At 62.8% G+C, this 228,312-nt stretch carries 221 protein-coding genes, 1 tRNA gene and 2 pseudogenes (2 of these 224 cut by a window edge); 108 read left to right on the forward strand and 116 right to left on the reverse strand.

What is annotated here, in order from left to right:
• The 10 genes from AT302_RS02015 to AT302_RS02060 form a co-directional block, all read right to left on the reverse strand.
• On the reverse strand, positions 1–403 hold the beginning of the coding sequence (locus AT302_RS02015; protein ID WP_157125657.1) for a hypothetical protein. 1,223 nt of this gene lie to the left of the window's left edge; 403 of the gene's 1,626 nt are visible here — the first part of the coding sequence; its start codon is at positions 401–403; its stop codon lies beyond the left edge, outside the window.
• 588 nt (positions 404–991) lie between these two features.
• The gene (locus tag AT302_RS02020; protein ID WP_058376983.1) at positions 992–1,939 is read right to left on the reverse strand and encodes an NAD(P)H-dependent flavin oxidoreductase; all 948 of its coding nucleotides are present in this window, start codon (positions 1,937–1,939) and stop codon (positions 992–994) included.
• Between the two features lie 416 nt (positions 1,940–2,355).
• A complete protein-coding gene (locus AT302_RS02025; RefSeq protein WP_058376984.1) occupies positions 2,356–3,306 on the reverse strand; it encodes an MBL fold metallo-hydrolase in 951 nt (316 codons plus the stop codon).
• Complete coding sequence (locus AT302_RS02030) at positions 3,303–3,743, reverse strand: MaoC family dehydratase (protein ID WP_058376985.1); 441 nt, start codon at positions 3,741–3,743, stop codon at positions 3,303–3,305. Before AT302_RS02030 ends, AT302_RS02025 begins: the two co-directional genes overlap by 4 nt.
• A 47-nt stretch (positions 3,744–3,790) precedes the next feature.
• Complete coding sequence (locus AT302_RS28405; protein WP_064675019.1) at positions 3,791–4,096, reverse strand: DUF1289 domain-containing protein; 306 nt, start codon at positions 4,094–4,096, stop codon at positions 3,791–3,793.
• A gap of 8 nt (positions 4,097–4,104) precedes the next feature.
• Positions 4,105–4,542 carry a thioesterase family protein gene (locus tag AT302_RS02040; protein WP_058376986.1) on the reverse strand — a complete coding sequence of 146 codons (438 nt, stop codon included), beginning with the start codon at positions 4,540–4,542 and terminating at the stop codon, positions 4,105–4,107.
• Positions 4,543–4,640: 98 nt separating this feature from the next.
• The gene (locus AT302_RS02045) at positions 4,641–5,171 is read right to left on the reverse strand and encodes a YbaK/EbsC family protein (RefSeq protein ID WP_058376987.1); all 531 of its coding nucleotides are present in this window, start codon (positions 5,169–5,171) and stop codon (positions 4,641–4,643) included.
• A 38-nt stretch (positions 5,172–5,209) separates the two neighbouring features.
• On the reverse strand, positions 5,210–6,154 hold the full coding sequence (locus AT302_RS02050) for a hydroxymethylglutaryl-CoA lyase (RefSeq protein WP_058376988.1): 945 nt from the start codon (positions 6,152–6,154) through the stop codon (positions 5,210–5,212).
• A 58-nt stretch (positions 6,155–6,212) separates the two neighbouring features.
• Positions 6,213–7,157, reverse strand: coding sequence for a 2-hydroxyacid dehydrogenase (locus AT302_RS02055; RefSeq protein WP_058376989.1), 945 nt, complete (start codon positions 7,155–7,157; stop codon positions 6,213–6,215).
• Between the two features lie 141 nt (positions 7,158–7,298).
• Positions 7,299–7,850: a YaeQ family protein gene (locus tag AT302_RS02060; protein ID WP_058376990.1), complete on the reverse strand. Its 552-nt coding sequence runs from the start codon at positions 7,848–7,850 to the stop codon at positions 7,299–7,301.
• A 113-nt stretch (positions 7,851–7,963) separates the two neighbouring features.
• Here AT302_RS02060 and AT302_RS02065 point away from each other — a divergent pair, with 113 nt between their 5' ends.
• Positions 7,964–8,800 (forward strand): alpha/beta fold hydrolase, encoded by an 837-nt coding sequence (locus AT302_RS02065; protein ID WP_058376991.1) that lies wholly within the window; start codon positions 7,964–7,966, stop codon positions 8,798–8,800.
• 49 nt (positions 8,801–8,849) lie between these two features.
• On the opposite strand, the gene AT302_RS02070 is transcribed toward AT302_RS02065, so the two are convergent.
• The 3 genes from AT302_RS02070 to AT302_RS02080 all read right to left on the reverse strand — a co-directional run bounded on the left by AT302_RS02070 (position 8,850) and on the right by AT302_RS02080 (position 11,678).
• Positions 8,850–9,227 (reverse strand): helix-turn-helix domain-containing protein, encoded by a 378-nt coding sequence (locus tag AT302_RS02070; RefSeq protein ID WP_084655979.1) that lies wholly within the window; start codon positions 9,225–9,227, stop codon positions 8,850–8,852.
• Positions 9,228–9,842: 615 nt separating this feature from the next.
• Entirely contained in the window at positions 9,843–10,625 is a 783-nt protein-coding gene (locus AT302_RS28020; protein WP_084655980.1) for a helix-turn-helix domain-containing protein, read from the reverse strand.
• Between the two features lie 150 nt (positions 10,626–10,775).
• Entirely contained in the window at positions 10,776–11,678 is a 903-nt protein-coding gene (locus tag AT302_RS02080) for a DMT family transporter (RefSeq protein ID WP_058376992.1), read from the reverse strand.
• Positions 11,679–12,135: 457 nt separating this feature from the next.
• Here AT302_RS02080 and AT302_RS02085 point away from each other — a divergent pair, with 457 nt between their 5' ends.
• Positions 12,136–13,326 carry a diguanylate cyclase gene (locus AT302_RS02085; protein ID WP_084656508.1) on the forward strand — a complete coding sequence of 397 codons (1,191 nt, stop codon included), beginning with the start codon at positions 12,136–12,138 and terminating at the stop codon, positions 13,324–13,326.
• 102 nt (positions 13,327–13,428) lie between these two features.
• On the opposite strand, the gene AT302_RS02090 is transcribed toward AT302_RS02085, so the two are convergent.
• The 4 genes from AT302_RS02090 to AT302_RS02105 all read right to left on the reverse strand — a co-directional run bounded on the left by AT302_RS02090 (position 13,429) and on the right by AT302_RS02105 (position 17,099).
• On the reverse strand, positions 13,429–13,674 hold the full coding sequence (locus tag AT302_RS02090) for a hypothetical protein (RefSeq protein WP_058376993.1): 246 nt from the start codon (positions 13,672–13,674) through the stop codon (positions 13,429–13,431).
• A 590-nt stretch (positions 13,675–14,264) separates the two neighbouring features.
• Entirely contained in the window at positions 14,265–14,450 is a 186-nt protein-coding gene (locus tag AT302_RS02095) for a hypothetical protein (protein WP_058376994.1), read from the reverse strand.
• Positions 14,451–14,752: 302 nt separating this feature from the next.
• Positions 14,753–15,973 carry a porin gene (locus AT302_RS02100; protein WP_058376995.1) on the reverse strand — a complete coding sequence of 407 codons (1,221 nt, stop codon included), beginning with the start codon at positions 15,971–15,973 and terminating at the stop codon, positions 14,753–14,755.
• 235 nt (positions 15,974–16,208) lie between these two features.
• Positions 16,209–17,099, reverse strand: a complete 891-nt coding sequence (locus tag AT302_RS02105) for an NAD(P)-dependent oxidoreductase (RefSeq protein ID WP_058376996.1) — start codon at positions 17,097–17,099, stop codon at positions 16,209–16,211.
• Between the two features lie 272 nt (positions 17,100–17,371).
• Between AT302_RS02105 and AT302_RS02110 the strand changes: the two genes are divergently transcribed.
• Complete coding sequence (locus AT302_RS02110) at positions 17,372–18,175, forward strand: AraC family transcriptional regulator (RefSeq protein ID WP_058376997.1); 804 nt, start codon at positions 17,372–17,374, stop codon at positions 18,173–18,175.
• Between the two features lie 72 nt (positions 18,176–18,247).
• Here AT302_RS02110 and AT302_RS02115 read toward each other — a convergent pair whose 3' ends face one another.
• From AT302_RS02115 to AT302_RS02190, 16 genes are all read right to left on the reverse strand, one after another.
• Positions 18,248–20,269: an acetyl/propionyl/methylcrotonyl-CoA carboxylase subunit alpha gene (locus AT302_RS02115; RefSeq protein WP_058376998.1), complete on the reverse strand. Its 2,022-nt coding sequence runs from the start codon at positions 20,267–20,269 to the stop codon at positions 18,248–18,250.
• A gap of 233 nt (positions 20,270–20,502) precedes the next feature.
• Positions 20,503–21,567: a biotin synthase BioB gene (gene bioB / locus AT302_RS02120; protein ID WP_084655981.1), complete on the reverse strand. Its 1,065-nt coding sequence runs from the start codon at positions 21,565–21,567 to the stop codon at positions 20,503–20,505.
• A gap of 60 nt (positions 21,568–21,627) precedes the next feature.
• A complete protein-coding gene (bioD, locus tag AT302_RS02125; RefSeq protein WP_058376999.1) occupies positions 21,628–22,383 on the reverse strand; it encodes a dethiobiotin synthase in 756 nt (251 codons plus the stop codon).
• A complete protein-coding gene (gene bioF, locus AT302_RS02130) occupies positions 22,376–23,584 on the reverse strand; it encodes an 8-amino-7-oxononanoate synthase (RefSeq protein WP_058377000.1) in 1,209 nt (402 codons plus the stop codon). Before bioF ends, bioD begins: the two co-directional genes overlap by 8 nt.
• The gene (gene bioA / locus AT302_RS02135) at positions 23,581–25,017 is read right to left on the reverse strand and encodes an adenosylmethionine--8-amino-7-oxononanoate transaminase (protein WP_237172044.1); all 1,437 of its coding nucleotides are present in this window, start codon (positions 25,015–25,017) and stop codon (positions 23,581–23,583) included. The genes bioF and bioA overlap by 4 nt, the downstream gene beginning before the upstream one ends.
• A 346-nt stretch (positions 25,018–25,363) precedes the next feature.
• Positions 25,364–26,155: an enoyl-CoA hydratase/isomerase family protein gene (locus tag AT302_RS02140; RefSeq protein WP_058377001.1), complete on the reverse strand. Its 792-nt coding sequence runs from the start codon at positions 26,153–26,155 to the stop codon at positions 25,364–25,366.
• Positions 26,156–26,220: 65 nt separating this feature from the next.
• Positions 26,221–27,828 (reverse strand): carboxyl transferase domain-containing protein, encoded by a 1,608-nt coding sequence (locus tag AT302_RS02145; protein ID WP_058377002.1) that lies wholly within the window; start codon positions 27,826–27,828, stop codon positions 26,221–26,223.
• 84 nt (positions 27,829–27,912) lie between these two features.
• Positions 27,913–28,356 (reverse strand): YchJ family protein, encoded by a 444-nt coding sequence (locus tag AT302_RS02150; protein ID WP_058377003.1) that lies wholly within the window; start codon positions 28,354–28,356, stop codon positions 27,913–27,915.
• Positions 28,357–28,370: 14 nt separating this feature from the next.
• Positions 28,371–28,976, reverse strand: a complete 606-nt coding sequence (locus AT302_RS02155; protein WP_058377004.1) for a 2-hydroxychromene-2-carboxylate isomerase — start codon at positions 28,974–28,976, stop codon at positions 28,371–28,373.
• 127 nt (positions 28,977–29,103) lie between these two features.
• A complete protein-coding gene (locus tag AT302_RS02160) occupies positions 29,104–29,781 on the reverse strand; it encodes an SDR family oxidoreductase (RefSeq protein ID WP_058377005.1) in 678 nt (225 codons plus the stop codon).
• A gap of 87 nt (positions 29,782–29,868) precedes the next feature.
• A complete protein-coding gene (locus AT302_RS02165) occupies positions 29,869–31,050 on the reverse strand; it encodes an acetyl-CoA C-acetyltransferase (RefSeq protein ID WP_058377006.1) in 1,182 nt (393 codons plus the stop codon).
• A 149-nt stretch (positions 31,051–31,199) separates the two neighbouring features.
• Positions 31,200–31,880 carry a carbonate dehydratase gene (can, locus tag AT302_RS02170; RefSeq protein ID WP_058377007.1) on the reverse strand — a complete coding sequence of 227 codons (681 nt, stop codon included), beginning with the start codon at positions 31,878–31,880 and terminating at the stop codon, positions 31,200–31,202.
• Between the two features lie 48 nt (positions 31,881–31,928).
• Positions 31,929–33,746 carry a bifunctional isocitrate dehydrogenase kinase/phosphatase gene (aceK, locus tag AT302_RS02175; RefSeq protein ID WP_058377008.1) on the reverse strand — a complete coding sequence of 606 codons (1,818 nt, stop codon included), beginning with the start codon at positions 33,744–33,746 and terminating at the stop codon, positions 31,929–31,931.
• A gap of 130 nt (positions 33,747–33,876) precedes the next feature.
• Positions 33,877–35,058 (reverse strand): isovaleryl-CoA dehydrogenase, encoded by a 1,182-nt coding sequence (locus AT302_RS02180; protein ID WP_058377009.1) that lies wholly within the window; start codon positions 35,056–35,058, stop codon positions 33,877–33,879.
• Between the two features lie 160 nt (positions 35,059–35,218).
• A complete protein-coding gene (locus tag AT302_RS02185) occupies positions 35,219–35,692 on the reverse strand; it encodes a PaaI family thioesterase (protein WP_237172045.1) in 474 nt (157 codons plus the stop codon).
• Positions 35,693–35,753: 61 nt separating this feature from the next.
• The gene (locus AT302_RS02190; protein ID WP_058377010.1) at positions 35,754–36,206 is read right to left on the reverse strand and encodes a MerR family transcriptional regulator; all 453 of its coding nucleotides are present in this window, start codon (positions 36,204–36,206) and stop codon (positions 35,754–35,756) included.
• Between the two features lie 179 nt (positions 36,207–36,385).
• Here AT302_RS02190 and AT302_RS02195 point away from each other — a divergent pair, with 179 nt between their 5' ends.
• Positions 36,386–37,468, forward strand: a complete 1,083-nt coding sequence (locus AT302_RS02195) for an MBL fold metallo-hydrolase (RefSeq protein WP_058377011.1) — start codon at positions 36,386–36,388, stop codon at positions 37,466–37,468.
• Positions 37,469–37,557: 89 nt separating this feature from the next.
• On the opposite strand, the gene AT302_RS02200 is transcribed toward AT302_RS02195, so the two are convergent.
• The 6 genes from AT302_RS02200 to argS form a co-directional block, all read right to left on the reverse strand.
• Positions 37,558–38,412 (reverse strand): hypothetical protein, encoded by an 855-nt coding sequence (locus tag AT302_RS02200; RefSeq protein WP_058377012.1) that lies wholly within the window; start codon positions 38,410–38,412, stop codon positions 37,558–37,560.
• Positions 38,413–38,552: 140 nt separating this feature from the next.
• Positions 38,553–39,872 carry an MFS transporter gene (locus AT302_RS02205; protein WP_058377013.1) on the reverse strand — a complete coding sequence of 440 codons (1,320 nt, stop codon included), beginning with the start codon at positions 39,870–39,872 and terminating at the stop codon, positions 38,553–38,555.
• 276 nt (positions 39,873–40,148) lie between these two features.
• Positions 40,149–40,991, reverse strand: coding sequence for an SDR family oxidoreductase (locus tag AT302_RS02210; RefSeq protein ID WP_058377014.1), 843 nt, complete (start codon positions 40,989–40,991; stop codon positions 40,149–40,151).
• 45 nt (positions 40,992–41,036) lie between these two features.
• Positions 41,037–41,717: a thiol:disulfide interchange protein DsbA/DsbL gene (locus AT302_RS02215; RefSeq protein WP_058377015.1), complete on the reverse strand. Its 681-nt coding sequence runs from the start codon at positions 41,715–41,717 to the stop codon at positions 41,037–41,039.
• 298 nt (positions 41,718–42,015) lie between these two features.
• Complete coding sequence (locus tag AT302_RS02225) at positions 42,016–42,708, reverse strand: SPOR domain-containing protein (RefSeq protein ID WP_058377017.1); 693 nt, start codon at positions 42,706–42,708, stop codon at positions 42,016–42,018.
• A 57-nt stretch (positions 42,709–42,765) separates the two neighbouring features.
• Positions 42,766–44,529 (reverse strand): arginine--tRNA ligase, encoded by a 1,764-nt coding sequence (gene argS, locus AT302_RS02230; RefSeq protein ID WP_058377018.1) that lies wholly within the window; start codon positions 44,527–44,529, stop codon positions 42,766–42,768.
• A gap of 163 nt (positions 44,530–44,692) precedes the next feature.
• On the opposite strand from argS, the gene AT302_RS02235 reads away from it, so the two are divergent.
• A complete protein-coding gene (locus tag AT302_RS02235; protein WP_058377019.1) occupies positions 44,693–45,016 on the forward strand; it encodes a DUF1840 domain-containing protein in 324 nt (107 codons plus the stop codon).
• A gap of 179 nt (positions 45,017–45,195) precedes the next feature.
• Here AT302_RS02235 and AT302_RS02240 read toward each other — a convergent pair whose 3' ends face one another.
• The 4 genes from AT302_RS02240 to AT302_RS02255 all read right to left on the reverse strand — a co-directional run bounded on the left by AT302_RS02240 (position 45,196) and on the right by AT302_RS02255 (position 50,474).
• Positions 45,196–45,519 (reverse strand): hypothetical protein, encoded by a 324-nt coding sequence (locus AT302_RS02240; protein WP_058377020.1) that lies wholly within the window; start codon positions 45,517–45,519, stop codon positions 45,196–45,198.
• A gap of 194 nt (positions 45,520–45,713) precedes the next feature.
• On the reverse strand, positions 45,714–46,424 hold the full coding sequence (locus AT302_RS02245) for an MgtC/SapB family protein (protein ID WP_058380039.1): 711 nt from the start codon (positions 46,422–46,424) through the stop codon (positions 45,714–45,716).
• A gap of 205 nt (positions 46,425–46,629) precedes the next feature.
• Entirely contained in the window at positions 46,630–49,335 is a 2,706-nt protein-coding gene (gene metH / locus AT302_RS02250) for a methionine synthase (RefSeq protein WP_157125896.1), read from the reverse strand.
• 23 nt (positions 49,336–49,358) lie between these two features.
• On the reverse strand, positions 49,359–50,474 hold the full coding sequence (locus AT302_RS02255; protein WP_084655982.1) for a homocysteine S-methyltransferase family protein: 1,116 nt from the start codon (positions 50,472–50,474) through the stop codon (positions 49,359–49,361).
• A gap of 173 nt (positions 50,475–50,647) precedes the next feature.
• Between AT302_RS02255 and AT302_RS02260 the strand changes: the two genes are divergently transcribed.
• Positions 50,648–51,040, forward strand: coding sequence for a rhodanese-like domain-containing protein (locus tag AT302_RS02260; RefSeq protein ID WP_058377022.1), 393 nt, complete (start codon positions 50,648–50,650; stop codon positions 51,038–51,040).
• Between the two features lie 102 nt (positions 51,041–51,142).
• Here AT302_RS02260 and AT302_RS02265 read toward each other — a convergent pair whose 3' ends face one another.
• From AT302_RS02265 to AT302_RS02280, 4 genes are all read right to left on the reverse strand, one after another.
• Entirely contained in the window at positions 51,143–51,400 is a 258-nt protein-coding gene (locus AT302_RS02265) for a BTH_I0359 family protein (RefSeq protein WP_058377023.1), read from the reverse strand.
• Positions 51,401–51,581: 181 nt separating this feature from the next.
• A complete protein-coding gene (gene pcaD, locus AT302_RS02270; protein ID WP_064675021.1) occupies positions 51,582–52,376 on the reverse strand; it encodes a 3-oxoadipate enol-lactonase in 795 nt (264 codons plus the stop codon).
• Between the two features lie 201 nt (positions 52,377–52,577).
• Entirely contained in the window at positions 52,578–53,720 is a 1,143-nt protein-coding gene (locus AT302_RS02275; RefSeq protein WP_157125658.1) for a DUF3108 domain-containing protein, read from the reverse strand.
• A 146-nt stretch (positions 53,721–53,866) separates the two neighbouring features.
• Positions 53,867–54,781, reverse strand: coding sequence for an IclR family transcriptional regulator (locus AT302_RS02280; protein WP_058377026.1), 915 nt, complete (start codon positions 54,779–54,781; stop codon positions 53,867–53,869).
• A 163-nt stretch (positions 54,782–54,944) separates the two neighbouring features.
• Here AT302_RS02280 and AT302_RS02285 point away from each other — a divergent pair, with 163 nt between their 5' ends.
• The 6 genes from AT302_RS02285 (at position 54,945) to AT302_RS02310 (ending at position 61,895) form a co-directional block, all read left to right on the forward strand.
• Positions 54,945–55,931, forward strand: a complete 987-nt coding sequence (locus AT302_RS02285) for a fumarylacetoacetate hydrolase family protein (protein WP_058377027.1) — start codon at positions 54,945–54,947, stop codon at positions 55,929–55,931.
• Between the two features lie 280 nt (positions 55,932–56,211).
• Positions 56,212–57,363: an ABC transporter substrate-binding protein gene (locus tag AT302_RS02290; protein WP_058377028.1), complete on the forward strand. Its 1,152-nt coding sequence runs from the start codon at positions 56,212–56,214 to the stop codon at positions 57,361–57,363.
• Positions 57,364–57,477: 114 nt separating this feature from the next.
• Positions 57,478–58,299, forward strand: a complete 822-nt coding sequence (locus tag AT302_RS02295; protein WP_058377029.1) for an enoyl-CoA hydratase/isomerase family protein — start codon at positions 57,478–57,480, stop codon at positions 58,297–58,299.
• A gap of 228 nt (positions 58,300–58,527) precedes the next feature.
• Positions 58,528–59,613 carry a PhaM family polyhydroxyalkanoate granule multifunctional regulatory protein gene (locus tag AT302_RS02300; RefSeq protein WP_058377030.1) on the forward strand — a complete coding sequence of 362 codons (1,086 nt, stop codon included), beginning with the start codon at positions 58,528–58,530 and terminating at the stop codon, positions 59,611–59,613.
• A gap of 103 nt (positions 59,614–59,716) precedes the next feature.
• Positions 59,717–61,018: a patatin-like phospholipase family protein gene (locus AT302_RS02305; RefSeq protein WP_058377031.1), complete on the forward strand. Its 1,302-nt coding sequence runs from the start codon at positions 59,717–59,719 to the stop codon at positions 61,016–61,018.
• A 25-nt stretch (positions 61,019–61,043) separates the two neighbouring features.
• Entirely contained in the window at positions 61,044–61,895 is an 852-nt protein-coding gene (locus tag AT302_RS02310) for an AraC family transcriptional regulator (RefSeq protein WP_058380041.1), read from the forward strand.
• Positions 61,896–62,006: 111 nt separating this feature from the next.
• On the opposite strand, the gene AT302_RS02315 is transcribed toward AT302_RS02310, so the two are convergent.
• From AT302_RS02315 to AT302_RS02325, 3 genes are all read right to left on the reverse strand, one after another.
• Positions 62,007–62,591 carry a LysE family translocator gene (locus AT302_RS02315; protein WP_058377032.1) on the reverse strand — a complete coding sequence of 195 codons (585 nt, stop codon included), beginning with the start codon at positions 62,589–62,591 and terminating at the stop codon, positions 62,007–62,009.
• 267 nt (positions 62,592–62,858) lie between these two features.
• Positions 62,859–63,296, reverse strand: coding sequence for a nuclear transport factor 2 family protein (locus tag AT302_RS02320; protein ID WP_058377033.1), 438 nt, complete (start codon positions 63,294–63,296; stop codon positions 62,859–62,861).
• Between the two features lie 185 nt (positions 63,297–63,481).
• Positions 63,482–64,051, reverse strand: coding sequence for a chalcone isomerase family protein (locus AT302_RS02325; protein ID WP_084655983.1), 570 nt, complete (start codon positions 64,049–64,051; stop codon positions 63,482–63,484).
• Positions 64,052–64,753: 702 nt separating this feature from the next.
• On the opposite strand from AT302_RS02325, the gene AT302_RS02330 reads away from it, so the two are divergent.
• The 3 genes from AT302_RS02330 to AT302_RS02340 all read left to right on the forward strand — a co-directional run bounded on the left by AT302_RS02330 (position 64,754) and on the right by AT302_RS02340 (position 67,229).
• Positions 64,754–65,638, forward strand: a complete 885-nt coding sequence (locus tag AT302_RS02330; RefSeq protein ID WP_058377035.1) for a ferritin family protein — start codon at positions 64,754–64,756, stop codon at positions 65,636–65,638.
• A 95-nt stretch (positions 65,639–65,733) separates the two neighbouring features.
• Complete coding sequence (gene rfaE2, locus AT302_RS02335) at positions 65,734–66,225, forward strand: D-glycero-beta-D-manno-heptose 1-phosphate adenylyltransferase (RefSeq protein WP_058377036.1); 492 nt, start codon at positions 65,734–65,736, stop codon at positions 66,223–66,225.
• Complete coding sequence (locus AT302_RS02340) at positions 66,222–67,229, forward strand: asparaginase (RefSeq protein ID WP_058377037.1); 1,008 nt, start codon at positions 66,222–66,224, stop codon at positions 67,227–67,229. The genes rfaE2 and AT302_RS02340 overlap by 4 nt, the downstream gene beginning before the upstream one ends.
• 27 nt (positions 67,230–67,256) lie before the next feature.
• On the opposite strand, the gene AT302_RS02345 is transcribed toward AT302_RS02340, so the two are convergent.
• The 3 genes from AT302_RS02345 to AT302_RS02355 form a co-directional block, all read right to left on the reverse strand.
• Entirely contained in the window at positions 67,257–68,210 is a 954-nt protein-coding gene (locus AT302_RS02345; protein WP_157125659.1) for a hypothetical protein, read from the reverse strand.
• Complete coding sequence (locus AT302_RS02350; protein ID WP_084656509.1) at positions 68,203–69,255, reverse strand: type III pantothenate kinase; 1,053 nt, start codon at positions 69,253–69,255, stop codon at positions 68,203–68,205. Before AT302_RS02350 ends, AT302_RS02345 begins: the two co-directional genes overlap by 8 nt.
• A gap of 80 nt (positions 69,256–69,335) precedes the next feature.
• The gene (locus AT302_RS02355) at positions 69,336–70,352 is read right to left on the reverse strand and encodes a biotin--[acetyl-CoA-carboxylase] ligase (protein WP_058377040.1); all 1,017 of its coding nucleotides are present in this window, start codon (positions 70,350–70,352) and stop codon (positions 69,336–69,338) included.
• Between the two features lie 226 nt (positions 70,353–70,578).
• Between AT302_RS02355 and AT302_RS02360 the strand changes: the two genes are divergently transcribed.
• The 10 genes from AT302_RS02360 to AT302_RS02405 all read left to right on the forward strand — a co-directional run bounded on the left by AT302_RS02360 (position 70,579) and on the right by AT302_RS02405 (position 79,563).
• A complete protein-coding gene (locus AT302_RS02360; protein ID WP_058377041.1) occupies positions 70,579–71,700 on the forward strand; it encodes an MlaE family ABC transporter permease in 1,122 nt (373 codons plus the stop codon).
• On the forward strand, positions 71,700–72,632 hold the full coding sequence (locus AT302_RS02365) for an ABC transporter ATP-binding protein (protein WP_237172046.1): 933 nt from the start codon (positions 71,700–71,702) through the stop codon (positions 72,630–72,632). Before AT302_RS02360 ends, AT302_RS02365 begins: the two co-directional genes overlap by 1 nt.
• Entirely contained in the window at positions 72,622–73,581 is a 960-nt protein-coding gene (locus AT302_RS02370) for an MlaD family protein (protein WP_058377042.1), read from the forward strand. The genes AT302_RS02365 and AT302_RS02370 overlap by 11 nt, the downstream gene beginning before the upstream one ends.
• A gap of 32 nt (positions 73,582–73,613) precedes the next feature.
• A complete protein-coding gene (locus AT302_RS02375; RefSeq protein WP_157125660.1) occupies positions 73,614–74,435 on the forward strand; it encodes an ABC-type transport auxiliary lipoprotein family protein in 822 nt (273 codons plus the stop codon).
• A 13-nt stretch (positions 74,436–74,448) separates the two neighbouring features.
• On the forward strand, positions 74,449–75,621 hold the full coding sequence (locus tag AT302_RS02380; RefSeq protein ID WP_058377044.1) for a VanZ family protein: 1,173 nt from the start codon (positions 74,449–74,451) through the stop codon (positions 75,619–75,621).
• A 43-nt stretch (positions 75,622–75,664) separates the two neighbouring features.
• Positions 75,665–75,994: a (2Fe-2S) ferredoxin domain-containing protein gene (locus AT302_RS02385; protein ID WP_058380043.1), complete on the forward strand. Its 330-nt coding sequence runs from the start codon at positions 75,665–75,667 to the stop codon at positions 75,992–75,994.
• Between the two features lie 221 nt (positions 75,995–76,215).
• Positions 76,216–76,845, forward strand: coding sequence for an alpha/beta hydrolase (locus AT302_RS02390; RefSeq protein WP_058377045.1), 630 nt, complete (start codon positions 76,216–76,218; stop codon positions 76,843–76,845).
• A gap of 213 nt (positions 76,846–77,058) precedes the next feature.
• Entirely contained in the window at positions 77,059–78,282 is a 1,224-nt protein-coding gene (locus AT302_RS02395; protein WP_058380044.1) for a D-alanyl-D-alanine carboxypeptidase family protein, read from the forward strand.
• A gap of 163 nt (positions 78,283–78,445) precedes the next feature.
• Complete coding sequence (locus tag AT302_RS02400) at positions 78,446–79,294, forward strand: D-amino acid aminotransferase (RefSeq protein ID WP_058377046.1); 849 nt, start codon at positions 78,446–78,448, stop codon at positions 79,292–79,294.
• Positions 79,291–79,563: a DUF493 family protein gene (locus AT302_RS02405; RefSeq protein WP_058377047.1), complete on the forward strand. Its 273-nt coding sequence runs from the start codon at positions 79,291–79,293 to the stop codon at positions 79,561–79,563. The genes AT302_RS02400 and AT302_RS02405 overlap by 4 nt, the downstream gene beginning before the upstream one ends.
• A 74-nt stretch (positions 79,564–79,637) precedes the next feature.
• Here the strand turns inward: AT302_RS02405 and AT302_RS02410 are convergent, their stop codons facing one another.
• Entirely contained in the window at positions 79,638–80,678 is a 1,041-nt protein-coding gene (locus AT302_RS02410; protein ID WP_058377048.1) for a transcriptional regulator GcvA, read from the reverse strand.
• 100 nt (positions 80,679–80,778) lie between these two features.
• Here AT302_RS02410 and AT302_RS02415 point away from each other — a divergent pair, with 100 nt between their 5' ends.
• The 12 genes from AT302_RS02415 (at position 80,779) to AT302_RS02470 (ending at position 94,109) form a co-directional block, all read left to right on the forward strand.
• On the forward strand, positions 80,779–81,111 hold the full coding sequence (locus AT302_RS02415; protein WP_058377049.1) for a DUF2917 domain-containing protein: 333 nt from the start codon (positions 80,779–80,781) through the stop codon (positions 81,109–81,111).
• A gap of 184 nt (positions 81,112–81,295) precedes the next feature.
• Entirely contained in the window at positions 81,296–82,300 is a 1,005-nt protein-coding gene (locus tag AT302_RS02420) for a DMT family transporter (protein WP_084655985.1), read from the forward strand.
• A 60-nt stretch (positions 82,301–82,360) separates the two neighbouring features.
• Complete coding sequence (gene lipB, locus AT302_RS02425; RefSeq protein WP_058377051.1) at positions 82,361–83,086, forward strand: lipoyl(octanoyl) transferase LipB; 726 nt, start codon at positions 82,361–82,363, stop codon at positions 83,084–83,086.
• 23 nt (positions 83,087–83,109) lie between these two features.
• Positions 83,110–84,114: a lipoyl synthase gene (lipA, locus tag AT302_RS02430; RefSeq protein WP_058377052.1), complete on the forward strand. Its 1,005-nt coding sequence runs from the start codon at positions 83,110–83,112 to the stop codon at positions 84,112–84,114.
• Between the two features lie 475 nt (positions 84,115–84,589).
• Entirely contained in the window at positions 84,590–85,474 is an 885-nt protein-coding gene (locus AT302_RS02435) for an N-formylglutamate amidohydrolase (RefSeq protein WP_058377053.1), read from the forward strand.
• Positions 85,474–86,253: an IclR family transcriptional regulator gene (locus tag AT302_RS02440; protein ID WP_058377054.1), complete on the forward strand. Its 780-nt coding sequence runs from the start codon at positions 85,474–85,476 to the stop codon at positions 86,251–86,253. Before AT302_RS02435 ends, AT302_RS02440 begins: the two co-directional genes overlap by 1 nt.
• A 365-nt stretch (positions 86,254–86,618) precedes the next feature.
• Positions 86,619–87,590 (forward strand): ABC transporter substrate-binding protein, encoded by a 972-nt coding sequence (locus AT302_RS02445; RefSeq protein WP_058377055.1) that lies wholly within the window; start codon positions 86,619–86,621, stop codon positions 87,588–87,590.
• 25 nt (positions 87,591–87,615) lie between these two features.
• Complete coding sequence (locus tag AT302_RS02450; protein WP_058377056.1) at positions 87,616–88,437, forward strand: ABC transporter permease; 822 nt, start codon at positions 87,616–87,618, stop codon at positions 88,435–88,437.
• A gap of 10 nt (positions 88,438–88,447) precedes the next feature.
• Positions 88,448–89,242, forward strand: a complete 795-nt coding sequence (locus AT302_RS02455) for an ABC transporter ATP-binding protein (RefSeq protein WP_058377057.1) — start codon at positions 88,448–88,450, stop codon at positions 89,240–89,242.
• A gap of 44 nt (positions 89,243–89,286) precedes the next feature.
• A complete protein-coding gene (locus AT302_RS02460; protein WP_058377058.1) occupies positions 89,287–90,573 on the forward strand; it encodes a dicarboxylate/amino acid:cation symporter in 1,287 nt (428 codons plus the stop codon).
• Between the two features lie 339 nt (positions 90,574–90,912).
• A complete protein-coding gene (locus tag AT302_RS02465) occupies positions 90,913–92,766 on the forward strand; it encodes a sensor histidine kinase (protein ID WP_058380045.1) in 1,854 nt (617 codons plus the stop codon).
• Positions 92,766–94,109: a sigma-54-dependent transcriptional regulator gene (locus tag AT302_RS02470; RefSeq protein ID WP_058377059.1), complete on the forward strand. Its 1,344-nt coding sequence runs from the start codon at positions 92,766–92,768 to the stop codon at positions 94,107–94,109. Before AT302_RS02465 ends, AT302_RS02470 begins: the two co-directional genes overlap by 1 nt.
• Positions 94,110–94,183: 74 nt before the next feature.
• Here the strand turns inward: AT302_RS02470 and AT302_RS02475 are convergent, their stop codons facing one another.
• Both AT302_RS02475 and AT302_RS02480 read right to left on the reverse strand, forming a co-directional pair.
• Positions 94,184–94,708, reverse strand: a complete 525-nt coding sequence (locus tag AT302_RS02475; protein ID WP_058377060.1) for a TlpA disulfide reductase family protein — start codon at positions 94,706–94,708, stop codon at positions 94,184–94,186.
• 72 nt (positions 94,709–94,780) lie between these two features.
• Positions 94,781–95,455, reverse strand: coding sequence for a thioredoxin domain-containing protein (locus AT302_RS02480; protein WP_237172047.1), 675 nt, complete (start codon positions 95,453–95,455; stop codon positions 94,781–94,783).
• A gap of 181 nt (positions 95,456–95,636) precedes the next feature.
• On the opposite strand from AT302_RS02480, the gene AT302_RS02485 reads away from it, so the two are divergent.
• A complete protein-coding gene (locus AT302_RS02485) occupies positions 95,637–96,131 on the forward strand; it encodes a hypothetical protein (protein ID WP_058377061.1) in 495 nt (164 codons plus the stop codon).
• A 16-nt stretch (positions 96,132–96,147) separates the two neighbouring features.
• Here the strand turns inward: AT302_RS02485 and AT302_RS02490 are convergent, their stop codons facing one another.
• The 4 genes from AT302_RS02490 to AT302_RS28410 form a co-directional block, all read right to left on the reverse strand.
• Positions 96,148–96,738 (reverse strand): ATP-binding protein, encoded by a 591-nt coding sequence (locus AT302_RS02490; RefSeq protein WP_058377062.1) that lies wholly within the window; start codon positions 96,736–96,738, stop codon positions 96,148–96,150.
• A gap of 356 nt (positions 96,739–97,094) precedes the next feature.
• Positions 97,095–97,892: an IS21-like element helper ATPase IstB gene (istB, locus tag AT302_RS02495; protein ID WP_058376310.1), complete on the reverse strand. Its 798-nt coding sequence runs from the start codon at positions 97,890–97,892 to the stop codon at positions 97,095–97,097.
• Positions 97,885–99,390 (reverse strand): IS21 family transposase, encoded by a 1,506-nt coding sequence (gene istA / locus AT302_RS02500; protein WP_058379935.1) that lies wholly within the window; start codon positions 99,388–99,390, stop codon positions 97,885–97,887. Before istA ends, istB begins: the two co-directional genes overlap by 8 nt.
• A gap of 233 nt (positions 99,391–99,623) precedes the next feature.
• A complete protein-coding gene (locus AT302_RS28410) occupies positions 99,624–100,100 on the reverse strand; it encodes an ATP-binding protein (protein ID WP_407668818.1) in 477 nt (158 codons plus the stop codon).
• Here AT302_RS28410 and AT302_RS02505 point away from each other — a divergent pair.
• The 5 genes from AT302_RS02505 to AT302_RS02525 all read left to right on the forward strand — a co-directional run bounded on the left by AT302_RS02505 (position 100,002) and on the right by AT302_RS02525 (position 105,894).
• Positions 100,002–100,541 (forward strand): heteromeric transposase endonuclease subunit TnsA, encoded by a 540-nt coding sequence (locus AT302_RS02505; RefSeq protein WP_237172048.1) that lies wholly within the window; start codon positions 100,002–100,004, stop codon positions 100,539–100,541. The genes AT302_RS28410 and AT302_RS02505 overlap by 99 nt on opposite strands.
• Complete coding sequence (locus AT302_RS02510) at positions 100,534–102,468, forward strand: Mu transposase C-terminal domain-containing protein (RefSeq protein ID WP_058377065.1); 1,935 nt, start codon at positions 100,534–100,536, stop codon at positions 102,466–102,468. The genes AT302_RS02505 and AT302_RS02510 overlap by 8 nt, the downstream gene beginning before the upstream one ends.
• Complete coding sequence (locus AT302_RS02515; RefSeq protein WP_058377066.1) at positions 102,465–103,355, forward strand: TniB family NTP-binding protein; 891 nt, start codon at positions 102,465–102,467, stop codon at positions 103,353–103,355. The genes AT302_RS02510 and AT302_RS02515 overlap by 4 nt, the downstream gene beginning before the upstream one ends.
• Positions 103,352–104,422, forward strand: coding sequence for a TniQ family protein (locus AT302_RS27135; protein WP_167365773.1), 1,071 nt, complete (start codon positions 103,352–103,354; stop codon positions 104,420–104,422). The genes AT302_RS02515 and AT302_RS27135 overlap by 4 nt, the downstream gene beginning before the upstream one ends.
• Positions 104,423–105,006: 584 nt before the next feature.
• Positions 105,007–105,894 (forward strand): hypothetical protein, encoded by an 888-nt coding sequence (locus tag AT302_RS02525; protein WP_157125661.1) that lies wholly within the window; start codon positions 105,007–105,009, stop codon positions 105,892–105,894.
• Between the two features lie 210 nt (positions 105,895–106,104).
• On the opposite strand, the gene AT302_RS02530 is transcribed toward AT302_RS02525, so the two are convergent.
• The 3 genes from AT302_RS02530 to AT302_RS02545 form a co-directional block, all read right to left on the reverse strand.
• A protein-coding gene (locus AT302_RS02530) for an IS3 family transposase (protein WP_157125662.1) occupies positions 106,105–107,192 on the reverse strand; the annotation gives its coding sequence in 2 pieces (ribosomal slippage) (positions 106,105–106,943 and positions 106,943–107,192; 1,089 coding nt in all).
• 126 nt (positions 107,193–107,318) lie between these two features.
• Positions 107,319–109,031 (reverse strand): hypothetical protein, encoded by a 1,713-nt coding sequence (locus AT302_RS02540; protein WP_058377071.1) that lies wholly within the window; start codon positions 109,029–109,031, stop codon positions 107,319–107,321.
• A gap of 235 nt (positions 109,032–109,266) precedes the next feature.
• The gene (locus tag AT302_RS02545; protein WP_058377072.1) at positions 109,267–109,767 is read right to left on the reverse strand and encodes a 3'-5' exonuclease family protein; all 501 of its coding nucleotides are present in this window, start codon (positions 109,765–109,767) and stop codon (positions 109,267–109,269) included.
• A gap of 217 nt (positions 109,768–109,984) precedes the next feature.
• On the opposite strand from AT302_RS02545, the gene AT302_RS02550 reads away from it, so the two are divergent.
• The gene (locus tag AT302_RS02550; RefSeq protein ID WP_058377073.1) at positions 109,985–110,218 is read left to right on the forward strand and encodes a hypothetical protein; all 234 of its coding nucleotides are present in this window, start codon (positions 109,985–109,987) and stop codon (positions 110,216–110,218) included.
• Positions 110,219–110,280: 62 nt separating this feature from the next.
• Here the strand turns inward: AT302_RS02550 and dcd are convergent, their stop codons facing one another.
• The 4 genes from dcd to AT302_RS02570 form a co-directional block, all read right to left on the reverse strand.
• Positions 110,281–110,931 (reverse strand): dCTP deaminase, encoded by a 651-nt coding sequence (gene dcd, locus AT302_RS02555; protein WP_064675024.1) that lies wholly within the window; start codon positions 110,929–110,931, stop codon positions 110,281–110,283.
• Positions 110,900–112,057: a hypothetical protein gene (locus AT302_RS02560; protein WP_058377075.1), complete on the reverse strand. Its 1,158-nt coding sequence runs from the start codon at positions 112,055–112,057 to the stop codon at positions 110,900–110,902. Before AT302_RS02560 ends, dcd begins: the two co-directional genes overlap by 32 nt.
• A 409-nt stretch (positions 112,058–112,466) precedes the next feature.
• A complete protein-coding gene (locus AT302_RS02565; RefSeq protein ID WP_058377076.1) occupies positions 112,467–115,001 on the reverse strand; it encodes a S8 family peptidase in 2,535 nt (844 codons plus the stop codon).
• Positions 115,001–116,191, reverse strand: coding sequence for an AAA family ATPase (locus AT302_RS02570; RefSeq protein ID WP_058377077.1), 1,191 nt, complete (start codon positions 116,189–116,191; stop codon positions 115,001–115,003). Before AT302_RS02570 ends, AT302_RS02565 begins: the two co-directional genes overlap by 1 nt.
• 218 nt (positions 116,192–116,409) lie before the next feature.
• Between AT302_RS02570 and AT302_RS02575 the strand changes: the two genes are divergently transcribed.
• The 4 genes from AT302_RS02575 (at position 116,410) to AT302_RS02590 (ending at position 120,140) form a co-directional block, all read left to right on the forward strand.
• Positions 116,410–116,766 carry a hypothetical protein gene (locus AT302_RS02575; RefSeq protein WP_058377078.1) on the forward strand — a complete coding sequence of 119 codons (357 nt, stop codon included), beginning with the start codon at positions 116,410–116,412 and terminating at the stop codon, positions 116,764–116,766.
• Between the two features lie 46 nt (positions 116,767–116,812).
• Positions 116,813–118,561, forward strand: a complete 1,749-nt coding sequence (locus AT302_RS02580) for a caspase family protein (protein WP_058377079.1) — start codon at positions 116,813–116,815, stop codon at positions 118,559–118,561.
• 1 nt (position 118,562) lies between these two features.
• Positions 118,563–119,468 (forward strand): lipase family protein, encoded by a 906-nt coding sequence (locus AT302_RS02585; protein WP_058377080.1) that lies wholly within the window; start codon positions 118,563–118,565, stop codon positions 119,466–119,468.
• A 165-nt stretch (positions 119,469–119,633) separates the two neighbouring features.
• Positions 119,634–120,140 carry a DUF2971 domain-containing protein gene (locus tag AT302_RS02590; protein WP_157125663.1) on the forward strand — a complete coding sequence of 169 codons (507 nt, stop codon included), beginning with the start codon at positions 119,634–119,636 and terminating at the stop codon, positions 120,138–120,140.
• 329 nt (positions 120,141–120,469) lie between these two features.
• On the opposite strand, the gene AT302_RS02595 is transcribed toward AT302_RS02590, so the two are convergent.
• Complete coding sequence (locus AT302_RS02595) at positions 120,470–120,838, reverse strand: hypothetical protein (RefSeq protein ID WP_058377082.1); 369 nt, start codon at positions 120,836–120,838, stop codon at positions 120,470–120,472.
• 159 nt (positions 120,839–120,997) lie between these two features.
• Here AT302_RS02595 and AT302_RS02600 point away from each other — a divergent pair, with 159 nt between their 5' ends.
• Complete coding sequence (locus AT302_RS02600; RefSeq protein WP_157125664.1) at positions 120,998–122,818, forward strand: hypothetical protein; 1,821 nt, start codon at positions 120,998–121,000, stop codon at positions 122,816–122,818.
• 387 nt (positions 122,819–123,205) lie between these two features.
• Here the strand turns inward: AT302_RS02600 and AT302_RS27145 are convergent.
• Together AT302_RS27145 and AT302_RS02610 are read right to left on the reverse strand one after the other, a co-directional pair.
• Positions 123,206–124,146, reverse strand: a pseudogene (locus tag AT302_RS27145) (YifB family Mg chelatase-like AAA ATPase); the annotation flags it as partial.
• 281 nt (positions 124,147–124,427) lie between these two features.
• Complete coding sequence (locus AT302_RS02610) at positions 124,428–124,676, reverse strand: accessory factor UbiK family protein (protein WP_140413415.1); 249 nt, start codon at positions 124,674–124,676, stop codon at positions 124,428–124,430.
• Between the two features lie 384 nt (positions 124,677–125,060).
• Here AT302_RS02610 and AT302_RS02615 point away from each other — a divergent pair, with 384 nt between their 5' ends.
• From AT302_RS02615 to ptsP, 9 genes are all read left to right on the forward strand, one after another.
• The gene (locus tag AT302_RS02615; protein WP_058377086.1) at positions 125,061–125,903 is read left to right on the forward strand and encodes a TorF family putative porin; all 843 of its coding nucleotides are present in this window, start codon (positions 125,061–125,063) and stop codon (positions 125,901–125,903) included.
• A 13-nt stretch (positions 125,904–125,916) separates the two neighbouring features.
• Positions 125,917–126,255: a P-II family nitrogen regulator gene (locus AT302_RS02620; RefSeq protein ID WP_010804740.1), complete on the forward strand. Its 339-nt coding sequence runs from the start codon at positions 125,917–125,919 to the stop codon at positions 126,253–126,255.
• A 24-nt stretch (positions 126,256–126,279) separates the two neighbouring features.
• Positions 126,280–127,836, forward strand: coding sequence for an ammonium transporter (amt, locus tag AT302_RS02625; RefSeq protein WP_058377087.1), 1,557 nt, complete (start codon positions 126,280–126,282; stop codon positions 127,834–127,836).
• 290 nt (positions 127,837–128,126) lie between these two features.
• Entirely contained in the window at positions 128,127–129,416 is a 1,290-nt protein-coding gene (gene gshA, locus AT302_RS02630) for a glutamate--cysteine ligase (RefSeq protein ID WP_058377088.1), read from the forward strand.
• 496 nt (positions 129,417–129,912) lie between these two features.
• The gene (locus AT302_RS02635) at positions 129,913–131,250 is read left to right on the forward strand and encodes a helix-turn-helix transcriptional regulator (protein ID WP_157125665.1); all 1,338 of its coding nucleotides are present in this window, start codon (positions 129,913–129,915) and stop codon (positions 131,248–131,250) included.
• A 59-nt stretch (positions 131,251–131,309) separates the two neighbouring features.
• Positions 131,310–132,248, forward strand: a complete 939-nt coding sequence (gene gshB / locus AT302_RS02640; RefSeq protein ID WP_058377090.1) for a glutathione synthase — start codon at positions 131,310–131,312, stop codon at positions 132,246–132,248.
• 180 nt (positions 132,249–132,428) lie between these two features.
• On the forward strand, positions 132,429–132,842 hold the full coding sequence (locus tag AT302_RS02645) for a PTS sugar transporter subunit IIA (protein WP_058377091.1): 414 nt from the start codon (positions 132,429–132,431) through the stop codon (positions 132,840–132,842).
• A gap of 3 nt (positions 132,843–132,845) precedes the next feature.
• On the forward strand, positions 132,846–133,115 hold the full coding sequence (locus AT302_RS02650; RefSeq protein WP_058377092.1) for an HPr family phosphocarrier protein: 270 nt from the start codon (positions 132,846–132,848) through the stop codon (positions 133,113–133,115).
• A 146-nt stretch (positions 133,116–133,261) separates the two neighbouring features.
• The gene (gene ptsP, locus AT302_RS02655; RefSeq protein ID WP_058377093.1) at positions 133,262–134,998 is read left to right on the forward strand and encodes a phosphoenolpyruvate--protein phosphotransferase; all 1,737 of its coding nucleotides are present in this window, start codon (positions 133,262–133,264) and stop codon (positions 134,996–134,998) included.
• 114 nt (positions 134,999–135,112) lie between these two features.
• Here ptsP and AT302_RS02660 read toward each other — a convergent pair whose 3' ends face one another.
• The 3 genes from AT302_RS02660 to gpmA form a co-directional block, all read right to left on the reverse strand.
• The gene (locus AT302_RS02660; RefSeq protein WP_058377094.1) at positions 135,113–135,865 is read right to left on the reverse strand and encodes a HesA/MoeB/ThiF family protein; all 753 of its coding nucleotides are present in this window, start codon (positions 135,863–135,865) and stop codon (positions 135,113–135,115) included.
• 137 nt (positions 135,866–136,002) lie between these two features.
• The gene (locus tag AT302_RS02665; protein ID WP_058380047.1) at positions 136,003–137,565 is read right to left on the reverse strand and encodes a S41 family peptidase; all 1,563 of its coding nucleotides are present in this window, start codon (positions 137,563–137,565) and stop codon (positions 136,003–136,005) included.
• 518 nt (positions 137,566–138,083) lie between these two features.
• Positions 138,084–138,830 (reverse strand): 2,3-diphosphoglycerate-dependent phosphoglycerate mutase, encoded by a 747-nt coding sequence (gene gpmA / locus AT302_RS02670; protein WP_058377095.1) that lies wholly within the window; start codon positions 138,828–138,830, stop codon positions 138,084–138,086.
• A 233-nt stretch (positions 138,831–139,063) separates the two neighbouring features.
• On the opposite strand from gpmA, the gene AT302_RS02675 reads away from it, so the two are divergent.
• From AT302_RS02675 to AT302_RS02695, 5 genes are all read left to right on the forward strand, one after another.
• On the forward strand, positions 139,064–139,471 hold the full coding sequence (locus AT302_RS02675; protein WP_058377096.1) for a rhodanese-like domain-containing protein: 408 nt from the start codon (positions 139,064–139,066) through the stop codon (positions 139,469–139,471).
• Between the two features lie 17 nt (positions 139,472–139,488).
• Positions 139,489–139,749, forward strand: coding sequence for a glutaredoxin 3 (gene grxC / locus AT302_RS02680; protein WP_058377097.1), 261 nt, complete (start codon positions 139,489–139,491; stop codon positions 139,747–139,749).
• A gap of 69 nt (positions 139,750–139,818) precedes the next feature.
• Positions 139,819–140,325 carry a protein-export chaperone SecB gene (gene secB / locus AT302_RS02685; protein WP_058377098.1) on the forward strand — a complete coding sequence of 169 codons (507 nt, stop codon included), beginning with the start codon at positions 139,819–139,821 and terminating at the stop codon, positions 140,323–140,325.
• Positions 140,326–140,405: 80 nt separating this feature from the next.
• Positions 140,406–141,416 carry an NAD(P)H-dependent glycerol-3-phosphate dehydrogenase gene (locus tag AT302_RS02690; protein WP_058377099.1) on the forward strand — a complete coding sequence of 337 codons (1,011 nt, stop codon included), beginning with the start codon at positions 140,406–140,408 and terminating at the stop codon, positions 141,414–141,416.
• A 90-nt stretch (positions 141,417–141,506) separates the two neighbouring features.
• Positions 141,507–142,064 (forward strand): O-acetyl-ADP-ribose deacetylase, encoded by a 558-nt coding sequence (locus AT302_RS02695; RefSeq protein WP_058377100.1) that lies wholly within the window; start codon positions 141,507–141,509, stop codon positions 142,062–142,064.
• Here the strand turns inward: AT302_RS02695 and trmL are convergent.
• Both trmL and AT302_RS02705 read right to left on the reverse strand, forming a co-directional pair.
• Positions 142,046–142,516 carry a tRNA (uridine(34)/cytosine(34)/5-carboxymethylaminomethyluridine(34)-2'-O)-methyltransferase TrmL gene (trmL, locus tag AT302_RS02700; protein WP_058377101.1) on the reverse strand — a complete coding sequence of 157 codons (471 nt, stop codon included), beginning with the start codon at positions 142,514–142,516 and terminating at the stop codon, positions 142,046–142,048. The genes AT302_RS02695 and trmL overlap by 19 nt on opposite strands.
• A gap of 26 nt (positions 142,517–142,542) precedes the next feature.
• On the reverse strand, positions 142,543–142,989 hold the full coding sequence (locus tag AT302_RS02705) for a ComF family protein (protein WP_058377102.1): 447 nt from the start codon (positions 142,987–142,989) through the stop codon (positions 142,543–142,545).
• A 534-nt stretch (positions 142,990–143,523) separates the two neighbouring features.
• Between AT302_RS02705 and AT302_RS02710 the strand changes: the two genes are divergently transcribed.
• From AT302_RS02710 to AT302_RS02755, 10 genes are all read left to right on the forward strand, one after another.
• Positions 143,524–144,435 carry a methyltransferase domain-containing protein gene (locus AT302_RS02710; protein ID WP_058377103.1) on the forward strand — a complete coding sequence of 304 codons (912 nt, stop codon included), beginning with the start codon at positions 143,524–143,526 and terminating at the stop codon, positions 144,433–144,435.
• Positions 144,436–144,624: 189 nt separating this feature from the next.
• On the forward strand, positions 144,625–145,677 hold the full coding sequence (gene sbnA, locus AT302_RS02715) for a 2,3-diaminopropionate biosynthesis protein SbnA (RefSeq protein WP_157125666.1): 1,053 nt from the start codon (positions 144,625–144,627) through the stop codon (positions 145,675–145,677).
• Entirely contained in the window at positions 145,674–146,717 is a 1,044-nt protein-coding gene (sbnB, locus tag AT302_RS02720; RefSeq protein WP_058377104.1) for a 2,3-diaminopropionate biosynthesis protein SbnB, read from the forward strand. The genes sbnA and sbnB overlap by 4 nt, the downstream gene beginning before the upstream one ends.
• Positions 146,714–148,216, forward strand: a complete 1,503-nt coding sequence (locus tag AT302_RS02725) for an adenylosuccinate synthetase (protein ID WP_084655990.1) — start codon at positions 146,714–146,716, stop codon at positions 148,214–148,216. Before sbnB ends, AT302_RS02725 begins: the two co-directional genes overlap by 4 nt.
• A complete protein-coding gene (locus AT302_RS02730; protein WP_084655991.1) occupies positions 148,209–149,216 on the forward strand; it encodes a diiron oxygenase in 1,008 nt (335 codons plus the stop codon). The genes AT302_RS02725 and AT302_RS02730 overlap by 8 nt, the downstream gene beginning before the upstream one ends.
• A 119-nt stretch (positions 149,217–149,335) precedes the next feature.
• Positions 149,336–150,382 carry an ornithine carbamoyltransferase gene (locus AT302_RS02735; RefSeq protein ID WP_167365774.1) on the forward strand — a complete coding sequence of 349 codons (1,047 nt, stop codon included), beginning with the start codon at positions 149,336–149,338 and terminating at the stop codon, positions 150,380–150,382.
• On the forward strand, positions 150,379–151,650 hold the full coding sequence (locus tag AT302_RS02740; RefSeq protein ID WP_084655992.1) for a threonine synthase: 1,272 nt from the start codon (positions 150,379–150,381) through the stop codon (positions 151,648–151,650). Before AT302_RS02735 ends, AT302_RS02740 begins: the two co-directional genes overlap by 4 nt.
• Positions 151,647–152,600 carry an FAD-dependent oxidoreductase gene (locus tag AT302_RS02745; RefSeq protein WP_058377107.1) on the forward strand — a complete coding sequence of 318 codons (954 nt, stop codon included), beginning with the start codon at positions 151,647–151,649 and terminating at the stop codon, positions 152,598–152,600. Before AT302_RS02740 ends, AT302_RS02745 begins: the two co-directional genes overlap by 4 nt.
• A gap of 118 nt (positions 152,601–152,718) precedes the next feature.
• The gene (locus AT302_RS02750) at positions 152,719–153,408 is read left to right on the forward strand and encodes a flavin reductase family protein (protein WP_058377108.1); all 690 of its coding nucleotides are present in this window, start codon (positions 152,719–152,721) and stop codon (positions 153,406–153,408) included.
• Positions 153,405–154,259 carry an NHL repeat-containing protein gene (locus AT302_RS02755; protein WP_058377109.1) on the forward strand — a complete coding sequence of 285 codons (855 nt, stop codon included), beginning with the start codon at positions 153,405–153,407 and terminating at the stop codon, positions 154,257–154,259. Before AT302_RS02750 ends, AT302_RS02755 begins: the two co-directional genes overlap by 4 nt.
• 96 nt (positions 154,260–154,355) lie before the next feature.
• Here the strand turns inward: AT302_RS02755 and AT302_RS02760 are convergent, their stop codons facing one another.
• Positions 154,356–155,096, reverse strand: a complete 741-nt coding sequence (locus tag AT302_RS02760) for an autoinducer binding domain-containing protein (protein ID WP_058377110.1) — start codon at positions 155,094–155,096, stop codon at positions 154,356–154,358.
• A 607-nt stretch (positions 155,097–155,703) separates the two neighbouring features.
• Between AT302_RS02760 and AT302_RS02765 the strand changes: the two genes are divergently transcribed.
• The 7 genes and pseudogenes from AT302_RS02765 (at position 155,704) to AT302_RS02790 (ending at position 161,005) form a co-directional block, all read left to right on the forward strand.
• A complete protein-coding gene (locus AT302_RS02765; protein ID WP_058377111.1) occupies positions 155,704–156,177 on the forward strand; it encodes a DUF2244 domain-containing protein in 474 nt (157 codons plus the stop codon).
• A 43-nt stretch (positions 156,178–156,220) separates the two neighbouring features.
• A pseudogene (coxB, locus tag AT302_RS02770) lies at positions 156,221–157,447 on the forward strand (cytochrome c oxidase subunit II); the annotation flags it as partial.
• A 47-nt stretch (positions 157,448–157,494) separates the two neighbouring features.
• On the forward strand, positions 157,495–159,087 hold the full coding sequence (gene ctaD / locus AT302_RS02775; protein WP_058377113.1) for a cytochrome c oxidase subunit I: 1,593 nt from the start codon (positions 157,495–157,497) through the stop codon (positions 159,085–159,087).
• Positions 159,088–159,089: 2 nt separating this feature from the next.
• Positions 159,090–159,209 carry a cytochrome oxidase small assembly protein gene (locus tag AT302_RS27945; RefSeq protein ID WP_212677134.1) on the forward strand — a complete coding sequence of 40 codons (120 nt, stop codon included), beginning with the start codon at positions 159,090–159,092 and terminating at the stop codon, positions 159,207–159,209.
• 68 nt (positions 159,210–159,277) lie between these two features.
• Complete coding sequence (locus AT302_RS02780) at positions 159,278–159,895, forward strand: cytochrome c oxidase assembly protein (protein ID WP_058380051.1); 618 nt, start codon at positions 159,278–159,280, stop codon at positions 159,893–159,895.
• Positions 159,888–160,109, forward strand: a complete 222-nt coding sequence (locus AT302_RS02785; RefSeq protein WP_058377114.1) for a DUF2970 domain-containing protein — start codon at positions 159,888–159,890, stop codon at positions 160,107–160,109. The genes AT302_RS02780 and AT302_RS02785 overlap by 8 nt, the downstream gene beginning before the upstream one ends.
• 35 nt (positions 160,110–160,144) lie before the next feature.
• A complete protein-coding gene (locus AT302_RS02790; RefSeq protein ID WP_058377115.1) occupies positions 160,145–161,005 on the forward strand; it encodes a cytochrome c oxidase subunit 3 in 861 nt (286 codons plus the stop codon).
• A gap of 271 nt (positions 161,006–161,276) precedes the next feature.
• Here the strand turns inward: AT302_RS02790 and AT302_RS02795 are convergent, their stop codons facing one another.
• Positions 161,277–161,480: a twin transmembrane helix small protein gene (locus AT302_RS02795; RefSeq protein ID WP_058377116.1), complete on the reverse strand. Its 204-nt coding sequence runs from the start codon at positions 161,478–161,480 to the stop codon at positions 161,277–161,279.
• Between the two features lie 133 nt (positions 161,481–161,613).
• Between AT302_RS02795 and AT302_RS02800 the strand changes: the two genes are divergently transcribed.
• The 5 genes from AT302_RS02800 (at position 161,614) to AT302_RS02820 (ending at position 165,991) form a co-directional block, all read left to right on the forward strand.
• Positions 161,614–162,351: an SURF1 family protein gene (locus tag AT302_RS02800; protein WP_058377117.1), complete on the forward strand. Its 738-nt coding sequence runs from the start codon at positions 161,614–161,616 to the stop codon at positions 162,349–162,351.
• A complete protein-coding gene (locus AT302_RS02805; RefSeq protein ID WP_058377118.1) occupies positions 162,348–162,992 on the forward strand; it encodes an SCO family protein in 645 nt (214 codons plus the stop codon). Before AT302_RS02800 ends, AT302_RS02805 begins: the two co-directional genes overlap by 4 nt.
• 97 nt (positions 162,993–163,089) lie before the next feature.
• On the forward strand, positions 163,090–164,361 hold the full coding sequence (locus AT302_RS02810; RefSeq protein ID WP_058377119.1) for a COX15/CtaA family protein: 1,272 nt from the start codon (positions 163,090–163,092) through the stop codon (positions 164,359–164,361).
• An 18-nt stretch (positions 164,362–164,379) separates the two neighbouring features.
• Entirely contained in the window at positions 164,380–165,285 is a 906-nt protein-coding gene (cyoE, locus tag AT302_RS02815) for a heme o synthase (RefSeq protein ID WP_058377120.1), read from the forward strand.
• A 103-nt stretch (positions 165,286–165,388) separates the two neighbouring features.
• Complete coding sequence (locus AT302_RS02820; RefSeq protein ID WP_058380052.1) at positions 165,389–165,991, forward strand: SCO family protein; 603 nt, start codon at positions 165,389–165,391, stop codon at positions 165,989–165,991.
• A 91-nt stretch (positions 165,992–166,082) separates the two neighbouring features.
• Here the strand turns inward: AT302_RS02820 and AT302_RS02825 are convergent, their stop codons facing one another.
• The 6 genes from AT302_RS02825 to rpoH form a co-directional block, all read right to left on the reverse strand.
• Positions 166,083–166,925: a hypothetical protein gene (locus AT302_RS02825; protein WP_058377121.1), complete on the reverse strand. Its 843-nt coding sequence runs from the start codon at positions 166,923–166,925 to the stop codon at positions 166,083–166,085.
• A gap of 135 nt (positions 166,926–167,060) precedes the next feature.
• On the reverse strand, positions 167,061–167,177 hold the full coding sequence (cydX, locus tag AT302_RS02830) for a cytochrome bd-I oxidase subunit CydX (RefSeq protein WP_064675025.1): 117 nt from the start codon (positions 167,175–167,177) through the stop codon (positions 167,061–167,063).
• A 15-nt stretch (positions 167,178–167,192) separates the two neighbouring features.
• Complete coding sequence (gene cydB, locus AT302_RS02835) at positions 167,193–168,329, reverse strand: cytochrome d ubiquinol oxidase subunit II (protein WP_058380053.1); 1,137 nt, start codon at positions 168,327–168,329, stop codon at positions 167,193–167,195.
• Positions 168,330–168,356: 27 nt separating this feature from the next.
• Positions 168,357–169,958: a cytochrome ubiquinol oxidase subunit I gene (locus AT302_RS02840; RefSeq protein ID WP_058377122.1), complete on the reverse strand. Its 1,602-nt coding sequence runs from the start codon at positions 169,956–169,958 to the stop codon at positions 168,357–168,359.
• Positions 169,948–170,259: a cytochrome oxidase putative small subunit CydP gene (cydP, locus tag AT302_RS02845; protein ID WP_064675026.1), complete on the reverse strand. Its 312-nt coding sequence runs from the start codon at positions 170,257–170,259 to the stop codon at positions 169,948–169,950. The genes AT302_RS02840 and cydP overlap by 11 nt, the downstream gene beginning before the upstream one ends.
• A gap of 448 nt (positions 170,260–170,707) precedes the next feature.
• Positions 170,708–171,646 (reverse strand): RNA polymerase sigma factor RpoH, encoded by a 939-nt coding sequence (rpoH, locus tag AT302_RS02850; protein ID WP_058377123.1) that lies wholly within the window; start codon positions 171,644–171,646, stop codon positions 170,708–170,710.
• Between the two features lie 222 nt (positions 171,647–171,868).
• On the opposite strand from rpoH, the gene AT302_RS02855 reads away from it, so the two are divergent.
• Entirely contained in the window at positions 171,869–172,252 is a 384-nt protein-coding gene (locus AT302_RS02855; RefSeq protein WP_058377124.1) for a nuclear transport factor 2 family protein, read from the forward strand.
• 259 nt (positions 172,253–172,511) lie between these two features.
• On the opposite strand, the gene ybiB is transcribed toward AT302_RS02855, so the two are convergent.
• A complete protein-coding gene (gene ybiB, locus AT302_RS02860) occupies positions 172,512–173,468 on the reverse strand; it encodes a DNA-binding protein YbiB (protein ID WP_058377125.1) in 957 nt (318 codons plus the stop codon).
• Between the two features lie 286 nt (positions 173,469–173,754).
• Between ybiB and maiA the strand changes: the two genes are divergently transcribed.
• Positions 173,755–174,402 carry a maleylacetoacetate isomerase gene (gene maiA, locus AT302_RS02865; RefSeq protein ID WP_058377126.1) on the forward strand — a complete coding sequence of 216 codons (648 nt, stop codon included), beginning with the start codon at positions 173,755–173,757 and terminating at the stop codon, positions 174,400–174,402.
• An 8-nt stretch (positions 174,403–174,410) separates the two neighbouring features.
• Entirely contained in the window at positions 174,411–175,037 is a 627-nt protein-coding gene (locus AT302_RS02870) for a LysE/ArgO family amino acid transporter (RefSeq protein ID WP_058377127.1), read from the forward strand.
• Positions 175,038–175,157: 120 nt separating this feature from the next.
• On the opposite strand, the gene ftsY is transcribed toward AT302_RS02870, so the two are convergent.
• Positions 175,158–176,618 (reverse strand): signal recognition particle-docking protein FtsY, encoded by a 1,461-nt coding sequence (ftsY, locus tag AT302_RS02875; RefSeq protein WP_058377128.1) that lies wholly within the window; start codon positions 176,616–176,618, stop codon positions 175,158–175,160.
• A 191-nt stretch (positions 176,619–176,809) separates the two neighbouring features.
• On the opposite strand from ftsY, the gene AT302_RS02880 reads away from it, so the two are divergent.
• Entirely contained in the window at positions 176,810–178,216 is a 1,407-nt protein-coding gene (locus tag AT302_RS02880; protein WP_237172050.1) for a M16 family metallopeptidase, read from the forward strand.
• Between the two features lie 11 nt (positions 178,217–178,227).
• The gene (locus AT302_RS02885; protein ID WP_058377130.1) at positions 178,228–179,646 is read left to right on the forward strand and encodes a M16 family metallopeptidase; all 1,419 of its coding nucleotides are present in this window, start codon (positions 178,228–178,230) and stop codon (positions 179,644–179,646) included.
• A 111-nt stretch (positions 179,647–179,757) separates the two neighbouring features.
• Here the strand turns inward: AT302_RS02885 and AT302_RS02890 are convergent, their stop codons facing one another.
• Positions 179,758–180,594, reverse strand: coding sequence for an ABC transporter permease (locus AT302_RS02890; protein WP_058377131.1), 837 nt, complete (start codon positions 180,592–180,594; stop codon positions 179,758–179,760).
• Positions 180,587–181,504, reverse strand: a complete 918-nt coding sequence (gene nodI, locus AT302_RS02895; RefSeq protein ID WP_058377132.1) for a nodulation factor ABC transporter ATP-binding protein NodI — start codon at positions 181,502–181,504, stop codon at positions 180,587–180,589. The genes AT302_RS02890 and nodI overlap by 8 nt, the downstream gene beginning before the upstream one ends.
• Before the next feature lie 237 nt (positions 181,505–181,741).
• Here nodI and rsmD point away from each other — a divergent pair, with 237 nt between their 5' ends.
• From rsmD to AT302_RS02910, 3 genes are all read left to right on the forward strand, one after another.
• Entirely contained in the window at positions 181,742–182,335 is a 594-nt protein-coding gene (gene rsmD, locus AT302_RS02900; protein WP_058377133.1) for a 16S rRNA (guanine(966)-N(2))-methyltransferase RsmD, read from the forward strand.
• A 55-nt stretch (positions 182,336–182,390) separates the two neighbouring features.
• Positions 182,391–182,885 (forward strand): pantetheine-phosphate adenylyltransferase, encoded by a 495-nt coding sequence (gene coaD, locus AT302_RS02905; protein ID WP_058377134.1) that lies wholly within the window; start codon positions 182,391–182,393, stop codon positions 182,883–182,885.
• An 88-nt stretch (positions 182,886–182,973) separates the two neighbouring features.
• Positions 182,974–183,231, forward strand: a complete 258-nt coding sequence (locus tag AT302_RS02910; RefSeq protein ID WP_058377135.1) for a YfhL family 4Fe-4S dicluster ferredoxin — start codon at positions 182,974–182,976, stop codon at positions 183,229–183,231.
• A 159-nt stretch (positions 183,232–183,390) separates the two neighbouring features.
• Here AT302_RS02910 and pth read toward each other — a convergent pair whose 3' ends face one another.
• The 7 genes from pth to AT302_RS02945 form a co-directional block, all read right to left on the reverse strand.
• Positions 183,391–183,987, reverse strand: a complete 597-nt coding sequence (pth, locus tag AT302_RS02915; RefSeq protein WP_058377136.1) for an aminoacyl-tRNA hydrolase — start codon at positions 183,985–183,987, stop codon at positions 183,391–183,393.
• 124 nt (positions 183,988–184,111) lie between these two features.
• The gene (locus tag AT302_RS02920; RefSeq protein ID WP_058377137.1) at positions 184,112–184,732 is read right to left on the reverse strand and encodes a 50S ribosomal protein L25/general stress protein Ctc; all 621 of its coding nucleotides are present in this window, start codon (positions 184,730–184,732) and stop codon (positions 184,112–184,114) included.
• 159 nt (positions 184,733–184,891) lie between these two features.
• The gene (locus tag AT302_RS02925; RefSeq protein WP_058377138.1) at positions 184,892–185,839 is read right to left on the reverse strand and encodes a ribose-phosphate pyrophosphokinase; all 948 of its coding nucleotides are present in this window, start codon (positions 185,837–185,839) and stop codon (positions 184,892–184,894) included.
• A 49-nt stretch (positions 185,840–185,888) separates the two neighbouring features.
• Positions 185,889–185,965, reverse strand: a tRNA-Gln gene (locus AT302_RS02930).
• A 53-nt stretch (positions 185,966–186,018) separates the two neighbouring features.
• The gene (ispE, locus tag AT302_RS02935) at positions 186,019–186,888 is read right to left on the reverse strand and encodes a 4-(cytidine 5'-diphospho)-2-C-methyl-D-erythritol kinase (protein WP_058377139.1); all 870 of its coding nucleotides are present in this window, start codon (positions 186,886–186,888) and stop codon (positions 186,019–186,021) included.
• A gap of 122 nt (positions 186,889–187,010) precedes the next feature.
• Positions 187,011–187,652, reverse strand: coding sequence for an outer membrane lipoprotein LolB (locus tag AT302_RS02940; RefSeq protein ID WP_237172051.1), 642 nt, complete (start codon positions 187,650–187,652; stop codon positions 187,011–187,013).
• Positions 187,653–187,717: 65 nt separating this feature from the next.
• Entirely contained in the window at positions 187,718–189,670 is a 1,953-nt protein-coding gene (locus AT302_RS02945) for a tetratricopeptide repeat protein (RefSeq protein WP_058377141.1), read from the reverse strand.
• A gap of 79 nt (positions 189,671–189,749) precedes the next feature.
• Here AT302_RS02945 and mutM point away from each other — a divergent pair, with 79 nt between their 5' ends.
• Entirely contained in the window at positions 189,750–190,580 is an 831-nt protein-coding gene (gene mutM / locus AT302_RS02950; RefSeq protein WP_058377142.1) for a bifunctional DNA-formamidopyrimidine glycosylase/DNA-(apurinic or apyrimidinic site) lyase, read from the forward strand.
• Between the two features lie 26 nt (positions 190,581–190,606).
• Positions 190,607–191,734: an A/G-specific adenine glycosylase gene (mutY, locus tag AT302_RS02955; RefSeq protein ID WP_084655993.1), complete on the forward strand. Its 1,128-nt coding sequence runs from the start codon at positions 190,607–190,609 to the stop codon at positions 191,732–191,734.
• 21 nt (positions 191,735–191,755) lie between these two features.
• Here the strand turns inward: mutY and rapZ are convergent, their stop codons facing one another.
• From rapZ to AT302_RS03010, 11 genes are all read right to left on the reverse strand, one after another.
• Positions 191,756–192,628 (reverse strand): RNase adapter RapZ, encoded by an 873-nt coding sequence (gene rapZ / locus AT302_RS02960; protein ID WP_058377144.1) that lies wholly within the window; start codon positions 192,626–192,628, stop codon positions 191,756–191,758.
• A 180-nt stretch (positions 192,629–192,808) separates the two neighbouring features.
• The gene (locus tag AT302_RS02965; RefSeq protein ID WP_058377145.1) at positions 192,809–193,138 is read right to left on the reverse strand and encodes a PsiF family protein; all 330 of its coding nucleotides are present in this window, start codon (positions 193,136–193,138) and stop codon (positions 192,809–192,811) included.
• A 154-nt stretch (positions 193,139–193,292) separates the two neighbouring features.
• The gene (hprK, locus tag AT302_RS02970) at positions 193,293–194,258 is read right to left on the reverse strand and encodes an HPr(Ser) kinase/phosphatase (protein WP_058377146.1); all 966 of its coding nucleotides are present in this window, start codon (positions 194,256–194,258) and stop codon (positions 193,293–193,295) included.
• Positions 194,259–194,322: 64 nt separating this feature from the next.
• Complete coding sequence (gene ptsN, locus AT302_RS02975) at positions 194,323–194,778, reverse strand: PTS IIA-like nitrogen regulatory protein PtsN (protein WP_058377147.1); 456 nt, start codon at positions 194,776–194,778, stop codon at positions 194,323–194,325.
• 236 nt (positions 194,779–195,014) lie between these two features.
• Positions 195,015–195,368, reverse strand: a complete 354-nt coding sequence (gene hpf, locus AT302_RS02980) for a ribosome hibernation-promoting factor, HPF/YfiA family (RefSeq protein WP_058377148.1) — start codon at positions 195,366–195,368, stop codon at positions 195,015–195,017.
• A gap of 140 nt (positions 195,369–195,508) precedes the next feature.
• Positions 195,509–196,999, reverse strand: a complete 1,491-nt coding sequence (locus AT302_RS02985; RefSeq protein ID WP_058377149.1) for an RNA polymerase factor sigma-54 — start codon at positions 196,997–196,999, stop codon at positions 195,509–195,511.
• A 94-nt stretch (positions 197,000–197,093) separates the two neighbouring features.
• Complete coding sequence (gene lptB / locus AT302_RS02990; protein ID WP_058380055.1) at positions 197,094–197,846, reverse strand: LPS export ABC transporter ATP-binding protein; 753 nt, start codon at positions 197,844–197,846, stop codon at positions 197,094–197,096.
• Positions 197,847–197,889: 43 nt separating this feature from the next.
• The gene (gene lptA / locus AT302_RS02995; RefSeq protein ID WP_084655994.1) at positions 197,890–198,630 is read right to left on the reverse strand and encodes a lipopolysaccharide transport periplasmic protein LptA; all 741 of its coding nucleotides are present in this window, start codon (positions 198,628–198,630) and stop codon (positions 197,890–197,892) included.
• A complete protein-coding gene (gene lptC / locus AT302_RS03000) occupies positions 198,627–199,313 on the reverse strand; it encodes an LPS export ABC transporter periplasmic protein LptC (protein WP_058377150.1) in 687 nt (228 codons plus the stop codon). The genes lptA and lptC overlap by 4 nt, the downstream gene beginning before the upstream one ends.
• A gap of 22 nt (positions 199,314–199,335) precedes the next feature.
• Entirely contained in the window at positions 199,336–199,821 is a 486-nt protein-coding gene (locus AT302_RS03005) for a KdsC family phosphatase (RefSeq protein WP_058380057.1), read from the reverse strand.
• Between the two features lie 125 nt (positions 199,822–199,946).
• A complete protein-coding gene (locus tag AT302_RS03010; protein WP_058377151.1) occupies positions 199,947–200,927 on the reverse strand; it encodes a KpsF/GutQ family sugar-phosphate isomerase in 981 nt (326 codons plus the stop codon).
• Between the two features lie 181 nt (positions 200,928–201,108).
• Here AT302_RS03010 and AT302_RS03015 point away from each other — a divergent pair, with 181 nt between their 5' ends.
• The 7 genes from AT302_RS03015 (at position 201,109) to phnE (ending at position 208,796) form a co-directional block, all read left to right on the forward strand.
• Positions 201,109–203,091 (forward strand): monovalent cation:proton antiporter family protein, encoded by a 1,983-nt coding sequence (locus AT302_RS03015; protein WP_058377152.1) that lies wholly within the window; start codon positions 201,109–201,111, stop codon positions 203,089–203,091.
• A 157-nt stretch (positions 203,092–203,248) separates the two neighbouring features.
• On the forward strand, positions 203,249–203,800 hold the full coding sequence (locus tag AT302_RS03020; RefSeq protein ID WP_087689873.1) for an adenine phosphoribosyltransferase: 552 nt from the start codon (positions 203,249–203,251) through the stop codon (positions 203,798–203,800).
• Between the two features lie 68 nt (positions 203,801–203,868).
• Positions 203,869–204,483, forward strand: a complete 615-nt coding sequence (locus AT302_RS03025) for a LysE family translocator (protein ID WP_058377154.1) — start codon at positions 203,869–203,871, stop codon at positions 204,481–204,483.
• Between the two features lie 134 nt (positions 204,484–204,617).
• The gene (locus AT302_RS03030; RefSeq protein ID WP_058377155.1) at positions 204,618–205,373 is read left to right on the forward strand and encodes a DeoR/GlpR family DNA-binding transcription regulator; all 756 of its coding nucleotides are present in this window, start codon (positions 204,618–204,620) and stop codon (positions 205,371–205,373) included.
• Positions 205,374–205,966: 593 nt separating this feature from the next.
• Positions 205,967–206,839, forward strand: coding sequence for a phosphonate ABC transporter ATP-binding protein (gene phnC / locus AT302_RS03035; RefSeq protein WP_058377156.1), 873 nt, complete (start codon positions 205,967–205,969; stop codon positions 206,837–206,839).
• A gap of 16 nt (positions 206,840–206,855) precedes the next feature.
• Complete coding sequence (gene phnD / locus AT302_RS03040; protein WP_058377157.1) at positions 206,856–207,824, forward strand: phosphonate ABC transporter substrate-binding protein; 969 nt, start codon at positions 206,856–206,858, stop codon at positions 207,822–207,824.
• A gap of 147 nt (positions 207,825–207,971) precedes the next feature.
• Positions 207,972–208,796, forward strand: coding sequence for a phosphonate ABC transporter, permease protein PhnE (gene phnE, locus AT302_RS03045; RefSeq protein WP_084655996.1), 825 nt, complete (start codon positions 207,972–207,974; stop codon positions 208,794–208,796).
• A gap of 132 nt (positions 208,797–208,928) precedes the next feature.
• On the opposite strand, the gene AT302_RS03050 is transcribed toward phnE, so the two are convergent.
• From AT302_RS03050 to phnG, 7 genes are all read right to left on the reverse strand, one after another.
• Positions 208,929–210,065: an alpha-D-ribose 1-methylphosphonate 5-triphosphate diphosphatase gene (locus tag AT302_RS03050; protein ID WP_058377158.1), complete on the reverse strand. Its 1,137-nt coding sequence runs from the start codon at positions 210,063–210,065 to the stop codon at positions 208,929–208,931.
• A gap of 17 nt (positions 210,066–210,082) precedes the next feature.
• Positions 210,083–210,796, reverse strand: coding sequence for a phosphonate C-P lyase system protein PhnL (gene phnL / locus AT302_RS03055; RefSeq protein WP_237172152.1), 714 nt, complete (start codon positions 210,794–210,796; stop codon positions 210,083–210,085).
• Between the two features lie 95 nt (positions 210,797–210,891).
• Positions 210,892–211,677 (reverse strand): phosphonate C-P lyase system protein PhnK, encoded by a 786-nt coding sequence (gene phnK, locus AT302_RS03060; RefSeq protein ID WP_058380059.1) that lies wholly within the window; start codon positions 211,675–211,677, stop codon positions 210,892–210,894.
• Positions 211,678–211,703: 26 nt separating this feature from the next.
• The gene (locus tag AT302_RS03065) at positions 211,704–212,522 is read right to left on the reverse strand and encodes an alpha-D-ribose 1-methylphosphonate 5-phosphate C-P-lyase PhnJ (protein ID WP_237172153.1); all 819 of its coding nucleotides are present in this window, start codon (positions 212,520–212,522) and stop codon (positions 211,704–211,706) included.
• Between the two features lie 107 nt (positions 212,523–212,629).
• Positions 212,630–213,850 carry a carbon-phosphorus lyase complex subunit PhnI gene (locus AT302_RS03070; protein WP_058377161.1) on the reverse strand — a complete coding sequence of 407 codons (1,221 nt, stop codon included), beginning with the start codon at positions 213,848–213,850 and terminating at the stop codon, positions 212,630–212,632.
• On the reverse strand, positions 213,850–214,485 hold the full coding sequence (gene phnH / locus AT302_RS03075; protein WP_058377162.1) for a phosphonate C-P lyase system protein PhnH: 636 nt from the start codon (positions 214,483–214,485) through the stop codon (positions 213,850–213,852). Before phnH ends, AT302_RS03070 begins: the two co-directional genes overlap by 1 nt.
• Positions 214,486–214,968, reverse strand: a complete 483-nt coding sequence (gene phnG / locus AT302_RS03080) for a phosphonate C-P lyase system protein PhnG (protein WP_058377163.1) — start codon at positions 214,966–214,968, stop codon at positions 214,486–214,488.
• A 94-nt stretch (positions 214,969–215,062) separates the two neighbouring features.
• Between phnG and phnF the strand changes: the two genes are divergently transcribed.
• From phnF to purU, 6 genes are all read left to right on the forward strand, one after another.
• Positions 215,063–215,824, forward strand: coding sequence for a phosphonate metabolism transcriptional regulator PhnF (gene phnF / locus AT302_RS03085; RefSeq protein WP_058377164.1), 762 nt, complete (start codon positions 215,063–215,065; stop codon positions 215,822–215,824).
• Positions 215,821–216,699 carry a DUF1045 domain-containing protein gene (locus tag AT302_RS03090; protein ID WP_084655997.1) on the forward strand — a complete coding sequence of 293 codons (879 nt, stop codon included), beginning with the start codon at positions 215,821–215,823 and terminating at the stop codon, positions 216,697–216,699. Before phnF ends, AT302_RS03090 begins: the two co-directional genes overlap by 4 nt.
• A complete protein-coding gene (gene phnN / locus AT302_RS03095) occupies positions 216,696–217,277 on the forward strand; it encodes a phosphonate metabolism protein/1,5-bisphosphokinase (PRPP-forming) PhnN (RefSeq protein WP_058377165.1) in 582 nt (193 codons plus the stop codon). The genes AT302_RS03090 and phnN overlap by 4 nt, the downstream gene beginning before the upstream one ends.
• Before the next feature lie 177 nt (positions 217,278–217,454).
• A complete protein-coding gene (locus AT302_RS03100) occupies positions 217,455–219,935 on the forward strand; it encodes a GcvT family protein (RefSeq protein WP_058377166.1) in 2,481 nt (826 codons plus the stop codon).
• A gap of 153 nt (positions 219,936–220,088) precedes the next feature.
• On the forward strand, positions 220,089–220,940 hold the full coding sequence (locus tag AT302_RS03105) for an NUDIX hydrolase (RefSeq protein WP_058377167.1): 852 nt from the start codon (positions 220,089–220,091) through the stop codon (positions 220,938–220,940).
• A 72-nt stretch (positions 220,941–221,012) separates the two neighbouring features.
• On the forward strand, positions 221,013–221,885 hold the full coding sequence (gene purU, locus AT302_RS03110) for a formyltetrahydrofolate deformylase (protein WP_058377168.1): 873 nt from the start codon (positions 221,013–221,015) through the stop codon (positions 221,883–221,885).
• Positions 221,886–222,011: 126 nt separating this feature from the next.
• Here the strand turns inward: purU and AT302_RS03115 are convergent, their stop codons facing one another.
• The 4 genes from AT302_RS03115 to AT302_RS03130 form a co-directional block, all read right to left on the reverse strand.
• Positions 222,012–222,560, reverse strand: a complete 549-nt coding sequence (locus AT302_RS03115) for a hypothetical protein (RefSeq protein WP_058377169.1) — start codon at positions 222,558–222,560, stop codon at positions 222,012–222,014.
• Between the two features lie 399 nt (positions 222,561–222,959).
• Entirely contained in the window at positions 222,960–224,330 is a 1,371-nt protein-coding gene (locus AT302_RS03120) for an MFS transporter (protein WP_058377170.1), read from the reverse strand.
• Positions 224,331–224,643: 313 nt separating this feature from the next.
• A complete protein-coding gene (locus AT302_RS03125) occupies positions 224,644–225,087 on the reverse strand; it encodes a DUF488 domain-containing protein (RefSeq protein ID WP_084655998.1) in 444 nt (147 codons plus the stop codon).
• 134 nt (positions 225,088–225,221) lie between these two features.
• Positions 225,222–228,312, reverse strand: the 3' portion of a protein-coding gene (locus tag AT302_RS03130; protein ID WP_058377171.1) for an autotransporter-associated beta strand repeat-containing protein. 4,613 nt of this gene lie beyond the right edge of the window; 3,091 of the gene's 7,704 nt are visible here — the last part of the coding sequence; its start codon lies off the right edge, out of view — the gene reads right to left on this strand; the stop codon is at positions 225,222–225,224.

Below are 228,312 nucleotides of genomic sequence, written 5' to 3' on the forward strand. Positions count from 1 at the left end.
TGGACTTGTGCGAAGACGACCCCATGCCGCGCAGGTTCGTGTTCAGTAAAACGGCGATGAGACGACTGCTGTCGACCGGCTTCCCTGCACGCTGATCTGCAACGATGTGTACGACTTCGGCACCGAGACGCGCGAGTGCCGCCTTGGGCAGCATGCCCGTGAGGAGATCTGCCGTGACCGTGCCTTTTCGAAATCTCTCCCGGTCGTCGGTGCTGACTTCGTTCCCGGTGAGTGCCGTGTAGGCGTCGGCAATCGATTCGCCAAGATTGCGGAATGGTGCACCGCCTGAGGCAATGGCACTCAAGATATCGTCGACGCTGTACTCGGTTTTTATTGACTCGGGTGCCAGTGGCCTGACGACGACGTCGGGCCATGCCGTCGTACCCGTTTCAGCAACCGGCAATGGGGTTGCCGCTGCTGTCGCCGAGTCCGCGGATGCCTCGCGCCATGTCAGCGACCGTCCAGTATCCGGACCGATGTCAGCCTTGATCGATGGCGGATCTTCGGGTGCAGGCCGTGGGACTGCTGCATGCGCGGGGAGTACAAGGGTCGCGGCGTTGGCGACAAGTAGCAGCGTCCACGCGATCTGCCATCGCGTGTCGGACAAGGACCGGGGCGCCGAGGGTGCCGCCGCGTGAGTATCGGGTTGACTGGATACATGAGGCAACGTGACGGCGTTCGCGCGTGTGTTGGCGTGGACGGCGCGGCGTGGCGTGGGAGGGTGTCTGGTGTGCGCTGGCGGATGGCGTTGCGCGTTGGCAGGCAAACCGTAGTGCGGTGCTACGGCGGTGGCACGTCGGTGCGGGACATGCGTCATGGTGGACTCTCCAAAAGAAGAGCCGCACATGCACGGTGCTCGCCGGTGTGTTGCGTTGGCGACGGCACTCGCGCAATGCGCGGCCCGGTTCGGAGAGACTCAACCCGATGTGACGATCAGGCTTGTGTGCCCGAGGGGCGCACTGTGGCTTTCGTTCGGTTCGTGTGTGATCGGTCAGCGCGCGAGACGTTGGCGAGTCTCGTCGTATTCCTGTTTGAGACGGGCCACGATCTCGGCGGCCGGACGCACATCGTCCATCAGACCCACGCCTTGGCCCGCACCCCAGATATCTTTCCACGCCTTCGCCTTGGCGAAGTTCATCGCGGTCTTGTCGGCGGTGGGCAGGTCATCGGGATCGAGCCCGGCATTCACGATGCTCTGGCGAATGTAGTTGCCGGATACCCCGGTGAAGAGGTTCGTGTAGACGATGTCGTTGGCGCTGGCATCGACGATGGCCTGCTTGTAGCTGTCGCTCGCATTGGCTTCGCTCGACGCGATGAAGCGTGTGCCGATATACGCGAGGTCGGCGCCCATCGCCTGCGCCGCGAGAATCGAACCGCCGTTGGCAATCGAGCCGGAGAGCACGAGCGGACCATCGAAAATCTTGCGCACTTCACCCACGAGCGCGAACGGGGAGAGCGTGCCCGCGTGGCCACCCGCACCGGCCGCGACGAGAATCAGCCCGTCCACGCCCGCTTCGAGGGCTTTGTTCGCATGGCGCAGGTTGATGACGTCGTGCAGCACGATGCCGCCGTAGCTGTGCACCGCGTCGAGCACTTCTTTGGGCGGCGCACGCAGGCTCGTGATGAAGATCGGCACGCGATGCTCGACACACACGCGCACATCGTGTTCCAGCCGCTGGTTCGACTGATGCACGATCTGGTTGACGGCGAGCGGGCCGACGACGGCATCGGGGTTTGCCGCCTTGAACGACGCGAGTTCTTCGGTAATGCGGGCGAGCCAGTCTTCGAGGATCTGCGGCTCGCGCGCGTTGAGCGCGGGGAACGAACCGACGATGCCGGCCTTGCACTGCGCGAGCACCAGTTCCGGATAGCTCACGATGAACATTGGCGAGGCCACGACGGGCAGTGCCAGGTTTTGCAGAATCTTGGGAAGCGCCATGAAGTCTCCTTGTGCGGGACGCTCCTGTGCAGGAGCGGAGTGGCACATTGGCTGGGAATGCCGGTGGCTATGTGTGTTCGCTACGTGCGTTCGCCACTTTCGCGAACGATCGTTCGATTATAGGGGGATTCGTTTGTCACCCGGGGTGCGCAGACTCGAAGAAAGCTTCGGATTGGTGACGTGCCGACGGTCGTTGGGACCGGCATCAGGGAAAGTCCTCTTGGAGCGGCTTCACGACCCGGCTAGTATGAATTCGCGTGCCACGCGGTGCCGGTAACACGGCGCCGCAGGACGGGCGCCGCGTTAGCGACCGCGGCATTCGGTCGGCACGTCACGTCCTCAAACGCCGTTTGCCTTCACCGGCACTCGGCGTTGTTTTTTTCGAGTGACGCGTTCTGACATACCCCCACACCCCATCACACCGAATACAACTTGCCCAGCGCCGCGTCGTGGCGCAGGGCACCGGCCTTGGCCAGTTCAGCGATGAGCGTGTCGAGCAATTCCGGCCATGCGGACGGCGGCGCCAGCATCGCGGCGGCACCTCGCCACGCGCGCGCCGTATCGAGCGTTGTCTTCAGCGCGGCGCATGTCATCTCTGTCTCGGCCATCAGCCGGAACACGATCAGCACCTTGAGCGCGTTGCGGGCGTTGCGCGCCGGGTCGCTGCGCAAGTAGTCGAGCCGGCTGCGCGCGGCGTCGAGCGCACCGTTGATATCGTCGAACGGCTTGCCGTGTCCGGGAATGACCAGCGAGACGTCGAGCTGCTCGATGAGATCGAGTACCGCCGCTTGTTCTGCGAATCCCGACTCGCCGTCGAGTTCGGGGAAGATCACGCCGAAGCCGCGTTCCCATAGGGCGTCGGCCGAGATCAGGATGCCGTCGGCGGCGCTGTACAGCATGAGCGCATGCGGATCATGTCCGGGGGCGCCGAGGACGAGCCATTCGCGCTCGCCGAGTGTCACGGCGTCGCCCGGCGAGAGCGTGTCGTCGAACGTGAAGCGGGTGCACTGCTGACCCGTGGCGCGGTAGGACAGACGCTCTTCATCCCAATGCCGGACCGGATCGGCCTCGGCGGCGGGTACCCAGGTGCGGCAACCATACTGCGCCTGCAAAGCGGCATTGCCACCGCAATGGTCCGAGTGCAAATGCGTGTTGATCAGGCGCGCGAGCGGCTGACCGGCAGGCAGCGCGTGCTCGACGAGCGCAATGGTCTGGGCGGCATGCGAGACGTAGCCGCTGTCGACCAACGCAGGCTCGTCGCCGAGAAACAGAATGTTGTTCGAGGAGAGCCAGCCGCGCTCGAAGACACGCATCTCATTGGGCAAGCCGGGAAGGCCGGACAGCGCGGTTGGAACAAGCGAAGTCATGAACGTATCTCTGGTTTTGCGCACACGAGAATCTTCGCCGTGGCGGCAATCACGGTCTCACCGCGTTGATTCACTGCCTCGCCGTCGAGCGAGACGATGTCGCCTGCGAGCTTCTCTTTCCATTGGCTGTCGGTGACCGTCCAGCGCACGGTGATGTCGTCACCTGCGCGCACAGCGCGGCGCAACTTCATGTCGAACTCCAGCCCGAGCGGCTGCGCGGTCTTCGAGTAATGCGTGGCGAGCAGCGCCGCGAGATACGACATTTGCTGCGTACCCGACGAGATCAGGCCGCCAAAGCGCGGATCGGCCGCGGCGTATTCGGCATCGTGATGCAGCGGGTTCAGATCGTGAGCGAGCGTCGAGAACTCGCGGATCGATGACGGCGTGAACGCGTGCGTCGCGCTGAACGATTCGCCGACAGTAACGATTTTTCCCATGAGCGGTGATGAAGAGGGGCAGGCGTAGTGAATAGGGGGCGCGCGTGCTAACGGGGATCGGTGTTGCCGCCGTGGTTGTCGACGACTTCAGCACGGGCCGTATCGACTTCATCAACCTCGTTGGCCCGAACACGGCGATGCACGACAGGTGGCTCGGTGTGCTCGGCGCGCCGCACCGGCAGCAGCGACCACACATGACGCTTGTCGTCGGCGGCCATGCTCGACCAGGCGGCAATTTCTGCGAGCGTGCGCCAGCAGCCCGAGCACCAGCCGGTCGCAGGGTTCATGCGGCAGATGTTGGTGCACGGGGACGGCACGTCATCCGACGCGGTAATCGCGCGCGGGAGTGTCATTGGCATTCCTATAGCGGTAAGCCGAGCTTGTCGGCTTTTGCGCGCAGCTTGGTTTGAAATCTTTCCTGATCGACGATCACGCGCTCGTGGATGCCTGCGCTCACCTTGTCGAGGCCGTCCCACGCGGCGACTTCGAAGCGCAGCGTACGGCCGGTGACGTCGACCAGCTTGCCGTGAATGCGCAACGTGTCGCCCGCCGGGGTGGCCGCGAGATGCGAGAACGACACGAGTGTGCCGAGGGACTGCTCGCGTGGCCAATCAAGATACGGACGAATCGCCTGAAGACACGCGCATTCGAGAATGCCGGCGAGATAGCCGGTGGCGAGCACGGCGGGCATGTCGCGACACAGTTCCACGTCGTCGTAGAGTTCGGGCACCACCGCCTTCTTGGGTACCCGGTAGGTCCACTCGAATGTCAGACCAGGGACAAGTTCCGGACTCGGCATGGCAGGTCTCCGTTTCTTATGATGTTGTGTCGCGAGGCATGCTCAGGTAGCGCTCATGCCGCGCTCGTGCAACTTGTATTCAGCGCTTGTGCCAGTGTTCAGTCCCGCAGCGCGACGTCCACGACCGGTGCGCCCGTCATGGCGACGAGTTGCTTCGGTGTCAGGTTGAACACGGCGTGCGGGTGGCCGGCAGCCGCCCAGAGGCTGGCAAGTTTGAGCAGGTCTTCGTCGATCAGCGTGACCGGCGAGACCACATGGCCGATAGGGCTCACGCCGCCAATCGAGTAACCCGTCTTTTCCTTGACGAATTTGGCGTCGGCGCGGGCGAGCGCACCGACTTGTGCGGCGACCTTCTTCTCGTCCACGCGATTGACGCCGCTGGCAATGACCAGCACGGGCGTGTCGTCGGCGGCACGGCGGAAGATGATCGACTTGGCGATCTGCGCAACTTCGCAGCCCAACCCCGCAGCGGCTTCGGCAGACGTCTTGCCGGTGGCCGGCAGCAGCACGATCGATTGATCGTGCCCCATGCCGGCGAGCAGGCGTGCGACGTGGCGTGCGCCGTCGGGGAGATCCTGCTCATCGGCAGGGGCAGCGATTTGAGGCGTCTGGTGCGGTGTCTGGCTCATGATCGGCGTGGGGGGGCGTGCGCGTGAGCGCGTGAGGGTCAGGCCGCAGCCGTCGCGGCGTCTTGCATCTTGGCGAGCATCGCCCGGCCGACGCGCGAGGCGTTGGTGCGGCCGATGGACTTCGAAATGAAGTCGCCCGTGCGTACGACGGCGTCGAGGTCGATCCCTGTCTCGATCCCCAGGCCGTGCAGCAGATACAGCACGTCTTCGGTGGCGACGTTACCCGTCGCGCCCTTGGCATACGGGCAGCCGCCGAGGCCGGCCACGGACGAGTGGAAAATCGAGATGCCCGAGAGCAACGCAGCGTAGATGTTGGCCGTGGCTTGTCCGTACGTGTCGTGGAAGTGACCGGACAGGCGTTCGATGGCGAACGCACGCGCACAGGCTTCCATGACTTCACGGGTGCGCGTCGGCGTGCCCACGCCGATGGTGTCGGCGATGTCGATCTCGTCGCAGCCGAGCGCGGCCATGCGCTTTACCACGTCGACCACGCTCGCGATCGGCACTTCGCCCTGATACGGGCAACCGAGTGCGCATGAGATGCTGCCGCGCAGGCGCAGGCCCGCGTCTTTTGCGGCGCGTGCGACCGGCGCGAAGCGCTCAATACTTTCTTCGATCGAACAATTGATGTTGCGTTGCGAGAAGGCTTCGCTGGCGGCGCCGAAAATCACCACTTCGTCGGCCTTGGCGGCAACAGCACCTTCAAAGCCGCGCATGTTCGGCGTCAGCACCGAATAGATCGTGCCGGGGTGGCGTTGAATGCCCTCCATCACCTCGGCGCCGTCGGCCATCTGCGGCACCCACTTCGGCGAGACGAACGAGGTCGTCTCCACGTTCGCAAAACCGGCGGCCGAGAGTTGATCGACCAGCGCAATCTTCACGTCGGCGGGGACGAGTTGCTTCTCGTTCTGAAGACCGTCACGCGGGCCGACTTCGACCACTTTCACGCGTCGCGGCAATTGAGGCAGTTGAGGCTGGGTCATGGGGGTGTCTCCTCGGTGTTGTCCTGGCAAAGGCTGGGCGTGAGCGGCGTGCGGTGCGTCAGTACCCGCGCGTCAGGTCGACGATGCCTGTGATGGTTTCACCACGCTCGAGCGCGGCGATCTTGCCGGCGATCTGTGCCACCGTTTCGTCGCGCAGCGTGAGGGCGGAAATATGGGGCGTGACCGTCACGCGCGGCGCACGCCAGAACGGATGCTCGGCCGGCAGCGGCTCGGTGCGGAACACATCGAGCGTGGCGCCGGCAATCTGCCCGCTGTCGAGTGCGGCGAGCAGGTCGTCGTCCACCAGATGCGCACCGCGCGCCACGTTGATCAGGAACGCGCCCGTGGCCAGTTTGGCGAACAGGCTGGCGTTAAGGACGTCGACGGTTTGCGGGGTGAGCGGCAGCAGATTGACGAGGATGCGGGCCCCCGAGACGCAGGCATCGAAGCCCGCGTCGCCATGATGCAGGGTGATGCCGCCGTCGTCGTCACGCTGGCTGCGGCTCCATGCGCGCACCGGGAAGCCGAAGCTCGCGAGGGCCTTCGCCACGTGCGCACCGAGCGTGCCGTAGCCGAGAACGGCGACGGGAAAATCGGCGAGGCGGTTCGGTTTGAGAAACTTCCACTGACCTTGCGCCTGAAACGCGTCGAATTCGTCGAGACGGCGGAAGTAGCGCAGCGCGGCGGCGCTGACGTATTGCGCCATCTGATCGGCCATGCCGGCGTCTTCGAGGCGCACGAGCGGCACACCGGCGGGCAGGCGGTCTGCGCCTTCGCCGCGCGTACCGAGTACGCCGTCGACACCGGCGCCCATATTGAAGATGGCTTTCAGGTTGGCGCGGGGTTGCAACACCTCGGCGTTCGGCTTCCAGAGCACCAGATAGTCGGCCGGGGCGCTGTCGCCCGGTTGCCAGCTACGGATGTTGGCGTGCGGCAGGTGTTCGGCGATGCCCGCTTCATACGGGGCAGTCTTGCCGTCGGGCGAAAAGATCAGGATATCCATGAGCAGCGGCTAGCGGGGCAAGCGCGAGGCAGCGTGGTAGCCACGCCGCCGCGTGCGGTCGGGTTCACTCGATTTACGTTAACGTCAAGTGTAACGCAGCTTGTGGTACCCCGCGTAGTCGGGAGAGCCCCCGGTCCGCGCTCAGTCTCGCTTGGCTTCGCGCAGCGTGGTGAGGTTCACGGCGAAGTTGTGGCTGTCGTCCGCGATCCAGACTTCCCCGTCCTGAAGCGTGCATTGCAGACGCATGCTGCGTGCGGCAAGCGCGGTCAGGGCTTCGGCCGAGGCTTCGTCGAGCATGCGCACGGTCAGATTCGAGAGGCGAGTGATCTGGGTTTCGGTCGCTTGCCACCAGATGGCAGCCGGCTTGCCGCCGTAGGCGATGACGTCGACGTGTTCCGCCCGGCCGGCGGCCTTGATGAGGCGTCGCGCGTCGGGTTGGCCGACGTCGATCCAGCGCACGATATCGTCGCCGTAATCGAGTTCCCACAGATCGGGTTCGTCCGCCGTCGAAATACCCTTGCCGAACGACAGACGCTCCGCTGCATAGAGCATGAAGGCGAGCAGGCGCACCATCATCCGCTCGTCGGTCTCCGACGGGTGGCGGGCCAGGGTCAGGTTGTGGGTGGCGTAGTAGTGACGATCGAGGTCGGTGATTTGCACCTCGGCCTTATAAATGGTGGCTTTGAGTGCCATGACGTCGTGCCGCAGGGAAGAGGAGAGCCGCAAGGATACACTAGCGCCCCGCCGGCAAGGCCCCGGCAAGCTCGGTATACTGGCTGCCCTGTCTCACCAGAAGTGTTGCCCCCATGCCGGCCCCTATCCCGCAAACGATCGACGTCAACGGCTACCCGATGGCGTATGTCGAAACGCCAGCCCCCGACGATGCCGTCGGCGCACCCCTCGTGCTGGTTCATGGCTCGCTTTGCGATCTGCGCTATTTCAAGCCGAACATGGCACCGCTGGGGCAACGCCGGCGCGTCATCTCGGTGAGCCTGCGCCACTACTGGCCTGAAGCATGGGATGGTCACGAAGGCACGTTCTCCGGCGAGCAACATGCGGAAGATCTCGCAGCGTTCATCACGGCGCTCGATGTCGGTCCGGTGCATGTGCTGGGCCACTCGCGCGGCGGCTATGTTGCCCTGCGCACGGCGCTACTGGCGCCCGATACGGTTCGTTCGTTGATTCTGGCCGACCCGGGGGTGGAAATCAGTGGTGGCCCCGTTCAGGTGCCGCTCGACAGCGAGCGCGGCAACTTCCGCGAACAGGCGCTGGCCGCCATTGAAGCCGGCGATATCGACGGCGGACTCGCCATCTTCATCGACACGGTCAGTGGTCCGGACACATGGCGCCGCATGGTGCCGTGGTTCAAACAGATGGTGAGGGACAACGCCCGGACGTTGATCGGGCAGGTGGCCGAGCCGCGCACGCCGCTGCCCATCGATGCGCTGGGCGCGTTGCACGCCCCGGTGTTGCTTATGGGGGGGGCGGAGAGCCCGGCACCCTATCCCGATGTGCTCAATGCACTGGCCTATGCCATGCCTGACGCGCGCCGCATGTTGATTCAGGATGCCTCGCACGGCATGAATCTGGCCAATCCGATCGCTTTTCATCTTGCCGTGGAGGCGTTCCTCGGGAACGACTAAAGCCACCGGATCGGCCCACGCGCCCACGCGCTGCTTTCATCGCTGACACTCACTCTTCGCGCAACAGGCCATGCCCCAGACGCAGGCTGAGCGTGCGCACAAGATCGGCCATCCACGCCTGATCGCGATCCGATAATTTCTGCATGGCCCGGTTGAGCGACGGATACGGGTCGCAGGGGATCGACATCGTGCCGTCGGCGGCCGTTGCGTGCGCGCCATCGAACGCGAGCAATTCGTGCGGCGGCAACCCGAGCGTGTCCGCCAGAATGCAGATATTGCGTAACGAGATGTTGCGCTTGCCGCGTTCCACGCCACTGAGATATGAACGGGCGAGCCCGCTTTCCAGTGCGAGCTTGTCCTGCGCCCAGTTATATTTCTTGCGTAAGCCGGCAAGATGTCTGCCGAATCTGAATAAATTGGAGTCCATACTAAAAATTTCCTTGTTGGGGACAGGAAGATTGAAGCAAAAAGCCGGCATCGGGGACGGCCTCTTGGGTATACCCGTTCGCGAGGCACGAACTGCATAGTGTGCAACGTCGCCTCTGAACTGACTTTCGGAGAAGGCACAAGCAGTGCGGGGTTCCGAAGGCTTGGGTCACGCTACGCTGCGTAGTGCCGCAGTGGTCGCAGTGGTCACGCGGGTGCAGTGACGTACGTAGTCGCGCTTCCGGTCAATGAGAAACGCGAAGTGTGACATTGCGAGACGCGCGTGACGCAGGGAGATGACTCTCTTTATTTTCTTTCGGGATGTCACTCAGTGTCGGTGCGCCGCGTGTGATGTCGCGCAATGAGAATGGGTTTTGATACGACGTGATTGTCGGCAAGAACCTCACGGATGTCTCGCGAGATCCACGGGATTTTCGACCGGCGACGTAGCGAGACAACGTTGGCGTTGCGCGTGATCGGCGTGACGTGCCGTTGCGGATGAGAGACGATTTTCATCGTCGTGACGACACGCCAATGAGACGAACCATCACGCAAAGCCGTCGCAACACGATCGGACTTTGCGCGATGTCCTACACCGCGCCTGCAGCGCGCTCGTTCATTCCTCGTCGACTGCGGGGGAGCGTTGTGCGTCGTCGTGATCGGTGTCACGTGAGACGTCGTGCACTATCGGGCGATTGCCTTCGGGCTCTCGAACGGGCGGCGCATGGTCACCAGACGCGCGAAATCCGTGCTCTGTCGCAGTGGCCTGATGCGGTGTCGGGTGACGATGGTCGAAGCGCGGTTCGATGACCGGGGTACGAAGGGTATCGACCGTGTCGTCGTCGATGTCGCTACGCTCACCATCACGGTCACTCCCTCGGGTCCGCTCGACCTGACCCTCGCCCGCTTCGTCGTCTTCATCGAGATAGGCGGCATCGTTGTCGGCGGCGATGGATGTTGGGCGGTGTCCGTCGAGGTTTCCGTCGAAATCCGGGTCGACGCCGTGATCGATGCTCGACGCGGCGTCCGGCACGTTGGCGTGGCTCAACCGTGAACTCAGACTGCGAATGATTTCCGCGAGCCAGACCTGATCGCGGTTTTCGAGCCGCCCGAGCGAGCGGCTGATTTGCGGCAGTGGCGTGCGTCCGGCGTTGATGGCAGCAGTGTCGGTACCGGCGATCGCTTGCGAGAACCGCAGCATCTCGGACGTGGGCACACCGAGCGTGTCGGCAAGCACGCAGATATTCACGAGCGCGACATTGCGCCGGCCACGCTCGATGCCGCTGACGTACGAGCGGGCCAGACCGCTCTCGAGGGCAAGCTTTTCCTGCGACCAGCCACGTGCTTTACGCAAGTGCGCCAGATGGTCTCCAAACAGCGCGAGTGGATTCGTTTGCATGGCGGAACTCCGTTGACGAGTCACACAGCCTAATCAATCCCCCCGCGTCTTGCGACGTTATATCGCATTCCTCCCCATGCGTGACAGGCGGCCCTCTATAAAGAGTGGGCCACTTTATGCGCACAAAATTTATCGGACGCTTCCCAAGTCTTATTGCAATTTCGGCGCCAGTTCTCGGGATTTCCGGATCGGCAGGTGCCAGAACTCGCCCAAGGCGACACCGGCCAGAATGAGGGCACCGCCTGCGAGGTGATAGATCGCGAGCTGTTCGCCGAGGCCGAATGCTGCAATCAGCGCCGTGAAAATCGGCACCAGATTGATGACGACGGTCGCGCGTCGCGGTCCGATACGGGCGACACCGATCATCCAGATGAAGGGTGCGGCAATGGAAACGGGAATGGTGGCGAAAGCCAGTTCCGGCAGATTGTCCATCGAGATGCCGGCCTTCTGCGACGCGAGGTAGAAGGGCAGCAGCGCAACGACGGCAAAGACGATCTGTGCGTACAACGACGGCAGCGGCGCGAGCGGCAGGTGCCATTTGCGGAGCAGCACGCAGTAGATCGCATAAGCGAGCATGGCGAAGAACATCATCGCGTCGCCGACGCCGATGCCCTGATCGGCCAGATGGGTGATCGAGCCGTGACCCACGACGAACAGCACGCCGAAGATCGACAGCAGACCGCCGGCGACGGCGCCGGCAGTGAGTACGTCGCCCAACACCACCACAGCCAGCGTGAGCGTGGTGAGCGGCAGCAGCGACAGAATGATCCCCATGTTGGTGGCGCTGGTGTAGTGCGCCGCCGAGTAGGCGAGACCTTGATAGATCGCCATGCCGAGCACCCCAAGCGTGGCGTATTGCGCGATATGGGGCAGAAACTGCTGGCGGCGACGCCAGAGTATCGGCAACGCGAACGGCGTGAGGATCAATGCGGCGGCAAACCAGCGCAGGAACGCGATTTCGGCGGGAAAGATATGCCCGACGGCGAGTTTGTTGACGATCACGTTGGCCGACCAGATGAGGACGGCAATCAACGGCAGGATGAAATTGGACATGAGTCGATGGCGGGTTGCCGGTTGCCTGGCCGACCGGAAGCTCAGGTGGCGCGGGGCGTTGAACGAAGTCTTGCGATGCCGTGTGCGGTGTCATGACGATTTGCCGGGGCGTCGCCGGATTCACGAACCCGCGCGGCCCGGCGTTGGCGCGACACCGTCACGCGGCAAGGTACGGGACGAATTGTCCGCCCGATGCGTCGCTTCGGCATAGTGAATTTAAGACAAACGATGCGGTGTTTCGGACGCGTCGTCGACGCCTTCGTTTTTCTTCACCACGTGTGCGCTACCCCAAACTGGGTCACTTTGCTATTGCCGGAAGACCATCGGCCGCGGGTAGAATGGCGCGAGGCGGGGATTGGCGTGCCGTCGCCGGGCAGTAGCGGCGCAATGGATGGCCATCGGCAGCCCCACGGTGCACTCGCATCGTGCGCGTTTCGTGACAGGTGATCGGAGCAGCATGGTGTCAGCAAGTCCACAAGGTCGTCCGGTACAAGCCGACGGCTCGCCACAGCGTCGTAATGCGGCGTCTTCTTTCGGGGTTGATTCTGCCGTCGCGGGCAAGGGCAAGCGCTTCGTGCGCCGCATCTACCGTCTGCGCACCATCGGCCTCGCGATCGGCTTCTTCTGCGTCGCCGGTGTCTTCTACCGTCACGACCCGCCCATCGCGTCCTGGCTTTGGGCGCTGCTCATCTTCAATGGCTTTGTGTGGCCCCATGTGGCCTGCGCGCTGGCGCTCTCGCGTCCGGTGCCCTATCGCGCCGAGCGCTGGAATCTGCTGATCGATTCGGCATTCGGCGGCTTCTGGGTCGCCGCGATGCATTTCAACTTGCTGCCCAGTGTGGTCGTGCTGGCGATGATGTCGATGGACAACATCAGTGCCGGCGGGGTGCGGTTGTTCTTGCAGGGGGTGCTCGCCAACGTGGCGGGCGTGCTGGTCGGCATTGCGCTGCTGGGCTTTGCGTGGGCGCCGGCGTCGGACACGTTCAATGTGATCACGTGCCTGCCGATGATCATCCTCTATCCGATCGCGCTCGGTAAGGTCACCTACGATCTCGCGCAGAAACTCGCCAATCGGTCGCGCGAGATGGAATATCTGTCACAGCACGACGGCCTCACGGGCTTGCTCAATCGCCGTGCGTGGGAGCAGCGGCTCGCAGACATTCACACACATTGCGCGGCGACGGGGCAACCGGCCTGTCTGGTGCTGATGGATCTCGACCATTTCAAGCGCATCAACGACACGCTGGGTCATGCGGCGGGCGACACGGCGTTGCGGCGCTTTTCAGGCTTGCTGCGGCAACGGCTGCGCGACATCGATGCCGTGGGCCGATATGGCGGGGAAGAGTTCGGTGCGGTGCTGGTGAACACTGGTGGCGTCGCCGGGCAGGACCTGATGCACCACCTGCTGGCGGACCTGCGCGCGCGGGTGGCACAGGCCGAAGCGCAACTACAGATGCAAATGCCGGACACGGACGGACAGTCGCTATCGCTGGCCGAGTGCACCGTCAGCATCGGCCTGGTGCCGTTCTCGATGAGCTTCGATAGCCCGCAGGCGTGGCTGCAACAGGCCGATCGCGCGCTCTATCGCGCCAAACGTGACGGGCGCGACGGCATGGTGGTGTTCGAGGCGAGTTCGCCGGACCGTTGACGGCGCGATGACCGGCTCGCCGAATGCGCGCCGGAACAGGTCATTGCCCTTCGGCGCGCTCGGGCGCCGTATCGGAACCGCGACGATCGATCGTGTCTTCGATCAGCGCACGCACAGGCGCGAGAACGCCGAGCGCAGGACGGCCGGGATGGCGGCGGCAAAGCCGAACGGGCGTGCCAGCGTTGCCAGCCCCTCGCCGTTGAGGACGCGCGAGCCTTCGAGATGCGTGGCGAGCACGCAAAAATCTTCGCGCTTCATGCCCACGCGTTGGCAGGCCTTGTCGAGTTGCTTCAGGTCGTTCGGGTGCAGCTTGAGGGTGACGGTAATGCGCTCTGGGTCGGTGTTCATGACAACTATCTTCTCTTTAACGAATACGTCGGGCATGTTGCGCGGATAGGCACATGCCGAGGCGCCCACGCGGCAACGGGATAGCGAGGGCGTGCGTGACCACAAACGCACGAGATCGCTCGGAAGACAGTGCATGGCGAATTCGTGGCCGGACGCTGACGTACCAGCGTGAGGCGGACGAACGCGCGATCCGGGAATCGAGGCGTCGGGTTGTCTGATGCAACGCGTGGGCAATACGAGGCTGTGGGCGCGCGCTCCGCCGCCCGAATGACCGGCGGCGGTACGGCTTCGACGCGTGAGAGCGATGCCTCGTAACAGCAGGGAGGGATGACTCTCCATCCGGCCATGACACGAGCGCCGGAAAACAGCAATGAGTACTGCGGACTACCACTGCGAGTAAAGCTAGATTTCACTACGACTGCTGAAGCCGCCGGACTGCGACGGGGACTGCGGTGATGCAAGACCTTCTGAACGACAGGACTGCGGGTGATGCGAGTACAGCGATAAAGCCGAACTGCCAACTACTGAATTACCAAAGACCGCTACTGCTACTGCTACTGCTACTGCGTCAGGACACTGCGCGAAAACGCTTACGCGGCGTCCTTGAACTGAATGCGCGAGCACGGCGTGCGGCGATGACTACGGCGATAACGCAAGACGCGGTCGATATGCGCCGAAGCTGCCAGACGTGTGGCTTTGCGATGCAGTTGATTCACACGCGCCGCCGAAATAGCAATCGCGACGAGGGCAATCAACGACCAACTGACGAAACTCACGACCCTTCTCCCGAATTCACTCACTGACTCGCGACAAGACAAACCGCCGCAAATCGATTTCCAAATGACTTCGAAAGCTCGGGGGACTGCCAGTTGCGTCTGCATCAACTTTTGATAGAGACGAATTCTAAATACTTTCCCGAATAGGGTAAACCCTGAAAATTCGAAATAATGAATTTTCATTAGCTAATAAGTTGAAAACATCCAAACGATCGTTTGAATGATAAGTGACTTATTTGATTGGGAAAATCGGCCCAAACCCGCATGAATAAACGAGATTGGGCCGATCGTGCAACGTCAGGTCAGAAGCTGTGCTTCAGGCCCATGCCGAGCAACAGTTGCGTACGTGCACCCGCATCGATGCCGTACGAACCGACCGACGCATTCGCTGCGACCGTATTCGATCCCGATGCGTCGAGCGTCTTGCCGGTCGCCTGCTGATAGCCGCCGATGACATACGTGGCCGTTCGCTTCGACAGCGCATAGCTCACACCGGCATTGAACTGGTTGTAATGCGCCGCCGTCTGACTCGGTCCGCGCAGCCGCGTGTAGCTGTAGCCAAGCCCGGTGCTCAGGGCGGGTGTTAGCGCGTAGCTGGTGAACAGATTGATGGTGTCGAACTTGGCCGTGCCGCTGAAGGCCGAAAGCCCATCGCTGGCGTATTGCGCATGCGAGTACGACACACCCAGAATGGCCGGCCCGATGGCGTACTTGCCGCCCACGCGTACGATTCGCACCTTGCTTGCCGTGCTCAGGCCGCGATTGATCGGTGAGTTGAACAGCGAACCAGCGCTGCCGGACCACTGGCGAAAGCCTCGAGTCGGCGAATCGGCCTTTTCGCTAATTTTTTCGCCGCCGTCGGCGAAGAAGAAGCCGGCGCCGAGGGCGATCGGTCCGTTGCTATACGCGCCAGCCAGACCATACGAGCGGCCGGAACCCGTCTTGCCTGCGACGTTACCCAGCGCATACATGCCTTCGAATTGCAGGCCGCTGTAGTTCGGCGTCGCATAGCGAATCGAGTTGTTGATGCGCGCGCCGTTGTCGTAGTTATCGACATCGCCCGGGGTCGCGAAGAACCCGCCGAAATAGCCATCGGCAGTCAGACCCTGCACAAGGTTGACGACCGGGTCGTACTGACGGCCGATCGTGACCTCGCCCCATTGATTTGCCTTCAGGCCGACGATGGCCTTGCGGCCGAACGCGAGACCACCGTTGCCTTGCTCGCCGGTCACGGCATTGAAACCGCTTTCAATCTGAAAGAGTGCCGTGAGGCCGTTGCCGAGCGACTCGGTGCCGCGCAGGCCCCAGCGGCTACCCGACAAGATGTTGCTGGTGATTTGCGATAAGCCGACCGGGCCGTTATTGCTGGCGACGTGATTGGCGTGAACAAAGCCGGAGTCGAGTGTGCCGTAAAGGGTGACGTTGCTCTGCGCATGAACGCCGGCCGGCAGCGTGGACAGAGCGAGGCTGGCCGCGAGCGCAAGGGCACGCGGACCGGTAAGCAGAGGGAGACGTTGTGTCATGGTGTCGGGCAGCGTGGCTGCGCGTGGTTGATATCGACACCGAGAATATTGTTGAATACCGGTTCGGAATCCTGATGAAAATTCCCATTGTCGTCAGAAGCCCGTCGCTGCGACGACATCACGCGAACGCCTATCGCGTTTCTAAGAACGATCCCCAAATTAAATGTAAAACGCCGCGATTTGCGGCGTTTTGTATTTGTGACGTTTTGTGTTGTTTGTCTTGCGGGAAAAGACGTTAGCCGGTGGTGTCGTCCTGTCCGGCGCGGCGCGCGGCCACCTTCGACAGCGCAGCCCAGTCCAGATGCCCCTCGCCGTGCGCGAGGCTATCGAGATGGTTATCGCGCAGTACGGTGCCGAAGGGCATCGGCACGTTAGCCGCTTCGCCGGCGAGCAACGCCAGTCGCACGTCCTTGGCGCCGAGCGAGAGCTTGAAGCCGGCTGGTTCGAAAGCCTGTTTGGCAATCGCCCCGCCGTAGCCGGTGTAGGCGGGCACGGCGAACACGGCCGTCGTGATCATGTCGAGGAAGTCGGCGCCGGGGACACCGTGGCCTTGCGTGAGGGCGGCGGCTTCGCTCATCGTCTCGATGGCGCTCGCGATCATGAAGTTCGACGCGAGCTTCACGACGTTGGCTTGTTCGGGCACGTCGCCGAAACGCCATGTGCGCTGACCGAGCACGTCGAAGATCGGTTGCACTTGAGTGAGCGTATCGGGGGCACCCGCGGCGAGAATGTTGAGCTTGCCGGCCTCCGCCACGTTCACCCGGCCCAGTACGGGGGCGGCGACGTAGCGCAAGCCAAGCGCGTCGCACTTCGTCTGCATTTCGCGCGCAAAGTCGAGTGACACCGTGGCCATGTTCACGACGATGGCGCCGCGGGCGAGCGCAGCGAGGGCACCGCCATCGTTCAGTACGACGCGGCTCGTGTCGTCGTCGGCCAGCATCGCAATGAGCACGTCGGCGCCGCGTGCCGCGTCTGCGGGGGTATCACACGCTTGTGCACCCGCTTTGGCGACGGTGTCGACCGGACCGCGCGAGCGATTCCAGACTTGCAGCGAAAAGCCCGCTTTGATGAGGTTGATCGCCATGGGCGCGCCCATGGTGCCAAGGCCGAGAAATCCGATAGTCATATGTTCTCCAGGTTCGTGCAACGTGGCGTCCCAAACCGCTTTGGCCACGTATCAACCGTGAGCATGACACCGAACGCAGGTCGGCGCAGCGCACGCGTACGGCACCTGCGAGAACGCCGCGCGGAGCGGGTAAGATGCACCGACGTGCGATGCAGTGGCGCGGATGCCTCACGCGCCGCGCACGTTTGCCTGATCGAACCATCACACCGTGGCATTCAAGTTGTCACTTGCGATTGCGGTCTCGACCGACCCGAACTTCCTTCACCCGCGCCATGACCGTCCGCTACAACTGGCCCTCCTTCAAGACGCTGCCGTATCCGGTGTACTTCCGCTACGACGAGTTCGACGCGCAGACGGCGTGGGTGCCCCATCGTCATGACTGGGGCACGCTCAACTACGTGGCGAACGGTGTGATGCAGCTTGAAATCGAAGGCGCGCGTTACCTTTCACCGCCCCAGTACGCGGTCTGGATTCCGCCGAGGGCGGCGCATGCCAGCTTCAATGCGCACGAGGTGATCTACCGCTCGGTGTATATCGATGCGTCGCTGGCGAACGTACTGCCATCGCATGCGGCCACCTTGCGTATCAGCGGCTTGCTGCGGGCGATTCTGTCGGACTTTGCCGAGCGGGGCGTGGCATCCCCCCGCACCGATGCCGACAAACGTCTGGCGCAGGTCCTCGTCGATCAACTGGCCCTCGCGCCTGCCGAACCGCGCTTTCTGCCGCAGGCGAATTCACCGGCGCTCGTGCGCATCTTGCAGGCGTTGCAGAGCGAGCCCGGCGACAACCGTACGCTCGCGCAATGGGCGCAGACAGCGTCGCTGACCGAGCGCACGCTGGCCCGTCACTGTCTGGTGGAATTGGGGATGACGCTGGGGCAGTGGCGGCAGCGCTTGCGCTTTCTGCGCGCCATTGAAGGGCTCGAAGCCGGGCACACAGTGAAGTCGATTGCGTTCGATCTGGGCTACGCCACACCGTCGGCATTCATCGAGATGTTCACCCGCCAGTCGGGACTGACGCCGGAGCAATTCCGGCGTCAGACGATTCTCGGCGAGGGGCACGGCGGGACGGTCTGATGCCGCCCCGAACCCGCCTCCGGCCTACCGCTTCGCTTGCCGCTTCGCTTGCCGCTTCGCTTGTCGCTTAACTTACCGCTTGAACGCCAGCAACTGCGCGCCTTCGGGCACCTGATCGCCCACGGCGTACAGCACTTCCTCGATCTCGCCGTCGGCGGGTGCGCTGATGGTGTGTTCCATCTTCATCGCTTCCATCACGAGCAGCGGTGCACCCTTCTCGACCTTCGTGCCGGCCGGTGCGAGCACCGCAATGACCTTGCCCGGCATCGGTGCGGTCAGACGGCCTTCGCCGCCTTCCTGCGCCCCCGCCTGCGCGAGCGGGTCATGCCAGCGCAACGCCCACGACTGACCATCGGCAAACACGTGAGCGAGGGCATGTTCGAAATCGACGTGTCCTTGCACGCGGCGCTCGCCCAGCGTCACGCGATACACGCCGCCGTCATGGGTATAGCGATACGGATACGTTTCGCCATCGACCGTGAGCGTGCTGGCCTGTGCGCCGCTCGTGAGCACCACGTCGTGACGCGTCTCGCCCTGATCGAACGACAGCGTGCGGCGGTAATCGCCGTTCAGACGCCAGCCGGTGGCGAGTTGCCACGGCGAGTGATGATCGATGCTGTCCTGATACTTGCGACGGCCGACGATGGCCTCGCGAGAGAGCTGTGCGGCCACGGCCAGCGCCAGCGTCGTGGCGGGCACGGGCGCGGCCCCCGGGAACAGCGTATCGCGATGGCGCTCGATCAGGCCCGTGTCGAGATCGGCACCGGCAAACGGTTCGCTCGCGACCAGTCGTCCGAGGAATGCGATATTCGTCTGCACACCCACCACACGGTATTGCCCCAGCGCGCGGCGCATGCGGGCGAGCGCTTCGTCGCGGTCCTGCCCCCACACGATCAGCTTGGCGATCATCGGGTCGTAGAACGGCGAGATCGTATCGCCTTCGCGCACGCCGGAGTCGATACGCACGGCGGCCGGTGTCGCGCCACTGCCGATCTCGAATTGCACGGCCGCCGGCGGGCGCAGCGTCGAGAGCGTGCCGGTGGACGGCAGGAAGTTGTTGTCGGGGTTCTCGGCGTAGATACGCGCTTCGAGCGCATGGCCGTGAATGCGCAGTTCGTCTTGCTTGCGCGGCAGCACTTCGCCTGCGGCCACGCGCAGTTGCCATTCGACCAGATCAAGGCCGGTGATCATTTCGGTGACCGGGTGCTCGACCTGCAAGCGCGTATTCATCTCCATGAAGTAGAACGAGCCGTCCTGATTGGCGATGAATTCGACCGTCCCCGCACCTACGTAGCCGACGGCACGTGCAGCGTTGCACGCGGCGTCGCCCATCGCCTGACGGCGCTCGGCACTCATGCCCGGTGCGGGCGCTTCTTCCAGCACCTTCTGATGGCGGCGCTGCACCGAGCAGTCGCGCTCGAACAGATAGACGCAGTTGCCGTGCGTGTCGGCAAACACCTGAATTTCAATGTGACGCGGACGCGTCAGGTACTTCTCGACAAGCACGCGCTCGTCGCCAAAGCTGCTGGCCGCTTCGCGCTGGCACGACGCCAGTGCACTGCGGAAATCTTCACTGCGCTCGACCACGCGCATGCCCTTGCCGCCGCCCCCGGCGCTGGCCTTGAGCAGTACGGGGTAGCCGATCTCGTCGGCGCGCGCGTGCAGGAAGGCGGCGTCCTGATTCTCGCCGTGATAGCCCGGCACGAGCGGCACGGCTGCGCCTTCCATCAGCGTTTTTGCGGCGCTCTTGCTGCCCATGGCGTGGATGGCACCGACCGGCGGGCCGATGAAGACGATGCCCGCGTCGTCGCAGGCCTTCGCGAACGCTTCGTTTTCGGACAGAAACCCATACCCCGGGTGGATCGCTTGCGCGCCCGTGGCCTTGGCGGCGGCGATGATGGCCTCGACGCGCAGATAGCTGTCGCGTGCGGCGGCACCGCCCACGTGGACGGCCTCGTCGCACACGGCAACGTGCTTGGACTGCGCGTCCGCATCGGAATAGACCGCGACCGTGCGAATGCCCAGACGTGCGGCGGTGGCTGCCACACGGCAGGCGATTTCGCCGCGGTTGGCGATGAGGATCTTGTCGAACATATTGCCTCCGGAAAATGATCGATTGGGGCGACGCTGGCTTTGGCCGCCGGGCCGGCAGGCTCACTTGTGGCGAACCGCCGGCGCACTCGCGCCTGCTTCTGTCCTGCTGCTATATCGCTACTTTCTTGCTATCTGTCGCCGCCGGTGCCGCGGCATCGTCGAATGCGATGCTTGTCGCGTCACCGGCGTTAAAACGTTCAAATCTATCGCGCCGCCGTCAGTGCGTCACTGTCTTAATGCGTCTTGCACGCCGACAGTCCACCCTCGGCTTCACCGCAACCGGCCGCTTCCGTGCCGAGCTTCGCTTCGGTCGACGTACGCATGCCCAGACGCGCGAGCAATTGACGATCGGCTTCGGCCTGCGGGTTCTGCGTGACGAGCAGCTTGTCGCCGTAGAACATCGAATTCGCACCGGCGAGAAAGCACAGCGATTGCAGCGCTTCGTCCATTTCTTCGCGACCGGCCGACAGACGCACCATCGCGCGCGGCATGGTGATACGGGCGACGGCGATCATGCGCACGAAATCGAACGGGTCGACGCTCTCGTTGTTCTCAAGCGGCGTGCCGTCGATCTTGATCAGGTTGTTGATCGGCACCGACTCCGGGTACGGCGACATGTTCGCCAGTTGCGCGATCAGACCGGCGCGCTCACGACGCGTCTCGCCCAGACCGACGATGCCACCGCAGCAGACCTTCAGGCCAGCCTCACGTACACGAGCCAGCGTGTCCAGACGGTCCTGATACGTGCGCGTGGTGATGATCTGCCCGTAAAACTCGGGCGACGTATCGAGGTTGTGGTTGTAGTAGTCGAGACCGGCTTCGCGCAGTTGTTCGGCCTGACCGTCGCGCAACATGCCGAGCGTGACGCACGTTTCCAGACCGAGCGCCTTCACGCTGCGCACCATCTCGCCCACGGCATCGACCTGATGCGGCTTCGGGCTGCGCCATGCGGCACCCATGCAGAAGCGCGTCGCACCGGCGTCCTTGGCGGCTTGCGCGGCGGACAGCACTTCGGCGATGGGCATGAGCTTCTCGGCGTCTACGCCGGTGTCGTACTTGGCCGACTGCGGGCAGTACGCGCAGTCTTCCGGGCAACCGCCGGTCTTGATCGAGAGCAGCGATGAGAGTTGCACGGCGTTGGCATCGAAGTGTTCACGATGCACTTGCTGAGCGCGGAAGATCAGGTCGTTGAACGGCAATTCGAACAGGGCTTCGATCTCGTCGACGCGCCAGGGCTTGTCGTTTTGGCGCAGGGCTTCATCGTGACCGTGAGCGGCGGTGTGGGCATGAACTTGCATGGTGTGTTTCCTTGAATTCTGTGTAATTGCTGTCGGTTCGATCACTTGCGCATTAGCGCATTAGCGCGGCGCGGGCGTGTGATCGAGCAGCGGCGTGATGTCGAGATAACCGGAGGCGGTGGCCGCGTCGGGGTGCGACAGATGCGGAATGCGGCCAAGCAGCGGTGCGGGCAGTCGTTGCGCTATGGCATCGATGTTCGCTTCCGCGTGACGCATCTCCGGATCGACGTGATTGGCAACCCAGCCGGCCAGCGTCAGACCGCGCGCGGCAATGGCTTCGGCCGTGAGCAACGCATGATTGATACAGCCGAGTCGCAGACCGACCACGAGAATGACCGGCAGGCCGAGTTGACGGGCCAGATCTGCGGTGTCGAGCGCGTTGCTGCCGGCGCCTAGCGGCACGCGGAAGCCGCCTACGCCTTCGACGATCACCAGATCGGCGCGTGCGGCCACGCGGGCGTAGCCGGCGCGAATGACTTCGCAGTCGAGGTCGATGCCTTCCTCGGCGGCGGCGATGTGCGGCGCCGTGGCGTCCTTGAGCACGTACGGGCAGTACCAGTCGTCGGGCAGCTTGAGGTTGCTCGCGTCGTGCAATTGTTCGACATCGTCGTTGACGTAACGGCCATCGCTTTCGATGGCGCCCGCTGCCACTGACTTCAGTCCGGCGCAGACGAGGCCACGGCGTGCGGACGCGTGCAGCAGCGCCGACGAGACGAGCGTCTTGCCGATTTCGGTGTCGGTGCCGGTGACGAAGAAGGCGTGGCGGGCGGGCGTGGGGCGCTCGGTGACCGGCGTCATGAGGTCTTGATTAGCCATGGGCGTGAGCGGTCCAGTCGCGGTCGAGTTGGTTGATCGCCGTCACGAGCCGTGCGACGTCGTCCTGCGTGTGAGCGGCCGAGAGCGTCACGCGCAGGCGCGAGGTCCCCGGGGCTACGGTCGGTGGCCGGATAGCCGGCACCCAGAGGCCGGCTTCCGCCAGCCCGGCCTGCGCATGAAGGGCCGCCGCATTCTCGCCAAGGATGATCGGCTGCACGCCCGTCGGTGACGGGATATGCCGCCAGTGCTTGAGCTTGAGCGAGCTGCGCAGTTGGAAGATGCGGGCCTGCAACGTCGCGCGCCGCTCACGGCCTTCGTCGCCGCGAATCAGCGCGAGACTGGTGAGCAATGCTTGCGCCTGCGCAGGGGCGGCTGCGGTGGTGAAGATATAAGGCCGGGCGCGATTGACGAGCCATTCGATCACGCTCTTGTGCGCGGCGACGTAGGCACCAGCAACGCCCGCCGCCTTGCCGAGCGTGCCGATGATGACGAGGTTCGGCGAGCGCAGATCGAAGGGCTCGAACACCCCACGGCCGTTTTCACCGACGACGCCAAAGCCGTGCGCGTCGTCGACGATGAGCCACGCGTTGTGCTTCTCGGCGAGCGCCAGCAACTGCGGCAGCGGCGCGATGTCGCCATCCATCGAGAACACACCGTCCGTCACGATCAGCTTCGTCTCAGCCTCGCTGGCTTCGAGCAGCGCGGCGAGTGCCTTCACGTCACCGTGCGGGTAGACATGCGTGCGAGCGCGAGAGAGACGCGCACCATCGATGAGCGAGGCGTGGTTGAGTTCCTCGGAGAAGATCTCGGCGCCTTTGGTGGCGAGTGTAGAGATCGTCGCCAGATTGGCCATGTAGCCTGTGCAGAAATACAGCGCGCGGCCTTCGACCAGATGCGGCGACATGAAGTCGGCGAGGGCGGCTTCGAGTTCCGCATGCGCCTGCGAGTGACCGCTGATCAGGTGCGACGCGCCGCTGCCTGCGCCGTAGCGCCGCGCGCCGTCGATCAGCGCCTCCACGATCTTCGGATGCGCGGCGAGACCGAGATAGTCGTTGCTGGCGAAGGCGAGCACGTCGCGGCCATCGGCGCGCAAATGCGGCTGGCACGGCGTGGACACCACGCGATGCGTGCGGCGCAGATGCGCACGGTCGATTTCGGCTAGCCCGGCTTCAAGGCGTTCAAGCAAAGGATGTGCGCTCATGCGGCCCTCCCCATGCTGTCGAAGCCCTGACGCATCGTGGCATCGAACGCGGCGATGGTTTGTTCCGCAAGCCAGTCGCTGGTGCTGTCGTCGAGCACGTACGGCGGCATCAGATACACCGTGGCGCCGAGCGGGCGCAGCAGCACGCCACGGGCACGCGCTTCGCTGTAGAACTGCTTGGCGAATGCACCCGCAGCGCCGGGGGTATCGGGCAGCTTCGCATCGAAGGCCCAGATCATGCCGCGTTGGCGGAAGTGCATGGCGCGCGCATCGTCGGCCAGCGGCGCGAGGGCCTGCGTCAGACGCTCGGCCCGCGCGACATTGCGTGCCAGCACGTCGTCGTCGGCAAAGATATCGAGCGTGGCGAGTGCCGCGCGGCACGCGAGCGGATTGCCCGTGTACGAGTGCGAGTGCAAAAAGCCGCGCGCGGTGTCGTCGTCGTAGAACGCGTCGTAGATGGCGTCGCGCGAGAGCACCAGCGAGAGCGGCAGATAGCCGCCGCTGATGCCTTTCGAGAGCGTGAGCAGGTCGGGCCAGATGTCGGCCTGTTCGCACGCGAAGAACGTGCCCGTGCGGCCACAGCCCACTGCGATTTCGTCCGCGATCATGTGTGCGCCGTGGCGATCGCACAACGCGCGCACTTCGCGCAGATAGGCCGGGTCGTGCATCGCCATGCCGGCGGCGCACTGCACCAGTGGCTCCACGATGACGGCGGCGACACGGCCCTCGCACTGCGTGAGCAGCGAATCGAGTTCGGTGGCCGCGCGGTGTGCGACGTCCTCCGCCGTTTCGCCGTCACGGGCGAGACGTGCGTCGGGAGACGCGACCACGTGAGCATGACGCAGCAGCGGGTCGTACGCGTCGCGGAAGAGGGCGACATCGGTAACGGCCAGTGCGCCTAGCGTCTCGCCGTGATAGCCGTTTTTCACGCACACGAATTCGCGCTTGTCGCTGTGGCCCTGATTGCGCCACGCGTGAAAGCTCATCTTAAGTGCGATCTCGACGGCAGACGCGCCGTCACTCGCGAAGAACGCATGGCCGAGCACGCCGCCAGTGAGTGCCGACAGGCGCTCGGCGAGGGCGACGACGGGTTCGTGCGTGAAACCCGCGAGCATCGCGTGCTCCAGACGGCCAAGCTGGTCGATCAGCGCCGCGTTGATGCGCGGATTCGCGTGACCGAACAGATTGACCCACCACGAGCTGATCGCATCGAGGTAGCGCTGGCCGTCGGTATCGACCAGCCACGGGCCGTCGCCATGCGAGAGCGCGACGAGGGGAAGCTTCGCCTGCTGCTTCATCTGCGTGCAGGGGTGCCAGACCTGACGCTGACTGCGTGCCGCGAGATTGCCGGGGCCTGACGCGTCAACGCGTGCAGTGGGTTCGGCGATGGTGGGGGGGTGCCCTTGCGCTTGCCGGATAGGGGCGTCCATCATTGACTCCTTCATGCGCCGAGGCGGGCGACGCAGGTGCGGATGCACCGTTGTCGATTCGCCCGGCTGGCCGTCGTCAGGCATACGCAAGGTGCGTTGCTGGACGGGGCCGGAGGTGGGGGATGGGCGCATGGTAGGCAAAGCAATTTGGCAGGGCAATAGGCGGAAATGGCGTGAAATATCGTGCTCTTGCGAGCTATAGCTCGACGTTATCGATAAATTCTTAAAACCTGCCGATAACGTTGCGGCATCTCCGCCGTCACCCCTCCCAAAATAAATTTGTAACCGTGTTGCAGGCAATGTCGCGATGTTTTGACGCTACGCGCCGAAATTGCCGGTTTTTTCAGGCTCAGGACGCGTCGCGCCACGACGGCGAGCGCTTCTCGAGGAACGAGCGCACGCCTTCGCGGCCTTCGTCGGACGCCCGGATCGTGGCGATACGATCGGCCGTCTCGGCAATGGCTTCGTCGTCGATGGCGCGGCTGGCAAAGTCCTGCACGAGGCGCTTGCACTCCTTCACAGCGTTCGGGCTGTTATCGGCCAGCGCTTTGGCGAGGGCCTGCACGGTGGCGTCGAGTGCGTCGGCGCTCACCACTTCATGCACCAGACCGTGACGCTGCGCGGTGGCTGCCGTGAAGCGCTCTGCGGTGAGGAAGTAGCGGCGCGAGGCGGGCTCGCCAAGCGCACGAATCACATACGGGCCGATGGTCGCGGGAATCAACCCAAGGCGCGCTTCCGACAGGCAGAAGTGCGCCGTGTCGACGGCCACCACGATGTCGGCCACCGCCGCGAGGCCCACACCACCCGCATACGTATCGCCTTGCACGCGCGCGATGACCGGCTTCGGGCAACGGTAGATGGTGTTGAGCATGACGGCGAGCGTCATCGCGTCGGCACGGTTCTCGGTGTCCGAGTAACCGGCCATCTTCTTCATCCAGTTCAGATCGGCACCGGCGCAGAAGGCGACGCCCTCGGCGGCCAGCACGATCACGCGCACGTCGTCGTTTTCGGCGAGCGCGCGAAACGTGCCGGTCAGTTCTTCGATGACCGTTTCGTTGAAAGCATTGCGAACGTCGGGGCGGTTGAGCGTGACCGTGGCGACGTGGGCGTCGACGCTGAGTTTGAGCGTGGCAAGGTTCATGGCGGCAAATCCTCGACGGCCCCTTTCACGCAACAAGCGATATAGGGAAGGGGCCGGTGTGTTCATTACATGCGGAACAGGCCGAAGCGCGTTTCCGGAATCGGCGCATTGAGCGCGGCCGACAGGCCGAGCCCGAGCACCGTGCGGGTATCGGCAGGGTCGATCACGCCGTCGTCCCACAGGCGGGCGCTGGCGTAGTACGGATGGCCCTGACGCTCGTACTGATCGCGAATCGGCTGCTTGAACGCGTCTTCTTCGGCGGCGCTCCACTGACCGCCCTTGCTTTCGATACCGTCGCGCTTGACGGTCGCCAGCACCGACGCCGCTTGCTCGCCACCCATCACCGAGATGCGCGAATTCGGCCACATCCACAGGAAGCGCGGCGAATACGCGCGCCCGCACATACCGTAGTTCCCGGCACCGAACGAGCCGCCGATGATGACCGTGAACTTCGGCACGTTGGCCGTGGCGACGGCCGTCACCATCTTGGCGCCGTGCTTGGCGATGCCTTCGTTTTCGTACTTGCGCCCGACCATGAAGCCGGTGATGTTTTGCAGGAAGATCAGCGGAATCTTGCGCTGGCAGCACAGTTCGATGAAGTGCGCGCCTTTTTGCGCCGACTCCGAGAACAGAATGCCGTTGTTCGCGACGATGCCGACCGGGTAGCCCCACAGATGCGCGAAGCCACACACGAGGGTGGTGCCGTAGCGTGCTTTGAATTCGTCGAATTCCGAGCCGTCGACCAGACGCGCGATGACTTCACGCACGTCGAACGGCTTCTTCGTGTCGGCGGGAATCACGCCATACACTTCGCGCGGGTCGTACTTCGGCTCGACCGGTGTCTTCACGGCCACCGTGGCCGGCTTGCGGCGGTTCAGGTTCGCGGCGATGCTGCGCGCGATCGACAGCGCGTGGGCATCGTTCTGCGCGAAGTGATCGACGACGCCCGACAGGCGCGTGTGCACATCGGCACCGCCAAGGTCTTCGGCGCTGACTTCTTCGCCCGTGGCGGCTTTCACCAGCGGCGGGCCGCCGAGGAAAATCGTGCCCTGATCCTTCACGATGATCGACTCGTCGCTCATGGCGGGCACATACGCGCCACCGGCCGTGCACGAACCCATCACCACGGCGATCTGCGGGATGCCCTGTGCAGACATCGTCGCCTGGTTGTAGAAGATGCGGCCGAAGTGATCGCGATCGGGGAAAACGTCGTCCTGATTCGGCAGGTTGGCACCGCCCGAGTCGACCAGATAGATGCACGGCAGATGATTCTGCTCGGCGATCTCCTGCGCGCGCAGGTGCTTTTTGACCGTCATCGGGTAGTAGGTGCCGCCCTTGACTGTGGCGTCGTTGCAGACGATCACGCACTCCTGCCCCGACACACGGCCGATGCCGGTGATGATGCCCGCGCCCGGCGCGTCGTCGTGATACATGCCGATCGCGGCGAGTTGCGAGAGTTCGAGAAACGGCGAGCCCGGATCGAGCAGTTGCTGCACACGCTCGCGCGGCAGCAACTTGCCACGGGCCACATGCTTCTTGCGTGCGGCTTCGCCGCCGCCGCCCGAGAGTTGCGCAATGCGCTCGCGCAGGTCGTCGACCAGCGTCTGCATCGTGGCCGCGTTGCGGGCAAAGTCCTCGCCGCGCGGGTTGAGCTTGCTTTCGAGAATCGGCATGTGACGAAATCCGGTGGAGAGTGAGTTGTCGTTAGGTTCGGATCAGAAACTTGTCGGCGGCGAGCGTGCGAACGTGACTTGTGGTCAGTCGAACAGATCGCCGTCGATATAGCGCCAGCGGCCGTCGTCGGTGCGCTCGAAGCGGCTGCGCTCATGCAGCCGGTGTGCGCGGCCACCCACTTTGTAGCGCGCGACGAATTCCACTTCGGCGTGTGCGTCGTCGCGTTGCAAATGCGCTTTGACTTGCAGGCCCAGCCATTGCGGTGCGTCATCGAAATCGAGCGTCGCGGGGCGCGTGCGCGCGGCCCACGTGTCGATCAGATAGGGCGCGTTCTGACGCACGAACGCGGTGTATCGCGAACGCATCAGTGCCTCGGCCGTCGGCGGCAGCTCACCGCCGTCGATGTAGCGTCCGCAGCACGAGTCGAACGCGAGACCGCCGCAGGGGCAGCCTTCGCGCTCGAAGTCCGACGCCGTGGTCGAGGTGGCGGATGCAGCATTGGCGCGGGGCGATTTGGGGCTTGCCATGTCGTCGTGCCCCGTCAGACCTTGCCGTTTTGCAGGCAGGCTTCCACCTGACCGAAACGGTCGTAGCCCCAGAACGGCTCGCCGTCCACGATCACGAAGGGCGAGCCGAACACGCCACGCGCCATCGCCAGATCGATTTCCGCCTTGAGGTGGTCCTTGGCCGCGGGCGAGTGCATGCCCTTGTCGAGTGCCGCGCCGTCGATGCCGAGGGTCTCGCCGAGCCTGACGAGTTCGGCGGGCTCACCGATGTTTACGTCGTCGACGTAGAGCGCGCGGTAGATCAATTTGGCGAATTCTGCGGCGAGATCGCCGCCGCGATGATCTGCCACCCAGAGCACGGCGCGCTCGGCGCACTGCGTCGGAATGGGGAAGTGCGACGGACGCTTGTACGCAATACCCTTGAAGCGGGCCGTGCGTTCGACGTCACGACGCATGTACTCGGTCTTGATCGGATGCTGCACCGGCGCGCCTGTGCCGTTCACCTTGTAGACAATGTCGAGCAGGATCGGATGCCAGGCGACACCGCGTCCGTACTTGTTGGCAATCTCGTCGATGCAGGTGCTCGCAAAATACCCGTACGGGGATGCGAAGTCGAAATAAAAGTCGATGGCGGACGTCATGGTGGCTCCGTTTCAGAATGACGTTTCTGGCCCGCTTATCAAAAGATACGGCGGTAGGGCGTACAGCTTGTTATTCGTTGACTACGTTGACTACAGTGATTCCGGTGCTGCTCTGCAACGTGCTGGCTTACCAAGTGAGCGCGTTGCCGTCGTAATTGAAGAACCCGCCGTTGTGCGTGGCGCGCTCGCCCGGGGCGCGGGCCAACACGCGGCGCATGCCGGCAACGCTCGTCTGCACGTCGATGTCGGCGTTCTCGCCGCCCATGTCCGTGCGCACCCAGCCCGGGTGCATCGCTACGCAAGTCGCCTGCTGCGCTTCGAGCGAGGCGGCCTTGACCACCGAGTTCACGGCGGCCTTGCTGGCGCGATACAACCAGCTGCCGTTCGAATCCATCAATGCGACGCTGCCCATGCGGCTCGACAGAAAACCGAACGACCCCTTGGCCTCTTCGACGAACGGCAACACGAGCGGCGCGACCTGCATCGCCCCGAGCACGTTCGTGTGAAACACGCGGTCGAATTCTTCGCGCGTAATCGGCGCGAGGCCGGTCGTGCGTTCTGAATTCACACCGGCGTTGTAGATGGCGACATCGAGCGCTTCACCATCGAGCTGCCACGTGAGCCCGGCGACCGACTCGATACGGGTGACGTCGAGTTTGAGCGGTTGGGCGCCGAGATCGCGCAGCGCGGCCAGACCCTCGTCATTGCGGGCCGTGCCGATCACGCGCCAGCCGTCTTCCCGGTATTGCCGCACGAATTCGAGACCGATACCGCGGGAAGCACCGAGGATGAGGGCAGTTTTCATGACGCGTGAGTCCTTGTTTGAGGGCTGCCGGGAGGACGGTGAGCCAAGTGGCCCAAGTCGCCCCTGATGACCGGCAGCCGGAATTGGTCAGACGAGTTCGATCGCCATGGCCGTCGCTTCGCCGCCGCCGATACACAGGCTGGCGACGCCGCGCTTGCCACCGGTCTTGCGCAACGCCCCGATCAAGGTGACCAGAATACGCGCACCCGAGGCGCCGATGGGGTGACCGAGGGCGCAGGCGCCGCCGTGAATGTTCACCTTGTCGTGCGGCAGATCGAATTCGTGCATGGCGGCCATCGTGACGACGGCAAAGGCTTCGTTGATTTCGTACAGATCGACGTTGCCTGCCGACCAGCCGGTTTTCTCGAACAGCTTGCGAATCGCGCCGACCGGGGCCGTCGTGAACAGGCCCGGCGCTTGGGCGAACGTGGTGTGCCCGGCGATGCGTGCGAGCGGCGTCAGGCCGAGGCGCTTGGCGGTGGACTCGCGCATGAGCACGAGCGCGGCGGCGCCGTCGGAGATCGACGACGAGTTGGCGGCCGTCACGGTGCCGTCCTTGCGGAAGGCGCCCTTGAGGGTCGGAATCTTCTCGGGGTTGGCCTTGAACGGCTGTTCGTCGTGCTCGACCACCGTGTCGCCCTTGCGGCCCGGCACCGTCACCGCCGTGATTTCCCACGCGAAGGAACCGTCCTTCGTGGCGTTCTGTGCGCGCTCCAGCGAGGCGATGGCGAAGGCGTCCTGCGCTTCGCGCGTGAAGGCGTAGCGGTCGGCGCACTCTTCGGCAAACGTGCCCATCAGACGGCCCTTGTCGTAGGCGTCTTCCAGACCGTCGAAAAACATGTGGTCGATGACCTGACCGTGTCCCATGCGCATGCCGGCACGGGCCTTGGGCAGCAGGTACGGCGCGTTGCTCATGCTTTCCATGCCGCCGGCGACGATCACGTCGGCGCTGCCGGCAACGAGCATGTCGTGCGCGAACATCGCCGCGCGCATGCCCGAGCCGCACATCTTGTTGACCGTGGTGGCACCGGCAGCGAGCGGCAGACCCGCGCCGAGCGTGGCCTGACGGGCAGGCGCTTGGCCCTGACCGGCGGGCAGCACGCAGCCCATGACGACTTCGTCGATTTGTTCGGGTTTGAGTCCGGCGCGCTCAACGGCCGCACGAATGGCGGCAGCGCCCAGTTGCGGGGCGGCAACGTCGCCGAACACCCCTTGCAGGCCACCCATCGGGGTACGGGCAGCGGAAACGATAACGATCGGGTCTTGCATGGCAGTTCTCCTGTAATCGGTGACCGGTGCCGTCGGCGTTTGCCGCCGGCACCGGGATATCCAATGCTTCAGTCGTTCCGTCGTCCGCGAGCGCTGCAAGGGCTGGCAGGTGCCCGAGGGCACCCGCTAGTGAGGCTAATGCGCTTGAATTACGCGCGCGGATTACGCAGTTCTGCAAATGCCGCGACGCAGCGTTCATACACGCGCGGCAGGGCTTCAAGGCTGTTGACCGACATGCGCAGATCGCGCACCAGACCGTCGCGCAGGCCGTACACCCAGCCATGCACCGTGACCGGCTGGTTGCGGGCCCACGCGTCGCGCAATACCGTCGTGTGGCAGATGTTCACCACCTGCTCGATGGCGTTGAGTTCGCACAGGCGGTCGTGGCGCGCATCGCGCGAGGGCAAGGCGTCGATCTGGTCGAGGTGGCGCTCGTAGACATCGCGCACATGGCGCAGCCAGTTGTCGACGAGACCCATCTTGGCGCCGTCGAGCGCTGCACCCACGCCGCCGCAGCCGTAGTGGCCGACCACCATGATGTGGCGCACCTTGAGCACTTCGATGGCGAATTGCAGCACCGAGAGGCAGTTCAGGTCGCTGTGCACCACCACGTTGGCGATGTTGCGGTGAACGAACACCTCGCCCGGTGCGAGCCCTGTGATCTGGTTGGCCGGGACGCGCGAGTCCGAGCAGCCGATCCACAGATACTCCGGGGCTTGTTGTTTGGCCAATCGCTCGAAAAACGCGGGATCTTCCGCGTTTACGCTGGCAACCCAGGCGCGGTTGTTGTCGAGCAGATGGATCAGGGGTTGGTCTTTGTCTTCAGTCATGATCGTGTCATCCGGTGGGCGTGTCGTGCGCTGTGTGGCGTCATTCGCTCAAGCCACCGCCGCCCGGGCGGGGCGGGCTGTGGCGTGCGTGGCACCGCTGCCGGTGCCGTAGCGATTGACGAAACGCAGCGAGACATCGTACGGATAGAAGTCGTGCATCTGTCCGGCTTGCACCCGTTCCTGATGGCTTTGCCACAGGGCCGGGTCGAAGAAGTCCGGATGATGCTGGCTCAGAGAGTGCCGCACGCGCGGGTCGCCGGTTAAAAACGTCTCAAACGTCTGCGGAAACACGTCGTGCGGGCCTACACGGTACCAGACTTCCCCCGACATCGCCTCTTCTTCGTTACGGGGTTCTGGTACTCGACGGATGTGGCAGTCCGTCAGATATTCCAGTTCGTCGTAATCGTAGAAGACCACCCGGCCGTGGCGGGTCACACCGAAATTCTTGTACAGCATGTCGCCCGGGAAGATGTTCGCCGCCATCAGTTCCTTGACCGCATTGCCGTACTCGCGCATCGCATGATCGATCTCGGCGTCCGACGCGCCTTGGTGCAGCCAGAGATTGAGCGGCGTCATGCGGCGCTCGATATAGCAATGGCGAATCACCAGCGCGTCGCCGTCGATCTCCAGCAGCGACGGCACTTCCGACTGAAGCTCGGCGAGCAGCGCGTCGTCGAAACGCGCGAGCGGAAACGCCACGCTCGAGAACTCCAGCGTATCGGCCATGCGGCCCACGCGATCATGCTGCTTGACCATCAGATACTTCGCCTTCACCTGCTCGCGCGTCGTCTCCTTGGGCGGCGCAAAGCGCTCGCGGATGACCTTGAAGACGTACGGATAGGACGGCAGCGTGAAGACCAGCATCACCAGCCCGCGAATCCCGGGGGCGGTGACGAATTTGTCGCTCGAATGCTTCAGGTGATGCAAAAAATCGCGGTAGAACAGATTTTTTCCGTGCTTTTGCAGGCCGACCGACGTGTAGATCTCCGCCTTCGGCTTGCTCGGCATGATGGTGCGCAGAAACTGCACGTAGGCCGAAGGCACTTCCATGTCGACCATGAAGTACGCGTGCGTGAAGCTGAACACCACACGCAACTCATCGCGGCGCAGCAGCACCGTGTCGAGTGCGAGATACCCGTCGGCGTCGTGCATGATCGGCATCGCGAACGGCGTGGTCACATCGCCGTTGACGATCCGGCCGACGACGTACGCCGCCTTGTTCCGGAAAAACAGCGATGCGAGTACGTGAATCTGGAAATTCGGGGCTTGCTCGAATTCGCCGAATGCTTCGTCGATCGCACGCATCACATAGGCCACATCGCGCGGCAGATCGGCGAACGGGCGCGTGAGCTGAAAGTTCGTGACGATGCGCGAGAGTGTGGCGGCCATGCCGTCCTGCGCCGGGTAGTAGACCCGGTACGTCGGCTTCGCGGCGGGCGCATCGTTCTCGATGTATTCCGTCGCGATAGCAGGCCGCACGAAAATGAAGCGATTGTTGAAGTACGAGCGGTGCAGGATCTTGCAGCAGACCGAGTTGAAGAACGTCTCGGCCAGTTCCGGCTGGCGATGCTCCGTGAGCAACCCAATGTAGTGCAGCTTCACCTGCTGCCAGACATCGTCGTCAAGCGCTTGGGCATCGAAGCGGCTCGCCAGCGTAGCAACGCATTCGCGCACGCGTTCGTCGTAATAGGCGATGCGATTGCGCTGGAGCTTCTGGATGCCGGTGAAGTCACCCGCTTCGAAACATGCCTGTGCCGCCACGCACACCTCGCGAAAGATGCGGTAGTGCTTGTCGAAGCCGTCCAGCATCGTGCGGGCGACGTCGTAAGCGATCTGCGACGACAGGAGTTTCGGAAAGTGATTCATACCGGTCGGGAAGGGCGCAGGGGGCGATCTCCGGCTGATTGTAGCCTTCCGGTCTGCCCCCGTATCGATATGGCGTCGCCCTTGCTATCTCCCTGATATTGCGTGAATTGCCGTGCGTTACATGCGCGTGTTACATGGTTTCCGCGAACAGCTCGCGGCCGATCAGCATGCGGCGGATCTCCGACGTGCCGGCGCCGATCTCGTAGAGCTTCGCGTCGCGCCACAGGCGGCCCACCGGGTATTCGTTGATGTAGCCGTTGCCGCCCAGAATCTGGATCGCTTCGCCGGCCATCCACGTGGCCTTTTCCGCCGTATAGAGAATCACGCCGGCGCAGTCCTTGCGGACCTGACGCACGTGGTCGCTGCCCAGCGAATCGAGCTGACGGCCCACCGCGTACAGATACGCGCGGCTGGCTTGCAGAATCGTGTACATGTCGGCGACCTTGCCCTGAATGAGCTGGAATTCACCGATCGACTGGCCGAACTGCTTGCGATCGTGGATGTACGGCACGACCACGTCCATGGCGGCTTGCATGATGCCCAGCGGACCACCGGCGAGCACGGCGCGCTCGTAGTCCAGACCGCTCATCAGCACCTTCACGCCACCGCCGACCTGACCCAGCACGTTCTCTTCCGGCACTTCCACGTTCTCGAAGACCAGTTCGCCCGTGTGCGAGCCGCGCATGCCGAGCTTGTCGAGCTTTTGCGCGACCGAGAAGCCCTTCATGCCTTTTTCGACGATGAACGCCGTCATGCCGCGTGCGCCCGCTTCCGGGTCGGTCTTGCCGTAGACCACCAGCGTGTCGCAATCCGGGCCGTTGGTGATCCACATCTTGGTGCCGTTGAGTACGTAGCGATCGCCGCGTTTTTCCGCGCGCAGCTTCATGCTCACCACGTCCGAGCCGGCATTCGGTTCGCTCATGGCCAGTGCGCCGACGTGTTCGCCCGAGACCAGCTTCGGCAGGTACTTCGCCTTTTGAGCGGCTGTGCCGTTGCGGTGAATCTGGTTCACGCACAGATTCGAGTGGGCGCCGTATGACAGGCCGACCGAGGCCGAGGCGCGCGAGATTTCTTCCATCGCGATCATGTGCGCGACGTAGCCCATGTTGGCGCCGCCATACTCTTCCGAGACGGTCATGCCGAGCACGCCGAGGTCGCCCATCTTGCGCCAGAGGTCCATCGGGAATTGGTCGGTGCGGTCGACTTCGGCGGCACGCGGAGCGATTTCTTTCGCCGCGAAGTTCGCGACCGAATCGCGCAGCATGTCCAGGTCTTCACCGAGCATGAAGTTGAGGCCGGGCAGCATAGTCATGAGGCAGTCTCCAGAGGGGCGCGTGGCTCGTGGCTCGCGCTTATGTTCGGGTGGTGTTGGGTAGCTTCTAAAGCGGTATTCGGCAGGGTGCGGAAGCGTGGCGCGAGGTCATCGACCTAAGCGACCTAAGCGACGTCTAGCAGGGCCGCCCGAGCCGGTATCAGCGCGTGGGCGGCAGCACGAACAGCGTTTGCTGCATGAGTGCGCACAGCGTCCATTTGCCGTCGTCGATGGCGAAGAGTTCGGCGGTTGCGACGATGAGCGAGCGCCCGGCTTTGACGACCTGACCGCGTCCGACCAGTGTATCGCCCTTGCCCGGCGCGAGAATGTTCAGCTTGTATTCGGCGGTGACCAGCTCGTGCTCGGGCGAAATGCGCGTGTAACCGGCGTAGCCGCCTGCGGAGTCGGCGATTGCGCCGATGACGCCGCCATGGAAGTAGCCGTGCTGCTGGTTGACCTTGTTCGAGAAGGGGAGTGTGATCTCGCAGTGACCATCGGCCAGATGCGTGATTTGTGCACCCCAGTGGGTCATTACGCCTTGCGCATCAAAGCTAGCGCGAATTTTCGCGGCGACGGCATCGTCGAGCGGAGCAGCGTGAGAGACGGAAACGTTCATGGCGATGGGCGGCTTCAAGACCACAGATCGACAAATACTACTTTACGTTAACGTAAACGTAAAGTAGGGACTTTCCAGATCAATGCGAGGTCGCGGGCACCTTCACGCGACGCGAGAGCGTGGGCGGCGCCGACTCGCCGGCCGCCTCAAGCAATGCCAGACACTGCGCTTCGTGCTGGGAGACCTCGTCGAGCGTGGCGTGAAGGTCTTCGAGTTGTTGTTCGAGGACTTCGCGGTGCTGGGCGAGCGTTTCCAGAAACACCTTGAGCTGCGGCACGGTGTCTTTCGGCGATTCGTAGAGATCGAGAATCGTCTTGATCTCGGAGAGGGTCAGACCGAGCCGCTTGCCGCGCAGGGTGAGCTTCAGGCGCGTGCGGTCCTGACCGGTGTACACGCGATGGCGTCCGCCGGGGCCCTCGCGGGCGGGCGTGAGCAGCCCCTGATCTTCGTAGAAGCGAATCGCCCGGGGCGTAATGTCGAACTCGCGTGCGAGGTCGGTGATCGTGTAAGTCAGCATCGGGTTGGCAGGCATGGTGTGGGCGTGGCTATGCGTGGCTAAGCGTGGCGATGGCGTGGCTGCGACGTTTAAGCGGGCGCTTACCATTGCAGATAGAATTGCCGTTTACGTTAGCGTCAAGTTGCATCGTATGCAATCGGTGACGGCGTCTACTTCAAGAACAACAGCACAAGCCCATCTGGAGCGTGGCCCCCGTGAATGCCCTCGAACAACAACTGAATTACCCCTTTGGTGAACTCCTGCCCGACGGCGGTACCGTGCACGAAGTCGTGCCGGGCGTCTTCTGGGTGCGCATGCCCCTGCCATTCGTGCTCGATCACATCAATCTGTGGCTGCTGCGCGACGAGGTAGATGGCGTCAAAGGATGGACGGTTGTCGATTGCGGCATCACGCATCCGCAAATCAAGGCGTACTGGGAGAAGGTGTTCGACACCGCGCTCGGCGGCGAGCCGGTGCTGCGTGTGCTCGTCACGCATTGCCACCCCGATCACCTCGGCCTCGCGCATTGGATCTGCAAGGGCGGCGACAAGCAGCGCTGGGATGCCCGCCTCGCGATGTCGCAGGGCGACTACGCGTGGGGCCGGTTGATGTCGTCGGGCGATAACAACAACAGCTCGAATGCCGGCGGCGAATTTGCCGTGGCGCACTTCATCGCGCATGGCCTCGCCGACGAAGCGATGATCGACCAGATTCGCCATCGCAAGACTTACTTCAGCGATCTCGTACCCGAAGTGCCGTCGCGCTTCTACCGTTTGCGCGATGGCGACACGCTGCGTATCGGTGGCAGCGACTGGCGCATGATTGCGGGCTTCGGCCATTCGCCCGAACACATGGCGCTCTACAGTGAACAGCACAACGTGCTGATTTCTGGCGACATGGTGCTGCCGCGCATCTCGACCAACGTCAGCGTGTTCGACATCGAGCCCGAGGCCAACTCGCTGCAACTGTTCCTCGATTCGCTGGGCGTGTATCTCGATCTGCCGGAAGACTGCCTCGTGCTGCCGTCACACGGCCGCCCGTTCACCGGGTTGCACACGCGTATCCGGCAACTGCGCGATCATCACGACGCCCGTTTGCAGGAAGTGCGTGAGGCGTGCGCCAAGTCGCCGCAAAGCGCGGGCGACATCGTGCCGATCATGTTCCACCGCAAGCTCGATGCACACCAGACCACGTTCGCCATGGGCGAGGCGCTGGCGCATTTGCACATGCTCTGGCGCAAGGGTGAGCTCAAACGCGCACGCGACGAGAAGGGCGTCTGGCGATTCTCGCCGGCGTGACGGCGTAGTGCAGTAACAGCGGCGGTAACAGCGGCGGTAACGAAGCGACGGCCCCATCATCGCGTCGCTTCAAATCGTTGCAGATCGCCTCAATGGCGTGGCAACACGCCGAAGCGTTTTCCTACCGTATCGATCACCACGATATGGTCGAGGAAGGGCGCGTTGCCAATCGTCGGGGCCATGCGATCGTCGTCGCGCAACGTGTAGGCCAGCGTCACGTGCACCGCTTGCCCGCCGACCGTCAGCGCGAGGTCGGTGCGCTTGGGCAGCATCACCAGCGGATTCCCCCAAGCAGGCACCGTAATCGGCACGGGCCGGTCGTCCGCCGTGGCGGTGTCCGGGATCAGTGCCCATTGATCCGGCGGCACCACCAGCTCGAACATGCTGCTCCCTGTATCGAAGATCGCCAGCCCGCTGAATGCCGGGGCAGCATAGTCCACCAGAATCTTGTCGCGCAGGTTGCCTGCGCTTTCCCGATATCGCGAGAAATGCGCGGGCCATCGTGCGCTCAACGCGTCCGTTTGTTCCGGGTTCAGCCAGTAGATACGTTGCTCGCGATAGTCGATCGCGATGGCCATCCCGCGCGTGAACGCGTAGCCGAGCGTACCGATCAACGGAGGCTCTTCCGGCGAGCGCGGCGCACTTCCCAATGCGGGGCGAGCTTCGAACGAGACTGGCATGCGCAGCCCACTGTCGAAGATGAGCGCCATTTCCGCGGGTAACTTCGACGAGGTGGATAACGCATCGTCAGCCACCCCCAACACCGGACCGGCGGCTCGCCCATAGAGCAGATTCGCCGGTGCCCCCGTATCCCATTGAAAACGCACACGCTGACCGGTGGCGGCCAGCGTCGCCTCGATAAAGATGGCGGTGCGCTCGTGAACCTTCCCGTCCAGTCGCGCAGACGCAAACTTGAAGGGCAGCCAATCCTGATACTCGAACATGGGGGCAGACGTCTCAGTGCCGGGCGCGGGGGCGGCGGCCAAAAAGAAAACCCCGCTGTCGCGGGCGCGAGAGCGGGGTATCGGGTCGACAACGAATGTCAGTCATCGCAGTGGCGGCGCTGGCATCGCGCTGGCGGCAATCAAGCGTGCTGCGCTGCCGACGGAATGTGACGGCCATCGCGGCCGAGCAGTCCGTACGTGACGAGGCTGATCGCCACGGTGAGCAGGATGTAGTACGCCGGGGCCAGCTCGTTTTGCGTCGCCTTGATCAGATACGTGATCCAGAACGGCGCCAGACCGCCGAAGAGCATGACCGACACGTTGTAGAGAATCGACACGCCCGTCGAGCGCACACCCACCGGGAACACTTCGGTGACGGCCGTCGGGAATGCGCCCCACACGAAGCCCATGCAAACGGCCGGCAGAATCTGCGCGAGCAGCAGGTTGCCCATCGACGGCGCGCCATGCAGGCGCGTGAACATCCAGAACGACACCAGCCCGTAGAGCAGCACGAACAGCAGAATCAGCGGCTTGCGGCCCACACGGTCCGAGATCCAGCCCGTGAGCGGGCACATGAACGCGATCAGCATGGCGGCGACAAACGTCGACAAGCTTGCCGCGCCCTGCGACAGACCGAGTTGCTTCACGGCGTAAATCGGCGTGTAAATCAGCGTGACGTAGAACGACGTCGTCGCAGCCACCGTCAGGCCGAAGCCGGCGATCAGCGAGCGATAGTGATTCGCGAACACTTCGGCGAGCGGCGTGCGGCGCGTGGGTTCACGCACGGCGGCGTAGGCGAGGAACTCCGGCGATTCCGTCATGCGGCGGCGAATGTAGAAACCCACCGGACCGATCAGAATCCCGAACAGGAACGGCAGACGCCAGCCCCACGATTCCAGCGCTTCTTTCGTCAGCCCCGTGTTGAGCAGATACGCACACAGCCCGGCGAGCGCGACGGCCAGCGCTTGCGAGCACATCTGGAAGCTACCGTAGAAGCCACGCAGGTGCGGCGGCGAGAACTCGATCAGCATGGCCGTCGAGCCACCGAATTCACCCCCGGCGGAGAAGCCCTGAATCACGCGTGCCAGCAGAATCAACAGCGGTGCTGCAAAGCCGATGGTCGCGTAGGTCGGGGCGATCCCGATCAGGCCGGTGCCCAGCGCCATGAGCAGCACCATGACCGACAGCGCCGATTTGCGGCCCGCATGGTCGGCGTAGAGACCAAAGGCAATACCGCCGATGGGACGGAAGAAGAACGCGACACCGAGTGACGCCACGCTCGCGAGCAGCGAGTTGGTGTCGTCAACGGCAGGGAAGAACAGTTTTGCAATGACGACGGCGAAAAGGCCGTAGACGGTGAAGTCGAACCACTCGAATGCGTTGCCCAGCGTAGACCCGATCACAGCCTTGCGTCGCAGCGCCGGATCGATAACCGGCGTGCCGGTGGGGGTTGCCTGCATGTGCCTCTCCTGCTCTTGGTTGGGAGCGCCGCACTTGGAAGCCTCACCCGGCAGCATCCGCGCGCCGGTATGGCCTTCTCTCGGGTGGCGGCAAAACCGTTCAGTGACGTGTGTGACCTCTGTTTGAGTGACTTATCCACTCTAGCGCAGGTACGCGACGCACCACAACGGGTCAATATTCCGCTGGCGGGAGGCTGTTTCAGGGATGAGACGCGGGGAGAGGCGAGGGGGCGGGCGCCAAGCCGCATAAGGCAGCGCCCGCGTGTGAGCGCTGGCTCAGGAAGGATCGGTGTCCGTTTTCGACGCGGCTTGCGTGTCATCCGCCGCTTTCTGCCGATCTGCCATACGCGGCTTGCGTGGGGCTTTGGCGAAGGCCATGTCATAAAGCCAGCGCGGCAGGCACTTCAGCAGGCAGGCCACCACGCCCATCTGCCACGGCAGCACGACAAAGCGCTTGCGCCGCGCAATGGCACTGGCGGCCTTGCGCGCGAACTTGCCGGCATCCATCAGGAACGGCATCGGGAACGGATTGCCGTCGGTCATGGGCGTTCGGATGTAGCCCGGTGCGATCGTGACCACGGCGACCTTGTCGGCGCGAAGTTCCACTCGCAGGCTCTCCAGATACGTCATCGCCGCGGCTTTTGACGCGCTGTACGCGCCGTGCCCGGGCAGGCCGCGTACGCCCGCCACGCTGCCGATACCCACGAGTGCGCCACGTTTCACTGCGCGCATGGGGCCGACAAACGGGCTGAACGTCGCGACCATCGCCATCCAGTTCGTGTCCATGACGGACGCGAAATGGGGCAGGTCGGCGGGGTCTTCCGTGTTCACGCCGTGGCTGATGCCGGCGTTGGCGATCACGATATCCGGCGTGCCATGGCGTGACATGAAGTCTTCGGCTGCGGCGCGCAATGCGACGGCGTCGCGCACGTCGAGCGCATAGCAATGTACGGCGTGTGGATGCGGCAGCGTGGCGGCCAGATCGGCGAGCTTGTCGCCGCGCCGGCCCACCAGCCCGAGAATGGCGCCCTCGGCGGCGTAGTGCCGCGTGAGCGCCTCGCCCAGCCCGCTGGAGGCGCCCGTAATGAAGACCTTCGGTGATGCAGTATGTGTCGCCATGAACGCAAAAGCCCGGCCGGAGCCGGGCTTTGTGAGGCGCGAAGCTTAGAGCTTCTTCGCGCGGATCTGATTGATGATCGAATCGGCCGTCTTGAGGGCTGCGTCGAACGTCTGCTGCTCGGTCGTGGCCGGCTTGCCGGCCTTTTGCAGCGCGTCGCCCGAGGTGGCCGGCGAGACGAGGTACTTACCCTGAATCGCGATCGTCGGCACGCCGTCGATCTTGTAGTCCTGCCACGTCTTGTTGGCGTTCTTCACGTTGGTTTGCGTGGAGAATCCGTTGTACGCGTCGAGATACTTCTGTTTGTCGATGCCGAACTGCGAGAGGAAGTCGGCTTGCGTTTGTGCGGTCAGCAGGTAGTTGTGCTTGACGTGGATTTCGTTGAAGACCTTCGGCGTGAGTTCGCCTTCCTTGCCCAGCGCGGTCAGCGCATAGAACATGCGCGTGTGCGGCTCGAAGCGGTCCTGGAAGGCCACCGGCACGCGTTTAAACACGACGTCCTTGCCCTGCGCCTTGACCCACTTTTCAAGCGTCGGCTCGAGCGCATTGCAATGCGGGCAGCCGTACCAGAAGAATTCGGTCACTTCGATCTTGCCGGCCCCCGCCGAAAGCGGTTGCTGCGGAATCGCCAAATAGTCGGTCCCCGCGACCGGCGCTTCAGGCGAGGCCACGGCCGCACCCGAGAGAAACCCGAAAGAAATCAGAACGGCACCAAGAAGTTTTTTCATGATCGTTGTTTAGGAGTGAAGCAGGCGCGCCAGCGCTGGTGTAGCGACGCTTCTGCGAAACCATAGCCCGGAATGAGGGGGAACAGGCCCTAAGGCACATTCGCCACTGCGTATGACCGGGCGGCATTCGCCGGGTTCAACGCGTCGAGTGTGTCGAGTGTGCCAAATTCCCCCCGCATGATGGGGCATTTTGCGACGACTTGCTGTACCGGCATGCGCTCGCGACCGGCCTGACAGATGACTTCGGCGATCGGAACACAAGCGGCGTTGCGACAGGCGCAACGCCGCTTGCATTCGTTCATTGCTTCGTGAAACGGATGACTGCCGTGTCGTAGCCGCCGTCTTGCAGGCGTTGACGCACGTGGTTCATCTCGTCGAGCTTGCCGTACGGGCCAAGGCGCACGCGGAACAGCGTGAGGCCGTTGGCGTCGCGCTGCGTCACCTTCGCTTCAAAGCCCGACAGGGCCAGCTTGGCACGCAGTTGCTCGGCGTCGTTTTGCGACTTGAACGCACCCACTTGCAGGTAATAACCCGTGCTGGCGTTATCCGTGGCGCTGGCCGGGGGCGTCGTCGGCGGTGCGACCGGGACGGTCGACTTGCCGTTCAGGATGTCGGCCGGCGAGGGCTTGGCCGGCGGGGTGGCCGGCGTGGCCGGCACGGCCGGTGCCGTGGCTTCAGGTGTGGCGGGCGTAACCGTCGTGCCCGGGACGAGCGGCGACGTGACGGCCGGCTGCGACGCGGTATCCGGCGTCACTGTGCCCGGGGTGCCCGGCAGCGGGGTTCGCGGCTGGAGCGACTTGTTCGGATCGGGCGGCTGCGCGGCCGGCGAATTGTCGGCAGGGCGCGGCGGCGTCTTTTCGACGAACGGGGTCGGCGTCTTCGTAATGTAGAGCGCAACAACGACGGCAACGGCCAGCCCAACGATCAGGCCGAGCACGATGCCCAGGAATGTGCCGCCCCGCTGGCGGGGCTGACGACGTTTGTTTGCCATCGAGTCGATTCCGTCCTTACAGAGTTCCGTTGCGTTTCCGGTTCGGAGTGGTTGGAGTTACATCTTGGCCGGTGCAGACACACCCAGCACGGCCAGACCGTTGCGCAGCACCTGACGCGTGGCCGCGAGCAACGCGAGGCGCGCATGCTTGACGGTTTCGTCGTCGACCAGCACGCGGTCCGAGTTATAGAACGAGTGGAACGCGCCCGCGAGATCGCGCAGATAGAACGCCACCGCGTGCGGGGCCAGTTCTTCGGCGGCACGCGTGAGCATGTCCGGATACTCGGCGAGCAGTTGCAGCAACGCGAGGGCGCGCTCGCTGTCGAGCGGCGACAGATCGACGTTCGCCAGCTGCGCTTCGTCACCGCCCCACTGCGTCAGGATCGAGCAGATACGGGCGTGCGCGTACTGCACGTAATACACCGGGTTCTCGTCGTTCTGCTTGAGCGCGAGATCCACGTCGAACACGAATTCGGTGTCGGCCTTGCGCGAAATCAGGAAGAACCGCACGGCGTCGCGGCCACGGCGCAGCGCGTCTTCACGGGCGGCCGGGTCGGTGACCGGCGTCTCGGCCGTGATGCCGCCCGACCATTCGATCAGGTCGCGCACGGTCACGTAGCTGCCCGCACGCTTGGAGATCTTCACCTCTTCGCCGTTGCGCATGACGGTGACCATCTTGTGCAGCACGTAGTCGGGGTACCCCTTCGGAATACCGATGCCGAGCGCTTGCAGACCGGCGCGCACGCGGGCGATGGTGCCGTGGTGGTCCGAGCCCTGCACGTTGATGACCTGATGGAAGCCGCGATCCCACTTGCGTGTGTGATACGCCACGTCGGGCACGAAGTACGTGAACGTGCCGTCGGACTTGCGCATCACGCGGTCCTTGTCGTCACCGTAGTCGGTCGTGCGCAGCCACAGCGCGCCGTCCTGTTCGTACGTCACGCCGGCATCGATGAGCGCCTGTACCGTGCGCTCGACGCTGCCGTCGGCGTACAGCGACGACTCGAGGTAGTACTGATCGAAGATCACGCCGAACGTTTGCAGATCGATGTCCTGCTCGCGGCGCAGATACGCCACGGCAAACGCGCGGATCGAGTCGATGTCTTCCACGTTGCCGCTGCCGGTGACCGGCGCGCCGTCGGAAGCCTGCACCGTCTTGGCGGCGAGGAAATCTTGTGCGATGTCGCCAATGTAGTCGCCGTTGTAGGCCGACTCGGGCCACTCGGCGTCACCCGGCTTGAAACCGCGTGCACGGGCCTGCACCGACGTCGCCAGCGTCTGAATCTGCACGCCGGCGTCGTTGTAGTAGAACTCGCGGTGCACCGGGCGGCCTTGCGTGTCGAGCAGTGCCGAGATGGTGTCGCCCAGCGCGGCCTGACGGCCGTGACCGACGTGCAGCGGGCCGGTCGGGTTGGCCGAGACGAACTCGATGAGCACCGGCGCAGCTTCGTTGCTGGCAGCACGGCGGCCGAATGCGGCGCCTTCGGTCAGGATGGCACTGGCCACCGACTGTTTGGCGGCATTGGCCAGTCGCAAATTGATGAAGCCGGGACCGGCGATTTCAACGGCGTCGACCAGACCTTTGGCGCGTGCGTCGGCGAGAATCGCTTCGGCGATCTTCTGTGCCAGCTCGCGCGGGTTGGCGCGCAGCGGCTTGGCGAGTTGCATCGCGACGTTGCAGGCCAGATCGCCGTGAGCGGCGACCTTCGGGCGTTCCAGCAGGATCGTCGGCGCGGCCGGTGCGGTGCCGTCAGTCGGCAGCAGGCCGGTAACGACGTCGCCGATCAGCGCGACGAGAGCATTCTTTTGGGCGGGTAGCATGGCGGGTGTTTCGGGTGCGTCCGGACGGCGTCCAGACAGGCAATTGAATCGTCAGCACCGGATTTTAACAGGTGTATGATGATTCCACGGTGCCCGCGGCCCCGCGCATTACGTGACATGGGGGCGCAGCGGCAGTGGGGATAAGTCGAATAAGGAGGCAACCATGCTGGTAACGTTCAAGTCGAAAGCGTCACCGAATATCACCATGCTGGAAAATCTCGCACAGTATTTGCTCGGTCTCGTCGGCAAAAAGCTCGGCGAACGCGGGGCGATCGGGGATGACGAAACGGGCGGTGCGATCGCCAAGCTCGAAGCGGCGATTGCGGAAGACAACGAAGCGGCGAAGAAGGAAAGCGAGGGCAAGAAGTCCGACGAGCGCGACGAAGACAACCGCCTGCGGCTCGCACAACGCGCGTATCCGTTGCTCGACATGCTGCGCGAAGCCAACAAGCTCAATGTCGCCGTCATGTGGGAAACCGGCAACTGATAACCCGGCACCAACCCGGCACCGAAGTCGAAAAAAAGCAGGCCACGAATCGTGAGCCTGCTTTTTTTATGCCCGGCCGGAAGAGGTGGTCACCCCCGGGCGAGGGGCGGCAATGATGCAGTGGTGACGCTCGACCGGCTGGAAGCATTGGGGCGCTTGGATGTCCGTGCGCCCCACGCTTACTGGGCCTTGCCCGGTGCGTTATCCGGCGCGTTGGTGGCACCGTTACCGGTGTTGCCGTTGTTCGGCGTCTTCTTGGTGCTGTGACGCGGCTGTTGTGCGTGCGAATTCGGATGCGGGTTCGACGGCGTCATGGTCTGTGCACCCGGCGTCGGGGCCGCCGGCGAAGTCGGATCGGCCCGGCTCGGCATCGGCGTCGTCGGTGCGGTCGTGCTGCCGCCGCCCGGGCCGGCTGCGCCGCCACCGCCAGCACCTTGGGCAAAGCTCAGTGCCGAGGCACCGGCGAGGGTCAGGGCAGCAACCGAAATGATCAGCTTTTTCATCAGATGGACTCCTTTGCATTGCACTGCACATCGTAGGAATACTGGGTGCAGGCCTCACTTACGTTAGTGAGATTTCAGTCTAAGAGTCCGCAAACCACGGTGCTGTAAGGCTTTGTAATCGTTTGTAATTCGGCTTCTTCCCACGCGAAAGCCGCAATACGCGTGGGGGATGGCAATGCAAGGGGGCGAAATCGTCAGTCGTCCGAACGGCTTGACCAGAAGACCTGATTGACGCCTGGCAGCGTCTCGAGATGATCGGTGAGCGCATCGAGTTCGCCCGCCTTGACGGCTGTGGGCAACAGCAGCGCTTCGATTTCGACTTCGGCTTCGCCAAACGGGTGGATGTCGAGCGCGCGCACCGGGTAGTTCGACGCTTCGAGCCACGCTTCGACCTTGTCGAGCACTTCGCGCTGCGTCGTGCGGGCGCAGATGACCGACAGCGCGTAAGTGGCTTCGGCGGTGGCTTCGTTGATTGGGGCGCGGTTGATGCGGTTCACGACCGGGCGCAGCAGCGTATTGGCCGCGAGCACGAAGGCCGCGACGATGACCGCTTCGAACAGCATGCTCGCGCCGGCCGCCGCGCCGACGGCGGCTGACCCCCAGAGCGTGGCGGCCGTGTTCAGGCCACGCACCGAGGCGCCGTCCTTCATGATCGCGCCCGCGCCGAGAAAGCCGACCCCCGACACCACGTATGAGATCACCCGCGTGTCGCCCGGCATCAGCCGCATCGACAGGTCGACGAATGCCGCAGCGCCCACGGCGACAAGCACGTTGGTGCGCAGGCCCGCCGTGCGCTGGCGCACCTGCCGTTCGACGCCGATGATGCTGCCGAGCACAAACGCTACCGTGAGCGAGAGCAGGGTATTGAGCAGCGGATAGAGCTGGAAATTCTGGATGTTTTGCAGTGCGTGCATGGGACGTCTCGAAATGACGGTCACGGTGCAGGCCCTACGCGCGGGGCGAGCGGGCCGGTATGCGGCAACCTGATCGGGCGCGACACTACGCTCAAGTTGCGACAGCGGCGTGACACCCGGGTCAACGAGTCAGATCGATGAGCCGGGGCACGCCGCCGCGATTATGTCATGCAGACCATGCAGACGGGATGACGCGTTACGACAATTGCGGGGCGAGCAGGCGGCGCGCGGTGGCTTCGTCCACGCCGGTGCGTTCCATGAAGTCTTCGACCTGATCGGGGCCGATCTTGCCCACGCTGAAGTACGTGCTGTCCGGGTGCGAGAGATAGAAGCCCGACACGCTCGCCGCCGGCAACATGGCGAGCGATTCGGTCACGCTCATGTTGATCTCGTGCGCTTGCAGGTAATGGAACATCGGCCCCTTGACCGAGTGTTCCGGGCAGGCTGGGTAGCCCGGTGCCGGACGAATACCCACGTACTCTTCTTTGATCAGCGCGTCGTTGTCGAGCGTTTCGGTGCTCGCATAACCCCAGAAGTCGCGACGCACACGCGTGTGCATGCACTCCGCGAAGGCTTCGGCCAACCGGTCGGCCAGCGCCTTGAGCATGATCGCGCTGTAGTCGTCGTGATCGGCGAGGAAGGTCGCTTCCTTGGCGTCCACGCCCAGACCGGCCGTCACGGCGAACACGCCGATGTAGTCGGCCACGCCACTGTCTTTCGGTGCAATGAAGTCGGCCAGCGAACGGTTCGGGCGGCGCACGCCGTCCACGACCGGGCGCTCGCTTTGCTGGCGCAGGTTGTGCCACGTGAACGCGACTTCCTTGCGCGACTCGTCCGTGTAGATCTCGATGTCGTCGTCGTTCACCACGTTAGCGGGCAGCATCGCAATCACGCCGTTGGCGGTGATCCAGCGGCCGAGAATCAGGCGCTTGAGCATCGCCTTGCCGTCGGAGAACACACGCCGCGCCGATTCGCCGACGATCTCGTCGTTGAGAATCGCGGGGTAGGGGCCGGCGAGATCCCACGTCTGGAAGAACGGGCCCCAGTCGATGTATTGCGCCAGTTCGGCCAGATCATAGTTCTTGAACACGCGGCGGCCGATGAACTTCGGCTTGGGCGGCACGTAAGTCGACCAGTCGATCTTGAACTTGTTATCGCGCGCGGTCTGGAGCGACACCATCGGCGTGGCCTTGCGGTTCGCGTGTTGCGTGCGCACGCGCTCGTAGTCGGCCTTCACGTCGGCGAGGTATTTGGTCGCGGCGTCGTCGGACAGCAGGTTCGAGGCGACGGACACCGAGCGCGAGGCGTCCGGCACGTAGATCACCGGGCCGTCATAGTGCGGCGCGATCTTCACGGCCGTGTGCACGCGCGAGGTCGTGGCGCCGCCGATGAGCAGCGGAATGTTGCGCAGACGGAAGTACTCGTCGCGCTGCATTTCCGAGGCCACGTAGGCCATCTCTTCGAGACTCGGCGTGATAAGACCCGACAGGCCGATGATGTCCGCGCCTTCCGCCTTCGCTTTGGCGAGAATCTCGGCGCACGGCACCATCACGCCCATGTTCACAACTTCGAAGTTGTTGCACTGGAGCACCACGGTCACGATGTTCTTGCCGATGTCGTGCACATCGCCCTTGACCGTGGCGATCACGATCTTGCCCTTCGAGCGCACGTCTTCACCGGCGGCGGCCATGCGCGCCTTTTCTTCTTCGATGAACGGCACCAGGTGAGCCACGGCCTGCTTCATCACGCGGGCGCTCTTGACCACCTGCGGCAGGAACATCTTGCCGGCGCCGAACAGGTCGCCGACCACGTTCATGCCGTCCATGAGCGGGCCTTCGATGACCTGAATCGGACGGCCACCGGCGGCGTCGATCTTCTGGCGCACTTCTTCCGTGTCTTCGACGATGAAGTTCGTGATGCCGTGCACCAGCGCATGTGCCAGACGGGCTTCGACCGGTTGATTACGCCACTCGAGATTCTCTTCGCGCTTTTGCGCGCCGCCCTTGAAGCGGTCGGCGATTTCCAGCAGACGCTCGGTGCTGTCGTCGCGGCGATTGAGCACCACGTCTTCCACGCGTTCGCGCAGTTCTGGGTCGAGGTTTTCGTACACGCCGAGCTGGCCGGCGTTCACGATGCCCATGTCCATACCCGCCTGAATCGCGTGATACAGGAACACGGTGTGAATGGCTTCGCGCACGAGGTCGTTGCCCCGGAACGAGAACGACACGTTCGACACGCCGCCGCTGATCTTGGCACCCGGCAGGTGTTCCTTGATCCAGCGCGTGGCGTTGATGAAGTCGACCGCGTAGTTGTTGTGCTCTTCGATGCCGGTGGCGACTGCGAAGATGTTCGGATCGAAGATGATGTCTTCGGGCGGGAAGCCGATTTCGTCGACCAGCACGCGATAGCTGCGCTGGCAGATTTCGGTCTTGCGCGCGTAGGTGTCGGCCTGCCCCTTCTCGTCGAACGCCATCACGACAGCGGCGGCACCATAGCGGCGGATGCGCTTCGCGTGATGCAGGAACGCTTCCTTGCCTTCCTTGAGCGAGATCGAGTTGACGATGGCCTTACCCTGCACGCACTTCAGACCCGCTTCGATGACTTCCCATTTCGACGAGTCGATCATGATCGGCACGCGCGCGATATCGGGCTCGGAGGCGATCAGATTCATAAAGCGCACCATGGCCGCCTTCGAATCCAACATGGCTTCGTCCATGTTGATGTCGATGACCTGCGCGCCGTTTTCGACCTGCTGACGCGCTACCGCGAGCGCTTCGTCGAACTGGCCGTTCAGGATCATGCGCGCGAACGCCTTGGAGCCGGTAACGTTGGTCCGCTCACCGACGTTCACGAAGAGCGTGCCCTCGCCGATATTGAAGGGCTCGAGGCCGGACAGGCGCATCGGTTGCACGTTGGGCGTTTGGCTCATGCTGCATCATCCTCATCATTGCGGTACTGTGCCGGCCAGCGGCGCGGCTTGACGTCGGCGAGTGCCTTGGCGATCTCGGCGATGTGTTCGGGCGTGGTGCCGCAGCAGCCACCGGCCAGATTCACGAGGCCGGCCTGCGCGAATTCTTTCAACAGGCCCGAGGTCACGTCCGGCGTCTCGTCGAAGCCGGTGTCGCTCATCGGGTTGGGCAACCCCGCGTTCGGATACACCGACACGTAGGTGTTGCACAGCTTGGCCAGCTCAGCGATGTACGGACGCATGAGCGTGGCGCCCAGCGCACAGTTCAGGCCGAACGTGAGCGGGCGGGCGTGGCGCAGCGAGTTCCAGAACGCTTCGACGGTCTGGCCCGACAAAATGCGGCCGGAGGCATCGGTGACGGTGCCCGAGATCATGATCGGCAGCACTTCGCCGGTGTCTTCGAACAGCTCGTCGATGGCGAAGAGTGCGGCCTTGGCGTTGAGCGTGTCGAAAATCGTTTCCACGAGGAACAGGTCGACGCCGCCTTCCATCAGCGATTTGGCCTGCGCGTAATAGGTGTCGCGCAACTGGTCGAAGTCGACGTTGCGTGCGCCCGGGTCGTTCACGTCGGGGCTGATGCTCGCGGTCTTGGGCGTCGGGCCAATGGCCCCGGCGGCAAAGCGCGGCTTGTCCGGCGTGCTGTAGGCATCGCAGGCTTCACGCGCCAGACGTGCCGACTCGCGGTTCATCTCGTCGGCCAGATGCTCCATGTGATAGTCGCTCTGCGCGACCGTCGTCGCCCCGAAGGTGTTCGTCTCGAGGATGTCGGCGCCGGCAGCGAGGTACTTGCGGTGAATTTCGCTGATCACATCGGGGCGCGTGAGCGAGAGCAACTCGTTGTTGCCCTTCACGTCGTGCGCGAAGTCGGCAAAGCGCTCGCCGCGATACTGTGCCTCGTCCAACTTATAGCGCTGGATCATCGTCCCCATCGCGCCGTCCAGAATCAGGATGCGCGATTCGAGCAACGCCGGCAGTGCTTGCCCACGGGTGTAGCGAAGCGTCGGCGGCTGTACGGTGGCGGCCGGCGTGGTGCCAGCGCCAGCGTTGGCGGTGGAGGGGGAAACGGTGGTCATGACGAGCGTCGCCTTGGCGTGGCCGGAAAACCTATAATTGTAATGGTTTTTGCGCATCCCGCTCGCTCGCGGGCCGCGCCGGGCGGGCGCCGGACGCCTCGCACATGCCCTTGCGGTGACTTGAGCTTCTGCCCGCAAGGCGACTTGAAACATTCACCTTCTACCCCGACGACATGGAATTCCTGCTCCCGAGTGCTGCCAACAAGTTTCTGCAAGCCAACGCCAATGCGCTGTTCGTCGACTGCCGCAGCGAGATGGAGTACCTGTTCGTCGGGCATCCGGCGGGGGCCATTCACGTGGCCTGGAACGACGGCCCGGACTGGGAGATCAACCCGCACTTCGTGCAAAGCGTGCGCAAGCTGGCAGGCGCCGGCGGTGACCGGCCCGTCGTGCTGATCTGCCGCAGCGGCAACCGGAGTTCGGCCGCGGGCGAGGCGCTCGAAGCGGCAGGCTTCCTGAATGTCTACGGGGTGCTGCACGGCTTTGAAGGCGATTTGAACGCCACCCACCACCGCAATGCCGTGAACGGCTGGCGCTTCGACGGGCTGGCGTGGGAGCAGTGCTGAAGTGATGAAGCAACTCTGACATCGCAGCAAGCTTCGCTGGAATGAAAAAACCCTCGCTATGCGAGGGTTTTTCGTCTGGCGGCACCGCGTACGGTGTTTGCGTCAGTGGAGCACGACCGGGTTCGTCATGAAGGTGTCGAACTGACCGAGGAATTCATCGACTTCGTCCTCGGAAGGTTCGCTGGCGATCAACTTCTGCACTTCTTCACGGAATTGCCGGGCAAGCGAGCCGTCGAGAAAAATTTCACGGCCAGCGGTTTTGTCCACGATTTCATACCCACCCGCAGACAGCGAGTGACTGCCGTTATCGGCTGAAAACTCGACGACATAGTAATTCGGGCTGTTGTAAATCATGAGCATGGCAACTCTCCTGGTGTTCCTGCATGGTCCTTGGTAACCCACATAGGGGCGACGCGGCGCGATTTCAAGAGGTATGACCCCATGATTCGCTTATCGGCACACCGGCTGACGAATTCAATGGTTTTGGTCCTCCTTATCGACAAGTTCCACAATTTCAGGAAGTCCCCTGCTTTGTGCAGGTTCAAACGTTAGATGCGGCCCCCTGCAAAAACGTTGCAACCGCATTAGTTACCAACTGTTTCTGCTCCACGATCGATAGGTGGGCGGCGTCGGGCACGATCTCCAACTGCGCCCCCGCAATGCCTTCGGCGATCCGGCGGGCCACGGCGGGTGGCGTACTCGGGTCGTTCTCGCCGACGATGACCAAGGTCGGCAGGGCGATTTCGGACAAGCGTGCCCGCACGTCGAACGCGGCGAGGGCCTCGCACGAGGCGGCAAAGCCCTCCGGGTTGGTATGCGCGACCAGATGGCGGATGCGTTCGGTCACTTCCGGTTCGTGCTTGCGAAAGCGTTTGCCGAGCCAGCGCTCCATGGTGCCTTCGGCCAGTGCTTTCATGCCGCCGTCGCGGGCCTTGAGCGCGCGCTCCCGAAAGAGCGCTGCGTCGGCTTTGTCGTAGCCCGACGTCGTGTCGATTAGCGTGAGGCTGTCGATGCGCTCGGGCGCGTCGAGCGCGAGCTGCTGCGCGACGGCACCGCCCATCGAGATGCCTACGAAATGCGTACTCGGGATTTCCAGCGAATTGAGCAGGGCGGCCGCGTCGGCGGCCAACTGCCCGATGGTGTAGGGGCCATGCGGCGCGTCGCTCTGGCCGTGGCCGCGGCTGTCGTAGCGCAGGACCCGGAAGTGCGCGGCGAGGGTCGGCACGAGGTCGTCCCAGACCGTGAGGTCCGCCCCCAACGGATGCGCCAGTGTCAGCCACGGTCCGTGGCCGTCCACCGCGTAATGAAGCGATACGCCGTTAGCACTTACTTTCATCGTGTTCGGCCCTTTATCGTCAATCCCGTGGGATGTTTCTGATTATGTCAGGAACGTTGAACTTATGCTCATCGAATCGTAGCAGTGCGGCAACAGATCGTCCGACAAGCCGCATCAATCCTAGATCACTCGATGATCTAAACAATATTGAGTCGCTAGTTTGGGACGAAGTGTCGCGAATGTCAGGCGCGGCAGGGCGCGTCAGGGCTGCGTCTTCTGCGTGAAGATCAGTTCGAACTCGTTGCCCGAGGGCTCGACCTGCTTCACCCGCACGGGCAGCCAGTCGAGCGACGGGGCGAGCCAGATGTCGACGCGCCGCCCGTCGCCGTCGCGGCGCGGCAGACGCGTGAAGTGGCGGGTTTCGAGATACCCCTGCGGCGTTTGCAGCGTCTCGCTGCCGACGTACTGCACTGGCCACACCTCGCTGCTGTCGGTATCGACGACCGTGAACTCGTGCGTGACGCCGACTTGCGTGTAGCGCTCCGGGTTGCCGCGCGCGTAGGCGGCTAACTGCATCATCACGCTGAAGCGATCCTGCGCGCCGGGGGCGAGCGGCACCGACTGGCCCGAGCGCGAGAACGACAGCGTTGGCGTGCCGTCGCGGTGGAAATCGGTGGTGTATTCGGCGCGGCGTCCGCGTTTTTCCACATAACGAGATGGGGCGATGCCGTTGGCGTCGTAGCCGCCTTCGCTGATGAATTCAAACGTGCCGAAGAAGATGATCGGCACCGCGACGCGCAACTGATAGTGGCCGTTGTTGTTGACCCAGTGCAGCTCGCCGGTTTGGTTGCGCACGCCGTTCATGAGGGCGTCGTACGTGAGCGTGACCGAGGGCGGCGGGTCGAACTTGTCGCCGTTGGCGGCGGCGGCCGTCAGTGCCGGGCCGGGTGGCTGCGGGACGCTGGCGCCGCTGGCCGGGCCGCCGGGCGTGTTGCCTTCGCCGGCTTCCGTGGTGGAAGCGGCCTGCGGCCCCGGGGCGTCTGTCGTTTCCGGAGCGGCGAGCGTGTCGGGGCGTGCGGGCGGCGCGCTGGGTTTCGGGCGCGGTTTGGGGGCCGGTTTCGGCTCGGGCGGCGCAGGCGGTGCGGGCGGCGCTACGGGCTTGAGCGGAATCAGCGTAATCGGAATGCTCGGAATCGGCGTGTCGTCGAGTGTCGTGCGATGCACGGCCACCCAGAGCGCGATGAGCACGTGCACGGCAAACACCGCCAGCACCACCGAGACCCACAGCAGCCAGCGCCTGCGGGGCCGCGCAGGCGGCGTCGGACCGGCTGGCGCCCGGGTGGCGGCGTCGGCAGGGGCATCGGGCGCAGCTTGGCGAGGCGGGCGGTTGGCTGGCAATGACACGAATCAGTAGGCCGGAACGACGGAACGACGGAACGTCGGGAAGTCAGGACGTCAGCATCTCATATTGCGTTGCATCTGGTTCGACCGATGCGTCCGTCTCCGGTTCGGCACGATGACCGTGCATGCATTGCCCGTTATTACGCCGGTCATGTCCCGGCCGGATGCCGGGGCGCGTGCGCCTGTCCGAGATCGGCCGACAGTTGTTGCGCCAGCGTGCGCAGGGCCGTGTCGATCGGACCGCCCCAACTCGCGTCGAAGCGGCTTTCGGGGCCCAGCGCCATGAGGCCCATCACCAACTGTCCTGTTGCGTCGAACACGGGCATGCAGAAGGCGTTCACCGACGGCAGCACCGTGCCCTCCACGCGGGCGGCCCGGTGGGCGCGCACGTCATCGAGCACGGCATCGTACTCAGCGCGTGTGGCAGGCAGATGATGGCGCGACGCGTGTTGCAGGGTGGCCAGTGCGGTATCGATGAGCGGTGCCGTCTGACGGGCGGGCAGATAGGCGGCGAAGAGGCGCCCCGCGGCCGATTCGAGCATCGGCATTACATCGCCCAAGCGCAGCGGTACGCGCATCGGGAAAGTCGAATCGAGCCAATGGACGACGGTGGGTCCGGAGTTTCCCCAGACGGCGATGCCCACCGTCTGGTCGATGGCGTCGCGCAATTCGCCCAGCGCAAAGCGCGCCGCCTTGAAGGCGTCGATGCGGGCCAGATGCGCAAGCCCCATGCGCAGCGAGAACGGGCCGAGGTCGTAGCGTCCGCTCACGGGGTCTTGCACGATGAGGCCGAGCCGCTGGAAGCTCACGAGATAGCGATGTGCCTTGGCCGGATTCATGTCGGCCGCGTGAGCGAGATCGCGCAGCATCATCGCGTTCGAGGCTTCGGTCAGTACCTCGATGAGGCGAAAGCCCACTTCGATCGATTGAATGCCCGAGCGCGCCTTCTCCTCTTCGGGGGCGGCGCTCGCATCGTCGGCGCGATCGGCTTGATCGACGTGATCGACGTCGTCGGCAAGGTCAGTGCTTTTGGCGCTACGGGTGTCCGCAGTCTTGGTTTTCATGTCTCTGTTTTCCTCGTCGCGGTGGCTGTGCGAGGTGGCCACCGGTGCTGCCCGCGCGATTTCCCCGGATTTTCGAGGGGCGGCGCGGGCGATGCCCTCAGGTAGAATCGTCGGCTTCACGCGCCATTCTATCGGGCCTGAGACCGCCCGCAGACACCATCACATGAAACTCGCTACCCGTAAGGACGGCACGCGCGACGGTCAACTGATCGTCGTGTCGCGCGATCTGTCGAGCGCTTGCATTGCCGACGCTGTGGCCCCCACGCTGCAACGCGTGCTCGACGACTGGACTTTCTACGCGCCGCAACTGCAAGCGCTGTACGACGCGCTCAATCACCACCGGGCCCGCAACACCTTCGCGTTCGACCCGGCCGACTGCATGGCGCCGCTGCCGCGCGCCTATCAGTGGGCGGACGGTTCGGCCTATGTGAACCACGTCGAACTGGTGCGCAAGGCGCGCGGTGCCGACATGCCCCCCGAGTTCTGGACCGACCCGCTCATGTATCAGGGCGGCAGCGACGACTTCATCGGGCCGACGCAAGACATCGTGTGTGCGTCGGAAGACTTCGGCATCGACTTCGAGGCCGAAGTTGCCGTGATCACGTCCGACGTGCCGATGGGCGCTAGCCCGGCGCGCGCGCTCGAAGGCGTGCGCCTGCTGATGCTGGTCAACGACGTGAGCCTGCGTAACCTCATTCCGGCCGAGCTGGCCAAGGGTTTCGGCTTCTTCCAGAGCAAGCCGGCCACGGCGTTCTCGCCGGTCGCCATCACGCCCGACGAACTGGGCGACGCGTGGCGCGGCGGGCGGGTTCATCGTCCGTTGACGGTGAAGTGGAACGACAAGAAGTACGGCGCTCCGGAATGTGGCGAAGACATGGTGTTCGACTTCGGCCAGTTGGTGGCGCACGTGTGCAAGACGCGCAATGCGCGCGCGGGCACCATCGTCGGCTCGGGCACGATCTCGAACAAGGATCGCAGCCGGGGCAGCGCGTGCATTGCCGAGAAGCGCATGCTCGAGACCATCGAGAAGGGCGCACCCGAGACGCAGTTCATGCGCTATGGCGATCGTGTCCGTATCGAGATGTTCGACGCGCAGGGCAAGTCGATCTTCGGCGCCATCGATCAGGCCGTGGCGCCGCTCGACGAGTAACTCGCGGGTTGCGGTTGGTTGCGGGTGGTTACCGGCGGGTGTCTCAGCGCACTCGCCGGCCGATCCAGACGCGTCGAAAGTCACCGGCATAGGGTGAACCCGGATATGGCTGGCAATTCTGGCTCCGCTATTCTTTGTCTCCTTGAGTCGGTTCGTACCCCTACCGGGATAACGGGCTGGCTCTGACTTTCGCCGGCGCGGCGCGAGGTGTCCGTCCCGGGCCTTTGCGCAAGAAAACAACACAGCGCGGGCTCGACCAGAATTGGATTGGAGACTTTTCATGCGAAACCCCGTGCGCACTGCACTGCTGGGCGCGATGTTGCTGGCGTTGGCCGGTGGTGCCGCCGCTCAGGTGAAGATCGGCGTGAGCATTTCGCTCACCGGCCCGGCCGCCTCGCTCGGCATTCCCGCGCGCAACACCATCACCATGCTGCCGACCGAAATCGGCGGCCAGAAGGTCGACTACATCATTCTCGACGACGCCTCGGACACCACGACCGCCGTCCAGAACACCAAGAAGCTCATTTCCGAGAACCACGTCGACGCCATCATCGGCTCGTCGATCACCCCGAACACGCTGGCCATGCTCGACGTGATCGCCAGCGGCACCACGCCCACGATCTCGCTCGCCTCGTCCGCGCGCATCATCGAACCGGTCGATGCCAAGCGCTACTGGATGTTCAAGACGCCGCAGACCGACGCGCAGATGGCCTCCGCCATTGCCGAGCATGCGAGCCGGCATGGCGTGAAGACGATGGCCTTCATCGGTCAGGGCGACGCGCTGGGCGAAGCGTTCTATGACGAAGTTGCCAAGTTCGCCGCGCTGCAAAAGATCAAGATGGTCGCCAACGAGCGTTTTGCGCGTACCGACCCGAGCGTGACCGGTCAGATCCTGAAGATCATGGCCGCCAACCCCGATGCCGTCGTCGTGGGCGCTGCCGGTACCCCGGCCGCATTGCCGCCGAAGGCACTGGCCGAGCGCGGCTATAAGGGCCTCGTGTACCACAACCACGGCGTGGGCAATAACGACTTCCTGCGCGTTTGCGGCAAGGATTGCAACAACACGTACCTGCCGGCCAGCCCGGTGCTGGTGGCTTCGCAACTGCCGGCCGATCACCCGGCCAAGACGGTCGCGCTCGACTACATCAAGAAGTACGAAGCCAAGTACGGTGCGGGCACCGTGGCGGCGTTCGGTTCGTATGCATGGGATGCTGGCATTCTGCTGCAACGCGCGATTCCGATCGCTGTGCAAAAGGCCAAGCCGGGCACGCCGGAATTCCGCAAGGCACTGCGCGACGCGCTCGAACAGAGCAAGGAAGTGCATGTCACGAATGGCGTGATCAACATGAGCACGACCGATCACCTGGGGCTCGACCAGCGCGCCCGTGTGATGGTCAAGATCGAAAACGGCAAGTGGCTGCTGGCCCAGTGACCGGCGCGCTGACCTGAAAAGCATTGATGACCGTCGGCGGTGCCGGGTTCGCCCGATGCCGTCGTTTTTCCAATCCCCGCCTGTGCGGGGATGTTTTTTTTGGAGCGGTAGACCATGTCGCAAGACCCCTATCAACACTATTCGTCGCTGCAATTCAAGCGGCATCCGAACGGCGTGCTCGAAGTCATCATGGGCGCGGGCGCGAACAAGAGCGGCCTGTCGACCGCCGACCATCACATGCATCGCGAACTGGCCGACGTGTGGCGTGATATCGATCGTGACCCTGATACGCGCGCCGTGGTGATTCGCGGTGAGGGCAAGGGCTTTTCGGGCGGTGGCGACCTGTCGCTCGTCGAAGACATGGCCGACAACTTCGACGTGCGTGCCCGCGTGTGGCGCGAGGCCCGCGATCTCGTCTACAACGTGATCAACTGCAGCAAGCCCATCGTCTCGGCGATGCACGGCCCGGCCGTGGGCGCGGGGCTGGTGGCCGGACTGCTGGCGGACATCTCGATTGCGGCGAAGACTGCGCGCATCATCGACGGTCACACGCGTCTTGGCGTGGCGGCGGGGGACCATGCGGCGATCGTCTGGCCGCTGCTGTGCGGCATGGCGAAGGCGAAGTACTACCTGTTGCTGTGCGAGCCCGTATCGGGCGAAGAAGCCGAGCGCATCGGGCTGGTATCGCTGACCGTGGACGAAGCCGATCTGTTGCCCAAGGCGTTCGAAGTGGCCGACAAGCTCGCGCGCGGTTCGACCACGGCGATTCGCTGGACCAAGTACGCGCTCAACAACTGGTTGCGCAGCGCTGGGCCGTCGTTCGATGCGTCACTTGCGCTGGAATTCATGGGCTTTGCCGGGCCCGATGTGCGTGAGGGTATTGCGTCCCTGCGTGAGCGCCGTGCGCCTGATTACAGCGGCGATGCACCGTTCTGAGGGTTGATGACGGCGGGCGGCCGAGCGATATCTGCCGTAAGAATTGCCGGGCCGGAACGCGGTGCGGCAGCCCTCGTCTGACATACGATTCACGCAGGCTCGGCGTATGATCCATAACAACACGCGGTAAATGCGCGGGCGGGCCGTCTGCCTGCCGGATTTACCTGCTTCATGACCCTGACAGCGCGGTGCAAGTGGTTCTGCCGCCGACCGTGACCGGAGATCAAGATGAGCGATTCGACGAGTGCCATGCCCAACGGCTTCGACATTCTCAAGAAGATGTGGGAGGCGTTCAGTCCGCCCGCGACCTTTACGTCGCCGCTCACGCAGCTGATGCAGAGTGCCGCGCCGCTGCTCGATCCGAACGAGATCGAAAACCGGATTGCCGAAATGCGCGCCGTCGAACAATGGCTCACGCTCAACCTGAACGTGCTGCGCTCGACGATTCAGGCCTTCGAAGTGCAGCGCGCCACCTATGCCACGCTGCGGGCGTTTGGCAATGGCGGATTCGGCGCCGCGCCGTCGGGTGAGCCGGCGGGCTTCTCGCCGGCGGCTGCTGGGGCGGCGGGCGCCGAGCAGGCCGCGTCGGCTTTCTCGCAATTCGCACAAGCCGGTGGCAACTTCTGGCGTTCCCCGTTTGCTGGCTCGGAACCGGCACAAGACGTCGAATCGCAGGCGCATGCCCCTGCGCCGGAACCCGAACCGGAGCCCGAACCGGAACCGGAGGCGGCTGAGACGGCCAACGAGTCGCAGCAGGGCGGGCAGAGTGCAGTGGGCGCCGAATCGCCGTTTGCGCAGGCGAGCAACGCCTACGGCGCCCTCGACCCATCGATGTGGTTCAACGCCATGCGTGCGCAGTTCGACCAGATCGCTGCGGCAGCGCAAGCGGCGGGCGTATCGGCCACGCATATGACGGAAGCGGCCGCCGCCCAGATGTCCGAAGCGGCAGCCAGCGCGACGCAGGCGACGCAAGCGGCAACAAAGGCCGCGACGCAGGCCGCCACTGATGCGGCCAAGGCTGCCTCGGGTCGAACGGCACCTGCCGCTGGAAAGACCGCGAGCAAGACGGCGGCAAGCAAGACAGCCGCACGCAAGCCATCGAAGCAGACCGCATCCGCTGGCGGCGCGAAGACCTCGACCAAGGCACCGGCTAAGTCAGCGAAGGCGGCGAAGGCTGCGCCCTCCGCCAAGACCAGTAAAGCGCCGGGCAAAGTACCGCCGGCGGTGAAGTCGGCCGAGGCCAAGACGTCGGCTAAGAACGCCGTCAAGGCACCGGCGAAACGTGCTGGCAAAACCACACCGTGGGCTTGGTGAGACCGCTTAGACCGCTTAGACCGCTTAGGCAGCTTAGGCAGCGTAAGTGGCGTTGGACAGACACCCACGGCCGGGCGGGATAACAACAACAGGGAGGCACCCCATGATTTCAGGCGAACGTACCGGACTCGTCTTGATGGGGGGCGGCGCGCGTGCCGCGTATCAGGTGGGTGTGCTCGCGGCGATTGCCGCCATCCAGCGCGAAGTGTTGCCGTCGCGACGCGCGATCCCTTTTCCGATTGTCTGTGGCACCTCCGCCGGCGCGATCAACGCGGCGGCGTTGGCCTCGCATGCCGACGACTTCCAGCATGGCGTGATGAAACTCGACGCCGTGTGGCGCCAGTTCCACGCGGGGCAGGTGTTTCGTGCCGACTCACTCGGCATGGCAGGCACCGGTGCCCGTTGGCTCGCTGCGCTGTCGCTGGGTTGGGCGCTGCGCCGTTCGCCGCGCTCGTTGTTCGATTGGTCGCCACTTGCCGAGATGCTGCGCAACGCGATCCGTCTCGAACGGTTGCCTGAAGTCTTTGCCAGTGGCGCGTTATCGGCGTTGTCGGTGACCGCGTTGTCGTATTCGTCGGGCAAGCACGTCACGTTCTACCAGAGCGGTGAGCCGATCCAGCCTTGGAAGCGCTCGCTGCGGCTCGCGCGTGCCGTACCGCTGACCGTCGAACACTTGCTGGCATCGAGTGCGATTCCGTTTCTCTTTCCCGCGATCGAACTCGACCTCGATGGTCAGCCCGAGTATTTCGGGGATGGCTCGATGCGTCAGATCGCACCGCTCAGTCCGCCGATTCATCTGGGGGCCACGCGCATCCTGATCATCGGTGCGGCGCATGGGCAATATGGTCTCGACAGCAGTGGCGAGCGCATCGCCGGTTATCCGAGTCTCGCGCAGATCGGTGGTCAGGCGCTCGCGAGCGTGTTCATCGACGGGTTGTCCGCCGACCTCGAACGTCTGCAACACATCAACAACGTGCTGCGGCACGTGCCGGCGGCGCAGCGCGAATCGAGCGGCTGGCGGCCGATAGAGACGCTGGTGATTTCGCCGAGTCAGCGGCTGGAGCCGATTGCGTCGCGGCATCTGCAACAATTGCCGCGCGCCGTGCGCACCATGCTGGGCGCGATTGGCGCGGATGAGGCGCGTGGCGCGGCGTTCGCAAGTTATCTGTTGTTCGAGTCTTCGTACACGCAGGAGTTGATCGCCTTGGGCGAGGCCGATGCTTACGCGCAGCGCGACGCCATTGCGGCGTGGCTGGTGGCCGAAGCCGACGGCACGAGCCCGCTCGACAGCGTGGAAGCGGGGGCCGTGGGCGGCGTCGATATGTCGGCTAACTCATCGATGGCATCGATGTCGCCCACGTCCGCTGATGCTGATCAACCTGCCGTGGGCGGCGACGCCGCATGAAGGCTTCACTGAACTGACGACATCTATGTCCCGAGCTACCGTTCCTTGTCCGTATCCGTCGACGTTCTGGCGCGATCCGGCGTTGCCGTTCATTGAGGCCCGCGAAGTGCTCGACGGGCGGCGTGTCTGCTATGCGTTGCATAGCCACGAAACGTTCTCGATCGGTGTGGTGACGGGCGGGCGCAGTACGTATCTCAATGGGCGCGCACGAGAGACCGTGGGCGAGGGCAGTGTCGTCGTGATGAACCCCGACGCCGTGCATGCCTGCAACCCGGTGGGGGATGAAGCGTGGGCGTACCGCATGTTGTTTGTGGACACCGCGTGGCTGGGTGCATTGCAGCGCGAGCTGGGCTTCGGCGACGGGCAGGATCTGCATCTGTTCGATCCGCTGTCGTCGACCGACACCACGCTGTACACCGGATTAAATCGGCTTTACGACGTTTGCAGCGATCCCGCGAGCGAGCAACTGGCGCGTGAAAGCGTCGTGCAACAGTTTTTTGTCGATGCGCATGAGCGGTTGAACCCGGCGCCACGGGCGATGCGGGACGATCCGCGCAAATTGCGCGAAGCGGCCGATTTCATCCGGGCGCATTGCCGTGAGGCGTTGACGCTCGCGCGAATCTGCGAGGCGGCGGGGTTGTCGGCGTCATATCTGACGCGCGCATTTCGGGCGCAATACGGGCTCACGCCGCATGCGTTTGTGATGAATCAGCGCATTCAATATGCGCGGGCCCGGCTGCGTCGCGGGCATGCGATTGCGGAGGTTGCGCTCGATGCGGGCTTTGCCGATCAGGCGCATTTCCAGCGCGCTTTCAAGCAACTGCTGGCGACGACGCCGGGGCACTACCGGGCGTCAGAGGCACGTCGCGCTGCATAGCGAGACTTGTCGCCTGCTTATTCCTCGCTTATCGCCCACTTATCGCCCACTTATTCCCCGCATATCGCCGAATAACGCGATCCCCCTTCCTGCTTCACCCCCTTCAAGCGATCAGCTTGCCACCAGATACACCGCGCTGGCGGCGAGCAGTGCGGCCATGACGCGATTGAGGCGTCGTACGCGGCGAGCGTCGCGCATATGTTGTCGGAGCACGGCACCGGCGACGGCCCAGCATCCGACGGAAAGCCAGCACACGACGAAGTAGATCGCGGCGAACTGCCAGATGCGGGTGGGTTCACCGGCGGTGTACGCCCCCATGCCCGCCAATGAGGCGAGCCATGCTTTGGGGTTAAGCCATTGCATGATCGCGCCGTGGAGCATCGTGGGGCCGCGTTGGGGGTTGGCGTCTCCCAGTTCGCCGTCATCGCGCGCGAGCTTGTAGGCCATGTAGAGCAAAAAGGCGACGCCGAACCATTGGATGGCGTGCATCAAAGCGGGCATGCGTTGCAGCAGTTCGTACACACCAAACCCCACACCGACGAGCAGGATGATGAACCCGACGGTAGCGCCGGTCACATGGCGCAGGCTGGGCAAAAGGCCGAAGCGGGCGCCTGAGCCGAGTGCCACCACGTTGACGGGCCCGGGGGTAATGGAGGCGGCGAGCGCGAAGGCGGCCATGGAGTAGAAGAGTGTCATCGGGGACCTTGAGCGAGAGCGTAGAGGTTCCGAATGTAGGCGGGGGGTGGGGGGGCGTGTATTGCAGAAAACTGCCCATGTTGCGGACGAGGAGAGCGACCCGAGGTAGTTTGGGCAAAAGCGGGAACAGACCCAAGGCCCTCCCCGAGGCGAGTTGAACACTGTCTGAGCAGCGGGGAGGGTCTTGGGTCTGTTCTGGGGGGAGGTGTTCTGCGGCGTGGACCGTGGCGCAGGAGGACGGCCGAAGTGAGGCCTGGCGGGGGAATGTCAGGGCAGCAGCCGTTGTCGCAGCCACGCGAGCAACCGTCCCATGACGGGCAGTTTCGCGTAGATATCTTCGGTGGCGTCCCAGTAGTCGCGTTGATAGGCGATGCGCCCATCCACGGCGAGTCGCAAATGAGAGGCCCCGTGAATTACCTGTTCGTCATCGATCCAGCGTTTGGCGTGAAAGTGAAGATTCCAGACGAGGAGCGCCTGATTGTGTTGGAGGAGCGTCGCGGTGATTTCGAAGCGGGGGACATCGACGCGTTCGAACAGGCGATCGAAAAGCGCGGCAAGTTCTGCTGCGCTGCGCACTTCATGCAGCGGACTCTTGAAATAGACCGTCGGCGTGTAGAACTCGCCGAGGTTGACGACGCTTTGCCGCGTGAGAGTTTCGATGTAACGCGTCAGGCGGGTGAGCGCAGCAGCATGATCGATGTCCATGGCACGGTCTCGCGTGGGGTGCGCCAGCGGCGCGCATAGCGCAGGGGAGCCTTGCCATAACTTACCAGCCGGGGTTGTCGCGCGCACCGCGCCGGTGCGTTGGCGTGGCGCGGATGCGACAGTGCTCGGCGGCCCCTGACGTGCACCGGAACGCGGCAATGCGCGCCATCGCGCGTCGATACAGGTCAGTGCGCGTCGCTGATCAGTTCCGCCCGGAGGTCCGGCGCACTCGTGCGCGGGTCGAGCCAGATCGCGAAAAAGGCACGTCCGAAGGCGTCGCCGGTGATTTGACCGATCGGCTTCCCGTCCGAGAAGAACCGTGTGCCGTCGCCCGGTCGGTAGACACCCGTCAGGTGTTGTCCTTCCGACACATCGGGGAGGATGCGCGCGAGCTCATCGGCCCAACGCTGGCGCTCGGCTTCCGTCGCCATTTGCAGCTTCGTCATTTCGATGAGCGTGCGCTGCACCAGCGTATGCGACTTGAAGCTGCGGGCGTAGCGCAGGTCGAGCACCAAGGGATGCGTGCCCCAGTTCGCGCTGACGCGATCTGCGACCGAAAAGAGTTCGGCGTCGTAAAGATGAAAACCCATGCGGGTGAACGAGCCGTGACCGACCAGATGCGCTGCCGGCACTTCTTGCGAGGCCAGTTGCACGGCATCGAACGCGTGGGCGCTCGGGGCTGCCGCAGCGGCGGACGCTACGGCGAAGAGGCATGCGGCGCGCAGCCACACTGCCAAAGCAGGACGAGTTGCCATGCTCGGCTCCTTTCCGGTCCAAGGATCCAGTCGAGTTGGTGGGCCCGTCGGCAGCGTGCGAGTCGTTCGCTCGATACGCCGGCCGGTAAAGCATGTTGCGTGAATGCGACCGAGTGTCCTCTTCGCCGTCGGGGGCCGCGTCGTCAGACGCCGCAGTCACCGCTCCCCGTTCGGGATCACAAGCACGGAACGACTGCTTTCAGCCTAGACCATGCGGCGTGCGCTGCTGAGCCCCATCGCACAAGGACAAACCCTGACGCATCGCGGTAGGCATCGGCTTCTTTTTGCCCGCCGTTTGCAGTGGACCGCCGGCCTTGCCGGTAGGTTGGCAATGTGACGTGCCGGACGCCCTCTGCCCCTTGATCTTAGGGGCTGTGCGTGACATTTTGACCGTCGTCAAAATTACGCCGCATTACCGTCACGTGAGGCGCCGCGCGTACGGTTTTGAAAGGCTTTTATGTTATGATTCAAGAGTTTGCCCATATTTTAGTAGGGTCGCTCTAGCCATATCGCCAGGACGCGGCCAAGTTACAGGCGCTTCATCGCCGTCCTTCAGCGACGGCAGGGGTTCAAGACGTGAAGCCGGACGGCGGGGGCCGTTCGTATCGCGGTCACCGTTTTGTCTGTTGAAATTCGGCGTAAACTTTCACAATACTATCTTGAGTCCTGGTGTAAGGTCTCGCGACCTTGGGGGTAATTGAAATGAACGAAATGCTGTATCCCGAACTGTACAAGTCGCTGGAAGCAGTGCGTTGGAACATGGAAAAGGACATTCCGTGGGACAAGTTCGACGCGAGCCAACTCACCGACGATCAGGCGCGCACCATCAAGATGAATGCCATCACGGAATGGGCGGCGCTGCCGGCTACCGAGATGTTCCTGCGCGACAATCGCGACGATAGCGATTTCTCCGCCTTCATGAGCGTGTGGTTCTTCGAAGAGCAGAAGCACTCGCTGGTGCTCATGGAATACCTGCGTCGTTTCCGCCCGGACCTCGTGCCGAGCGAAGCCGAGCTGCACGCCGTGCGCTTCCCGTTCGACCCGGCACCGCCGCTCGAAACGCTGATGCTGCACTTCTGCGGCGAAATTCGCCTGAACCACTGGTATCGCCGTGCTGCCGAATGGCACACCGAGCCGGTGATCAAGGCCATCTACGAAATCATCTCGCGTGACGAAGCCCGTCATGGCGGCGCGTACCTGCGCTACATGAAGAAGGCACTGACGAGCTTTGGCGATAACGCACGTGCCGCGTTCGCCAAGATCGGCGTGCTGATGGCTTCGGCGCGCCGCACCGAAAAGCCGTTGCACCCGACCAACCTCCACGTGAACAAAGACCTGTTCCCGAACGACACGGTGCAATCGCGCCTGCCGGAACCGGAATGGCTTGAGCACTGGCTCGACGAACAGATCAAGTTCGACGACAGCTGGGAAAAGAAGGTCGTCGAGCGCATTTTGCACAACATGTCGCTGCTGTTCGAGCGCACGTTTGCGACGGCAACGGACCTGAACCGCTATCGCAAGGAAATCACTTCGCGTCTGGCGGCAGTGGCGACGCCGGCAGCACCGGCGGTTGCGACACCGTCGTAATCTTCGGCATTGCGCAAAAAAAGGGGCTTCGGCCCCTTTTTTGTTGCCTGCGGGCCGTCGTGGGACAATACCGCGTTCACTTTTGACAGACAGTCATGCAACTCGCTCAAGCTCCCGATTTCGAGGCCAAAGTCCTCACGCGTGATGCCCTCGTGGCACTCGCCCCCCGACTGCCGCGTCCGCTGGTATTCACCAACGGCGTGTTCGACATCCTGCATCGTGGTCACGTCACCTATCTCGCGCAAGCGCGGGCTCTGGGTGCCTGCCTGATCGTTGCCGTCAATACCGACGTGTCCGTGCGCACCCTCGGCAAGGGCGACGACCGCCCCATCAACAACGAAAACGACCGCGCGGCGCTGCTCGCGGCGTTGCAAAGCGTCGACTATGTGGTGACGTTCGGTGAATCGACGCCTGAAGCCCTGATCGCCGCCGTGCGCCCCGACATTCTCGTCAAGGGCGGCGACTACGACATGGACAAGCTGCCCGAATCGGCGCTCGTGCGCGGCTGGGGCGGCAAGGCGGTGGCCATTCCGTTCGAACATCAACGCTCGACGACGGCACTGCTCAAGAAGGTTCGGCAATCATGAGTTTGGCACCGCTGGTAGAAGTCACGCGCGGCGCGAACGGCATCGATACGGTCGAATGCGTTCACTACGGCGCCGTCGCCGTGGTCGATGCGACGGGCCAGTTGCGCTACGCGGCAGGCGATCCGTCGTTTCTCACCTTCTCCCGTTCGACGCTCAAGCCGTTTCAGGCGCTGCCGTTCGTGGAAGGTGATGGCGTGGCGCATTTCGGGTTGACGCAGTCCGAGCTGGCGTTGCTGTGCGCGAGTCACTCGGGCGAGGCGTTCCACGTTGAAGGTGTCAAAAGCCTGCTCGACAAGGCCGGTTGCGATGAACACCATCTGCAATGTGGCTGCCACACGCCGACGTTCTATTCCGCCACGGGCAAGCGAGCGCCGGCCGATCTGAAGCCGACGGCGTTGCATCACAACTGTTCCGGCAAGCATGCCGGGTTTCTGGCGTATTGCGCGCAGCATGGCTTGCCGCTGGAGACGTATCTCGATCCTGCACACCCGTTGCAGAAGGCGATTCGGGCGCGTGTGGGCGATGTGGTCGGTGTGTCGGGCGACGCGTTGCCGCTGGGCATCGACGGCTGCTCTGCACCGAACTACGCGTTGCCGCTTGAGAAGTTGGCCGCAGCCTACGCCAAGTTGTCTGCAAGCGACGATGCGGCGTTGTCGACGTTGTTCGCGGCGATGACGCAGCAACCGCAGATGGTGTCGGGCACGGCCCGCAACGATCTGGCATTCATGCAGATGGCACCGGGTGACTGGGTCGCGAAGATCGGCGCGGATGGCGTGCAGACCATCGGTGTGCGCTCAGCCGGTCTGGGCATTGCCATCAAGGTGGTTGATGGCAACATGCGTGCGCTTTACACCGCAGCGGTCGCGGTGCTCAAGGCGCTTGGGCTGGTCGATACGCCGGAAAACACCGGCCTTGCGCCGTGGGTCGAGCCGACCATCAAGAACGCGCGCGGTATCCAGACGGGCGTTGTGCGTCCGGTGGTGCAGCTCAAGCGCGTGGGTTGAGGCACCCGCGAGTCCAGCGAGTTACGCTCAGTGCGTGCCCGTAGGCGGGCTGCCTGCGGGTGCCGGACACGCTTTGACCAGTTGCGCGGACCACTGCTGTGTCACCACGCCGCGAATCTGCGCGGCCGCATTCGCGTTGATGCCGCCAATCCGGTAGACGATCCGGCTCTTCGCATTCGGCCGCTCGCTCAGTTGCGGCGTGATTCCCTTCTTCTGCGCCATCGCCATCAGTCGTACCGCGCGCTCGCGATCGTTGAACAAGCCGAGCGAGACGACGAGATTCGATCCGTCGCCGTTGAGCAGCGAATATTCGGTCACGCCCACCGAACGCAGCAGCGCGACTTGCTTGTCCACCGCGGCCTTGTTCGGCACAGGATCCAGATGTACCCAGTAGCGCTTGTCCACGGCAACGGACTGTATGTCCCCCTGACCCGATGGCAGCGCCGCGAGCAACAGGCCGCGCGCCTGCTGAGCGTCGTCTGCGGCGAACGGGCCGACGTCCAGACACGTAGAGGCGGCCGCTGCCGCTGCGGCCTGTGATGCCGCTGCCGCATCTCCCGAGACCGCTGCGGGTGCTGTGGCTGCGATCGCCTGACTTGCCGCGACATCGGCGGAAGACGGGGCAGAGGGGGCTGACGGTGCTGACGGTGCTGACGCGGCGCTGGCAGAGGCGCCTGCGCCCCCACTCGCACTCGTGTCGTTACCGCGGCTCTTATTGGTGTTGCTCGCCGCAGACGTTGCAGAAGCATCAGCCCCGCCAGCAGCATTGCCCGGTTTGGCCGCGACGACCGTCTCACCGCTGATCTGCGCGCCCGCTAGGCGGATGCGCCCCGGCTCTAGTTGTTGCGTAATACGCGTGGGCTCGCGTCCCGTGGCCGGCAGAATGTCTCGCCACTTCAGCCATCCGAATTGCACGGCAGCCAGTGCCGCGTTGGCGGCCAAAAACATGATCAGCAGCAGCGCACGCAACATCTCAGGCACCTCCCGGCGCGTGTCGGTTTTCGCGCGAATCTTGTGGGGTCACATTGGCCGGTGAATGCGCCGAACCTGCGAGCAACGCTGCCTCGGCCGCCGCGCGAATCGCGACCTCGTACAACCCCGCAGGCACGAGTTGATCGTGATCGGTGAACGGCAGGGTGAGTGTTTGCGCCAGTGCCTGACGTGCGCCGCCCGACAGCACACACCGTACTGGGGCGCCGAGTCGGGCTTGCAGTTGCGCGTGATTGCGTTCGACGAGTCCGGCTTGCGCAGCAAGGCATCCGCGCAGAATCGCGTCGGCCGTGTTGCGGGCGAAGTCTTGTCCACCACTCGGCATAGTCGCGTCCAGCGTCGGCAACTGGGCGGTGCCCTGTGCGAGCGAGCGCAGCATCAGCGCCGGTCCCGGGGCAATCAGGCCGCCGAGATAGTCGCCGTCGGCGCGCAAGGCTTCGACCGTCGTTGCCGTGCCCAACGTGACGATCAGCAGATGTTCCCCCGGCCACGCGGCGTGCGCGCCGATCAGACTGGCCCAGCGGTCACTACCCAATTGCGTCGGCGTGTCGTAACCATTTCGCACCCCGGCGCGCGTTTCGCTCGCGTGCAAGACCTGTAGCCAGTCTGACGACGCCATTCCCCAGAGTGTTTGCAGTGTCATGCGCACGGCCTGTTCGGCCGCGTCGCCAGCGACATTGGTCAGCCACACGCCAGCGGGTTCCGGGCAGATGAAGCCATCGTCCTGCCCGCCCTGACCGATGGCGAGCGGGGCCGTGTTGAGAGCGAAGTGAGGGGCGTCCGAAGGGCTGGCAGATGGGCGGCCCGATGTGCCCCCCGCCAATGCCGACCAGCCAGCGCGAATCTGCGTGGCGAGCGTGCGCCATTCCGCATGATCGACGGCACCGCTGGCGAGAAACGCCGGCGAGGCCGCCCGCCAGTCGTCCGGACGCTCCGCAGGCGCGAGCGCCCACTTGATCCGGCTATTACCGGCGTCGACCAGCAGCCACGGTGCCTTCGCCAAGGTGCCTGTGGGCGTCGGCGAAGGTGTCTGCATCGCAGCCGTATTCACCTTATTCGCTGTGTTCGCTGTCGTCGCCATCGGCGTCGCGGAGGCCTTGGCCGTCTTCGATGCGTTCATCGGCGGCTTCCTCGCGAGGCTGACGATGCGTCGGTATCGGTATCGGTATTGGCATTGGCATTGGCAGAAGCGCTCATGAGTCGCACGGAGACCTCGCCACTGGCGATGGCGCGTTCGCCGTCATCGGTTGCCACGCGCAGGCGGCCGTAGGTATCGACGCCGAGCGCAACGCCGTGCAGCAGGTCGCGACCGTGTTCGATGACCCGAATCGATGCGCCGCTGTACGCGTGCATGGCCTCCCAGTCTTCACGGAAAGCACCAAACCCCTGTTCGCCGAAACGCTCGAGCATGGCGGCCAGCCGCCGAATCAGCGCGGCAAGCACCGACGTCATGTCGGGGGCCGGGAGAATCGATTCGAGGGCTGCGGGAGGTGTTGCAGGGATGGCAGGAATGGCGGGGATGGCAGCAGGGAAGGCCGTTGAAGCCGCCGAATTGCTAGACGCGGCGCCGGTCTTGTCATCCGACGTGGCCGAGGCGCCATCGATGCGCGCGGCGACGTCGCCTGCCTGGCGCAGATTGACGCCGATGCCGATGACGACACCGATGCGTCCCGGGCCGGCGGGCACGGTCTCAATCAGAATGCCGGCGAGTTTGCCGCCGCGAAGCAGTACGTCGTTGGGCCACTTCAGGCCGAGCGCCTGCGGCGCCGACAACGGCAAGTCCGACAAGCCCTCGACAACGGCGACACCTGTCGCCAGCGACAGACCGGCCAATTCAGCGGGGCCGCCCGGCAAGACATAGGCGAGTGAGAACGTCAGGCTGTCCCCGGGCAAGCTCTGCCATGCGCGCCCGCGCTGACCGCGCCCGGCCGTCTGGACCATGGCGGCGCGCACCACCGGGGCGCACGAGGCGTCTTCGCGCAGGCGTGAGAGCAGGTCCAGATTGGTCGAGCCGGTGGTCTCGACCACTTCGATTTGCCAGTCGCGACAGGCCGCGCCAAGGCGCGCTCGTACGCCGTCCCGATCAAGGCGACGGCTGGCAGTGTCGGTGGCGTGGATGGCGGCTTTATTCATGGCTGCTATTGTAACGGCGGGGCCTGCGCCGCGCCGCAGTGCCCTGCAACCACGGGCATTTTTCGGCATCATCCGAGTCGAAACTCGGCCGATTCCGGCACGTTTTCGGCTGCCGTCGGGTTGCCATCGTTCGGTCGCGCCTGTACCGTACAATGACCGCGTTTTGCCGGATTCCGCCCGGTCCTGTTTGGTTCTATTTGGTCCTGTTGTCAGGAGACCCCCAGTTTTGAATCTCGATGCCGTGCCCACCCTGGAGCTGTCCCCCTCGCCGCAAGGCCCGGTGGTGATGCTGCGCGGGCTGTGGACAGCGCTTGCGCTCTCACAGCGCAAGAAGATGTTGCTTCAACTCGTCCATGCGCTGCCCAGTGGCGAACTCGCATGGGATCTCACCTGCGTCGAGCGCCTCGATCACGTGGGGGCACAGGCATTGTGGCGGTACTGGAATCGCCGCTTCCCCAAGCAGATCGCGCTCACGCCGACGCAGCGCGCGCTTTTCGACCACCTTGCCGAGTTCGACCGTACGCGGCAGAGCCCCGTGCCGACGCGCTACGTCGATCCGGTCAGCCGGCTCGGTTATTCGCTGTTTTCGCTCGGCGATCACCTGCGCGGCGGAATTTCGATGTTCGGCCGGTTCGTCATCGACCTCGGACGCGTGGTGCGGCACCCGATGCGCGCCCCGTGGCTTGAGATGTCCGCCAATATCTACAGCGCCGGCGCCAAGGCGCTGGGCATTACGGCACTGGTGGCGTTCCTGATCGGTATCGTGCTGTCGTACCTCTCGGCGCAACAACTCAAGCTATACGGCGCGAGCACGTTCATCGTGAACATTCTCGGCCTGTCGGTGATTCGTGAGTTGGGGCCGGTGCTCTCGGCCATTCTGGTGGCGGGGCGCTCGGGCTCGGCGATTACGGCGCAACTCGGCGTCATGCGCGTGACCGAAGAACTCGATGCGATGCGCGTGATGGACATCTCGCACAGCCTTCGCCTCATCTTGCCCAAGGTCATTGCACTGGCGATTGCGATGCCGTTGCTGGTCATGTGGACGAACGTTGTTGCGCTGCTCGGCGGTGCGCTGGCCGCCAAGTACGAACTCGGGATCGGCCTGCATTATTTCTTCACGACGCTGCCCAATGCTGTGCGCATCGCCAACCTCTGGATCGGTCTTGGCAAGGGCGTGGTGTTCGGTATGCTGATCGCGCTGGTTGCGTGTCACTTCGGCATGCGCGTCAAACCGAATACGCAGAGTCTGGGCGAGGGCACGACACAGTCGGTGGTGACATCGATCACGGTGGTGATTCTGGCCGATGCAGTGTTCGCGATTCTGTTCCGCAACGTGGGGATTGGCTGATGAGCGAGTCCACGACCCACGATCTCTCGAAGGCACCGGGCGCCCGCACGACTGAACTGTCCGATGTGGCACGCCCCGGCGCGGCTGGCTGCCCGCCGGTCGCTGCGACATTGGCGGGCGATGCAGAGCCTGTCATCGAAGTGCGCGATCTCACGAAGCGCTATGGCACGCACACGATCCACGAGCATCTCGATCTGACCGTGCGCCAAAGCGAGATCATCGCGCTGGTGGGTGGTTCAGGGTCGGGGAAAACGACGCTGATCCGCCAGATCATCGGGCTGGAAGCGCCGACCAGCGGTCATATCAGTGTCTTCGGTCACGACATCACGATGATCGACCGGCGCACGGCGCATTTGCTGCGCCGTCGTTCGGGCATGCTGTTCCAGCGTGGTGCCCTGTTCTCGGCGATGACGGTGTTCGACAACATCGCGCAGCCGCTGCGTGAACTGCATACGCTATCGGAAGATCTGATCCGCGATGTGGTGATGTACAAGCTCGAGATGGCCGGCTTGTCCGGGCGCATGGCGAATCGGATGCCGTCGGAGTTATCGGGCGGGATGATCAAGCGCGTAGGTATCGCACGCGCCATTGCACTGGAGCCCGAGTTGCTGTTTCTCGACGAGCCGACGGCTGGGCTCGATCCGCAGGCGTCGGACGAATTCGTCGACATGATTCGTGGCCTGCACCGCTCACTGGGCTTGACCGTGGTGATGGTCACGCACGATCTCGATACGGTGATGATGCTCGCGACACGAGTGGCCGTGCTGGCCGATCGCAAGGTGCTCATCAATGCGCCTGTCGAAGACGTGGTGCGCGTCGATCACCCCTTCATTCACAGCTTCTTCCTCGGTGAGCGCGGCAGACGCGCGTTGCTGGCCTTGCCCGCTGCGCGGCGTCACAAGATTTCGGAGTTACTCGACGATGGAAAATAAATCGCACGCCTTCATGGCGGGCCTGTTCACGCTGGTATTGCTGACGGCGGTCGCGGCGGCCGTGTACTGGTTCAATCGCGACAATCGTGTACGCGTGCCTTACGACCTGGTCTCCCGCACAAACGTGAACGGCCTGAATCCCGAGTCTGCCGTGCGCTACCGCGGTCTGGCCGTGGGCAAGGTCGATTCGATCAAGTTCGATCCGCGCACGCCGGGGCAGATCCTGATTCGCATTCTTGTGAACGAGGGCACGCCGATGACCAAGTCGACGTACGCCACGCTGAGTTATCAGGGCGTGACGGGGCTCGCTTTCGTGCAACTCGACGACGATGGCCGTGACCGCACGTTGCTGCCGTCTTCGGAAACTCAGGTCGCGCAGTTGCGCCTGCGTCCGAGCTTTATCGACGAATTGCAGAATCGCGGCAACACCCTCGTGCGTCAGCTTGAGCAGGCGAGTTCGTCGGTCAATCAATTGCTGTCTGCCGATAATCGTCAGGCTGTGATCGACTCGGTCAACAGTGTGAAGATGGCCGCGCAGAGTGTGAATCGCGTTGCGCAACAACTGGAACCGGTGACCAAGCAACTGCCCGAGACCGTGCGTGAGCTCAACGGTACGCTTGCCGGCGCGAACAAGCTGGCCGGTCAATTGACCGACCCGCAGGGCCCGCTGGTGCGTAATCTCGATAGCGTGGGACGTGCGGCCGATCAGGCGGCGTCGAGTCTCGCCGCATTCCAGGCGACGACGCAGACCTTCGAGGGCTCGCTGCAACAAGAGGCGCTGCCACGGTTGAATACGCTGTCCGATGATCTGCGCACGACAACGCAGGCCGTGGGGCAAGCCGCTGAGACGATCAATCGCAATCCGCGTGCACTGCTCTTCGGCACGTCGCCGCCGCCGCCCGGACCGGGTGAGTCGGGCTTTGCGTGGCCCAGCGGAGCGGGCCGATGAGAGGCGAGACCGAATTGCAAAAGGATACCGACATGTTTGAATCCATTCGCGGCGCTCTGCGCGCGCTGCTGATTGCCGCAGGGACGGCAGCGCTCGTGGCCGGGTGTGCAACGAGTACACCGTCTGGCGCATTGGCTCGCTACGATCTTGGTCCGCCGACGATGCCAGCGGCGGCATCGGCATCAGCGGCATCAGCGGCATCCGGGGCTTCCACGGGGACGCCCGACATCGCCAACACGGCAAATGCCGCTGCATTGGGTGCATCGGGTGCCGCGCGCCTTTCGCCGCTCAAGGTCGTCGTCAACGCGCCGAACTGGCTGGACTCCGATCTGATCTATTACCGCTTGCCGGCCAGCGATGGCGATCAGGCACGTGTCTACGCCAACAGCCGTTGGCTCGCGTCACCGGCCCGGTTGTTCGGTGACCGGTTGCGTGTCGCGCTCGCGGTCGACCGGCCGGTGCTGGCCGCAGGCGATCCGACGGCGGCGCCTGCGTTGCGTGTCGAACTCGACGAATTCGCGCAGTACTTCGACAGTGCGTCGACCAGCCACGGTGTGGTGCAGATTCGCGCGACGTTGTTCGACGGGCCGAAACTGCTGGCGCAAACGACGCTGCGTGCGCAAGCACCTGCGGCTACGGCCGATGCGGCAGGCGGCACGCGCGCACTGGCGGCCGCGAGCGACGCGGTGCAGACGCAACTGATTCAGTGGCTGGCTGGCCGCGTGCCGGCGCCATCGACCACGACGCGATCGGCACCGACGTCGCACGCGGTTCCCGCCACCGCACCGCGATCGGATGCCGCGCCGGGCATTTCGTCTCCATCGTCGTCGCCGTTGGCGGCGGCCACCCGCTAGCGCCCCAGCGTCAATGCCCGAGCCGGACATCAAACCCTGGCAACGACGTGCCTCGCCGCTCACGCGTCAGGCGCTGCTTTGCCTGATCTTGCTCATCGCGTACGCGAGCCTGTATCCGTTCGAATTCCAGCGTGCGGTGGTCGGCCCGTTCGACTATCTGTTCGCGCCGTTGCCACGCTGGATGACGACGTTCGATGTCGTCACCAACGTGCTGGGCTATGTCCCGCTCGGCATGCTCACGGTGCTGGCGTTGCATCCGGCGTGGCGCGGCACGCGTGCGGTCTTCGCGGCGTTTGTGCTCGGCACACTGCTGTCAGGCGGCATGGAAGCCCTGCAAACGTATTTGCCCACGCGTGTGGCTTCGAACGTCGATCTCGCAACGAATGCGTTGGGCGCACTGATCGGGGGTGCGCTTGCAGTACCGCTCACGAGTCCGTTGCTTGATCGCGGCTGGCTGCGGCATCTGCGCTTTGCATGGTTTGAACGGCACGCGAGCGTGTTGCTCGTGTTGCTGGCCTTGTGGCCGTGGGCGCAGGCGTATCCGCAGCAGTTCCTCTTCGGCGACGGCGATCTGGTGCGTCAGATCTGGCTCTGGCAAGACCCGGATATCACCGATCTCGTTCTGGATTGGGTGCCGCATCTCGGTCAGTTGCAGGACTACCTCTCGGCCCTCGACGCCGTGGCGAGTCATGCGCTGTGGGAGACCGTGGTGACGGCCAGCGGCACCATTCTGGCCGGGCTGCTCGCGACGCTTGCCATGCGGCGCGGGGCACCGCGCGTGCCGTTGCTTTGCGCGATGTTCATCAGCGCGTTCGCCATCAAGGCCGCTGCCTCGGCGTGGCAGTTTTCGCCCGCACAGGCGTTCGACTGGGTGACGACCGGCGCGATCTATGGGCTCGTTGTCGGCACGCTCGTGCTGACGGTGGCGGCGCGCGGGCCGCGCGTGTTGCGCGGGGCCGTGGCGCTGGCGGCGCTGATCGTTCTGCTGGTTTTCGTGAACCTGTTGCCCGCTAACCCGTACTACGAGGCGGCGTTGCAGTCGTGGCGGCAGGGCCGCTATGTGCACTTCAACGTGTTGGCGCGCTGGCTCGCGTGGACGTGGCCGTATCTGGTGCTGATCTACCTGCTGGCGATGTTCGATCCGAGCCATCGCGGGCCGGCGCGCACCACCGGGAAGGTCGGTTAGAATGGCCCGCAACAACGTTGCCAACCCCCACAGAGCGACCGACATGGCCACCCAGGCGCAGTACTACCAACATCACGTCTTCTTTTGTCTGAATCAGCGCGAACCGGGCGCGGACCGGCCTTCTTGTGCGAATTGCAACGCTCAGGCGATGCAGGAATATGCCAAGAAGAAGGTCAAACAGCTCGGGCTGGCCGGCCCCGGCAAAGTGCGGGTGAACAAGGCAGGTTGCCTTGATCGCTGCGAACTCGGCCCGGTCGTCGTGATCTACCCCGAAGGCACTTGGTACACGTACATCGATGAGACCGATATCGACGAGATCGTCGAAAAGCATCTGGCGCAAGGCGAAATCGTCGAACGTCTGCTGATCGACTGAAATCATCGACTGACGTTATCGACTCACGTAATCGGCTGCCGCGTCGAGTCGTTCCCGTTCGGGTCTTATCAGGCAATACCGGAATTACGAAGATTTCGAGGGACTACCCGCCAATCCCGGCTTGTCCGGGCATTGCCGGGTCGATGCAGGACGCATCCGCTTCTGATTCATCCGCTCATCCGCTCACCCGCTTTCATCAGGCTTCACGTCACGCATCACTCATGAACGCTCAAACCGAACGCTTTACCATCGACGGCCCGGTCGGGGCCATTGAAATCGCCATCGACCGTCCGGCGGGCGAATTGCGCGGCATCACGCTGGTGGCGCATCCGCACCCGCTCTTCGGCGGCACGCTCGACAACAAGGTTGCGCAGACGCTCGCGCGCGCCTTCGTGCAACTCGGCTACGCCGTCGTGCGTCCGAATTTTCGCGGCGTCGGCAAGTCGGAAGGCGAGCACGACAAGGGCATTGGCGAGCGCGACGACTTGCTGGCCGTCATCGACTGGATGCGCCAGCAGCCGGGCTGGGATACGCCCCCGCTGGCGCTGGCGGGCTTCTCGTTCGGCACGTTCGTGCTCTCGCACGTAGCCAAAACGCTGGCCGAAGCCGGTACCCCCGCGCAACGTCTCGTGTTCGTCGGCACGGCCGCGAGCAACTGGGATGTCGCACTCGTGCCAGCCGACACGCTCGTCATTCACGGCGAAGTGGACGACACGGTACCCCTTCAGTCGGTACTCGACTGGGCGCGTCCGCAAACCCTGCCCGTGGTGGTCATTCCGGGCGGTGAGCACTTCTTCCACGGCCTGCTGCCGCTACTCAAGCAGATCGTGGTCGATGCGTGGCGCTATTGACACACATCGGACGGATTTCGGGCGGTAACCCTCCCGACGCTGGGGTACGCAAATCACGGCGGGTATAATTCGTTCCTGAACCTGTCAGGCGATGCCGGGTCTATTGTTTCCGACATGCCTGGCACCGGCACTTCGGTGCCGCTGTCCTCTTCACCGTGCCGCTTTCGTGTTTTTCCAATCGCGACAGTGCGCGCGGTGCTCAATCAAGCGCAGATGCCCCTGAGCCTCACTTCGTTTCTCTCTTCGCCAATGAAATTCAACGCTTCGCTGTCCCGTGCCGCCGCTGCCGCGGCGCTCGTCGCTTGTGGCTCGCTTGCTGCACTCCCGGCCCGTGCTCAACAGATTCCGCCGCCGCCGATGTCGGCTAAGGCGTGGACGATCGTCGACGTCACCAGCGGTCAGGTGCTCGCCGCCGGCGATCCGGAAGCGCGCGTGGAGCCGGCTTCGCTCACGAAGATCATGACCTCGTATCTGGTCTTCGAAGCGCTGCGCGACAAGCGCATTTCGATGGACCAGACGGTCATTCCGGGCGAGTCGGTACGCAAGGTGGGCCGCGACGAGTCGCGCACGTTCATCGAAGCGGGCAAGCCGGTCTCCGTACACGATCTGGTGTACGGCATGATCATTCAATCGGGTAACGACGCGTCCATCGCGCTGGCCGAACTCATCGGCGGCTCGCAGCCGGGCTTTGTCGAACTGATGAACCGTGCTGCGCAGCGTCTTGGCCTGAAGAACACGCACTACACGAACGTCGACGGTCTGACCGATCCGCAGCACTACACGACGGTGGCCGATATCGCCGCGCTGTCGACGCACATGATTCAAGACTTCCCCGAGTACTACAAGATCTACTCGGAGAAGAGCTTCACGTACAACAACATCCGCCAGCCGAACCGCAATCGTCTGCTGTCGCTCGACCCGACCGTCGATGGCCTGAAGACCGGCCACACGAAGGAAGCGGGTTACTGCCTCGTGTCGACGGCTTCGCGTCCGCTGCCGGGCACGCCCGGCGTGAACCGCCGCGTGCTGTCGGTCGTGGTGGGTGAGCCGACCGAGCGCGCACGCGTGCAGGACAGCCTCTCGGCGCTGAACTACGGCTATCAGAACTTCGACACGCTGCGTGTCTATGGCGCGAATCAGGTCGTGGCCACGCCCAAGGTGTGGAAGGGCAAGGAAAGCGAGCTGAAGATCGGCGTGAAGAAGGACACTTTCATCACCGTGCCGAAGGGCGTGGCCGACAAGATCAAGCCGCAGCTTGAACTGCGTGAGCCGCTGATCGCCCCGATCGCGAACGGCGCGCAGGTCGGTACCGTCAAGGTCATGGCCGACGGCAAGCAACTGGCCGAATTCCCGGTCGTGGCGCTGGCCGACGTGGCGCAAGCCAGCTTCATCGGCCGCGCATGGGATGCGCTGCGTTTGATGTTCATGAAGAAGTAAGGACGATCCCGTGTCCTGACGCCTGCGCGTCGCGGCACGGGGGTATGGCCGAACCGCATGACGGATCGGCGCCTCGCCGGTCAGGTCAGGCCGGCAAACGCGAGGCGCGCCCCAGGGGCGCGTTTTGCAATTTAGTCGTGCGCGACACGCGCCCCCTGCAAACATGGACAACCCCACCGTCTGGCTCAATGGCGAACTGATCCCGCTCAGTGACGCGAAGATTTCCGTTCTCGATCGCGGTTTCCTGTTCGGCGACGGCATTTACGAAGTCGTGCCTGTCTACCACGGCAAGCCGTTCCGTTTGGCGCAGCACCTCGATCGCCTTGAGCGCAGCCTCGCCGAGATTCGTATCGCCAACCCGTATACCCGTGCCGAATGGGAAGCGCTCTTCGCGCGCCTGTCGGCCACGTGTGCCGCCGACCCGCACAGCGTGTACGTTCAGGTCACGCGTGGCGTGGCGCCGCGTCAGCACACGTTCCCGAAGGACATCACGCCGACCGTGTTCGGCATGGCTACGCCGCTCACGTTGCCGTCGCGCGAGAAGGTCGAGCACGGCGTGGGCGCCGTGACCCACGAAGACCGTCGCTGGCTCAATTGCCACATCAAGTCGACCTCGCTGCTGGGCAACGTCCTGATGGCGCAATACGCGGCCGATCACGATGTGCAGGAGACGGTGCAATTTCGCGATGGCTGCCTGACCGAGGCGTCGTCGAGTAATGTGTGGGTGATCAAGGGCGGTGAAATGTTTGCGCCGCAGCGTGATAATCGCATTCTGGAAGGCATTCGCTACGGCGCGCTCGAAGCCTTTGCCAAGGAATGTGGCGTGGCGTTCTACGAGCGCCCGGTCAGTGAAGAGGAAGTGCGTAACGCCGACGAGCTGCTGATCACGTCGGCGACCAAGGAAGTGCTGGCGGTCGTGCGTCTGGACGACAAGCCGGTGGGCGACGGCAAGCCGGGCCCGGTCTTCCGCGCACTGTATGCGGCTTATCAGCGAGCCAAGGAGGCGCTATGACGCCGGAAAAGAAAGAAAGTCTGCTGGAGTTTCCGTGCGACTTTCCCATCAAGGTGATGGGCAAGATGCAGCCGGATTTTGCCGATGCCATCGTGGCAGTGCTGCGCGAGTTCGATGCCGAGTTCGATGCCGCTACCGTCGAGATGCGTCCGTCCAGCTCGGGTAACTACCTCGGCCTGACGGTCACGGTGCGGGCCCACTCGAAGGCCCACCTCGACGATATCTATCGCGCACTCACCGGCCACCCGATGGTCAAGGTCGTGCTGTAACGCGGTTGAAATGTCGGGCGACACGCCACGCGCCCTGCGCGTGGCGCGGTACTCTTGCCGTGCTCAGGCAGCATTCACGCGTGGGTCGGCGCGCCGTCGTCCGGCGGTAGCGCCGGTGCCAGCCCCAACTGAGCGTCTGTCGTCAACGTGCCTGCGGTAGACGCCATGCCTGCTGCGAGCGCTTCAGGGCTCGCCTGTGCCGGGCGGCGCTGCATATGCATCACAGCCTCAAAAGCGGCCATTTCCTCCAGAAACCACGTGCGAAATGCTTGCACGCGCTGCGTTTCCAGCACCCCCGGCGGGCACACGAAGTAGTAATCCCATTCGCACGGCGTATCGACATCCGACAGGCGCACCAGCCGCCCAGCCATGATGTCGCCCACCGCCAGCGATCGCCGCACGAGCGCCACGCCTTGACCGACGATGGCCGCTTGCGAGAGCATCCCCGAATCCTGATACATCATGCCCTGCGTCGGCTCGGGGATATCGAAGCCGGCCGCAGCAAACCACGGCGACCACGGTTCCCCTTCCGAGCGTAGCAACGTGCTGTGCCGCAACTCCGCCGCCGACTGGGGCAGACGTCCGCTGTTGTAGGACGGCGCGCAGGCAGGAAAGAACACGTCTTCGAGCACTTTTTCGATATGCAGGCCGGGCCAGTTGCCCTTGCCCATGCGCAGGGCGATGTCGACGTCGTCACGCTCGAAATCGATCAGCTCGGCGCTGCAACGCAACTCCACTTCGAGTTCGGGATGACGGTCGATGAAGCGCCCGATGCGTGGCGTGAGCCAACGGCTGGCGAACGACGGCATGGTGGTGAGCACCAATCGCCGCTCGCTGCGAGTCCCTGCCTGCAACTTACGGGTGGCCTGAGCGATATCGCCGAGCGCAGCCCGGATCGACACCGCGTACTGCCGGCCAGCGGCCGTCAGGCTGATGCGTTTGCCGTTGCGGGCAAACAACTGCGTGCCCAGTTCCTGCTCCAGCGCGCGAATCTGGTGGCTGATGGCGCCGTGCGTGACGAACAGCTCCTCGGCCGCGCGGGAGAAACTCTCCAGACGCGCAGCCGCTTCGAACGCGCGCAGAGCACTCAGATTGGGAAGTCTCCGAAGATCCATGTGAGCTTTATTCGCAAGGCCGTGAAAATATGTCGTTTGGTTAAGCGCTTGGCAGTCCCTATGATTCAGTCATTGTCTCGCACTGAGTGGGGGTCGTAAAATGCAAAACAATTTGACAAAGGTCCAGTATTTTTACGGCATCCGGCCGGGCGAAGTCGTCAGTCTCGACTTGCACCATGAGCATACGCTCGTCGCACGCGGCGCGGCAGTCTGGGTAACGCGGGCGGGCGATCCGCGCGATTACTGGCTGATGCCGGGGCAGCGCCTCGCTGTGGAGCCGGGACGCCGTTACTGGGTGTCGTCGGACGACGGCGCCGAGGCTGAGCTGGAGCGCGAAGTGGCGCATCGTTTCCCGCTGGTGCGCGAGTTGCGCCGCTGGCTGGCCGGACGTCGTGCGGCACGTGAGGCGAATTCCTGCGCATCTGCCGCCTGATAGGCCTGCGGGCCACCGGCCCTCATGGCTTTGCCACAACCGTCAAACTTCACGCGTTCTCGCGGCAGATGATGCTGCGGAAGGCGTGAGTCGTTTTAAACATTCACTTGATGTCAATTGAATTCACATCAAGGCGCGCAATAATCAAACGAAAATACGCTGCGATAGCGGGAGATTTGACTGAATGACGCAAGGTTCTACGCCGGCTCGCACGACACCGGCCGTTTCCCCGCCAGCCGCTTCCACGCCGACTAAGCCCGGCAATACGGGGCAAGGCGCGCCGGACGCCCACGCTGACGAGCGTCTGGGCCGCTGGCTGATGGTTGCTGCGATGGTGATTTCCGGCACGATCGGCTACTTCGTGCTGATGTCCGGACAGCCGGCGCTCAATGTGGTGTTCTTCCGGTGCCTGATCGGCGCGGCCAGTCTGTGCCTGTGGTGTGCCTATCGCGGCTACTGGCGCGGGTTGCGTCTCGCGCGCTGGCAGATCGTGAACGTGACGCTCGGGGCGATTACCCTCGTGTCGAACTGGTTTTTCCTGTTCAGCGCTTACAAGCTGACATCCGTGGGCATCACGACGGTGGTCTACAACGTGCAGCCATTCCTGCTGGTTATGGCGAGCGCGATCATCACACGTGAGCGGCCGTCCATGGCGACGCTCGGGTTTCTCGGTCTGGCGTTTGCGGGTCTGGTCATTCTGGCCGAGCCGGGCGGTGCGCACGGTGCGGGCTACCTGCTCGGCGTAGCGAGTGCGCTGGCGGCGGCATCGCTCTACGCGGCAACCACGTTGTTCACCAAGAAGCTGGCCGGCACCCTTCGGCCAGAAATCATTGCCGCGCTGCATATGGTGATCGGCGCGGTGGTGTTTGTGTGGATGGCCGATTTTGGGCATCTCCCGGGCGGGCCGCGTCAGGTGGGCGCGATCGTCACGTTGGGCCTGTTCCACACGACATTCATGTACTTGCTGCTGTATGGCGCGTTCCAGAAGGCGTCGACATCGAGCCTCGCCGTGTTCGGGTTCGTGTATCCGGTGGTGGCGGTGGCCGTCGATTTTCTGGCGTTTGGCATCGTGCTGCACCCGACCCAATGGCTGGGCGGGGTGATGATTCTGGTCGCCGCCGGGTGTTACGCGCGCGGGCTGGGCGCGGCGCCTGTGAAGAAGGCAGCCAAGAAGGCAAGTACGGCCTGAGCGTGAACTTCGCCGCGTCGGTCCGAGCAAGACGCGGCGGGTTTCGTTAAAATCGCGTTCATGACCTCCCCGATCGAAGTGTGCTGGCGCGGCACCGAAGACTACGCCACATCGTTCGACGCCATGCGCGCCTACACCGATGCGCGTGGCGCGCACGGCCCGGATCAACTCTGGATCGTCCAGCATCCCCCCGTTTATACGTTGGGGCTCGCCGGCGACCCGGCTCACCTGCTTATCGCCGATAGCGGCATCCCCCTCGTCAAAGTCGACCGTGGCGGCCAAATCACGTATCACGGGCCCGGCCAGGTAGTGATTTATCTGCTCGTGGACCTGCGCCGCCGCAAGCTTGGCGTGCGCGAACTGGTGCGGCTGATCGAGCAGGCGGTGATTGATACCCTTGGAGCGTATAATCTCGCTGTTGAGCGCCGGGCTGGCGCGCCGGGCATCTATGTGAGCTCGGGCGACGGCACCGAAGCGCATGCTGGCGCGAAAATCGCCGCTCTTGGGTTGAAAATCCGCAACGGATGCAGTTATCACGGCGTGTCGCTGAACGTCGCGATGGATTTGCGCCCGTACGACTGGATCAATCCGTGCGGTTACGCCGGTTTGCAAACCGTAGACATGGCCACGCTCGGCGTGGCCCCCCGCTGGGACGAAGTGGCCGCGCGACTGGCGCAGCAACTCGGCCATCACCTCGAACAGCACCCCGCGTCGGCCGATGCCGCGCCACCTGCCGACTCTGCGCCCCACGCAGACGCAGCAGCCAGCGCGAACGCCGCCGCCTGAATGGACGCCTGGAAAGCCCCATCATGACCACCACCGTGAACGACACCGCGAGCAAGGAAGTTCGCACGATCGATGGCGAATACGACGCCACCGCCAAGCAAAAGTCGCAAGCCAAGACCGCGCGCATCCCGATCAAGATCGTGCCGATCGAGCGGTTGAAGAAGCCGGACTGGATTCGCGTGAAGGCGGCGACGCACACGTCGCGGTTCTACGAGATCAAGCAGATTCTGCGCGAGCACAACCTTCACACCGTGTGTGAAGAGGCGAGCTGCCCGAATATCGGCGAGTGCTTCGGTAAGGGCACGGCCACGTTCATGATCATGGGTGACAAGTGCACGCGCCGTTGCCCGTTCTGCGACGTGGGCCATGGCCGCCCGGACCCGCTCGACGTGGACGAACCGCTGAACCTCGCGAAGACCATCGCGGCGATGCGCCTGAAGTACGTGGTGATCACGAGTGTCGACCGTGACGACCTGCGCGACGGCGGTGCCCAACACTTTGTCGATTGCATTCGTCATGTGCGCGAGCTGTCGCCGCAGACCCGTATCGAAATCTTGACGCCGGACTTCCGTGCGCGTCTGGACCGTGCGCTGGGCATCCTCAATGCCGCCCCGCCCGATGTGATGAACCACAACCTCGAAACGGTGCCGCGTCTGTACAAGGAAGCGCGTCCGGGCTCGGACTATCAGCATTCGCTGACGTTGCTCAAGGAATTCAAGGCCGCGCATCCGGACGTCTCGACGAAGTCGGGCCTGATGGTCGGTCTGGGCGAGACGGATGAGGAAATTCTGGAAGTGATGCGCGATCTGCGTGCCCACAACGTCGACATGCTGACGATCGGCCAGTATCTCCAGCCGTCGGAACACCACCTCGCAGTGCGTCGCTACGTGACCCCGGACACCTTCAAGATGTTCGAGGAAGAGGCCTACAAGATGGGCTTCACGCACGCTGCGGTGGGCGCGATGGTGCGTTCGAGCTATCACGCGGACGTGCAGGCGCACGAAGCCGGTGTGGCCGACGCTATCTGAGGCCAACGCGACGGGCATGCCGTCGGGCCAAAGCCCGAAGCAAGTCGAAGCAAAAAAGCAGCGGACTGTCCCCGGACAGTCCGCTTTTTTATTGGGCGAAGCCTATAACCTGCGCAGAGTGATCGGACGTGGCCAGACGCGGGTAGTCGTATTTCGAGCGCCGACGTATGGCAGACGCCGGAAAAGTCATTACGAGCCATCACAGACATCGCTCGGTTCATCACGTAATACGCTCACGAAACGCCCGCGACCGCAGCCAAAACCTGTCGAACGCTGGCCGTTCTACCGGCAACTTCGGGTAATCGACAGGCCCGCATAGGTAACTCACCGGCAGCCGTGCCGAAATATGTTGTAACAACCATCACCTTGTCGCCCCCTCGGCGTTGTTTCAGAATATTGAAACCTTGTTTTGCTGGTCAAAACAAAGAGCTCGCTATCTGTGGGCGAGCGTTCCGAACGTACGCGAGGAGACGGCATGTCCCGTCAGGTCACCGAGGGCCGATATTTTGTGGAAGCGCCGCAAGCCGGGCGAGGGGGGCAATTGTGCCGCCTGCCGCTGGTCTTCGACGCACCGCACAGCGGCCAGGTGTTCCCGCCTGACTTCGACACCATTGCGCCCACGGCAGCCATTCATGCGTGCGGCGATGCCTACGTCGACGAACTGTGGTCCATCGTCACGCAACACGGTGCGACGCTTGTTGCTGCGCTCTTCCCGCGGGCTTATATCGACCCGAATCGCGCCGTTCACGACCTTGACCCCGAGTTGATCGCGAGCCTGTGGCCGCACGATGCGCGCCCCGAGGCGTATAGCGAACGGGGTGTCGGCCTGCTGCACCGCTTTGCCGCGCCGAACGTGCCGCTCTACGACCGCCGCCTGAGCGTGGCCGAGGTCGAGCGCCGCATCAATGATTACTACCTGCCCTACCGTCAGGCGTTGCGCGACGCGCTCGATGCCGCCCGCAACGAATACGGCGTGGTCTGGCATCTCGATTGCCACTCCATGAGCTCGCGCGGCGGCGCACTCGACCCCGATGCCGGGATGTCGCGCGCTGACGTGATCGTGAGCGACTACGACGGCACCACAGCCGATCCCACGTTCTCGCAATGGCTTGTGGACGAGTTCACGCGACTGGGTTTTCGCGTCGCCTACAACACGCCTTATCGCGGTGGCGACATCGTGCGCCACTTTGGCCGGCCCGCAGAGCGCCGGCACAGCGTGCAGATTGAGCTGAACCGGGCGCTTTACATGAACGAATCACGCGATGAGAAGCATGAAGGTTTCTCGTCGCTGCAATCGCAACTTGGGCAATTTGCGGCGGCGCTCGCCGCGTATGCCGAACAACATAGCGAGGAAGCTTGATGGACTACACAGTCGCTTCGGTCGACACGGCGCTTTCGCTGCTGTCGCTGGTCGGGGAGTGCCCCGGTCTGGGTGTGACGGAATTGGCGCAACGTGCCGGCCTGAACAAGTCGCGTGCCTTTCGCCTGCTGGCGACGCTCGAACAGCATCGCTGGGTCGTGCGAGAGGGCAGCCCCGTTACCTACGTGCTCGGTGCGCAAGCGCTGGTGCTGGGCGTGGCCGGCCACGAGCAGGTGAATCTGGTGAAGGTGGCGCATCGCCATATCCAGTCGCTCAACCGCGCGCTCAACGAAAACATTCAACTGCGTGTGCGCGATGGCCTTGAGTCGCTGTGCGTCGCCCGCGTGGAATCGACCCACGAACTGCGCGTGCACGGCGTGGTCGGCAATCGCCGCCCGCTGTACGTTGGTGCGTCGGGCCGCGTGCTGCTCGCGTTTGCGTCGGACGACGTGCGCGCGCAGGTGCTGGGCCGCCCGCGCAAACGCTTCACGGCCGGCACGTTGATCGAGCGTGACGAACTGGCGGCGGAACTGCTCAACGTGCGTACGCAAGACTGCGCTGTGAGCTTCGGTGAACTCGCGCCTGAGGCTGTGTCGGTTGCCGTGCCGGTGCGTGATGCGTCGGGCGAAGTGATTGCATCGCTGTCGGCGTCGGGCCCGTCCTCGCGCATGACGCGTGCGTTGCTGCCGGACATCTCGTCGCGTCTGTCGACCTGCGCTGCGGAAATCTCCGCCGAGTTGGGTTATCAGGTGCAAGTGCCGGAAGTGCTCTCGGCCTGAGGCCGCCGGGCACCCGGCCGTTGCCATTGTCCTGATTGGCCGGCGCTTCGACAGCGTCGGCCCGTCGTCACGCCATCCACCCACGACGGATTTTTCATCGTTGCGTTGTGCGGCCGCAGTCTCGGGGTTTGCCCCCATCCGCTTCGCGTAATTTCCCGATTTCATTCGAAATTCTGGAAATCCAGAAACAATATTCCGCGTTTTTCCGGATTTCCGTATACCCGACCATCGGGTTTTCCACACTTTCTCTCAAATAAATCAAAGACATAACTTGCTGGCATGACTATTGCTTTCTAACGCGCGTGCTGCTGCGTTGTCTGGATTCCCGATAACGCGCAAGCCGATCTAATAAGAGAGGAGACCTTATGTTCAAGCAATGTCTTGCCGCCGCGGCCTTGTGCGCGGTTTCGCTGCACGCTTTCGCCGACGATCTGGTGCGTCTGGGCAACCTGAAGTTCGCCCACTACGGCGCGGTGTCGTACATGAAAGTGATTGGCCCGAAGTACGGCCTGAAGATCGAAGAGCGCATGTTCGCGAAGGGCGTGGACATCATGCCGGCGATCGTGGCCGGTCAGATCGACGTGTCGGCAAGCGCGCTTGACGCCGCTATCGCAGGTCGTGCGCAGGGGGCGCCGATCTATGCAGTGGCAGGTTTCGCCAAGGGCGGCGTGCGACTGGTGTCGAAGAAGGGCATCGCCGTCACCAAGGTGGCCGATCTCAAGGGCAAGAAGGTTGGCGTGGCCCGTGGCGGCGCGCAGGAACTCATTCTCTACGCAGAACTGGCCAAGGCCGGCCTCACGTGGTCGGATCAGCCGGGTGCCAAAGACGTGCAGATCCTGTTCATGGCCTATGCCGACCTGAATCAGGCCCTCGCCGCCGGCAGCATCGACGCCATGTGCCAGTCGGAGCCGCAAGCTTCGCAAGCCATCAACAAGGGCTTCGGCGTCGAAATGCTCAAGCCGTACGACACGCCCATCGGCGAGCCGGTGCGTGCGCTCGTGATCACCGAAAAGCTCTACAAAGAAAAGCCGGACGTCGCGCAGCGCCTGATGTACGCCTTCGTCGAAGCGACCGACTACTTCATCAAGAACCCGCAAGCGGCCGAGAAGTACGTGCGTGAAGACATGTTCAAGAACCAGATCACGCAGCAGGACTTCACCGACGCCATCGGCAACTCGCCGTATAGCTACGATCTGAGCACCTCGCACGTGCAACTGACCACCGACCTGATGAAGCAGTACGGCGTGGGCAAGCTGCAAGATCCGGTGCCGAAGGCTAACGACTGGGTCAAGCTCGACCTGCTCGCCAATGCCAAGACCAAGCTGAACATCAAGTAAGGCGAGGTCACTAGTGGCAGCTGTTATGGCGTCTTCCGGCACGCGCTCCTCGCGCGCGCTACGCGGCGTGTTGATTCCGCTCTCGGTCGTGGTGATCTGGCAGATCGTCACCGGCCTGGAGTGGATCAACCCGATCATTCTTCCTTCGCCGCTCGCCGTCGTGGCCAAGTGGTGGCAGTACCTCAAGCCGACGGTGACGATGGCTGAAGGCTTCGGCGCGTGGCTGCATTCGAGCGAATTGCTCACCGATGCGGCCAACAGTCTCTATCGCGTGATCATGGGCTTTCTGGTCGGCACGGTGATTGCCCTGCCGCTCGGTCTGCTCATGGGCACGAGCCCCCGTATTTACGGCCTGTTCAACCCGCTGGTGCAGGTGGTGCGCCCGATTCCCCCGATCGCGTACATCCCGCTGGCCATTTTGTGGTTCGGTCTCGGCAACCCGCCGGCGTTCTTCCTCATCGCGCTCGGGGCGTTCTTCCCGGTGCTGATGAACACGATCGCCGGGGTGCGCCACGTCGACGGCATCTATCTGCGCGCGGCACGCAACCTCGGTGCCGGCCAGTTCACGATCTTCCGTCGCGTGATCATGCCGGCGGCGACGCCGTACATCCTGTCGGGCATTCGCATCGGTATCGGTACCGCTTTCATCGTGGTGATCGTGGCCGAGATGATTGCCGTGAACAACGGCCTCGGCTACCGCATTCTGGAAGCGCGCGAGTACATGTGGTCCGACAAGATCATCGCCGGCATGCTGACCATCGGCCTGCTCGGTCTGGTGATCGATCTGGGCATGGATCGTCTCAATAACCACCTGCTCAAGTGGCATCGTGGTCTGGAAACCAAGTGAGGCGAACGACATGCTGATCGAAATCGAACACGTCAACAAACAGTTCGCCGTTCCCGGCGGCACCGTCGATGCGCTCAAGAACATCGACCTGAAGATCGGTACGGGAGAGTTCGTCTGCCTGCTGGGGCCTTCGGGCTGCGGCAAGTCGACGTTGCTCAACGCGCTGGCCGGCTTCGTGCAGCCTACCTCGGGTGCGATTCGTATCGATGGCCGCGCCGATGCAGCCGCCGAACCGGGGCCGGACCGCGGCATGGTGTTCCAGGAGTACGCACTGTTTCCGTGGATGACCGTCGCGCAAAACATTGCGTTCGGACTGGAAATCAAGGGCATGAAGCGCGCCGAGATCAACGAGCGCGTGGACTTGCTGCTGGGCAAACTCAATTTGCGCGAGTTCCGCGAGCGGTTTCCGCGCGATCTGTCGGGTGGCATGCGTCAGCGTGTGGCGATTGCCCGCGTACTGGCGCTCGACAGCCCGATCATGCTCATGGACGAGCCGTTCGGCGCGCTCGACGCGCTCACGCGTCGGACGTTGCAAGACGAGCTGCTGCGCATCTGGGAGGAATTCAAGAAGACGATCATTTTCGTCACACACAGCATCGAGGAGTCGATCTATCTGGCCGACCGGGTCGTCGTCATGACGTACCGGCCGGGCACGGTCAAGCGGGACATGGCAATCGAATTGCCGCGCCCGCGCGACACGGCAGGCAGCGAATTCAATGAATTGAAGAAGGAGCTGGCCCAGATGGTGATGGAGGAGCAAATGCGCTTCGCGCAAAGCGAGATCCGCGGGGTCACCGCAGATTAATAACAAGGGTGGTGGCTTGCCCCGCCGCCTGAAGAGGAAACAACATGCAAACGAAGACCAAGAAACCCTTTTATCGCATCCTGTACGTACAGGTGCTGATCGCCATCGTCATCGGCGTGCTGCTCGGCCATTTCAAGCCCGATCTGGCCGTGCAGATGAAGCCGCTCGGCGATGCGTTCATCAAGCTGATCAAGATGATCATCGGCCCGGTGATCTTCTGTACCGTCGTGACCGGTATTGCCGGCATGGAAGACATGAAGAAGGTCGGCCGCGTGGGTGGTAAGGCCCTGATCTACTTCGAAGTCGTCTCGACGCTCGCACTGGTCATCGGTCTGATGGCCACGCACATCCTGAAGCCGGGTGCCGGCTTCAACGTCGACATCAACTCGCTCGATCCGAAGGCGATCGCCGGCTACGCCGAAAAGGCAGCGCATGGCGACACGTTCGTCGACTTCCTGCTGCACCTGATTCCGAACACGATTACCGATGCGTTCGCCAAGGGTGAGATTCTCCAGATCCTCGTGATCGCTGTGCTGTTCGGTGCCGCGTTGGGCATGATCGGTGAGCGCGGCCGCGTGGTGACGGGCTGGATCGACAGCGTCTCGGGCGTGCTGTTCCGTGTGGTGCACATCATCACCAAGGTCGCCCCGCTGGGTGCCTTCGGTGCAATGGCCTTCACGATCGGCAAGTACGGTATCGCGTCGCTGGTGCCGCTCGCTAAGCTCATGGGCACGTTCTACCTGACGTCGTTCCTGTTCGTGATCGTCGTGCTGGGGCTGATCGCCAAGTTCACCGGGTTCTCGATCTTCCGCTTCCTCGCTTACATCAAGGAAGAGCTGCTGATCGTGCTGGGTACGAGCTCGTCGGAAGCTGCGCTGCCGCACCTGATGGAAAAGATGGAAAAGGCCGGTTGCTCGAAGTCGGTGGTGGGTCTGGTGATCCCGACCGGTTACTCGTTCAATCTGGACGGCACGAACATCTACATGACGATGGCCGTGCTCTTCATCGCGCAGGCGACGAACATCGATCTGACCTGGGGCCAACAGCTCACGCTGCTCGCCGTGGCGATGCTGACCTCGAAGGGCGCCTCGGGCGTGACCGGCGCCGGCTTCATCACGCTGGCCGCAACGCTCGCCGTGATTCCGACGATTCCGGTCGCCGGGATGGTGCTGATTCTCGGTATCGATCGCTTCATGAGCGAGTGCCGTGCTCTGACGAACATCTGCGGCAACGGCGTTGCCACGATCGTTGTGTCGGCCTGGGAAAAGGAACTGGACCGCAAGAAGCTCGCCGAAGCGATGTCGGGCAAGAAGGGTCCTGAGCTGGCCTGACGGCCAGCCGGCGGCGGGGGCAGGCGAAAACCCTAGACTCCGCTGCCGGGAACATTCGCCACCGGGCGGTGCGGCACAGGCACAATAGCGCCTGAGCTTCGCCGCCCGGTGGTCCTTTGGTTCCGCGATGACGGCAGGCAGTGCGCCCGCACGCTGCCTGCCGTCATCGCCTGAACCGGCAATGCAAGAGGCGTAACACCGCCAACAATGGCCACCCCGCAAGACAACTCGATCCGCGCACATCAGAGCGACCTCCCGCTGGGAGCGATCGCATCGCACGTGAGCCCTGCGGACCGCCGGCGCGACGAAGTCCCGATCGAACTCGAGAGGACTGTGCCGATGCGCCGTTGGATGTGGATCGCCGCCATGCTGGTGGTGAGCACGCTGTTTTGCTGGTTGACGTATGCGCTGAGCTGGCAGCGCGGCGTGGCCGACCTGCGCGTGAACGCCGGTGCGCGCGTGGAGCGCTACGCCGGTAGCTTGCGCAGCACCGTCGACCGCTACGAATTCCTGCCGTATCTGCTTTCGCTGCATCCGTATGTGCACGACTTGCTGCTGCACCCCGAGGACCGCGCGGTGGTGCAGCGCGCCAACGACTATCTGTTCGATGTGAATCAGCGCGCGAAGGCGTCGGCGGCGTATGTCATCGATGCCAAGGGGCTGGCACTCGCGGCCAGTAACTGGCGTGAGAAGGCCACGTTCGTCGGACAGGAGTACCGCTTCCGGCCGTATTTCATCGACGCGATCGGCGGCGGGCTGGGGCGGTTTTACGGTGTGGGTACTACGTCCGGCGAGCCGGGCTACTTCGTGTCGCAGGCGATTCTGGTCGACGGCAAGATTCAGGGCGTGGTCGTCGTCAAACTGAATCTGGAATGGTTTCAGCGTGCCGGGGCGGATGCATCCGAGCCCGTGGTGGTGGCCGACGATCATGGCGTCGTGTTTCTGTCGTCAGAGCCGCGCTGGCAGTATCGCGCGCTCGCGCCGTTGACCCCGGAGGTGACGGCGGCGCTGGAGAGCACACGGCAGTATTACAACCAGCACATCACACCGCTGAACTGGAGTGCCGACGAGCGCTTGGATGCCGATGGCGAAGTCGTGACCGTGCGCGACGGGCGTGGGGCTGGCAAGACGCGGCGTTTTCTTGCCGTGCAGCGCAAGCTTGGCGAACCCGACTGGACGCTGATGTATTTCGCGCCGCTCGATCAGGTGATTGCCAACGCACGCATTGCGGCGGTGGCGGCGGCGTGTCTGGCGGCGTTCACGTGTTTGCTGGGCGTGGCGTGGAATCAGCGTCGTCAGCGGGTGCGCGATATGTTGAAGAGCCGCGAACTGCTGCAATCGGCGTACGCGGAGTTGGGCGAGCGTGTGGCTGAACGCACGGCCGATCTGCAATCGGCCAATGAGCGGTTGCAGACCGAAGTGCAGGAGCGCTCGCGCACCGAGCATGAATTGCGCGATGCGCAGAGCGAACTGGTGCAGGCGTCGAAACTAGTGGCGCTCGGGCAGATGGCGGCCGGTATCACGCATGAATTGAATCAGCCGCTCTCCGCGCTGCGCAGTTTCTCGGATAACACGCGCGTGTTGCTCGATCGCGAGGAGTACGGCGCGGCGCGCGAGAACCTTGAAGCGATTGCATCGCTCACCGATCGCATGGGCCGCATCACGGGCCAGTTACGACTGTTTGCCGGACGCGCACGACGGGGTGACAGCGAGGCATCGGTACGCCGCGCGCTCGATAACACCATGATGTTGTTGCGCGGGCGTATGGCGGGGATTCAGGTGACGGAGACGTTCGCCGAAGGGCTCACCGACGTGCAGGTGGCTTGTGAGAGTCTGCGGCTTGAGCAGGTGTTGATCAATGTGGTGGGTAACGCCATCGACGCCGTGGTGAGTGTGCCGCAACCGCAGGCGCAGCCCTCGATCTGGATCGATGTCGATGCGGATGATCAGTGGGTGCGCATTTATGTGCGCGACAACGGACCCGGCATCGCAGAGGCGCATATTCCGCGTCTGTTCGAACCGTTTTTCAGTACCAAGGAGGGTGGTCAGGGTATGGGACTCGGACTCGCCATCTCATCGTCCATCGCTCAGGAAAACGGCGGCCAATTGGTCGCGCGTAATGTACCGGGCGGTGGTGCGGAATTTCTCGTGACGCTGCGCCGCGTACCTCGCGCCAGCGGGGTAATCGAATGATGTACAAGAACCTGCAAATTCTCTTCGTCGAAGACGACGAACTCGTGCGGCGCGCGACGCTGCAAAGCTTGCAACTCGCAGGACTGGACGCATTCGGACTCGCGTCGGCCGAAGCGGCGCGCGAGCGCATCACGCCGGACTTTGCCGGCATCGTGGTCTCCGACATTCGACTCATCGGCATGAGCGGGCTGGAGTTGCTCGCGCATCTGCGCCAGCATGCGCCAGAAGTGCCGGTGATTCTCGTGACCGGGCACGGCGACATTTCGATGGCCGTGCAGGCGATTCGCGACGGCGCTTACGATTTCATCGAAAAACCGTTTGCGCCGGATCGCCTCATCGAATCGGCCAAACGTGCGCTCGAGACGCGCAAGCTCATGCTGGAGAACCAGGCACTGCGCCGGGAACTGGCGGAGCAGGGCGGACGTGCGTCGCGCATCATCGGACGCAGCCCGTCGATGGAGACCATGCGCACGCTGATTGCCAACGTCGCCATGACGGATGCGCCGGTGCTGATCAACGGCGATACCGGCACGGGCAAGGAGTTAGTTGCGCGCAGCTTGCATGAGCTGTCGCGGCGCCGCGATGCGCCGTTCGTTGCGCTCAATTGCGGGGCGTTGCCGGAAGCGATCTTCGAGAGCGAGATGTTTGGTCACGAAGTCGGCGCGTTCACGGGCGCGGCCAAGCGGCGCATCGGCAAGCTGGAGCATGCGTCGGGCGGCACGCTATTCCTCGACGAAATCGAGAGCATGCCGGCAACGTTGCAGGTCAAGCTGCTGCGCGTGTTACAGGACGGTGTGCTTGAGCGGCTTGGATCGAATCAGATAATTCGCGTGGATTGCCGCGTGGTCGCGGCGGCCAAGGGCGATATGGAGCAACTGGTGCGTGAGGGCACGTTCCGGCGCGACTTGTATTACCGCTTGAATGTGGTGACGCTGGCGTTGCCGCCGTTGCGTGAACGACGCGAAGACATCGTGCCGCTGTTCGAGCACTTTCTGCTGGACGCGGCGGTGCGTTACGGGCGGCCTGCGCCGCTGGTGACGGAGCGTATGCGCCAGGAGCTGATGCAGTCGGACTGGCCGGGCAACGTGCGTGAGCTGCGCAACGCGGCGGACCGTCTGGTGCTGGGGGTGGCGAGCGCGCCGCAAGACGATTCACATGCACCGCTGCCGCTCAAGGAGCAGGTGGAGCGCTTCGAGCGTGCGGTGCTGCAAGAGGCGTTGGATCACAGCAAAGGCAATGTCGCGGCGACGGCCGAGGCGCTGCATGTGCCGAAAGCCACGTTGTATGAAAAGCTCAAGCGTTATGGTTTGCAGACGAAGGGGCAGGGTGAGGGAGAGCGGTAAGCCAGTCACACGATGCAGCGAGCAACAAAAAAGCGCCCTAGGGCGCTTTTTGTTTGATGCGTTCGTGTGAAGCGTCAGGCTTGTTTGCCGAGTGCCTTTTCGATCAGCTTGTCGAGTTCGGCGTATTCCGGTTCGCCGACGTACTGCTTGAGCACGTGGCCATCGCGATCGACCACGAAGGTCGTCGGCGTGAGTTGCACGTTGCCGTATTGCTTGGCCACGCTGCCGTCGGAATCCATCGCCACCTTGAACGGCAACTGACGCGACTGCGCGTAGTTCATGACGTACATCGGCGGGTCATAGCTCATCGCCACGGCGACGAATTCCAGCCCTTGGCCTTTGTACTTCTCGTACGTCTGCACCATCGTCGGCATTTCCTTCATGCACGTCACGCAGCTCGTCGCCCAGAAGTTCACCAGATAGACCTTGCCCTTGAGTTGCTCGGGGCTCAGCTTCTGTCCCGACAGCAGCGTGAAGGTCGCTTGCGGCGCGCGCTTCTGACCGGCAAACGTGAAGTACGCGGCAACGGCCACGACCACGATGACCGCGACGGCGAGAATCTTGCCCAGAGGGGACTTGCGAGAGGTCGATGCGCTCATGAAACAGCCAAGGTTGGTTTCGCGGGCGGGGTCGCTTGGCCCCGTTCAGTGACGACGATTCTACTCTGAATCTCAGCGCGTCGTGGTGCCGCTGGCGGCGTGCAAACGCGCGCGGGCATTGGCGATGGCGTCGTCCAGATAGGCACCGTAGAAGTCCGGCAGACCTGCACCGATCAACGGGTCGGCAATCGCGCGTCCGTTCGTATCGAGGAACAAAACCGTCGGCGAAACCTTGACACCGTGGGCACGTGCCCACGCGATACCGGTCGTTGTGGTGCCGTCGAAGTCACGCACGGTGGCGGCGCTGTCCATGCCGATTTCGCGTACTTCGTACTTGCCGCTGCGCACCAGCGGGGCGAGTTCGCGCTGGCGAATCGGTCCGCAATAGACACAGTCACGCAGCGAGACGAGCACGATCAATGGGGCGTCGAGCGCCATTGCGCGGCGTGCATGCGCGGCGAAGTCGGTAGCGGCGGGGAGGGTGGCTCCAACGGCAGCGTGTTGTGTTGCCGTTTTGCCAGCCTTCAGGGGCTCAGTACCACTAGCAGGTGGTGTCGTGACGCCCGGCAAAACCGTGCCGCCGGGGACGGATTCTGATGGTGTCGCTTTGGTGGTGGCGCTGGTCGTACTGGAGAGGTTCGCCGCGTTGGCGACCTGTCCGAGGCCTAACGCCGCTGCCAAGAACCAGCCGACAAAGCCGACGCCTCCCGCCTTCTGTAGAGACGTGCGTGAAGGCGCGGAACGCATTGCCGGAGGAGTGTCTGAACCGTGTTTCATGGCGCCGATGATACCGGGTTCCGGCATCGCGCGTTTCTCGTGTCGCAACCGTGGCGCGGGATGACGGATAATGGCCGACTTCCTTCACTGATTCCCGCCTTTCGCTATGAACCGCGTTGTCCGTGTTTTCGTCGCTCTCGGTACTTTGGCAATGCTCGTCGCCTGCACGCCTCGCTACGATTGGCGTGAAGTGCGTGACAAGGACGGCGCCTACGCCGTGACGTATCCCGCCAAGCCGACGCAGGATGCCCGCGAAGTGAAGTTCGCCTCCGGCGCGCTGCCGATGCATATGCAGGCGGCACGTGTGGACGCCGCCTTGTTTGCCGTCGGTGTCGTGACCCTGCCAAGCGACGATGCGACGCTGCGCCAGACCGTACTCACCGAACTGCAACACGGGTTGCTCGCGAACGTTAGCGATACCGCTGCTACGCCGACGCAGGTGATGGTGCGTCAGGCAGGCGATGCGCCATCGTTGCCGGGGCTGGCCGTCGCCGCGCAAGGGTTGGCGAGCGACAAGACCGAGCGCTATGTCGCTGCGCGTTTCGTCGGACGCGGCAACCACGTCTATCAGGTGGTCGTGCTTGCGACGAAAGCCCCTGCCAAAGATCAGGTCGATCAGTTCCTCGATTCGTTCACGTTGGAGTGACGCTGCATCGGCACACTCATGCCGCTGTCGCCTCGCGATACTGCACCGCCTCGGCGATGTGACTGACGTCGATCGCATCGCACGCGGCAAGATCCGCGACGGTGCGTGCGACGCGCAACACCCGGTGATAGGTTCGCGCTGACCAGTGATGTTGCTCGACGGCACGATGCAGCACCGCGCGCGCATCGGCGCATAACGTGCAGTGTGTCTCCAGCGCCCGGCCAGACAATTGGCTGTTCAATTGACCCTGCCGCTCGTGTTGACGCTCACGCGCTTCGCGCACGCGCAACGCCACGACGGCACTGCGCTCGCCATGCGACGGTCCCGCGAGTGTCTCTGCACTCAATGCCGGGACACCCACATGCAGATCGATGCGGTCCAGCAACGGGCCGGACAATCGATTTCGGTAGCGCGCAATCGCATCACTCGAACAACGACACGCACGCGATGGGTGCCCAAGATCGCCGCACGGACACGGATTCATCGCAGCGATCAATTGGAACGACGCTGGGAATGCTGCACGCGCGGTGGCCCGCGAGATCGTCACGTGCCCGAGTTCGAGTGGCTCACGTAACACTTCAAGCACACGTCGCTGAAACTCAGGCATTAGGTTGCATTATTTGTCTGTATGGCCTCGCTTCGAACCAAATCGACTATGGTTGTTTAGATACTTCATGAGGAGCGGGGAGATGAGGATCATTCATATTCGCCCGAAGGCGGAGTTTTCCGGCGCACAAGAAATATGCAGCTACTGCCCGGGCTTTCCGCTAAACCCCCAGAATCTTCACCTGTTTGAGGTGCCGCTATTGTCGATAATTGTTGATAGGTGCGGCCTTCCAATCCCTATCGTCAATCAGTTTCTGACACACATCGCGCTTAGAAGCCGAAGTGTGTTGATTTTCACCAAATCTTGACCCGGGATTTTCATCGAAATTTAACCCACCCCCAATCAGCCTAGTACATCTACTTCTGTGTGGATAAGTCGTCATTTTCCGTGCCCTTGGGGGCCTTTTTCCGCGATACCCGAGACTTGGCCGAACTGGTCTTGAAACGCCAGGAATCGTTGCCCGTTTCTACGATGTGGCAGTGATGCGTCACCCGGTCGAGCAGCGCAGTTGTCATCTTTGCGTCCCCGAATACGCTGGCCCATTCGCTAAAGCTCAGATTCGTCGTTATCGCCACGCTGGTGTGCTCGTACAGCTTCGAGAGCAGATGAAATAGCAGTGCACCGCCCGTCTGGCTGAATGGCAGGTAGCCCAGCTCATCGAGGATCACCATATCCACGTACATCAGCTTGTGCGCTATTTGGCCTTGCTTGCCGATAGCCTTCTCTTGCTCCAGCGCGTTCGTCAGTTCCACTGTCGAAAAGTACCTAACTCGCTTGCCTTGGCGCTGCACCGCTTGGATGCCTATCGCAGTCGCCAAATGCGTCTTGCCGGTACCGGGCCCGCCGATAAACACCACGTTGTGTGCGCTGGAGAGAAACGCCAGGTCATGTAGTTCTCGCACCAGCATTTCATCTACGTGCGCTTGGTCGAAATCGAATCCGGTGAGATCGCGATGTGCCGGGAAACGAGCCGCAGTCATTTGATAGGCAATAGATCGGACTTGGCGCTCTGCCGTCTCAGCCATCAGCAGTTGCTTCATGAAACGCTCCGGATCAAACTCCGTGTGCCTGGATTGTGCGAGCAGCTCCGGCCAACTGCTTGCCATGCCGTGCAACTTCAAACCCTTGAGCTGAGCTGTAATGTCATTAGACATGGCGATTCTCCGGGGCATTGGGCCTTAGGCTCTCATAGCGATCGACATCCGCTGAGGGCTCTTCGGTCAGGTGCAGTTTGGTTGGTGCGGGCAGTAACGGCCCGACTGGCGTTTTGAGCCGGCCCAGCACATTGATGACATGCTCGGCACTCGGCCGACCTGACTCCAATGACATTTTTACGGCAGTCAGCACAGCGTCTAAACCGTGGTCACGTACTGCCGCTAGTACTTGCGTCATAACCCGGTCGCCACCGGGATGCTTGAGCAAGTAATGCTGTAAGCGCTGCAGCGGCACCGGCATCGTCGCAAACGGTGCTCCGTTGCGCAGTGCACCGGGTTTTCGCTCCACCAAGTCGATGTAGTGGCGCCAATCGTAAAAAGTGAGGTATCGATCAAAGCTACGCTCATGTCGGGCGACTTCTTGCCCTTCGGAAACGATGCTCAGATATGTCGGGTAGCAGCGCACGCTAACGACCTGATTGGTCAGATTCGATGGCACGCTGTAGCGATTGCGTTGGAAGTGAATCAGGCTCGTTGAGGAGACGCGTAGCGTCTGCTCAACATATCCATCAAATGGCTTAGGGTTGGGCATCAACTTCGTGCGCTCATCTTGCAACGCGTCAGCAATGGTGAGCTCAGGCCACTGCGGGTGTTTGCCTTGCCACGCGCATAGGCATTGGTCGGCAACCCACTCGTTGAGCGTCGCAAGTGTTTCCCATCGATGCTCGGCCGCTTCATGCCAAATCTGTCGTCGCCGATCTTGCACGTTCTTCTCGACGATACCTTTCTCCCAACCGGCAGCGCGATTGCAGAATTCGGGCTCAAAGAGGTAGTGGCCACACATCGCCTCGAAGCGGGCGTTGATCGCTCGCTCTTTGCCTCGGCCGACCTTGTCGACCGCAGTCTTCATGTTGTCGTAAATCCCTCGCCGAGGCACGCCACCAAATGCTGCAAAAGCTCGAGCATGTGCGTCGAATAGCATCTCATGGCTCTGCGTGGGATAGGCAACCAACCAGAATGCGCGACTGGCGTTGAGTTTGACGTGGGCGACCTCGAGCCGCCGGCGCAAGCCTCCCACGAAGGCATACTCGCAGCTCCAATCAAACTGGAACGCCTCACCCGGATCGAAAGCCAACGGCACGTAAGCTTTGGTGCGTGGTGCCTGGGATTGCGTCTCGTGCCAGTGCCGCACGAAGGCGCTCACTCGTGCGTAGCTGCCGGCGTAGCCCTGTGCATGGATTGCCTCAAACATGAAGCGAGCGGTACGGCGATCACGCTTTGGCCGATGGCTGTCGGTGCGTAACCAGCAGCTCAATTGCTCCGCCCACTCATCGATGACGCTGGGGCTGATTCGCTTGGGGTAATGGGGTTCGACCGCATCGGTCTGGCGCAGCCAGCTGCGAATCGTGTTTCGGGACAGGCCCGTGCGTCGCGCAATCTCTCGCAGCGGTACCTTCTCGCGGAAATACATCCGCCTGATCTTGGCTAGCATGCCCACCGTGATCACCTTGGTATCTCCTGCTCAAAGGTTGAGCAGGACATTGAATCACGTGGGTCAATTTTCGATGAAAACTACACCCCTCAAAGGGTCAGTTCTTGGTGCACATCAACACTAGTTTTCTGACGGATGAATGGAGTGTGTTTTTTCCCAATACCGACCCATTTGTATCTGGGGGTATGTACTGGCCCAAATTGTAATGTGGCATCCGAAGAGTTAGGGCGCACACTATCCTACAGTCCCACGGACAGACGTTGGGATAGCAACCTAAGATGGGGTTCATCAAGAAACAGGACACCTCGGTGAGCGAGACTGATTTCACCCGGACGAGGCACCGCTCCGCTGTAGGATGTGGAAATACTTGCGACTTGGTGCGCCTGAGGTCTACATTTGGCGTAGTCATTGGTGAAATTTCCTGCGACGAAATCGCCGTATTTACTACGACTGGATGCACGATGAACGATAATAGATGCGATCCCATGTCTGTCCGACAAACCCGCCGAATCGGCCCAACGCGGCGAAGCGTATCTGGCGTCTATATGTTTCGGCGGGAGACTCCGATTCCTTTCGAATCGACTCTGGAGCGGGACTTCCTGATCCGAGCCGAATTCATGCTGGACGTTCTTGACGTGACGCCACAGCCGGTTGCTATTCCGTTTATCGATGCGCTGGGACGTCCCAGCACGTATACGCCAGACTTTTTGGTTCACTACAGGCTCGGCGACCGGTCCTATGACGATTACCCGCGGCCGCTACTTGTCGAGGTAAAGCCGGAAGCGGCCTGGCAGACGAACTGGCGTACCTGGGCAGGCAAGTGGAGGACTGCTCGCAAGTTTGCACGTTCGCAGGGCTGGCAGTTCCGGATTCAAGACGAGAGCCGCATTCGCGATCAGACCTTTCAGAACATCCACTTTTTGGAGCGGTTCCAGAGAATGCAGTTCGCCACTGAGGAGTCTCAGTGGATCGTCAGCAACCTACGGCAGATGGGTTCTACGCCCTTTCACTACTTGTTAGTCCGTCACTTCATGGGCGCCTACCGCCCAAACGGAGTAGCACACATTTGGCATCTTCTCGCGACCCGGAAGATCGATTGCGACATGAGCCGTCCTCTTTGTGACCAGACTGAACTTTGGGTGCCGGACAATGCATGACGTCGAAGATACCGCTCATCTCAATCCGGCGTTCGAGCCGCGCCGGCAATGCGTCAGCTTGGATATCGGCGCGTTCGTGCGGCATGGACAAACGATCTATAAGATCGCACAGCTCCTCGATTTCGAATCTGCGATCGGCATTGACGTTGAGTCGGGGCGTAGCACGACGCTTCGTTTGGGTGAGTTGCGGCCGGTTCAGGTCGCGTTGCAGTCGACGGAGCACAATGTCGACCTGACGGAGATTGCCGACGAGGACTGGCAGATCGCGGAACAGCGATTTACCGCGATCAAACCGCTGCTGGACGGATTCGCTGGCGGGCGAGAAGCGGTTGAGCGTCGAGCAAAGGAGGTTGGCGTCGACGCCGGGACGCTGTATCGCTGGATGCAGCGCTACCGGGCCTACGAAGTTGTCTCGGCACTTATTCCCCGGAAGCGTGGTTGGAAGCAAGGCAAGGGACGTATCTCGGCACAAGCCGAGGAGGTCGTCAGCCAAGTTTTGTCAGATTTCTATCTAACCAGCCAACGTCCCAGCGCACAGAAGACGATCGTGGAGATCCAGCGGCGCTGCTTGGAGCGAGGTATCAACGCCCCGGGGGAGTCGGCTATCCGATCTAGGATCGGAAGCCTAAGCGAGCGGGAGCGACTGCGCGGGCGGGGCTACAAGGAGAAGGCAAAGAACCGCTTTTTGCCGGCAGCCGGCAAGTTTCCCAATGCGGATTACCCACTGGCCGTCGTGCAAATCGATCACACGCCCGCCGATATCATCCTCGTTGACGATGTCTACCGTAAGCCCATCGGTCGCCCGTGGATCACGCTGGCCATGGATGTACACAGCCGCATGGTCACTGGTTACTACCTTTCTTTCGATCCGCCGTCGGAGACATCGGTGGCCATGTGCGTAGCGCATTCCGTACTCCCCAAAGAAGACTGGCTTACGCTTCATCGGGTCGATGCTCAATGGCCGGTGTGGGGCGTACCGAAGACCATCCACGTCGACAACGGGGCGGACTTTCGTTCAAACAATTTCCAGCAGTCGTGTCTGATGTACAGCATCAATCTGGAGTTCCGCCCAGTTAAGCAGCCGCGCTATGGAGGACACATTGAGCGGATGCTGGGCACGCTCCTGCGCGAAATCCACGCTCTTCCCGGCACTACTTTCTCGTCGGTCAAGGAACGCGACGGCTACGATGCCGAGAAGCATGCTGCATTGACAAAATCCGAGTTCGAAGAATGGCTGGTGACGTTGATTTGCAAGGTCTACCACCAGCGCATGCACTCGGCCCTGATGATGTCGCCGTCCAGAAAATGGGAGATCGGCGTCTTTGGCAATGCCGAGATGCCGGGGGTAGGCGTTCCGCCGCGCCCCGTGGACCGGCACAGCATTCTGCTGGATTTCCTGCCGGCGTTCAGGCGCACTGTGCAGACCTTCGGTGTGACCATTGAAGGTATGAGCTACTACGCCGAGGCGTTGCGGCCGTGGATCAATGCGGTAGACAAGAAAACCGGCGTGAAGCGCGAGTTCACGTTCCGGCGTGATCCACGCGATATCAGCACGCTGTGGTTCTTCGACCCGGAAATCAAGCAGTATTTCAAGATACCGTTCGCTGACCAAGCACTGCCGGCCATGAGCGTGTGGGAGTACCGCCAAGTCAAGGAAAAGCTCAAGCAGGAAGGCCGGGCAGGCGTCGATCACCACCAGATTCTGCGTGCCGTCACGGAGCTGCGCACCAAGATCGATGAGGCTCAGGAGAAGACGAAGCGCGCTCGCAAGCAGGCCCAGCGACGCAAGGATCACGCGAACAAGGTGTCACCGGGCGCGCCCTTGGCCAGCCTCCCGCCGCGACAGCCAGCGGCTGTTTCAGCGCCAGCCAACGTCGCCATTGCCGGTCTGTCCGATGAAATTGATCCGTATGGAGACATCGCATGACCAGCTATGCGCACATTCATCCCGAGTTTCGGCATGTGATGGCCCTTTCGGACAAGGAGCGCATTGCCTTTTTGGACCTACCGCGCTGGATTGGCTATGCCAAGGCTCAGCAGATTCTGGAGACGTTGCAAGGCCTCCTGCACAAGCCGCAGCGGCCGCGAATGCCCAACCTTCTGATCGTGGGGGAGTCGAACAACGGCAAGACGACGATCGTGCGCCGCTTCGCTGACCTGTGCGGCAAAGGGTACGTGAACGAAGAATCAGAGCCGGTCAAGCCGATCATTCTTGCTGAAGCACCGCCGAGCGCCGATGAGAAGGGGCTGTATATATCCATATTGGAGCAGTTTTTCACGCCATATCGCGCAACGGATCCGTGCGCCAAGCTTCGCTACCAAGTCATTCACCTCTTCCGTGCGTGTCACGTGCGCATGCTCGTGATCGACGAGTTCCACTCGCTTTTAACCGGCTCCCCGATCAAACAGCGCGAGGTCATGAACGCCATCAAGCTGCTATGCAACGAACTCGCCATTCCCATCGTCGGCGTCGGCACGCGCGAAGCGGTGCGAGTACTGCATACCGACCCGCAGCACGCAAGCCGGTTCGATGTATTCAGTCTGCCAACGTGGGCCCTGGACAAGGAGTTCCAAGCACTGCTGGCGAGCTTCGAGCGCGTGCTGCCGCTACGGAAACCATCGCGTCTGCATCAGCCTGAGCTAGCGCTGACCCTGCATTCCATCTGTGGCGGCAATATCGGCAATCTGCACCGGCTACTCATCGCGTGTGCGCGCGATGCAATCCAGAACGGAACGGAGTGCATCGACGGACCAGCGGTTGAGACCAAAGCTTGGATGCGCCCCACCAGTGGTATTCGAGAGTTCGTTGCGTGATCACAGGTATTGCCATCCGCTTCACGCACCAGCCAGACGAGCTGCTTTCATCCTGGCTGGTTCGGCTGGCCTTGGCCCAAGGTTGTGATCCATTGGTGTTGACTTCATGCCTTTGGCCGCATCGGCGCGTGTGGACCACCGATCTTGATCGTGGAACGATCGGTCACTCGGATACCAGCGTGGGACTGTCAGACGGCGAATATACTGACCTCACGCTGCGTGGAACTGCGTCGAAGGTTGCCGGTGCGAAAGGCACAACCAGTGCGATCTGGCCGTGGATTCTTGCTGTAGGTTGCCGGAACCGATTGAGGCACGGCGGATTGCAGTTCTGTCCTGCATGTCTCGCCATGGATGGTAAACCGTACTATCGACGCTCCTGGCGATTTGCATGGCATACGGGATGCTCTGCGCACGACTGCGCGCTGTTGGATCATTGCGATGTGTGTGGGGCAGTGCTTGAACCGCACCGGTTGATTCCGACGGACTCTCACATTGCACTGTGCGCCAGTTGCAATGCTGACCTTCGCAGCCAGCCGCTGCCGGCATGGAATCCGCAGGCTGCGCGCTTCCAGCAGCTTGCCGACGAGACGTTGGTACGCGGGGCCGCACAATATGGCGATGATGTCATCCTGACGGCGGAGTGGTTCAGGCTTGCACGCTTCATTATCACACTGCTTCGCGCTGCAGCGCGTACAGGCCACCAGCGCTTTGCCCAGGTGTTTGTTCGCCTGGGTTTGGATCCGAGGCTCTTGCAATCGCCGACAACCGGTCTTCCACTCGAGCTGTTGCCGATTGGAGACCGCACGTCGCTGTTGGCGCTCGCGAACCGAGTTCTCGATGCTGGCCCCGACGCGCTGGCAGAGGCCATGCGTTCCGAAGGTCTCACGCGTGGTGCTGTGCCATTTGATGGTGCCGAGGGGGCGTCGTATCTGGATTCATTGCTTTCCACACTTCCGGTGCGTGCCGCGTTGCACGAGAGGAAGCCGTCAACGAAGAGTCGTCATCCGCGTTCCAAAGTTGTTGTCGAGCGAATGGCCGCACGGCTCAGACGGAAGGTGAGGCTATGACAAGTAACGCTGGGGTGGTACTTTCACAACATTGCGACGGCTGCGGCCATATGATGAACAAGGCGCATCGTCGGCATAAAGGTCAACGCTATTGTGCGACCTGCTACGCGCGTATGTTCAAGCGTCGCATTTGCCCGTCCTGCGGGAGTTTTGCGCGATTGCCCCCCGACGATGACGCCACGTGCCGTAAATGCGATAGTGCACGACCGTGTGTTCGTTGTGGCGAGCGCGGGCGCAGGGTCGGTTTGATGACCGAATACGGGCCTGTATGCAGTGCGTGTCGACCGCATTTCATCTCGCCAAAGCCGTGCGGAGAATGCGGAAAGCCGTCGAATCGACTTTCCCGCGTTTCGCGTCTCGGCTTGCAGGTGCAGGTGTGCCCTGCCTGCGCGAGAAGTGATTTCGCCACCTGCCAGGCGTGTCGCCGGCATCGGCTGCTCGCGAGGGCAGAGGATGGCCGCATGCTGTGCAAGGCGTGCCTGACTATCGGCACAGTCAGTTGCCCTGTTTGTGGCGGCCAGATGCCGGCTGGTCGTAGGAATGCTTGCGAACCCTGTTACTGGCGTCGGGTCCACTTGAGGCGCGTGAAACTCGATCAGTCGGCGTTCGAGTCATCGCGATTTGCCGCATTGTTTGCTGACTTCGCAGCGTGGCTGCAGTGCCATGCGGGCGGGCACCGTGCGGCATTGACTGTCCATCGTTATCTGCCGTTCTTCACTGAAATTGAGAAGCGCTGGAGCGAAATTCCGGCCTATCCGGACCTGCTGAAATACTTTGGCGCCGAAGGACTGCGGCGCGTTCGACTGCCGATGAAATGGCTTGGCGAAAGCCACCAGATGACCGTCGACGCTGTGGCACGTGAGGCTGTCTCTGAAGGTAGGCGAGTCGCCACAATCATTTCTACCGTGCCCGCCGGCACTGTTGGCGCCATCGCGCTGTCAGCATACAAGAGCAAGCTTCAGGAAAAAATCGCGACTGGCAAATCAACGACACGTTCTATGCGATTGGCGCTGCGCCCAGCTGCGAGTCTGCTCCTTACTGCAGATGCTTTCGGGCATACATTGCCTGACCAAGCCGTCGTGGACAGACTTCTGCGCGAGGTGCCTGGTCAACTGGCGGCGGTGAGTGGCTTCATCCGGTTCCTTAACGAGCACTACACGCTGGGTCTCAGCGCCGTCGTCGATAAGCAACTCACAGCGGAGAGGCGCCGCAAGAGCTTGGAGGTTACTCTTCTGAATCTTGCACAGCGCGGGGATGGCAGCGACGCTTTCCTGCGGAATTGGGTTGGCATCGGTCTCGAATATTTCCACAGGCTGTCAAGGACGGTGACCCGGCGGCTCCCGGATAATGCGATCGCGATTGATGCCGACGGTTACCGCGTCTCTGTAGGTGGCCAGGAATACTGGTTACCCACGTGGAAATCCCTCTCAGGGATCAGTGCCGTCGTCGACCGGAGGGCGAAAGGCTCGTGACGTTGCTGGCGCCACTTTTAGATAGTAGTCGCCCATTGCCGTTCTCTTCGGGCAGCATGGTCTAGGATGCCCTCAAAAAAACGGGAAGGAGCGCTGCGACGGCAGACGAAGAACATGATTGCTCTTCAGATTGAGGCGCGCCTTGGAGGGGTCGCCGGATTCATCGACCACGGTAATGCCCCCGTTTTCCACTGCCGGCAGAAGTAGAAACTAAGCGGCCATGGTCAGCCGCTGCTTCGGTGTAAAACCGCCCAATGCCATATTCGGGCGCTCGTAGTTGTAAGTCCACATCCAGTCGACCGCCGCTTCGCGAACCTGCTCCAGGTCGTCCCACAGATACTGCGACAGCCATTCGTACCGTGCGGTCCGGTTGAACCGTTCGATATACGCGTTTTGCTGCGGCTTGCCCGGCTCGATGTACTCCAGCCGGATGCCTTGCTTCTGTGTCCACGTCACGATGGCCGCGCTCAGATATTCTGGGCCGTTGTCGCACCGAATGACCTTCGGCTTGCCTCGCCATTCCATATGCTGCATCAGCGTACGAATCACCCGCTCCGATGGCAACGAGAAATCCACCTCGATGCCCAGCGCCTCGCGGTTGAAATCATCAATCACGTTTAGCGTCCTGGTACTGCGCCCGTTAACCAACTGGTCATGCATGAAGTCCATCGACCACACTTCATTGATGGCCTTCGGCACGCACAGCGGCTGTAGCGTCTCGCGCACCAAGCGCTTCCTCGGCTTGATACGCAGGTTCAGTTCTAGTTCGCGGTAAATCCGGTAAATGCGCTTATGGTTCCAGCCGAATCCCTTCACGTTACGCAGATAGAAGTAGCACAGCAAAAAGCCCCAGTTGCGATGGCAACCCGTGATACGCAGTAGCCAGTCGGCGATCTCTTCGTTCTCCGTGTTCAACTTCGCCTCGTACCGGTAGCACGACTCGCTGATACCGAACACCGCACACGCCACACGAATCGACACGCGGCGCTGTTGCACAACCCGCTTCGCCATCTCGCGCCGACGAGATGGCTTCAGAACTTTTTTTGCAGCGCCTCCGAGGCAATCTCTGTCTTGAGCTTCTCCTCGATATACATCTTGCGAAGCCGAGCATTCTCCGCCTCGAGCTCCTTCATGCGCGACATCATCGACGCGTCCATGCCCCCGTACTTCGAGCGCCATTTATAAAACGTTGCCGAACTGATGCCCAGTTCCCTGCATAGCTCCGGTACCGCCAGACCAGCCTCCGCGCGCTTGAGCGCCTCCAATATCTGGCTGTCCGTGAATCTCGACTTCTTCATCTGCAGAACTCCCTCTTAACGAGAAAATTCTACTTCTCCCGACGCTGGATTTGTGGGGGCATTACCGTTCCGCGACACGCACTAGCGGTCTAGCCAGCGATCTACCTCGTTGGGGGTTACTTGCCGTTACAGGCGGATATTCACTTTTTCGAGCGCATTGCGCACGGCTGCCTCGCCGGCAACCTGTCCGTCTTTGGACTGCGAATGGGCGAACGCCGCGCAATTCTCGATGTGCTTACTCTGAAGGGACTGCACAATGCCCCTTACGTATCGAATCGACGAGAGCGTACTGGTGAGCCATTTTTTGAACTCATCGAAGCTCGGGGGGACGCAAACCAGCCCTTTGAAGGCCTCTTCGGATGGCTTACGTTCGCCATCCTTGTCTTTCTTCGTTCGCGGTCGTCGCTGAATTTCCAGAATACACACCCACTTGTCCTGAAAGACTAGGCGGGCCACCAGGATGCCGCGGACCTGTCCGGCGGGGAGGTCGGCGTACAACCAATGTCGCAGGTTGGTATCAATCCCTTCGACATCATTATCAAATTCAGTCAGACCAATGAGCTGGGGTTCGGCGTCATTCTTGAACCCATTCTCCCAGGTAAACCACTGTGCTGCCCTAATTTTCTCTGGATACTTCTTTTGTAGGAACAGCATTGCATTCCAGACGTCGCGTAAGGTGCCTTGCGATTCAAGCACAGGCTTTGCGTGAATCGAGGCGTAGCCGACGCCCTTACCATCTCCGTGCGGTTCCCCGCTCGAATATTCGTCGGCGCCTGTACCTGAGCTCTTCGGCCCGGCCACACTCTCCGCCTTTTCGCGCCGAACGTCGAAGATCAAACGCTGTTCGCCAAGGACCTCGAAGTCCGGATCATGAATCTCGACTGCGCCTGCACTGTGGTCTGGCTCGTGCTCCCCGGTGAGGTCGACGATCTCTGGAGGCTTTACGAGTCGTCGTTCCGGTGTCCCTGCCCATGCCTCCCGCCCGACGCCTGTGTCAGCGCCTTCATTCACAAGGCTGGAATTCTCTCTGTCTCGAACCAGCGGCACACCCTCGGGGTCTGAGCAACCGATTATGTTGAGACCAAGGAATGACCTGCCATTGTCAAAGCTGATGCCGGAAACCTTTAGTTGCGCAGGACCTTGGAACCATGGAGCGATCTTGATGAATGCGGGGGTCTTTCCTTTTGGATCGTGCGTTGCTTCAATTTGCGCGTAGACTTTCCTCGCTGCAGCCTCCGTGTAGCGATCGTACTTCGCGTGTGCAAGGAAGACGATGTCGCCGTTGACCATCCGGCGCCGCAGTTTCACTTTCCATCGTCCAGGCTCTTCGGCCTCATCAAGCGGGGCATACAGTCGGCTCCTGTGAGCGTCATTTGGCCCGCACCAGGGGTATGTGGCTAGGATGCGTTTGAGTTCCGCCGAACGACCGTAGCACCGCGCAAAAAATTCTAGGCAAGGAACTAGAAGCCTGCCGCCTGACTGAAGGTCAAACTCGATCATCCAGTTCTTATCACGTTCGAACTGTAAGGGGTGAATTTCGAACGGATATGGTGTGGTATTGTCGTGGCGCTGGGGGGCGCCAAATGAAACGACACGCCAGGTATTACTGTTGATTACCACGTCAAATTTTTTTTCTTCGAAGACGGCCTGTGATCGGCAGTGCTGATCTTTCCAGATACTCCCAATGCGCACTTGGCCAAGGGCGGTGAGCGGGACGCGACGATGCGTGACCTCATCCCCTAGGCCATCCGGGCCCATTTCTCGAAAAGCTACGAGAACGTTGGGCTGGGAATCTGCGGTGGAGTTTTTGTACATGCCGCAGTACCACCAAGCAATCATGCTGGTGGCGTTCGCGCCTAGGTTGCCTTTGAATCTAACGACCCGGCCTATGTTTTTTATTGGTCTATCGAATCTAATTGGCATTGTTCCTCGTCTTTAAGGTGACAATGAAGCCATACTCGGTAGCGGGACGACAGATTTCGTCTCCTGCCGCTTTGTGGGAGCCATCGTTCCCTCGCTCCTACTGAGTTAATCCCATCGGCGGTTGAGGGCATGCAACGGCCCACGCATATCCTCACATGAAAGCAAATGCGTTCGCGCGCGCGTCGTGCAGCGCGTGATGCTCGCCGCCGTTCGCAGCGATGAATTGCGCGAAACGTTCTGCATTGATCTTCAGGAACACATTTTCATGCTTCCATCCGCGTGGCAACTGCCTCCCGAGCAAGTGTGTGACGAGTTGGTAATCACGGTCGGAGTCGTAGCAGAGCACCGGCTTTGGCTTGAGTGGTACCGCCAGCAGCCACGCCAGCAGCTCGTCGCGCAACGCTGCAAATGGCATTGAGCGGCCTGGAAACTGGCCGAGTTGGGGCAGTACGATTTCGCTCACGAAGCTGCTGCAAAGTGGTCGTTCAAAGTCCGAGGACTCTCCGTAGAACTCGTTCCCATCCTCACTCACGATTGCAATGCTGATGAGTTGACAAGCCTCGGATTTGAAATTGGTGAACTCGGTATCGATGAAATAGCGAGTCTTCCATGGACTGCGCGGACCTCGTTGGATCTGATCATCTTGAGTCATTCGCCATTCTGCTTATAGGCCATCTCGATCCTCCATTGGGGCGATGATCTTCTTCAACGCCGTGAAAAAAACGCTTTGAAAATGACTCTTTTCTTTTCGTTGAGAACCCTACCACTCTGATCTGCAGCCCAGCCTTCTGCCTGAAGTATGCCATTGCTAACGGGCTCAATGCTGGGTCTGCGAGATGCGGTCGCGAGGTAACGAACGGCGAGCCGGAGTGACGTGTGAGCTCGAAGCCCGGTATGAGGCCTGCGAGGATCTTGCGCTGCAGCGCCACGCATACACGACCAAGAAGATTTGCTCCCAAGGCTGGACGGCCAAGGATGTATTCGAGCGCATTGAGCCTGCGGTCGATGGGAAGCTGCGCTCCGGCGAATGGGATCTGTCGCGTGAGGAAGCGGCGTGGACGCTCTGCCGAGAAAAACGCCTCACGGAGCCGGGGCAGGATTGATTCGCTTTTTACTGCGAGGTTTCGAATGCAGTCGAAGGTCGCGTCGAGCCGACATTGTCACGCTACTCGGAGATTTCCGGGGTGCCGGGTGCTCGAATGACGCGAGGTAGACGAGCGAGCAGTGTCAGCTCTTCATCCGCCGAGGCTTTTGACACTGATGGGCGGACTTGCCCGAAGTACTTTCGATGGCTGGCCTCATCGTGATATTCGGCCTGATCGTCGAGCTGATGAAAGCGAACTTGGCAGATGCGAGCGCCGACGGTCAACTCGATGGGCACGTTGCCATGGTTGAGTAGCTCGAATGGCACGCAGCCGCGAAAACCGGGTTGAATCAGGCCGCTCACCGCCAGCCCCAAACGCGAGTAACTGCTGCGCGGCGCGATTTCGGCATATGCGTCATCCGGCAGGCCGAAATACTCGATAGATGTTCCCAGCACCAACTGGTTGGGATAGAGCACAAACGTATCACCAATCTCGCGACGCGTTTCCTGAAAGTGACCTTGCGGGCTATGCGCGAGCGCGTTGCCGCCCTTTACCTGAATAGCAGGCTGACGGTTCAGGACTGAGACGAGAAAATCGTAACCCAGACGAACGTCGACGGATACTTGGCCGACCTGCTCGGCGCTCAAAAGCGGAGTGATGTGGAGCCGAGGGTTATTGCCCTCACTACCGTTCATCGCTTCAAGGATTTGCTTTCTTGTCCAGAGACTCATCCCACGCCTTTGCAATCATGTAGTTTCGAATGCTCTTCTCGATCAGGTCATTGATCAGATGAGCATATTGTTTGGACGCGACGCGACTGATTTTCGTGCCATGAAATGAATCTGGATCGCTCCTAAGTTGCTTCAGAAACGCATCGGCCGCGGGCAAAATGCCGTGCAGTTCGGCGATTGAAGAAACTACGACCGGCCTCACGTCGGAAAAGCAATCTTGGAGTGCCGGCAGGGAAAACTTTACGTCCAGCCGGGTATTGAGATGAGACTCAGACAGGGCTGTTTTGAGAAGATCGACGAGAGCATTGGGCGTGCCCGCTAAGTAGTCGCGAGTGACCGCGGCTCTGTCTTTTGCTGCGGGGTGCGTGGGATTCGCGACGGTCGAATGATCCCACTGAATGATGTAGTCGCTGACACATTCGCCGACATAGGATGCCGCGACGAGATCGCAGAAATGCTCAATCGCATAGTTGAGCAGCACATGTTGGTGTTGTGCTGGCCCAAACTGTTTCAGGCTGGGCATTGCGCTGATGAGCGCCTCTCGATGGCCGACAACCAGGCTGGCTATCAAGCCCTCCCGCTCTTCGATGTAGTGCCCCACCTCGTGATATAGCGGGGTGCACAGTAGCGGCATGTGCTGGAAGATTTCCGGTACCCCCATCTGCACAAGATGACCATTTACAGACAGGCCGGGGATTTCCAGCGCTTCCACGACCGCTCCGGGCGCCGCCCCGACCCTCTCGCAGTAAAAATCAGGGGACTGATTCAGCGAGGTGGTGACGATGGTGTCGCCATGCTCCCAGTCGAGAAGCACTGCGCGAAGCAAGAATGTCACCTCATACGGTACGCGATTTGACGTGGTGCCAGTCAAGAACTGCGTCGCGCGCCAGATGGACTCAATGACCTCGGTATACAGGGGGGCTTCGAGTGGCGTCTCGCTTAGCTGCTGCTGAAGCAATTTGACGCTCTCGCGGAGCTGGTTCACGTACTGATCAAGTTCAGTCGCAAAGAACCCGCTATAGGATAGCTTCTTGAGTCGCTCACTCAACAATTGCAGAACTGTGTCCAGCAAAATCGGACTGGAGTTCTCTGAGCAGGCGCTGAGCGAGCTCTGGCGCGAAGTCATTCTCTGATTTTAGTTCTAGAATCTCATGAATCAGTTGACCGTTGTCGCGAATCTCAAGCGCTAAATTAACCGCTTCAGGCCAACCCCGTGGCACTCGTTTAGCAGGATTGCTAACGAATAATGCGGCGTGTTGAGCCGCATGGAAAACGTAGAGTCTAAGCTCGTGGCTTAGTGACTGGGCCCGCTTCTCGTCGGCGAGTGTTCCCAGAAAAAGTCTCAGATAAGCTGCCGGGTGCGATCGTCGAGACGTCGTAGCAAATAGGCTCACGCGCAAATCTCCGGAAATGTAAGGCTCACAATGCCTTAGGGGCGCATGGTAAAACCAATGCGCCCCCTTGAGCAAGCGATTTTCCGTTAATTAGTAGAAATCCGAGGGATTATTCCTAAACGCTTCCCGTCGAGAAGTCTCTTAAGCACGCCCGCCGCGAGACTGAATCCGACCACTCGGTTGCCTGATGTCGCCAGTGAAAACTCCTCGTGCGGTGAGCGTCAGCTTCATATCCTGATAAACCGGTTGCACGCTAGCGGGATCAGTAATGGTGAGGATCATCGCAAAGGGAATGCCTTCCTCGGGGAATACTTCATCCGATCTGAGCAGATACTTCAAAGCGATTCGCCAGTCGGATGTTTTTCCCGATCCTCTTGGTGAAGTGAATTGCGACTGTTTCACAACGCCCCATTTAAGCCCGTCTTCGATAAGCTCTTTCTCCCGGGCGCCAGTGGAGGTCGTGCCATCCGAGAACGTGTCCACGCACTGGGCTTTGAATCTGCCAGTCTTCGGGTCCATTCTCTGAAGTGATGCGTCAAGATTGACCCGCACTAATTCAGTTTGGAACGCGTCGGAAATGGGTGGCGCATACACCAAGGTCAACACAGCGTGCCCGCGACATTTGCCATCGGTCACGAGACTCTTGGGCCAATCGAATCCGAAGAACAGATCCTTCTTCGGCATCATGCGGTCGTGAAAGAGTAGCGTGGCGCTATGCTGTGAGCCGGCAACCATGGTGTCCGTCGCCGTCGGCAAACCGAAGCCGACGAAATTTCGAACGATGTCACCCTTATCGAATTCGTCGAGGCACGACGGCGCTTGAGCTCCGTGAATTAGCAGGGCAACGAGTGCTTCTCGGGGGAGCGCCCCCTGGGTAAGCAGGTCATACCGAGCCAACGCCTTCGCAACCAACGGCGCCGAGAAACTGGTCCCAAACACGGATTGCAGTTGGCCATTCTCACCGACGGTGGAAAGTCCAGAGTGCGTGCTGGTCGAGTCACACACCCCACCGTAATGCGCGACGTCCGGCTTGACGAGCTGCATGAAGCCGGGGCCGCGGCGCGAATAGCGCGCCGGCGCTCCCGCAATGGCGCCAGGTACATCCGGAGGATTCACGGCGCCCACGGAAATATTGAGGACGGAGTCGGCGGGGGCGGTAATGCGATCGCCAGAGCAAGAAGCCAGGTTTGTCAGAACCGCAATCTTATCGGCAGCCCACTCGCGTCGAGCGCGTCCAACCGCCGCCGCTGTGGCATTGCCTGCGGAGACAACGAAGATGACGTCGTTCTCGCGCGCGATCCTGTCCAGGCCGTTCGAGAGCTCGGTGTAGACGGGACTTCCGCCTGGCGGCTCTTCGATATTGTGGCTGAAACTAAAGATGCGAGCCCCCACCGCTGCTTTTGCGTCTTGCACCTCAAGTTCGATCTGGGTAATCAAATGCAGATCCGATGGATAGTACGTGTAGTACTTGTCTTCCCGCGGAATGATGGCAAGGTCGGCAATCCAGCAACCGTCGGGTTCTGGGCAAACGGTCGGCCCGTTGATTGATTGACCATCAACGAGGAGTGAGCCAATCTCGGTGCCATGCGATTGATCGGTGTGAGCCGGCGCCACAAATGTGCTCGAATGCTTCACCCAAGCGTCAGGAAGCGCGTTCAGTCCGCCGTCGATGAGGCCCACGATGGGATATTCGGCCCCTTCGGCAGGCAGACTGAAGCGGTGCCGGACTCTTGTGGACGCTGCGCTATCTCGTGCGGATGCGCTGTCGGATCGCAGTTGCGTCGGCAGACTGATCCGACGAACTGTGGGGTGCTCCTCCAGGATCGAGATCAACCGGCGGTGTGCGTCCGCGGCGAGCGTGGGTTCGCCAGTTTTTTCAAGTACAGTGCTCAGATGCGCTGGATGCACAATATGGCGAATCGACGGTGTGTCGAAAAGCCAGATGTACAGGCGGCTCATCGATTTTGGGTCTGGACGAAATACCGTCGCCACGTAGCCGCAGTCGAGCTCCTCATCGATCGTTTGCTGAAGATGCGAAATCAGATTCGGCGATTCGGAAAACTCGAACTTCGCTCGGCGCTGACTGGGGGGAAGTGGGTCGAAGAGATCTACCCGATAGCCGCGCGACACCGCGCGTTCGGTGAACCACTCCAGTGCATCGTTAATATCGAAGCTGCGACGGTCGGCCGGTGCCCATAGGCTGACTGATTCGATGGCGCCGATTTCCGAGCGCATACGGCTGGGATTCGGTTCAAATTCGCCGGGCTTCTTCTTGCTCGGTTTGTACTCAAGGACTTCCTCGGCCTTCGCCGATTCCTCCATCGCCCGCTCAAGAACCATATGACTCACCTGGATGATGAGCTCGCCGACGTCGCTCGAGCCCACCGTGGGTGCAACGGTGGGATGGAAAATGCTCTTGATGGGGTGATGAGATTTGGCGAGCGCATTTTCGCGCATGCGGACTCTCAAGAAGCCGACCGCAGACTTCGCGCTGCTTGCTGTCAGCGCAGTCTGGACGTTCTGGAACGACTGGCGTATGCGCTGCTTGTGAGCTTTGAAACCTTCGTCGTCTCCTGCGAAGAACTCCCGGTTGCTACCGCCGGGTTCGCGGATGCGCTCATCTTGAAATCGCCGCACATCAAGTACCACTTGAATGGGGCTATAGTTGTTTTCCATCAGGCCTCCCGGTTATCGGTTTCCTCCAACCACCTTGCAACTGTCGATTTGCTCTTATCGAACAAGCTCCCCAGCTCGTTTAAATTGATGCGATTGCCCAGCGTCTTGCGAATCCATCGCGCCAATTCAGGATCGTCGTGCCTCAGGATGGCCTTGACCTCTGGGGACAAGCGGCCGCTGTTGAGCGCAGTGATTTCCCGCAGGACGTCAGTGACCGGGGTTGGTTCCGTGGCCATGGCGTTGCGCTTCTTGAAGAGTACGGTGACCGATCGGACTTCCGAACCGGCCCCGCCGTCCATCAGGGCGGCGATGAGTGACACAACCACCGGTGTCATTTCAACGGGCTCAAGGGTGCGTCGGACGATGGACTCGCGCACTTCTTGCGACGGCAGCGGGACTTCGATCTGTACGGCAAAGCGACGCCAGACGGCTGGATCCAGCAATTGGGGGTGGTTGGTGATGCCCAACGTAATGCCGATCGGCACGCGCATGTCCATGTTTTGTAGGAGCGCGTTGACTACACGTTTGATTTCTCCCACTTCGTTGGGGTCATCGCGAACCTTGGCGAGTGAATCGAGTTCATCGATAAGCAACACGCAGCGGAAGCGATTTGCAAATGCAAACACCTGCGCGATGTTGCGCGACGTCGTGCCGAGGAAGGACGACATCATGGCGTCGACGCGAGCGACGAGCACCGGCATGCCGAGTTGCTGTGCGAGCCACAGCGCGAGCGAGGTCTTGCCGGTGCCGGGCGCGCCGGTCAGCAGGCATGACGTCGTCGGCTCTTCGGCCACCTTTCGAATCTCAGCCACATGACGCCATTCGTCGAGCAGCATTTGCACTGCGCGATCGAGGTGCGGCGGGAAGAACGGCCGAGCAAGCGTCGTGGCGTCCGGGAAGACGGCTTCCACCAGCCTTATGCCCGATTCGCGATCGGCTGGCAGGATGGTCGTGGGCAGCAGTGCCTCTCCAGGTAGCGACGGAGCGGCTCGCGAGGGGACCAGTCGGCGGGGTGCCATGTCCTGCGCACGTGCGGCGCTTCGCAGCAACAACTTGATCTGCTGCCCTGACTTTGCGTCGCCGGCCTCGGTGAGCGCGTGTGCCAGGCGTTCAACCTGGTGTGTCAGTGCCTCGCTCGGCGAAATAAGAGCCACGCGGCAAATGGCGTGGATGATCGAGAAGTGCTCCATGATGCGTCCGGTGGGATTTTCCCGTATTTTGTGGCTTGATGATCGAAAAATCAATCGAATTTCCCGCTTTGATGTATTTTAAGATGGATTTTTGCATCAAAATTCCGCAAAATGTTATAAATTTCCCGCGAGACGCTTATTTTGTACCGTGCGGGGCCCTGGGCGCGGGCGCGCCCGATACAACATCATCCGCCTGAGAGCGGAGCGGGAGTTCGGACATGTCCGTCAAATTCAGCTGCGACGATCCGTCAGCGCTTCTGAGCGCGTTTAAGTTACACATTTCACAATCTGAGCCCAAAGGAAAAATCACGACGTGGCAGATGCATTCCGACGGGAAGCACTTCACGCATCGGGCGGCAGACTGGAGCCGAAAGGCTTGGTTTCGGCCTATCGTGAGCGCGGGGCATTTGACGTTCTCCTTGATCAGGCCCAAGGGCAATGAAATTTCGACAACCGTGTATGCCTACTACCACGGCCATCTCATTGAGACGTTCCTTGCGCATTTCGACCTCATGTTTGACGAGGCTGTAGCCTCTGCTTTGGCGGCTGATGAGGATCTCGTATCCCAGCCGTGATTCATCACGACGACAAATACAAAAAACAAGTAGAACGGGGAAATTTATGGCCAAGGCTTTGGTTGCGATCGGCGTGGGGCAAGCCACCGGAGGGCTGCATTACCTCAAGGGAGCGGCATCTGATGCCCGTTTGATGTGCGACTGGGGAGAGAAGCAAGGCTTCGCGTGTGTCTTGCTGACTGATGAAAAATCTATGGTCCGCATCGCAGACGTCTACGAGGCGATTGATGCGTTTGTTGAGTGCGGAACTTACTCCCAGATCGTCGTTTATTTTTCCGGGCACGGTGTGCTCACGTCGCCCGATTGTGAGTATTGGCTCCTGTCCGGTGCACCGTCGAACCCCAATGAAGCCGTCAATGTGTGTGGTTCCATATGGAATGCGCGATCGACCTCGATTGAGCACGTCGTGCTTATTTCGGACGCATGCCGATCGAAGCCGGCCTCCACGCCAGCATTGAGTTTGAGTGGAGGCGTGATTTTTCCGCCCCGATCATACGGAGCCTGCCCTGAGGTTGACGTGTTCTACGCGACGCTCCCTGGCGACGTTGCGCTCGAACTTCCGCCCTCTATCGCTAGCGCAAGGCACCAAGGGTTGCTGACGCAGTGCCTGCTGGACGCGTTGGATGGGAAAGTGCCCGACGTAATCGAGGCGCAAACGCATGCAGGCGAGGACGTGCAAGTTGTCCATAGCCGCCCGTTGAAGGCGTGGCTGACCTCTACCGTCCCCACGAATTCTGCGCTGATCTCATTGCACCTGCAGCAGAAGCCCGACATCCGCGTGGAGTCAGGGCCCACAAAATACCTGTCCAAATTTCACGCCGCTAACGCCCCGGCCGAGACGGCGATGACGGCACCACCATGTTTTGCGCCGCCAGTATCCGTTGGGCCAGACGAAGCGCGGCCCAGGAGGCTTGTTCCCTCGAGAGCTTCAAGGCGCACCAATGCCAGCGGCCGCCAGTTCGCGCACCCGACTGGCAAAGTCTTGGCCCTGTCCACACCCGGCAGTATGGGGTTCGAGTCGAGTCAGAAATCCGCCGCTTTCGGTCCGCAAACGGCCAGCATTCTCGTTCGTGGCGAGAGAGTCGTTAGGGCGACCTGCGAGTCGGGGGCCATCTCGCCGGTTCATCGCCTGCCCGGCGGCGCATGGAGCCACCTTCAGACGGTGGACCCAACCCAGAAGCGGCGCGTCAATTCCATCGCCGTTCGCTTTGAATCGGGCGTCGGCATCCTGCTTCCATTGCTGCCTGGTTACCTTGCTTCGGTCGCGATGAAAAATGGCGCGGTTGCGTCAATTCACTATAGCGTCATTGCGGCTCGGCATGCCAACGCGCGTCGATTGCCTGAGCGACGGGATGTGGCTCCGCAACTGGCGCGGCTTTCGTTGCAGGCGCGCGCTGGCATGCTGAGCACGGCGGAGGTACTTGGTGTCGACGAGCGACGTTGGCTCACGCTGATCCAGCATGACCCGCTCATCGCGATTCACGCAGGGTACGCATATGCTCGATCGGGCCGTCACGACATGCTCAAGACTCTGGCCGACGAGGTGCGCTCGAGTTTGGGATTTCTTCCATTTGACATCGCGATGCTCGCTGCCCAGCAGTCGGACGAGGAGTTCCCAAGCGACGGTCTCGGGATGCCCATGTTGACTCAGGGATGGATGATGTGGGGCCGGTTTGAACGCAATCTCCCCCACGTTCTGCGCGTTGCGCAGCAGTATCTGCTTCCCTCGCTATGGACGACATTTCGCAGAGAGGGCATGGATGAAGTTGAGCAGTTCTTCGTAAGGACAGAGTGATATGCGCCTGGTCATGGTTCACGGACGAGATCAACAAGGCAAGAATCCGGAGCAGCTTTGCGAGACTTGGATTCGGTCATTGAATTACGGATTGGCGAAGAACAATCTGGCCCCGATTTCTTCAGCTGACGTAGAGGTGGTGTTTCCCTATTACGGTGATGTACTCGCGGGCCTTGTTGCGGAGCTGCGCAAACCACCACCGGAAATTATCACCAAGGGCAGCAACGGGGCCGGTTCGGCCCTCATTGAAAAAATCGCACAAGCGCAGGCCGAGGTGATGAGAGAGTTTCTCGGCCAGGAGCGCATTGAATTGCCTGATGACGAGGTAGTGCCCAAGGGCATCCAGAATTCTTCGCCGGTGCTGGCGTTGGCGCGATTGGCGGACGACTCATTCTTCGGGCAGGCGCTATTGTCACAGCTGACCGAGGACGTCGTGGTCTATCTCAGCGTCGAGGCCGTACAGCGTCAGGTTAATGTAATCGTTCGTGAGGCAATCAACGACCACCCATGCATTGTGGTTGGCCATTCGCTGGGTTCGGTTGTCGCGTACCGTGTTTTGCGCGCGCTGGGTACGCAATCGAACGTTGTCAAATTCGTCACGATCGGCTCGCCGTTGGGATTGGCCACAATTCGCAAGCTGCTGCTGCCGCCGGCACTTGAACATCCTGCCGGGGTGAAAAGTTGGTTCAACGCCTATGACGCGCGCGATATTGTCTCGCTGTTTCCACTCGACTCGGCGACCTGGCCGGTGACCCCTCAGATCAAGAACTGCGGGGAGATCGTCAATCACACGGAAAATTGTCACGGCATCAGCGGATATCTGGACGATGCGGCCGTGGCATACGAAATTCACGCGGCGATGCAGTCGGAAGCTTCGGGGCTGACCGACAGCGAACTTCGTGTTTGACGAGATTCCACGCTTCTCCCTAGGAATTGGCAATGACGGTTAACGAAAGTGGCGACTTTCTTCGCAGGTACACCGATCTCCCCTCGGCTTTGGATATCTTGTCTCGCCGGAAATTGACGCTCCTGAACCCGGCAACTTGGGATGACAAAAAACGACGCCTACTTCATGAATCTGTACAAAGAGAGTCAAGGTTTGACGTCGCTCGTCGCCTTGTGCTTTTCCATGGCGAGTGAGACCTATCACCACTGGCGTGTCTTCTCGCACGGAACTGCGGGTGTGTGCATTCATTTCGACAAGACAATGTTGCTCGAGGATCTTGCCAAAGTGGATGGCTGCAAGGCCGATCGTGTTGAGTACTTGAAGATCGGGCAAGCAAAGGACTTGCGAGTCGTACAACTGCCGTTCAGCAAGCGCTGGCCCTATGAGCCTGAGAGGGAGTTTCGAGTGATTGTAGGATCTAAGGACAAAGAATTCGACGTGTTGCCGGTACCAATTTCGGTGCCGTCCATCAAGCACATTACGTTAAGCCCGTGGTTGGCTAAGGAACTGATGCCGTCGGCACGAGACGCGATTAGGACGGCAGCCGGCAAAGAGAAAATCGAGGTAGTTAGGACGTCGCTAATTACCAACGAACGATGGAAGAGTTTCGGCGACGCCGCCGTTATTCGATGACGAGTGCTTGCGCACATGCTCGCAGCAGCGCTGGATCCCATCGCTTGCGAGCATGTGCGAACCGCCATTACGCGACGATGAAAACCGACACTGAACGCTGCATTTCCTCTGCTTGACGGGCGAGTTGTTGCGTCGCTGCAGACGACTCTTCTACAAGCGCTGCGTTCTGTTGGGTCATCTGATCCATCTGCGCAATGGCTTTATCGACCTGTGCGATCCCGTGACTTTGCTCCTCCGACGCCAACGCAACCTCTCAGGGTAGTGTCAATGTGTTGTCCGTGACGGAGACGATGTCTTGCATTGTCCGCCCCGCATCGCCCGCTGACCGATCAGTCCGGATCGCGCGTATCCGCCGGAAGCGGCGTGCAATCTTCCAGCGTCTCGTGTACCTCGATCACGATGGCGCGTGCCTCGTTGAAGGCGGCCATCGAAACAAATCCCGGTTCAAGCAACCGAGCTGCGTGACGCAAGCTCGCAGGCAGCTCTTGCGTACGCACCATCTCTTCGCCATACGGCAGGTCGTCGAGACTAAGCCGTCGGTGTTCATTCGCTTTTTCGAACTCGTCGTCGATATCGCCAGCACATGATCGATAGTCTGACACCGCTTCCTGAATCTCGGCGATGGCTTGCTTCAGTTGCTCGGTCTGCGACGTGTTTGGATTGGCGTCGGCTTCGTAGGGGAATAAAATGTCAGACATCTTCTCACTCCAGTTGTTAAATGGGCGAAGGCCATTCCCGCGCCCGCGGTCGATAAATGCAGAAAAAATCCCGAGTGAAGCAGCGAATCGCCGTTCCACTCGGGAAGGCTGATGCTAGTTGGCCGGGCTTTTTTCGAGAACCGGAAAGGACAAGAGGCGATGAATGCGCCGCCAGATAGCAGATTCGCAACCATCCCGACATACGCAGAGCTGATTGAGGAACTGACCGTTGGAGTTGGGCTGGCGGACTCGCCCTCCCGAAAGTTGTCGACGGCGCGGTCTTGGATCGTCAAGCAGGCTCGTTACGCAACTAAAACTTCCCACCCAGAAAATCGCGGATTGGCCGATGAACTGGTGAAACTGCTGGCGGGTGACGTGCCAGGGTTGGCCACAAGATTGGACGTCTGCCTTCGCCAGTACGAAGGGATGTTGTCGCACCTGCGGGGAAGGTCTCTCTTCACCAGGAGTAGCCATTTATTTGGGCTCGGACACTTCCTGACGGGATGGGTTTTTCCGCAGGTCGCGGTGCTGCTTTGGCGAGGAAAGGACTGGTACGAACCGTCTTCGCCGCTGTTTCACATTTTGGGTCAGCTTCCGCGATTCGGGAGCGAAGACTACGACGTCGTAAGTCGCGTGAAGCAAGCGGTGAGAGCTCAACTGCCGCTAGATGGCGAAGTCTCAACGGCCGATTTCCGCAACGCGTTGAACAAGCTTGATGCCCGATCGGACAAGAAGCTGACCACTATTAATCAGGAGCTAGAGGCGCTTGGCGATGAGCTGCGTCCCCAGATCGATGCCGCGCTGGTAACGAGAGTGGTCTCCAAGGCGCGCGCTGCGTATATCGCGGGCATTGCCGTCAAGCGTTTCCTAAGTCGGCTACAGCGGAAAGCGCCCGGAAATCCCGCGCAGTTCTTCGGCTGGGTTCACTACTACTACGACGTATTGCAGGACCCTGCCAAGGATCCGGAAGGGGGCCGCTTTGTGCGGACCCATTTGCAATTGTTCGACGAATTGATGTCATCGGCTCCGTTCCATGTCGTGGATTCGGACCGAGCGGGCTCGCCCTTCCAGCTATTGGTCGATTGCCATTGGAACGCCGTCGAAGAAATCGCGCCAGGTGAATGCGAACCCCTCGATAAACTTTGGGCGCTCTTATGCGGAAGGAGAGTGAGCTCCGACGCGTTTGCGTCGGCCAGCATGGCGTTCGAGAACCACGCAGACTACGCGATACTGAAGCCATACGCACACGTCACCCGCGCGCGATTTGCCTTGGCGCAAGGAGATGTCGCCAATGCTCTGGCGGGATTCCATCGTGCCTTGGAGCACGCGGATCGTCAGCAGCTCGGCGAGCTAGGCGCGCTCGCCGCTACCAGTGCGATAGCTCTGGAGGTCATGTCTAGTGCGCGTTGGCGTCCCGGTTGTCTGGACCCTTTGATCACGTATCTGGCCCAAACGAAGAAGCAGCGAGTCACGCTGTCGATGGGGTACCCAACACCCTTCTGCATGTTTTCCGAACGTCCCGTCCTAACGGGCTCGGAGGAGTTGGTGCTAGACGCTGTCTTGGAATTCAACGCATGGCATTACGCGACCGTCGAGGGCGTGGAGCGAGTTTCCTGCAATCCGCTCGTTCGGTTCGACGATACGATGGGAATCTTTTTTTCCCACTTTGACCGGGAGTTCGAGCTACACGAGGGCCGCGACCAGGCCATCCAAGTTGCAATCGATCGGACCTTTAGCACGACGGCGAAAGCTCGCACAGTCATACGATTTTTACGGGTCACACCGTATGAGGCTCTACGGGATCTGTGGTTCTACTTGTCCCGACTATTCGGCAGTGACGGCACTGTTCGCTTTGTCGAACTGAACCCGAATCTGGGGCGCTACATTATGCTTCCGGAGAGCGAGGCGGCAGACATATTGCGTGGACTTGATGCTGTTTGTTACAGCATGGACGTTGATAGGTATAACGGGAGCCGATGATTTGGAGCGCCTCCTGTGCCACGTCGGTGCCGGCTCACTCCGTCGGTACCCGGTTCGGCCGCATGCGAGGTGATGTCGGACGGCTGCACTGCGGGGGCGTGGGGGAATTGTCCAGATTAGGAATGGCACCCCGCTGTTTTGATCGTTAGCTTCGGGGCGACGGCCATTGGTCGTCAAGGGCTAGGGAACCAATAGTTTTATTGCGATAAATACAAAATCTTCCATGCATCAAAAAATAAATCATGGTCGGTTTTCGTTTTTTGACTCAAAAGTCGAGGCGACTGCTCGCAACGGAAGGCCTTGAAAAACGTCGTTCTGCATCGGTTAAGGGAGTTGCTGCTCGTCGCATTTATTTCGACTGAGTCGCATTAATTTCGAGAAATGACATCCGCCGCCCACAAGCGCTGCTGCCGATGCCGTGTGATGTGGTGCCCGAAACGGTCGTACACCCCAACGGTCGACGTCGAAACCGGTCGCACTCAAGCTCGCGAGCGTGGCAACTTCCACCGCTTCGGCCGCACTCAACGGCGGCAACAGTGTAGTGAGCCGCATCGCCAGCATCGACTTCCCGGTGCCCGGTGGTCCATGTAGCAACAGATGATGTCCGCCCGCCGCAGCCACTTCGAGCGCGCGCTTGGCGTGGTCCTGACCTTTGATGTCGCTTACGTCGGGCAGGTCTTGATGTCCCCCATCGGCTCCGCCGTGACGTCCGGCCTTGTTGGGTAACTCGGCCTGCGTTGTTTCGGATACCCCGCCGCTCCCAGCATTCGGCATCGCCCGCACCCGCGCCTGCGTGAGCCGCACCGCCATTTCCCCTTCTGCCAGATGCGCACACACATCGAGCAACGTGCGTGCGCCGTACACCGTCGCGGTTTCCACGAGTGCTGCCTCTTGCGCGTTGGCCGCCGGCAGGACAAGTGCCCGTTCTCCGGGCGATGCCGCGACGGCGCTGGCCATCGCCAGTCCGCCGCGAATGGGCCGCAGTTCCCCGTAAGCGACAACTCTCCCGCAAACTCGTGCGTGCGCAACCCCGCCTCAGGCAACTGCCCGCTCGCCGCGAGAATGCCGAGGGCAATCGGCAAATCGAAACAGCCCGACGCCTTCGGCAAATCCGCCGGAGCGAGATTGATGGTGATGCGTCGGGCGGGAAATTCGAAGCGGCTGTTCTGAAGTGCGCAGCGCACACGCTCACGGCTTTCTTTCACCTCGGTATCGGGCAACCCGACCAGCGACAGGCCCGGCAACCCATTTGCCAGATGCACCTCGACCGTGACGGGGTGCGCCGCCATGCCGGTAAGCGCGCGACTGCTGACAACTGCCAATGACATGACATCCCCTTTGCGCAATGGACCGTTGTCGATAGTCACCGACGGCAACGGTGCATCGCAATGCCTTATCGCGTCAAAGGCGCGTCGAGGGGGATATTTCGGAATGCAAGCGAGGGATTTACGGCGAGTGCCGCCTGCCGCTCGGAGACGTCCGAGGGCAGAAGCAGAATAGAAGCGCAATAGCAGCGGAATCGGAGAATGTTCCGCGATGAAGATGGCTTGGGCGGACGGCCCATCGCCAGAAATCACAAGGGGCGCCGCAGCGCCCCTATCTGAATCTCTTAGTCCTGCGCTTCGTTGCGCAGACTTTCGAGCGCCGCGACGCGCTTTTCCAGCGCTTCGAGCTTCTCGCGCGTACGGGCCAGCACCTGCGCCTGCACGTCGAACTCCTCGCGCGTCACCAGATCGAGGCGCGTGAACCCCTGGTTCAGCAGGCTTTTGACGTTGCGCTCGATATCCTTGGCGGGCGATTGCTTGAGCATTTCGCTCACCTTGGCTTGCATGTCTTGCAGGATCTCGTTCGGTTTCATAAGCCTTCCTCTCATCATTTCCCCGCACCAACGTGGTGCTTGCACCGACAGTGTGCTTCGCGCCAGTCGTCCGGCCGTCTCGCCGTTGCAACGTGGTGCACGGGCACAGGGCCGTCAACGTTGGCGCAACTCTATCACCGTTTTCTGCGTCCAGCCAGCGCCCAGGCCCGCCCAGCCGACCCCTGCCCGGGATGGGGCGGGGCTGCCGCCCATCTCAGGCGGCCTAACGCTCCCCGCAATTTTGCCAATTTTTTATCCCGGAATCCGTATCTTGCGCGACGCAGCGTACCTAAACGCAGGAGCTGGCACGGGAGTTGCTCTACCTGTTCCCGGAACCTGCCGCACGCTGTACCAAGACGAATGATTTCAACTTAGGGGAAAGTGATGAATAAAGTGTCGACTGCGATGGCTGGCTGTGTGTTCTTTGGTGCAATGGCATTGACGGCTGGCGCTTACGCGCAGGCCGCCGCCGATGGCAGCGCACCCGCGGCAGCGCCGGCTGCCGCACCGGCCGCTGCTGATGCGGCCGCTGAACCGCTGACGGTGACCGCGAACATCGGTCTGTTCTCGGACTACCGATTCCGCGGCATTTCGCAAACGGGCAAGCGTCCGGCAGTTCAGGGCGGCTTTGACCTCGCACACGAATCCGGGCTGTACGCCGGTGTGTGGGCGTCAAACATCAGCTGGATCTCGGATGGCAACTCGGCGGTCAGCGCACCGATCGAGATGGACTTCTACGGCGGCTGGAAGAAGGAAATCATTCCCGACTGGACCATCGATGTCGGTGGCCTCCAGTACTACTACCCGGGCACGTATCCGTCCGGCACCTTCTACCCGCGTCCGCACACGTTCGAGCTGTACGCGGCAGTGGGCTGGAAAACCATCACGCTGAAGTATTCACATGCCCTCACGCGCCTGTTCGGCCTTGTGGGCCCCAACGGCGAGGACACCTCGGGGAGCGGCTACCTCGACCTGACGGGGACGTATGACACCGGCTTCTGGGGCATTTCGGCCGTCGGTCACGTGGGCCATCAGTGGGTGCATAACTTCAGCGCGGCAAGCTATACCGACTGGAAGATCGGCCTGTCGAAAGACCTCGGCAAGAACTTCTCCGTGTCGGTCGCCTATGTCGACACCAACGCCAAAGAGCAGTACTACACCGCCGCAAACTCGGGCAAAGTGCTTTCCAAGGCCACTGTCGTCGTAAGCGTGTCGAAGACATTCTAAGGAGCGACTCATCATGAAGCTGATTACCGCAATTGTGAAACCCTTCAAGCTCGACGAGGTGCGTGAAGCCCTCTCGAACATTGGCGTGGCGGGTATCACGGTCACCGAAGTCAAAGGCTTCGGCCGCCAAAAAGGCCACACCGAGCTGTACCGTGGCGCAGAGTACGTCGTCGACTTTCTTCCGAAGGTGAAGATCGAGGCGGTAATCGGCGATGCCCTGCTCGATCAGGCCATCGATGCTATCGAACAGGCTGCCCGAACCGGCAAGATCGGTGACGGCAAGATCTTCGTGTCCAACGTCGAACACGTGGTCCGCATCCGTACGGGAGAGACCGGCGAAGACGCGCTGTAAGGTCCTACAAAAGAGACAACAATCATGAAAAAACTGCTTGCCAAACTCTTGCTCGCCGGCGCCTTTATGGGTGTCGTCGGTGCCGCCGGCCTCGGTTCGTCCGTCGCCCTCGCCCAAGACGCTTCGGCGCCTGCCGCCGCTTCGCAAACCGCTACACCCGCTGCCGCACCTGCTGCGGCGGCAACCCCCGCTACCCCTGCCGCCGCACCCGCGCCGGCAGCGGCGGCAACTCCCGCACCGGCTGCGCCTGCCGCTGAGCCGACACCCGTGCCCCCGAACAAGGGCGACACGGCCTGGCTGCTCACCTGCACGGCGTTCGTGATTCTCATGACGCTGCCCGGTCTGGGCCTGTTCTACGGCGGTCTGGTCCGCTCGAAGAACATGCTGTCGGTGCTGATGCAGTGTTTCATCATCTTTTCGCTGGTCGTCGTGCTCTGGTCGATTTACGGCTACAGCATCGCGTTCACCGAGGGCGGGCCATTCTTCGGCGGCTTTGACCGGCTGTTCCTGAAGGGCATGACGCCGGATTCGGTGGCTGCGACCTTCACCAAGGGCGTGAATGTGCCGGAGTACGCCTACATGGCGTTCCAGGCAGCATTTGCCGCCATTACCTGTGCGCTGATCGTCGGTGCCTTCGCCGAACGCGCCAAGTTCTCGGCCGTGCTGCTCTTCACCGTGATCTGGTTCACGTTCTCGTACCTGCCGATGGCTCACATGGTGTGGTTCTGGCCGGGCCCGGACGCCTTCACCGATCAGGCTGCCGCCGACGCCGCAACGGCGCACGCAGGCTGGCTGTTCCAGAAGGGTGCGCTCGACTACGCAGGCGGCACGGTGGTGCACATCAACGCCGCTATCGCGGGTCTGGTCGGCTCGTACATGGTCGGCAAGCGCGTGGGCTTCGGCAAGGAAGCTTTCAAGCCGCACTCGCTCACCATGACGATGATCGGCGCGTCGCTGCTGTGGTTCGGCTGGTTCGGCTTCAACGCCGGTTCGGGTCTGGAAGCCAACGGTGGCGCGGCACTGGCCTTCGTGAACACGCTGCTGGCAACGGCGGCCGCCACGCTGTCGTGGACGGCAGGTGAGTGGATCGGCAAGGGCAAGCCGTCGATGCTCGGCGGTGCTTCGGGTGCGGTGGCCGGTCTGGTGGCGGTGACGCCGGCAGCAGGCTTCGTCGGCCCGATGGGCTCGATCGTGCTCGGCCTGATCGCCGGTTTCGTCTGCCTGTGGGGCGTGAACGGTCTGAAGCGCCTGCTCAAGGCCGACGACGCACTCGACGTGTTCGGCGTGCACGGCGTGGGCGGTATGCTCGGCGCCATTCTGACGGGCGTGTTTGCGGCGCCGTCGCTGGGCGGTACGGGCATCTATGACTACGTGGCCAATAAGGTTGCCCCGGATTACTCGATCGCCGGTCAGGTCTGGATTCAGTTCCAAGGCGTGCTGACCACGCTGGTGTGGTCGGGCGTGGTGGCGTTCATCGCCTTCAAGATTGCCGATATCGTGCTGGGCCTGCGGGTGCCGGAAGACGAAGAACGCGAGGGTCTGGACATCACCTCGCATGGCGAATCCGCCTATCACAACTGATAGACGAGCAAGAGAGGAGTTACTGGCGCCGGTCGGACAGCCGGCCCGGTATTGTGCGGGCACCCCTCGGGTGCCCGTTTTTTTATGCGCCGCCGATTGTCCGGACGATTGTCCGGACGATTGCCCCGCTACCGGCGCTTGCGTTTATCGAATCTGCCCCCATCTTTTCTCATCGCGGCATCGCTCCGCCATCCCCCCAAAGCGCGGTGCCCCTTCACGGGGCATGGCGAACGGCGGGAATGCCAGGCGTTTGCTCTACAATCGATATTCCATCTGGATATGAGAGAAGCATGGTTCCGCATCTCGTCACGGCCCTGAAAGGCCCCCTGCTCGACCTGGAAAAGAAGATTCTCGATGCGACGCCCGCCATCGAGCGCTGGTTCCGGCTGGAGTGGCAGGAGCACACGCCGCCGTTCTACTGTTCGGTCGACTTGCGTAATGCCGGCTTCAAGCTCGCTCCTGTCGATACGAATCTCTTCCCGGGCGGTTTCAACAATCTGGCGCCTGAAGTGCTGCCGCTCGCGGTGCAGGCCGCCATGGCTGCCATCGAGAAGATTTGTCCCGATGCCAAGAACCTGCTGCTGATCCCTGAGCGTCACACGCGCAACTCGTTCTACCTTCAGAACATCGCCCGGCTGTCGACGATCATGCGTCACGCGGGGCTGAACGTGCGTCTTGGCAGCCTCTCGGATGACATCACCGAGCCGACCACGATCGAGCTGCCCGACGGCCAACACGTCGTGATCGAGCCGCTGGAGCGCTCGCAGCGCCGGCTGGGCCTCAAGAATTTCGATCCCTGTTCGATTCTGCTCAACAACGACCTCTCGGCCGGTATTCCGCCGATTCTCGAAGGGTTGCACGAGCAATATCTGCTGCCGCCGCTGCACGCAGGCTGGGCCGTACGCCGCAAGAGCCAGCATTTCTCGGCGTACGACGATGTGGTCAAGAAGTTCGCCAAGATGATCGACGTCGATCAGTGGATGCTCAATCCGTACTTCGCCAAGTGCGAAGGCATCGACTTCGATGAGCGCGTGGGCGAGGAGAAGCTGGCCGACACGGTCGACGCGGTGCTCAAGAAGATCAACAAGAAGTATCGCGAGTACGGCATCACCGAGAAGCCGTTTGTCGTGATCAAGGCCGATGCCGGGACGTACGGCATGGGTGTGATGATGGTGCACGACGCCGCCGAGATCAAAAACCTGAACCGCCGCGAACGCACCAAGATGAGCGTGGTCAAGGACGGTCTCGAAGTGCACGACGTGATCGTGCAAGAGGGCGTCTACACGTTCGAGCGCATCAATGAGGCAGTGGCCGAGCCGGTGGTCTACATGATCGACCGCTATGTGGTCGGTGGCTTCTACCGCGTGCACACGGGGCGTGGCACCGACGAGAACCTGAACGCACCGGGCATGCACTTCGTGCCGCTGGCGTTTGAACACACCGCGTTGCCGGACGTTCACGCCAAGCCGGGCGCTGCACCGCCGAACCGCTTCTATATGTATGGCGTGGTGGCGCGTCTTGCGCTGCTGGCGTCGTCGATCGAGCTCGAACGGACGGATCCGGACCCGGAAACGTACTGATCGGCGAGGCGATGTTGCCACGCGTATCGCCCGCCTGACCTCTGCGAGTGTCAGGCGTGCGCACTGTTCGAATGAGAAGTTTCTGAATTTGAGGCGCTCTGCCGGTGCATGGTCTGCATGCGGCGGAGGCGTTTTTCGCTTCCTGCAACGGGAAGCGGAAATAAAAAGACGCCCGGCTGGCCCCCCGACTAGCCGGGCGTCACATTTACCGGCTGCCTCATGCAGCGGCCGGAAATCGGGGCTTCCCTGGGCGGGCCCCCCCGCAAACCTGTCTCTCCTCGCGTATTCCCCTGTCGCTGGCTTTTCCCCCTTCGTCCCGCTTGTGGCTGATCCGTTGTACCGTGCCGCCGATCTGCTGTTCGAAAGGGCTTTCGCGTCGAGCAATGGCGTGATGATGCGGGCGATCGACGCGGCAAACATCCCCCGAATGGGGGATGTATCTCTGAATTCAGACAGATTAAGAATTTTCCTCGGAATGCTTCGGCGTGGGAGTGACATGGGAATACAGGGGGATTTGCGCGCCTGTCTTCGGCAACTGCACCAGTTGCCGGTATCCACGCTCGATTACCTGCCGATATGGCTCGAGACGTTACGCACGCTGCTATCGGCGGATGCCGTGGCGGCGCTGTGGCACGACGGCGATACCCAGCGATCGACCGCAGGGAACTGGTTCGCACCGCAGTCATCGGTGTCTGCCTGCGAGCGGTTTGCCGCCAGCGGTGGGGCGATGCCGTCGGGTGACGATGCGTGGTTCTCAATGGCGGGCGGTGAGCTGATTCGTGGTCATGCGTGTCGGATCCGCCTGCCGCATCGTGCGGCGCATACCGCCGTTGAGCGCTCACCGACGCTCACCCGCTCCTCGGAACTCGACGCGTGTCTGGGCGATGGCGACGTACTGGATATTTGTCTGATGCCCGTGCTCAGGTATCGGGCCGGCCAGATGGGCGTGGATGCGGTGGATGTGGCTCACCCGGCTGACTTTCCGCAGCGCACGGGCCCGCTGCGCATTCTGGTTTCCCGCGACAAGCCGCATCGGCGCTTTAGTGCGTATGAAGTGCAGATGTTTGAGCATGCCGCTGCGGAATTTGCGATAGTGCCGACGCGTCCCGTTTTGCCGTGGCCCGAGGCCGGGACGGCCGTTTTCCCGGTGTCTGCATTCGGCCGGGACGCCGGTGACGATTCCGTCGACCCGCTTTGTCGCGATATCTGCGGCACACTCGTCTGGCATCACGGACAGCCAGAGTGGGCTGATTCCGCCGCGCTAGGCCTGATGCAGCGCGTGTGGCGAGGCGCTTCCGGCGACGTCTGGCCCGACGCATGTCTTGTCGTACGGCAGTGCCACGCGCTGGCGGCCGAGTTGACCTCGTTGCCGGAAGCGGCCGCACCTTCCATGTCTCCCGAGTTTCTCGTGCCTCCCGCGTCTCCCGCATCCCCAGCACGCCACGCGAATCGACAGGTTGCCTTGCCGGGCGGCACATTACATCTTCAGGCGACCCGTCTGCGCAGCATGAACGGACGCCCCACGGAGCGAGTGCGCATCGCGTTGCACCTTGCCGTGCCTCCGGCGATACGGCTATTGCATCGTCTTTGGGCCACGCCGCTCACGCCCGTGCAGCGCGAAATCGCCATGCGGCTCCTTTCCGGCCAATCGCGCCCGCAGGCGCGCGAGGCTTGCGGCATTGGCGTACAGACGCTTAAAACGCACCTGTCGGCGATGCGCGCCCGGCTGGACCCGGTACGGGACGCTACCTTGCTACGGGGTCTGGGCGGCCCGGGGTGCGGTGTTTCAAACGCATCGGTGCGCAGCGGCAAAACGGCGGCTCGGCTAGAATAGACGCCTGTCGCCGCAGCATGCGGTGTGTGCATCCGAACCTCCAAGACCCCCGCCGATCGATGCAGATTCTCTTTATCGCCGACCCGCTCGACCACTTCAAAATCTACAAGGACACCACGTTCTCGATGATGCGCGAAGCCGCGCGTCGCGGGCACCGCATTTTTGCGTGCGAGCCGCACGAAATGGCGTGGCAGGGCGACAGCGTGGACGCACGCGTGCAGGAGATTCGCCTGACCGGTGATGCTGAGCGCTGGTACGAAACCATCGATACGCGCGTGGCCGCGCTCACGGCTTTCGACGCCGTGATCATGCGCAAGGACCCGCCGTTCGACATGGAGTACATCAACTCCACGTGGCTGCTCGAAATTGCGGAGCGTGCCGGTGCCCGCGTATTCAATAAACCCAGTGCGATTCGCGACCACTCGGAGAAGCTCGCAATTGCCGAGTTTGGCGAGTTCGTCACGCCGACGCTGGTCACGCGCGATGCCGCACGGCTGCGTGCCTTTCACGCGGAACATGGCGACGCTATCTACAAGCCGCTCGATGGCATGGGCGGCACGGGTGTGTTCCGCATTGGCCCGGATGGCCGCAATCTTGGCGCTGTCATCGAGATGCTGGGTGAGAACGGTGCCCGCTCGGTGATGGCACAGCGTTTTATCCCCGACATCAAGCTGGGCGACAAACGCATTCTGGTGATTGGCGGCAAAGTGGTGCCGCACTCGCTGGCGCGCATTCCGCAAGGCAATGAAGTCCGCGGCAACCTGGCGGCGGGCGGTCTGGGCGAAGCGCGCGATCTTTCCGCACGTGACCGTCAGATTGCCGAAACGCTGGCGCCGACACTCTGGCAACGTGGCCTGCTGCTCGTGGGGCTCGACGTGATCGGGGATTACCTCACGGAAGTGAACGTCACCAGTCCGACGTGCTTCCAGGAAATCACGGACCAGACTGGATTCGACGTGCCGAAGATGTTCATCGACGCGCTGGAACTCGCGATCTAAGGCCAGCAAGGGTCTGCGGCCGGTGCTCACGGCTTTGTGACACGTCGGTACAGACCCTAACGTGATGAAAACACGGGGATTTTGCGCGCCTGCTAAAATGAGAGTCCCAAAATCGACAGGCCTGCGTTCGTCGTCGTGTTCGTACCCCGGACATCCCCGGCGCTCGGCGTGCCTAGCATCATGGCTGGAATTCTGATCATTGCCCACGCACCGCTCGCGACAGCCCTTCGCGAGTGTGTTTCACATATTTACGGCGGCTGTCCGGCGCGCATCGGCGCGATCGACGTTGCTCCCGATCAGGACACGGCGGCGCTGCTCGGCGTTGCCCGCGAACGGCTCGCGCAACTGCACGAAGAAAACGGCGTGCTGGTGCTCACCGACCTGTTTGGCGCTACGCCGTCGAACATCGCGGCGCAACTGGTCGGGCCGAAGGTGCGGGTGCTCGCGGGGGTCAACCTGTCGATGCTCATCAAGTCGGTTTGCTACCGCTCGGTGCCGCTCGATACGCTGGCTGAAAAGGTGCTTGCAGGCGGATCTAAAGGTATTCTGGAAGTCGGCGCAGGTGCGCCGGCCATACACTCTACGTCACACTGAAACATGCTTCGACAAGAAACGACGATCGTAAATAAATTGGGCTTGCATGCCCGGGCATCCGCAAAGCTGACGCAACTGGCGGCGAAATTTCAGAGTGAGGTCTGGCTGACCCGGAACGGTCGGCGAATCAACGCGAAGAGCATCATGGGCGTCATGATGCTGGCGGCCGGCATTGGCTCGAAAGTGGAAGTCGAGACCGAAGGTACGGACGAACAACAAGCCATGGACGAGATCCTGGCCCTCATCGCGGGCAAGTTCGGCGAAGGGGAGTAAGCGCGTTGTTATGGCCAGCGGCGAGTCCGGCGGCGCTTTGCAGGCGCGTCGCCAACGGGGCAGCCCAAGCGCCATCCAAACGCCGGAATCGGGCCCGCACCGGCCCGGAGGATCGAATCATCCGCCTTTGAACTGGGGAGACTTCCTTGTCTTTCACCCTGCACGGCATTCCCGTCTCGCGTGGCATCGCGATCGGCCGCGCCTATCTTCTGGCGCCCGCAACGCTCGATGTCCCGCACTATCTGCTCGATCCGTCCCAGATCGACGACGAAATCGCGCGCTTTCGCAAAGCGCAGGCGAGCGTCCAGCAAGAACTCGATACCCTCAAGGCTGAACTCCCCGACGATGCGCCGGGCGAGATGGGGGCGTTTCTCGATGTCCATTCCCTGATCCTTAACGACACGCTGCTCGTCGACGCCGTCATCAAGCTCGTGCGCGAGCGCCGTTACAACGCCGAGTGGGCACTGACCACGCAACTGGAAGTGCTCGTTGCCCGCTTCGAAGACATCGAAGACGAGTATCTGCGTGAACGGCGTGCCGATATCGAACAAGTGACCGAGCGTGTGCTCAAGGCACTCGCCGGGGCGCCCGGCATCCGGCACGTGGTGGCCGAGACGCCGCGCGACGACATGATCGTCGTGGCGCGCGATATCGCCCCCGCCGACATGCTTCAGTTCAAGTCGCAGACGTTCAAGGGCTTTGTCACCGACCTGGGCGGCAAGACCTCGCACACGGCGATTGTCGCGCGCAGTCTGGGCATTCCGGCATCGGTCGGCGTGGCGCAGGCCAGCCTGCTGATCAAGCAGGACGACATCATCATCATCGACGGCGACCACGGCATCGTGATCGTCGATCCGGCACCCATCGTGCTCGAAGAGTACAGCTACCGGCAAAGCGAGCGCGCGCTCGAAGACCGCCGGTTGCAACGGCTCAAGCACTCGCCGGCACAGACCATCGACGGCACGCCCATTGAGCTGCTCGCCAACATCGAGCTGCCGGAAGACGCGAAGACAGCGGTGGCCGCTGGCGCCGTCGGCGTGGGGCTCTTCCGCACGGAATTCCTCTTCATGAATATGGAAGAGGCGCCGGAAGAGGAGGAACAGTTCGAGGCGTATAAACGCGCGGTCGAGTCGATGAAGGGGCTGCCGCTCACGATTCGCACCATCGACGTCGGGGCCGATAAGCCGCTCGACAGCCACGAGTCGTACGAGACCGCGTCGAACCCGGCGCTGGGCTTGCGTGCCATTCGATGGAGCTTGTCCGAGCCGCGCATGTTTCTCACGCAGTTGCGGGCGATTTTGCGCGCGTCGTCGTTCGGTCAGGTGCGAATCCTGTTCCCGATGCTCGCGCACGCGCAAGAGATCGACCAGACGCTCGAACTCGTGCGCGAAGCCAAGGCACAGCTCGATGCGGCCGGCCTGCTTTACGATCCGGGCGTGAAACTCGGCGCGATGATCGAAGTGCCCGCCGCCGCGCTCACGGTGCCGATGTTCCTCAAGCGGCTCGACTTCCTGTCGATCGGCACGAACGATCTGATTCAGTACACGCTGGCGATCGACCGGGCCGACAACGCGGTGGCCCATCTCTACGATCCGCTGCATCCGGCCGTGCTGCGCCTGATTGCCATGACGATCCGCGAGGCACATGCGTATGGCGTGCCAGTCGCCGTGTGCGGTGAGATGGCCGGCGATCCGACGGCAACACGCCTGCTGCTGGGCATGGGCTTGCGCGAGTTCTCGATGCATCCGAGCCAGTTGCTTCAGGTCAAGCAGGAGATCCTGCGCGCGCATCTGCCCGATCTCGAGCGGCCGGTGCAGGAACTGTTAGCGGCAACGGAGCCCGAGGAAATGCAGGCGGCACTGGCGCGTCTCGCGGTCGCGTAGTTTTTCGATCCGTCAAAAAAATGCGGGCCCCCGGTAACGGGGTGCCCGCATTTTTTATATCCGGTCAGCTTCGCGCGTGAACTCTCGGAATCGGCACAAAAAAATAGGTGCCGTTCAGTGACGCTGTCCGCAGACCTTGCATTCAGGATTGCGCGCGCAGTGCATCGTGTGCCAACTCATCTTGCGGCTGTCGAGCATCAGCAGACGGCCCACCAGCGGCACACCGACACCCGTGATGACCTTGATCGCCTCGGCAGCCTGCATGCTGCCGATGATGCCCACGAGCGGCGCCAGCACGCCCATGGTGGCGCAGGCTTGCTCGGGGAACGGCTCGTCGGCGGGGAAGATGCATTCGTAGCAGGGTGACGTGTCGTTGCGCACGTCGAACACGCTGATCTGGCCATCGAAGCGCAGCGCGGCGCCCGAGACCAACGGCACCTTGGCCGCCACGCACGCGCGATTGACCGCATGGCGCGTGACGAAGTTGTCGGAGCCGTCGAGTACCACGCTCGCCGTCTTCGCCAGCGCGGTGAGGCGAACTTCGTCCACACGCTCGTTGACGACGTCCACCACCACACCCGGATTGATCTGAGCGATGCGATTGCGGCCCGAGATCACCTTCGGATGACCCACGCTGTGGGTGTCGTGCAGGATCTGGCGTTGCAGGTTGGTGAGATCGACATCGTCGTCGTCGATCAAGGTAATGCGCCCGATGCCCGAGGCCGCCAGATAAAGCGCGGCAGGCGAGCCCAGACCACCGGCGCCCACGATCACCGCGTGGGCGGCCAGCAGGCGCTCCTGGCCCTCGATACCGATTTCATCGAGCAGGATATGGCGGGAGTAACGCAACAGCTGATCGTCGTTCATCGCAAAACGGAGAAGCCTTTTGGCCACGGTAGGGGGAGTGCGGCCGTCGGTGGACGAAGCGGCGGGATGACGCCCGCGCGGCAATAAAAAAACCGTGCCGGCTTTCGCGGGCACGGTTCGTAGTGTAAGGCGGATGCTTACTTCTTGTCCGTCGGCTTGGCGGGCACGACCGTATCCGTCTTCGGATCGGTCTTGGCGCCGGCAGCCGGGGCGGCGGCCGGTGCTGCCTTGGCATCCTTCGGCAGCGGACCGGCATTGGCTTCCAGACGCGACTTCGTGCGCTGGACCGGTTCGCCCTTCAGTTGATGCACAGCCTGCTGGAGCATGAAGTCATCGGCGCTGCCCAGATCCGGCAGACGCTCCTGGCTTTCCTTCTTGCGTTCTTCCGGCGTCTTCTTGGCGTTCTCTTCCTCGAGACGGCGCAGCTCTTCCAGGCGGCGGGTTTCGCGAGCGTCGATTTCCTTCTGCTCGTCCGGCGTCTGCGTGTTGTGCAGGTGGTTCTGGTAATCGATTTCGCGCGTTACCAGCACGTCGTCCGGGTCACCCTTCGGATTCTGATCGACCGGCACGTCCGGCTTGATACCGATCGACTGGATCGAGCGGCCGCTCGGCGTGTAGTAGTACGCCGTGGTCAGACGCAGTGCCGTATCCGGCGAAAGCTGACGCACCGTTTGCACCGAACCCTTGCCGAACGTCGTCTTGCCCATGATCAGCGCACGCTTCGAGTCTTGCAGTGCACCTGCCACGATTTCCGAGGCCGACGCCGAGTAGGCGTTCACCAGCACCACCATCGGCACCGTCTTCCAGATCGGGGCTTCGCCCTTGAGCGGATCGTCCGGGCTGGCCGAGAGGCGATAGTTGTCGAACGTTGCCGTGTACTTCTGCTTCGCGTCTTCGATCTGACCGTTGGTCGTCACGACGGTTGCGCCGTTTTGCAGGAACGCTGCCGACACGCCAACTGCGGACTGGAGAATGCCGCCGCCGTTGTTACGCAGATCGAGAATCAGGCCCTTGACCGGTTGATCCTTCGACAGTTCTTGCAGCTTCTTGGCCAGGTCCGGCACCGTGCGTTCCTGGAAGCTGGTGATGCGCACGTAGGCGATACCCGGCTCCAGCAGCTTGCCTTTGACGCTCTGCACGCGAATTTCGGCGCGCACGATCGACACCGGGAAGGTGCGTTCGTCGGACTTGCGGTAGATGGTCAGCGTGACCTTGCTGCCCGGGGCGCCACGCATGCGCTTGACCGCCTGGTCGAGCGTCATGCCGCGTACCGGCTTGTCGTCAATGCGGGTGATCAGGTCGCCGGGCTTGAGGCCGGCCTTGAATGCCGGGCTGTCTTCGATCGGGGTGATCACCTTCACGAGGCCGTCTTCCTGCGAGATCTCGATGCCGAGACCTGCGAAGCGGCCACGCGTCTGCTCTTGCAGCTCTTTGTATTCTTCCTTGTCGAGATACGACGAGTGCGGGTCGAGGCTCGACACCATACCCTTGATGGCTGCGGTCAGCAGCTTCTTGTCGTCGACCGGCTGGACGTACTCACGCTTGATCTGACCGAACACTTCGGCCAGCAGTCGGAGCTGCTCGAGCGGTAACGGTGTGGTAGCGCTCTGTGCGGACGCCTGCGAAAACGCGAGGGTGGCAGCCGCACCGGTCGCGAGGCCCAGCACGATCAGGCCGATGTGTTTGAGGGTTTGGCGCATATAGGCGTGGAAATTCCGGATTTTTTCGGGGCGCCCGCCAATGGGCGCGCGCACTTTGGCGAAGTATAACCGTTTGCCCGCAGGGCGGACATTGCCCATTCGACAGGGAGTTTTCCGGAGAGGTTCTCAGAAAAGTTCCAGTCAATGCGTCCTTTGCGTGAATTTTCCATGAAGTGTGGCCCGATAATGCGTTGCAATGGCAGGCAGGATGCGCCAAACGGCCCGGGTGGCGTGGCTGCGCCATGCCGGCAAATGCAGGGCAAACGGTCATATGGACGTGTTACACCGTATTACCGCTACGGGTTTGTGCGCAGTGCGTATGACGCACGAATGGCGTGGGAATGTCGCGATGGTGGCAGGGCAATGACGGATCAACGGCGAGCCAAGGGCATCTGCGTTGCGGCGTGAATGGCAAACGGGCCATCGGAACACCGAGGTGTCGCGACGGCCCGTCCTGAACGGCGCGCACTGCGAGTGCCGTGCGGAGTGCCGTGGGTTTTGCGGCGATTTCCAGCGATTTACTTCGACTTGCCCTGCGCGGCGACAGCCGCCAGTGCACCGGCGATCTTGTCCTGATCGCCCAGGTAGTAGTGGCGAATCGGCTTGAGATCGGCGTCCAGTTCATACACGAGCGGCGTGCCGTTCGGGATGTTCAGGCCGGCGATGTCGTCGTCCGAAATGTTGTCCAGATGCTTGATGAGCGCGCGCAGCGAGTTCCCGTGTGCGGCGACGAGTACTTGCTTGCCAGCACGCACCGCCGGGGCAATCGATTCGTTCCACAGCGGGAGAACGCGAGCGACGGTGTCCTTCAGGCACTCGGTGAGCGGAATCTCTTCGCGCTTGAGCTTGGCGTAACGCGGGTCGTTGTACGAGCTGCGGTCGTCGTCGGCGGCGAGCGGGGGCGGCGGTGTATCGTAGCTGCGGCGCCAGACGTGCACTTGATCGTCACCGTACTTTGCGGCGGTTTCGGCTTTGTTCAGGCCGGCCAGCGCACCGTAGTGACGCTCGTTTAGGCGCCAGGTGTGAACGACGGGAATCCACATCTGGTCCATGGCATCCTGCACGTGCCAGAGCGTGCGAATGGCGCGCTTGAGCACCGAGGTGTAGGCCAGATCGAACGCGAAACCGGCTTCGGCGAGCAATTTGCCTGCCTGGCTGGCTTCGGCAACGCCCTTTTCGGTCAGGTCGACGTCGACCCAGCCGGTGAAGCGATTTTCCTTGTTCCACGTCGATTCGCCGTGGCGGATGAGAACGAGCTTGTACATGAGCAGCTTCAGTCAGAGTTGGAAAGCGGGGGCAGCCGGGAGGCGCGAAAGCGGTTCGTGGCACCCCGCGCAGCACCGCCCAGTATGGGCGTAGCAGCAGCGGACCGGGGACGATCGAGGGGGCGGAAAAGCCGCCGCCGAGGTCCGGCGCAACGATTGGCAACGCGACCCGTCGGCGCAATCTCGGAATATTTTATAATGATCGGATTCTTTTGATCTTTTTCAGGTGGCTTGTGAAGTTCTTTGCCGATTACACCAACCTCGCGCTGATCGCCATTGCCCTCGTTTCGGGCGGCATGCTGGCATGGCCGGTTTTCAAGCGCGGCGGTCGCGGTCTGTCCACGATCGAAGCGACGCAGCTCATCAACCGCAAGGGCGCCGTGGTTCTGGACGTGCGCTCGATAGAGGAATTCGCCGGCGGCCACTTGCCGTCCGCGCGCAACGTGCCGCTCGACGACGTGGAACAAAAAGTCGGGCAAGTCATCAAGAATAAGGCAGCACCGGTACTTATCGTGTGCAAGAGCGGTCAACGCTCGGCGCGCGCCCAGACGTTGCTGCGCAATCTCGGCTATGCCGAGTCGTTCAGCCTCCAGGGCGGTCTTGCCGCTTGGCAGGAAGCCGGCTTGCCGGTCGTAAAGTAATCGAGGAGTTGCCAGTCATGCCGAAGATCGTGATGTACAGCACGCAAGTGTGCCCGTATTGCCAGATGGCCGAGCGCCTGCTGCGCCAGCGTGGTGTTCAGGAAATCGAGAAGGTTCTGATCGACAAGGACCCCGCGCGCCGCGAAGAAATGATGACGCGCACGGGCCGTCGCACGGTGCCGCAGATCTACATCGATGATCGCCACGTCGGGGGCTATGACGATCTGTCGGCACTCGATCGTGCCGGTGGCCTCGCGCCGCTCTTGCAAGCCGCCTGATACCACCTGCAAAATAGTCAGTCCGCCCAGCCGCGCCTTTGCGCGGCTGTTTTATCCCAAGGAAAAGAAATGTCCGACCAGAATCAGCCGTTTTTCAGCATCCAGCGCGCCTACCTGAAAGATCTGTCGCTTGAGCAGCCGAACTCGCCCGCGATCTTCCTTGAACAGGAAATGCCGACGGTCGAAGTGCAAGTGGACGTCGCCGCCGAGCGTCTGGCCGATGAAATCTTCGAAGTGGCCGTGATCGCCACCGTGACGGCAAAGATCAAGGACAAGGTCGCGTTCCTGGTTGAAGGCAAGCAAGCCGGCATTTTCGAAATCCGTAACGTGCCGGTCGAACAACTCGATCCGCTCATCGGCATCGCCTGCCCGACGATCGTGTACCCGTACCTGCGTGCAAACGTGGCCGATGCCATCAGCCGTGCCGGTTTCCAGCCGATCCATCTGGCCGAAATCAACTTCCAGGCGCTGTACGAACAACGTCTGGCACAACTGGCTGAGCAGCAAGCGGCCAACGGCGAGACGCCGGCCCCGGGCATCGTGATGCCCGACGGCTCGTCCGCCAAGACTCACTAAGCGCTCTCGCGCTTGATCGACGCGATGGCCAGCAGGGCGCTTAGCTGCGTGAGCCAAGCCATTGCGTCGAGGTCCCCCTCATGAAAATTGCCGTATTCGGTGCAGGTGCCTGGGGCACCGCAATGGCGAGTCACATGGCAGCACGCCATGACGTTGTTCTCTGGGCGCGCGACGCGGCGCTCGTGAAGCAACTGAGCGCCTCTCACGAAAATTCCACTTATCTCCCGGGTGCCGCGCTGTCGCCGCGTTTGCGCTTCGATGCCGATTTTGCGAACACGCTCGCGCACGGTACGGGCGAACGGGCACTGTGCGTTGCCGCCGTTCCTGTTGCGGGATTGCGCGCGTTGGCCGGTCATCTGGCTGCGGCCGCACATCCGCCGGAACATCTGATCTGGTTGTGCAAGGGCTTCGAGTCCGATACGGGGCTGTTGCCGCATCAGATCGTCTCTGACGTATTCCCCGGCGTTGCCGGTGGTTCGTTGTCCGGCCCGAGTTTTGCGCGCGAAGTCGCGCAGGGGTTGCCGGCTGCGCTGACCATCGCGAGCACCGTGCCGTCGTTGTGTGAATTGACCATCGACGCGTGCCATTTCGGCGCGCTTCGTATTTATTCGAGCGACGACGTCATCGGCGTTGAAGTCGGTGGCGCCGTGAAGAACGTACTCGCGATTGCGACGGGTGTCGGCGACGGGCTTGGCCTGGGACTGAACGCACGCGCCGCACTGGTGACGCGCGGGCTCGCCGAGATGACCCGGTTGGGTGTGGCGTTGGGCGGCAAGCCCGAGACGTTCATGGGCCTTGCAGGCATGGGCGATCTGATTCTGACGGCGACTGGCGATCTGTCGCGTAACCGTACGGTCGGTCTGCAACTCGCGTCGGGCAAGTCACTCGATGACGTGCTCGCGTCGCTGGGGCATGTCGCTGAAGGGGTACGCTGCGCACGTGCCGTGCGTGACCTCGCGCGAGCTCACGGTGTGAGCATGCCGATTACCGATGCGGTTTGCGCGATGCTGTTCGACGGGTTGCCCGCCCGGGCCGCTGTCGAAGCGCTGCTGCGTCGCGATGCGCGCGCCGAGCGGGAAGACGACGCTTAATGGTGTATCGCGTTGTCTCGCTGCATCGTTGTAACGCTGTAATCCTGCAAGGCTGACCGCTGCCGACCTAGCTACAAGGGAGTTCTGCCCATGTCGCAAGTTGCTCGTCTGAACGCCTCTCAAGGCGACATCACACAGTATCCGGTCGACGCCATCGTCAACGCAGCGAACGAATCGCTGCTGGGCGGTGGCGGTGTCGACGGTGCGATTCATCGTGCGGCCGGCCCGGAACTCCTCGAAGCCTGCCGTAAGCTGCGTGGATGCGCGACCGGTCAGGCGAAGCTCACCCCCGGCTTTCGCTTACCGGCGAAGTTCGTGATTCACACGGTTGGGCCGGTCTGGCACGGTGGCGCGCGCGACGAGCCCGCGCTGCTCGCGAGCTGCTATCGCGAGAGCCTGCGTCTGGCGGCGGAGAGCGGCTGCACGAGTGTGGCGTTTCCGGCGATCAGTTGCGGTGTCTACGGTTACCCGGCGGAGTTGGCTGTGCCGCTGGCGGTCTTCGCGGTGCGTGACGCCTTGCCGCATTTCCCCACGATCCAGCGGGTGGAGTTCGTCTGCTTCGACACTGCGATGCTGCAACGGTATCGCGACGAACTGGATGCGCTGGATGAAGCCAGCGGCCGGGGCAGTCAGGACCCGCCTGCGTAACCCTGCTGACGCCACGCCTCGAAGACCACGACCGCGACAGTATTCGACAGGTTCAGGCTGCGGTTGTCAGGGCGCATCGGCAGGCGCACACGCTGTGTGGCCGCGAAAGTGTCGAGCAATTCCGGCGCGAGGCCGCGTGTCTCGGAGCCGAAGATGAACCAGTCGCCCGGTGCGAACGACAGTTCGCCGAAGGGGCGCGAGCCACGCGTGGTCAGCGCAAACATCCGCGCCGGGTCCGGCGTCTCGGTACTCACAAAACTCTCCCAATTGCTGTGCACCTTCATGGCGGCGTACTCGTGATAGTCGAGGCCGGCGCGGCGCATGCGCGCATCGTCAAGCGGAAAGCCGAGGGGTTCGATCAGGTGCAGACGTGCGCCGGTATTGGCGCAGAGGCGAATGACATTGCCGGTATTCGGTGGAATTTCCGGCGAAACGAGAACGACGTTGAACATGGTCGAGGAGCAGTCAGGGGGCAAGGTTATTCGGACGCCGGTGTACGCAGGACCACGGCAGCGAGTACGTAGGTTGCACCAGCGCGTTTCAGGGCTTGGGCGGCAGCATGGCAAGTCGCGCCTGTGGTCATCACATCGTCGATCAGAACGACGCGATGTCCTTGTACCCGGTCGCTCGCCACAAAGGCATCGCGCAAGTTACGTTGCCGGGCGTCGCGCGTGAGGCCGCGTTGCGCCGTGGTCGTGCGTTCGCGCCTGAGCCATCGGGCGCTGGCGGGACGTTGCACCTGCCGGGCCGCAACGCGCGCGAGTTCCCAAGCTTGGTTGAAGCCGCGAGCGGCAAGTCGCGCGTGCGCCAATGGCACGGGCACCAGCAATGTCTGCGCATCACAGCGCGACAACACGGCGTCACCAAGGCGTTCGCCGAATTCGCGCGCCAGTGGCAGCGCGCCATGGTATTTCAGACGAATCATGAGCGCATCGAGCGGCGCTACGTAATCTGCAAGGGCAATTGCGGCGTCAAAGGCGGGTGGACGCCGCAGACAGGTGCCACAAATCACTCGGGAGGTGCGGCAAATTGTCGCACCATCCGGGGGTAAGCTGCCACCGTCTTGCGCCAGTGTCGGCGGCATCGCCACTGCACACCGCGTGCAGCGAGCCGGTGCCTGCGTCCGGTCCACGTCGAACGCCATGGCACATCGCGCACAGAGCTGCCGCGGTGCCCGCGCCTGACAAACTGCGCAGTGGTCGGGCAGGGCGACCCCCAGCAGCCTTTGTGCGAGGCGGCCAAGCGTGGGAAGGGTGTCGCGGAGGATCGGCAAGGCGGTATCGGACGATGACGTGGCAGAAGCCGATGTTGAGCAACAACCGGCAGATTCGCTGTCGGGCGTGCAAAAACAAAGGCAATAGGACGGCAGTGAAATTCGGGTGAAAGGGCGCCGCACGGCGCTGCCCGATGCAGTCGGACAGCTGCGAGTATACTGCCGACTCGCCTTTTTGCCCGTCCCATGAAGCCTGCCGCCGCCCCCCCGTCCCCGTTTTCTGCCCGCTTTTTGCGGACCGCGTTCGACCGTCGCGCAACGAAATGGGCCGACGCCGATTTCCTGATGCGAGAAGTCGCCTCGCGCCTCGCGAGCCGGCTCGACTACATCAAGCTGAAACCGAAACGCGTGCTGGACATCGGTTGCGGCACGGGCGGCGACCTGCTGGCCTTTGGCGAGCGTTATCCGGATGCCTACCGCGTCGGCCTCGACGCGTCGTACGGTATGGTCAGCGCAGCGGCGGCGGCGGGCGCGACGACCGGCTGGCGCCGTTTGCTGCGCAGCAGCCCGCCCTATGGCGTGGTGCAGGCCGATTTCTCCGCGCTGCCGTTCGCGCCGCGTGCCTTCGACCTCGTCTGGTCCAACCTTGCGCTGCACTGGTATCGCGAGCCGCATCGCGTGATTCCCGAATGGCACCGTGTGTTGAGTACCGATGGCCTGTTGATGTTCTCCGCGTACGGCCCCGACACGCTCCGTGAATTGCGGGCGGCGTGGGCCGAGGTCGACGATGTGCCGCACGGACTTGAGCCGACCGACATGCATGATCTGGGCGACATGATGGTCGCGAGCGGCTTCGATACGCCCGTGACCGACATGGAGCGGCTCACGCTCACGTTCGAGACGCCGGATACCTTGTTGCGTGACGTCCGGTTGCTGGGCGTCAATCCGTTGCCGGAGCGTCGTGGCGGCCTGACCGGACGTGCCCGGATCGCCGCACTGCGCGCCGCGCTGGAGCGTCAGCGCGGGAGTGATGGCACGATTTCGCTGACGTTCGAACTCGTCTACGGGCACGCGTGGAAGGTGCCTGAAAAGACGGACGCTGCCGGCAATGCCGTGATCCGTCTGCAAGACATTGGACGCGGCGGCCGTCCGCGCTGACCCGCTTCTTTTCCCCGCCTCGCCCTTCCTTTTAATACGCCGCACCCTGCGTCCTACATGAGCATGCAGGTGTTCGGCGTCGATGCCATTCGCTTAAATGACGCTTCACGGCGTGCATGAGCGAAAGGTTTCTCGCATTTCGATCTGCCTCGCCATCCCGTTGCCTTCGGGCAAGACTTCAGGAGAGGCATGGTGGGGCATCCGCACGAAACCCTGTCGGGCCAGATGGCAAACGAGACGGCGGCGCTGCGCGTGGCCGATGCGTTCCTGCGACCCGCCACACCGGTATTCACCGACATCCACGGCCTGTGCGCCGCGACGGTTCGCCTCAAGCTGGAGGGACTCAACGCGGCGGGGTCGATCAAGCTCAAGCCAGCGCTACAACTGATCGAAGATCTCGAGGCGAAGGGCCGCATTCGCGACGACACGCAGCTGATTGAATCGTCGTCGGGCAATCTGGGCGTGGCGCTGGCGATGGTCTGCGCCAATCGAGGCTATCGCTTCACGTGCGTGACGGATCCCAACACCTCACAGCACGCCGTACGCACCATGCAAGCGCTGGGCGCGCGCGTCGTACGCGTTGACCGGCGTGATGCCCAAGGCGGATTTCTCGCAACGCGCATCGCCTGGATTCGCGAACAAGTGGCAGGCGACGATCGATGGCTCTGGGTCAACCAATACGCGAATCCGAGCAACTGGCGTGCGCATTACCGCTGGACGGCACCGGAAATTTTCACCGCCTTCAAGACAGTCGATCACTTGTTCATTGGCGCCGGCACGACCGGGACGTTGATGGGATGCCTCCGATACGTGCGGGCAAATCATCCCAAGACGCGCGTGATCGCTGTCGACACTGTCGGGTCTGTCACGTTCGGTGAAGCGCCGGGGCGACGTCACATTCCCGGCCTGGGCACCAGTCGTCGCCCCGAGCTCTGCGACCCATCGCTGCCCGACGCCGTGGTGCATGTCCCAGAGATTGACACGGTCCGCATGTGCCACGCGTTGGCGCGTCGCGGCTACTTTGCAGGCGGCTCGACAGGCAGCGTGCTGTGCGCGGTGCAACGAGAAGCCGCCCGCATCGATGCCAATGACACGGTCGTCGCCATTGCGCCCGATATGGGCGACAAGTATCTGGACGGCGTCTACGACGCGGACTGGATACAGCGTTGCTTCCCGCAAATGACTGGCACCGGATTGTCGGTGTCCCACGCCATCCAGACGGTTTGTCCGGCGTTGCCATGAACGCGATACCCGATCCCCAATTCCGCGTGTTCTCAGGAGAGCAGGTTCACGCCGTGGTTCGTGAGGGGCGGCGTGCGGTGCTCGATACCGTCGAAGACGCCTATCGCGCGCATCATGCCGGCCGCACCGTCAACCCGGAGAGTCAATTCCTGCGCTTTCCCGACGGTCGGTCAAATCGCATCATCGCGCTGCCGGCGCACATCGAGGCCGACGCTGGCGATGTTGGCAACAGCATCACCGGCATCAAATGGATTTCGAGTTTTCCCGAGAACATCACGCACGGCATGCCGCGTGCGTCGGCCGTGCTGATTCTGAACGATCCCGTCACGGGCTATCCGATGGCCTGCATGGAGGCAAGCATCATCAGTGCCGCGCGTACAGCGGCTAGTGCGATAAGCGCCCTGCGGTGTCTTGTCGGGCGTGAGCCAACGACGTCGCGCGCCGTGCGCGTCGCGTTTGTCGGTACCGGACTCATCGCACGACATGTTGCCGATGGTCTGCCGCTGGCGGCGGTACCGATTGAACGGGTAATCCTGCATGACTTGAACGACACGTACGCGGCACTGCTGGCGGGACGCATCCAGTCGCAACTTGGATACGAAGTTGAGACGTCCGCCTCGCTCGAGCAGGCCATCCGACAGGCGGACGTCGTGGTGTTTACGACCACGGCCTCCGTCCCTTACGTCGACAACCCGGATTGGTTTTCCCATTGCCCGGTGGTGTTGCATCTATCGCTGCGCGATCTCGCACCGGCAGTGATTCTCGAAGCCCACAACGTTGTGGACGATATCGAGCATTGCCTGCGGGCGATGACGTCATTGCACCGCGCCGAGACGGCCACCGGACATCGCCGCTTCGTCACGACATCGCTTCCCCATGTACTTAGCGGCGGCGATGTTCCGGTACGCGATCGTCCCATCGTGTTTTCGCCGTTCGGCATGGGCATTCTCGACATCGCCGTCGGCCGCTGGGTCTACGACCGTCTGGCGGCGCAGCAAGCCCCGATTCTCCGTTTTTTCTACGATATGCAACGCGCATGACATCTGCTTTCTGTTCCCCGTCTTCCTCTACGACGTCCGCCGGCTCCTCTGACTCCACCAATGCTATCGATGCTATCGGGTATGCCGATGTACTCGTCGGTCTGCAATACGGAGACGAAGGCAAGGCGAAGATTATCGACGTGCTCGCTCCCGGGTACGACGTGATCGCCCGCTTCAATGGCGGCGCCAATGCGGGACACACCATCGATACCCCGCTGGGTCGCATCGCCCTCAAACAATTGCCGTCGGGTGTGTTTCACCCGCATGCGGTGTTGTACATCGGCTCGGGGTGCGCACTCAATCCATGGAAGCTGGCCGACGAGATCGAGCAGTTGCGCGAGATGGGCGTCGATCTCGATGGCCGCTTGCATATCAGTGCACGCGCCGCTGTCGTGCAGCCGCATCACATTGCGCTCGATCGACGCGGCAGCGCGACCATCGGCACCACTGGCAACGGCATCGGGCCTTGCTATGCGGACCGTGCGCTACGCGTTCGCAATGACGCACGGGTCAACTTCATGCTCTGCGATCTGCTGGACAACGAGACCGAGACGGTGGCGGCGATGCGCCGGGTGCTGACGGGCATGATCAATGCGGAGGGTGGCACGTCACCGTGGGTTGCCGAAATGTCGGATCTGCTGCTGCGCCTGCCCGCCGTCATGACGAAATTGCGTCCACATGTGGAAGTTGATCGTAGCTGGCTGACGAGACGCGTGACGCAGGGCGCACGTGTCCTGTTCGAGGGCGCGCAATCCGTGTTGCTCGACGTGGTCGATGGCAGTCAGCCGTACGTGACGTCGAGTCATACGGTGCCCGCGTACGCGTACGTGGGTGGCGACCTGTCGCCGAAGTACCACCGCAGGACGATTGGCGTGGCGAAGGCGATCATGTCCCGTGTCGGGCGTGGCCCGTTTCCCTCGGAGTTAGGCGGCGAGCGTTCTGCGCAGTACTGCCGGGACGCGGCGGAAAAGCACATTGGCGTGGCGCATGAACATGAGCACTTTTCCCCCGATACGCTTTTACGTTCGAACGATCCGTTCGATATCGGTGCCGCGCTGCGCATGCTGACGGGTGAATACGGTACGGGCACCGGACGCCCGCGCCGAATTGGCATGCTGGACCTTGCGCAGTTGCGCGAAGTCGTCAAGGCGCATGGTGTCGACCGCGTCTATCTGAACAAGGTGGACTGTCTGGCCCACTATCTTCAGTCGTCATATCAGGGCGTGCCGATGCGCGTGCACCGCGATGTCCTGCCGAGCGAGCGAATTCCCGATGTGCTGATTTATCCCGGGTTGACCGAGCGCTCGCTGTCGCACGGACGTGAGGGGCATCTGGATGCCGCGTTGGGCGGCTTCATCGATTTCGTCGAACGGCACATCGGCGCGTCGCTCGCGGGTGTTGGACTCGGGCCAGAGCGGGCGAGCATGTTGTTGCTGGACGGGGACAAGCCGAGGGTGCCGTCCTGCGCCGTCGTGCCTCGGGCGGTAACGCATGACTGAGACGGGGCCGCCGACGGATGGCACGAATCAGACTCGCGACGCGAGTGACGCGAGCAGGGAAAAACGCGTGGGCAACGCCGACGGCAACGTTTCGCGCGACGGTGTCTCGCGGCCTTGGCACGAGGTGGCAACCGTGCGCCGCTCGCCCGGTGAGGTGCCGTTCCCGCCGCTTCAGCCGGATCATCTCTTTTTCAATGTGTCGCTCATGCCCTATGCGATGCACCCGTGCGTTTGCGAACTGGGGCAGTCGGTGCGGCAGCAGTTGAGTGCGTTGCGTCTGGCGGATTATCTGAACAAGACGGAGCGTGTCGAACTACACATCGTCAATCGCGCCGTCGAATTCATGCTCGACGTGCCCGGGATCGCGTCGGTGAATCGGGAGGATCTGCTGGCGATCTACACCGACGAAGGATTCCACACCTGGATGATGGAACGGTTCCGGCGTGATGTGCTTAGGCAGTCCGGGCATGTGCTGTCGCAAGGGCCATCGCTCGCTGTCATTCGCGTGCTGTCACTGTGCGAGACCGTGCCGCAGGCTTACCGAGGTCTGGCCATCATGGCGGCGGCATCGGTCACAGAAACGCTGATTACCGGCACGTTGCGACGCGCGGGCGCGTCGGACGATGTCTATCCGCCGGTCCGTGTCCTGCTGGCCGACCATGCGTCCGACGAAATGCGGCATCAGGCAGCGTTTGTGCGATTCGTCAGCGAGTGGGTGCCGATGTTGTCCTGCGCAGAGCGCGAATGTCTCGACACGCTGATTCCTGAATTGATGATGGCGTTTCTCGCGCCGGAGTTACCGACGTGGCGAGACCATCTGTGCGCTGTCGGTCTTGAGGAAGCCGTTGCTGACCGGGTGATTCGCGAGAGTGTGGATCCGTTGGAAATCGGCGTGCAGATGATGGAAGCGGCGCTCGTACCTCGCCGTCTCTTCGAGCGACTCGGCCTGTCGTGCGCTGAAACGTTTGCCCGGCGCGCAAGCCGGTGGCGACTACCTTGAGTCACTCACCGCTCCTCCGATAGCACCCCATCCGCGACGCGTGCGAGTCCGCACGAAAGGCGGCAAATGAACGGCAGCGTTGCGCCGCAATGACGGCGAGCATCGACAAGGAGATATCCGTGACTTCTGGCTGGCTTGCCCCTGACCTGACGATGAGTGCGGCGGACTACCGCGCGTTGCTCAATGCGGCACTCGACTTCAAGCGACGCTACCCTCAGCAAACTGAGTTCGCGTTGCGCGGCCGAACCATCTACTTCCTTTTCTACAACGCGTCGCTGCGCACGCGCAGTAGTTTCCAAACCGGACTGTCCCGCATGGGCGGTCATGCCGTCATGCTGGACCCGCAAAACGGCATCTACACGCCCGCGCTGCCCGAGCAGGAAATTCCGTACTCGACCGAGCGTATCGCGGACGTGGCCCGCGTGCTGTCGGCGTACGGTGATGCGATTGCCATCCGGATGTATGGCGAGCCCGCTGGCTGGGTGTATGGCGGCGCGCACCGGCATCTGGAAGCCTTCGCACGATGGGCCAGCGTGCCGGTGATCAACATGGAGTGCGACCGCTTTCATCCGTGCCAGGCACTGGCTGACGTCATGACGTTACGCGAACAACTCGGTGGCCTGACGGGGCGCAGACTCTGCATCAGTTGGGCGTATTCGGGAAGCGGGCACAAGCCCGTCGCCGTGCCGCAAAGTCTGCTGCTTGCCGCCGTGAAGTCCGGCATGGACGTGACGCTGGCGCATCCCCCTGCGTTCGCACTGGATCCGGAGATCATGCTGGCAGCGACACGGTTCGCGAACCAGACGGGCGCTCATGTGCGGGTGACGCACGACTTGCTCGATGGTGTGACCGATGCGCACGCCGTCTACGCAAAATCGTGGTGCAGTCTTGCGCATCTGCCAACACGCCACGGCGATGTGGTGGATGAACGCGCCATGCTCGCTGCGTTCGAACCGCATCGCGACTGGTGCATCGATGCGCAGGTGTTGCGACACGCGGCACCTGGCGCGGGATACCTGCACTGTTTGCCCGCCGACCGAGGGCAGGAAGTGACGGATGAGGTCATCGACGGGCCGCAATCCTGGGTATTCCAACAGGCGGCGAATCGCCTGCATGCGCAGAACGCCGTGATGGCGCATTTGCTCAATCCGGGGTGTCTGGCATGACGTTCTCATACCAGTACGTTTGTGTGCGGTGCGCCAAACCGCAAGACTGGGGCACGATTTGTTATCTGTGCCCCCTGTGTGGACACAACCTGCGCATCGAGAGAGCGACCAGTGTCGACGACGAGCAGCCCTCGGCGGCCGACATCGTCGCTTCCTTATCCGGAACAGGCTTGTGGCGTTACGCACCTCTCCTGCCGATATCGTCGCGTTGGGCGAGCCGTCTTGCCGTGGGTGACACGCCGTTGCTCTCGTTAGGTGCCGACGACGGCGTACATCTTTGGGTGAAGGACGACAGCCGTAATCCGAGCGGCTCACTCAAAGATCGCGCAACGGAGTTGGTGCTGGCGGCCGCCAGATGGCTTGGCTGCACGCAGGTGGTGACCGCATCGACGGGCAATGCCGGTGCGTCGCTCGCATGTATCGCGGCTTCGCAGAAAATGCCTGCGACCGTGGTGGTGCCCAGGCACACGCCGTACGCCAAGCTCGCGCAAATACGCGCCTATGGCGCACAGGTGCAGGTCATCGATGGCACCTACGACCACGCTTTCGATGTCGCTATCAGCATGGCCGACGCGCCGGATGTGTGCTGCCGCAATACGGGTTTCAATCCGTTCACCCGGGAAGGCAAGAAGACGTGCGCGTTCGAGATTGCCGAAGCGCTCGGCTGGGATGTGCCCGACTGGGTGGTCGTGCCGACAGGGGACGGCAATATTCTCTCGGGGATCGCTACGGGGTTTCTGGACCTCCATGCATTGGGCATTACGTCACGTATGCCCCGTTTGCTTGCTGCACAGGCCCGCAGTTCGCACAGCATCGCGCATGATTGGCTCATGAGCGGGGTGTCCGGTGCGCTGCCGTCGTCGCCGACACCTGTCAGGCCGAACACGCTGGCGGACAGTCTTTCGGTGTCTCGGCCGCGTGACCATCTGGCGGCGTTGCAGGCGTTGCGAATGACGCAAGGTGAGTGCGTCGTCGTGACTGACGCGCAGATCATGGCCTCGTCGCAAATCTTGTCGCAGCGCTATGGATTGTGGTTCGAGCCATCGGCCGCTGCCGGGCACGCGGCACTCAGCGACGCCATTGCCTGCGGGCGCATCGAGCCGGGCGCGCGCGTGGTCTTGCTAGGGACAGGGAGTGGTCTGAAAGACCCGCACGCGTGTGCGCGCGTGGCATGTGATATGGAGGCGGCCGCGACAGACCTTGGTGCCTTCGCGCCATCCATCTGCCCCGGTGACATGATCGACGTGCCGATGCGGAGCCGTCCGTGACGCGCCGACGCGTCATCGTCGTCGGTGCGGGCGTCAGCGGCCTCACCACTGCCGTGACGCTTTCGATGGCCGGTTGCGATGTGGCAATTCACGCGGTGGAAGCGCCGGCGCAGACGACCTCTGCATTGGCCGCTGCCATCTGGCATCCGTTTTATCAGGCCCCCGATCTCGTCTATCTCGAAAACGCCCGTCAGACCTATGCGGAGATGGCGCGCCTGTCCGACGATGACGCGTCGGGTGTCGTCATGCGGCCGCTCACGGAATACTTCGAGCGCGACGCGGGCACGCCATGGTGGTCAGTGTGCGTGCCGGGCGTCGTGCGACTGAGTGCGGAAGTGCCGTCACGCTATGCCTGCGCCTATCGCATGGAGGTGCCCGTCGCCGACACCGGCACCTATCTCGGTTACCTGATGGACATGTTTCTTGATCTCGGCGGGCGGTTCGTCCTCGCGCGAGTCAGCGACCCGGCCACCTTGCTTGACGACGCCGACTACGTGGTCAATTGCTGCGGCTACGGCGGCGCGGCCTTCGGCGACCGTGAGTTGTCGCTGTCACGCGCGGTGGTGCTACGGGCCCTGCGTCACGACGCGGTGCACGGGTGCTTCGTGGACGACACCGACCCGTTGCGCCCGACGTACGTCGTCGAACGGCGTCACGACATCATCCTCGGCGGGACCGCCGACCCCGATATGACGTCAACGGTCATCGGCGAGCGACAGGTCGGCGAGATCGTTCGACGATGCGCGAGTCTTTGCGCGGGGGTTGCCTCACTGGATCTCATCGACGTCCGTGTCGGTTTTCGGCCGATGCGGCGTGTTGCGCGCGTAGAACGCGACGGCACACATGGCGGCTTGCTTCACAACTACGGTCATGGCGGTGGTGGTTTCACGCTGTCGTGGGGATGTGCTAATCAGGTACTCCGCCTGATGGGAGAAGCAGTGACGACTTGATCACGCATGCATCAAGCCCCTATCAAGTACCTACCAAGCACCTACCAAGTACCTACCAAGTACCTACCAAGTACCTTCCAAGCACGCATTGCGCAAACCGCGCGTATCGAGAGGCCTCATGCAGATAGATCCCGCGACACTCGACGAAGCCCGCATCTACAATTTCATGATGAGCACGATCCTGCCGCGCCCTATTGCCTGGGTGAGTACGATCGATGGGCATGGGCGGCCGAATCTTGCGCCGTATGCGTACTTTATGGGCGTGTGTTGTGTGCCGATGACGGTGCTGTTCTGTCCGGTCGTGCCGCCGCCGCCGATGCGCAAGAAGGACACGCTGCGCAACATCGAAGCGGTGCCGGAGTTCGTCGTGAACGTAGCGAGTGCCTCGTGTATCGAGGCCGTGAATCTTTCGGCGGCACCGCTGCCGCCCGGTGAGTCGGAGTTCGAGCTGGCCGGCGTGACACCGGTGGCGTCTTCTCGCGTGCGGCCACCGCGCGTGCTGGAGGCCAGTGTGGCGTTCGAGTGCACCGTGCGCGACATCATCGAGATCAGCGCATCCCCCGGGGGCGGGTGGGTTGTCCTTGGCACGGTGCTCGCAGCGCATGTGGACGATGCTTTGCTCGATCCTGCGACGCATCAGGTGAACCTGCGTGAACTGAAGCCGATTGGCCGACTGGGCGGTGGTGAATTCGTGAATGCCGCCAGCGATACCTTCACGTTGACCCGCTACAAGACACTGGCAGATCTGGTGACGCGGCAGGAGAGCACCCGCCCGCGCGGTGAGGCCGTCAAAGGGGGCGACGCATGACCGCCGCACCCGCTTGTAGTGAAGCGCGTGTCGTGGCGTTGGGCGCGCGCCGCTATCACGTCGACGTTGCACCGTTTTCCGGGGAAGATCTGAGCCGCGCGTTTGTCTCCGATGTTGCGATTCACCCAACGCTGGGCGTTGCCCTGATCATGCGAGGCGATCCTGTTGTGAGATGGTATGGCGACGATGGCCAAGGGCGCGGCCACTGGCAGTACGACGCCACGACACACGGTCACAGCGCTTGCTTCGATCTGCAAGGGCGACTGCATCTTGTCGATTCGGATCGCCATTGCGTGCATCGCTTCGATACCGATGGTGCACTCGATATCACGCTGGGCATCGCAGATGAGCCCAGATGGCGCGAGCCGTTCAATCATCCGACCGGTGTCGCGGTAGCGTCGAGCGGTGAGATCTGGGTCTCGGACGGCTATGGCAATTCGCACGTTCATCAATTCTCGTCACAAGGACGCCATCTTCGCAGTTGGGGAGGCATCGGGGGCGAGCGCGGACGCTTCAGCAATCCGCATGCGATTGCCATCGACGCGGAGGATCGGGTATGGGTCGTGGATCGCGAGAATCATCGCGTGCAATGTCTTTCTGTCGACGGTGAATGGTGCGGCGAAATTGATGGACTGCATTTGCCGACCGCCATCGCGATCGGTCACGACGGCATCCTCTATGTGTCCGATCAGACACCGCGCCTTTGCGCCTACACGCCGAGCGGGCAACTCATCGGCCGCTGCCGAACTTTCGGCGCCATCGGTCACGGTCTCGCCGTCGATGCGCGTGGCGATATTTATGTCGCCAACATGATGCCGAACTGTGTCACACGATTGCGCCGCTTCGCGTGATGTCAGTTCGTCGGAGATGGCGCGCACAAACCAAGCGGCAGAATCGTCGAGGCGTCTCGAGCGTCGGAATGCAGCCACGCCGTGACGTCTCCGTCCTCAATGTACTTCGTCGAGCAAACCATACTCGCTGGCCAGTTTTGCCGCGCGGTGCCGGCTCGACACGTCGAACTTGCGCATCACGCTGCGCAGATGAAAGACCACGCCGTGTTCGGAGATGGTCAGGATGCGGCCAATCTCCCATGATGTTTTGCCGCGTGCCACCCATTGCAGACATTCGCGCTCTCGTGGTGTCAACGCCGGTGGTAAAGCGCACGCGGCCTCGCGTTGCACGATGCGCCACGCGGCATCGTGCACATGCATCGCCAGCGCTGCGCCGAGGTGTTGCGTCCATGCGCGCAAACGCGGGCGCGGGCGGGCATCCGAGGCGGCAAGACTCAACATGCCCGCCGCGCCGGATGGCGCAAACACCGGATACGTCACGCCCGTGCAAAGTCCGGCCGCCGTTTGCTCACAGCGAAAACGCGAAGCTTCCGGTGTTGCGAACAAGTCAGGCGTCCACTCGACGGGTGTCATCTGTGTGCGCGCCCGTGCGAGCACGGGGTCGAGGGCGGCATAACCGCATTCGTTGTAACGGTGTTGCCACGGTTCGGGGTAGTTGGAGACGTCGGGCTCAGCCGCATCGCCGCGTGGCAATGTGAACTGCCCCTGATAGCGGAAGTAGCGTTGTCTGAGCAGACCGCACAACGATTGCAGCGTCGCGTGCAGTGCGTCGAAGTCGGAGGCCGCCTGAAGCGTTTGCAGACCGTCGGCAAACGCGTGAAGGATCGCGCAACGCATGGCATCGATTCGCCGGCATCGGCGTTCATGTAGGGAATATGCATCGCTTGTAGCACGCGAGAACACGTGCGGCCCGCCATGGTCGGCGCCGTCTCACTTGAGTGTTGTCACGGCGCGACCCGGAGACGGGCGCGACATAACGTCGCACGCGAAATCCGGTGCAACGTCTACTGTTGATGGATATCGGACGAATCCCGCATTGCATCACATCGTAACGCGCGCGATGGACCGGCCGGCGACGGTGAATGTGTCACGACCGAGACAATGGGGGCAGCCGGTGATGCGGTGAGCGATGTTTGACGAGATCGGCGACGGGCTATTCAGGACACCGCAATGACTTGTGTCGTGTTGCAATGTGTCAAACGCGCAAAGCATAGGGAGTATCCCGTAGACGCCTCCGCGCGCGCTTCGCCAGCTAAGGGAATAACCGGATTTCCCTTTTGCATCAATGAGTTCAGGAGGATGCTATGGCGCGCCAAATACTCGGTATCAATGTTGTCGCTTCGAGAAGGCGCGTTCTATAATGCGGCAGTTTGTCGCGGCCCGGACGTAACTAGTTCCCGGCCGTCGGACATGAAAGACCCAAAATGCCCCACGGGTGACGGCGATGCTCGCAGCCTCTTCTTCCGAAGCCGGATCGGTGACGAAGGAATGGAAGCACAAGCGCAACTGCGCGATATCGCCGCGCCAGTTTGTCCTGTTCTACCTGTCGTTGGCCGCCGTGTCGCTGGGTGTTGCCTTGATTGCGGCGTGGCGCGGTGGGTGGTTGGTCTTGCCGTTCACAGGCCTGGACTTGCTCGTGGTGGGCGTTGCGTTCGTCATTCATGCCCGGCATGCCACAGATTACGAGGTCATTCGGTTGTCGCCCGTGAGCCTTGTGGTCGAGCAACGTTCAGCACAGAGGTTGACGCAATACGAGTTCAATCCCCGCTGGGTGCGCATCGACATCGAGAAGCCGCCGCGTTTGCGCATCATCTTGCGCTCGGGCAGCCGCTCGGTCACTGTCGGTACCTACCTTGCGCCGCATCGCCGCGAAACGTTTGCGCGCGAGCTGCGCCGTTGTCTTGCCCAAGAGGCCTGAGAGAGATGGAGACGATCTCGGGCGACCGCCAGGGAGGATTTGGATGGTAATTTTGGGTAAGGAAGCTATGAAAAAAACGAAACATGCCCTGGCGGCTTTCCTTGCGGGCGCCTCACTGCTCGCCGGCGCTCCGGCACTGGCAGTAGCGGGGGTCTCCGATATGCCGGGGGGACCGGCCGTCAACGAGCTCAACTTCCAGCCGCCAGTCACCAAGCTTGCGGAAGAGCTTCACAGCCTGCACACCATGATGCTGATCATCTGTCTGGTGATCTTCATCGGCGTGTTCGGCGTGATGTTCTATTCGATCATCAAGCACCGCAAATCCAAGGGCCATCAGCCCGCGAATTTCCATGAAAGCACCACGGTCGAGGTGATCTGGACGGTTGTGCCGTTCATCATCGTGATTCTGATGGCGCTGCCCGCCACGAAGACCGTGGTGGCGATGAAGGACACCACCAACGCCGACCTGACCATCAAAGTCACCGGCTATCAGTGGAAGTGGGGCTACGACTACCTCAAGGGCGACGGCGAGGGCATCAAGTTCCTCTCGACGCTCAGCACGCCGCGCAGCCAGATCGACGGGCAGGAACCCAAGAGCAACACGTACCTGCAAGAAGTCGATAACCCGATGGTCGTGCCGGTCAACAAGAAGGTGCGCCTGATCACGACGGCCAACGACGTGATTCACTCGTTCTACGTGCCGGCCTTCGGTATCAAGCAGGACGCGATCCCCGGCTTCGTGCGCGACACGTGGTTCAAGGCCGAGAAGGTGGGCGAGTATCGCGGCTTCTGTACCGAGTTGTGCGGCAAGGAACACGCGTACATGCCGGTCGTGGTGAAGGTGGTCTCGGAAGAGGACTACACCAAGTGGGTCGATGCGCAGAAGAAGCTGATGGCGGCGTCCGCCGACGATCCCAACAAGACCTACACCGTGGCTGAACTCATGGAGCGTGGCCAGAAGGTCTACGCCTCGAACTGCGCGGTTTGCCACCAGCCGAACGGCAAGGGCGGCGGTGCCTTCCCGGCACTCGATGGCGGGAAGATCGTGACGGGCCCGGTGGCCGATCACATCAGCATCGTGCTGCATGGCAAGAATGCGATGCCGAACTGGTCGCATCTGAACGATGTGGAGTTGGCCGCCGTGATTACGTTCGAGCGCAACTCGTGGAGCAACAAGACCGGCGACGTCGTTCAGCCGGCACAGGTGCGCGAAGCGCGTGGCAACAAGTCGGCCAATGCCGGTGATGCCGCCAACGCTGTGCGCGCAGCGAAGAATAGTTAAGTGCCGTTCGACCAAGTCGAGGAAGGAGATTGGGTATGAGTTCCATCGCTCACGATCACGTGGCGGGTCACGACGATCACGCGCACGACCATCCGCACGGATGGCGTCGCTGGCTGTTCGCGACGAATCACAAGGACATCGGCACGATGTACATGATCTTCTCGTTCGTCATGCTGCTCTCGGGCGGCGTGATGGCGTTGATGATCCGTGCGGAATTGTTTGAACCGGGCCTGCAATTCATTCGTCCGGAGTTTTTCAATCAGCTCACCACCATGCACGGGCTGGTGATGATTTTCGGCGCAATCATGCCGGCGTTCGTGGGTTTCGCGAACTGGATGATCCCGTTGCAGATCGGTGCGTCGGACATGGCCTTCGCGCGGATGAACAACTTCAGCTTCTGGCTGCTGCCGGTCGGCGGTCTGCTGCTGATTTCGTCGTTCCTCGTGCCGGGCGGTGCCACGGCAGCCGGCTGGACGATGTACGCGCCGCTGTCGGTGCAGATGGGTCCGGGCCAGGATCTGGCGATCTTCGGCGCGCACATTCTCGGCGCCTCGTCGATCATGGGCGCGATCAACATCATCGTGACCATTCTGAACATGCGCGCGCCGGGCATGACGCTCATGAAGATGCCGATGTTCGTGTGGACGTGGCTGATCACCGCCTACCTGCTCATCGCCGTGATGCCGGTGCTCGCAGGCGCGATCACGATGCTGCTCACGGACCGTCACTTCGGCACGTCGTTCTTTAATGCGGCGGGCGGCGGCGATCCGGTGATGTACCAGCATATTTTCTGGTTCTTCGGTCACCCCGAGGTGTACATCATGATCTTGCCGGCGTTCGGGATCGTCTCGCAGGTGATTCCGGCGTTCTCGCGCAAGCCGCTGTTCGGCTATAGCTCGATGGTGTACGCCACGGCGTCGATCGCGATTCTCTCGTTCATGGTGTGGGCGCACCACATGTTCGTGACCGGGATGCCGGTGACGGGCCAGCTGTTCTTCATGTACGCGACGATGCTGATCTCGGTGCCCACCGGCGTGAAGGTGTTCAACTGGGTCGCCACGATGTGGAAGGGCGCGCTCACGTTCGAGACGCCGATGCTCTTCGCCGTGGGCTTCCTGTTCGTGTTCACGATGGGCGGCTTCACCGGCCTGATCCTCTCGCTGGCCCCGCTCGACATTCAGATGCACGGCACTTACTACGTGGTGGCGCACTTCCACTACGTGCTAGTGGCCGGTTCGCTATTCGCGCTCTTCTCAGGGTTCTATTACTGGGTGCCGAAGTGGACGGGCCACATGTACAACGAGTGGCGCGGCAAGTTCCACTTCTGGGGCTCGCTCATCACGTTCAACGTGACGTTCTTTCCGATGCACTTCCTGGGGCTGGCCGGCATGCCGCGTCGCTATGCCGACTACCCGGCGCAGTTCACGGACTTCAACCAGATCGCAACGATCGGCGCGTTCGGTTTCGGCCTGATGCAGGTGTACTTCCTGTTCTGCATCGCGCTGCCGACGTGGCGTAGCGGTCCGGCGGCGGAAGCCAAGCCGTGGGATGGCGCAGAAGGTCTCGAGTGGACCGTGCCGAGCCCGGCCCCGTTCCACACGTTTGAGACGCCGCCGAAGGTGCATTGAACATGGCACTCGCACGTGAACAGCGCGCAAAGAACCTGCGCACCGGATTGATTCTGGCGTCGGTGGTCGCGATTTTCTTCTTCGGCGTGATGATCAAGGCCAAGCTGTTGGGCGGGATCTGACGCTACGCGCACAAGCAAGGCGCCGGACGCAGGGCAACCAGCGTTCGGCGAGACGGAAAAGGATGAATATGGCGGGTATGCGGCGGCTCAATGTGCGCACCTTCAGCAAGTTGTTGCTGCTGGTCGCGGTGATGTTCGGTTTCGGCTACGCCATGGTGCCGTTCTACCGCGCGTTCTGCGATCTCGTGGGCATTAACCAACTGGGTGATCGCACAAACGAGCTGACCGCGCGCAATTCGCAAGTCGACGAGAGCCGCACGATTATTGTCGAGTTCGATGCGAACGCGCAGGGGCCATTGCGATTCAAGCCGGCTAAGAGCAGTCTGACGGTGCATCCGGGGCAGATCGCGACGATTGAGTATGAAGTGGCTAACCAGCAGCCGCACGAGGTTCGGGCGCAGGCAATTCCGAGCTACGCACCGGCACAGGCGGCGAGCTACTTCAAGAAGATCGAGTGTTTCTGCTTCACGCAGCAGACGCTCAGGGCCGGTGAGGCCAAGGAATTCCCGGTGGTGTTCGTGGTGGACACGAAACTGCCAAAAGATGTGACGACGATTACGCTGTCCTACACTTTTTTCGATCTCGGCAAAGCCGACGCCAACCAGCGTGCGGATGTGTCGAACGCCCCAGCGACGGTGCCGGGTGCGCTAACGGGCGGAAGCGGAGGCAAGGGCAGCAATGGATGACCTCAAGGAGGCGACCCGTCGCAAGCTGTCGTTTGTCCAGACCGTGAAAGCGGTGTTCTGGTCGTTCTTCGGCGTGCGTAAGGGGCGTGATCACGACCGCGACATGGCACAGCTCAACCCTGTGCATCTGATTATCGCGGGACTGATCGGGGGCATCCTGTTCGTGGTGGCGCTGGTGCTGCTGGCGAAGCTCGCCATCCGCCTCGCGACGTGATTCAGACAAAGAGAACCAAGCCTGGAGAGATAAGAATGAGTGGTCAACACCAAACGGCGCCTTATTACTTCGTACCGGCGCCATCGCGCCACCCGGTCAATTGCAGCATCGGCCTGCTGGTGGTGCTCGGCTCGGCCGCCGCGTGGGTCAACGGGCTGCCGTGGGCCCCGTGGACGGCGCTGGCTGGTCTGCTGTGGGTGCTGTGGGTCTTGCGCTCGTGGTTCGGCGATTCGATCGCCGAGTCGGAGGGCGGGCTTTACAGCAAGCGCATCGACGTCTCGTATCGCTGGGGGATGAGCTGGTTCATCTTCTCCGAGGTGATGTTCTTCGCCGCGTTTTTTGGCGCGTTGTTCTATGCGCGCACGCTGGCGATGCCGTGGCTCGGCGATCTCGACAACAAGCTGCTCTGGCCCGACTTCACCGCTGTGTGGCCGAACGCCGGCCCGGCCGGTGTGGTCGATGCGTTCGAAACGATGGGCCCGTGGCCGATCCCGACGCTCAACACGGCACTGCTGCTGACCTCGGGCGTTACGCTCACGATTTCACACCATGCCTTGCGTGCGAACCATCGTGGCAGCGCAATTTTCTGGCTGTTCGCCACGGTCGTGCTGGGCTTCGTGTTCCTGGGCTTCCAGGCGTATGAGTATCACCACGCCTACACCGAGCTGAACCTGAAGCTGACCTCGGGCGTGTATGGCTCGACGTTCTTCCTGCTCACGGGTTTCCACGGCTTCCACGTGATGCTGGGCGCGATCATGCTCTCCGTCATGCTGATTCGCCTGATCAAGGGGCACTTCACGCCGGAGCATCACTTCGGCTTCGAAGGCGCCGCTTGGTACTGGCACTTTGTGGACGTAGTGTGGCTGGGTCTCTACGTCGTGGTGTACTGGCTCTGATGGTTTAACGCCGTATCGAAATCGCGTATCGATCGGTGTGACACGCCGCCGGATTCCGGCGGCGTTTCTGTTTATAGCGTTCGCGAAGTGAGAATGCGTCAGGACGCCGCTGAGAATGCGGCCATATGTCGCAGCAATGCGTGAGGGACGGGCCGGGGCGTCGACGCGCGCCGCGACGAACGTTCGGAGAACGTGACTGCGCTCAGGGTTCGAACGGCACGACTGGTAGGCGATGGGTGCGGCGATTTGCCGCAGGGCTTGCGCGCGGGACTCAGTATCGTATGCCCGTGCTGTGAATCCAGCCCATCCAGTTAGCAAACAGGATGAGCAGAAACAGCGTCACCGACAGGCCGACGCGCACCATGAGTGAATGGACGGTGCGATTGGATCGGCCCTTGTCCCGCATCATGAAAAACAATGCGGACGCCAGACTGCCGAGAATCAAGATGAAGGCGATGGCAACGAGAATGCGCATGATCGGCTGGATGACGGGAATGCGTCATTATCGGGCAACGAGCCCCGGCTGGCACGCTGCAATGCAGTGTGCGCGAGGGCTCTCACGCGCTGCCAGACAAGGAACGTAAGTGTTGAAAACCCTTTTTCGCGGCATGCGGCCAGTGCCGACGCTGTTGATCGTGCTGGGCGTGGCGCTGACCGCTGCGCTGGGCGTGTGGCAATACGGCCGCGCCCATCTGCGGCTGGACCGTCAGGCGCAGATCGAACAGGCTGAGCATGCGCCGGTGATCGAGCTAGCGCGTGGCCCGAACGCGCGCGCTTATGCGTTGTCCGACGTCGCCAACCGGCGCGTTCGCGTGACCGGGCATTTCCTCCAGAATCGTGTCGTGTATCTGGATAACCGTCCGCGCAACGAACTCCCGGGGTTCTATGTGGTGATGGCGTTGCAGGTGACGCCGGAGCGCGTCGTGCTCGTGAACCGTGGCTGGCTGCCGCGCGACTTGCGCGATCGCGCCGCCATCATGCCGTACCCCACACCTGCGGGCGACGTGACGATCGAGGGTCTGGCCCAGCCCGATCCGTCGCGCGCTTTCGAACTGGGGCATGGCGGTTCGGCGGCAGGGCTGATGATCCGGCAGAATCTCGACGCGGGTGACTACGCACGCGAAACCGGTTTGCCGTTGCAGCCGTTCGTGATCATGCAGACGAACGACACGGGCGATCATCTGCTGCGCGACTGGCCGGCGCCGGCAAGCGGCGCAGATCGCAACTATGGTTATATGGCGCAGTGGTTCGGCATGTCGCTGATCCTCGCGTTGTTGGGGCTGCGCATGGCATACAAGCGCGGCCGTCGGCTGGCAAACCCAGCGCAGAACATGAGGCGGATATGAGTGCAGATGTGACCAGCGGGCAGGCCAAATCCGCACCCTCGACACCGGCGGTCGACCCGGTGCAACGCCGCAAGGCGCGGCGTATGCTGGTGCTGCTGTTTGCCGTGTGCGCGGCACCGGCCGTGGCGGCTTACCTGATGTATTTCGTGTTCAAGCCGCAGGGCGGCACGTCGTCGTACGGCAAGTTGATCGAACCGCAACGTCCGCTGCCTGCGCTGGTGGTTCGCGACGACGAAACCAACGAGACCCTGCCGCTGACGTCTCTCAAGGGCAAGTGGCTGCTGATCAGCGCGGACACGGCCGCGTGCGATGAGAATTGTGTGAGCAAGCTCTTCTACATGCGGCAGATCCGCGTGTTGCAGGGCAACGAGCGCACACGAGTGGAAACGATCTGGCTGGTGACGGACGACAACGCCGTCTCGGACAAGCTCGACACGGCCTACGAAAACACGCGCCGTTTGCGCGCCGACCCGGTGGCACTGGCCAACTGGCTGCCGACGCAAGAGGGCACCGGCCTGCGCGATCACATCTATCTGGTCGACCCGCTGGGCAACCTGATGATGGCGTTCCCCAAGAGTCCCGACCCGGGCCGCATCAAGAGCGACCTGACGCGACTGCTGAAGTGGTCGGGTACGGGTTGATTGGGGCCAAGGCAAGGGCAAGGGCGGTCGCTGACCGCATGACGGAAATTCGGCCGCGAGCACGCGCCGGACATGACGAAGGATTGACGTAAAACCGATGCTTTACCTTTTGGAACTGGGCTTCATCGGCCTGTGTATCGCGGTGCTGCCGCTGGGCTGGGTGCTGCTGCGCCGCGACGCCGACAAGTACCGCAAACTGGCTTGGGTGACGACCTTTCTCACGCTGGACCTGATCATGTTCGGCGGTTTCACGCGCCTGACGGATTCGGGGCTTGGCTGTCCCGACTGGCCGGGCTGCTACGGCACGTCGTCGCCGTTTGCGGCGCATGCCGACATTCACGCGGCGCAGTTGATGCTGCCGACCGGGCCGGTGACGTTCGTCAAGGCGTGGATCGAGATGATCCACCGGTATTTCGCCATGGCAGTGGGCGTGCTGATCATCGTGCTGATGGTGATGGCCTGGACGAAATGGCTGAAAGCGCGGGGACGCCGCGACGTGGCGGCGCAAGGAACGGCGCAAGGAACAGCACAAGGACGGGCAGGTCGGGTGCCGGTGCAGTCGCCGTGGCTCGCCACGTGGCTATTTGTTCTCGTGTGCGTGCAGGGTGCATTCGGCGCCTGGACGGTCACGATGAAGCTCCAGCCGGTGATCGTCACGACGCACCTGATGCTGGCGCTCACTTTGCTGGGCTCGCTGGCGTGGCTCGCGTCGAGTCAAGTACCGGCGTCACCGGGGTCGTCCATCGCGGCTGATCCCAGTGCGTTGCGCTGGCGCTGGGCGGCGCTGATCGGGCTGGCGTTGCTGGTGTTCCAGATTGCGCTGGGTGGCTGGGTGAGTACCAACTACGCCGTGCTCGCCTGCACTGACTTCCCAACGTGTCAAGGTCAGTGGGTGCCGTCGATGGATTTCCACAATGGCTTCAAGCTCTGGCGCGAGCTGGGCAAGACGGCCGGTGGCGAGGTGATTCCGATGGACGCCCTCGTCGCGATTCACTGGGCGCACCGGACGTTCGCGGTGATCGTGGTGCTTTATCTGGGCTGGCTGGCGACGCGCCTGCGACGACATGCCGCGCTACGGCGGCCCGCAACTCTGGTATTTATGCTTGTCCTCGTGCAGTTTGCGACGGGGCTGTCGAACATCGTTTTCCAGTGGCCGTTGCTGAACGCCATTGCGCACAACGGTGGTGCGGCGGTCCTGCTGCTATTGCTTGTTATGTTAAACTACCGCATTCGCGCCGCCCGGGCGGCGTCTGTTTCGGCCGATCTGAGTCCCCTGGATCAATCTGCCGATCCCGCCCGCCAGAAGCCCCTCCCCGCAGCGGAGCCGGCTGCCGCACCACTCGCTGGCGCCCCGACTGGCTCGGCGTAGCGCATTGCCTCTGAGTGTATGAAAAGCACGACCCTTCCCCATCCGCCGTCTAGCCGTATCGCACAATACTGGGCGTTGACCAAGCCCCGTGTGACGCAGCTCGCCGTGTTCTGCGCCGTCATCGGCATGTTCCTGTCCACGCGCGGAATGGTGCCGTGGCAGGTGCTGATTGGCGGCACCATCGGTATCTGGCTGCTTGCCGGTTCCGCTTTCGCCGTGAACTGCCTGATCGAGCAACGCGTCGACGCGCTCATGCGCCGCACTGCTTGGCGCCCATCCGCCCGGGGCGAAATCGCACCGTGGCAGATCATCGTCTTCTCGACGATTCTGGGTGCTGCCGGCATGGTGGTGCTCTACACGTACACCAACGCGCTCACGATGTGGCTCACGCTCGGCACCTTTGTCGGCTACGCCCTCATCTACACCATCATCCTGAAGCCCTCGACGCCGCAGAACATCGTGATCGGCGGTGCTGCGGGGGCGATGCCGCCGGCCCTCGGCTGGGCCGCTGTAACCGGCGCCGTGCCGGCCGATGCGTGGATTCTGGTGCTCATCATTTTCGTCTGGACGCCGCCGCACTTCTGGGCGCTCGCGCTCTATCGCCGTCAGGACTATGTGAATTCCGGCCTGCCGATGCTGCCGAATACGCACGGCGAAAAGTACACGCGTCTTCAGATTCTGCTCTATAGCGTGGTGCTGTTTGCCGTCTCGCTGCTGCCGTTTGCACATCGCATGAGCGGTTATCTGTATCTGGCTTCGGCGGTGGTGCTCTCGGGCATCTTCCTGGGCTACGCGATCAAGTTGTGGCGCAACTATTCCGATGCGCTCTCGCGCTCGATGTTCCGCTATTCGATCGTCTATCTCTCGCTGCTGTTCGCAGCGTTGCTGATCGATCACTACGTGCAGATCTATTTGCTCGGCTGATGGTCTGATGAAGACGAAGACAGGCGCGTTACGGTTTTTGCTGCCGGCGCGCCTGTTGTCATTTCAGGCCATGCCGTTTCCTTTGTTTCGGGGTCATTTCTTCATGAAGCTTGCTGTCATCTGGTTGCGCCGCGCGATGTTTCTGATGGGGCTTACCGTTTTGCTCGCCGCCTGCGGCAAGGACGGTCCGACGTTCCAGAGTCTCGATATCACCGGTAACAAGGAGTTCGCGCAGGACTTCTCGTTGCTCGATCCGCAGGGCAAGACGCGCACGCTCGCCGATTACAAGGGTAAGGCGGTGGTGATGTTCTTCGGCTACACGCATTGCCCGGATGTGTGCCCGACCACGATGGCCGAACTCAATCAGGTGATGCAGAAGCTCGGCCCGGACGCGCAGAACGTGCAAGTGCTCTTTGTGACCGTCGATCCGCAGCGCGACACGGCGGAATTGATGGGGCAGTACGTGCCTGCCTTCAACCCGGCGTTCGTGGGGCTGCGTCCGGCTGACGATGCGGCGCTGAAACAAGTGACGAAGTCGTTCCGCGTGGTGGTCAACAAGGTGGAAGGCTCGACGCCCACCAACTACACCATCGACCATACCGCCGGCATCTATGTCTTCGACCCGAAGGGGCAACTGCGTCTGTTCATGCGTCCGGACGAGCCGGTCGACGCGATGGCGCAGGATCTGAAGACGCTGCTGAGCTAAGCGCAGCGACTCGGGCATCTCCCGATTCGCGAAAGAGAAAGGGCGGCCTCGAGCCGCCCTTTTTGCGTCTATCGTCAGTCCTGCGATGGTGTCACTCGGATGCTGGATGCAGCGTCTCATTGCGTCGCCGCGCATTGGCCGCGATCAGTTCGCGATGCGTGTGGAAGAAGCTGTGCGAAACCGCGGTGTCGCGCCGGGCTTCCAGCCACGTTTCGAATTCTGGTGTGAGTTGCGTGGAAACGGAGCGCACCACGTCACCCCCGTGCCACCAGTCGTCGGAATCGCACTGCCAGAACGGCGAGCGCTGACGCCGGCCGTCGATGTCGTTGGTACGGATGAGCAGATCCAGTGCATGGCGGCTGGCCTGAAACGCGGGCGAATCGGCATCCAGACTCGCGGTGGCATCGAGTAGCGTTCGCGGGATGGTGCCGTCGGCGGGGACGGCGCCTTCCTGTGGCGCACGGCCGGGCGCGTAGAAGAGCGAGACCGTCCGGCGGATGGGGTCGAAGACGACCGGCACGCTGGTCGGGTGCGCGAACAACTGAAGCACACGTAGCGACAGGATCAGCGAGTCATTATTCAGTCCGTCTGGGGATTGCAGGGCGATGTGATCAAACCAGTCGCGAAGCGTTGGCGTGGCCTGAATGCGCCGCTGCAATTCGCCAGCGGGACATTGACTCAGGCGTGCGACAAGATCGGTGGCACCCTCGGGTGGCATGCCGGTATTGATCAGGTGTTCGGCCCGCAGCGCCGCATACGGCATGTCGAGAACCAGCTTCAGGCAGGAGAGTTGAGACGGCGTGCGGTTCAGAATCGGCGTGCCTCGTTGGCTGCGAGCCACGTGGTCGAGATACTCGAACGAGGGAGCGGCCTTGAGTCGCTGGCACACATCGCAGCGCTTGGAAGCTGCAATAGTGGAAGGTGTCGGGAGCATGGCAAACCTCATCGGGAACGTCAGGGAGGCGCCACGGTACTGCGTGTGCTTCGTTCAGGCTTGGCCGCCAGACCGGCAATTTCACTCTTTGGGCCGCACCATGAAAAAACGCGCCCCGAGGGGCGCGTTCGACGTTCAGCTGCCTTCCTGACTGCGCCGTTCGAGATCGTCATGTGCTTCGAACCACATCACGTTGATGATGCCGAACGCGAGCGCGAGGCCAAGGCCGAGAACCCAAGAGAAATACCACATGTCGCAGCTCCTTGATCAGTACATCGTGTGCGGGTTTTCGTTGACCTCGTCGATCGTCACGCGACCGCGAACCACGCGGTACACCCAGCCGGTGTAAGCGAGCACGATCGGCAGGAAGACAACGACGGCGATCAACATGATTTGCAGCGTGAGCTGGCTCGAACTGGCATCCCAGAGCGTGAGGCTGCTGCCCGGCGCCGTGGACGACGGCATCACGAACGGGAACATCGAGAAGCCCGCGGTGAGAATGATGCCGGCCATCATCAGCCCGGTGATCACGAACGTCCACGCGTAGGCACGGCTGGTGGCGAGCAACGCCGCGAGCAACGCACACAGGCAGGCGACCACGGGCGCCGCGATCATCCACGGATATGTGTGGTAGTTGGTGAGCCAAAGGCCGGGGCCGGTGGTGACCTGCTTCATCAGCGGGTTGGCCGGTGCGCCGGTCGAGGCCATCTGCGTGATGGCGAAGCCGTCGACATGCGTGGCGACGAGCACCCCTGCGACGAGGAACAGCAACAACGTGCCCAGTGCCGTCATCCGCATGATGCGGCCCGCGCGCTCGGCCACCAGCGGATCTGCCTTCATGCGCAGGTGGGCCGCGCCGTGCGTGACCAGCATGAGGACGCTGACCAGACCGCACAGCAGCGCGAACGGGTTGAGCAATGCCCAGAACGAGCCCGTGTACGTGGAGCGCAGCGTGTTGTCGTACGAGAACGGCAGGCCAAGCAACAGGTTGCCGAACGCCACGCCGAACACCAACGACGGCACGACGCTGCCGACGAACAGCGCCCAGTCCCACGACGTACGCCAGCGTGCGCTCGGCAACTTATTCCGATAGTCGAAGCCGACCGGCCGCAGGAACAACGCGAAGAGCACGAGCAGCAGGGCCCAGTAGAGCCCCGAGAACGCTGCGGCATACACCAGCGGCCACGCGGCAAACATCGCGCCGCCTGCCGTCACGAACCAGACCTGATTGCCTTCCCAAGTGGGGGCAACGGTGTTGATGATGACGCGGCGCTCTGCGTCGGTTTTGCCAAGGAAGGGCAGCAGTGTGCCGGTGCCCATGTCGAAGCCGTCGAAGAAGGCAAAGCCGATCAGCAGCACGCCGATGAGCACCCACCAGATCAGCTTGAGTACGGTGTAATCGATCATCATGATGTGGTTTCTCCCTGACGATCAGACCGAGGCCGGACGGTCGCGGCCAATGGCCCCGGCCGCACCGTCTTCCGTCTCGAAGTGGTAGCGGCCGGTATGCAGCGACGACGGGCCGAGCTTGACGTACTTCACCATCAGGAACATCTCGATGATGAGCAACGCGGTGTAGAAGAGGATGAAGCCCGCGAGGCTCAGATACAGATCGCCCGCCGAGAGCGACGACGTCGAGAGATGGGTCGGCAGAATGCCGGCGATGGTCCACGGCTGACGGCCCATTTCAGCAACGATCCAGCCGAATTCAGCAGCCAGCCACGGCAGCGGAATCGCCCACACCGTCCAGCGCAGGAACCAGGCCGAGCGCGGCTTGAGCAGACGGCGGCGCGCGCACAGCCAGAACGCCCACAGGAACGTGAACAGGAACAGGAAGCCCAGACCGACCATGATGCGGAACGACCAGAACACCGGCGCGACCGGCGGAATGGTGTCGTTCGCGGCCATGTGAATCTGCTCGGGCGTGGCATCGACCACATTCGGCGTGTACTTCTTGAGCAACAGACCGTAGCCCAGATCGTCCTTGTACTTGTCGAACTCGGCACGCACGGCCGGCGATGTGTCGCCGTTGCGCAGTTTCTCCAGAGCGGCGAAGGCGATCATGCCGCGCTTGATGTTGTCCTTGTGCTCGTCACGCAGTTGCGTGAGACCGATAACCGGCGTGTCGACCGAGCGCGTGGCAATCAGGCCCATCGCCCAAGGAATCTTCACGGCGAAGTCGGTGCGCTCTTCCTTCTGATTCGGGAACCCGAACAGCGTGAACGATGCAGGCGGCTTGGCCGTTTCCCACTCGGCTTCGATGGCGGCGAGCTTGACCTTCTGCACTTCACCCGTGGTGTAGCCCGACTCGTCGCCGAGCACGATCACCGAGAGTGTCGACGCGAGACCGAAGCCGGCGGCGACCGCAAACGAGCGCAGTGCGAACGGCACGTCGCGACGCTTGAGCAGATACCACGCCGAGATACCGAGCACGAACATCGCAGCAGTGACATAACCCGCAGACAGCGTATGCACGAACTTCACCTGCGCGACCGGATTGAAGATCACGTCCCAGATGCTGTTCAGCTCCATGCGCATCGTCTCGTAGTTGAAGTGCGCGCCGACCGGATTGTTCATCCAGCCGTTGGCCACGAGAATCCACAACGCGGAGAGGTTCGAGCCGAGGGCCACTGCGAAGGTGGTGGCCAAGTGGCCGATGCGAGAGAGCTTGTTCCAGCCGAAGAAGAACAGGCCGACGAAGGTGGCTTCGAGGAAGAACGCCATCAGGCCTTCGATGGCGAGTGGCACCCCGAAGATGTCACCGACGTAGTGCGAGTAGTACGCCCAATTGGTGCCGAACTGAAATTCGAGCGTGAGACCGGTGGTCACGCCCATGGCGAAGTTGATCAGGAAGAGCTTGCCCCAGAACTGGGTCATGTCCTTGTAGATCTGCTTGCCGGTCATCACGTAGACCGACTCCATGATGACAAGCAGCCACGACAGACCCAGCGTGAGCGGGACGAACAGAAAGTGATACAGCGCCGTTATGGCGAACTGCAAGCGCGAGAGGTCAACGACTTCGCTACTGATCATGGCGGACACCTTGACTTGGGGTGGGGGATGGCGTTTCTGCGGCGGGCGGCCCGATCAGGGCGCGGGCCACGACGTCCGGCGGCAAGTACATGTGCTTGGCCATCGGGGCGTCGAAGAACGCGTTTTTCAGTATGAAAAGGAGTACTACCTTGATCGCGAGAACGATCAGGATTTCGAGCATGAAACGGGAAGGGCGGGTACGCCAGCGCCTGATCAGCCAGGTGACGAGGGCGGAATGCGCCACCGCCGAAGACGTGGCCGTGGCGGGAGGCTTCGGACTGCTAGGAGAGTGGGTGTCCATCCGTGACGGCTCCTGGCGTCGAAAGTCGTGTGTTGGAAACAGCGTCGACTTCCGAGGCATTGTGCCTTATCGCTTAAAAATGTCAAACCGCGGCGGATGGGGGCGGATGACACGCAGATGACGCTGGTTCGATGCGGATCTTCTGCCTCGGCGGGCAGTCGATGAGAAGCGGGTTCGAGACAAGGGTCCGGCGCGTCGGGCAGCCCCCCGGGCCGTCCTTCGCACGTAGCATGGCCACGTACGAAGCGATTCTATCGACCGGTCTGCCGGTAGACCTTGCGATGCATCAAGTCCTAAGCAATTGGTCTGCGAACTTTGCCCGGCGCCAGAAAGCAAAAAGCCCCGCGAATCATCGCGGGGCTTTGCTGTGTTCAGGCGACGCCGTGGGGCGTCGCTGTGACATCGTGTCGCACGTCCTGACGTAGACGCGCGCCGATGTCAGCCGGGATTACGCAAACGCTTGCAGCGCACCCTTCATCTTCTTCATTGCCGCGGCCTCGATCTGGCGGATGCGCTCGGCGGAGACGCCGAATTCGTCAGCCAGTTCGTGCAGCGTGGCGCCGCCACTGCCGTCGTCTTCCACCGACAGCCAGCGGGCTTCGATGATACGGCGGCTGCGCGGGTCCAGACGGCCAAGCGCCGTTTGCAGACCGTCGCTTTGCAGATGGTCGCGTTCGCGGGCAGCGATCACGGCCGTCGGCTCTTGATGCGAGTCGGCAAGGTAGGCGATCGGGGCGAAGCTGGCGCTGTCGCTGTCGTCGCTGTGGCCTTCGAGGGCGATATCGCCGCCGGACATGCGCGTTTCCATCTCGATGACGTCTTCGCGCTTCACATTCAGATCGCGGGCGACCTGATCGATTTCGTCCGGCGTGAACGCTTGCAGGCCTTGCTTCTGGCTACGCAGGTTGAAGAACAGCTTGCGTTGTGCCTTGGTCGTCGCGACCTTCACGGTGCGCCAGTTCTTCAGGACGTACTCGTGAATCTCGGCCTTGATCCAGTGCATGGCATACGACACGAGTCGCACGCCCTGCGTGGGGTCGAAGCGCTTCACGGCCTTCATCAGACCGATATTGCCTTCCTGAATCAGGTCGGCATGCGGCAGCCCGTAGCCGAGGTAGTTACGTGCGATCGAAACCACCAGTCGCAGGTGCGAAAGCACGAGCTGGCGGGCGGCCTCGAGATCGTCGTTGTCGCGCAGACGCTTGGCGAGCGACTGCTCTTCCTCGGCGGTCAGCAGCGGAATACGGTGAACAGCCTGAATATAGCTGTCGATGTTGCCCAGACTGCCCGGCAGCATCAATGCCGACGGGGCAATAGCAAGGGCACGAGAATTCGGCGCCGTGCCGGTGGCCGGCGTCGTCGGATGCAAAGTGGCGGCAGTACTCAAGTGGTGGACTCCTGGTTAGCCTCTGGGAAAGCATTTTAGCACTCTCTCCAGACGAGTGCTAAAGACGTTAGAACCCTTACTGGGCGGGAAGTTTCCGAGGTCTCGGGGTTTTCCAGCAGCCCCGGGGTTCCGGGAAAAGTCACTGGCGCAAACGTGACGTGGATGGTGTAAATTGCAACCCAAGTCGCGTGTGTTCAGGTGTCGGCGAGAGGGGAGGTCAGCATGGCTGGAAAGCATATCGACGCAATCCGAGAGCTCGAAGCAGCGCGGTTTTCCGCGATGGTCGAGGTCGACGTCGAAAAACTGGACTCACTTCTGGCCGAGGGCGTTCGCTACGTTCACTCGAACGGCAAATGCGAAACAAAACAGCAATTTCTGGGCGCACTGACGTCCGGCCGCCGCCGCTATCTCGACATTCAGTCGTCGGATCAGCAACTTCACCAGTTCGGCGACACCGTCGTAGTGATCGGCAAGCTCTTGGTGGAGCTGGAAACCGCCACCGGCTCGCTGGAATCGCAAATGATCTATACGGCGGTCCATGTCCGCGAGGCCGAAGCCTGGCGGCTCATCTCGTGGCAGGCAACTCGGATGGCGTCGGCTGAATAACGGCGTGGCGGCACACCGCCAATACGTTATCGGCCCGCACCTTGTCGTTCACCCGGGCCGTCTCGGCAGCCCTCTCGATGACACGCTTCGAGCGTGTACTTCAAAGCAGAAGATTTGATGTGTTTCGGGATGAAATGTTCCGGAAATATCATATTTTTGCTGAAAAAACCTGATATCACCGAATTTCGCCCGACGACGATGGATTGCGCCCGGACGTCGCGCAACTGCCGCCTGTGCAAGCCGATTTGCGGCGGCTCAGTCAGCCTTTGACGCCCAGTGCCAGCCGGATCACCTCGACTTGCCGTGCGATCGGGGCTGGGATCGAGACGTCGCCGGCCAGCACAGCCTCGATCCAGCGCGCCGTTGCCTCGGCATCGGCGGTGGGCAGGGCGGGCGGTGCGCCCGAGGCACCTTCCTCGGCGGCTTGCCACGCGCGGGGTACGCCATCGGAGAAGCCGTCGATCGCGCCCTGACGGCGGGCATCGGCGACCGGTTCGCCTTCGGTGCCGCGTGCGAGCAGCACGCCGGGCGCCGGGCTGTTGGCCGCGTCGGCGAACATTTCGCCGAGCGTTTCTTTGTATTCCGGGTGGGTGTAATTCACCAGCCGCAATGCCGGTCCGGCGAAGGGCTGAAGCAACTTCACGACCGTGTGCCCGGAATTCCGTACGCCCAGTGCGGCGCGCATTTCCAGCAAGCGTTCGAGGCCGGGCGATAGCGAGGCAATCGGTAAATATGCGACGCGGCGGGTGCGCAGCGCTGCTTCCGCCTCGGCGCCCGACTGGCAAGCCGCGTGGCCCAGCGCGGCGAAGATGGCCTGTGTCCCCACGCGATTCGCGCCGCTGTGATGCTGACCGTGGACGAGCACCGGAATGCCCTCGCGGGCGAGCAGCAAAGCCAGCAGCGGTGTGAGATTGGGCTGTTTGCGTGCGCCGTTGTAACTCGGCAGCAGCACCGGCGGCGGTGCATCGTCGGGGGCCTTGAGTGGCGTGAAGGTGGCGTGGGCGGCATCGAGCATCGCGCGCAATTCCACCGGTGTTTCGCCCTTGATACGGTACGCAATCAACACGCCGCCAAGCTCTGCGGGCGCCACGCGATCCGCGAGAATCGCATCGAATAGCATCCGCGTTTCGTCAGCGCTCAACGGCCGTGCCCCTTTGGCCCCCCGGGCGATGGTTTTGAGCAGCGGTGCGCAGGCAAACGGAGCAGCAGTGGTCATGACGCGTCAGGGGTTCGAGATATGGGGAGTCGGCGACTTCGGGCCGCACTACAGGGCACATTCGGGGCACATTCGGGGCGCAAGCAGGGAACATGCAGGGCGCAGACAGCGGCGAAGTCAGGCTTCCATCATACGCAATCAGGTGTTGCAGCGGGCAACGCTTCAAGTACCATCTCGTGTCTGTGCGGGGCGTGGCGAGTGCCATGCAACATACCGCACTCGCGACGACGTCTGTCGACCGTCCCGCCGCCTGCTTACCCGGAATATCCCGTCATTGAGGAGCGCCATGTCCACGCTGTACAGCTATTTCCGCAGTTCCGCCGCGTATCGCGTGCGGATCGCACTCAATCTGAAGGGCCTCGACTACGACACCGTGCCGGTGCATCTCGTGCGCGACGGTGGCGAACAACTCAAGCCCGCGTATCGCGCGCTCAACGTCAATGCGCTGGTGCCGACGTTTGTCGATGGTGACGTGAACATTCACCAGTCGCTCGCGATTATCGAGTATCTGGAAGACATTCACCCGACGCCCGCCTTGCTGCCGGCCGACCCGGTTGCCCGGGCGCAGGTGCGTGCGCTGGCACTCGATATCGCGGCAGATATCCATCCGATCGACAATCTGCGCGTGCTGCGCTACCTGAAGCACGACCTCGGCGTGACCGAGGAGCAGAAGAACGCGTGGTACGTGCACTGGGTGATCGAAGGACTGACGTCGCTCGAAGCGCGTCTGCAAGCGCAGCCGCAGCCCGGCAAGTTCACGTTCGGCGACACGCCTACGCTGGCCGATTGCTGCCTCGTGCCGCAGATCTACAACGCGAATCGCTTCAAGATCGACATGACGCCGTTCCCGCGTATTGCGGCCGTGAACGCACATTGCCTCACGCTCGACGCCTTCCAGCGCGCCACGCCCGAAGCGCAACCCGACGCAGAGTAAGCGCTTCGATGATCGATCCGGCTTTCTGGCGGGGCATGGCGCTCGGCGCCAGCCTCATCATTGCGATTGGCGCGCAAAACGCATTTGTCTTGCGGCAGGGCATTCTGAAGCGTCATGTCGGCCTCGCTGTCGCGGTCTGTGCCATTTGCGATATGGCACTCATCGCGGCCGGTGTGGCGGGCATGGGCGGGCTGATTGCGGCCTATCCGCGCTTTCTGACGGCCGTCACGTGGGGCGGTGCGGCGTTTCTGTTCTGGTACGGGCTGCGCGCGTGGCGGGCGGCGTTTCGCGGCACCGGTGCCTTGCAGGCCGACGGCAGCCGCGTGGCGACGCAGGAGATGACGTGGCAGCGCGCGTTGGTGCTGGTGCTTATGCTCTCGCTGCTTAACCCGCACGTGTATCTCGATACGGTGATTCTGCTCGGCGGCATCGGTGCGCGCGAGTCAGCACCCGGGAATGCATGGTTTGCGGCGGGGGCGATGACCGCGTCTGTGCTGTGGTTCACTACGCTCGGCTACGGTGCCCGATTGCTGGCCCCGCTGTTCTCCCGCGCGCGGGCTTGGCAGATTCTCGACGGCATCGTCGGCGTGATGATGTGGGGACTCTGCGCAGGGCTGATCGCGCAGCAGTTGTGATGAGGTGAGGCGGCGCGCTGGCGCGGCCTGATGTGTTGAGCCTTCGCTGAACGTGCGCTGAAAAAAACGGCCCGCTACTCGATGAGTGCGGGCCGTTGTTCTTTGGCGAGGGGGGCGGTCTTACCCGAGCAATGCGTCGGAGAACTCGCGCGCCGAGAACGGTTGCAGGTCTTCGACCTTCTCGCCCACGCCGATGAAGTAGACCGGCACCGGGCGCTGGCGGGCGATGGCGGCGAGAATGCCGCCCTTGGCCGTACCGTCGAGCTTGGTGACGATGAGGCCCGTGAGTTGCAGGGCGTCGTCGAACGCCTTGACCTGCGCGAGCGCATTCTGGCCGGTGTTGGCGTCGATGACGAGCAGCACTTCGTGCGGTGCGCCGTCGGCGGCCTTGCCGAGCACGCGCTTGATCTTCTTGAGCTCTTCCATCAGATGCAACTGCGTGGGCAGGCGCCCGGCCGTGTCTGCCATCACGATGTCGATCTTGCGGGCGCGGGCGGCGCTCACGGCGTCGAACACCACGGCGGCGGGGTCGCCGCTTTCCTGTGCCACGACCGCGACGTTGTTGCGCTCGCCCCAGATCGTCAGTTGCTCGCGCGCGGCGGCGCGGAACGTGTCGCCCGCAGCGAGCAGCACCGATTGGTCATAGCTCTGGAAGTGCTTGGCGAGCTTGCCGATGCTGGTGGTCTTGCCGGCACCGTTCACGCCGGCGATCATCACCACCAGCGGGGCTTCGCGGCCCAGCACGAGACTCTGTTCCAGCGGCGAAAGCAACTCGACCAGCAGGTCGTGCAGCGCGCGCTTGACCTGTTCACCTTCGGTCAGACGTTCCGCCTTGACCTTCTTGCGCAACGCGTCGAGCAGGAACGTGGTGGCTTCGACGCCCGCGTCGCTCATGAGCAGCGCGCTTTCCAGTTCCTCGAAGAGATTCTCGTCGACCTTCACGCCGACGAAGATGCCGGTGAGCCCGGCGCTGGTCTTCGACAGCCCGGCCTTCAGGCGCGTGAGCCACGAACGTTTGGCAGCGGGCGCTGCGGCGGGGGCTGCGACGATTTCGCCGATGGCCTCGCCGCTGTCGTCCTTGACGACGACGGGGGCCGGGGCCGGTGCGGTCTCGACTTCTGGTTCGAATTCCGCCTCAGGTGCCGACTCGGTTTCCGGTTCGGCTTCCTGTTCGACTTCCGGCGCGATAGTCACCGGATTGGGGACATTCGCCACAGGCGTTTCAGACAACACCGCCGTTTTTGACGCTTCGGCGTCACGGACGGGGGCGCTTTGCGGAACATTCGGCGTAGCGGCAGGCGTTGCCGGGGCCGCAGGTGCCGCCACAGGGGGCGGTGGAACGACGGGCGCTGCCGGTGCTGCGGGCGCGGTCACCGGCGCTTGAGCGGCCTGCGGCGCAGCAGGCTGGATCGGTGCCGGGGCAGCGGTCGCTGGCGCGGGCGCGGGTGCCGGTGCGGCAGACGCGGCTTCGGGGGCGGCCTTTGCGACGGCCTCATCGGACGCGTTTTCGACGGGCGATGCGGGGCTCGGCTCGGCGGATTTGTTACCGCCCGACGTGAAACGCTTGAAGAAACTGAACATGGAGTGAGGAACTTGGCGTGGGGAGCGCGCTCGGAGACGTCTCTGATTTGTCGTGCCATTCGCGCCGGGCAAAACGCCCTACAATGGGCGGTCGCGTTTCCGGCGCGGGAAATGCGACGTATTTTATCAGACGCGTCTCGACGTCCATCAAGGGCAAAAGGGAATTCATGAGGGGATCCATGAGAGGAACCATGCGCTGGCTTCACGCCTTGGCCGGTCTGACCTTGGCCGGGGTGATAAGCCTGGGCCATGCCGCCGACACCACCGGCAGCAAAACGACGGACAACACTTCCGAATTCACACTCTCCAACGGGCTGCGGCTGATCGTGCGCGAAGACCATCGGGCGCCGACGGTCGCGCATGTGGTCTGGTACCGCGCGGGCTCGCTCGACGAGTTCAACGGCACGACGGGCGTGGCTCACGCGCTTGAGCACATGATGTTCAAGGGCACGAAGACGGTCGGCCCGGGCCAGTTCTCGCGCCAGGTCGCCGCGCTCGGCGGCCGTGAGAACGCATTCACCAGCAAGGACTACACGGGCTTCTTCGAGCAGACCGAGAAGTCGCGCCTGCCCGACATGATGCGTCTCGAAGCCGATCGTATGGCTAACCTGACGCTCACGGCCGACGAATTCGCCAAAGAGATTCAAGTGGTGATGGAAGAGCGCCGGCTGCGCACCGACGACCAGCCGCGTGCCTTGCTCTACGAGCAACTGATGGCGTCAGCGTTGGTCGCCAACCCGTACCGCCGGCCGATCGTGGGCTGGATGGACGATCTCCAGCACATGACCGTCGACGATACGCGCGCATGGTACGAGCGCTGGTATGCACCGAACAATGCGGTGGTGGTCGTGAGTGGCGACGTCGATCCGCAGCAGGTGCGCCGTTGGGCCGAGCAGTACTACGGCCCGATCAAGTCGCACACGCTGCCCGAGCGCCGGCCCCAGAACGAACCCGCCCAACTGGGCGTGCGCCGAGTGTTCGTGAAGGCCCCTGCAGAGAACCCGAACGTGATGCTAGCGTGGCGTGCGCCGCGTCTGACGGATGTCGAGAAAGATGACGACGTCTACGCGCTGCAAGTGCTGGCGGCGGTGCTCGACGGCTATGGCAACGCGCGCCTGACGAGCCGCCTCGTGCGCGAGCAACGCATCGCCAATGACGTGGGTGCCGGTTACGACGGCGTGGGTCGCGGCCCGCAGTTCTTCATCCTCGATGGCACGCCCGCACAGGGCAAGACGCCCGAGCAGATCGAGAAGGCGTTGCGTGCTCAGGTCGCCGACATTGCGGCGCATGGCGTGACCGACGAAGAACTCAAGCGTGTGAAGGCGCAGGTCATTGCGGGGCAGATCTACAAGCGTGACTCGGTATTCGGTCAGGCGATGGAGATCGGTCTCAATGAAATGTCGGGCATCTCGTGGCGGCAGATCGACCGCATGCTCGAGAAGGTGAAGGCGGTCACGCCGGCACAGGTGCAGGCAGTGGCGGGCAAGTACTTCGGCGACGACACGCTGACGGTGGCCACGCTGGTGCCGCAGCCCGTGGATGAGGCGACACGCAAGCGCCGCGCCCAAGGGGCGGAAGACCTGAAGAACATGCGCTAAGAGGCCACCCGATGATGAAAATTACCGCACTACTGCGTGCGTTTGTCCTGCCTGCCTGCGTGGGCGCTGTTGCCGCTGCGGCAGCCATGCCGACGACGGCACTGGCGGCACTGCCGATCCAGACTTGGACGGCGCCCTCCGGCGCCAAGGTGCTGCTCGTGGAGAGCCATTCGATTCCAATGCTCGATCTGAACATCGATTTCGATGCGGGCAGCCGTTACGATCCGCCCGGCAAATCCGGCTTGGCGCTGCTCACTGCCGGGTTGCTCGATTCCGGCGCGACGGCAGTCAACGGCCGCCCGGCACTGACCGAGGCGCAGATCGCCGACCGTTTTGCCGATGTGGGCGCGATGGAGGCGACGAGCGCGGGGCGTGATGCCGCGACCGTCACGATGCGCACGCTGTCGTCGGCGGCCGAGCGTGACGCCGCCGTCAGTACGATGGCGCAGTTCCTGCAACATCCGACGTTCCCCGAGGCCGTGCTCAAGCGTGAGGCCGCGCGCCTGTCGGCAGCGATTGCCGAGGCCAACACCAAGCCCGAAGCCATTGCCGAGAAGGCTTTCCGTAGTGCCATTTATGGCAGCCATCCGTATGGGGTGAGTGCCACGGTGGCGAGCGTGAATGCGGTCAAGCGTGACGATCTGGTGCGCTTCTATCGCGACATGTTCAGTCCGAAGCGTGCGGTGGTCACCATCGTCGGCGACATCGACCGCGCACAGGCCGAGAAGCTGGTGGCGACGCTGACCGATGCCATGCCGGCGGGTATTCAGCCGCCTGCCATGCCGCCCGTGGCAGCGCTGCGCAATGCCGTGCAGATCGATCTGCCGCACCCGGCAGAGCAGGCGCATATCGTGAGCGGTCAGGCGTCGGTGGCGCGCAGCGACCCCGATTACTTCGCGCTGCTTGTGGGCAACTATGTGCTGGGTGGCGGCGGATTCGTGTCGCGACTCACGGCGGAAGTGCGCGAGAAGCGTGGGCTGACGTATGGCGTCACGAGCATGTTCGTTCCACAGTTGCAGGAAGGGCCGTTCGAGATCAGCTTGCAGACGCGTCGCGAGCAGGCCCCTGAAGCGCTGAAGGTGGTCCGCGAGACGTTGGGCAAGTTCGTGCAGGAAGGCCCGACGGACGCCGAGATGCAGGCCGCGAAGGACAACCTGATCAATGGTTTCCCGCTGCGTCTGGACAGCAATCGCAAGCTGCTGGCGAGCGTGGCGGCGATCGGCTTCTACAACCTGCCGCTCGACTATCTCGATACGTGGACCGACAAGGTCAAAGCCGTGACCGCTGCGCAGGTGAAGGACGCGTTTGCGCGTCATGTGCAACCTGACAAGCTGGTGACCGTCGTCGTTGGCCCGGGCAATGTGTTCGGTGCTGCGAGCGCAGGTGCGGCGGCAAGTGGCGCTGCGGCAGCAGGCCCGAAAGCGAAGTAACGCTGCGGGTCGATTCACGCCGTACGAAAAACGGCACCGGGAGATTTCCGGTGCCGTTTTTTCTTCAGGGGTAAGGTCGAAAGCGTTTCGGCGTTTCGGCGTTGCCCCGGGTTATCGCAAAATTCGCCGCCGCAGCAACGCGAGTGCAATCGCAAACGCGATCACTGCGTAGGCGACCAACGCGGCCACATGCAGCCATGGCTGGTCGATGGCGCGTCCGAGCATGGCGGGTCGAATCAACGCGATGGCGTGCGCCAGCGGCAGCCATTCGGTGACATGGCGCGCCGCCGCCGGGAGTTGCGACAGCGGGAAGAACACCCCCGAGAGCAGCAACATCGGCGTCATGACGAGCGTCTGATAGAACATGAAGAAGTCGTAACTCGGCGCGAGTGCCGTCATGACCATCGCCAGACTCGCGAACGCGAAACCGGCGAGCACCACCGCGGGCAGCACGACCGGCAGGGCGTCGAGCCGCGCGTAGCCGAGGACGCTGGCCACCAGCAGGATCGCGAGGCCCGAGAGCACGGCTTTGCTGGCCGCCCAGGCCACTTCACCGAGTACGACGTCGCCCAGCGTCAGCGGTGTGTGCATGAGCGCCTCCCAGGTGCGCTGCACGTGCATGCGCGAGAAGCCCGAATACATCGATTCGAAGCTCGCTGAGAACATCACGCTGGAGCCGACCGTGCCCGCGGCGAGAAACGCAATGTAGGGCGTGCCGTCCACATTCCCGACCATCATGCCCAGTCCGAACCCGAGCCCGAACAGGTAGATCATCGGATCGGCCAGGTTGCCGAACATCGACGCAATGGCCAGCTTGCGCCAGACGAGAAAGTTGCGCCGCCATACGCCCGTCCACGGCGTGAGGCCCGGGAGATAGCGCGGGGTTTCCGGTCGCTGCGAGCGGGCTGTTGTTTGATCGGTCTGGTGCTGGCGATCTGCCTCAGTCATCACGCATCTCCCGTCCGGTGAGTTTGAGGAAGACGTCTTCCAGATTGGCGCGCCGATGCAGATAACGCACGCCGGGCTGGTCGCGCAGCGCGTTCACGATCGGGGTGGCGTCGCGCACATAACAGAAGTGCGTCTCGCCACTCGTCTCAATGCGCTCTGCCAAGGGCGCAAGGTGTGCCAGTAGCGCGTGCGGCACATCGCCGAAGACTTCGACCACGTCGCAACCGATTTCGCGCGCGACCAACTCGGGCGGCGTGCCTTCCGCGATCTTGCGGCCGGCGTCGATCACACACAGGCGATGGCAAAGCCGCTCGGCCTCTTCCATGAAGTGCGTGGTGAGCAGGATCGTTTTGCCCTCGTTCATCAGCGACTTGAGTCGTTCCCAGATCAGGTGGCGTGCCTGCGGGTCGAGCCCTGTTGTCGGCTCGTCGAGCAGCAGCAGATCGGGATTGTTGATGAGGGCGCGGGCGAGCGTGAGGCGTCGCTTCATGCCGCCCGAGAGTTGCCCGACGCGCGCGTCGGCTTTCGATTCGAGCCGCGCAAAGGCGAGCAGGGCGGGCACCCGTTCGCGCACATCGGCGGAGGAGAGTCCGAAATAGCGCCCGAAGATCGCCAAATTCTCGCGCACGGTGAAGTCGGGGTCGAGATTGTCGAACTGCGGCACCACGCCGATACGGCGCCGGGCTTCCGGGGCGAGTCTGGGGACCGGCAGGCCGCCGAGCCGGATCTCCCCGGCGTCGGGGGTGACGAGGCCGAGCAGCATGCGCAGCGTCGTGGTCTTGCCCGCGCCGTTGGGCCCCAGCAGCCCAAAACACTCGCCGGGCGCGACGTGCAGCGACAAGTGATCGACGACGGGGCGTCCGTCATAGGCCTTGCAGAGTTCGGTTACCTCGATGGCGGCATCGGTCATGGCGAATTCGGGGGTCTCCTGTCGTCGGGCATGCCCCTTCGAAACCACAGGGGGCAAGTCTTACGGGCGATGTGGTATGTTTCGCCTCAACAATGTAGCGTGAATTACCATGAATTTGGACGACCAGCGCGCGCAACCCTGCGCGCGATCTCACTATTTGGGCACTTTGGCTGCGGTTGATGCCGCTGCTGCATCGCACGTCGATGTCGCAACCAACAAAGCAATCCGGGGCGCGGCATGAAGTCAGGTTCCGGAAACGTCGCACGCGGCGCGCCCCAGCAGGTACGCATCATTGGCGGCCAGTGGAAGCGCACGCCGCTGCCTGTGCCGCCCGGTGACGGCCTGCGTCCCACGCCGGATCGTGTGCGCGAGACGCTGTTCAATTGGCTTGGACAAGATCTTGATGGCCTGCGTTGCCTCGATGCCTTTGCGGGCAGTGGCGCGCTGGGCTTTGAAGCGGCCTCGCGAGGCGCGGCCCGTGTGCTGATGGTCGAGTACGCCGCACCGGCCGTGCGCCAGTTGCGCGCCAATCAGGCCAAGCTCGCCGCCGATCAGGTCGAGATCGTGCAGGCGGACGCGCGGCGCCTGATAACCACACTTGCACCCGGGGCTTTCGACGTGGTGTTTCTCGATCCGCCGTTCGCCAGTGGCTGGCTGGCCGGCCTGCTGGCCCCTGCGGCCCGTCTGCTGGCGCCCAACGGCGTGATTTATGCTGAATCCGACGCGCCGCTCGACGACGAAGCGCTGGCGGCGCTGGCGCTAGTGTGTGTGCGCCGGGCGAAAGCCGGAGCGGTGCATTATCATTTGCTTGAATCGATTCCGAAAACCTAGAGACCACAATGAACAAGTACGTAGTAACGGTCCCCAGCCGCGAGGAGACGTTGGCATGGTAGTGGCGATCTATCCGGGGACGTTCGACCCGCTGACCCGAGGGCACGAAGATCTGGTTCGCCGTGCGGCGGGCATTTTCGACAAGCTCATCGTCGGTGTGGCCGACAGTCGTAACAAGAAGCCGTTCTTCACGCTGGAAGAGCGCATCGACATCGCGCGCGAGGTGCTTGGGCACTATCCGAACGTGACGGTCGAGGGGTTTTCCGGGCTGCTCAAGGACTTCGTGCGCAAGCACCAGGCGCGCGTGATCGTGCGCGGGCTGCGTGCCGTGTCCGACTTCGAGTACGAGTTCCAGATGGCCGGCATGAACCGCTATCTGCTGCCCGACGTGGAAACGATGTTCATGACGCCGTCGGACCAGTACCAGTTCATCTCGGGCACGATCGTGCGCGAGATCGCACAACTGGGTGGCGATGTCAGCAAGTTTGTGTTCCCTTCCGTCGAGAAGTGGTTGGTGACGAAAGTCGGCGACCTGTCGGCGAAGGGATGAGTATCGTGCGCGCCGGTCTGGCCCCGGGGCTGGCCCGAGGTCTGACTCGGATGGCGGGCCGGCGTCGCGATACAGTTGGAGGTGCCGTATGGCCTTGATGATTACCGATGAATGCATCAATTGCGACGTGTGTGAGCCCGAGTGCCCGAACGACGCAATTTCGATGGGGGTCGAGATTTATGAGATCGACCCGAACAAGTGCACCGAGTGTGTCGGGCACTTCGATGAACCGCAGTGTGTGCAGGTGTGTCCGGTGGAGTGCATCCCAATTCATCCGGAACACGTCGAGACGCCTGCGCAGTTGCTCGCGAAGTACACCCACCTGCAAGCGGACAAGCTGGCCTGAATCACCTCAATCGCCTGATTTGCGTGATTCGCCAGCCACGACGTTCCGCGTCGGCTAACGCTGTCCGCTGCCACTGCCACTGCCACTGCCACTGCCACTGCCACTGCCACTGCCACGTCAATAGGCGCCCGCACAGCTAAACGCCCTACGCCGGGTAACTTACTTCCCCGGCGTGGCGTGCAATCGCATCATCGCCTTTTCCATCTCACCTTTCACGACGAGATCGACGATGTCGAGCGAGCGCGACATCGCGTCGTCGATTTGCGCCTGTTCTTCCTTGCGCGGTGGCTTGAGCACGAAGTCCACCACCTGTTGCTGACTGCCCGCTGGTTGCAGCGTACGCGGATGGCCGATGCCCAGGCGCAGGCGCCAGAAATCGGGCGTCGTCAGATGCGCGGCAATGTCCTTCAGGCCGTTATGACCACCACTGCCACCGCCGCGTTTGAGTTTGACGCCGCCGGGCGGCAGATCGAGTTCATCGTGCACGACGAGGATTTCGTCCGGCAGGATCTTGTAGAAGCGCGCGAGGGCGACGACTGATTGCCCCGAGCGGTTCATGAACGTCTGCGGTTCGAGCAGCCAGACCTCGCTGCCGGCGATGCGTGCGCGGGCCGCATAGCCATGAAAGCTCTTCTGGTTCGACAGCGAGGCGCCGCTTTGCTGCGCCAATGCGTCGACAAACCAGAAACCGGCGTTGTGCCGGGTTGCGGTGTATTCGGCGCCCGGATTGCCGAGCCCTACGATCAGCTTGATCATTTCGGTATCAGATCTTGTGTGCAACCTACGCAGGATAGGCGCACCGCAATAAAAAAACCCGCCGTGACATGACGTCGCGGCGGGTTTTGCGTCCAGCGTCGCCGCTGAAGGACAACTCGCAGGCTTAGGCAGCCGGCGTTTCGCCTTCGGCAGCCGGGGCAGCGGCTTCATCAGCAGCAGCGCCCGCCGGTTGCACGGCTTGCGCCACGACCGGGTTTTCTTGCTCGACGTGCAGCACGAGCGTCACGCCTTCCGGCAGCTTGACGTCCTTGGCATGCACGGTTTGACCAGCAGCCAGCTTCGACAGATCGACTTCCAGGAATTCCGGCAGCTTGCCCGGCAGGCAGCTGATGTCGAGGTCGTTCACGATGTGGCTGATCACGTTGGCCGACAGCTTCACTGCGGGCGATTCTTCAGCGCCCAGGAAGTGCAGGGGCACCTTCACGTGGATCGGCTTGGTGGCGTCGACACGTTGGAAATCCACGTGCAGAACCAGTTGCTTGAACGGGTGGTACTGCACATCGCGCAGCAGCACTTGTTCCGACTTGCCAGCGATTTCCAGGTCGAGAATCGACGAGTGGAAAGCTTCTTTACGCAGGGCGTGCCACAGTGCGTTGTGATCGAGTTCGATCAGTTGCGGATCAACGTTACCACCGTACACGATGCCTGCGGTCTTGCCGGCATTGCGCAGGCGGCGGCTCGCACCCGTACCTTGCAGATTACGCTCAAAAGCGACGACTTTCATAACAACTCCTTGTACCACCCGCGACCAGGTGGCGATTTCTTCCTGAACTTTTCCGTGCAAAAAACACGGGTTTCAGGAACGACAAAGGCGGGGAAAACGCTCCCCGCCGACATGACAACGGCGCCACACAGGCGCCGTCGCAAAAATTCTACTGAACGCTTACTCCGCGAACAGCGACATCACTGAGTCGCCGCGACGGATACGCGAGAACGTTTCGGCGAGCAGGCCAGCGCAGCTCAGCTGGCGAATCTTGCCGCCCTTCGAGTCGTCGCGCAGCGGAATCGTATCCGTCACGACCACTTCGTCGAGCGCCGAAGCGTTGATGCGTTCTGCTGCGCCACCCGAGAGCACCGGGTGCGTACAGTAGGCGTACACCTTCTGTGCGCCGCGTTCCTTGAGCACTTGCGCTGCCTTGCAGAGCGTGCCGGCGGTGTCGACCATGTCGTCCATGATCACGCACGTACGGCCGTCGACTTCACCGATGATGTTCATCACTTCGGCCACATTGGCCTTCGGACGACGCTTGTCGATGATGGCCAGATCGCAATGCAGTTGCTTCGCGAGTGCACGGGCACGCACCACACCGCCGACGTCCGGCGAAACCACCAGCAGGTTTTCGTGATTTTGCTTGCGCACGTCAGCCAGCAGCAGCGGCGAGGCGTAAATGTTGTCGACCGGGATATCGAAGAAACCCTGAATCTGGTCGGCGTGCAGGTCCATCGTGATGATGCGCTCGACGCCTGCGATTTGCAGCATGTTGGCCACGACCTTCGCCGAGATCGCCACGCGCGCCGAACGGGGGCGGCGATCTTGACGGGCATAGCCGAAATACGGGATGGCAGCAGTGATCCGGCCGGCAGAAGCGCGCTTGAGCGCGTCGACCATGATCAGCAGTTCCATCAGATTGTCGTTGGTCGGAGCACACGTCGACTGGAGGACGAAGACGTCCTTGCCGCGCACGTTTTCCTGGATTTCGACTTGAATCTCGCCATCCGAGAATCGGCTGACCATGGCCTTGCCGAGCGGGATGCCGAGAGTGTTGACGACCTCTTGGGCCAGGGCGGGATTGGCGTTCCCGGTGAATACCATTAGGTTATCACTACTCATCTGGCTACCTGCGGGACGTATTGATGCTGAGACTGAACGACAGAGAAATTGGCAGGGGAGGAAGGACTCGAACCCTCGTATGCCGGAATCAAAATCCGGTGCCTTAACCAACTTGGCGACTCCCCTACACTAACCGATGCCTTTGTTGCGTCGTAGGAACGCAGCAAAGTAAAACTTTTTCACGCAAATGCGAACAACGGGTGTTCGGCCAGACCGGCGGTCACTTGACCCAGCCAGCGCTCTGGCAATCGCTTACATGCCGCTTCCGCTTCTGCCTTCGTGTCGAATGCTGCAAACACGCTGGCGCCGGATCCCGTCATGCGAGCTGTGGTGAAGGTTCTGAACCAGTCAATCACAGCAGCGACTTCCGCGTATTCTCGAGTGACTACCGCCTGCATGTCGTTACGGAAGATTTCATCCGTTTCGAACACGTTTTTGTTGGCGTGCTCAAGAAAGAACGCCATTGTGACGACGTTCGAATCCCTTGTCAACAGGGGATCACGAAAAATCTTATCGGTTGCGACGTGTACCCGCGGGTTGACGACCAGAAAGTGCCGTTGCGGTAGATCCACCGCCTGCATTTGCTCGCCCAGCCCCTCGGCAAACGCATTGCGCCCGAACACGAAGAACGGCACGTCGGCACCGAGTTTGAGCGCGAGCGTCTGGAGCTCGGCGCGCGGCAGATCGAGCTGCCACATGCGGTTGAGGGCGAGCAGGGTGGTTGCTGCGTCCGAGCTGCCGCCGCCGATGCCGCCACCGGCCGGCAAGCGCTTCTCGATGCCAATATCCACGCCGAACCGCACCCCGCAGTGTTCCTGAAGCAAGCGCGCGGCCCGTACCGTCAGATCGGTCTCGGGCGGCACGCCGGGCAGCGGGTTCGTATGCACGATCTTGCCGTCGTCGCGACGCTCGAAATGCAGCGTGTCGGCCCAGTCGATCAACTGGAAAACGGTTTGCAGTTCGTGATAACCATTGGGCCGGCGTCCCACGATGTGCAGGAACAGGTTCAGCTTGGCCGGAGCCGGGCAGTCACGCAGGATTTCGTACATGGCAAAGCGTCGTGAGGGCTAACGGCAGGCGCCGGTCGCCGGAATGCAGGGAATCGCGCGCTCGCGGTCATCGAGCGACCGTTTGAGCAAGAGGCGCCAAGGATAGCACCGCAGGGCGAGGCTTACTCGTCGATCGCCAGGCGCACCGCCAGCGGCGAGCCATCGAGGTCGCGCGAGAGGTCGACGCGTTTCACACGCAGGGGCGTGGTGTCGAAGTACGCCTGATAGTCGATGGTCCAGCCGTCCTGCACGAGGCGCGTCGGGCGTTGCGTCTGCGGGTCGCGCTCGATAGTCGCCTGCGACCCCGGTGCGCCTTGCATGTGCAGCCAGTAGCGCATGCCGCCGACCGGCAGGGCGAAGCCGAGGGCGTCGTGCATCACGTCTTCGAGACGCGGACCGGTCAGCGGCGCCTTACCCGGCAATTCGAGCGTGGCGCCACGGGGCGTCTGCCGCACGATCGCCTGTGTCTGCCCGAGCGGATCGAGCAATTGCACGGTGGCGTTGTCGCCGCTTTGCTGCCAGTCGAAATTACCGTACGTATTGCGCGCTTCGCCGTTCTGCTCGAATCGAATCGAGAAACGTCCCCGGTAATGCTCCACGCTGGTGCCTTCGGCCTGCGCAATCGGGGTGGCCGGCGCCAGGCTCGCACACCCGCTGCCGAGCGCGGCGGCGGAGATGGCGAGTGCCATGCCGGCGGCCCGCATCGTCAGACGCGGGCGCGGCAACATCGAGATATCGAAACGGAACAAGGGCAGTTGAGGCAAGCGGGACATCGTCAGCAAAAGGAAAGGCGTCGCGAGGAAAGGCTCGCGACGCCGGTATCACAGCATTACGGCGTGACGTTGTAACGCTTCATCGTCGAGCGCAGCGTGTCGTCGTCGCTATCAACCTTGAGCGCTTCGCGCCAGGTCTTGCGGGCTTCGTCCTGCTGACCGGTTTCCCACAGCACTTCGCCCAGATGTGCGCCGATTTCGGCCTGTGCCTGAATGCCGTACGCACGGCGCAGCAATTCGAGCGCTTGCGTCTTGTCGCCAAGGCGGTACTTCACCCAGGCGAGGCTGTCCATGATGTAAGGATCGTCCGGTGCCAGCGACGACGCCTTCTGCAACAGCTTGAGCGCTTCCGGCAGGCGCGTATTGCGCTCGGTGAGCGAATAGCCCAGCGCGTTGTAGGCCTGCGCATTGTCGGGCTGCGCCGACATCACGCGACGCATGGCTTTTTCCATGACGTCGTAGTGCTTGTTCAGCTCGGCGACCATGCCGTACTGGTAGAGCAAATCGGGATCGTCCGGATGGTCCTTGACCTCGACGGCGAGCAGCTTCTCAGCGTCGTCATAGCGCTTGGCTTTGACGAGCAGATCGGACTCGGCACGCTTGAGCGCGAGTTGCTCGCGCGGGTCGCTCGACTTGATCCCGTGCAGCAACGCGCGGCCTTCTTCGACCTTGCCTTGATCGGCGAGCAACTGCGCGCGCCCGATCTGCGCCGGCAGATAGGCGTTGCTGTCTTCGCGAATCTTCGAGAGCCACTTGTCGGCGGCCGGGTAGTCCTTGCGATCCTGCGCAATCTGCGCGAGATACACATACGCTTGCGCGCCATCGGTGTTCTGCTGCTCGGCTTCGGTCGCGTACTTTTGCAAGTACCGTTCGGCCGCGCCGGGGTGTTTGGCGTGCAGGTTGAGCAGCGCCAGCGCCATCAGCGTCGACAGCTCGTGCGGATAGCGCTTCTCGAGCGTCTCGAACTGCTTTTGCGCGGTATCGAGCTGGTTGTCGGCGAGCAGCAGCTTGGCGTAGGCAAAGCGCGCTTCCTTGGCATCCGGATTGCGGTCGAGGAACGTCTTCAGGCCGGCAATGGCACTCGCGCGCTCCTCCGGACCCATCTGGCCATAAAGCAGTGCGGCCGCTTCGTAATCCGGCTTCAGCTTGAGTGCCGTTTCGAGCGAAGTGCGTGCGCCGGCAGTGTCGCCTGCGTCGAGTTGCGACCGGGCCAGCGCCAGTTGCGCTTCGGGGCGTTGCAGATCGTTCGCCAGCATGCGCTTGAGCGACTCGATGCCGGTGGCACGTTCCGGGCTGCGCGCAATCATCTGCTGCAACTCGAGAATGGCTTGTCCGCGGCGCGCTTCCGGCACCTTGTTCAACTCGTCGGTGAGCAACGGCTCGGCTTCTGCCAGATGACCGGTGCCGACTTCGAGGCTGGCCAGCAACTGCGTCGCGGGACGCCACGTCGGGTCGAGTTGATGCCACAAGCGGGCCGCGACGAGGGCGTCGCCGAGCTGGCGTGCGCCGAGTGCGATCTCCACGGCACGGCGCGCCATACGCGGGTCCTTCGTGCGGTTGGCGAGCGAGACGTAGGTATTGAAGGCGGGCGCGAGGTTGCCTTGTTGCAGGCTCAGTTCGGCGGCCGTCACTTCAAACACGATTTCGCTGGTGAGCGCGACGTTCGGCAGCTTCTCTTTTGGAACGTCGGCGTTGGGCGGGACATCTTCGCTGTCCGCATCGGCGTCCGCGCCTGCCTTGCTCGCTGCGCCCGGCTTCGCCGCTTTCGACGGCGCGGCGGCGGGTGCGGCCGGTGTGGTCGGTTGTGCGGGCTGGACGACGCCGGGTTGACCGGTCTGGGCGAAGGCATTCGAAGATGGCAGAAATGCCATGATCGCGCTGGCGCAGGTCACGCCGAGCGCCGTTGCACCGGCCCAGGCACCGCGCGCCAAGGCGCCGCGCAGACGGGAAGGCACGGCCACCGAAGGCTTCGAAGCGGTGAGGATGGACGGGAGACGAGTGTTCGGCATAGGGATCCACGGCAGGTTTCGAGCGATTGTAGCGCGCCCGATACAATAGAGTCTAAATCCTCAGCAAACGTTCGCAGGCATGCCTGAACTCCCCGAAGTCGAAGTCACCCGCCGCGGCATCGTGCCGCATGTGGCGGGCACGCGCGTCGCTCGCATCGACGTTCGTAATGCATCGTTGCGCTGGCCGGTGCCCGCCGGGCTCGACGCATTGCTGCGTGGCGAGATGCTCATCGACGTGACCCGTCGCGGCAAATACCTGCTGCTCGAATATGCGCCGGGCTGGTTACTGGTGCATCTGGGCATGACCGGGACGTTGCGCGTCCTGCCCGAGCCGGAAGCACTGCCGGTCGCCGGCATTCACGACCACATCGATCTCGTGTTCGAGCGCTGCGCGTTGCGCTATCGCGATCCGCGCCGCTTCGGCGCCGTGCTGTTTCATCCGCGCACGGCCGGCGATGTGCTCGGTCATGCGTTGCTCGCCAATCTCGGCGTCGAACCGTTCTCAGACGCGTTCGACGGCAACCTGCTTTACGCGGGCACGCGCGGGCGCTCCGTGGCTATCAAGCAAGCGCTACTGGCAGGCTCGATCGTCGTTGGCGTGGGCAATATCTACGCGTCGGAAAGTCTCTTTCGTGCGGGCATCAATCCACGGCTTGCTGCCGGAAAACTGTCGCGTCCGCGTTGTGAAAAGCTCGCCATCGCGGTGCGGGAAACGCTCGCCGCAGCGATCGAAAAAGGCGGCAGCACGTTGCGCGATTTCGTCGGCAGCGATGGCAAAAGCGGTTATTTCCAACTTGAATATTTCGTCTACGACCGGGCAGGGCAGCCGTGCAGAGTGTGCGGCACGCCGATCCGGCAGATCGTGCAGCAGCAGCGCTCCACGTTCTTCTGCCCGCACTGCCAGAAATGAAAGCGTCCGACCCCACAAGAATAACCATGCCCCACTCGTTGACCGACACCTTCGCCGAACGCCTGATCGCGTGGCAGGCCGAACACGGCCGCCACGATCTGCCGTGGCAAAACACACGAGACGCCTATCGCATCTGGCTCTCGGAAATCATGTTGCAGCAGACGCAGGTGGCGACGGTCATTCCGTATTACGCCCGCTTTCTCGAACGATTTCCCGATGTGGCGGCGCTCGCTGCCGCACCGCAGGACGATGTCATGGCGCTCTGGGCCGGACTCGGCTACTACTCCCGCGCCCGCAATCTGCATCGCTGTGCGCAGGTCGTGATGGCCGAGCACGGCGGACGCTTCCCGTCCGACCCTGAGACGCTCGCTACGCTGCCGGGTATTGGCCGCTCGACGGCGGCGGCCATCGCCGCTTTCGCCTACGACGCCCACGCGGCGATTCTGGATGGCAACGTCAAGCGGGTGTTGGCGCGCGTCTTCGGCATCGAAGGCTTTCCGGGCGCCCCGAAGATCGAGCGCGAAATGTGGGCACTGGCGGAATCGCTGCTGCCCGAGCGCGATTTACCGGCGTACACGCAGGGCATGATGGATCTGGGGGCAACGTTGTGCGGGCGCGGCAAGCCGCGTTGCGAGGAGTGTCCGTTCGACAGCGACTGCGCCGCACACGCGACGGGGCGCGAGCGCACGCTGCCGACGTCGAAGCCTAAAAAGGCCCAGCCGGAGCGCTACGTGGATGTGCTGGTGATTCGCGCCGGCGAGCGGGTGCTGTTCGAACGGCGCCCCGACAGCGGCATCTGGGGCGGGCTATGGAGTCTGCCGGAACTCACACCGCCGCTCGATGCTCGCGAGGATGACGACGCCGCACTGCGAGACCGCATTGGCGCGCGCGCGTCGACGTTGGGCGCCGCGCATGGCGTGGTGCGATCGATGGTGCCGCTGCTCGGGCTCACGCATGTATTCACGCACTTCAAACTGCATCTCCGCCCGTGGCTGGTGACGATGGCCCATTCGGCCGAGTCGAGCGTGGCAACGGGGTCGCAGCAGGCGTGGATGAATGCGGGGGAGGTGGCCGGGGCCGGTTTGCCGTCGCCGATCCGCAAGATTGCCGAAGCCCTCGCGCCCGACGACGGGCAATTGTCACTGCCGGCCTGATTCAAGCCGATTGGGTGCGGCTCAGGCGCCTTCGCCGTCCGCAAGTTCGCGGTGGCGTACCAGAACGCTCGACTCGGCGCGAAAGCGCTCGCCGAGCGTTTCGGCGATGAACACCGAGCGGTGCTGTCCGCCGGTGCAGCCGATGGCCACGGTCAGGTAGCTGCGGTTGTCGCGCATGAAGCTCGGCAACCACTTTTGCAGATACGCGCCGATGTCATTGATCATCTCGTCGACTTCCGGAATCGCCGAGAGGAAGTCGATGACGGGCTGGTCGCGGCCAGTGAGCGGGCGCAGTTGCGTGTCGTAGTACGGATTGGGCAGCGAGCGCACATCGAAGACGAGATCGGCATCGAGCGGCACGCCGTGCTTGAATCCGAACGATTCGAACATCAACGTCAGGCCTGCGTGATCGTGCTGCACGAATTCACGAATCCAGCGCCGCAACGCACTTGCGCGCAGATTGCTCGTGTCGATCTGATGCCCCAGCTCGGTCACGCTGTTGAGCATCTCACGCTCTTTCTCGATGGCCTCCACGAGCGACCCGCTGGCATTCACCGGATCGGTCGATGCGGCAGAGAGCGGATGGCGGCGGCGCGTTTCTGAAAAGCGTTGTACCAGCGTTTGCGTGGTGGCATTCAGGAACAACACGCGCACATCGTGGCCGAAACGGCGCAAGCCGCCGACAATCGGTGGCAGATCGGCGAGCGAGCCGCCGCTGCGCGCATCGATAGCGACGGCCAGACGTGTGTAGTTCTGTGTTTCGAGGTATTCGGCGAGCTCAGGCAGAAAGCGCGACGGCAGATTGTCGACGCAGTAGTAGCCAGCATCCTCGAGGACGTTCAGGGCGAGCGATTTGCCCGAACCCGAAACGCCGGTAATCAATACGATCTTCATGGCATTTCCCGGATACAACCATGATGGTAAGCGATTGTGTCGTTCGGGTGTCGGGCTTGAAATTGCGTGAATGGTTCCGCGCGTTTTTCAGGCGTTCGCGCATTTCGGGCGAGATCGGTGCACCAATGAAAACGGCGCCCGTGGGGGCGCCGTTCGCGAACACTGTTGGCGGGCCGGATATCAGGCCGCCGGTTGATTCGACAGGCACTGCTTCATGAACGCCTTGCGGTCGTCGCCCTTCTTGCCGGTGGCGGCCGTGTTGCAGGACTTCATCTTGTCTTGCTGGGTTTGCTTGGCGGCAGGTGCCGGGGTGCCGGCGGCCGACAGACATTGCTTCATAAACGCCTTGCGATCGTCGCCCGTCTTGCCGGTCGCTTGTTGATTGCAGGCGGTCATCTTGTTGTTCTGCGAGTTCGCCTTGGGTGCCGCCGGTGCTGCGGCCGTTTGGGCGAAAACGGGCGATGCGAGCAGCGGGGACAGCAGGAGCAGTGCAGCGAGTGCTTTCTTCATGGTCGTCTCTCCATAGGGTCGGACACGCAAGGGGAAGGACTGCGTGGCGATTACAACATGAAAGAAAACGCGCCGCAATCGCGCGGCGTTGACAGAAAAACGCAGAAATTGCGGTAAACCCGGGGGATTGGGTTGGCCTTTGCGGTGCCGGGGCCTAGAGCAGCTTGCCCTGCATGCCGTCCGGGTCCTGCATGGCCTGGCGCTGACGCTCCATGAAGTCCTTGAGCGTATCGATGCCGCGCAGTTGCAGTATCGTGTTGCGCACGGCGGCTTCGACCAGCACGGCGAGGTTTCGCCCGGCCGCCACTTGCAAGATCACTTTGTTGATGGGCAGACCCAGCACATCGACCGTTTGCGCTTCGAGCGGCAGGCGCTGGAATTCGCCATCGGGGCGGCGCACCAGTTGCACGATCAGCTTGAGCTTCATTTTGCGGCGAACGGCCGTCTCACCGAAGATCGTCTTGATGTCGAGCAGGCCGAGGCCACGGACTTCCAGCAGGTTCTGCAACAGCGGCGGACAGCGGCCTTCGACGAAATCGGGCCCAAGACGCACGAAATCGACGGCATCGTCGGCGACCAGCCCGTGTCCACGGCTAATCAGTTCCAGACCAAGCTCACTCTTGCCGAGGCCCGAATCGCCCGTCAGCAGCACGCCCATACCCAGAATGTCGATAAAAACGCCGTGCATCGTGCAACGTGGTGCGAACACGCGTGAAATGTACAGGCGCAGGCTATCGATGACCGAAGCGGTCGAGAGCGGGGTCGTGAACAGCGGGGTCGATGAACGCGTGCAGCGCAGCACGAGATCGGGCGGCGCTTCGAGGCCGTCGGCCACCACCAGGAACGGCGGCTCCAGCGCAATCACCTCGCCCATATGACGCTTGCGGTTTTCTTCCGTCAGACGCTGGTAGTAGCGCAGTTCGGCTTCGCCGAGCACCTGAATACGGTTCGGGTGGATGAGGTTCAAGTGACCGACGAGGTCGGCGCTCGATGTGGCCGTGGCCACGCTCTCCGGCGTGAAGCCGCGCTCCCACCCCTCATGGCCGGTCAGCCACGACAGCCGCAGCGTGGCGGCGTTGTCGTCGAAAATGCTTTGCGCGTTGATGCCGGTCAGTTCCACCGCGTCGCCTCGTTCGGTTGGGGGTGTGGGGGTCTACGCTACGGGGCTTGTCTGGCGTGTGGGCTCAGGGCTGCCAATTCGCGAGTGCCGTATGAATGTCTTCGGCGCTCGGTGCATTCGACAACGTCTCGCGCATCGATCGATCCGAAAGCAATTGTGCGATTTCGGACAGGATTTCGAGATGTTGCTGGGTGGCTTGTTCGGGCACCAGAAGGAAAAACAGCAGGGACACCGGCTGGCCGTCAGGCGCTTCGAAGGGGATCGGCGCTTCCAGGCGCACGAATGCTGCCATCGGATGCTTCAGGCCCTTGATACGGCCATGCGGAATCGCCACGCCTTCACCGAGCCCGGTCGAGCCAAGTCGCTCGCGCGCGAAGAGATTGTCGGTGATGACAGCGCGGGTGAGCCCGGCATTGCTCTCGAATAGGAGCCCGGCTTGCTCGAAGACGCGCTTCTTGCTGGTGACGGAGAGTCCAAGCAGGATGTTGGACGCAGGTAAGAGTTTGACTAAACGGTTCATCTTGTAATGCGGGCGAACGCGTAGTCGCCCTCCAACCCCCGATTGACCTCGCATTATAGACCACCTGCCGCCGACCCCTGCGCCATTCCCCAGAAATGCGCCGGACCATATAAAAGGGGCCGTTCAACGGCCCCGCGGTGGGTGATGCCAGACTATGACAGACGCAATTGCAGGCGCGAGGTTCCGCGCGGGCTTTCGCCGGTGTCAGTCGACGCGACTACCACGCCAGAAAGCACTCATTGCAGCGGTTCCTGCTCGGGCGGCTGCTGATGCTTGATGGCCTCGCGACCGTGGTCCTGAACCTTGTCCTTGAACTGGATTACCTTGCGGTCGAGCATATCGATCAGCTTGTCGATGGCGGCGTACATATCTTCGTCACACTTCTCGACGAAAATCTCCTTACCCTTGAGAAACACCGTAATGCTGGCTACTTGGCGTCCGGTTTTCTCCTTGGTCTTGTCGACAGAGAGGATCACCTCGGCGCCCATCACTTGATCGAAATGGCGCAACACGCGATCAAGCTTGTTAATCACAAATTCGCGCAGCGAAGGCGTGAGTTCGAGATGGTGTCCACTGATCTTCAGATTCATAGCTGCTCTCCTTGCTGAAATGCCGAAGTGCAGGCCACGTCACAAATGACGGGCTAGCGGGAGTGCGAGCCATTCATGTGACGCAATGTCGCACTGCGGCGTTATGCCCCAGCAGGCCAACACGGCTCACCAGGACTGTCCTACAAAGATTTGCGCAAGTTGACTGCGGGAATTCGCATGGCTTCGCGGTATTTCGCGACAGTGCGTCGCGCCACCACAAAACCTTGCTCTGCCAGCAGTTCCGCGATACGGCTGTCGGAAAGGGGGCTCTGCGGGTCTTCGGCTCCTATCAGTTGCTTGATGAGGGCACGGATGGCCGTGGATGACGCGGCCCCTCCGGCTTCCGTCGCGACGTGAGAACCAAAGAAGTACTTGAGCTCGAAAGTTCCAAATGGAGTGAGCATGTACTTACTGGTTGTCACCCGCGAAATCGTGGATTCGTGTAAACCCAGCGTATCAGCAATCTCGCGCAAAACCAAGGGGCGCATGCCGATTTCGCCGTGGGAGAAGAAGTTCTTTTGACGCTCGACAATCGCCTGCGCGACCCGCAGGATCGTGTCGAAACGCTGCTGAATGTTCTTGATCAGCCAGCGCGCTTCCTGCAATTGCTGTTGGAGGTTCCCGGTGCCCGGATCGTTGCGATTATTTCGCAGAATTCGCGCATACATCTCATTGATGCGCAGACGCGGCATCACCTCGGGATTGAGCTCCGCCGTCCAGCCGCTGCCCTGCCGGCGCACGAGGACGTCGGGAATGACGTAGTCGGCCTGCGGCGTGCCGTAGGCGGCCCCCGGAAACGGGTCGAGCGAGCGAATGAGCTGATGCGCGGCGCGCAGGCTGTCTTCGCCGACACCGAGTACACGGCGCAGTCGCGTGTAGTCACGTGCGGCAAGCAGTTCCAGGTGATCGGAGACGATGCGCAGCGAAATCGTGCGCACCGGGCTCGCAGGCAGCCGCTGCAATTGCAGCCGCAGGCATTCGGACGGGGTGCGCGCGCCGACGCCGGCCGGGTCGAAGCTTTGCAGCAGCGCCAGCGCGGCATTGATCTCTTCGGCTTCCAGCGACAACTCTTCGGCCACTTCCGCCTGAATTTCATCGAGCGTGGTGCCCAAATAACCGTCTTCGTCGAGCGACTCGATCAGAAACTCCACCAGCGCGCGATCGCGCGGCGCGGCCTTGGTCACGCGCAACTGGGCCAGCAGGTGTTCACGCAGATTCGGATGATCGACGTGCAGTTGCGGGCGCGAGTTGTTGTCGTCGTCGTCGGTGGCATTGCCCGTGCGGGCGAAGTCGTTCAGGCTCCAGTCGCTGCCGCTGTCCTGGCCGTTATCGTCGAAGCGCGCTTCGCCATCGAGCTCGCGTGCCTCGTCGTGACCGTTACCCTCTGACGGCGCGTCGTTCGTGCTGCTGACCGATGTCGTGCGTTCATTGCGAAGCGAGCCGTCGGTGCCGACGCGCACGGACCCGGCGAGCCAGTCGTCTTCGCGCTCGAGCATCGGGTTCTGGGTGAGGGCATGCTCGACTTCCTGCTGAAGTTCGAGCGTCGACAGTTGCAGCAACCGGATCGATTGTTGCAACTGGGGGGTGAGGGTCAGGTGCTGCGAGGTGCGGAGTTGGAGGGTCGGTTTCATAACGTTTCTCGCCTTCATTGTAGAGGCTTTGTCACGTCAGCGAAACCGGCCTGCCTCGCTATCGGAGGCAGGGTTTACATGCGAAAAATTAGCTTTACATCCGGAAATTTTCGCCCAGATAAACGCGCCGGACGCTTTCGTCGGCAACGATCTGGTCAGGCGTGCCGGCGGCGAGCACCGAGCCTTCGCTGATGATGTACGCGTGGTCGCAGATACCGAGCGTTTCGCGCACGTTGTGGTCGGTAATCAGGACACCGATACCTCGGTCTTTCAGGAAGCGCACGATGCGTTGAATTTCCAGCACGGCGATCGGATCCACCCCGGCGAACGGCTCGTCGAGCAGGATGAAGCGCGGCTGGGTGGCCAGCGCGCGGGCAATTTCCACACGGCGACGCTCGCCGCCCGAGAGCGACATGGCCGGGTTTTCGCGCAGGTGCGCCACTTGCAGCTCGTCGAGCAACGACTCGATGCGGCGCTCGATTTCATCGCGCTTGAGCGGTTTGCCCTGCGCATCGACCTGCAATTCGAGCACGGCGCGAATATTGTCTTCGACCGTGAGCTTGCGGAACACCGACGCTTCCTGCGGCAGATACGAGACACCCATGCGCGCGCGCTCGTGAATCGGCAGTTCGCTGATCAGGTTGCCATCCAACTGAATCTCACCGTCGTCGGCAGGCACCAGCCCCACGATCATGTAGAACGACGTGGTCTTGCCGGCGCCGTTGGGCCCGAGCAGCCCCACGACTTCGCCGCTTTTCACGTCGAGCGAGACGTCCTTGACGACGGTACGGGCACCGTATTGCTTCTTGAGCGAGCGCACGACGAGCGCGCTGGGCTTGCCGACCATGCCGGCGCCCTGGTTGATGCTGGAAGCGTTGCTTTGGTCGGGATTACTCACGCGGATTCTCTAGGCGTTTGGAAGGCGCCAGCGCCGGCAGGTCGCCCTTGGGCGCTGCGGCGGCAGGCTTGCTCGCGCCGCCGGGCTGCGCTTGGTTTGCGCCCGTGGCATTGCGAGGCGCGAGCGTCGCACGCACGCGGCCGTTCGGATTGTTCGAATTGACCTGATCGGCGCCGCTATTGGCGGTGTACACCTCGTTGTACGTATCGTACGTGATCACGCTGCCGTGAATCTCGTCGAGCACCTTCGTGCCACCGGCCAGACGCTTGAGCGTGGCCTGCGTGGTCAGCGTGGCGACTTCGGTCTTGCCGTTGTAGTAGATCGTCTGGCCCCAGCCGTCGATGTACTCGTCCAGGCCGTCGCGCTTCTGGCGCATGTAAGCGAGCGGGCCGCCCGGCTTGTAGTAAGCGGTGGCGTACTGATAGCCCTCCGGATCCTGAGTCACTTCGACACGATCGGCCTTGAGGAGAATGGTCCCCTTGGTCATCGTCACGTTGCCGGTGAAGATGTTGACCTGCTTGAGGTCGTCATAGCTCATGTGATCCGCTTCGATGTTGAGCGGCTTGTCGCGGTCGGCGTGCTCGGCATGGGCGAGCGGCGACGCCAGCGCGCCGAGCACCGCGAACGCGGCGGCCAGCGCGCGCAGCGAGCGAGTCAATGAGCTACCCAACGAGCGGCGGATGCCGTCAAGCGGTTGATATGAAGCGGGTCGCAGGTAAGGGCGATCGGTCATGGGGTCTTGGGGCCCTGTGTTGTCTTGGGTGGCGCGCTCGGGGCAGCGGCTGCCGGAGCGCCAGTTCTTGCGGCGGGCTGGGCCGGCGGCTTGTTGCCGAGCTCGGCCGGCTGGATTGTGCCATGCACATTGCCGAGCAATTGTACGGCCCGCGAGATGTTATTGAAAATCATGCCGTCGCCGTACATCACGGACTGGCCGCGATACAACACCACCGGCAGCTCCGTGCGCACGATGTCTTCATTCACGAGCACCTGAAAGTGCTCGGACAGCGCACGCATTTCAGGGTCGCGCGGCCCGGGCTGGCGGACCACCAGAGCGTCGTCGTACAGGTCCACGATCGACATGTCGGCGTTGAGCGTACCGCGCTTGCTGGTGGCCGTCACTTCCGGCGAATCGGGCGTGAAGGCACGCACGGCGGGGAGCTGCATGGCGGTTGTGGCGTCGTCCTCGTAGTGCGTCATGTGCACGGCGTTGACGCGGTACTGCGTGAGGCCGGTCGGCGACAGCATGGAGATCACCATGTTGTCGGCGTAGTAATCGGGGATGTGTTTCTTGACGTACGGCGAGCGATCGGCATCGGACGGCAGCGTGCGCTGCACGAGCCAATAGGTACCCGCGGCGAGACCGGCGAGCACCGTGATGGCGATCAGTGAAGCGGGCGAGACGCGTTGTGCGGCCATGAGTTCTTCGGCTCCGGGCGCGTCAGGCGAGGGCTGCGGCGAGCAGGGCGTCGTAGCGCCCCTGCGCGTGCAGAATGAAGTCGCACAGCTCGCGCGCCGCGCCGTTGCCGCCGCGCGCACTGGCAATCCAGTGGCAACGCGATTGCACTTCCACGTGCGCATTGGCAGGACACGCGGCAAAGCCCACGCGGGTGAGCACCGGCAGATCGGGCCAATCGTCACCGATATGGCCGCACGCCTGCGCGCTCACCGACAGTTTGTTGCACAAGTCTTCGAATGCCACGCGCTTGTCGTGCACGCCCTGATACACATGGGCGACGCCAAGGTCGGCGGCACGTTTCGCGATGATGTCGGACTTGCGGCCGGTAATGATCGCGGTGACGATACCCGCCTCGGCCAGCAGCTTCAGACCGTGACCGTCGAGCGAGTCGAACGTCTTGAAGGTTTCACCCGCCGGTCCGTAGCGCAGGCCGCCGTCGGTGAGCACACCGTCGACGTCGAACACCATCACGCGCAGCTTGGCCGCGCGCGCCGTGGCGTCTTCGAGATCGAAACGGGGCACTGACGTGGCGGCAGTCGAGGCAGTCGAGGCGGTGGGGGCGGTCGTACGAGGTTGATTCATGGGGCGCAGACTCACACGACCTTGGCGGCGAACAGGTCGTGGACGTTCAGCGCGCCAACCAGGCGATCGTTCTCGGTCACGAGCAATTGCATGATGCCGAAACGCTCCATCAGTTCGGCGGCTTCGGCGGCGAGTTGATCGGGGCCGATGGTGCGCGGGCCAGCGGTCATCACGTCGGCCAGTGTCAGCGCGCTGAAGTCGAGCGTGCGTTTGAACAAGCGGCGCAGGTCGCCGTCAGTGAAGATGCCGACCACATGGTCGTTGGCGTCGACAATGGCGGTCATGCCGAGGCCCTTGGCGGTCATCTCGAGCAGCGCGTCCGACAGGCTGGCGTCGGTGCGCACGCGGGGAATCCGTTCGCCGCTGCGCATCACATCGCGCACGAAGGTCAGCAGGCGGCGGCCAAGTGCGCCGCCGGGATGCGAACGGGCGAAGTCTTCCGCACCGAAGCCACGCGCGTCGAGCAGCGCGACGGCGAGCGCGTCGCCGAGGGCGAGTGCCGCGGTCGTACTAGCCGTGGGGGCGAGGTTGAGCGGGCAGGCTTCCTTTTCGACGTGCGCATCGAGATGCACGTCCGACAGGCGGCCAAGGCTCGAATTCGGGTTGCCGGTCATGGCGATCAGCTTGGCGCCGAGGCGCTTGACCATCGGCAGCACGCTGACCAGTTCACCCGTCTCGCCTGAATTGGAGAGGGCGACCACGACGTCGTCTGCGGTGATCATGCCCAGGTCGCCGTGACTGGCTTCCGCCGGATGAACAAAGAACGCCGGCGTGCCGGTGCTGGCGAAAGTGGCCGCCAACTTGCGGCCGATATGGCCTGACTTGCCCATGCCGGTCACGACCACCCGGCCGCGGCAGGCGAGCAGCAGCGAGACCGCTTCAAAGAAGCTGTCGTCGAGGTGTGCGGCGACGCGTTCGATGGCGTCCGCTTCGGTGCGCAACACCTCCCGGGCGACCTCGAGTGCCCGGCCTGGATTGATTTTCGCTATCATGCGCGGAGTATATCAAAATGGTCGCGGCGCCGAAGGACAGCCGCGCCAGGCTTAGGCGTACGACGCCCGGGGGCATGCCCCATCTTGCCGCCGACGTGATCCGATTCCGTCATCGGGACTCAATCTGGCATGACACTTGCGTGACAGGTGTCGCGCCCAATCAGGAAACCCACCTCCGCTGATGGCTTCGCCGCTCGAACTCACTCTCGTTCTGTTGTTCGCCGCCTGCGTCGGGGTGGTGCTGTTCCGCATGCTGCACCTCCCGCCGATGCTCGGCTACCTGAGCGTGGGCATCGTCATCGGCCCGCACGCGCTCGGGCTGGCGTCCGATTCGCAGCGTGTGCAGTACCTTGCCGAATTCGGCGTGGTCTTCCTGATGTTCTCCATCGGCATCGAATTCTCACTACCCAAGTTAAAAAGCATGCGAAGGGTCGTGCTGGGGCTGGGGGTGTCTCAGGTATTGGGAACGTTGCTCGTCTCGGTGGGCATCGGCGCACTCGTCAACCTGTTCTGGTCGTTCTCGTGGCAGGCGTCGGTGGCGCTGGGCGGCGCGCTGGCCATGTCGTCGACGGCCATCGTCACCAAGATGCTGGCCGAACGGCTCGAGCTCGAGACCGAGCACGGGCGCAACATCATGGGCGTGCTGCTGTTTCAGGATCTGGCCGTGGTCCCGCTGCTCATCGTGATTTCGGCGCTGGGCGGCAATTCGAAAGCGCTGGTGCTGGCCTTGTCGCTGGCGGCGCTCAAAATCACGGGCGCGCTCGCGCTGCTGCTGTGGGTCGGACAGAAACTAGTGGGCCGCTGGTTCCATATTGTTGCCGCGCGACGCTCGCAAGAGCTGTTCATGCTCAACCTGCTGCTGCTCACGCTTGGCCTCGCATACATCACGGAGCATCTCGGCCTGTCGATGGCGTTGGGTGCGTTCATTGCCGGCATGCTGATCGCCGAGACGCCGTTCCGGCATCAGGTGGAAGACGACATCAAGCCGTTCCGCGACGTGCTGCTGGGGTTGTTCTTCATCACCACGGGCATGCTGCTCGATCCGGTCATTGTCGTGAAGCAGCCGCTGCTGGTGCTGCTCTTCTTCGTCGGCCCGCTGCTCGTCAAATTCACGCTGATTGCCGGCCTCGCGCGCATTTTCGGCAGTACGCCGGGGACCGCCATTCGTACCGGCCTTGGCCTCGCGCAAGCGGGTGAGTTCGGTTTCGTGCTGCTCAATCTCGTGATCGACCGCAATCTGCTCGACCCGTCGCTCTCGCAGGCGGTGCTCGCGGGCATGCTGCTGTCGATGCTGTGCGCGCCGTTCCTGATCATCAATGCCGACCGCATCGCCCTGCGCTTCGTCGCCAACGAATGGATGATGCAGTCGCTGCAAATGACGCGCATCGCGACGCAGAGCATCAAGACGTCGGGCCACGTGATCATCTGCGGCTACGGCCGCTGCGGCCAGAATCTGGCGCGCATGCTCGAACAGGAGGGCATCGGCTATGTGGCGCTCGACCTTGACCCCGACCGGGTCATGGAGGCGGCCAGTTCCGGCGAAACCGTCGTATTCGGCGACGCGGCGCGTCGTGAGGCGCTCGTGGCGGCGGGTATCCATCGTGCGGCGGGCATCGTGGTGACGTACGACAGCACGCCGGCGGCGCTCAAGGTGCTGGCGCAGGTGCAGGCGCTCGAACCGACCCTGCCGGTGGTTGTGCGTACTGTCGACGACACCCATATCGATGACCTGATTGCGGCCGGGGCGACCGAAGTGGTGCCCGAGATCGTCGAGGGCAGCCTGATGCTGGCCTCACACGCGCTCGTGCTGATGGGCGTGCCGATGCGCCGCGTGCTGCGCCGTGTGGCACAGGCCCGTAATGAGCGCTACAGCTTGCTGCGCGGCTATTTCCACGGGCTGGACGATGACGACGAAGGCGGCGAGCGCGAACAGGTCCGCCTGCAATCGGTGCCGCTCACGCTCAACGCCGACGCCGTGGGGCGCACGCTGGGCGAGTTGCGACTCGACAAACTGGGCGTGACGGTCACCGCCATTCGCCGTCACGGTATCCGGGGCGTCGAGCCCGTGGCCGAAACACGCCTGATGGCAGAAGACATCGTTGTGCTGCGCGGCCTGCCCGAGAAACTAGCGGCCGCCGAGGCGCGGTTGGTGGGACGAGGCTAAGTAAGCACAAGCGAGGCAAAACGCAGCGGCGCACAGTGGACGGCTGCGCAACACCCGGCCACGTCATCAAGCGAGACCCGTCGTTTTGGCATAATGTGGACTTTCGGGCGTCCGCCCGAGTGAATTTCCATCAGTATCCAGAAAGAGAAGGATCCCCGTGCAGATCGACGAGTCCCCTGCCGCCTATATCAAGAGCCAGATTCGCACCGTACCGGACTGGCCCGCGCCTGGTGTGCAGTTCCGCGACATTACGCCGCTGCTCAAGAACCCGCGCACGCTGCGGGTGCTGATCGACGTGTTCGTGCATCGCTACATGGACCATCGTCCCGACTACATCGCTGGCCTCGACGCACGCGGTTTCATCCTCGGCTCGATCCTCGCGTACGAGCTGAACATCGGTTTCATCCCCATCCGCAAGAAGGGCAAGCTGCCTTACCAAACCGTGGCTGAAGAGTACGAGCTGGAATACGGCAGTGCGACCGTCGAAATCCACGCAGACGCCTGCGGCCCCGGCGATCGCGTGTTGCTCATCGACGATCTGGTCGCCACCGGCGGCACCATGCTCGCGGGCAAGAAGCTGCTCGAACGTCTGGGCGCTACCGTCATCGAAGGCGCGGCCATTGTCGATCTGCCCGAACTCGGCGGCTCGCGCATGATCCGGGATGCTGGGTTGCCGCTGTTCCTGCTGTGCTCGTTCGAGGGCCACTGACCTAACCGTCATCCTCGCCTCCGCCCTTACTCGCCAATCGCCACTCGCCACCCGAACCGGACGCTGCGATGCCCAACCTCTGGCTGTTCTTACTGACCTCTGTGGCGATTACGCTCGCACCGGGCCCTGACAACATGCAGGTGATCGCGCGTGGCATTGCGCAGGGGCGTCGCGCGGGGCTCGCGGCGGCGGCCGGCTTCACGTCCGGGTGCCTGTTTCACACGACGATTGCGGCTGTCGGTCTGGCGACCGTGTTGCGTTCGTCGCCGTTTGCCTTCGAAGCGATCAAGCTGGTGGGCGCGGCGTATCTCGTGTGGATCGGCATCAAGGCGCTGCGTGCACGCGGCGGCCTGACGATGGCGAGCAGCGCGGCGCCGCAGCCCTTGTGGGCCGTGTTCCGTCAGAGCGTGTTCGCCAACATGCTGAACCCGAAGGTCACGCTGTTCTTCCTCGTGTTTCTGCCGCAGTTCGCCACGGCGGACGCGGTTCATCCGGGCGGTCAGATGTTCCTGCTGGGGCTGGTCTTCATGGCGCAGACCATTGTCGTATTCAGCGTGTACGGCTGGTTTGCGGGCGTGCTGGGCACGTGGCTCAAACGCCGGCCGGGGGCAGGGCGCTGGCTTGATCGCGTGGCCGGCATGATCTTCATCGGACTGGGCGTGCGCGTCGCGTTGCAGGGATGAAGCCGTAACGAAGGGAGTCATCGCGCGCCAACGCGATGTCACCCAAGCTGTTCCACGGCCCACGCGGGCCAAAGCTCGCCAAAGCTCGCCAAAGCTCACCAAAGATTTCGTAGTCCAACCGTCATTGTCCGATCATGCTCGCCGAACAACGCCAACAGTACGTGCTCGAACAACTCACCAAGACCGGTGCGCTTGCCATCAGTGATCTGGTGCGTGAGCTGGGGGTCTCGCGCGAGACCGTTCGCCGCGATCTCAACACGCTCGCTGCGCGCGGACTGCTGCTGATGACACACGGCGGGGCACTCGCCGCCGATCGCAGCGAACCCGACTGGACACTGCGTGAGAACGTCAACGCGGTCGGCAAGCGCGCCATCGGCGTGCGTGCGGCTGAACTCGTGCCCGACGGCGCGTCGGTCATCATCGACTACGGCACCACCACGCGCGCCGTGGCGCAGGCCTTGCTCTCCAAGCACCGGCTGCGCATCTACACGAACGATTGGCAGATTGCACGTCTGCTCGGCCGGCATCACGACAATCGCGTCACGCTGCTCGGTGGCGAATTGCAGGACAACGAAGATGCCGTGCAGGGCTGGGACGCCATCAATCAGATTTCGCAATATCACGCCGACTTCGCGTTTATCGGCGTCGGCGGCGTGACGGAAGACGGCGGCATTACCGACTTCAACCGCGCGGCGGCGGAATTGCGCGCCCGCATGCTGCTGTGCGCCAATGTGTCTGCGGTCGTGGCCGATCACACCAAGTTCGGTCGCGTGACGCCGGTGCGCATTCGCCACTTCGAGGCGGCGCGCTACCTGATCAGCGACGCTGCGCCGCACAAATCGATGCTCGCGCAACTGCGCGCCCGTGGTCCGGAGCTGCTGATCGCCTAAACCACGGCGTCAGGCCTCACGGTCCCTCGCGGCCTCATCGACTCACCGCCTCACCGACTCACCGCCTCACAGCTTCACCGGCGTCTGGCTTCGCGCATCGCCCAAGCGATGCCCGCAGCCGGCGACGGCACAACATTCGCTCAAATCGCCACACGTCGCCAAACGGCGGCGTGGTCGACGCCATCCCCTGATGCATCCCCCCGCCCAAGACCCGTGCGCCACGGCCCTGACGCGCCATTTCGGGGCGTTTTAGTCCCTGCCGTCGCCGTCAAAAGATGTAGACAAAATCGACTCGGCGCCCCACATCAACCTTTCCCCGGTCTTGCCTGATGTGACCGTGTCGGCCATATGACAGCCCTTCGGGCGTTCCTGCAAACACTTCCAAACCGTTGAGCCGATAAGGCTTTTCAGCGTCGGCCAAAAAGCTGATCGATTGTCACTGTCTTGTCATCCGCGCTTTTTAGACTGCGTTCACTTTTGGCACAAATTGCCACAAAACAGCTAGTCGAGTGATGCAGGCGCCGCCTCCCGTCCGGGAGTGACGAAACGCGAACAGGCATCGGTCCCGACCGGCGTCGACTGACAGGTGAACCGTGGACGAAGCGATTCGAATCGAGCGACTGACCAAGACCTTTGGCAGCCGACGCGCCCTCGACGAAGTGGCGCTCAAGATCATGCCGGGCGAGATGGTGGCCCTTATCGGCGCGTCGGGTTCCGGCAAGTCGACGTTGATGCGCCACATCGCGGGCTTCGTGCCTGCCGATGCCCAGCCGGGCAGCATCGAAATTCTGGGCCGTCCGATCCAGCGTGACGGCCGCATCGTGCGCGAAGTGCGTCAGATCCGCCGCGATATCGGCTTCGTGTTCCAGCAGTTCAATCTGGTAGGCCGCCTGCCGGTGATCACCAACGTGCTCACGGGCCTGCTGGCGCGTGTGCCGCTGTGGCGCAGCCTGATGTTCCGCTTCACGCCGGCTGAGCGCCGCGAGGCGATTGCCGCATTGGCAGAAGTCGGCATTGCCGATCTGGCGTTCCAGCGTGCAAGCACGCTCTCGGGCGGCCAGCAGCAGCGCGCCGCACTCGCTCGCACGCTGGTGCAGGGCGCGAAGATCATTCTCGCCGACGAGCCGATTGCCTCGCTCGACCCCGAGTCCGCACGCAAGGTGATGGACATGCTGGCGCGCATGAACCGCGATCACAAGCTCACGGTCGTGGTCTCGCTGCACCAGGTCGATGTGGCCATGCGCTACTGCGTGCGCACCGTGGCGCTGCATCAGGGCCGCGTGGTGTACGACGGCCCGTCGGCCGCGCTCACGCCGGACCTGCTGCGTCGCTTGTATGGCGTACAGGCCAGCGAACTGCTGAACGAAAGCACTGAAGATTCCGAAGCGACGGAAGACGGCACGGCGCAAAAGCCGGCTGAATCCGAAGCCCCTTTTCTTACCTCGATGTCCCTCAGCTTGACCTGACCAGGAGCTTGCTCTCATGAAACTGTGGAAAACCCTGCTGGCCGGCGCGGCCATGATCGCCTCGGTGGCGGTTGCGCACGCGCAGGAAATCAATTTCGGCATTATTTCGACCGACTCCAGCGCAGCGTTGCGCCAACGTTGGCAACCGCTGATCGACGACATGGAGAAGCAAACGGGCCTGAAGGTGACCCCGTTCTTCGCCACCGACTACGCCGGCGTGATCGAAGGCATGCGCTTCAACAAAGTGCAGCTCGCGTGGATGGGTAACAAGGGCGCGATGGAAGCCGTGGATCGCTCGCAAGGCGAAATCTTCGCGAAGATCATCTACGCCGACGGTTCGGAAGGTTATTACTCGCTGCTGATCGCCAACAAGTCGAGCCCGTACAAGACGCTCGACGACGTGCTCAAGAACGGCAAGAAGATCAACTTCGGTCTGGGCGATCCGACCTCGACGTCGGGCACGCTCGTGCCGGGTTACTACGTGTTCGCGAAGAACAACATCGATCCGCGCACGTACTTCAAGACGGCTCGCAGCTCGAACCACGGCGCGAACCTGATGGCGGTGCTGAACAACCAGATCGACGTCGCCACCAACAACACCGAAGAGCTCGACAAGCTCGAAGCCACGCAGCCGGAGAAGGCCAAGCAGGTTCAGGTGATCTGGAAGTCGCCGCTGATCCCGTCGGACCCGATGCTGTGGCGCAAGGACTTGCCGGACGCTACCAAGAAGAAGATTCGCGACTTCTTCCTGGCCTACGGCAAGGATGCGCACGAGAAGGAAGTGCTGAAGAACATCTACAACTACGGCGGCTTCCGCGCTTCGAGCAACGCTCAACTGCTGCCGATCCGTCAGCTCGAACTGTTCAAGCAGAAGCAACAGCTCGAAGCCGACGCCAACATCGATGCTGCCAAGAAGCAGTCGCAACTGGCTGACATCGACAGCAAGCTGGCCGCGCTCGATCAGGAATTGAGCAAGACGAAGTAAGGCGGTATCGATGCTGTCGCTATTGATCGCAGGTCGTATCAAACGGTAGCAAGTGGTCTGCGGGACGGCACGAGTGTGCTGTCCCGCGACGCAGAAGTCCGATTCATCCACCGGTGAACCTTGCCGGTATTTCACGTGGTACACGACATGAACACCAGCGTAACCTCCACTGCAAGCGCCCCTGTTGGCGCGACGGGCCGCCTGCCTGGCGAGCCGCCCAAGCGTTCGTGGCTGTCCTTGATCAGCTGGGGGGCGTTCTTCCTGATCCTGGTGTGGTCGTGGGGCGGTGCCGACATGCGCCCGCTCGATCTGATTCGCGACTCGGGCAACATGAGCCAGTTCGCGCACGATTTCTTTCCGCCCGATTTTCACGATTGGCGCGTGTATGTGAACGAGATGCTCGTGACCATTCACATCGCCGTGTGGGGCACGGTGCTGGCGGTGGTGTGTTCGATCCCGATGGGTTTGCTCTCGGCCTCGAACATGGTCCCGGCGTGGGTGTACCAACCGGTGCGCCGCGTGCTTGACGCCTGCCGCGCGATTAACGAAATGGTTTTCGCGATGTTGTTCATCGTGGCCGTGGGGCTGGGCCCGTTCGCCGGTGTGCTGGCGTTGTGGGTGCACACGACGGGCACGCTCTCGAAGCTGTTCGCCGAAGCGGTCGAAGCGATCGATCCGCGTCCGGTCGAAGGCGTGCGTGCCACGGGCGCGCGTTCCATCGACGAAATTCTGTACGGCGTGCTGCCGCAGGTGATGCCGCTGTGGATCTCTTACACCCTGTATCGCTTCGAGTCGAACGTGCGCTCGGCGTCGGTGGTCGGGATGGTTGGCGCAGGCGGTATCGGTGTGGTGTTGTATGAAGTGATTCGCAGCTTCCAGTACGCACAAACGTGCGCCGTGATGCTGATCATGATCGTCGTCGTCACCTGCATCGACGTGTTCTCGGCACGCGTGCGCAAGATGGTGATCTGACGACTCATCACGACAGGACGTCAGCAGCAAAAAAAGGGCACCGGATGGTGCCCTTTTTTATTCTCGCCAGCCCTGTGCGGGCGTTTGATATCGCGGGGAAGGGCGACACGATGTCGCCCAACCTCACCCAACTCAAGCGATCCGTTGCCCTTCCAGATACGTCGCACGCGGCACCGGCGGCATGCCGGGGCGCACGGCCACGCGCACCAGATCCGCGCGCAGGCCCGGGCGAATGCCGCCGCGATCCGTGAGGCCGACCGATTGCGCCGGGGCCCACGACACCGTGTTCACCGCTTTCGACAGCGGCCAGCCGATCTCTTTGTGCAACTGGAACGCCGCTTGTAACAGGCTCGACGGCACGTAATCCGACGACAGAATATCGAGCGCATCTTCACGCGCCAGATCGGCGGCCGCCACGTTGCCCGAATGCGAGCCGCCACGCACGATGTTCGGCGCGCCCATGATCACGGCAATCGACTTCTCACGCGCCGCGCGTGCGGCGGCCAGCGTCGTCGGAAACTCCGAGAGCGAGACGCCATCACGTACTGCCTCTTCCACATGATCCAGCGACGTGTCGTCGTGGCTCGCGAGCGGCAAACCGCGCGCACGGCTCATCGCCACAATCTCGCGGCGATGCGGGTGCGCGTAAGCATCCTGCTGTGCCTTCATCTCGGCCAGCGTTTCCAGCCACTTGTCTTCGCTCAGCTTGCCGTTGCGTTCGTGATAGCGGCGGAACTGCACCGGGTCGTGCCACTGGCGCTGCCCCGGTGTGTGATCCATCACCGATACGAGTCGCAGCAACGGGTGGTCGCTCATCTCGGCAAAGGCATCCACCGCGTCATGCGTGGCCACTTCGCAGCGCAAATGCAGAAAATGATCTGCGCGCAGCAAACCGGACGCTGCCGTATCCAGCAACGTCTGCGCACACTCGCTTTGCACCTTGCGGCTGCGCAGCCCGACCGAGTCGCGCTCGCCGATGGCCAGCGCGTCGAACACCGTCGTAATGCCCGCCGCCGCGACCTGTGCGTCGTGAATGACAAAGGCGGCCTGCGTATTCCACAGCACGCCGGGGCGGGGCGCGAGGTGCTTCTCCAGATTGTCGGTGTGCAGCTCGACGAGACCGGGCAGCAGATGATCGCCTTCCCAATCGATAGCCTCGGGGGCTTGTGTGGTGCCTTCTTCCACAGAATGAATGCGGCCCTCGCGCACTTCCACCACGCCGGTAAAGGTGGTCTCTGGCGTGACGATGCGGGCGTTCTTGATAAGCATGGACGAAAACTCCGAAATCAATGAGCGGGGCGTAGGACGGGGCGCATCGCGAGCGTGCGCGTGGCGACCTCGTCGCGGGTCGCCTCGTCGTGAAAGATGCCGACGATGGCGCTGCCGGCGGCGCGCGCCTCGGCGATCAGTTGCGCGACCACGGCACGGTTCTGGGCATCGAGCGACGCCGTGGGCTCGTCGAGCAGCAACACGGGCGCCGCCGCGATCAACCCGCGCGCGATGTTGATGCGTTGCTGCTCGCCGCCGGAGAATGTGGCCGGTGCCAGCGTCCACAACCGCTCGGGAATGTTCAGACGGTCCAGCAAGGCACGGGCCTTTGCCGTGGCATCCTGCGCATCGACCCCCAGACGGCGCAGCGGCTCCGCCACGATGTCGAGCGTGCTCACGCGCGGAATCACGCGCAGAAACTGGCTGACGTAACCGAGCGTGGTGCGGCGCACCGAGAGCACTTCGCGGGCCGTGGCGGTCGTGAGATCGACCCAGTGTTCACCACGCCCGTCATCGTGACGAATCTCGATGCGCCCGGCGTTGGCCAGATAGTTGCCGTACAGGCAGCGCAGCAGCGTACTTTTGCCAGCACCTGACGGGCCGACTAGCGCCACGCACTCGCCACGCCGCACGGTCAGATCGACGCTGTCGAGCGCGGGAATTTGCGCGTCCACGGCGCCTGCATGCGCGTGCAGGTGAAAGGTCTTGTGCAGCCCTTGCGCGCGCAGCATCACATCGTGCTCGCGTGTGGCGAGCGTGAGCGATTCGTGGCGAAGGGCGCCTGCGGCGGCGTTCTGAAGCATGTTGTGAGGTGTCGTTCCGGAAGTCATACGGGCAGCACCGAAGAGACGAGCAGTTGCGTGTAGGGGTGTTGCGGATCGTCGAGCACCTGATCGGTCAGCCCGGCCTCCACGACGCGCCCGCCTTGCATCACGATCAGCCGGTGAGCAATGAGTCGCGCGACACCGATATCGTGCGTGACGATGATGGCCGCCAGATGAAGGCGCTCCACCAGCGAGCGCAACAGATCGAGCAGACGCGCCTGCACCGAGACGTCGAGGCCCGCCGTCGGTTCGTCCATGAAGACGAGGCGCGGCTCGGTGACGAGATTGCGGGCGATCTGCAAACGCTGTTGCATCCCGCCGGAGAACGCGCCGGGCATCTCATCGACACGCTGCGGATCGAGTTCGACCTGCGCCATCCAATGACGCGCTTTGCTGCGGATATCGCCGAAGTGACGGGCACCCACGGCCATCAACCGGTCGCCGATGTTGCCGCCGGCGGAGACGTTCATGCGCAGGCCGTCGCGCGGGTTCTGTTCTACAAAGCCCCATTCGGTGCGCAGCAGGCGGCGCTTGTGCGCCTCATCGAGGGCGAGCAAGTCGTGCAGCGCGCCGTCGGTGCCGCGATAGTGCAGCGTGCCAGCGTCGATCTCGTGACGCAGGGCCAGCGCGTTGAGCAATGTCGACTTGCCTGAGCCCGATTCGCCGACGACGCAGATCACTTCACCGGGCCACAGATCGAAACTCACGCCCTCGCAACCGATCCGGTCGCCATAGCGCTTGGCGAGACCGTCGACGCGAAGCAGGGGCAGGTCGGCGACGGGCGGCATCCCGACGGCCGCATTCGTCACGGCGTTCATGCAACCTCCTTCGCGGTGTCGCTGGCGGATAAGCCTGCGGCAGTCCGGCTGCCGCAGTAATCGCTGTCCGAGCACACATACATGCGCGTGCCCGCGTCGTCCGTGATCACTTCATCGAGGAAGCTCTCGGTCGCGCCGCACAGTGCGCAATGCGCGTCCCATTTCTGAATCTCGAACGGGTGGTCGTCGAAGTCGAGGCTTTCGACCGGGGTGTAGGGCGGAATGGCATAGAGACGCCGCTCGCGGCCCGCCCCGAAGAGTTGCAGCGCCGGGTTCATATGGAGCTTGGGGTTATCGAACTTCGGAATCGGTGACGGCGACGAGAGATAGCGCCCGCCCACGATCACCGGATAGTCGTACGTCGTGGCGATGGCGCCGTGGCGCACGATGTCCTCATACAGACGCACGCGCATGAGCCCGTATTCGCCCAGCGCATGCAGCTTGCGCGACTCGGCGATGCGCGGCTCCAGCCGGAACAGCGGCTCGGGCATCGGCACCTGATAGACCATGATCTGGCTCTCGTGCAGCGGCGTTTCGGGAATGCGGTGACGCGTCTGAATGACCGTGGCGTCGGCGGTCTTCGTCGTGGTGGCCACACCGGCCGTGCGCGCGAAGAACCGGCGGATGTTGACCGCGTTGGTCGTATCGTCCGCGCCCTGATCGATCACCTTGAGCGTGTCGCCCGCGCCGATCACGGCGGCGCTGACCTGTATGCCGCCCGTGCCCCAGCCGTACGGCAACGGCATCTCGCGGCTGCCGAACGGCACCTGATAGCCGGGAATGGCCACGGCCTTGAGCAGGCTGCGGCGGATCATTCGCTTGGTCTGCTCGTCGAGAAACGCGAAGTTGTAGCCTTCTGCGAGTTGCGCGGGCTCAGGTGTGGCGTGTGGGGTACTTGTCGAATCGAATGTGGCGGCGTCGCTCATGCGGCCTCCTGCTTGTCTTGGGTGGCCGTGGACGCATCCTCGTCTGCGCGGTCAGCGTCAGCCGTCTGGGCGCCGTACTTGGCCGCGTGCTCGGCGCGCAACCGGCGCACGAGTTCCAGTTCGGCTTGAAAGTCGACGTAGTGGGGCAGCTTCAGGTGCTGCACAAAGCCTGACGCCTCGACGTTGTCGCTGTGATAGAGCACGAACTCCTGCTGCTGCGCGGGCGAGGTGATCGCGTCGCCGAGTTCCTGCGTGCGCAAAGCACGGTCGACCAGCGACATCGCCAGCGCCTTGCGCTCGTTGTGACCGAACGCGAGTCCGTAGCCTTGGGTGAATTGCGGCGGCACGTCCTGATTGCCACCGAACTGCGTGACCATCTGGCATTCGGTCACGGCAATCTCGCCGATGTCGATCGGGAAACCGAGTTCTTCCGGTTCGATCTCGATGGCGACGTGGCCGATGCGAATCTCGCCTGCAAACGGGTGATCGTTGCCATAGCCGCGCTGCGTCGAATAGCCCAGCGCGAGCAGAAAGCCCTCGTCGCCGCGCGCGAGGTTTTGCAGTCGTGCTGTGCGCGACGCGGGCGTGAAGAGCGGCGTGTGGACGAGATCGTGCGGCTCGGGATCGAGATCGTTGGCGCGCAGCGACTCGAGCAAACCGTCTCGCCCGAGAATGTCGGTCACGCGCGGCGTGGTCTCGATGGGCGGCAGCGGCGGGATGCCCGTGGCATCACCCGCATCACCGGCATCGGCGGCATTGTCGTCGTGCCCCCGCACTTCCCCGGCAATCGGCGCCGTCGCCGCTTCGCCCTCCGCGAGCAGCGCGAAGTCGAGCAGGCGCTGGGTGTAGTCGTAGGTCGCGCCGAGGAGCTGCCCGCCCGGCACGTCTTTGAACGTGGCGGAAATACGGCGCGACAGCCGCATCGCAGCGGTGTCGATCGGCGTCGTGGTGCCCAGACGCGGCAGCGTGGTGCGATAGGCGCGCAGCAAGAAGATCGCTTCGACCAGATCGCCCGCGGCCTGTTTGATCGCGAGCGCCGCGAGCGTCTCGTCGTACAGCGCGCCTTCGCTCATCACGCGCGCCACGGCCAGACGCATCTGCTCGCGAATCTGCGTGACGGTGAGGGCGGGGATCGACGTATCGCCGCGCCGCGCTTTGGCGAGCAGGTCCCAAGATTGTTCGATGGCGCGTTCGCCACCTTTGACGGCCACGTACATCAGCACACCTCCACATGCGTGGTGCGCGGCAGACCGAGCACCGTATCGCCTGCCGCGATCAACAGATCGAGCCCGGCAGGAAAACGTGGCGCCAGCGCCGCACGCGCCTGCCAGAAAGCGGCGTCGAGACCGCCGACGCTCACATCGGTATGCGTCGCGATGCCCGGCCCGCGCAAACGCAGGTGCAGACCACCGTCATTCGCGTGGCCAGCCGCCAGCGTCGGCACATCGACGATCAGCGTGGCCGAGTGTTCGGGCGATTCGGACGTGCCGAACGCAAAGTGATCCAGCGCCGGACAGCGCGCGGGGTCCGTCAGCAACGCGAACTGTGCTGTTGCAAGCGCGGCGTCACCGCCGAGCAGCGGCGCGCCGGTATGAAAGCGCAGCGCACTGCTCACTTCCGGCAACACGGTTTGCAACCAGACGGGTGTCGTCGAGTCGGCCAGTGCCAGCAACGTGGCGCGGGCGGCAACGCTGGCCTCGTCGCTGGGCGCGAGACGGCTGCCGACACTGCGCAGTTGGCCGGGGCGCGCCAACGCGTCGAGTACCGCGCGAAACACGCCTTGCGCGTCATGCACCGGATCGGCGAAGCCGGGTTGCAGTTGTGACCAGTCGGGCATCGATGCCATCAACATTCAAGCCTCCCGAACCATCGTGAAGAATTCGACACGGCTGGCCGCCGTGGCCGTCTTGGCCTGTTCCACCGCGTCGGCAACGCGTTGTGCAATGGCCGCAAGCGGTCCCGCAGCAAGCGTGGCGCGGTGTTGCGGCATCTGCATGAGCGCATCGAGTCGTGCGACGCGCACCGCGCGCTCGGCATCGCGGCCGAGCACATAGCCGGTGCCGAGGACGCCGTCGCGCTGACGCAGCGTGCAGCGCGTGAGCGTCGTCTCGCCGAGGTTGAAGCGATCGCCGCTGCCGCCGACCCTGCCCTGCACGAGCACGAGGCCGGTCTGCGGTGCGCGCAGCCAGACGAATTCAGGCGCGTCGGGGCAGCGCGCCAGTGCGTCGTCAAGCTCGTCTCGCGTGGCGCGGGCGAGCAACGCCAGCCAGCGCTGCCGTGCCTGCGGGGCGGGGGAGCCCGCGTCGTGCGCGGTATCGAAAGTTGTGTTTGGCATGATTGTCTAGTCGTATAGACGTGTGTATGATCGCTTTGGCACTGAAGGTGGTAAGTCTCGCGAACTCATTACAACTTTGCCGGGTGTCAATTTCATGACAGCACAACTCGAACGCGGTGGCGGCGTCGCCGTTTGGCGACAGATTGCGCAGATTCTCGCCACCGAAATTGGCCAGCGCCGCTATGGCGAAGGGCTGCCTGACGACCGTCTGCCGAGCGAAACCGATCTGGCCCACCGTTTCGGCGTGAACCGTCATACGGTGCGGCGCGCCATTCTCGGTCTGGCCGAGCAAGGGCTCGTCAATGTCGAGCATGGCCGTGGCACTTTCGTGCAGGCCGGCGCCATCGACTACGTCATCGGCCGCCGCACGCGCTTTTCCGAAAATCTTTCGCAACACAACCTCAAGGTCGCGCAGCAGGTTCTGTCGGCGCGCAAGGTGAGCGCCGAAGCGAACGTGGCGCAAGCGTTGGAAATACGCGCGGGCACGTCGGTGTATCGCGTGGAGCTGGCGCGTCGCAGCCTTGACGATCAGGGCATCGAGTTGCCGCTCGCCTATAGCGAAAACTGGTTCCCGGCGGCGCGCTTCCCCGACTTTCCCGAAGTCTTTGCGCAGTCCACAACGATCAGCGCGACGCTCGCCACCTACGGCGTGACCGATTACACGCGGCGCGAAAGCCGCATCGGCGCGCGCTTGCCCGACGCGGAAATCGCACGGCATCTGGGCATCAACCGGCAGCAACCGGTATTGAGCGTCGAGAGCACCGACGTCGATGAAAAGGGCAAGCCGATCAAGTACGGCATCGCCTATTTCCCCGCCGATCGAATGCAACTCGTAGTGCAGGGAGACGCGGCATGAGCGACGTCTTCGCATCCCTTGGTGAACCATTACCCGACGCACACCATCGTCGCGAAGCATTGGCGTCGCTCGACTTGGCAGTCGCTCGATTTGCCGTGTATTACGTCCCGCCTGCGGGCGCTTGCTGGTGGAACGAGGGCAGCCGTTGGCTGGGGCGCGACGCCATCACGGGCCGCCAACTCAATGCACCGCAGGTGCCGGGGTTGTCGCGTGCGCTCGCAGACCTTACCGTCGATGCGCGCCGCTATGGGCTGCACGGCACGCTCAAAGCGCCGATGCGGCTGGCGCCGGGTGTGAAGCTAGATGATCTCTACGCCATCGCGCGACACGTGGCAGCACGGCATACGCCTTTCGATTTGCCGCTGGCCATCGACGTGGTGGATACCGACAACGGCAAGCGGCCGGGCTTTGTCGCGCTGCGTCCGAAAACGAACGTCGCAGGGGTGCCGGGGGTTGTCAGTGCCGCAGGTGCCGCCGCCGCAGCAGCCGCCAAACAGATCGACGCGCTCGCGTTCGACTGCGTGGAAGCGTTTGATGCTTTGCGCGCCCTACCCAGCGAGGCCGAACTGGCCCGTCGTCTGGCGCAGCCGCTGACGACGCGTCAGCGCGAATTGCTCGCACGTTGGGGCTATCCGTACGTGTTCGATGAATTCCGTTTTCACGTCACGCTCACGGATCGTGTCGGCGCTGCCGACGCGACGGCGATCACCGACTGGTGGCGCCCGCGTGTACAAGCGTTGGGGCCGATGCGTGTCGATGGCATTGCACTGTTCGTGCAGCCCGCCCCCGAGGCGCCGTTCGTGATCGCAGAGCGCTTCACGTTCGGTCAGAACCCTGCGGCCAGTGCGGCTGATCCAGCCGGAGATGCCGCATGAACCGCGCACGTTTGTTCTATGTGATGGGCGCCTCGGGCGCAGGCAAGGACTCCTTGCTGGCCTACGCGCGCGAGCGCATTGGCGGGCAATCCGCCGCAGCCGCGCCCGTCTTGTTCGCCCATCGCTACATCACACGGCCGCCGACGGCCGATGGTGAAAACCACGTCGCGCTGTCGTCGGCTGAATTCACCCAGCGGCATGCATTGGGGTGCTTCGCACTCGACTGGGAAAGTCATGGTTGCCGCTACGGCATCGGTGTGGAAATCGATGCGTGGCTGACGGCCGGCGCGAGTGTGGTGATGAACGGCTCGCGTGCGTTTCTCGAACGCGCGGTGCAGCGGTACGGCGAGCGGCTGTCGTTGGTTGAAATTCAGGTCGATGCACAGGTGCGCGCACAGCGTCTCGCCAGTCGCGGCCGCGAGTCGGGGGAGGCGCTTGATCAACGCGTTGCGCATCGCGTGCAGTGGACGCCGCCCGACGGCATTGCGCTGGCCGTCATCGCCAACAACGGCACGCTCGCGCAGGCGGGCGACGCGCTGGTGGCCGTACTGACGCGCAGGGACGGCGCTGAGGGATGACCCGGTGACCCATTGAGATGACGGGCGCATGTCAGGTTGACAATCCGGTTTGATGTGGCGTTGTGTGTCGTTATTTTGCAAATTATTGCAAAATGAGCGCGCTTTGCGTAATCTCACGACATCCACCACGACACTGTCCGCGCCGTCGCTGGCGCGGGCCGCTTTCCGGAGCCCCACATGGCCACAGTCTTGCCCACTCATGCCCGCGTCGTCATCGTCGGCGGCGGCATCGTCGGATGTTCCGTCGCCTATCACCTTGCGAAGCTCGGCTGGACCGACGTCGTGCTGCTCGAACAGGGCCAGTTGTCGTGCGGCACGACATGGCATGCGGCGGGGCTTGTCGGGCAGTTGCGCTCGCAGGAGAGCATGACGAAGCTCATCCGCTATTCGACCAAGCTGTATAGCGAACTGGAAGCGGAGACGGGGCTGGGCACGGGCTGGAAGCAATGCGGTTCGTTGTCGGTGGCGCATACGCCCGAGCGCATGACGCAACTCAAGCGCACTGCCGCCGTGGCGCGCGCGTATGGCGTGCAATGCGACGTGATCTCGCCGCGCGATGCCGGTGAGTTGTGGCCGGTCATGCGCACCGATGACCTCGTGGGCGCCGTATGGCTGCCGGGCGACGGCAAGGCGAATCCGACCGATCTCACGCAGGCGCTCGCACGCGGTGCGCGCAGCCGAGGCGTGCGCATCGCCGAAAACACCCGCATTACCGAAATTCACACGGCGACACCCAATGGCGTGCGCACGGCTACCGGCGTGTCGTGGCAAAACAAGGACGGCGAGAGCGGTCGTGTCGACGCCGAGATCGTCGTCAACTGCGCGGGCCAATGGGCCAAGGCCGTGGGCCGGATGTGCGGTGTCACGGTGCCGTTGCATTCGGCGGAGCACTACTACATCGTGACCGAGCGCATCGCGGGCGTGCATCCTGACCTGCCGGTGATGCGCGACCCCGACGGCTACATCTATTTCAAGGAAGAAGTGGGCGGGCTGGTGATGGGCGGCTTCGAGCCGAACGCCAAGCCGTGGGGCATGAACGGCATTCCCGAGAACTTCGAGTTTCAACTTTTGCCCGACGACTGGGACCAGTTCGAGATTCTCATGGAGAACGCGCTGATCCGCGTGCCGGCGCTGGAGACGGCGCAGATTCGTCAGTTCTACAACGGCCCCGAGTCGTTCACGCCGGACAACAACTTCATTCTTGGCGAAGCCCCCGAGTTGCGGAATTTCTACGTCGGCGCTGGCTTCAATTCCATGGGGATTGCGTCGGCGGGCGGGGCGGGCATGGCCCTCGCCGAGTGGATTGTTGCGGGCGAGCCGACGATGGATCTGTGGCCGGTGGATATCCGCCGTTTCGCCGGCTTCAACGGCAACGACACGTGGCTGCACGACCGTGTGAAAGAGACACTTGGCCTACATTACGCGATGCCGTGGCCGAATCGTGAACTCGACACCGCGCGCCCGTTCCGCCGCTCGCCGCTATACGGCACGTTGCTGGCCAAGGGCGCGTGCTTCGGCAGCAAGATGGGCTGGGAGCGGCCCAACTTCTTCGCGCCTTCGCCCGAAGAAGCGCGCATCGAGTACAGCTTCGGCCAGCAGAACTGGCATGCGTGGAGCGCGGCTGAGCATCGCGCGTGCCGTGAGGCCGTGGCGCTGTTCGACATGAGTTCGTTCTCGAAGCTGCTCATCAAGGGGCGGGATGCCGAGCGTGTGTTGCAATCGCTGTGCAGCAACGACGTGTCGGTTGCACCGGGCCGCACCGTCTACACGGGCATGCTCAACGAGCGGGGCGGCTACGAGTCGGACTTCACGCTCACGCGTCTCGCGCCCGATCAGTACCTGATGGTCACTGGCTCGGCACAGACCACCCGCGATATGGACTACGTAGAGCGCCGCATTCCGGCGGACGCGCACTGCACCGTGGTGGACGTGACGGGGCAATATTCGGTGCTGGCGGTCATGGGGCCGAATTCGCGCGCCTTGCTCCAGCAAGTGTCCAAGGCCGATTTCTCCAATGAGGCATTTCCGTTCGGTACGAGCCGCGAGATCGATCTCGGCTACGCCACCGTGCGTGCAACGCGCCTGACCTACGTCGGCGAACTCGGTTGGGAGCTTTACGTGCCGGTCGAATTTGCCGTGGGTGTCTACGAGGCGCTGCACGCGGCGGGCAAGGCGTTCGGGTTGCGCGATGCCGGCTACTACGCCATCGATTCGCTGCGTATCGAGAAAGGCTATCGGGCATGGGGCCGCGAACTGACGCCCGATACCAACCCGGTCGAAGCCGGCCTGACGTTCGCGTGCAAGCTGGCGGGCGACATCGCATTTACTGGGCGCACGGCGGTCGAACAGGCCCGTGCGCAAGGGGTGCGCCGCAAACTGGTGAGCGTGGCGCTCGACGGCGCCGACGATCGCATGCTGTGGGGCGGCGAGGCGGTCTTGCGAGATGGCCAGCCGGTGGGCTTCATTTCATCGGCCGCGTACGGGCATACCATCGACGCGCCGGTGGGGCTTGCGTTCCTCATCAACCCCGACGGTCCGGTGGATGCCGCGTTTGTCGAAGCTGGCCGATATCAGGTCGATCTGGCAGGCGAACTGCTCGATGCGCGGGTGCAACTGCGGGCCCTGTACGACCCGAAAGGCGAACGAGTGAAGGCGTGAAGGCGTGATTCCGGCCCGATGTCAGTCGAAATCACCACACGGCGCCGGACGTGAATCTCGACTGACACGGGCGGACTCGCTGCCGCTTCTGTAAAATGCCGCTTTTGCTTAGTTTTCGCACCTGTCCGGTGAGGGTGCGTCCGGTCTTCCCGTATGTCTTTTGCATGTATAGCAGCGGCGCGCCGCTTCGACGACACGGCACACCTGCCGCTCGTGATCGGTTCGCAGCGTTACGGCTGGATTCGCCGTCGCGACGTCGAGTCGCTGTGCCGGTGGCCCGAGGTTTTCGAAATCAGCTCGCTCGCGGTGCGCATTCACCCGCGTCACGACACGTGTGAAGCCCGCACGGCGGCGCTCGCGCCGGTGATCGAGACGCTGGCGGCCGAGGGCATCATCACCGGCTGGCGCAACGAACGTTACGCCATCCGGCAGCGGCTTTACGACGCACCACTCGCCTGGATCGAGCGCGCGGCCTCGCGGTTCTTCGGCACACGTACGTTTGCCGTGCACGTGAACGCGTATGTCCCCGCGCGCTTCGTGGGCGAAGCACCGAAAATGTGGATTGCCCGTCGCAGCGTGCACAAGGCGACCGATCCCGGCTGTCTCGACAATGCGGCGGCTGGGGGCATCGGCAACGGCATCGGCGTGGGCGACACGCTCGTCAAGGAATGCTGGGAAGAAGCGGGCATTCCGGCGTATCTGGCCAACGAAGCCCGGCCGGGCCGCACGCTGCACCTTCTGGCGGAAATTCCGGAGGGTGTGCAGTCGGAGCAGGTGTTCGTCTACGACCTCGCGCTGCCGCGTGGCTTCGTGCCGGAGAATCAGGACGGCGAGGCCAGCGCCCACTGGCTGTGTTCTGCCGGCCATGTGCGCGATGTGATCGCGCGCGGCGAGATGACGGTCGACGCGAGCCTCGCCAGCCTCGATTTTCTGCTGCGTGAAGGGGCGGTGCGCGCGAAGGACTGCGCAGGCATCGACGCCTTGTTCAAGCCGGCCGACGAGTAATCCGGGGCCCGCTGGCCCAATCAGAATTTCCACACTGCAACGTCATTGCAAGCCTTTTGCCCAGGAGCAATCATGGCACCGATCGAAAATAGCTACATTCTGAAGTTGTCCTGCCCGGACCGTCCCGGCATCGTCCACGCGGTGGCCGGTTTCCTGGTCGAGCGCGGCGGCAACATTCTCGACTCGGCCCAGTTCAACGATCGCTTCACGGGCGGCTTTTTCATGCGCGTGCACTTCCAGCAACTGCCGGGAGAAACCGATCTGGCCGCGCTGCAACGCGACTTCGCCCCGCTCGCCACGCAATACGAAATGCAGTGGGAACTGGTCGATGCGGCGATCAAGCCGCGCGTCATGCTCATGGTCTCGAAGATCGGCCACTGCCTGAACGATCTGCTGTTCCGCTACAAGACCGGCCAGCTCAACATCGAAATCCCGGTGATCGTCTCGAACCACAAGGATTTCTATCAACTCGCGGCCAGCTACAACATTCCGTTCCATCATCTGCCGCTCATGAATGCCACGCCGGAATCGAAGGCCGCGCAGGAAGCGAAGGTGCTTGAACTGGTCAACGACAACAACATCGATCTGGTGGTGCTGGCGCGCTACATGCAGGTGCTCTCTGCGAACATGTGCAAGCAACTGGCGGGCCGCGCGATCAACATTCACCACTCGTTCCTGCCGAGCTTCAAGGGTGCGAAGCCTTACTATCAGGCGTTCGACCGTGGCGTGAAGCTGATCGGGGCGACGGCGCACTACGTGACGTCCGATCTCGACGAAGGCCCGATCATCGAGCAGGAAGTCGAGCGCGTGGATCACACGATGGACCCGGAACAACTGACCGCCATCGGGCGCGATGTGGAGTGCGTGGCGCTGGCGCGTGCCGTACGTTATCACGCCGAGCATCGCATTCTGCTCAATGGGCACAAGACGGTGATCTTCCGCTAATCGGCGATCCATCGCGGAGGGCTCGCCGATTCACGGCGGCCCAATGAAGGAAAAAAACGCCCTGGCATCACTGCCCGGGCGTTTTTCATTGGCGCACCATCAAGATGATTAGGTGACTGCGTCTCGTCAGCCAGCGGGTGCCAGATCGGACAGGGGGGAGTCATCGGTGACCGGGTGCGACTGATAGGTGACCAGAAGCGGATAGCCCTCTGCGGTGAGCATGACGACAAAGAACGGCGTGTCCAGCGTGACGCGATGGTCGGGCGGGTGCCATTCAGTGACCGGTAGATTTTCTTCGCCGGGGGCCGCGCGTACGCCCTCTTCGTTATGCACGAGGAAAAAATCGTGGCTCGGCCGGTCCGTCTGAATGAGCTGGGCAAAACGCGGCACCGAGAAATCGACCGTCGCGGTGCGCAAACCCAGCAATTCGCCCAGCGGTGCCGATGCGGCCAACGCATCGAGCAGCCAGTCCAGCAGGCCGGCATCCGTCAGTGCCTCGCAGGCATGGGGGTCGCGTTGCGCGTAGAGCATACGTAGGCCGCTCGCCGATTCCGCCCCCGCGCCTGGCCCCATCCCCGATACCGTGCTTTGCGGATGCAATCGCTTGACGACGAAACGCGGGTCGCCGCTCAGCAGACCGCTGACGTCCATCCGTTCACCGTCGATCTTCATCATGTCGACTTCGATCCGCTCACCGACGTCTAGCGTGAACGCGAGTCTGCGAGTGTCGAGTGGATCAAAGGGTGTGTCCCACGAGGCGACACCGCGAAGGAAATTACCTAACTTATCGACGGAGAGATCGGGTGCCGGGCTAAAGGCCCAATTCGTGCCCGGTGCGACGGACGAAACGTATTGCCGGATGGCGTCGCACGCTTGCGATTTTCCGCCTCCGGAGGCGGGGGCGGGAGCTGCCGCCTTGCCGCCACCTCCCGACGGGGCGGCTTTGGGCGCGGATGACGGCGGGGGAGAAGGGATACGCATCGTCTCGATTCTCAAAAAGGAGAATCGTCATTCTGCGAAAACCCCGGGCATTGTGCTTTTGGAAGAAGTGCCCAGCCTATCAGTTTCAGTCCGTCAACTGCGTTGTGCCAATTCGCTACCGGCATCGCGGGCGAGACGGGCAATCGAGATCGTCGAACTCACCGCAATCAGGCCCACGGTCAGAAACGCCCACGGGAAGTCGGCCGAGACGACGTGATCGCGCCCGTGCAGATACGACGACGTTTGCAACACAGCGGCGCCGATGGTGATGCCCAGCGTGAGCGAGACCTGCTGCGCCACGCTTGCCAGACTCGTTGCCTGACTCATGCGGTGTGCGGGCACGTCGGCGTAGGAGATGGCATTCAGGCTGGTGAATTGCAGCGAGCGGAAGCACCCGCCGAACAGCAGCGTGCAGAGAATGACCAGATGCGCCGTTTGGTCGGTGAACAACCCGTATCCGCCGATGGTGGCCGATGCGATGATCGCGTTGGTCATCAGCACACGGCGAAAGCCCCAGCGTTGCAGAATGCGCAGCGAGAGCGTCTTCATGAACATCGCGCCCGCGGCCGAGATGAACGTGAGCGCCCCCGACTCCATGGGTGTCATGCCGAAGCCGAGTTGCAGCATCAGCGGCAACAGAAACGGTGTTGCACCCACACCGATGCGGAACAGCGTGCCACCCGCGACACCGGCACGGAACGTCGGAATGCGGAACAGATCGAGCCGTAGCAGCGGGTGGTCGAGGCCACGTGCGTGGCGCAGATACGACCACAGCAACACGCCGCCGAGGGCCACGAGCCCGAGCGCGAGCGGCGTCGGAATCAGATGGCGGCCAATGGTCGAGAGACCGAGCATCAGAATCGACAGGCCGAGTCCCGACAGGATGAAACCCTTCACATCGAGCGGCGGCACATCCTCTTCGAACAGATCGGGGATGTACTTCGTCGCGAGCACGAAGCCAAGAATGCCGATCGGAATGTTGATGAAGAAGATCCAGCGCCAGTGCCAGTACGTGGTAATAAAACCCCCGAGCGGCGGGCCGAGCACCGGGCCGACCAGCGCGGGAATCGTCAGGTAGTTGAGCGCGCGCACCATGTCGCGTTTTTCCACCGATTTGAGCAACGCGAGACGGCCAACCGGCACCATCATCGCGCCGCCCATACCTTGCACGAAACGCGCGATCACCAGTTCCGGCAGATTGGTCGAAATGCCGCAGCAGATCGAGCCGAAGACAAACACCCCGATGGCGAAGCGGAACACGTTGCGCGTGCCGAAGCGGTCGGCAATCCAGCCGCTGATCGGGATGAAGACGGCGAGACTGATGAGATAGGTCGTGAGCGCGAGCTTGAGCGTGATCGGACTCTCGCCGAGATCCTTGGCGATCAGCGGCAACGAGGTGGACAACACGGTCGAATCCATGTTCTCCATGAACAGCGCGCAGGCAACAATCAGTGGAACTAGCATGAGGCAGCGGGCTGCCGAAGCGGCAACCGGGTAAGCGTGTGAGGTGCGACGGGTGAGCGCGTGGCGAGGGACAGATGTAGAGCGCTGGCCATCGTTATAGCAAACTTTGCCGGGCGCCGCGTCTGTTTCGCCGGACGCCAGAAAGCACGCGGGTTTTCAGGCGGCGCGGGTCGATTGAGGCCGTTTTGAAGGGCGGAATGCTGTCTTGAGGCGTGATACGCGTTCATGACTCCTCTCCTGCACGGTGAGCGGTTTCACAGTGCGCATCGTGCAGTAGGGCAGCGGTGCGTTCCGATGCTGGTGTTGCGACGCGCTACGACGCCAGAAAATCGCGCAGCACGTGAAGGTGCGTTTGCGCGTCGCCGTCTTCGAGTTTGTGCGCGGCCGTGAGCAGGGTCACGCGCCCTTGGGTCAATCGCGTGCGCAGTTCGGCAAGCATCGCGTTGTGATCGGCGTCGAGCGTATTCAGCTCATCGAGAAAGCGCGTACGGAAATCGTTGAACTGCTCGGGATGCTCGTGAAACCACTTACGCAGGTCTGTGCTCGGCGTGACGTCCTTGGCCCAGAAGTCGATCTTGGCTTTCTCTTTGGAGAGCCCGCGCGGCCACAGACGATCGGCCAGCACGCGTTGCCCGTCATCAGGCGACGGTGCGTCGTAGACACGTTTGAAATGGAGGTCGGTGTGTTGGTCGCCAGACTTGGCGGTACTGCGGGGCGCGTGTGCCGCAGCGGCTTTCGTAGCTTTCGGTGACGGCATGAGGGAACAGCCTCCGCGAGGGGGGACGCGAACGAGCGCAATAGCCGCAAGCTTACCGGAGGATGCCGGACGAGGCGAGCGGCGCGCCCATACCGCATCGCGCCGCCCACCCGCATCCCCGCACCCCCTGTGGTTCAGAAACGCCAGTTGAGATTGCCGAAAAAAGCGTTGTCGGTGACCTGACTGCCGAACTGCCCGGTGTAGCTCACGCCCAGCGTGAGCGCTTGCCCGACGAAGGCGTCGATACCGGCCTCCACAATCGTCGCATCCCGGGCGATCGGCACGCCACCGACCGTGAAGCCGGCCGCGCTGTCGACAAAGGCGAGTTGGGCATCTGGCGTGTCCGCGCCAAACGCGTGCCGCCAGCCTGCCGACAGCCGCACGCGACCCAACGCTGCGGTGCCCGTGCTGGTGCCGAAGGGCAAGTCACCCCGCACCCCCAACGTCGAAAACGTGATGCCGCGCGTCTGTTCGTCGGCGTGAAGGTCGGCGGCGCTGCCCGATTCGTTGAACGCATCGGTACGCACCCACGCATGCGCCATCGTCGCAAAGGGCTCGATGCCGGCGCGGCCCATATCGAATCGCCATGCCGCTTCGCCGAAGACCTGCCACGTCGCGGCGTCATAGCTGGCACGCGCGGTCTGTGCAATGGGGCCGATGGCGACGGCACGCCGTGAACTGATCTGCTGCAACGCGTACGAGCCGCCGAGCATGGCGCCAAGGTGCCCGAAGCGGCGGCTCACATACGCGCCCATCTGCGCATCGTTGCTGTTTCCCGACGCCGTAGTGCCCGTGTTGAACGTGTCGTGCCCCAGCCCGCCGAGGACTCCCGCACGCCAAGTATCGGCGACAGGGGTATCGACACCGACCAGCACGCCCATGCCGCGACGGTACAACGTCGATGCCCCGGCACCACCGCTCGCCACCGATGCCGCGCGCAATTGACCATCGCTGCCGTAGACCGATGCCCACGCTTGGGTTGCCCGGCGTTGCCCACGGCAATCGAAGTCGTTCGGGGGCGTCGTCAACTCGCCCTCACGCGAATGGCTGCCGGTCTCGCAATCGTCGGTGAACAGCAGGCTGTCGCGAAGGCGCTGCGACGCGGCGTCACGTGTCACCTGACTCTGACTGAGCAGCATCGACGCGATGGACGCATGCAGACTGCCGTCAAGACTGGCGAACGCGGCGGGCGCGGTGTCTGCCGTCAGACCTAATGCCGCTTGGTATAGCGGGCTGCCGGTGCCGAGCATCGACACCGCTGACGCGACGGCCTTTTGATTCGGCGTGACACCGCCAGCGGAAAGCGGTGTGCCATTCGGCGTGAACGAGAGCAATGCCGTCGTCGGCGTGTAGCTCACCTGTGGCGAGAGGTAGAGCAGGTTGGTCGACGTCGACGCGAACTGTCCGCTCACGCCATTGGCCGCCGAGACGATCACGGCACCTGATGCGCTGGCGGGCTGCGTGCCCGGGGCGGCGTTCACGACAAGATTGCTGCCGCCGACAGAGGCGCTACCCGTCGCATTCACCTGACTGGGTGCCGTGCCGGGGGCCACGCTGACTTGAAGCGTCGAGCCCGGCTGAAGCGTCAGATTGCCGCCGACGCCGAGCGTTGTCCCCGGTGAACTCACGACAATCTGGCTACCGCTTGCACCAGTCAACGGTCCGGTCTGCGCGCCCGTACCGCTGCCGCCCGCCGAGACGGGCGCGGGAGTCGTCAATGTGCCGCCCGCTTGAACGGTTACCGGCGAGTGACCGAGATTGCCGATGCCGAGCGTGCCACCGACAACCGTTGTTGGGCCGGTGATCGGATTGTTGCCGCTGAGCGTGAGCGTTCCGCCGCCCGTTTTGGTCAGCCCGCCACTGCCAGACACGCTGCCGCCGAAGTTGCCCGACGACACGGTGACGGACCCGCCGTTGATCGCAAGTGCGCCTTGCGTCGTCCCGGTCAGCGAGGGCAAGGTGACGTCGACGCCTTGCGTGGTGACCGTGCCTTGTGTGAGCGTCAGGCCGCCGGTGCCGAGGCCTGCTGGCGAAGTGACGGTGACGCCGCCGCCATTCACCGTGGTGCCCCCGCTGTAGCGGTTGTTACCACCGAGCGTCACGGTGGCGTTGCCTTGTTTGGTGATGCCCCCGGTGCCCTGAATCACGCCATCGAACGTGCTGTCGCCAGCACCGCCGAGTGTGAGCGATTGCGCACCGAGCGACACCGTTGATCCGGCGGCACCGTCGAGACCGGCAATCGTGACCGTTGTCGGTGTGCTGCCCTGACTGACGTCGAACATCGTGCCGCCCGCCAGCGTCACGTTATTGCTGCCGGAGAGCGCACCGCCCGCGCCGAGCGCAAGGGTGCCGTTCGTGACGTCGATATCGCCGGAGAAGGTGTTTTGTCCCGTGAGTGTTTGCGTTCCCGCGCCGACTTTCACGATGCCGCCTGTGCCGTTGACGGCACTCATGAGGGTCTGGTGCGTACCGTCGCCGAACGTCAGCGTGTTGCCCCCCAGATTCACGTTACCGCCGCTGCCGGACAACGTGCCGACCGTCTGATCGCCCGCAGCACTGATGTCGAACGCTGCTTGGCTGCCTGCCACCACGATATTGGCGCCCGTCGCGAGCTTGCCAGTCGCGCCCAGCGCGAGCGTGCCGTCGTCGATGGTGGTGGTGCCGGTGAACTGCTGCTGACCGGTCAGGGTCTGCGTTCCGCTGCCTTGCTTGACGATGCCGCCGGTGCCCGAGATCGTGCCGTTCACGGTGTGGCTGGACACGTCGCCAAAGGTCAACGTGTTGTTGCCGAGCGTGACGTTCGTACCCGCTTGCGCGGTGAGCGCGCCGATGGTGCGGCCGCCGTTCGCGCCCGAAATGTCGAGCGTGGCGCCAGCGTTCTGGAGCGTCATGGCGCCCGTGGTGGCCAACGTGCCTGCACCCGCGAGAGACAGCGTGCCGGCCTGCACGACCGTGCCGCCGGTGAAGGTGTTGCTGCCGGTCATGGTTTCGACACCTGTCCCCATCTTCACAAGGCTGCCGCTGCCAGCGACGCCACCGCTGAAGGTTTCATCGGCGCCGCTGCTGCCGACTTCGAGCACATTGCCACCCATGTTGATCGCACCACCGCCCGTGAGTGCGCCAAATGTCTGCGTGCCGTTACCGGCCGACAGGTCGAAGGTGGCGCCCGTCTGCACATCGACAACGCCGCCCGAATCGAGGCTGGCACCCGCGCCCAACGCGAGG

The sequence above is a fragment of the Pandoraea norimbergensis genome, from assembly GCF_001465545.3.
GTDB lineage: Bacteria > Pseudomonadota > Gammaproteobacteria > Burkholderiales > Burkholderiaceae > Pandoraea > Pandoraea norimbergensis.

Bases quoted from the DNA above. Each gene is read 5' to 3' on its own strand.
- AT302_RS02910 (WP_058377135.1), top strand. From the start codon at position 182,974: ATGGCCTTGATGATTACCGATGAATGCATCAATTGCGACGTGTGTGAG.
- mutM (WP_058377142.1), top strand. From the start codon at position 189,750: ATGCCTGAACTCCCCGAAGTCGAAGTCACCCGCCGCGGCATCGTGCCG.
- AT302_RS03115 (WP_058377169.1), bottom strand. From the start codon at position 222,560: ATGATGAAGATCGACGGTGAACGGATGGACGTCAGCGGTCTGCTGAGC.
- AT302_RS02800 (WP_058377117.1), top strand. From the start codon at position 161,614: ATGCGGCCAGTGCCGACGCTGTTGATCGTGCTGGGCGTGGCGCTGACC.
- ctaD (WP_058377113.1), top strand. From the start codon at position 157,495: ATGAGTTCCATCGCTCACGATCACGTGGCGGGTCACGACGATCACGCG.
- AT302_RS02025 (WP_058376984.1), bottom strand. From the start codon at position 3,306: ATGACTTCGCTTGTTCCAACCGCGCTGTCCGGCCTTCCCGGCTTGCCC.
- trmL (WP_058377101.1), bottom strand. From the start codon at position 142,516: ATGTTCAACGTCGTTCTCGTTTCGCCGGAAATTCCACCGAATACCGGC.
- lipA (WP_058377052.1), top strand. From the start codon at position 83,110: ATGACCACCACCGTGAACGACACCGCGAGCAAGGAAGTTCGCACGATC.
- AT302_RS02090 (WP_058376993.1), bottom strand. From the start codon at position 13,674: ATGAACACCGACCCAGAGCGCATTACCGTCACCCTCAAGCTGCACCCG.
- AT302_RS02870 (WP_058377127.1), top strand. From the start codon at position 174,411: ATGATCGATCCGGCTTTCTGGCGGGGCATGGCGCTCGGCGCCAGCCTC.
- AT302_RS02585 (WP_058377080.1), top strand. From the start codon at position 118,563: ATGCGCCTGGTCATGGTTCACGGACGAGATCAACAAGGCAAGAATCCG.
- AT302_RS02080 (WP_058376992.1), bottom strand. From the start codon at position 11,678: ATGTCCAATTTCATCCTGCCGTTGATTGCCGTCCTCATCTGGTCGGCC.
- AT302_RS02235 (WP_058377019.1), top strand. From the start codon at position 44,693: ATGCTGGTAACGTTCAAGTCGAAAGCGTCACCGAATATCACCATGCTG.
- AT302_RS02705 (WP_058377102.1), bottom strand. From the start codon at position 142,989: ATGATTCGTCTGAAATACCATGGCGCGCTGCCACTGGCGCGCGAATTC.
- AT302_RS02460 (WP_058377058.1), top strand. From the start codon at position 89,287: ATGCAAACGAAGACCAAGAAACCCTTTTATCGCATCCTGTACGTACAG.
- AT302_RS02810 (WP_058377119.1), top strand. From the start codon at position 163,090: ATGCTTTACCTTTTGGAACTGGGCTTCATCGGCCTGTGTATCGCGGTG.
- AT302_RS02885 (WP_058377130.1), top strand. From the start codon at position 178,228: ATGATGAAAATTACCGCACTACTGCGTGCGTTTGTCCTGCCTGCCTGC.
- AT302_RS02255 (WP_084655982.1), bottom strand. From the start codon at position 50,474: ATGACCACCGTTTCCCCCTCCACCGCCAACGCTGGCGCTGGCACCACG.
- AT302_RS02740 (WP_084655992.1), top strand. From the start codon at position 150,379: ATGACGTTCTCATACCAGTACGTTTGTGTGCGGTGCGCCAAACCGCAA.
- AT302_RS02370 (WP_058377042.1), top strand. From the start codon at position 72,622: ATGGAAAATAAATCGCACGCCTTCATGGCGGGCCTGTTCACGCTGGTA.
- AT302_RS02440 (WP_058377054.1), top strand. From the start codon at position 85,474: ATGGACTACACAGTCGCTTCGGTCGACACGGCGCTTTCGCTGCTGTCG.
- AT302_RS02505 (WP_237172048.1), top strand. From the start codon at position 100,002: ATGCTGGACGTTCTTGACGTGACGCCACAGCCGGTTGCTATTCCGTTT.
- AT302_RS02085 (WP_084656508.1), top strand. From the start codon at position 12,136: ATGGTGTCAGCAAGTCCACAAGGTCGTCCGGTACAAGCCGACGGCTCG.
- AT302_RS02945 (WP_058377141.1), bottom strand. From the start codon at position 189,670: ATGCCGAACACTCGTCTCCCGTCCATCCTCACCGCTTCGAAGCCTTCG.
- phnG (WP_058377163.1), bottom strand. From the start codon at position 214,968: ATGCCAAACACAACTTTCGATACCGCGCACGACGCGGGCTCCCCCGCC.
- AT302_RS02840 (WP_058377122.1), bottom strand. From the start codon at position 169,958: ATGATCAGTAGCGAAGTCGTTGACCTCTCGCGCTTGCAGTTCGCCATA.
- AT302_RS02350 (WP_084656509.1), bottom strand. From the start codon at position 69,255: ATGCAGACACCTTCGCCGACGCCCACAGGCACCTTGGCGAAGGCACCG.
- AT302_RS02415 (WP_058377049.1), top strand. From the start codon at position 80,779: ATGCAAAACAATTTGACAAAGGTCCAGTATTTTTACGGCATCCGGCCG.
- rsmD (WP_058377133.1), top strand. From the start codon at position 181,742: ATGAAGTCAGGTTCCGGAAACGTCGCACGCGGCGCGCCCCAGCAGGTA.
- coaD (WP_058377134.1), top strand. From the start codon at position 182,391: ATGGTAGTGGCGATCTATCCGGGGACGTTCGACCCGCTGACCCGAGGG.
- AT302_RS02030 (WP_058376985.1), bottom strand. From the start codon at position 3,743: ATGGGAAAAATCGTTACTGTCGGCGAATCGTTCAGCGCGACGCACGCG.
- AT302_RS03100 (WP_058377166.1), top strand. From the start codon at position 217,455: ATGGCCACAGTCTTGCCCACTCATGCCCGCGTCGTCATCGTCGGCGGC.
- AT302_RS02545 (WP_058377072.1), bottom strand. From the start codon at position 109,767: ATGACTCAAGATGATCAGATCCAACGAGGTCCGCGCAGTCCATGGAAG.
- AT302_RS03090 (WP_084655997.1), top strand. From the start codon at position 215,821: ATGAGCGACGTCTTCGCATCCCTTGGTGAACCATTACCCGACGCACAC.
- bioD (WP_058376999.1), bottom strand. From the start codon at position 22,383: ATGGCTAATCAAGACCTCATGACGCCGGTCACCGAGCGCCCCACGCCC.
- AT302_RS02695 (WP_058377100.1), top strand. From the start codon at position 141,507: ATGTCGCAAGTTGCTCGTCTGAACGCCTCTCAAGGCGACATCACACAG.
- AT302_RS02225 (WP_058377017.1), bottom strand. From the start codon at position 42,708: ATGGCAAACAAACGTCGTCAGCCCCGCCAGCGGGGCGGCACATTCCTG.
- AT302_RS02105 (WP_058376996.1), bottom strand. From the start codon at position 17,099: ATGACTATCGGATTTCTCGGCCTTGGCACCATGGGCGCGCCCATGGCG.
- AT302_RS02420 (WP_084655985.1), top strand. From the start codon at position 81,296: ATGACGCAAGGTTCTACGCCGGCTCGCACGACACCGGCCGTTTCCCCG.
- secB (WP_058377098.1), top strand. From the start codon at position 139,819: ATGTCCGACCAGAATCAGCCGTTTTTCAGCATCCAGCGCGCCTACCTG.
- AT302_RS02540 (WP_058377071.1), bottom strand. From the start codon at position 109,031: ATGATTGCTTGGTGGTACTGCGGCATGTACAAAAACTCCACCGCAGAT.
- AT302_RS02760 (WP_058377110.1), bottom strand. From the start codon at position 155,096: ATGCGTTGCGCGATCCTTCACGCGTTTGCCGACGGTCTGCAAACGCTT.
- AT302_RS02660 (WP_058377094.1), bottom strand. From the start codon at position 135,865: ATGAACGACGATCAGCTGTTGCGTTACTCCCGCCATATCCTGCTCGAT.
- AT302_RS02985 (WP_058377149.1), bottom strand. From the start codon at position 196,999: ATGAAACCGACCCTCCAACTCCGCACCTCGCAGCACCTGACCCTCACC.
- gshA (WP_058377088.1), top strand. From the start codon at position 128,127: ATGGTTCCGCATCTCGTCACGGCCCTGAAAGGCCCCCTGCTCGACCTG.
- AT302_RS02040 (WP_058376986.1), bottom strand. From the start codon at position 4,542: ATGCCGAGTCCGGAACTTGTCCCTGGTCTGACATTCGAGTGGACCTAC.
- lptC (WP_058377150.1), bottom strand. From the start codon at position 199,313: ATGGCCGCACAACGCGTCTCGCCCGCTTCACTGATCGCCATCACGGTG.
- AT302_RS02265 (WP_058377023.1), bottom strand. From the start codon at position 51,400: ATGCTCATGATTTACAACAGCCCGAATTACTATGTCGTCGAGTTTTCA.
- AT302_RS02315 (WP_058377032.1), bottom strand. From the start codon at position 62,591: ATGACACTCTTCTACTCCATGGCCGCCTTCGCGCTCGCCGCCTCCATT.
- AT302_RS02475 (WP_058377060.1), bottom strand. From the start codon at position 94,708: ATGAGCGCATCGACCTCTCGCAAGTCCCCTCTGGGCAAGATTCTCGCC.
- AT302_RS28020 (WP_084655980.1), bottom strand. From the start codon at position 10,625: ATGCAAACGAATCCACTCGCGCTGTTTGGAGACCATCTGGCGCACTTG.
- AT302_RS02965 (WP_058377145.1), bottom strand. From the start codon at position 193,138: ATGAAGAAAGCACTCGCTGCACTGCTCCTGCTGTCCCCGCTGCTCGCA.
- amt (WP_058377087.1), top strand. From the start codon at position 126,280: ATGAAAAAACTGCTTGCCAAACTCTTGCTCGCCGGCGCCTTTATGGGT.
- bioF (WP_058377000.1), bottom strand. From the start codon at position 23,584: ATGAGCGCACATCCTTTGCTTGAACGCCTTGAAGCCGGGCTAGCCGAA.
- lipB (WP_058377051.1), top strand. From the start codon at position 82,361: ATGACCTCCCCGATCGAAGTGTGCTGGCGCGGCACCGAAGACTACGCC.
- AT302_RS03125 (WP_084655998.1), bottom strand. From the start codon at position 225,087: ATGCCGTCACCGAAAGCTACGAAAGCCGCTGCGGCACACGCGCCCCGC.
- AT302_RS02560 (WP_058377075.1), bottom strand. From the start codon at position 112,057: ATGACTTCGCGCCAGAGCTCGCTCAGCGCCTGCTCAGAGAACTCCAGT.
- bioB (WP_084655981.1), bottom strand. From the start codon at position 21,567: ATGCAAGTTCATGCCCACACCGCCGCTCACGGTCACGATGAAGCCCTG.
- AT302_RS28405 (WP_064675019.1), bottom strand. From the start codon at position 4,096: ATGACACTCCCGCGCGCGATTACCGCGTCGGATGACGTGCCGTCCCCG.
- AT302_RS02485 (WP_058377061.1), top strand. From the start codon at position 95,637: ATGCTCGTCGCCTGCACGCCTCGCTACGATTGGCGTGAAGTGCGTGAC.
- AT302_RS02375 (WP_157125660.1), top strand. From the start codon at position 73,614: ATGTTTGAATCCATTCGCGGCGCTCTGCGCGCGCTGCTGATTGCCGCA.
- AT302_RS02665 (WP_058380047.1), bottom strand. From the start codon at position 137,565: ATGCGCCAAACCCTCAAACACATCGGCCTGATCGTGCTGGGCCTCGCG.
- ftsY (WP_058377128.1), bottom strand. From the start codon at position 176,618: ATGTTCAGTTTCTTCAAGCGTTTCACGTCGGGCGGTAACAAATCCGCC.
- AT302_RS02295 (WP_058377029.1), top strand. From the start codon at position 57,478: ATGTCGCAAGACCCCTATCAACACTATTCGTCGCTGCAATTCAAGCGG.
- phnH (WP_058377162.1), bottom strand. From the start codon at position 214,485: ATGTTGATGGCATCGATGCCCGACTGGTCACAACTGCAACCCGGCTTC.
- AT302_RS02650 (WP_058377092.1), top strand. From the start codon at position 132,846: ATGCTTCGACAAGAAACGACGATCGTAAATAAATTGGGCTTGCATGCC.
- AT302_RS02785 (WP_058377114.1), top strand. From the start codon at position 159,888: ATGGATGACCTCAAGGAGGCGACCCGTCGCAAGCTGTCGTTTGTCCAG.
- AT302_RS03050 (WP_058377158.1), bottom strand. From the start codon at position 210,065: ATGCTTATCAAGAACGCCCGCATCGTCACGCCAGAGACCACCTTTACC.
- AT302_RS02445 (WP_058377055.1), top strand. From the start codon at position 86,619: ATGTTCAAGCAATGTCTTGCCGCCGCGGCCTTGTGCGCGGTTTCGCTG.
- AT302_RS03010 (WP_058377151.1), bottom strand. From the start codon at position 200,927: ATGATAGCGAAAATCAATCCAGGCCGGGCACTCGAGGTCGCCCGGGAG.
- AT302_RS02510 (WP_058377065.1), top strand. From the start codon at position 100,534: ATGCATGACGTCGAAGATACCGCTCATCTCAATCCGGCGTTCGAGCCG.
- rapZ (WP_058377144.1), bottom strand. From the start codon at position 192,628: ATGAAGATCGTATTGATTACCGGCGTTTCGGGTTCGGGCAAATCGCTC.
- ptsN (WP_058377147.1), bottom strand. From the start codon at position 194,778: ATGAACCGTTTAGTCAAACTCTTACCTGCGTCCAACATCCTGCTTGGA.
- AT302_RS02340 (WP_058377037.1), top strand. From the start codon at position 66,222: ATGAGTTTGGCACCGCTGGTAGAAGTCACGCGCGGCGCGAACGGCATC.
- AT302_RS02330 (WP_058377035.1), top strand. From the start codon at position 64,754: ATGAACGAAATGCTGTATCCCGAACTGTACAAGTCGCTGGAAGCAGTG.
- AT302_RS02140 (WP_058377001.1), bottom strand. From the start codon at position 26,155: ATGAACCTTGCCACGCTCAAACTCAGCGTCGACGCCCACGTCGCCACG.
- AT302_RS02610 (WP_140413415.1), bottom strand. From the start codon at position 124,676: ATGAAACCGAACGAGATCCTGCAAGACATGCAAGCCAAGGTGAGCGAA.
- AT302_RS02755 (WP_058377109.1), top strand. From the start codon at position 153,405: ATGACCGCCGCACCCGCTTGTAGTGAAGCGCGTGTCGTGGCGTTGGGC.
- phnE (WP_084655996.1), top strand. From the start codon at position 207,972: ATGAACACCAGCGTAACCTCCACTGCAAGCGCCCCTGTTGGCGCGACG.
- AT302_RS02855 (WP_058377124.1), top strand. From the start codon at position 171,869: ATGGCTGGAAAGCATATCGACGCAATCCGAGAGCTCGAAGCAGCGCGG.
- AT302_RS02215 (WP_058377015.1), bottom strand. From the start codon at position 41,717: ATGAAAAAACTTCTTGGTGCCGTTCTGATTTCTTTCGGGTTTCTCTCG.
- maiA (WP_058377126.1), top strand. From the start codon at position 173,755: ATGTCCACGCTGTACAGCTATTTCCGCAGTTCCGCCGCGTATCGCGTG.
- phnF (WP_058377164.1), top strand. From the start codon at position 215,063: ATGACAGCACAACTCGAACGCGGTGGCGGCGTCGCCGTTTGGCGACAG.
- AT302_RS03065 (WP_237172153.1), bottom strand. From the start codon at position 212,522: ATGATCCGCCGCAGCCTGCTCAAGGCCGTGGCCATTCCCGGCTATCAG.
- AT302_RS02580 (WP_058377079.1), top strand. From the start codon at position 116,813: ATGGCCAAGGCTTTGGTTGCGATCGGCGTGGGGCAAGCCACCGGAGGG.
- AT302_RS02145 (WP_058377002.1), bottom strand. From the start codon at position 27,828: ATGCCGATTCTCGAAAGCAAGCTCAACCCGCGCGGCGAGGACTTTGCC.
- AT302_RS02055 (WP_058376989.1), bottom strand. From the start codon at position 7,157: ATGGATATCCTGATCTTTTCGCCCGACGGCAAGACTGCCCCGTATGAA.
- AT302_RS02320 (WP_058377033.1), bottom strand. From the start codon at position 63,296: ATGGACATCGATCATGCTGCTGCGCTCACCCGCCTGACGCGTTACATC.
- AT302_RS02210 (WP_058377014.1), bottom strand. From the start codon at position 40,991: ATGGCGACACATACTGCATCACCGAAGGTCTTCATTACGGGCGCCTCC.
- AT302_RS02435 (WP_058377053.1), top strand. From the start codon at position 84,590: ATGTCCCGTCAGGTCACCGAGGGCCGATATTTTGTGGAAGCGCCGCAA.
- hpf (WP_058377148.1), bottom strand. From the start codon at position 195,368: ATGAATCTGAAGATCAGTGGACACCATCTCGAACTCACGCCTTCGCTG.
- AT302_RS02750 (WP_058377108.1), top strand. From the start codon at position 152,719: ATGCAGATAGATCCCGCGACACTCGACGAAGCCCGCATCTACAATTTC.
- AT302_RS02575 (WP_058377078.1), top strand. From the start codon at position 116,410: ATGTCCGTCAAATTCAGCTGCGACGATCCGTCAGCGCTTCTGAGCGCG.
- AT302_RS02465 (WP_058380045.1), top strand. From the start codon at position 90,913: ATGCGCCGTTGGATGTGGATCGCCGCCATGCTGGTGGTGAGCACGCTG.
- AT302_RS02615 (WP_058377086.1), top strand. From the start codon at position 125,061: ATGAATAAAGTGTCGACTGCGATGGCTGGCTGTGTGTTCTTTGGTGCA.
- AT302_RS02565 (WP_058377076.1), bottom strand. From the start codon at position 115,001: ATGGAAAACAACTATAGCCCCATTCAAGTGGTACTTGATGTGCGGCGA.
- AT302_RS02260 (WP_058377022.1), top strand. From the start codon at position 50,648: ATGGAATTCCTGCTCCCGAGTGCTGCCAACAAGTTTCTGCAAGCCAAC.
- AT302_RS02155 (WP_058377004.1), bottom strand. From the start codon at position 28,976: ATGACGTCCGCCATCGACTTTTATTTCGACTTCGCATCCCCGTACGGG.
- gpmA (WP_058377095.1), bottom strand. From the start codon at position 138,830: ATGTACAAGCTCGTTCTCATCCGCCACGGCGAATCGACGTGGAACAAG.
- AT302_RS02455 (WP_058377057.1), top strand. From the start codon at position 88,448: ATGCTGATCGAAATCGAACACGTCAACAAACAGTTCGCCGTTCCCGGC.
- AT302_RS02890 (WP_058377131.1), bottom strand. From the start codon at position 180,594: ATGACTGAGGCAGATCGCCAGCACCAGACCGATCAAACAACAGCCCGC.
- AT302_RS03105 (WP_058377167.1), top strand. From the start codon at position 220,089: ATGTCTTTTGCATGTATAGCAGCGGCGCGCCGCTTCGACGACACGGCA.
- AT302_RS02325 (WP_084655983.1), bottom strand. From the start codon at position 64,051: ATGGCAACTCGTCCTGCTTTGGCAGTGTGGCTGCGCGCCGCATGCCTC.
- gshB (WP_058377090.1), top strand. From the start codon at position 131,310: ATGCAGATTCTCTTTATCGCCGACCCGCTCGACCACTTCAAAATCTAC.
- AT302_RS27945 (WP_212677134.1), top strand. From the start codon at position 159,090: ATGGCACTCGCACGTGAACAGCGCGCAAAGAACCTGCGCACCGGATTG.
- phnK (WP_058380059.1), bottom strand. From the start codon at position 211,677: ATGCCGCCCGTCGCCGACCTGCCCCTGCTTCGCGTCGACGGTCTCGCC.
- AT302_RS02045 (WP_058376987.1), bottom strand. From the start codon at position 5,171: ATGAGCCAGACACCGCACCAGACGCCTCAAATCGCTGCCCCTGCCGAT.
- AT302_RS02790 (WP_058377115.1), top strand. From the start codon at position 160,145: ATGAGTGGTCAACACCAAACGGCGCCTTATTACTTCGTACCGGCGCCA.
- AT302_RS02380 (WP_058377044.1), top strand. From the start codon at position 74,449: ATGCCCGAGCCGGACATCAAACCCTGGCAACGACGTGCCTCGCCGCTC.
- AT302_RS02880 (WP_237172050.1), top strand. From the start codon at position 176,810: ATGCGCTGGCTTCACGCCTTGGCCGGTCTGACCTTGGCCGGGGTGATA.
- AT302_RS03030 (WP_058377155.1), top strand. From the start codon at position 204,618: ATGCTCGCCGAACAACGCCAACAGTACGTGCTCGAACAACTCACCAAG.
- AT302_RS02515 (WP_058377066.1), top strand. From the start codon at position 102,465: ATGACCAGCTATGCGCACATTCATCCCGAGTTTCGGCATGTGATGGCC.
- sbnB (WP_058377104.1), top strand. From the start codon at position 145,674: ATGAACGCGATACCCGATCCCCAATTCCGCGTGTTCTCAGGAGAGCAG.
- AT302_RS03025 (WP_058377154.1), top strand. From the start codon at position 203,869: ATGCCCAACCTCTGGCTGTTCTTACTGACCTCTGTGGCGATTACGCTC.
- AT302_RS02595 (WP_058377082.1), bottom strand. From the start codon at position 120,838: ATGTCTGACATTTTATTCCCCTACGAAGCCGACGCCAATCCAAACACG.
- AT302_RS02290 (WP_058377028.1), top strand. From the start codon at position 56,212: ATGCGAAACCCCGTGCGCACTGCACTGCTGGGCGCGATGTTGCTGGCG.
- AT302_RS02450 (WP_058377056.1), top strand. From the start codon at position 87,616: ATGGCGTCTTCCGGCACGCGCTCCTCGCGCGCGCTACGCGGCGTGTTG.
- phnL (WP_237172152.1), bottom strand. From the start codon at position 210,796: ATGCTGCGCGCGCAAGGGCTGCACAAGACCTTTCACCTGCACGCGCAT.
- AT302_RS02190 (WP_058377010.1), bottom strand. From the start codon at position 36,206: ATGCCTGCCAACCCGATGCTGACTTACACGATCACCGACCTCGCACGC.
- AT302_RS02805 (WP_058377118.1), top strand. From the start codon at position 162,348: ATGAGTGCAGATGTGACCAGCGGGCAGGCCAAATCCGCACCCTCGACA.
- nodI (WP_058377132.1), bottom strand. From the start codon at position 181,504: ATGACCGATGCCGCCATCGAGGTAACCGAACTCTGCAAGGCCTATGAC.
- AT302_RS02795 (WP_058377116.1), bottom strand. From the start codon at position 161,480: ATGCGCATTCTCGTTGCCATCGCCTTCATCTTGATTCTCGGCAGTCTG.
- AT302_RS02820 (WP_058380052.1), top strand. From the start codon at position 165,389: ATGAAGCTTGCTGTCATCTGGTTGCGCCGCGCGATGTTTCTGATGGGG.
- AT302_RS02300 (WP_058377030.1), top strand. From the start codon at position 58,528: ATGAGCGATTCGACGAGTGCCATGCCCAACGGCTTCGACATTCTCAAG.
- can (WP_058377007.1), bottom strand. From the start codon at position 31,880: ATGACTGAAGACAAAGACCAACCCCTGATCCATCTGCTCGACAACAAC.
- AT302_RS02390 (WP_058377045.1), top strand. From the start codon at position 76,216: ATGAACGCTCAAACCGAACGCTTTACCATCGACGGCCCGGTCGGGGCC.
- AT302_RS02310 (WP_058380041.1), top strand. From the start codon at position 61,044: ATGTCCCGAGCTACCGTTCCTTGTCCGTATCCGTCGACGTTCTGGCGC.
- AT302_RS02405 (WP_058377047.1), top strand. From the start codon at position 79,291: ATGACGCCGGAAAAGAAAGAAAGTCTGCTGGAGTTTCCGTGCGACTTT.
- lptB (WP_058380055.1), bottom strand. From the start codon at position 197,846: ATGGTCGGCAAGCCCAGCGCGCTCGTCGTGCGCTCGCTCAAGAAGCAA.
- AT302_RS02600 (WP_157125664.1), top strand. From the start codon at position 120,998: ATGAATGCGCCGCCAGATAGCAGATTCGCAACCATCCCGACATACGCA.
- pcaD (WP_064675021.1), bottom strand. From the start codon at position 52,376: ATGAAAGTAAGTGCTAACGGCGTATCGCTTCATTACGCGGTGGACGGC.
- sbnA (WP_157125666.1), top strand. From the start codon at position 144,625: ATGGTGGGGCATCCGCACGAAACCCTGTCGGGCCAGATGGCAAACGAG.
- AT302_RS02385 (WP_058380043.1), top strand. From the start codon at position 75,665: ATGGCCACCCAGGCGCAGTACTACCAACATCACGTCTTCTTTTGTCTG.
- ybiB (WP_058377125.1), bottom strand. From the start codon at position 173,468: ATGACCACTGCTGCTCCGTTTGCCTGCGCACCGCTGCTCAAAACCATC.
- AT302_RS02765 (WP_058377111.1), top strand. From the start codon at position 155,704: ATGCTCGCAGCCTCTTCTTCCGAAGCCGGATCGGTGACGAAGGAATGG.
- AT302_RS02285 (WP_058377027.1), top strand. From the start codon at position 54,945: ATGAAACTCGCTACCCGTAAGGACGGCACGCGCGACGGTCAACTGATC.
- AT302_RS03120 (WP_058377170.1), bottom strand. From the start codon at position 224,330: ATGCTAGTTCCACTGATTGTTGCCTGCGCGCTGTTCATGGAGAACATG.
- AT302_RS02165 (WP_058377006.1), bottom strand. From the start codon at position 31,050: ATGCAAGACCCGATCGTTATCGTTTCCGCTGCCCGTACCCCGATGGGT.
- grxC (WP_058377097.1), top strand. From the start codon at position 139,489: ATGCCGAAGATCGTGATGTACAGCACGCAAGTGTGCCCGTATTGCCAG.
- AT302_RS02110 (WP_058376997.1), top strand. From the start codon at position 17,372: ATGACCGTCCGCTACAACTGGCCCTCCTTCAAGACGCTGCCGTATCCG.
- AT302_RS03070 (WP_058377161.1), bottom strand. From the start codon at position 213,850: ATGTACGTGGCCGTCAAAGGTGGCGAACGCGCCATCGAACAATCTTGG.
- AT302_RS02570 (WP_058377077.1), bottom strand. From the start codon at position 116,191: ATGGAGCACTTCTCGATCATCCACGCCATTTGCCGCGTGGCTCTTATT.
- AT302_RS02280 (WP_058377026.1), bottom strand. From the start codon at position 54,781: ATGAAAACCAAGACTGCGGACACCCGTAGCGCCAAAAGCACTGACCTT.
- AT302_RS02100 (WP_058376995.1), bottom strand. From the start codon at position 15,973: ATGACACAACGTCTCCCTCTGCTTACCGGTCCGCGTGCCCTTGCGCTC.
- AT302_RS02725 (WP_084655990.1), top strand. From the start codon at position 146,714: ATGACATCTGCTTTCTGTTCCCCGTCTTCCTCTACGACGTCCGCCGGC.
- AT302_RS02305 (WP_058377031.1), top strand. From the start codon at position 59,717: ATGATTTCAGGCGAACGTACCGGACTCGTCTTGATGGGGGGCGGCGCG.
- dcd (WP_064675024.1), bottom strand. From the start codon at position 110,931: ATGAGTCTCTGGACAAGAAAGCAAATCCTTGAAGCGATGAACGGTAGT.
- AT302_RS02020 (WP_058376983.1), bottom strand. From the start codon at position 1,939: ATGGCGCTTCCCAAGATTCTGCAAAACCTGGCACTGCCCGTCGTGGCC.
- AT302_RS02730 (WP_084655991.1), top strand. From the start codon at position 148,209: ATGACTGAGACGGGGCCGCCGACGGATGGCACGAATCAGACTCGCGAC.
- AT302_RS02710 (WP_058377103.1), top strand. From the start codon at position 143,524: ATGAAGCCTGCCGCCGCCCCCCCGTCCCCGTTTTCTGCCCGCTTTTTG.
- argS (WP_058377018.1), bottom strand. From the start codon at position 44,529: ATGCTACCCGCCCAAAAGAATGCTCTCGTCGCGCTGATCGGCGACGTC.
- aceK (WP_058377008.1), bottom strand. From the start codon at position 33,746: ATGAATCACTTTCCGAAACTCCTGTCGTCGCAGATCGCTTACGACGTC.
- istB (WP_058376310.1), bottom strand. From the start codon at position 97,892: ATGTCTAATGACATTACAGCTCAGCTCAAGGGTTTGAAGTTGCACGGC.
- pth (WP_058377136.1), bottom strand. From the start codon at position 183,987: ATGATCAAGCTGATCGTAGGGCTCGGCAATCCGGGCGCCGAATACACC.
- AT302_RS02200 (WP_058377012.1), bottom strand. From the start codon at position 38,412: ATGTTCGAGTATCAGGATTGGCTGCCCTTCAAGTTTGCGTCTGCGCGA.
- AT302_RS02070 (WP_084655979.1), bottom strand. From the start codon at position 9,227: ATGGACTCCAATTTATTCAGATTCGGCAGACATCTTGCCGGCTTACGC.
- AT302_RS02395 (WP_058380044.1), top strand. From the start codon at position 77,059: ATGCCCCTGAGCCTCACTTCGTTTCTCTCTTCGCCAATGAAATTCAAC.
- mutY (WP_084655993.1), top strand. From the start codon at position 190,607: ATGCCCCACTCGTTGACCGACACCTTCGCCGAACGCCTGATCGCGTGG.
- AT302_RS02620 (WP_010804740.1), top strand. From the start codon at position 125,917: ATGAAGCTGATTACCGCAATTGTGAAACCCTTCAAGCTCGACGAGGTG.
- AT302_RS02240 (WP_058377020.1), bottom strand. From the start codon at position 45,519: ATGAAAAAGCTGATCATTTCGGTTGCTGCCCTGACCCTCGCCGGTGCC.
- AT302_RS02590 (WP_157125663.1), top strand. From the start codon at position 119,634: ATGAATCTGTACAAAGAGAGTCAAGGTTTGACGTCGCTCGTCGCCTTG.
- AT302_RS02480 (WP_237172047.1), bottom strand. From the start codon at position 95,455: ATGCGTTCCGCGCCTTCACGCACGTCTCTACAGAAGGCGGGAGGCGTC.
- AT302_RS02645 (WP_058377091.1), top strand. From the start codon at position 132,429: ATGGCTGGAATTCTGATCATTGCCCACGCACCGCTCGCGACAGCCCTT.
- AT302_RS02355 (WP_058377040.1), bottom strand. From the start codon at position 70,352: ATGAATAAAGCCGCCATCCACGCCACCGACACTGCCAGCCGTCGCCTT.
- rfaE2 (WP_058377036.1), top strand. From the start codon at position 65,734: ATGCAACTCGCTCAAGCTCCCGATTTCGAGGCCAAAGTCCTCACGCGT.
- AT302_RS02060 (WP_058376990.1), bottom strand. From the start codon at position 7,850: ATGGCACTCAAAGCCACCATTTATAAGGCCGAGGTGCAAATCACCGAC.
- phnN (WP_058377165.1), top strand. From the start codon at position 216,696: ATGAACCGCGCACGTTTGTTCTATGTGATGGGCGCCTCGGGCGCAGGC.
- lptA (WP_084655994.1), bottom strand. From the start codon at position 198,630: ATGACCGATCGCCCTTACCTGCGACCCGCTTCATATCAACCGCTTGAC.
- AT302_RS02115 (WP_058376998.1), bottom strand. From the start codon at position 20,269: ATGTTCGACAAGATCCTCATCGCCAACCGCGGCGAAATCGCCTGCCGT.
- AT302_RS02490 (WP_058377062.1), bottom strand. From the start codon at position 96,738: ATGCCTGAGTTTCAGCGACGTGTGCTTGAAGTGTTACGTGAGCCACTC.
- cyoE (WP_058377120.1), top strand. From the start codon at position 164,380: ATGAAAAGCACGACCCTTCCCCATCCGCCGTCTAGCCGTATCGCACAA.
- AT302_RS03015 (WP_058377152.1), top strand. From the start codon at position 201,109: ATGGCTTCGCCGCTCGAACTCACTCTCGTTCTGTTGTTCGCCGCCTGC.
- AT302_RS03005 (WP_058380057.1), bottom strand. From the start codon at position 199,821: ATGGTGTTCGACGTCGACGGTGTGCTCACCGACGGCGGCCTGCGCTAC.
- bioA (WP_237172044.1), bottom strand. From the start codon at position 25,017: ATGATGGACGCCCCTATCCGGCAAGCGCAAGGGCACCCCCCCACCATC.
- AT302_RS02365 (WP_237172046.1), top strand. From the start codon at position 71,700: ATGAGCGAGTCCACGACCCACGATCTCTCGAAGGCACCGGGCGCCCGC.
- AT302_RS02825 (WP_058377121.1), bottom strand. From the start codon at position 166,925: ATGCTCCCGACACCTTCCACTATTGCAGCTTCCAAGCGCTGCGATGTG.
- AT302_RS02925 (WP_058377138.1), bottom strand. From the start codon at position 185,839: ATGAGTAGTGATAACCTAATGGTATTCACCGGGAACGCCAATCCCGCC.
- AT302_RS02205 (WP_058377013.1), bottom strand. From the start codon at position 39,872: ATGCAGGCAACCCCCACCGGCACGCCGGTTATCGATCCGGCGCTGCGA.
- purU (WP_058377168.1), top strand. From the start codon at position 221,013: ATGGCACCGATCGAAAATAGCTACATTCTGAAGTTGTCCTGCCCGGAC.
- cydX (WP_064675025.1), bottom strand. From the start codon at position 167,177: ATGTGGTATTTCTCTTGGGTTCTCGGCCTTGGCCTCGCGCTCGCGTTC.
- AT302_RS02920 (WP_058377137.1), bottom strand. From the start codon at position 184,732: ATGAAAGTCGTCGCTTTTGAGCGTAATCTGCAAGGTACGGGTGCGAGC.
- AT302_RS02050 (WP_058376988.1), bottom strand. From the start codon at position 6,154: ATGACCCAGCCTCAACTGCCTCAATTGCCGCGACGCGTGAAAGTGGTC.
- AT302_RS02065 (WP_058376991.1), top strand. From the start codon at position 7,964: ATGCCGGCCCCTATCCCGCAAACGATCGACGTCAACGGCTACCCGATG.
- AT302_RS02690 (WP_058377099.1), top strand. From the start codon at position 140,406: ATGAAAATTGCCGTATTCGGTGCAGGTGCCTGGGGCACCGCAATGGCG.
- AT302_RS02635 (WP_157125665.1), top strand. From the start codon at position 129,913: ATGGGAATACAGGGGGATTTGCGCGCCTGTCTTCGGCAACTGCACCAG.
- AT302_RS02160 (WP_058377005.1), bottom strand. From the start codon at position 29,781: ATGAAAACTGCCCTCATCCTCGGTGCTTCCCGCGGTATCGGTCTCGAA.
- AT302_RS02410 (WP_058377048.1), bottom strand. From the start codon at position 80,678: ATGGATCTTCGGAGACTTCCCAATCTGAGTGCTCTGCGCGCGTTCGAA.
- ispE (WP_058377139.1), bottom strand. From the start codon at position 186,888: ATGTACGAAATCCTGCGTGACTGCCCGGCTCCGGCCAAGCTGAACCTG.
- AT302_RS02400 (WP_058377046.1), top strand. From the start codon at position 78,446: ATGGACAACCCCACCGTCTGGCTCAATGGCGAACTGATCCCGCTCAGT.
- AT302_RS02150 (WP_058377003.1), bottom strand. From the start codon at position 28,356: ATGGCAAGCCCCAAATCGCCCCGCGCCAATGCTGCATCCGCCACCTCG.
- cydP (WP_064675026.1), bottom strand. From the start codon at position 170,259: ATGGACACCCACTCTCCTAGCAGTCCGAAGCCTCCCGCCACGGCCACG.
- AT302_RS02180 (WP_058377009.1), bottom strand. From the start codon at position 35,058: ATGACTATGCTGCCCGGCCTCAACTTCATGCTCGGTGAAGACCTGGAC.
- metH (WP_157125896.1), bottom strand. From the start codon at position 49,335: ATGCGCCTGTCCGGCCTCGAGCCCTTCAATATCGGCGAGGGCACGCTC.
- AT302_RS02780 (WP_058380051.1), top strand. From the start codon at position 159,278: ATGGCGGGTATGCGGCGGCTCAATGTGCGCACCTTCAGCAAGTTGTTG.
- AT302_RS02470 (WP_058377059.1), top strand. From the start codon at position 92,766: ATGTACAAGAACCTGCAAATTCTCTTCGTCGAAGACGACGAACTCGTG.
- phnD (WP_058377157.1), top strand. From the start codon at position 206,856: ATGAAACTGTGGAAAACCCTGCTGGCCGGCGCGGCCATGATCGCCTCG.